Genomic DNA, 230,686 nt, shown 5'->3' with positions numbered 1-230,686 from the left:
GTTCATGGTCATGGTCCTTGCCGTCGGCTTGGGTCTGGGAGAGGTCTTCAAGGCCTGGCCTGCGCTCTATACCGTGTTGCGCTATGCCGGAGCGGCCTATCTGCTGTACCTGGCCTGGAAAATTGCCACCTCAGGGCCGGTTGGCACCGCCTCTACGGCAGAGCCAAAGCCGATTGGCTTTTGGGCCGCGGCTGCCTTCCAATGGGTCAACCCAAAGGCTTGGGTGATGGCCATAGGTGCGATAACGACCTACACCCCAGCGCAAGGCTACGTTGCCAACGTGGTGGTCATCGCCGCCGTGTTTGCCTTGGTGAACTTGCCCAGCGTCGGTGTGTGGGTCATGTTCGGCAGTGCCCTTCGTGGCCTGCTGCAAAACCCACGCTGGCTGATGCTGTTCAATGTCCTGATGGCTGCACTGCTGGTCGTTTCGCTCTACCCGCTGCTGTTTGTAGAATCTACGTTCCACCCTTGAGGCAGAAGGCAGCGCCCACCATGCAACTGACACCGTGGTCCCACGATTGTAGCGAAGGGTTCACCCTGCGCGGCTGGCGCAGCGAGCCTACAGGGCGGCCCCTGCTGCACTTTCTGCACGGCAACGGGTTTTGCTCGCTCGCCTACCAACCGCTGCTGATGCAACTGGGGCAACACTTCGATCTCTGGCTCAGCGACGTTCAGGGGCACGGAGACAGTGACCACGCAGGCCCGTTCCGTGGCTGGAACCGCACGGCAGCGCTGGCGGCTGAAGCTTTCAGCGCGCATGTGGCTGAGTACGCAGACGTACCCCGCCTTGCCATCGGCCACAGCTTCGGCGGGGTGCTCACCGGGTTGTTGCTGGCCAGTGAGCCGCAGTTGTTCGAGCGCGCTGTGCTGCTCGACCCGGTGATTTTCAGTAGGCGCATGCTGTTTTCGATGAAGCTGGCCGCCTGCTTCGGGCTGAACCGGCACCATGCGCTGGCGCGCAAAACGGCCGGCAGGCGCAGCACCTGGCCCGACCGCCACTCAGCCATGATTTCCCTGCAAGGGCGGGGCATCTTCAAAGGCTGGAGCGACGCGGCATTGCAGGCCTATGTGTCGCATGCGATCGCCGAAGGCGAGGGCGGCGTGCTGCTCAAGTGTCGCCCAAGCCGCGAAGTGGACATCTTCAGTACCTATCCGTCCCACCTGTGGTCAAGCCTGTCGCGTATCGGCGTGTCGACGCGTGTGCTGTACGGCAGCCAGACTTACCCTTATGTGCGGGCCTCGGCGTTACGGCTGGCAGCGCTCAACCCTCATGTCAATGTTCAGGAGGTGGGCGGCGGACACTGTTTCATGCAGGAATACCCTGAGGCTGCGGCGCAGGAGGTGCTGGCTTTCCTTCGACCCAGCGTCCTACCGGTAGAACAGGCTGGACCGTTTCAGGTAGCTAGCCCGTGAGTCGATGCAACGTTAAGGTGGCACCCGGACGTTGAGGAGCGCACGATGAAGACGATTTTGCATACCCATTCCAATCCTGCCGGGCACTGGGTAGGCGATGGCTTTCCGGTGCGAAGCCTGTTCACCTATGACGACGACGTCAGTCGCACCAGCCCGTTTCTGCTTCTCGATTACGCCGGGCCCCACACCTTCGCCCCCACCTCGACGCGTCGCGGCGTAGGGGCTCATCCGCACCGGGGTTTCGAGACAGTCACGATCGTTTACCAAGGCGAACTGGAGCATCGCGACTCAACGGGCGCCGGCGGAGTAATAGGACCGGGTGACGTTCAGTGGATGACCGCTGCAGACGGCATCGTTCATGAAGAGTTTCACTCACCTGGATTCGCCCGCAGCGCAGGCGTTTTGGAGTCAGTGCAACTGTGGGTGAACCTTCCGGCCCGATTCAAGCGCGCTCCGGCCGGCTATCAGACCCTGGGCAGCGCCGATATCCCCACGGTGAATCTGGGTGCGGGCGCGGGCAGCCTGCGTGTGATCGCAGGTGAGTACCAGGGGGTGAGCGGGCCGGCGCGCACGTTTACGCCGATGGACGTGTGGGACCTGGACCTTGAGGCCGGCGCTAAACTGGTGCTCCCTATCCCGGCAGGCCGCACGGCTGCGGTGGTGACCCTGCAAGGCGGTTTGCGGTTGAACCAGGTCAGCGAGGCCGGCCCGTGCTCAGTGACGGTATTGGCCCGTGACGGTGCCGATGTGCTGCTTGAAGCCCTGCAGCCCGCCCGTGTGCTGGTGCTGAGCGGTGAGCCTATCGACGAGCCTGTGGTGGCATACGGTCCCTTCGTGATGAACACGCGGGAAGAAATCATCGAGTCCATCGAAGGCTTTCAGTTGGGGAAGTTCGGCCGTATGCCCTGAACGCGCACCGTCCTGGAGCGCGAAGAACCACCCGTCGCACCGATTCGACACGGCTCGAACTACCCAGCACCGCTCGGGTTCTTCAGCTAAGGTGCAGATGGAACCCCGCACGATCGATAACGCATATCCACATGCGCACCGACAGGTTCCTCTTCCTGTGGCCCTGTGCCTGGCCCCAGGCCTGTCCCACCGCAAGTTAATCCAGAGAGGGCTCTCTGCCATGTCACTGTTAGGCGTATCGACACTGGAACTGCGACAGATGATCGAACAGGCATGCTTGCCAGATCGTTGTGAAATCAACTGTGCCGATGGCTCACACCTGACCATCCGGCTCGGCAATGGTCAGGATCTGACAGAGGCCGTCACGCTTTGCGATGTTCCGCTGAGCAGTCTGAACAGCAGCAGGGACTTGGTTAACCTGGTCGGCCAATTACACGCAATGCGTGACAGTGCTCCCATGCACTCGAAGAAATTAGCCTGACCGCGCGGCGCAAAGCTCGCTTCTAACCTGCCGTCACTGCAACTCAAGCAGAAGATTGAGCCCACCGTCGCCGCACTTGCCCTGGTCTCTGACAACGCCATGGTAACTGCGCCCGTCCCAGATGAACGCGACACTGTGCGCACGGTGCACCTTATTAGGCAGAGGCGGGCAGATGTGCAGACGCAGTGCAGGCCGACCTTGCAGGTTGAGCGGCGCAAGCTGGCACTGGCACTCGACGCTTTGCGCCACGGGACCGAACAGGGTGTCGCGGACGTAGTCGAGTTGCACCGATGCATTTGGAGCGCGGCCTGGCATTCTCATGATCGCTGCTCTCTGATCGAAGTACGTGCTAGGGCATGCAGATTTGTCATGACGATCTCCTGTAGGAAAGGCATTCGAGGAGGTTGCAGGCTGCATGGGAGCCCGGTCCCGCTCCATGCGTTCAATTCGATTGCTTCGTCGTTCAGGCCCCTGCCTTGCGAAACGTCAGGTTGATGCGCCGCGGGCCCATGCGTGGGTGCACGCCAGGCTTGATGGGCAGGACGCCATGAAAGCGTAGACGGTCTTCACCACCCCACACCAGCACATCGCCATGATTCAAGGCAATACGCTGGGTCTTGTCCGCGCGTTGCAAGCCACCCAACAGGAACACGGCAGGCAAACCCAGGGAAAGGGACACGATGGGTTGGCTGAAATCCTGCTCATCACGATCCTGATGCAGGCTCAGACGAATGCCCGGCAGGTAATGATTGATCAGGCACGCATCCGGTACGAAGCCATCGAACCCTGCACGCGCAGCGCACTGCGTGGCCAAGGCCAGAAGCACGGGCGGCATCATCGGCCAGGGTCTGCCGGACAGCGGGTCCACGGGGCTGTATCGGTAACCGCGTTCGTCACTGATCCAACCGAGTGCGCCGCAGTTGGTCAGGCCCACAGCCATGTTCAAACCGCCAGGCGTACGCATGTGCCGCCATGGCGCTGATCGCAGGATCGGGCGAAGCGCATCCAGTACGTGCTCGACGTCATCTAGCGCGACGCCAGGCAACAGTATCGTGCGGGGTGCCAGCTGCTGCGGTTGGGCCCCGAACAGGTCCAGATCGGATTGGATCATCAGTCTGACTATTCCAGTAAGCCTGTTATCCAGCAGAAGAAAGCTGGCGTCTTTGAGCGTTCACTATCAGTCAGTCGCCAAATAATTCAAAACGTTTCTGAACGCCATTCGTCCGTTGATGGTCTTCATCGTGCCGTGGCCGCGGTAGCCGATTGACGATGAGGATTACATATGTCTGAGCATGTACCGGACAACCCCCGCAGGGACTTCCTGCGCAAGACCTTGACCTTGATACCGGTGGTAACGGTGGCCAGTACCGGTATTGGGCTGGGCGCAGCCACCGCCCTGGCCGAGCCGGTACGCCCGCCTGAGCAGCCTGAAGCCAAACCCGCTGACACTGCCTACCATCCTGCGTTCTTCACCCCAGAGGAGTTCGCCTTCGTCCAGGCAGCGGTCAGCCGGCTCATTCCAGCCGACGCGCTAGGGCCTGGTGCCCTCGAGGCCGGCGCTGCGCAGTATATCGACCGTCAGATGGGCACGGCCTACGCCAGCGGCGGGCTCTGGTACATGCAAGGCCCGTTCGAGGCCGATGCGGCACCCGAGCTTGGCTATCAATTGCAACTGACCCCGCAGCAGATCTACCGCTTGGGAATTGCAGGTGTGCACCAATGGTGCCTGGCCAACGGCAACAAGGCGTTTCACGCGCGCAGCCCCGAGCAGCAGGACGAGGTGCTGGCGCAGTTGGAGTCTGGTGAGCTGGCGTTGAAGGAGGTGCCGGCCAAAGCATTTTTCAGCCTGCTGCTGCAGAACACGCGCGAAGGCTTTTTCTGCGACCCGGTGCATGGGGGCAACCAGGGCATGGTCGGCTGGAAACTGATCGGTTTTCCCGGCGCGCGCGCCGACTTCATGGATTGGGCAGAGCGTAACGAGCGCTACCCGTTCCCTCCTGTGTCCATCCGCGGCGAGAGGGCTTGAGCCATGGCCAATGCATTGAAGAAGGTCGACGCAGTGATCGTCGGCTTTGGCTGGACGGGGGCAATCATGGCCAAGGAACTGACCGAGGCCGGCCTGCACGTGGTGGCGCTGGAGCGCGGGCCCATGCAGGACACTTACCCCGATGGCAGCTACCCGCAAGTGATCGACGAACTGACTTACAGCGTGCGCAAGAAGCTGTTCGTGGACCTTTCCAAGGAAACGGTGACCATACGCCATACCGTCAACGATGTAGCGTTGCCGTACCGCCAGCTGGGCGCGTTCCTGCCCGGCAAGGGCGTAGGCGGTGCCGGTTTGCACTGGTCGGGCGTACACTTTCGTGTCGACCCGATGGAGCTGCGCATGCGCAGCCACTACGAAGAACGCTACGGCAAGTCCTTCATCCCCCAGGACATGACCATTCAGGATTTCGGCGTCAGTTACGAAGAGTTGGAACCCTACTTCGACTTCGCCGAGAAGGTGTTCGGCACCTCGGGGCAGGCCTGGACGGTCAAGGGTGAACTGGTCGGGCAGGGCAAGGGCGGCAATCCGTTTGCCCCGGACCGTTCCAATCCGTTCCCGCTGCCCTCGCAGAAGAACGTGGTGTCGGCTCAGGTTTTCCAGAAGGCCACCTCGTCGTTGGGCTATCACCCTTACAACCTGCCCTCGGCCAACACATCCGGCCCTTACACCAACCCGTATGGCGCTCAGATGGGACCGTGCAATTTCTGCGGATTTTGCAGCGGCTACGTGTGCTACATGTACTCCAAGGCATCGCCGAACGTAAACATCCTGCCCGCGCTGCGCCAGGTGGAGCACTTCGAGCTAAGGCCCAATGCCCATGTACTGAAGGTGAACCTGGACGACAGCAAGCAGCGTGCGACCGGGGTCACCTACATCGACGCCCAGGGCCGTGAGGTGGAACAGCCGGCCGACCTGGTGATCCTGTCGGCTTTTCAGTTCAACAATGTGCGCCTGATGCTGCTTTCTGGCATCGGCAAGCCCTACGACCCGGTCAAGAACGAAGGGGTGGTCGGGCGCAATTTCGCCTATCAGAACATGGGCACGGTCAAGGCCTTCTTCGACAAGGACTTGCACACCAACAACTTCATCGGCGCCGGTGGTAATGGCGTGGCGATCGACGACTTCAACGCCGACAATTTCGACCATGGCCCTCACGGCTTCGTGGGTGGCTCCCCGATGTGGGTCAACCAGGCGGGGACCCGGCCCATCGCAGGTGTAGGCAACCCGCCGGGCACGCCTGCATGGGGCAGCGCCTGGAAAAAGGCCACCGCCGACTACTACACCCACCAGATATCCATGGATGCCCACGGCGCGCACCAGTCCTACCGCGGCAATTACCTGGACCTGGATCCTACCTACCGTGATGCTTATGGCCTGCCGCTGTTGCGCATGACCTTCGATTGGCAGGAAAACGACATCCGAATGAACCAGTTCATGGTCGGCAAGCTCAGCGCCATCGCCAAGGCCATGAACCCCAAGGCCATTGCGGTGCTGGGGAAGCAGGTAAAGGAGCATTTCAATACTGCTACCTACCAGACGACTCACCTCAACGGTGGGGCGATCATGGGGACCGACCCAAAAACCAGCGCTTTGAACCGCTATTTACAGTGTTGGGATGTACACAACGTGTTCGTACCTGGGGCCTCGGCGTTCCCGCAGGGGCTTGGCTACAACCCGACCGGTCTGGTCGCTGCGCTGACCTACTGGTCGGCACGGGCCATTCGTGAACGGTACCTGAAGAATCCCGGCCCCCTGGTGGCGGTGTAAGGAGCGATGAGCATGAACAGAATGTTGATCGCCACTGTGCTGGTGGGTATGGGCATGACGGCGCAGACAACGCAGGCAGCGCAGGCCGAACAGACGCTGGTTAGCCAGGGTGAGTACCTGGCGCGTGCAGGGGACTGTGTGGCTTGCCACACGGCCAAGGACGGCAAGCCCTTTGCGGGTGGGTTGCCGATGGAAACGCCCATTGGCACGATCTACTCGACCAACATCACCCCCTCATCCGAGGGCATCGGTCAGTACAGTTTCGAAGACTTCGACCGAGCCCTTCGCCGTGGGATCCGCAAGGATGGCAGTACACTGTACCCGGCCATGCCGTACCCGTCCTATGCGCGGTTGACCGAACCCGACATGCAGGCGTTGTACGCCTACTTCATGAAGGGCGTAACCCCCGTGCAGGAGCCGAACAAGGACACGGACATTCCTTGGCCCCTGAGCATGCGCTGGCCGTTGTCGATCTGGCGCGGTGTATTCGCCCCGAAGCCTGAACATTGGCAGCCGTTGCCCGAGCGAGATCCGGTGATCGATCGCGGCGCTTACCTGGTCGAAGGCCTGGGCCACTGCGGTGCCTGCCATACCCCAAGGGCCCTGACCATGCAGGAAAAAGCGTTGAGTGCAAAGGAGGGCGATGCTTTCCTGGCCGGCAGCGCGCCGCTCGAAGGCTGGGTGGCGAAGAATCTGCGAGGCGATCACAAGGATGGTCTGGGCAGTTGGAGCGAGGCACAGCTGGTGCAGTTTCTCAAGACTGGCCGCAGCGACACCAGTGCCGTGTTCGGTGGCATGAGCGATGTGGTGGAGCACAGCATGCAGTACATGAGCGACGCCGACCTGACAGCCATAGCGCGCTACTTGAAGACCTTGCCGCCCAGCAATCCGAATGACACGCCCCACGTCTACGATCGGCAAGTGGCGGATGCGCTGTGGAAAGGCGACGACAGCAAGCCAGGGGCTGGGGTATATATCGACAATTGCGCCGCCTGCCACCGCACCGATGGCAAGGGGTACACGCGCGTCTTCCCAGCGCTTGCCGGTAACCCGGTGGTGCAGACCCAGGATGCTACCTCGTTGATTCATTTGGTACTCAAGGGTGGGACCCTGCCCGCGACCCGCACGGCGCCCTCGAACTTCACCATGCCGGCCTATGGCTGGCGCCTGAGCGATCAGGAGGTGACTGACGTGGTCAACTTTATCCGCACCAGCTGGGGTAACCAGGGTGAGCCTATCGAGGTCAAGGCGGTGAAAAAGCTTCGCACAAGCGACATGAAGCAGACATCGGGTGATGATCTCGGACAGGTGACCGAGCACTAGCGCTGCAGGGCTAGGCCGCTGCCAGGGGCCCTGTGTTTGCACTGCCCCTGCAGCCTGGAATCCCGAGAGTCAAAGCCCTTCCGGCCGCGATAGACCGCGCAGCGGCCCCCAGATTTTAGCTTCGTATCTTACATCGCTGGGGCTTCTGGGCGGCCCATCACGGCTGGTCCGGCGCCCCGGCTAGGCCGCTTCCACAGGGCCCTCCTACTGTTTGAACCGGCAGTAAACAGCATTCCCGATCAACGGTGGATTGACGCGTATAGGCATTTTTTGTTCTAGTGAAACCGGTTTCATCATGATCACAACAACCATAAGGTCCCATCATGAGCCCAGCACCCGCGCCAGCGCGCGACCGTGTCACCATCAGCGAGGTGGCCCGTGTCGCAGGTGTCTCCAAGGCCACCGTTTCCCGGTACATCGGAGGCGATCGCCAGTTGCTGGCCGATGCCACGGCCCAACGCCTGGGCGAGGTGATCGAGCAGCTTGGCTATCGGCCGAACCAGATGGCGCGCGGGCTCAAGCGCGGGCAGACACGACTGATCGGCATGCTGGTCGCCGATATTCTCAATCCCTATTCGGTCGCAGTCATGCACGGCGTGGAGACGGCTTGTCGCCAGCATGGCTACAGCCTTGTAGTGTGCAACACCAACCGCGATGACGAGCAAGAGCGCCACCATCTGCGCGCGTTGCAGTCCTACAACGTGGAAGGGCTGATCGTGAACACCCTGGGCCACCACCCAGGTGAGTTGCTTACCGTCATGCGTGACCTGCCCATCGTGCTGGTCGACCGGCAGTTACCTGAGATTAACGCCGACCTGGTCGGCCTGGACAACGCTCAAGCGATGCAGCAGGGTGTCGAGCATCTGCACGCTCGGGGTTACCGGGACATTCTCGCCGTCACCGAGCCGCTGGACGGTACCAGCTCGCGAGCCGAGCGGGTCCAGGCATTGACAGCCTGTGTCCAAAGCCGCGCCGACATGCAGTGCGAGGTCGTGCAGACCGGCCCGGGATTGTCACAAGCGCTCATCCGTTTCCTGGGCAGCAACGGCACCCGTCCCAAGGCACTTTTCACCCTCAACGGCGTTGCAACGCTGGCGGTCACCACAGCATTGCGCGAGGCCGGGCATGCGCTGTTCGGTAATGTTGGGGTGATCGCCTTGGACGACCTTGACTGGTACCCCTTGGTAGGCAACGGCATCACGGCCCTGGCGCAGCCCACCGAACGCATCGGCATGGCAGCGTTCGAGCACTTGCTCAGTCGCCTGCACGGTGAACAAGGCGCCGCCCGGCGCATCGATTTCAAAGCGTCGCTGATCATACGAGGTTCCACCCCCCTACGTTGAACATAACGGCGGCTAGCGGCCTATCCGCAATGCCTGACGTTCAAAAATGAAACCGGTTTCATAGGACAATAACAATGCATGCAAATCCTGTTTCCATCAGCCTGTCCAGCTACGGCGCAGACTTCGTCCGACAACGCGGTCAGGAGCAGTTCATCGATCTGCTGGCAAGCGCTGGGGCAAGCCGCGTTGAGTTACGTGAGGAATTGTTCTCATGCCAGCCCGACCCGACTGCCTTGGGTGCATTCATCGCCGGTGCAGGGCTGCAGTGCCTCTATTCCACACCGCTGGAGCTTTGGTGCGCAGAGGGTACGCCCGCGCCCGAACTGGGTGCCAAGCTGCGCATCGCCAAGGCACTTGGGGCTGTAGCGGTGAAGGTGTCTTTGGGGCATTACCGAGCTGGCGTCGACATGCAGGTATTGCGGGCGGTGCTACCCGAGGACGGCCCCGTGTTGCTGGTCGAGAACGACCAGACTGAGCACGGTGGGCGGATCGCGCCGCTCGTGGGCTTTTTCGAACAGGCACACGCGTGCGGCGTGCGGGTCGGCATGACGTTCGACATCGGCAACTGGCAGTGGCTGGACGAGCCGGTGCTGGAAGCCGCCAGCCGGCTTGGGCGGTGGGTTGAGTATGTGCACTGCAAAGCAGTGACTCGCCATGGTGGTGGGCGACTGGCTGCCGCTGCACCTCAGGCGCCCGATCTTGAGCACTGGCAGCAGATCCTGGCCCATTTCACACCTGGGGTCATGCGTGCTGTGGAATACCCGCTGCTTGGCGAAGACTTGCTGACCGTGACGCGCAGCCACGTACATCAACTGTCCGCACTGGGTGCGCGCCACTGCGCACGGGAGCTGAGCCATGCCTGATCATGACGTGCTGTGCTTCGGCGAGACCATGGCCATGTTCGTGGCCGATGATGGGGGGGATCTTGCACAGGTCGGGCGTTTCGGCAAACGCATTGCCGGCGCCGACAGCAATGTCGCCATCGGCTTGTCGCGGCTTGGCTTTGGCGTGCGCTGGATCAGCCGGGTCGGCAACGACTCGCTGGGGCGCTTCGTACTCGACAGTTTGCGCGCAGAGGGGATCGACTGCGCGGATGTGCAGGTTGACCCAACGCATCCGACGGGTTTTCAACTGAAGGCGCGCTGCGATGACGGCAGTGACCCTGTCGTCGAGTATTTCCGGCGTGGCTCTGCAGCCAGCCACATGAGCGCTTCGATGCTAGATCCGGCCTGGTTGCGCGCGGACCACCTGCACGTAACCGGCATTCCGCTGACGCTGTCGGACGGCTGTCGGGGGCTTGCCCATGCGTTGGTCAGCCAGATGCGCAAAGCCGGTCGCACCCTTTCATTCGACCCCAATCTGCGCCCGACGCTATGGCCCGACAAACAGCGCATGATCACCGAGATCAACGCCATTGCTGCCCAGGCCAATTGGGTGCTGCCGGGGCTGGAGGAGGGCCGCCTGCTCACGGGCAGGCAGACACCTGCCGAGATCGCCGGCTTTTACCTGGACCTTGGTGTGGACCTGGTGGTGATCAAGCTGGGCGAGGCGGGCGCCTACTACCGCAGTGCCAACGAGGAGGGCCAAGTCGCGGCCGTACCTGCGCCCTGCGTGGTCGATACCGTGGGCGCTGGCGATGCCTTCGCCGTCGGTGTGCTCAGCGCCTTGCTTGAAGGCCAGCCCGTCGAGCACGCCGTTGCCCGCGGCAATTGGTGCGGCAGCCGCGCGGTGCAGTCGCGCGGTGATATGGAGGGCTTGCCGCACCGGCAGGACCTGACGGCATACGAATCCCCACAAAACCCTGAAATACGCACGGCCTGAATCACCTGTCGCACAAAAACAACAAGCTCAGGAGAAACTCACCATGAAACGTACAAGCCTGGCGCCACGCCGCTGGTGGTACATCATCCCCATCGTGTTCGTCACCTACAGCCTTGCCTATCTGGACCGTGCCAACTACGGCTTCGCAGCCGCATCGGGCATGGCCGAAGACCTGCACATCACCCCTGTGCTGTCCTCGCTACTGGGTGCGCTGTTCTTTCTGGGCTACTTCTTCTTCCAGGTACCGGGGGCTATCTACGCCCAAAAGCGCAGCGTCAAGAAGCTCATTTTCGTCTGCCTGATCCTGTGGGGTGGGCTGGCCACGCTGACCGGCATGGTCAGCAACGTGTACATGCTGATTGGCATCCGTTTTCTGCTGGGTGTGGTAGAGGCGGCGGTGATGCCGGCCATGCTGGTCTACCTGTGCCACTGGTTCACCCGGGCGGAACGTTCGCGCGCCAATACCTTCCTGATGCTGGGCAATCCAGTGACCATACTGTGGATGTCGGTGGTGTCCGGCTACCTGATCAAGCATTTCGACTGGCGCTGGATGTTCATCATCGAGGGTTTGCCGGCGGTCATCTGGGCGTTTTGCTGGTGGCGCCTGGTCGATGACCGGCCTGCGCAGGTTTCATGGCTGAGCGAGCAGGAGAAGAATGATCTGCAACAGGCGCTGGCGGCGGAGCAGCAGGGCATCAAGCCGGTCAAGAACTACCGAGAGGCGTTCCGCTCGCCGCAGGTGATCATTCTGTCACTGCAGTATTTCTGCTGGAGCATTGGCGTGTACGGCTTTGTGCTGTGGCTGCCCTCGATCCTCAAGCAGGCAGCCAACGTCGACATCGTCGAGGCCGGGTGGCTGGCCTCGGTACCCTACCTGGCAGCAGTGATCGCGATGGTGGGCGTCTCCTGGGCCTCCGATCGGATGCAACGGCGCAAGCGCTTCGTGTGGCCACCGCTGCTGGTGGCAGCGCTCGCGTTCTATGGCTCCTACGCTTTGGGGACCGAGCACTTCTGGCTGTCGTATGCACTGCTGGTGGTCGCCGGGGCCTGCATGTATGCCCCCTACGGCCCGTTTTTCGCGATCGTGCCCGAGATTCTGCCGGCCAACGTGGCCGGTGGCGCCATGGCCTTGATCAACAGCATGGGCGCGCTGGGCTCGTTCGGTGGTTCGTGGCTGGTGGGTTACCTCAATGGTGCCACGGGTAGCCCTGCGGCCTCGTACCTGTTCATGTGCGGCGCGCTGCTGTGCGCCGTCGCCCTGACCGCGGCGCTGAACAACTCAACGACCTCCGGGCGTGCCAAGACACCTTGCCTGCGCCCGGCCATCCCTTCCAGGAACCCGACATGAAAAAACGCATCGTGCTGTACAAGGCGTTGTCCCCCGACTTGCTCGCTCGCCTTCAGGCCGCGGCAGAGGTCACCACCGTCGACCTGGCCCGTCCCGATGGCATGGCGCGCTTGCGTGATGCGCTGCCTGGCGCCCACGGGTTGCTGGGCGCCAGTGTGCGCCTGGATGCCAGCCTGCTTGACCTAGCGCCCGAGCTCGAGGTCATTTCCAGTGTCTCGGTGGGCGTGGACAACTATGACATCGCCGACCTTGATCGACGCGGTATCGTGCTTACCAACACCCCCGATGTGTTGACCGAAACCACGGCCGACACCGGCTTCGCACTGATCCTGGCCACCGCCAGGCGGGTGGTGGAACTGGCCAACTGGGTACGCGACGGTCACTGGCGATCGGGCCTTGGTCCTGCGCAGTTCGGCAGCGACGTGCACGGCAAGACGCTGGGCATCGTCGGCATGGGACGGATCGGTGAGGCGCTGGCGCGGCGAGCGGCCGCTGGTTTCGGCATGCAGGTGATCTACCACAGCCAGCGACCCAAGCCTGACGTCGAGGCCCGCTACGGGGCCAGACGCTTTGCTCTGGACGAGCTATTGGCGCAGGCAGATTTCGTCTGCCTCACCGTCCCGTTGAGCGCAGCTACCGAAGGGCTGATCGGGCGCGGGGAGCTGGCGCTGATGAAGCCTGAGGCCATCCTGATCAATATCTCCCGAGGGCGGGTCGTGGACGAACAGGCACTGATCGATGCCCTTGAAACACGGCGCATCCGCGGCGCGGGCCTGGATGTATTCGTCCAGGAGCCATTGGCGGCCGACTCGCCTTTGCTTCGGCTGGACAACGTAGTGGCCACCCCGCACATAGGTTCGGCCACAGAAGAAACTCGGCAAGCGATGGCGCGTTGCGCCGTGGACAACCTGCTCGCCGCGCTGGCGGGTAGGCGCCCGGCCAACGCGGTCAATGGCTGATAAGCCGCCGCTGAGGGTGGTGGATCAACGGCAGTTGCCGGCTTTTCGGTAGCCCGCCGCCTGGGCTTCTACCTCGGTCGCGAACGCGATCTGGTTCTTGGGCGCGACCTGGTGATAGCCCGGGCACCCGGCAGCCAAGTGATACACGTGGCTGTTGCGGTTGCCCAGCACGGCGCCCACCGGGGCTTGGCTAGCGGCGGAGGTACGGACTGGCGCCGCCAATGACGGCTGCACGCCATCGCCCGTGGGTGTGTAGTTCAGCGTCCATTGGCGTTCGCCCGTGACGAACGGATTGGCGTGGCCCATGATGGCGGAGATGCGTCGGTCGCGCTCTTTTTCCCAGGCTGAGACGGGGTGCTGGCGGTCCCATGCCATCAGCAGTTGTTGCTGTTGGCGCGACATGTTCAGGCGGTAACGATCGAACATGTAGAACGTGGTACGGGCGACCAGGCCTTTGACCTCATCCCTTGGCTCGGCCGCGCGTTGGGCGAAATCCACCTTGGTCGTGCACTGGCCATACTCGCCTTGATTACCACTGACCATGCCATAGTTGAAATTGCTGCGGTCCCCGTTCACCTCACCCACGGCTGGGTAGAGGTTGAAGAGGTCGGCCTCCATGGCGCGGAATACCGGGTCGCTGTCCACGCAATGCTCCCGACCGCCGTTTTTCCAACACTGGCGTTGGTTACCGAAGGTATGGGCTGGCACGATGTGCTCCCACTCGGTGCGCTCGGCGCGGTTTTGCTGTTTTCGGGTCTGGTACCCACACGAAGCCGCGTCGATCCGTCCGCCTGACTTGCCTACCCATGTCCATCGGCAGCCGCAGTACAGCTCGCCCATGGCGCTCTTGCCTTGGTCCATGTAGACCTGCTGCTTTGCCACGACCTTGGCTTCAGCAAAGGTGGAGGGCGGATTAGCCCAGGTATAGCCACTTAGAATCAGCAGTAGATGAAGGGCGTAACGCAATGATTTCATGGGTAAACAGCACACAGATTACAGGGGCGTGCATTGTAGTACTTCTACCCAGAGCAGACAGCACACATTGACCACCACGTGTAGGAAAAGGGGTGGCCAATGGGTTTTATCGCACGCTGAGGCTACTTGAAACCGGTGACTGCATGGGGCACGTAGGGTGCTTCGAGCCGAGCGGTTTCCTCAGCCGTCAGGTGCAGGTCAATAGCGGCCAACGCGTCGTCCAGGTGCGCAGGCTTGGACGCACCTACGATGGGCGAGCTGACCCCTTGCTTACCCAGTACCCAGGCAAGCGCCACCTGCGCCATCGGCACGCCGCGTTCCTGGGCAATCTGTTCGACCACGTCGATGACCCGTCCGTCTTGTTCCTCGCTGTTTTCGAAGAATGACTGCCCGGACAGATCAGTGCGAGTCCGCTCGGTCTGCTGGCCATTGGGGCGTGTCAGGCGACCCCGTGCCATAGGGCTCCAGGGCATCAGCCCGACGCCCTGATCCAGGCACAGCGGAATCATTTCGCGCTCTTCCTCGCGGTACAGCAGGTTCAGGAAGTTCTGCATCGACACGAAACGGCTCCAGCCGTTGCTGGCGGCTACCTGTTGCGCCTTGGCAAATTGCCAGGCGTACATCGACGAAGCGCCGATATAGCGCGCTTTGCCCGCCCTGACCACGTCGTTGAGCGCTTCCATGGTCTCTTCGATGGGCGTGGTGTAGTCCCAGCGATGGATCTGGTAAAGGTCGACGTAGTCGGTGCCCAAACGCGAGAGGCTGGCGTCGATACTGGTCATGATCGCCTTGCGCGACAGCCCTTGCTCGTTGGGACGGCTGGCGCCTTGCCACATGTTGGCTGGGTAGAACACCTTGGTGGCGATCACCGTCTCGTCACGCCGGGTGAACTCCTTGAGCAGTTTGCCGAGGATCACCTCGGAAGTGCCCGCTGAATAGCTGTTGGCCGTGTCGAAAAAGTTGATGCCTTGCTCAACGGCGTGGCGAATGATAGGTCTGCTCGCTTCTTCGCCCAGTGTCCAGGGGTGCGTGCCGGCATCCGGCTCGCCGAAGGTCATGCAGCCCAGGCACAACCTGGAAATGTCCAACCCGGTGGTACCCAGTTTCACGTATTGCATCAGTGTGTCCTCGACAGCCTTTGAATAGGTGCAGCGTACCCTTGTTGGCCATGCAGGCACATTCCCTGTTGCTGCAAGTGGGACATGCAGGAATTCACAAGCGCAACAGGGGCTTGACCTGCTGGTGCAGGAAATCGGTCACTGCCTTTATGCGCGGCGTGGCGCGCACGTCTTCGTGCACCGCCAGCCAGATCTCGATGCTCATGGTCTGCTCAGGCAGCCCCACCACGATCAACCCTTGCTCATGGGCCATGAAGGCGGGCAGGCAAGCGATGCCGATCCCCCCGGCACAGGCCTGGGCCTGAATGCGCAGGTCGTTGCTCAGCAGGGCGAAGGGTTGCGCGCCCGCCTGGCGGTTGAGCCACTGCTGCTGCGGCGAATGGGCCTGGGAGGCGTCATAACCGATGTATCGCCGTGCCGAACCGCTGGCTTGGTAATCGGCACTGGCATACAAACGGTAGTCCAGGTGACCGAGCAGACTGACCACCAGGGTGGGCTCGGTGGGCCGTGACAAGACGACGCTGATGTCGGCCTCGCGCCTGGCCAAGGATGCCCGGGACTTGCTGCCGACCAACCGCAGCCGCAGTTGGGGGTATTGCTGGTAGAGGTCCCCGAGGCGCCTGGCGATGATGCTGCCCAGCAGGGCGGGCGGCGCCGAAAGGATCACTTCACCTTCTACCGTCTGTTGACCGGCGCTGGCGAAGTGTTCGAGGGCGAAGGACGACGCGGCCATCTGGCCGGCCAACTCACCTACGCGTTCGCCTTCGTCGGTGAGTACATAGGCCCGTGCGCGGCGGTCGACCAGCTTCAGATTCAGCGAAGCTTCGAGGGAGGCGATCCGCCGAGCGACGGTGGCGTGGTCGACTGACAGAACCCTGGCGGCGGCAGACAGCGACCCGGTGGCGCAGAAAGTCGAGAAATGGCGTAGGTCTTCCCAATCGAACATGAGCAGGCTCGGCAGTGGTGGGTTTGAGAGGGGTAGGTGGGGTTTAGGGTACTAGCCCGTGCCGGCCGTTTGGCAAGGCCCGCTTCTGGCAACGGGCTGTACTGGTGCGCCGGCCACGCCACCGCCAGGCACACCATCAGCGCGGTGCTGTCCTCTGTCTCAAGCGCCGCCTTTCATGCGCCGCGCCACCGCATAGAGTCCCAGGCCCAGCAGCGCCATGGCGGCGCCGATGTAGCCTGTACTGGTCCAGCCCAACCCCGCCGTGATAGCCATGCCACCCAGCCATGGGCCCAGGGCGTTGGCCAGGTTGAAGGCGGCATGGTTCGAGGCCGCTGCAAGGCTTGGGGCTTCGTGCGCGATGTCCATCAGGCGGATTTGCAAAGGCGCTGCCAGGGCGATCATGGTGCCCACCAAGCCAATGCCCAACAGCAGGCTCCACAGGTTCGCCGCGGCAAAGGTGAAGAACAGCAGGACCAACACTGACCACGCCAGCACCAGCCCCACGGCGCGGAACTGCAAGCGGTCGAATAATTTGCCGCCCACGATGTTGCCGACGATGCCGCCCAGGCCGAAGGCTGCCAGGCCGAACGGGATCCACTGGGGCGCCACGCGGGTCACCTCAAGCATGGTCGGGGCCAGGTAGCTGAACACGCAGAACATGCCGGCAAAGCCGATGGACGCAATGCCCAGCGCCATCCATACCTGGGGCAGGGTGAAGGCCTTGAGTTCCTTGCGCGGGTCACTGCGCACCTCATCATGACGCTGGGGCACAAAGCGCCACACCATCGCGATGGTGCAAACGGCGATCAGGCCGACCAACACGAACGCCGAACGCCAGCCGAAGTACTGGCCCAGAAATGTGGCGATCGGGTTGCCCAGCAACATGGCCAGGGTAAGCCCCATCATGACCCGGGCCACGGCGCCCGCGCGCTGGTTGTTGGGCACCATGCTGGAGGCTACGACTGCGGCGATGCCGAAGTACGCGCCGTGGGGCAGGCCGCTGATGAAGCGAAACGCGATCAGACCGCCAAACGACGGTGCGAAGGCAGTGGCCAGGTTGCCCAGGGCGTACAGGGCCATCAGCATCAGCAGCATGTGCTTGCGCAGAACCTTGGCGCCCAGAATGGCCAAGGTAGGTGCGCCTACCATCACCCCCAGCGCATAAGCGCTGATAGCGTGACCGACCTGGGGTTCGCTCAGGTTCAGGTTGCTGGCGATATCCGGCATCAGACCCATGATGGCGAACTCGCCGGTACCAATGGCGAAGCTGCCCAATGCCATGGCGGCTTCCATCTTTACGACGGTACTTTTACCGGGCAGTGGGGAGGGTTCTAGAACAGACATCTGGCTCCTTGAAATATGCTGAAACGTTCAAGTGATGATAATGGAGACGCGAACGGTGCGTCGAGGCGCGCTGACTCACTAGCCGATCCAATTAGCGAAGCTATGTGGGCGCGTACAGCGTCGAGCGAGCTGGAGTACAGATGTACTCCAGGCCGCTAGCGATCCAGATATTGACTCTGTCCGGCAAAATCGATGAAGCGCTGGCTGGCCAGCGACAAGTACTCACCCGAGCGCCAGCACAGCCGAAAACTCATCTGCTGGGCAGGCTCGAACGGCACGCCAACGATCCCTGGTGTTCTCAATTGCACAGAGCGCAGCAATGTGGCCACGCCCATGTTGTCCAGGGCGGCCTGGACCACCAACGAGACGAAATTGCTCTGCAATGCCACTTGGTAAGTGATGCCGTGTTCGGCAAAGAAGGCGTCAAGCAGCTGACGCTGTACGAATGTGCGGTCGAACACCACCATGTCAGTGTTGCGCAGATCTTCGGCGGTCAGGCTTGCCTTGTTGGCGTAGGGGTGATCCGGGTGCATGCAGGCCAGCATCTCATCGCTACCCAACAGGATCGACTCCTTGTCCGAGGGCACTCGGCGAGACTCGAGCAGCGCCAGGTCGATTTCCCGTTGCTCAAGGCGTTGGCCAATGTCTTCGGCGCTGCCCTCGAAAACCGTCATGGCGATGCCGGGATAAAGCCGGCGAAAGGCGTTCATCAGCCCGGGCACATAGTGCAGGCCGAACATTGGCGGGATCCCCAGCCTCACTTCGCCGCGCTTGAGGTCGGCCATGTCGCGCAACGCCTGGCGGGCCACGTCCATCTCCCGCAACGCTGATGCGATGCGGGGCAGAAACTGCTCGCCTTCCACCGTCAGCACCACCTTGCGTGTGGTGCGGTTGAACAGACTGACGCCCAGTTCTTCTTCAAGACGCGTCACAGCCATGCTCAGCGCCGGCTGGGCGATGTGCAGGTGCTGAGCGGCCTTGGTGAAGCTGCCCTGGCGGACGATTTCAACGCAACAACGCAGCGCCTTGAGATTCATTTGAGGTATTCCGGAATTGATAACGTTTTGTGATGCTCAGCATCATAACAATATATTTACTATTATTAACGCCAAGGCCTACGATGCGCGGCACTGAGACATCCTGCAACATCTCAGTCACGCAGCCAGCCGGCTGCATCCTCCCTGGATCTTGAGGTAGTACATTAAATGGCCAAGGCCGCCGATGTCGTTGTGCAATGCCTGGAAAACGAAGGTGTCGAGTATGTGTTCGGCATTCCCGGTGAAGAAAACCTCGACCTGCTCGAATCCCTGCGCAAGTCGAAGATCAAGCTGGTACTGACCCGCCATGAACAGTCTGCAGGCTTCATGGCCGCCACCTACGGTCGGCTGACCGGCAAGACCGGCGTCAGCCTGTCCACCCTGGGCCCCGGCGCCACCAACCTGGTCACCGCCAGCGCCTATGCTTATCTCGGCGGCATGCCGATGATGATGATCACCGGGCAGAAGCCGATCAAGAAGTCCAAGCAGGGCCGTTTCCAGATCATCGACGTGTGCGGCATGATGGACCCCATCACCAAGTACACCCACCAGTTCGCCTCGGCCGACAACATCCCGGCCCGCATGCGCGAAGCCTTCCGCCTGGCCGAGGAAGAAAAGCCGGGTGCTGTGCACCTGGAACTGCCTGAAGACATCGCCGCCGAGCAGACCGATGCCCTGCCTATCCCGCGCAGCCTGCACCGTCGCCCGCTGGCCGAGCACGTGGCCATCGACGCAGCCGTGGAAAAATTGCATAAAGCGCGCAGCCCGATTCTGGTGATCGGTGCCGGCGCCAACCGCAAGATGACCGCCAAGGTGCTCAAGCAGCTGATCGACAAGACCGGCATCCCGTTCATCACCACCCAGATGGGTAAGGGCGTGGTCGATGAGCGTCACCCACGCTTCCTGGGCAACGCGGCGTTGTCGTCCGGCGATTTCGTGCACCGTGCGATCGAGGCGGCCGACCTGATCATCAACATCGGTCACGACGTGATCGAGAAGCCACCGTTCTTCATGGTCCGTGGCGGCACCGAAGTCATCCACATCAGCTTCCGCTCCGCCGAAGTCGATGCCGTGTACTTCCCTCAGGTCGAAGTGATCGGTGACATCGCCAACGCCGTGTGGCAGATCAGCGAGCAACTGACCGACACCGCGCACTGGGACTTCACCCGCCTGATGGCGATTCGTGAAGCCAACGAGGCGCAGATCGCCGAAGGCGGCGACGACGACCGCTTCCCGGTCTACCCACAACGCCTGGTGGCCGACATCCGCCGCGTACTGCCTTCCGAGGGCATCGTGGCCCTGGACAATGGCATCTACAAGATCTGGTTCGCTCGTAACTACAAGGCTCACAAGCCCAACACGGTGCTGCTGGACAACGCCCTGGCGACCATGGGTGCCGGCTTGCCATCGGCCATGGCCTCGCATCTGGTCTACCCGGACCGCCCGGTGATCTCGGTATGCGGCGACGGCGGCTTCATGATGAACAGCCAGGAACTGGAAACCGCAGTGCGCTTAGGGATGCACATCACCGTGGTCATTCTGCGTGACGACGGCTACGGCATGATCCGCTGGAAGCAGGCCAACATGGGCTTCACCGACTTCGGCCTGGACTATGGCAACCCGGACTTCGTCAAGTACGCCGAAGCCTACGGCGCCACCGGCCACCGTGTCGAAAGCGCCGAGGGCCTGCTGCCCTTGCTGGAGCACTGCATCACCACCCCAGGCGTTCATGTGATCGACTGCCCGGTCGACTACAGCGAGAACGACCGCATTCTTAACAGCGAGCTGCGCGAGCGGGCGCTGGCGATCTGAAGCGTGCCCATACGCTGCGTCTGATCGCCGAGTCGATCATCCTGCTGCATTGACCAGCTGCAGCAGGATGCGTGGATGTGATCTCAGGCTGTGTACGGCGGCCGCAATGGCCGCCGTCTTGAGCGTCTTCAGTCCTGCGGTTCGAGCAGGCCACGAAGGCTCATCACGATGGTACTCATGTCATAAGGTTTGCGTGTGACCGGAATGTGCTTCAGGTGCGCGGGAATACTGATGCCATCGCCATAACCGGTTGCGAACAGGAAAGGGATGCGCCGACGCATCAATGCCTCGGCCACCGCAATGGACGTACCGCGCCCCAGGTTCACATCGAGAATGGCGGCGTCGGGTGAGTGCCGCTCCAAAACCTGCAAAGCTTCCTGCTCGGAACTGGCCGTGATGACATGCTCGATGTGGGCGTCGTTGAGAATTTGCTCGAGGCCGATGGCAATGACCAACTGATCCTCCAGGATCATCACGCTCAGGCCAGGTCGTGCGGCGAATGGGTCAGAGGAATCGATCATGGGCGCGGCAGCAGCAGGCGCAGGCTCGGACTCGGCAACCGCCAGGTGCCTGGCTGGCAGCGTGAACAAGCCCTGCACCCCATCAGGGTAGTACTCCACGCTACTGGTACCGCCCAGATCGAACGGGATGCTGCGCTCGATGAGTACCGAGCCGAAGCCGCGGCGCCGGGGTACCTGCACCTGCGGGCCGCCGCTTTCCTGCCAGATGATGGCGCAGGCGCCTGCAGCATCGATCGCCCAGCTCACAGACAGCCGCCCCCCTGGACTCGACAGCGCACCGTACTTGGCCGCGTTGGTCGCCAGCTCGTGCAGCACCAGCGCCATCACCGAATAGGCCCTGGCATCGAGAATCACGTTGGGTCCTTGCATGACGATGTCGGCAATAGCCGTGCGGTAAGGCGACAATTCGGCATCGAGCAACATCGCCAGGCGCCCACCGCCATCACCCCGCACGACCTGGTCGTGGGCCAGCGACAGGGCCTGGATGCGGCCCTGCAAGGTGTTCACGTAACCCTTGAGCGTCTGGCCCTCGGCCGTGGGATGGGCAACCAGTGCGCCAATCAGCGACAGGATATTCTTGACCCTGTGGTTGAGCTCTTCGTTGAGCACCCGCTGGCGCACCTCGGCCTTGGAGCGTTCGCTGGCCAGCAGTTCGCTGTTGTGCAGCAACACCTCGACGATGGCCGTACGAATGGCGTCCCCGAACTGTCGATCCTGCTCCGTCCATGGCGCAGACTGCTGGTGCACAGTCTGTTTCCAGATGGAAAAACTCGTGCGCGGCGTCAGCCGGTCGCCCATCGCGCCACTGGTATAGGTCTTGTTGGGGTCGCCCGCCCAGTCGAGGGTCTGCACCACCTCCTTGCGAAAGAACATGATGTAGTCTTGCGGGCGCTGCGAAATGGGGATGAGCAGCACGCCCGACACGTCGCTGAAGTAGGCCTGGGCCGCCGGATGGGCCAGTGAAAGGCTGTTCGATGCCCACGTCCTGGCTTCGGCCACGCTTTCGGCGAAGCGCAGCAGTTCAGGCACGCAAGCTCTAGGCGGAACGGTACCGGCACTCGACCAACGCCCTTGCAGGGAGATGCCGATGCCATCACACGGGATCAGCGACATCAGCCTTGGCAGCCGGTCTTCGAAGAAGCTGTGCATGTCGGCGGCATGGTTGGCATCGCGCAGCATCAGGTCGAGCGTGTCGTGCACCTGCACGGCCGCTTCGAGTTGTTGCCGGCTGCGCACTGTTTCGATGTGCAGGGCGAAGAACTCGCCAAACATCTCGGCCGCCACGCGTCGCCCCATGGTCAGGTTGCGTGATGAGTAGTGATGGCAGGCGATCAACCCCCACAGCGCGCCATTGACGATGATCGAGATGGACATGGTGGCGCCCACGCCCATGTTCTGCAGGTATTCGCAGTGGATGGGAGACACGCTGCGCAGGTGGGCATAGGACAGGTCCAACGGCTCGCCCGAAGGGTCCAGCACAGGCTCCAGGGCCACCGCCTCGAACTGCACGTCAGGGATGACCCTGATCGGATTGCGCAGGTACAAGGCGCGAGCCTGCTGCGGGATGTCCGATGCGGGAAAATACTGCCCCAGGAAGCTCTCGAGCGTGCTGCGCTTGGCCTCGGCAATCACTTTGCCGGCGCCATCGCTTCCCAGTTGGTAGATCATTACCCGATCGTAGCCCAGTACTGCACGCACAAAACGCGCGGCATCGCGGAACAGGCGGTCGGTCTGGTCGATTTCGCGCAGCTGCGCGATCAAAGTGCGCGCAAGCTCGATGGGTTCTGCAACGTTTTGGCCCGCAGGCTCGAACTCCAGGAGAGTGCTGCCCTTGAAGCGGTGCGCCGACACATCTACACGCCGGCCATCGGGCAGGGCGACTGCAAAGCTCAACGCCGGGCGCGATCCTTCGCGGATACGGGCCAGCGCATTGCGCAAGGTATGGGCGAGTTCCCCGCCAATCACGTCATCGAGTTTACTGCCATTGAGCGGCAGCGTGACCCCCAGTAATTTCGGCGCATTGACCGAGTGACGCAGGACCACGGTTGCGGTGGCGTCGCAGGCCAGCAAGCAGCCATGGGGCTGGATGCTGCCGGGAATCTGAATGGGTTCGCGGTCGCAATTACTCAGGTTTACCTGTGGGTCGAGGGTCATTAGCCATGCCTGTAGATGATGTAAAGGCTGCCTGCGCGGCTGCCGCCGTCAGCCTATCAGCACACCCGCGTACGGCATAGCCAGTGAGTGCCCCGGATAGCAGTTTTGTGGGTGTCAGTCGTCTGCACGCGGTGCCAGCGCTTGTGTGTGACTGGCCTCGGTGGTTTCATGCGGCCCTTGATTTTGGAGGTACACGCACATGAGTCGCCCGCTTTTCATCGCCATGGACGGGCCGAAGGGTACTGGCAAGACCACGCTGCTCGAAGCACTCACCCAGGCGTTACGGGCCCGAGGCAACAAAGTGGTCAGGCTGTGCGAGCGCAACAATGATCCACAGCGCGCGCAGACCATGGCGTTGGTCAATCAGCTGGCCAGGCAGCCTTCGCCAACGCTTGAGTGGCAGGTCTGCGAGCGATTGGCCGAAAGCCGCGCCTGGATCACCCGCCACGTACTGCCGCGCCAACCTGGCGACAGCATTGTCCTGATTGACCGTTGGTACCCCTCGGACGCGGCGTTTCGCCGAAACGTGCCATTCGACCAGGTGTTGCGTTTGAACATCGAACGCGGCGTGCAGGTGCCTGACCTGCACATCGCGGTGCTCACCACGGCGCAAACGTCCTGGACGAGGGCTGCGTCCCGCCGTCGGGGCCTGGGCAGCACGGTCATCCATACCTTGGAGGAGCAGATCGCGAGTACCCAGGCGTTCAACCACGCTGCACACGAGCACGGCTGGCTGCTTTGTCAAAATGAAGGCACCGTGGCGGACGCCGTCGATCAGTTGGTGGAGGCCGTCACGCCGCTGCTGCACGCCTGAACCCGTCGTTCAGGCCACTGGGTTCAGAAGCCTTCCAGCACGATCTTGCCCCTGGCCTTGCCGCTCTCGATGACCGCGTGCGCCCGTTTCAGGTTGCTCGCATTGATCGTCCCGAAATGTTCGCCCACCGTCGTCTTGAGCACACCGGTGTCGACCATTTCGCTGATGCGGTTGAGCAGTTGGTGCTGCTTGATCATGTCGTGCGTCTGATAGAGCGAACGGGTAAACATCAGCTCCCAGTGCAGCGACAAGGATTTGCGCTTGAGTGGGACCACATCCAGCTGCGCAGGGTCATCGATCAAGGCAAGCTGCCCTTGCGGGCGCAGTACCTCGATCAGTTGCTCAAGGTAAGTGTCGGTATGGGTCAGGCTGATCACGTGATCGACCGCTGCAACACCGTGTGCGCTGAGCTGGGCGGCCAGTGGGGCCGAGTGGTCGATCACCAGGTGCGCGCCCAGGTCCTTCACCCAGGCTTGCGTCTGGGCCCTGGAAGCCGTAGCGATCACGGTCAGCCCAGTCAACTGGCGGGCCAATTGCACCAGGATCGAACCCACTCCACCGGCCGCGCCGATGATGAGCAGGTGCTGACCCTGACCGCCGTTTTCTTCGAGGCGCAGGCGGTCGAACATCAGCTCCCACGCAGTGATGGACGTCAATGGCAGCGCAGCGGCGCTGGCAGCATCCAGGCTAGATGGCTTGCGCCCAACGAGGCGCTCGTCCACCCGATGGAATTCGCTGTAGCAGCCGGGGCGGTCGATGGCGCCGGCGTAGAACACCTCATCCCCTGGTTGGAACAGGGTCACCTGCTCACCCACTTCACGGACGATGCCGACCGCGTCCCAACCCAGCACTTGCGGCTGGTCACCGCCACGGCTGGCGCGAATCTTGGTGTCGACCGGGTTGACTGCGATGGCCTTGACTTCGACCAGCAGGTCTCGCGCACCGGGGGACGGTACGGGCAGGTCTGCATCATAGAGAGATTGAGGGTCTTGCAGGGGCAAGCCAGGCTGCGAGTAAACGACAGATTTCATGGGGGAGGGCCTTGGTTGAAAAGGTACCTGCCTAGGCTATTACTATCGATTGCGCAGAAAAACAGGCTTGAAGAATTAATACTTTCTTTTCAGGAATGAAAACGCGTTGGTGCTCGATCCGTGAGCATTCAAACCAGAGGCCTGCAACAATTTGAAGTCGTGAAGCGCCCGGCTCAACGGCGATGGGCTGCGGGGCAGCCCTGAACGGTGCATGACGCAACGCTCGCCGTCGGGGAACCCCCAGGTTGTGCGACTTTGGCGCGATCAGAAATCGACCGAGGCACTCAGAGAAAGCGTACGTGGTGCACCGAGTACCAGGTAGTTCGAGCCTGGATACCCGCCAGCGGAGGCCCAATAGTCACGACCGGCCACGTTGTCCAGACGCGCACGCAGGGTGACGTCCTTCTCGTCTACCTTGAAGCCGTAGCGGGCCCCCAGGTCCAATCGCGTCCACGAAGGAATCTCGAGGTTGTTGGCGTTGTTGATGTACTGACGGCCGGTGTAGACCACGCGGCTGGTCAGGGTCAGGCCGTTCACACCCGGCACGTCCCATTCGCCGCCGATGTTGGCCTGGGTTTTAGGCACGCCGATGGCCTGGTTGCCGTCGTCCCGACCGTTCTGGGTCTTGCTGAGTTCGGCATCGAGCAGGGTGACGCCACCGAGCAGACGCACGCCGGGCGTCGGCTCACCGAACACCGACAACTCGATCCCGCGGTTGCGTTGTTCACCGCCATCTTTGAACACCTGATCCTCGACGATGCCGACCGGCTTGCGCGTCTCGAACACCGCCAGGCTGCCACCCAGGCCACCGCCGTCGTACTTCACGCCCACTTCGGTCTGTTTGGCCACGTAGGGCGCCAGTGAGGCGCCGGCATTGAGCACCGGGGCTCTGGAACCATCAGGCAGGGTCGTGGTGGCGCCGGCCGTATCGCCTTTGGTCAAGCCTTCGATGTAGTTGGCGTAAACCGAGAACTGCTCGTTGATCTGGTACACCGCGCCAGCAACGGGCGTGGTTTCATAGCGGTTGTACTTGGATGTCTTGTCGCCGGAATTGTAATCGTAACCTGTCACGTCGAGCCCTTGTCGACGGGCCCCCAGGGTGATCTGCAACTGGTCGTTGAAGAACCCCAGGGTGTCGGCGATGGCCAGGCTCTGGGTACGGGTCCTGGCGGTCACATGCGGGTCGGACATGTCGCCACTGAAACTGGTGTTGTCGGGTTTGGGAACGTAGACAGGGTCATAGAGATCGTTGGCGAAACCACTGAAATTGCCCGCCCAGGCATTACGGTCCTTGTTGTCGAACATCGAACCGGACAGCACCCACTGATGCGACACCGGACCTGTCTGCAGGGTGTAGCGCATGCCCACCTCACCGGTAGCCACTGTCTCTTCCCGGTAATTATCGAAGCGCGTCGATCGGGTCACGCCGTTGGCGTCGGAGGAGGGGTTGGCCAGCACGTTCTTCTCTTCACCTTTGCGCATGCCGATGGCAGCCCAGGTGGTGAGCGCATCGGAGAGGTCATACTCGGCTCGGAAGGTGCCGAATGTTTGCTTTTCCTTGGAGTACGTCCAGGGCTGGCCGTAGTTCTTGTCGGCATCCGGCGGGCTAGGTACGCGGCCCGTAGGGGTGACGCTGGGCAGCGGGTTATCGATGAAATGGTACTGGTGGCCAATGTCGGCCGAAAGCCGCAGGCGTTCGCCCTGGTAGTCCAGGCCCAGGGCGAACATGTCCAGGGAGCGGTCCTGGTCCTGTACCGACGTTTCCCCGTCGCGCTTGGCCACGTTCATGCGAACGCCAAAACGATCCTGCTCCCCGAAGCGGCGCGCCACGTCAGCCGAAACGGTACCGAAGCCGCGATTTTCAACCCCAGCGGTCAAGCGGGTAAGGGGTTCGTTCGGGGCGCGCTTGGGCAGGATGTTGATGGCGCCGCCAATGCCGGTACCGCCGGGGGCGGCGCCATTAAGGAAGGCGTTGGCCCCGCGGAATACCTCGACCCGTTCGATGAACTCCGCTGCCACGTATTGACGCGGAAGCAGGCCATACAGGCCGTTATAGGCGATGTCGTCGGAATACAGCGGGAAGCCCCGCATGACATACAGTTCCTGGAAGTTGCCGAAACCACGGGCGACCCGCACGGAGGGGTCGTTCTGCAGAATGTCCGCCACGCTGTGCGCCTGCTGGTCCTGGATCAGCTGGTTGGTATAGGACGTGGATGTGAAGGGCGTTTCCATGTAGTCCTTGTTGCCCAGGATACCCACGCGCCCGCCCCGGGCCACTTGCCCCCCTTCATACTCAGGAACCAAGCCATCCTTGGAGGCGTCTGCGCTGGCCGAAACTGCGGTTTCTTCAAGCTCCAGGACCGCGCCATTGGTACCAGACGTATTCACAGGTTGTGCAACCGGCACCGGGATTTCCAGCGCGTTCTGAGCAAGTGCGAGCGGTGAGGCCACGCTTGCGACCAACCCCAGGGGCAACCAGACAACGGTGTGCAGCGCAGGCTTGCGGGCAAAATTCGGGAAGGGCATGTGAGAACCTGATCAAGGAATTGGGACGACAGGGAATTGGCGTGCTACAAAGCGCAGAATTATAGCGAGTGGGAATCGTTATCGCTAAGCTTTTGTTTGCAGCTCCAGCCCAAGTTGTAACCTGGCGCTTGCTCAACAACCTTGAGGGTCCGGACGGTTAACGGTTGCGCGTTGTCTGCAGGGCAGGTGACCAACTGCGATGACCGCAGCGCATGCAGGCAATCACGTCATGCAGCTGATGCGGCACTGGCAGGCCACAGCTAACGCAGCAATACAGGCCTGGAGACGGTGGAGAGTCGTATTCTGGACGGTGCTCGGGCGGCAGCACGGACAGGCCCGGTCGAGTGTCTTTGGCCTCGTAAAAATAAAGGCTCAGTTCGCCGTCCGTCTCCAGCAAACCCAATCGCACCTGGCCAAGGTGCTCAACCCCTTGTTGACGCAGTTCCATGAACAACTCGTTGGAGGAGATGTTCAGGTTGCGCAACGAGTGAATTTCATATTGGCCGTCCTTGACGACGGTGATCGGGACCCCGTCAATCCAGGCTTCGCACATCTTGCTGCGACGCATCAGATAGATCGTGCCGCGATACAGGAGCAGTAGCGTGACGAACACCAGGGCCACTGGTAACAATGGCACATCTTCGTAGAAGGTCACATCGCCTGCAGCAGAACCCAGGGTCAGGATGACGACGAGTTCGAAGCGCGAGAGCTGCTTGATGCCACGCCTGCCGCTGAACTTCAGAAACAGAAACACGGCGAGAAAGGCCGCAACCACGCGCATCATCACTTCTATCAGGAACGTGACGGGCAAGTCACCCAGCAGCATCCTTTGCAGATCGAATGACTCCATCGAGCGCCCTCCATCGCCACCTTGTGATCAATTGACCTGAGTTCATTAACTACGGTTCAGCCTGGCCTTCGCCATGGGCCAGGCAAGGAAGGGGGGATTTCAGGAAGGGGGCTTGTCGAGCGGGCAAAAGAAAGCCCGCTGCTAGTCGGGCTTAAGTCTTTCTCATGGGGATGAGTTGATAATCCACTCGGCAACGTGAAAATTCGGTGAAATAAAAGTCCCCATTGTGTGGAGTGCTCATTTATGCGGCACAGGCGATGAACGGTCAGATCCTCAGGTAATTTCAGGACAGCCGTGCCCGGGGCCATTCCAAACTTCGGACCAGCGCCCGCAAGCGCTGCTTGTCCTCCTCCAACGGTAATGCCTGTTCGGCCCGCTTGAGCAACAGGTCCACATGCGTGATGCAAGCTTGGCCAAACCGATCGGGCGCGATCTGCGCCAGGCTCGCCAAAGCCTTCACCAGGCGGATGTCCACTTCCAGCAAGCCAGCACCGTCCCGTGCAATCAGGGTGAAGAAGTCATCGAACATGTCGTCGACTGTCAACCCGCGCACATGCACGTTCTGCCACTGGCCGTCGGTCGTGGTGTCGGGCGCTTGCCGTGCCCAGGTGGAAAAGCAGCGTACCCCACGGCCTATGACGTCAATGACCGTGCCAGAGTCGTTGGTCGCGGGAGACAATGCGCGTGAGGCGATCTCTGCCAGCACCGAGAGCCCGAAGCGCGGGTCCTGGCCATAGGTGCGCCGTGCACCGAGCGTCACTGCAGCCAGCACCTCATCTTCAAGGTCTGTGGTTTCGGCGGCCTGGCCTGCGCGGACGGCGCGCGCCAGCACCGTACCGTGGTGCACGAAGCTGCCCGGCAGCACCTCCAGGTAGATCACGGCATTGTGCTTGTCAGCTGCGTGGGCGAGGGCACTGACATCGACGTGTTGTACATAGCCGATGTCCTCGCAAAGGACTGGGATTGCCGACGGGGCAACCTGCGTTGCATCGGTGTAGGGCTGCGCACCCAGGTAAGGCCACTGCGCACGGCGCTTGAGCGCTGCAATGGCCGCGTCTTCCACCCGATCGATAGTTTCCCCAACGCGGCCAAGCTTGGACAAGTGGTCGATCCAGCGCAGCAGGGTGTACACGATCAGTACGATCATCACCAGGGTCACTGCAAACAGCACCACACGGCCCTGAGCGCCGTAAATGCCCGTACTCAGGGCAATGATGCCCACCAGGCTGAACAGGAAAGAGCCGATGAACGTCGCCAGGGCATTCTGAGTCGTGGCGTCCTCCATCACCAGGCTGGTCGCACGAGGCGTGACGCCGCTGCTGGCGGCGCTGTAGGCCGACACCATGGTGCTGAGCGAAAACGTGGTTACGGCCAGCATGCTGGAGGCGATGATGCCCAGGATTTTGTCGACCGAGTCGGCCCCGACTTTCGCCGGCAACGACGCTGGCACCATGTCGCGCAAGGCGATTGCCAGCAGCGCGGTGAGTACGCCGATCAGGGAAAACAGGCTGGCGCGAAACCACAGCCTTTTCGTCGTTTGCGCAAGTGCCCAACGCCAGCGAGCGATCATGGTGGTTATTCTTCCTCAACAGATAGGCCGATGCAGGCTGGAGCGCTGCGGCATCGCCACGATTGAGTCCAAGTCCGTGCAGATAGTTTCGCGACCCTGGGTTGAGTTTTGCAATCGATACGGAACGACCACGGCGCGTCGGCATCCTTATACAAGGCGCTGGATTTGTATAAGTGCACGCGCTCGACATTTTCCATCAAGCCCGATGCAGGCCGCGCCTGCCGGATGGAGTACCTGCCATGAACCTAGAGCAACTGAAGCAACTGGCCACTGCCGGCACTGTCAATGAACTCGAATTGCTGTCGCTCGAAGGCGGCTTTTACGTCCTGCGTGCGTTGACGGCCGACGGGCCGCAGACGTTCAGCGATGCCCAAGGGCAGGCAGTGCGACTGCGGTCAATGACGGAGGTGCGCGAGCTGCTGGCCGATGTACCGCCTGTGCCGTGCATGCTGGTGCAGCATGTGGTGCATGACGAGATGTGCGGTCAGCGCGATGGCCCGCTGGCGCCGCTGCGCGTGCCCGTGACGCTAGCAGAGCAGTGGTAGTACCACCCGATGCAAAGGGTAGACGAGAGCCGCCTGCACGCTTGGCAAGCCCTGTCGCAGTTCTTCCTGGACACCGAACTGACCGAGGCGAGCCTGGCGTGGGTGGCAAGTGTCATGACCCAGAGCCCCTATACACTCGATCAACTGCACAGCATCTTGTGGCATGAACTGTATCCGGCCTTGCAGTGGAATCTCAGGTCCATGGCCGGCGAGTGGGCAGGCTGGACGGACGAGTTCTTGATCGAACACGTCAGGGTGCGGTCGTTCGAGCCGGCAGTTCCGCGCAGCGGGGCGGTGGGTGATGAGATCGCCCGGTGCTGGGAACGGGCGCTGGCGAGACTCCGCGTTCAGGGGCTAGGCCGCCCCAAGTAACCGCAGCAGTTGCGCATGCTCCCAAGTGCTCATCAACGCCACCGGGTTGGTGCCGTAAGGGTGGTGAGTATCGAACTGGTAAGCACGGCCATCGGGGCTGGAGCAGCGGATGCAGTGATCCAGCGCACCCTCCTCATTGCACAAGGTAAGCATCCACCCGTCCGCCTGCACAGTCATGGACCCACACGCGATGTCTGCCCAGCGTGGCTCGCTCTCACGCTGTAAATCCCGAATCCCGAGGGCGATATCACGCAGTATCTGGTAGACCTCTCGAGGTGCAAGCGAAGGTGTCGCCACGCTGATTGTCCATTATCGATTAAGTTGAAAGTCAGTCGGCACAGGGTACCTGATCCAGACGGTAGGCTTGGAGACTATGACACCTGCTATGTGCAGGACGCCTTTTTTGATAGCCTCCTATCTTTTTGGAGGAATTGTATGACAGCCGATAGCCGAGCAAAACTGGTCGCTCGCTATGGTACCGAAGAGGTATCGCCGCTCAGCCAATGCAATGCCGTGATCGAGCAGTTGCTCGACCATCGCAGCGTCCGTGCATTTGCGGACCGACCGCTGCCTGAGGGGACATTGGACGCCTTGATCGCCGCTGCTCAATCTGCGTCTACGTCCTCCAACCTTCAGGTCTGGAGCGTGGTGGCCGTTCAGGATCCCGGCCGCAAGCAGCGGTTGTCGGCTCTGGCGGGCAATCAGGCTTACATCCACCAAGCGCCGCTGTTTCTCGTCTGGCTTGCCGACTTGTCACGGGTGTCGCGCATTGGCGAGCAGCATGACGTGGCGCTCGAAGCACTGCCTTACCTGGAAAGCTTGTTGCTAGGCACCATCGATGCAGCCCTCGCAGCGCAGAATGCGGTCGTCGCCTTGGAGTCTCTGGGACTTGGGAGCGTTTACATCGGCGGTATTCGTAACGACATCGAAGGGGTGGCCGCGGAGTTGGACTTGCCCGCGCATGTCTATCCCGTGTTTGGATTGTGTGTCGGCTATCCCTCTGCCGACCGGCCCGCCAAGGTCAAGCCGCGGCTACCGCAGGAGGCCGTCCTGCATCATGAGACGTACTCGACCGCTCAGGAGCAAAGCTTGCTGGCCCGTTACGACGAGCGCCTGGGGGCGTTCTACCACCGTGAAGGCATGAAGGCGTCGGGGTGGTCGGAGCAGGTCGTCAGCCGGCTGCGAAGCGTTGCCAGCTTGCATGGGCGGGAAGCGTTGCTCGATGAGCTGAAGCGGATGGGGTTTGGGTTGCGGTGAGGCGGCATTTATCTGCCGATCACTACGCATCTTTGGTTAGGAAACCCTTATGAATAGCTATCTTCAAGAAGTCGTAGAATTGCACCAACTGATCGAAGCACGGTTTGCGCGAGGCGAGGGTTCGGTTGACACGATGATGCAGCGGTTCGAACCCGATTTCTCGATGGTTTCACCCGCAGGGCTGCAAATCGGGCTGCGGGATGTGGAGCAGCTATTTGAGCGCAACGCGGGCAGTCTGCCGGGGCTGAACATTGAGCTAAAGGACTTGGAAACCCTGCATCAATGGGCCGACGGGGCGCTGGTCAGGTATCGGGAGATACATAGCGCCGAGGGTAAGGACGATACGGTACGGGTATCGACGGCACTGTTGGTGCTGGAGGCGGGGCGGGTGAAATGGCGTCATTTGCATGAGACCTGGGCGGTATGAGTGCTCGCGGTGGCTAGCCATATTTGCTTTTTTGAAGGGGGCTAGGCGGCAGTAAGATGGTTGCTGCCGCTTGGTCTAACCCGCTGCGGTCTGTCAACCGGATGGGTTGGGTTTATCCAGATAACGGCTAACGCGCTTGGCAAGCAGGTATTCAGCCAGATCTTTCGCAGGAAAATAAGCGAGTAGCAGCAAGCCTCCACCGATCCCAATGCTAATCAGCCCGGCCCAAAATTCGCCTATAAGTAAAGGCGACAAGAAACAAAGCATAGCTGTGATCCACAAGCTGACGGCCACGATCGCTCCAACCCAGGCGATGACACCCTCAAAATGACCAACTGCGACTTTGTAATTGTCATCTGCAGGGTCCCATACTACAAACTTCGATAGGCTACGCAGCTGCGCGTGACTCCAGCGTCCAGTGCTGTCCAGTCTGAGCATGTACTGCATCAGCGAGCGGCTGGCGCTAATCCCAGAGGCCAATCGGAACATTTCAATATCGAGCGCTTCATCCAGATATCGAGTGAGCTCGTCATCACAGGCCGCAGACCTCGCGGTCTTGAGCCGAGCCATGCGCTTGCGAACAAAATGCTTGTCATGCCAATCCCAAACTTTGGTGAGCCGATTAACCCACTTGGCGCCTTGATAAAGTATCGGCGCAACTGCAATCAACCAAGAGGCGCCGCTGCTAAAAAAGGCGCGCAACTCTGGCTTTCTTTTGTTCACGAATCGTCCTGTCGCCGGGATCCAGCGCGGCGCCGCCTTGTAAAGCGCTTAGCCGTACACGGAGGTAAGCGTGGCTCGGGGTCTAGAGTTACTGGAGAATGCGCTAGGGGCGTGTGTGATCTCAGGTGCTCCTCGGTTTGTCCCTAACAATGATGGCGCTCAAAGAGCGTGAGCGCTGGGGGCAGGCCGCGTGTCCCTGGAGACAGTTTCCGACTGACCTTTCCCAAGGGCCAAGCATCGGATATTCAAGTAGCGTTATTTCGGTGCGTGGCCGTCGCTGTGATAATGCGCTCAATCATAAGGGCCTCCTCATGCTGACCATTTCCAATTCCGTACAACTGCCGGACGCTGAAATCGAACTGACCTACGTACGCGCCCAGGGCGCGGGTGGGCAGAACGTCAACAAGGTGTCGAGCGCTGTGCACTTGCGATTCGACATTCCCGCATCTTCATTGCCTGAGTTCTACAAAGGCCGACTGCTGGCATTACGAGACAGCCGGATCACCAGCGACGGCGTCTTGATCATCAAGGCTCAGCAGTACCGCACTCAGGAGCAGAACCGAAATGACGCGTTGACGCGTCTCGCCGAATTGATCGCGAGTGCAGGCAAGGTCGAGAAAAAGCGTCGGCCTACCAAGCCGACGCTCGGCTCCAAAACGCGCCGCCTGGAGGGGAAGGCCAGGCGTAGCGGTATCAAAGCAGGCAGGGGGAAGGTGAAGGTTTAGCTTGGCTAACTCTCATAGCCGGTTGCGAGTGCAGGGTTGAAGCGGAGTTGGCGCATGGCCAAGCGCCTGGGTGGTTGGATTTTCTGAAGGACGGATGATGGGCATGAGCAATGCTATCCCGTGTCCTAACTGCACCCGCTTCGAGCACTTTCAGATGGCCAAGCACTCGCTGATCAGGCCGCAAGCCAAGGCGCACATGCAAAAAGCGTTGCAAGTGGAGAGTGCCCGCTTATCCAAACTTTTCATGCCTCGGCCGCTCATGGAGGCAAGACCGCTGGGAATCCAAACCTTGCTCGATGCCGATGAAAATCTCATCGAGCATATCTGAATAGCGCTCTGACGAAGCTTTTTTCTTCCACATATCGTGCGCGGTGATATGCCCCACCCCGGCATAGGGCGTTCACAGCTGGACGCCTCTGTGATACTGCCATCTTGGTGAAGATGAGCATGGCGTCCGCTGTGCTGGCAACCGCCCAGCCTTACTCGCCGTTTGGGATCTATAAGGGTATTTCCAGCTGCGTTTGACCTCGGCACAGATTGCGCCGCGGTTCCCTCAGGGGCAGCTTTTCGCAGGCACTGGACCGAGCGCAATCACACCATGCTAACCCTGCTGGCGATCGATCGTAATACCCATCGTAGACGAGCAAGTTGAGCAGCACATGAGAGCTCTGGCAAGATCATGATGCTTTACATACATTGCGTATGATAATAGGGTGATAATCATACGCAATGTATGTAAGCGTGCGCTGGCGCATGACTGCGCGAGGGCCTTTTCGATAAGGAGAGTCGAATATGTTCAGTTCCTACCGCGAGTTGTTCCAGGCCAAAGGGGCCATGGGCTTTGCCCTGGCTGGCCTGTTGGCTCGGTTACCATTGCCCATGACCGGTATCGGAATTATCACCATGCTGTCTCAGATTTCCGGCAGTTACGGCTTGGCCGGTGCAGTGGCAGCCACTTTCGTGCTGACCTATGCACTGATGTCGCCACAGATCTCGCGCTTGGTCGACCGCCACGGCCAGCGTCGGGTGTTGCCAGCTGCCGCTGCGTTCAGCGTACTGGGCATCCTCTGGCTGCTGGCTTGCAGCTACTGGCGACTGGCGGAGTGGACGCTGTTCGTCGGCGCCGCGCTTGCCGGCTTCATGCCGAGCATGTCCGCGATGGTGCGCGCGCGCTGGACCACAATCTACCGAGGCAAATCGCAATTGCAGACTGCCTATTCTCTTGAAACGGTTCTCGACGAGGTCACGTTCATCGCCGGACCACCGATTTCGGTAGGTCTGAGCGTGGCGGTACTGCCGCAGGCCGGGCCATTGGCTGCCGCTGTGCTCTTGGCCATCGGCGTATTCGCCTTGGCGATACAAGTCAGCACCGAACCGCCTGTCGAAGCACACGATGTAGCCGGGCAGGGCAGCGAATCGGTGTTCAGACTGGCTGACGTGCGTCTGCTGGCTTTGTTGATGGTCGCCATGGGCGTAATCGTGGGTACCGTCGACATCGTTAGCGTGGCCTTCGCCGAGCAGATGGGCATGCCTGCCGCAGCCAGTGTGGTGCTGTCGTGCTATGCCATCGGTTCTTGCGCCGCCGGGCTGATGTTCGGGGCACTGAAACTCGAGACACCGCTACACAAACTGCTGCTGCTAGGCGGCCTGGCTACCGCAGCCACAACTTTGCCGCTGCTGCTGGCGGGAAACATCATCGAGCTGGCTGGCGCCGTATTGGTCGCGGGCCTGTTTTTTGCCCCAACCATGATCGTGGCAATGTCGCTGGTCGAACGCATCGTGCCCGAACGTAAGCTCACCGAAGGGATGACCTGGCTGCTCGCCGGCTTGAACGTTGGTGTGGCCGGGGGCGCCGCGGCATCGGGTCAGGTGGTCGATGCGTTGGGCGCCAAGGCCGGATTCAACGTCGCCTTGGCCGCAGGGGCCGCTGTCCTTCTGGTCGCGCTATGGAGCTTCCAGCGCATGCGCGTCCGGGCTCAGCAGGCCTCATTTTCGGTTTGAGTGTCTTCAGGCTAGCAGTTTGAGGCCTGCCATCGGTCAAGTCGGCGCGCGGCTAGGCTAAAGGCTTGAATGAGCCCAGTCTGTCCAGGACAATTCGTGCTATCAGCCTGCATACGTTTACACCCGATCATGCCATTGGCGAGAAGGAATAGTTGAATGGTCCGTCGCACCCGCGCCGCGATGCAAGAAACCCGCGCACTGTTATTGGCAACCGCCCGCCAGATGTTCACCGAAGTAGGGTATGCACACACCTCTATGGATGACTTGACCGCACGGGCAGGCTTGACCAGAGGGGCGTTGTATCATCACTTCGGTGATAAGAAGGGTTTGCTTGCAGCGGTGGTAGAGCAACTCGATGCGGAGATGGACGTGCGGCTGCGTGCGATTACCGACACTGCTGAGGATGACTGGGAAGGTTTTCGCCAGCGTTGTCGAGCCTATCTGGAAATGGCGCTGGAACCTGAGATTCAGCGTATCGTACTGCGCGACGCCAGAGCAGTATTTGGGGGTGGCTCGCCAGAGGCGCAACGACATTGCATGGAGTCTTTACGCCAGTTGATCGAACGGCTGGTGCTGCAAGGCGTATTCATCGACATCCACGCCCAGGCGCTAGCCGCTTTGATATATGGCAGTTTGGCGGAGGCGACGGTGTGGATCGCAGAGACAGAGGAGGGCGAACAGCGACTGGCGCAGGCGACTCAAGCGTTCGAGTCGCTGTTGCGCGGGGTCTTGAAATAACGCTTAGACCCATGGCCACTCCAAAACGCGTCGCCTGGAGGGAACGTCCAGGCGTCGCAGTATCAAGGCCGGTGGCGTTCAAGCTTATGTTCGGTGCCAGCGGCAAGGCATGTTCAATACTGGTCGGAGCGCACCCATTTACCTATACCCACGTTTCTCCAGGTGGGCGCTACAGCACTGGAGAGTGCGCCTGAGCGCGTTCGGGATGTATCAACGTTGTCAATGTCTGCGAAAGACACCGTTACGCGCTGGTCTTTGTAATTCAAACTCCTGAGCACGAATGTGCCGTTTTTCTCATCGATGCTCTCCAATATGCCTTGAGCCGCTAGTGGATTTCCGCCTCCCGTGGTTGTCTTGCGCCAGACCAAGAGATAGCGATTAAGCGACTGCTTGAGCTCAGCTGTGACCTGGGCACGCATGACATGATCGTTGACATAGGCTTCACATGCTTGTTGCACAGGGCGGGTAATGTTCCTGATTTGCCGCTCACGGTCGTAGAAATCCTGATAAGGATCTGCTTTGGACGATGCTGAATCGTAGATCACATTTCGGCGACGCAGGTGCTCAGAGATATCATTTGAAGCCAGCTCGGCCGCTGCAGCGTCAGCAATGGCGTCAGTGCCATGTTCACCTGATGTTGCTGTGCTTGCATCATGGGTCACTGATTCAAGGGCTTTGTCCAAGGTACTCGCGGCCGCGTCTTGCATCTTGTAACAGGCTCCACAGGCAGCTTCGTAGACGATGAAGGCAGCTTCATGAGCATTTTCATCATCGTTCACCAACGCTGCATCCAGTGCTTTACGGGCTTTGTCTCGGGCAACGATAGGCGCGCCCAGTTCAAGAGCGGCAACAAAAACGCCCCAGACAAGCGCGTATACCTGGGCATCCCGCAGCGCTCGCACGACATCCGGAGTCGTGGCGACATGCTTGTTTTCAGTGATGACAGCGAGCCGTTGTTGCACCGAGTCATAGGTTTGGCAATCACGAATACTTGAGAACAGCGCATCCAGTTCTGTAGCCATAGTCCGAATCCTTGTGACCGTGGGGTGGGCGTGTGCCGAAACTTCCGTTTGCTGGCGCGCCTATGTTCAGGCTGGGGCTCGAAAGGCTGCTACTGGCATTTGTGAGAGTTGACTGCTTGCAAGCTAGGTGTTCGGGCAGGTTGCGGATGTACTCGGAGCTGCACCAATCCCGATATGAGTGGGAAGCCCAGGCAGTTTCAGACTACGTGTTGCGTGTCTGTCAGCCTACCTTAAAAAGAATAAATCTTAAGCCATTGCTTTACATGGCTTTTTTGAAAAACACAAAACACCAAGCTGGGATATAGGTCAGATTTTCTTCTTTTTATGCGAGAAATGCACGAAATTACTTTTTATGTCCTCAAGGATAAGGCCTGTCGAAGCCCCCCAAATCTGCCTGTCGTCAGAATTAGTCATGGAGGGTTTTGAGTCGACCAGTGAGTATGCGAAATGGCATGATGTGCCTACTTTTATTGGATCGTTTTCAATCATATCGAACCGGGCTATATGGCGTACAAAGACTAGAGCAGCCGCGGTTTTTTGCAGCAGGTATGGGGGATTTGACCGAAGTGATGATGGGATTATCCAGGAATCGCTTTAGCTAAAACTCAGCCCATTCAGATCCCTGATCTCCCGATTGGTCGTACTTTAACGTCGAAGAAATACTTTTATGCCCGAGTGCAATTTGAGCGGCGCTTAAGCCATATTTGTGTGAAAAATCCATAGCGAATGTTCGCCTTGCGTCGTGAGGCCCCAAGGGACAGATGCCCGCTTCTAAGCACCTTGACCTTAGTGCGCTATACAAACCATCCGCCGTAAGATTTCCCAGTATTCTCCCGCTCTTGCTGACACGTTGGAGAATACAATCGCCACAGTCGATATGGTTGCCTGACTCCTCCAGCCAGTTGATCAATGGTTCGTGTGCCCAGTTGAGTAGACGACGGGAGGTTAGTTTTCCTTTGTTGAATATTTGCAGCGATGTATTTTTCAAATCCACATCATGACGCCTAACTGCGCTAGCCTCTGCTCGACGTAAACCCGCTCCGAAAAGCAAAGCAACCATGGCGCAATCCCTAAGTGCGAGGAGGTAACGTTCATCGTTCAGGCAGCTGCGCATTAAATTTACAATGGTGTCGGAGTTGACATAGACGCCACGATAATCTCTCAATTGTTCAAACTCAAATCGAAGCGCATCTACTTCTCGGTATTGTCTGTCAGTGATGAGGCCTTGAGCCATACAGCACCGAAGTATTTTTCGTACTGCAATCAGCCTCAGCTCTATTGTGGCTGTAGAGTATTTTTGTTTCCACTCACTGACTAATGAAATAATGCTGGGGGCGTCCAGCCTTTGCCAAGGTACGCTTTCAAGTCGTGAGTCGTCGTAGCCAATGTCGCGTGCAAGGTACTTAAGACAGTTAAACATCGTCGTGCGACTGTCGCCGATAAAGTGTAAAAAATATTGCTTTAAAGCCTGCTGAGCGAAGAAGATGTTTTCAGGAAGAATTGAGTGGTCCAAGTCATTGGGGTCGATTGGGTTTGCCATGCGAGGATTCTCCAAACGCGGCGGTTAGCAGTCGCAAAGCTTTAGGAACGTTATCGAATAAAACAAAAGGGCGCGGGATGGAGTCGGTGTGTCCCTACGCTACTAAGCCAACCCTCCACGAGATCAATGCAAGGGTTTTTATAAGCACATAATTTTTTGATTATCTCATCAGTTATTTGTGCTTCTATATCAGGAAAAAAGCTTATAAGGGGTGGTGGACTATATCGATAATTCCTGCTAAGTATGCGCCACATTGATACGCAAGAAGGGATGCCTAGGAATGCCCCAAGAGTAGCGAGTAATCTTGAGGTATGCAAAGGGTCAAACCGCGCAATATCGTTAGGTGCTAATCTAGCAGCGTTGTGACGATCGGCATCACTGCCGGCGTCGTGTGGCGTAAAAGATACGAGGGCAAGGTCCGTGTCGCAAAAACCCTTGACCAGAGTTATTGCGGTGGCATCAATTATCTGTAAGAGGTGGTTTGCTTTTATTGACCTTCCGGTAGGCAGATGCACTGTCGAATGTTTAAGGGCGTTTGCTAGCCAAAGCTGGAAGCGTAGCGCAGTCAGAAAGCAGCCAAGTTCAGGGCGCCGTAAAGAGGCAGCCAGGATGGCTTGATAGCTAAATTTATACCAAGGCGAGTCGCCTGATAGAGCAACAAAAACAGCATGACTTATAGTTTCATTAGTGTCCTCAGTAAAGTGATGGATCATCGACAACGGATGTAAGTGCACAGGGCAGCCAACGGACCATCGATGGAGCCAAGATCTTCTGTAAGCTGGATGGCGCCCTTGAGCCAGATCTTCAGCTATGCAGGAAATACAGTATTTTCGTCTCTGAGTGACGGGCGGAAGCCACAAAGCGGGGGTTGGCAGTAGGCTCTGGATCGCGCTAGGTGTGCAGCCCAGGATCTGAGAGGACAAGATGCACACTTGGGCATGCTTGATGCTGTCTGGATCAGTAATCCCTAAATGTGCCAATATTGCCGCCGTCTCAAAAAACTTTGGAACGCCTCGTTTTATACCGCGATTAAGCCACGAACTGAAGACCTCATCAGAGTAAGGCCGGTGCATGCCTACAAATAAGTGGTTACTACTCATACACCGAGCTCAGGTCAGGGAGGAAATCAGATCTTTTAAGCACATCAATACTAATGCGCTCGGAACCTTCAAGAATGGCCGTCATCGCAGCCCATTTGAGTCGATTGACGATATTGCGTGTTGTTGGTTCTAGTTGATTAACAAAATAATCAACTATCTCTTTGGACGCCAAATTAGATGGATGCATGAGGGGGATGCATTTTTCGTAGCTGGCCAGAAATGATCGAAATTCCTCGTCTGGCCTCCACTGCTCCAGTTCAAAAACCTGAAAGCGACTGGAGAGCTGTATGTCCATTCTTATTGCGTGCATAGCATCATGCGTGCCAAACACCACCAGTATGAGTGACATTGGAGGGCCAGAGATAAGCTTGAAGAAATTTAAATTCTTTCTCGCTTCGATTCGATTTACAGCCAGCAGGTGATTGAATTCATCCACGAGCAACATTCTGATTTTTCGGGCCTTAAACAATAGTTCCAACGGCCTAGGCAGTGCATCTTTCGTTACGCTGTGGGTAGACAGCCCGCACTGGTTACACAGCGCGGATATATTATTTCTCAACGTCGGATCTGACGGCAGCTTCAATTGCAGGTATGGTGCAGGTACGCCTTGTCGATGAGCCCATGATTCACAATCTTTCACGACGCGATCAAGCAGACTAGATTTTCCAACTCCTCCGGCACCTACGATCATCATGCACATTGCTTGTTCGTTATTGGGCAGGAAAAGTGAGGATTTGATTCTATTCCGGATATTCACTCCTGCGCTGTGATTCACCCACTTATCTTTATGAATGAAACCTATCCTCTCCTTGGTGGGCAGCGCCATTACGGACTGGCACAGTGTGTTGAGGTGCGAATAGTCGCTAGCCATCACATTCACTCCACGTCGTAAGTCTTTGGTTGACGGCTATAGTCCAGGCGAGGTGAGAGCTCTGGCACTATCCTCTTTAAATCTGCGGTGAACAAATTTTTTTGTTTTTCTTGCTCGCGTCTCATTTTTGCAGTCTTTTGTGTCGCTGCTGCAACCCTCTCGCGGTTTCTTTCAACTGCCGCGAATATCATTGAAACAGGCACTCTAGATTTGTTCTCGGCGCTCAGCTCCTTGCGTGCAGCCTTTAGTTCAGCGAGCGAGCAATCTGGTAATCTGATGTCCGAGTAGTCACACTGAATATAACTGCCTTCACCGTTTGGTTTTACCCAGATCTTACAGATTGACTGTGGGTTGAACTTGATAATGCAAGGTGTTTTAATGCTGAAGCGCTTGAGCGCCGGCGCATAATACTGCACTCCGTGGATAGTGACACCGCTTCTCTGGATTGAGCCTCGCTTAAATGGAAGAAAGTCTATGGCTAATTTCCTAAAATCTCCTACTATCGCTGGTGGAATTATTTTCCCATCTTTATTTTTGTGAGCGCTCTCCCATTTAAGCAGGGGAGAGCACCCCAGTTCGGAGTGCTCTTTCATGTGATAAATACCGACCTGCTCAATGATCCAGTCGCGCACTTCACTCAATGTCATTCCTGGCGCCTTTAGATTGGAGTATCTTGCCTTGTCTGCGACACTCGCGAGGATAGCGCCCGGCAAGCCACGCATAGATTTCATAAGGGTTCCGATGTATCGCTCGATGTGACCGCCATAATGTGGCGAACCAGGAGGGCGCCACGTTAATTTAATGTCATATTCTTTACATCCTGAAATGAACGCGGCAGAGCGAAAATCTTTGCCGTTATCGACATAAATGTGCTGGGGGAGCCCATACATAGGGTATTGAATTTCATGCAAATTGAGCTCTGATAACCAGCCGTGTTTAGGTGTGACCGAGTGCACTAAGCATGCAGCATTGGATACCGCGGAAGGATGGTGAAGGCTTAGATAAAAACCGATGACAGATCTGGTGTGGACGTCGATTGCAATCGTTAACCATGGGCGCCCAATCGGTTTTCGGCTGGTCGAATCGACGACGATAACGTCAATGATGCAGTGGTCTATTTGAACTAGCTCAAGCGCACGCTTAGTTAGATGTTTTCCTCCGCGCACCAGATGGTCCTGTCGAGATTTCTTTCCACCATGCAACCGTTTCGTATTGTCACTGGGGGAGCGCTGGCGTACTCTCAAGGCAATGGTCTTAGTGCTCGGCGCTGGGTAGCCAGCGTTCTCGCACATTGTTTTGACTGCTTCTGATATGGCGTTGATAGAGCTTCCAGGACCTTTGCTCGCGGTGATGGTACTGTCGATGATGTTCTCTACTTCGCTCGCAAGGCGTCGGGTACCAACTTTCCGTCCACGCTTCTCCTTTATCAGCGAGCTAAAACTCCCGCGCACATAGCGACGGATCAATGTGTAGGCATATGAACTACTACAGGCCAGGTCCTGAGCCACCGCTTCGGCAACTGGGCGACTGGCTGGTTCTTCAAGGTGCTTGGTGATGACATCATATTTTCTCTGGGCATCGCTCAGTTGTTCTGCATCGAAAGCCGAAATATCAAGGCTATCGTTTTTCAATGATGTCTGGAGAGTGGCATGATCAATTACGCACTGAATCTCGCAAATGTTGATTATTTTGATTTTGTGATAACTGTCAATTATCTGCAGCTTGTCAGCTTCTACCCAAGCTACTACTTCAGCTAAAGCGCCGTTATGAATTATTTTCGTACCTTCCGTCAATATGTGCCTGTGCATCGATTAACTACCTCGCGCAGCTCACGTAAAAAGTGGCATCGCGGTCGATGACTGGCAAGCGCAGATTGTCGGAAAAGGTCAGGCACTAGGTATAACATCATTATACCTTGTAAAAGTTGTTGTTCTTAAATATCAGCCAACCATTTGGCATCCATGCGGTACTTGCAGACCCTTTATGGGAGAGCTCTAGCACGCGCCTTGTGGGCTGGTAGGTAGAGTTTAGCAGCTCCGCTGATTACGTTCGTCGGGAGGCGCACGTTCCTGAGGGTTGGGCCGTACATTATTACGAAGAAGGTGCCGGAGAGCGGCCGCTCGACGGTCGGGTTAGCCTATTCAGGCTGTAAGCGTTTGTGACGCCAACCCGACTAATCAGCTTGGCGCCAGACCTAAACGCGAAAACCCTTGGAGCCGCGGGAGTGGGACGGGGTGCGAAGCGCAAGCTCACTCGGTTACTGGCATTTGTTTATCGTCGTCCTCTGGAGTTGGTGCTGGATACAGTTGGCTAGCACGGCTGCCCAGCAGAGAGCCTACCTGGAAGTTTCCCATCACCGTGCTGATGCTACGGTGTTCAGTTATCGCCATGACTTCATCAAGCGGCACGCCCTGTTTTCTAGCCTCAGTGAAGAATCCTGAACCTAGGCTGTGCGCTACCCAGTCGCAGTCAACGCCGGCCAGTGCTGCGCGACGTTTAACGATGCGCGCGACCTGGTCACCGGACAGACCAGCAGCCGCGAACCCGCCATCTTTGTACAAGCGGTGAAATAGCGGACCCTCGCAGGCCGGTACTTCAGGAAGCCATACATTCAGCGCCGGAGCCGCCAGTCCCTCAAGCGGCTTTTCCCGCCGTACGCCGCTACTATCGGTTTTGGTTGCCCCGAGTGTATAAAGCCAGGTTTCGACGTCTAGGCGGCGCAGGTCTCCGATCTCTAAACCCACGATTTCCGAGCGGCGCTGGCCACCGCCGCTCTAGGCCCGCAACAGCAGGGCGCGTGCCACGCACGCCGTTATTGCAGGTGGCGAGCATCGCCTGCAGCGGCTCCGATACCACTGCGGTTTTCTTTCGCACGGATAAACCTTGGCGTGCCTGAGCCTTGCGTGTCTCACGCAGTAGAGCCTTCACCGCTGGAGCCTCACTTGGGTTATCCCATTTAGCCCAAACTGCCAAGCGGTGCTGAACGACAGTGGCCCCAGCTTTCCCGTGACTGTGGCCGCCATCAACGCGGCGTCGACGGCCGGCGGCAGCAGGTGTGTTTAACCGCCGATAGTATCGGGCCTGGTTAGGTGGTTGACGATGAACTGCACCGCAATCTCGGGCGGCAGCGCGCCATCGCCAAGCGACCGGCAATAGCGCAAACGCAGCCACGCCGCCGAGTATGCTAGGGCGCCCTGATAGCTGTGCACGGTATTGGCTGCGATGCCGGCGTGATGATGCTTCAGCAGCGGCCCGGTTGTTGCCAGCCAGCTCTGCCAGCACCAGCGGCAGGGACGAAGGCATCTGTATCGGCTCTGTCAATTTCATATTGCTCAACGCGGCAATAGGTTCGGATAACCTGTGCTTATCAGACCTAATATAGCGAAGAGGTAGGCATGACGATATCCATGATCGTGAAGAGCAGCAATCGCCCCTTTGCGACCGCTGAGCGCTAACGGCTTTACCAAGTGCGACGCGCACTCTGTGGGGAGCGGGTTTTCCCGCTAAGCAGACGACGCGGTGGATGTCACCGGCTTTGCCGGTGTTGGCGGGTTAACTCGCTCCCACAAAGTCCGCTATCAGAGGCAAGGGCCGGCAAAGGCTCGCGCCCCACAGCGCGCCTCGGTCATTGATGATCGCGGTCGTAGCGGGTGCTTCAGGGCGATACAACGCGTTAACCCGGTCGCCTATCGCGTAGCCGAAGATCAACCCATTTTCGGAGTTCCTGATCATTCTGCCCGTGACGTCCCTAAATTCGATTTGTGGATGATCGCCGCGCGTTCACAGCGCCGACATTGCCTTGGGAGCGTTGGGCGTGAGAGGCGCCGATGCAACGGACGCAGCGGACGCCGACGAAGACATTCAGGACGACGGTCAAGTCATTTACGCATGAGGAGAAAGGCAATGGACAACTACCACCTGAGCCTAACCGCTGATGGCTGGGAGCTGAAGAAAACCGGTGCGGAACGAGCCGCCAAGCGCGCCGCTACGAAGCAGGGGTTGGTTGGTTCGCTGGCTGACTTCTTTGATGGCAAAACAGCTTCGGTGAAAATTCATAAAGCTGACGGCACCATCGAAGAAGAGCGTACCTACCCACGTTCGGCTGACCCGAGGCGTTCGAAGGGGTGATACCAGTTACCGCTGCAGGCCTGGGTATCAATGTCAGCGATTCGACCGGGCATGGGCTGTACAAGTGGCTGCTCGCGAGCTTCCTGATCGGGAAGAGGATTCGTTCCTCCTTCGCCGTGGAGGAGTACCGGAACTTGGTTGATCGGCATGGCCTGGATACGCCGGAGAAGTTGGCCCGCTGTTCCCATCGGGATCTCGTAGGACTCCTAGGCCAGGCAGGTTACGCGCGATACGACGAGTCCACGGCGAAGCGGCTTCATGCTTTGAGTGTTCGGGCCGCTAGCGAACTCGATGTTCAGTTGATCTCGCTGAAAAAGAACGAGTTGGACACCTCTGCCTTCCAGGCCTGGCTTTTGAGCTTCGAAGGGGTTGGCCCTAAAACTCTCGAGATTTTTATGCGTGAAGCAGCAGCCCTCCTTGAGCACCGCTCTACAGCGGGATCGTCACGCTGAAGCAGGTGCCGCTCTCTTTAGAGGATGACACGTCGATTTTCCCTCCATGACTGGCGACGATTTCAGCAGCGATGAAAAGGCCTAACCCCAGGCCTTGAGAAGCTTTGCTACCCGTCTCGGTATAACCAGAGTATCGACGATCAGGATCAAACAAGGATGGCATAGCGGCTGGAGAGATGGGCTCTCCGGCGTTTCTGACTCCGAAGGTCATTGTGTTGTGGCTGCCTTTGAGGGCGACCTGGATTGGCTGCTGCAGGTCACCATGCCTGACTGCATTACCAATCAGGTTGGTAAATACCTGAGCCATTCGCTCTGGATCAAAACCACCCACGACCGGATCGGTATCATTGAATATAACCGTCGCGTTTGGCTCCCCAGAACTCAGTTCCTTGATTGTCGTCCGGCAGATCAAATTCAGCTCGGTGGGACTTTTGACAACCGGACCCGCAAAGACCTGCTGATGGACATCGCCACTGAAGAGCTGAGCCACCTGGAGATTGTAGGCTCGATAGTCGTGATGCTTAACAAGGGCGCCAAGGGCCGACTTGCTGAGGGGGTCGAAGAGGAGGGAGAGCTGTACCGAGCAATCAATGGCGCCGGTAACGATTCCCACATTACCAGCATCCTCTACGGCGCCGGCGCTCCGCTTACCAACTCGGCAGGGGTGCCCTGGAGTGCGGCCTATGTGGACACCATCGGTGAACCGACAGCTGATTTTCGCTCCAACATCGCTGCCGAAGCGCGGGCGAAGATCGTGTACGAGCGCCTGATGAACGTGACGGACGACCCAGGCGTGAAAGAGGCGCTGGGTTTCTTGATGACGCGAGAAATCGCACACCAGCTTTCTTTCGAAAAAGCACTGCACGCCATCCAGCCTAACTTCCCTCAGGGCAAGCTCCCTGGCATGCCGGAGTTCACCAACAAATATTTCAACATGTCGGGTGAGCCGAATGTGCGCGGCCCTTGGAATGAAGGCGAGGAGTGGGAGTACGTCGAGAATCCATCGGCTGCCGTTGATGGCGGAGATGGCACCGCTTCGGTAGAACTGGCCGCTCCTGATCTGGCGGTATTGGAAGCCATGAAGCTGGGGACGAGGTCCGATCCAGCCAGCAACCCGGTCACCGGCGCGGATCTTGGTTCAGGCTTGGTCAACGGTAAAGATGACTGAATTTCGGGAGGCCGCAATGAGCACTTTGAAAAGGAGGGATAAGGCTCAGGTCGGCATCGGCTTTGAGCATTTGATGAGCGCGGCGGTAGCAGAGTTCGAGGCCGACTCGCGCCTGGCTTGCCGAGCGATGCGAGTAAAGATGGCCATAAGCATGTTCGGCGTTGGCTCCCTGCTGCCCAACGATCTGCCCCCAAAGCTTCCCATTGAGTCCTCACACGAGAGCTTGGTCAGCCACACCCTGCAGTGAAATCGATTTTCAAACCCAAGGAGAATGACGATGGTTGCTCGCAAAACAGTTGAAGACCTGTTCATCCATGAGCTTTCGGATGTGTACAGCGCTGAGAAGCAGATCACCAAAGCATTGCCGCGTCTGGCTAGGGCATCTACCAATCCGCTGCTGGCGGATGCGTTCACTTCACACCTAGCGGAAACCCAGGGGCAGATAGAGCGCATTGACCAGTTGGTAGAGTCCGCTGGATTGAAACTCAAGCGGATGAAGTGCGTAGCCATGGAGGGTTTGGTTGAGGAGAGCAAAGAGCTGATAGATGAAATCGAGAAGGGGGCGGTGCTCGATGCGGCGCTCATCGGGGCATGCCAGAAGGTTGAGCATTATGAGATCGCCAGCTACGGCACCCTAATTGCGATGGCCAAGCACCTCGGTATGGAAGAGGCGGCCTCGCTGTTGGCCGACACGCTTGCAGAAGAAAAAGCTGCAGACGAGAAACTGTCAGCGATTGCCGAAGAAGGCGGCAACCAGGCCGCCACCCTCGAGAAGTAACGGGTCGGGCCCAGCCAAGGACGTGCTGGGCCTTCTAGGAATTTGTCATTTCCGCGATTTCTTTCTCGCAACGCGCGTCTTCTTATACAAAAAAAAATTCTTGTGGAGCATTTTGACCCGCCGGTCCGGTATCTCATCGGCGCGGTGGAAATCGGTCGCTATTCGGAGGTGATGCGCCCATGGTGGATAAATCCTTCAGCATAGACCTAGCGTCGTAAGAGAACGACATGCGCATTCGCGGTAAGGCTTTTTTGGGCATGGGCTGACCCCACGCTCCACCACCAGATCCATGATGAATCCCTCGCCGATGGTACAACCATTGACGTGCAAAGCAGGCTCTCTCGAGCTGGAGGAACTCAACTGTTCATCGGCGTGTACGCGCCAAGCGGCCTGGTTCTTGATGAACAATGTTTCGATTCACGACCGGGCCAGTCGATGACAACGGCTCTTTCCTGGGGCGTAGATATGGCCCTCCAGAGGGCGCGCGAGGCTTCATCTTCACTTTCTCAAACGGCTGACGTGTCGGATCGGTCTAAGGAGAGAGTGGAAGACTATGTCCGTATCCAGTGAGTCAGAAATTCAAGTTCAGCAAGCGCTGCTGCCAGTGTTTTCCGCAGCCGAGCAACTGAGGCTAGACCCTGAGGTCCTACGGCTCATGGCGATTGGTGGATTGACGCAGGACTCCCCTCCGGAATGGGTAACTCCGATTCTTCAACCAGAGGTCATTGAGTGGTTCCGCCGGCAAGCGAGATTTGCTGATCGGGACTGGCTCGAAGCTGCGCCTCGATGCCCTTGAGTTTTTGCATTTGCTGTTTCAGCTTTTCGACTTTAGTGCTGAGTAGCCACGACGCGGCATTACGACAGGCACTCATCGCGCCTGTTCCTCGATGGAGGACCGCCTGTTACTGCATACTGGTTTTCAGGATGCCGGAGTTGCTCCATGCAGAAGCAGTGTAAGACCGATAAAGAGCGGCGACTCAAGCGCTGCGAGCATGAAGCAGTAGGCGAGAGGGGCAAATCCGATTGGAGCAAGATCCGGAGATGATGAAGGTTCGCCTGGTGGAGCACACCTTTGGAACGAACAGATTCTGGAAGGGAAGCAACCAGTTCGTGACCAAAACCCTGCCGAGGTTAAGCACCGAAATGAGCCTTCACGTGCTCGCCTCCACAAACGCATGGTGAGCATTTTCGGCATCGCAGAGCTACTTGAGGCGATCAGGGCGTAACCCCGCCGTTTGCTGGCCCGTAAACAGCTACATGGGCCGCTGACGCGGCCCGTGTAGCACTAAAAATGTCTATTTTTCTGGGTGAGTGTATTTACGCTCTCGCCTGATGATTCCGCAGGTAATCTGCTCGGTTCTCAGTTATCGATGCGATTCCTGCGTTTTTCCACAGCCTGGATCGATAGCGGTCAGTCGTTAAGGGCTGCCAGCAGCCAGAAATGATCACACTGAGTCCTCTACCGAGCTTCCCGTACTCAGTTAACCCTCGTAATCGCTCTTCTGTCAGTTCTCCTGCGGCAACCGCTTCGGCTTCAAGCTGCACTCCATCGGTATCAGTGGCTTTCAAGCGAGAGGGGTTAACCACGGGAGTCAGCTGGATACAAGCCCTGACCACCGGTCACCAAACAGGGCGATTGCCAAGCCTCCGAGCATCACGATTACCCCGGCCAACTTGAAACCAGATACCGGCCTCTCGACTGCCCCGAGCAGTCCCAAGTGATCGATAACTAGGGACGAAATGATCTGCCCGGCGATGGCGAGGCCAAGCAGCGCTGAAAGGCCTATTTTTGGCGCGAGTACGACGTAGCTGAGCAACGCGCCGGCACCTAGCAGACCACCTAGAAGGCTCCACAAAGGCTGGGCAGGGATAGCCGCGATTGAAGCCACTATCCCGCCACGCATCAACGAAAAGATGCCCAGGCATAGCGCACCGGCAGTAAAAGAAAACAGTGCCGCCGCTACGGAATCTCCACCCACACCTTTAGCGAGTTGGCCATTCAGCGTGGTCTGCAGGGTGATACCAAGCCCCGCGCAGATAGCCAGTAGGTAGTAGGCTGCATTCATTTAACGCCTCCTTACTTGGCTGACTCAAGCGGCAAGAATGCCTCGGCAAACATATCCGGCTGATAGCCAGCAGCAGCAAACAGATGTTCACGGGACTCGTCGATCGCCGCGCGCAGCTTTTCGCTATTCACACCCAGAACCTTGCCGCCCTGCTTGACGATACGCCCGCCGATCATGACAGTGTCGACATTGCTGCGCTCTGCCGCATGTACCACGGTGCCGAAGGCATTACCTGACGGATAAAGGTTGATGTCCTGCGCATTGATAAGGATCATGTCAGCCTGTTTGCCGGGAACCAGGCTGCCGATTTTGTCATGCAAGCCAGCGCAGGTGGCGCCGTCGACAGTCGCGGCTTTGAGCAGAACATGGGCGGGCAGGGTCACCACCGGATGATGGTCTTCGCTGCAGCAGCGCTGCTGATGCATGCCCAGGACGCGCTGCAGATAAAACGCTACCCGCATCTCCATGAACATGTCGCCGCTGTAGGACGTTTCGTTATCAACGCTCAGCCCAGGGCTGATGCCATGACGCTGAGCCGCCTGCATGGCGAACATTCCATCTTCAATGCCGTAGTGGGCATCTGAACGCGGGCATACGTTGACCCGCACGCCAGCCTCGCGAAGGATCTTCCACCCGGCGTCCGGCAGCGCGGTGCAGTGGTTGAAGATGTTGTCAGAGCGCAGCAGCCCCTCGCGATGCAAGCCTTCCAATTCAGCTGCCATGTCCCCACCAAAAAACTCGGTGATGATCGGTAATCCCAGGCGCCTGGCCTCAGCCCACAGCTCAGGTTCCAGCTGCGCCATCACTGCCAGTGAGAGCAGCGGGTTGTCACCGTTCTTGATGTATTTGTCCTGCAGACGCTCGAGGTTGCCCGGCCAGTGGGCTTTGTCCCACTCACCCGCCACCGGCGCTCCCGAAGCATGTACGGCGCGTATGCCTGCATCGAGCAGCGCCTCTACTGCGGCATCGGAGTGCGCACCGGTGCGGCTGTTATGCGAGTTGTCGACAAGGGTCGTGATACCAGCATCGATACAGCCCAATGCACTCAGCAGATTGCCGATATACATGTCCGCCGGACGGTAATATTTGGCGAACGAAAAGTGGGTGGCGTTGCAGTAATCCTCCAGGGTTGCGGCGTTCGGATTAATTCGCCGTAGTTGCCCCTCCCAGGAGTGACGGTGGGTATCGACCATGCCCGGCATGGCGATCATGCCGGATGCCTCAATCACAACAGCGTCGCCGGCTTCGAGATTTTCATCGATGGCCGAGATGGTGCTGCCTTCTATGAGGATATCGCCACGCGCCAGATTGCCGATGTCGCCGTCCATGCTCAGCACAGTTGCGCCGCGGATAAGTGTGCGTCCGGCCGGAGCGGCTGGAGCCTGCACTATGCTGCGGTTGTATTCACCCATTTCAGTACCCCTCTTCGAATTTCGTTGGAAGCAATGTACGCAATGCGATACTGCGGGAAAAAGATGGTAGAACTGTTTTTATTATTCAATTTATGCGAATAATAATGCCTCCTTTCATTGCTCCAAGGCTGTTACCCGTCATGGACCGTATTCAAGCAATGCAGGTTTTCGTCCGTGTGGCTGAGGCAGGAAGCTTTAGCCAGGCGGCGCAGACGCTCTCTCTACCGGCCTCAACGGTGACCAGCAGCGTTAAAAACCTTGAGAAGTACCTGCAGGTGCGCCTGCTGAACAGAACAACGCGGCGGGTTAGCCTGACGCCTGAAGGCGCCCAATATCTGGGGCAATGCAGGGAAATATTGGGACTGATCGAACGCACGGAGACCAGCCTGACGGATTCCGTGAAACGGCCGCAGGGACGTTTGCGCGTCGATATGCCGGGCGGCATTGCCCACTTCATCGTCATTCCAAACCTGCAAGACTTTTACCGGCGCTACCCGGATATTTACCTGATGATAGGCGTCAACGATCGGCAGGTTGACCTGCTTCAGGAGGGAGTCGACTGCGTCATTCGTACAGGCGAGCTTGATGACTCAACGCTCGTTGCGCGACCACTAGGCCGTTTTCGCTGGGTGACCTGTGCATCTGCTGCCTATCTCGAAGAGAACGGTACTCCGCAGACTCCGCGAGATTTGTCTCGTCACCGGGCCATCCATTACTTCTCGGGCCGTGCAAGGCAAGCAGGTGAGATGCGCTTCGCCCGGGGCGACGAGAAAATCTCAGTACCGGTCAAGGGCACAGCAGCCGTCAACGAGACTGGGCTCTACATCAAAATGTGCCTTGAAGGCTTTGGGCTCGTTCAACTCGCCGAGAATGTTGTTTCCGAACATCTACGATGGGGGCGGCTGGTCGAAGTGCTTGCTGACTGGCAGCCTGACCGGGTTCCTGTACACTTGTTATATCCACATCAGCGCTTTCTATCACCAGCTGTGCAGGCGTTCGCTGACTGGATCGCTGGGCTAGTTCACGACGGCGGTTCGCCTGCTGGCTGATCAGGAGATGAAAGCTTCTCCGGACTAAAATGCCAATCACTATTGGCGTTTATGGGATGGTTGAATGGTGCGCCTGGCTTGGCCCAGCAGTAGTGGACCATGGCTGCAATTAAAAAAACGACGCATTCCGCTGCTCCTGAAAATGAGCCGTGTCGTCAGCTTCATTTGCACGCAAACCGATGAACGTCAGGCCGAGCATTATGCTGGCGCCCGAGCCGAAGCGCAGGGAGGAGGCCCTCAACATGGCGTAGCCTGGCGCGTAAATGATCCTAATGAGGAGTTAGGTAATTTTGCCCGTCCATTTCGGCTCGGAAGCGGCTCAGTCTATGACCGGGCCATGCGGGCGCGTATACCCTTGCCGTGCTGCGCACACTGCGCGTAGCGCAGCCCGGCCAGCAATACCCGCCGACGTATGCTGCTAGCCCCTTTATGACTTGGCCTCCGTGACTACCCCTGATCTGCAATAGCCTTATCTGCGCAAGGTTTCAAATAGAAATGCCCTGAACCATTGATTGCCGGCATCAGCGTCGTAGGCACCATGCCAATGAACGGTAGACTCGACCCCCGGCATCTCCACTGGCAGCGGGTAAATCACGAAATCATTCGAATGATTCAGCGCATGTGCGACGCCTTCAGGTAGGGTGACCATCCACCCTGTATGCCTGAGTATCTGCGGCACAACTGTAAAGTGGGGTACCCTCAAAGCGATGTGTCGATTCAGGCCACGTGAGGCCAGAGTGTCCTCGATGGCTAAGTGGCTGCTGTCAGTGGAGGTGACACTGACATGGGAGAGGGCAAGAAAATCCTCCACGCTGATTTTCCCGGCCGGAAGTCCGTCACGCTTGCGAGTCATGCAGGCGTATTGCTCTCGGAACAGGGATTGGTACCGGGTGGTTGTTTTCAGTGTGGGCAGGTTACCAATTGCGAAGTCCAGTTGCCCCATACGCATCCGCTCGACCACCATGGCGACGGGTACCAGCTCTGATGAGAGCCTAATGGCCGGCGCAAGCGTTTGAAGCCGTTCACAAAGCGACGGCAGGAACACCTGTTCGCCGATGTCTGACATACACAAACGGAACTCCCGGTCGCTAGTACCAGGATCGAAGGGTTCGGTTTCATTCAGAGCATCGCGTATTGCCGTGAGTGCCCGTCCGATCGGTAGGGCGATCCGCTCGGCGGTCTGGGTCGGCATCATGCCTTCCGGCGTGCGTACGAATAGCGCATCATCAAAAAGCTTGCGAAGTCGACCCAAGGCGTAACTTACAGCAGGTTGTGTAATCGCCAGGCGTCCAGCCGCGAGTGTCAAGCTGCGTTCCTCCATTATGGCCTGAAAAACCCTAAGCAGATTTAGATCGACATCATTCAAGTTGCGCATTCGTATAAATACCGTTCATCAATTGTATAATTGCCATGAATTTGACTTATAGGGTACAGGTTCATAGACTTCGGAACAACAGCGAGGCGATACAACAATCTGAGGCTTTGAGTGATGGACACAGGTTTTTGCAAACAACAAGCAGTTGGCGGGGCATTAACACTTCCGGTGCTGCTGTTGAAACGTATTGAACGCAGCCCTGAAACGGCGCTTTTTTCCGACCGAAGCTGCACTTGGACTGCTGCGCAACTTGTCGACGTGATAGGACGGCGTGCCACAACACTCGCGGAATATGGGATAAAGCGTGGAGATCGGGTTGGATTGATGTGCGCCAACCGCGCCGAGTTCCTTGAAGTGCTGTTGGCATGTGGTTGGCTGGGCGCGGTTGCGGTGCCTATTAATACCGCCTGTCGGGGCATGCAGTTGAATCATGTGCTGGCTAATAGTGGGGCGCGCTTATTGGTCAGTGAAGAGGTCAATCTGGATGTGCTCGCGGCACTTGATTACTCTGCGCTTGCTGTCGAAGCCCTGTGGGTCCTTTCGCCGCAAGGCGATGTCAACGCGGTTTGGCAGGAGCGGTTGAGGGTGCGGTCGATGCCCCCTCGCAGTGCGTCCATGGCCCCACCTGCAGTGCTCGAGGATGGCGACCCGCTGGTTATCCTTTACACCTCCGGGACTTCCGGGTTGTCCAAGGGGGTGATCTGCCCGCACGCCCAATTCTTTTGGTGGGGGCTGAATACCGGTGGCGACCTACAGGTGCGCCCCGGGGATGTGCTGTATACATGCCTGCCGTTGTTCCATACCAATGCATTGAACGCCTTTTTCCAGGCCTTGCTGCACGACGCACAGCTGGTGGTAGACAAACGTTTTTCCGCTAGCGGCTTCTACCAGGCGCTTGCGGAAACCGGGGCCACAGTGACGTATCTGCTGGGAGCCATGGTGCCTATCCTTCTCAGCCGTCCGCACAATGAGCTCGAGCGCGCGCATAACGTGCGTGTCGCGCTAGCCCCAGGCGTCCCTGAACAGTTCCACGCCCCGTTTATTCAACGCACAGGCATAGGCCTCATCGATGGTTATGGGGCTACCGAAACCAATGCCGTGATTGGAGGGACTCTGGAGAATCAGCGGCCTGGTTTTATGGGCCGATTGGCCAAAGGCTTCAGTGCCCGGGTGGTAGACAGCCAGGATCAGCCGGTAGCGGATGGCGAACCAGGAGAGCTTGTATTGCGCGCTGAGCAGCCCTTCGCTTTCGCCTGCGGCTACTTTGGTATGCCGGAAAAGACTGTCGAAGCCTGGCGCAACCTGTGGTATCACACCGGCGACCGGGTTGTGCGCGATAGCGACGGCTATTTCCGCTTTGTTGACCGCTTGAAGGACACAATCCGTCGCCGTGGAGAGAACATCTCGTCTTTTGAGGTGGAGCAGGTTCTGTCGAGCCACCCCGCGGTGGAGCTCGTGGCGGTATATGCGGTGAAATCCGAACTGGCGGAAGATGAAGTCATGGCATCTATCGTCATCAAGGAGGGGACTACGCTCGATCCATTGGAGCTGACGCAATATTGTGAGTCACGGTTGGCGTATTTCGCCGTGCCGCGTTACTTAGATTTTGTTATCGAGTTGCCGAAAACCGAAAACGGCAAAGTTCAGAAATATAAATTGAGAGAACTCGGCGTTACCGCCAGTACATGGGACCTAGAGTGCTCCGGCTACAGGCTTAAACGCGCCTAATCATTTAGCTTTGACTGCCGTGCAATAACAAAAGATGCAACAACAATAAAAATAGCGTTCATAAATATTCAGTCATTGACGGAGACGGCCATGACGGGCACGCATTCGCTTGAACTATCAGATAACCAGTCGGAGCACAGTCATGTTTCCGCTGCAGTTGATAACCGAGTACCGATCGACAGTAAGACCTTTCGCAAGATCGTCTTGGCTTCTGTCACTGGCACGGCGTTGGAGTGGTACGACTTCTTTCTCTACAGCACAGCGGCGGCGCTCATATTCGGGGAATTGTTTTTCCCCAAGGGCACCGATCCACTGGTGGGTACGATCGCGGCACTGGCCGGGTTTGCATTGGGTTTTCTCGCGCGGCCTTTCGGTGGGGTGATATTCGGCCATATCGGGGACAAGTACGGTCGCAAAAAAGCCTTGGTATGGACGCTCTCTATCATGGGCGGGGCAACTTTCTTGATCGGATTGTTGCCCACCTACGCTCAAGCGGGCATGTGGGCGCCCGCGTTGCTACTGCTGTTACGTATCTTGCAGGGCATCGCAGCAGGAGGCGAGTGGGGCGGTGGCGTGCTGATGATCAGCGAGTCGGCGCCACCTGAGCGCCGCGGCTTCTACGCTTCGATTAGTCAGATCGGAGTGGGCGGTGGGTTTGTCTTGTCCGCAGCGGTGTTCTATCTAGTCCAGTTGTTGCCGGAGCGGGATTTCCATAGCTGGGGTTGGCGCATTCCGTTCCTTATCTCGATCGTCATATTCGTCCTGGGCGTCTACATTCGCCGGACATTGCCAGAGAGTCAGGATTTCCAGCGAGCTGAGGCAACGGGCAAGACGGCGCATATGCCCGTGCTGGATGTGTTGCGCAGATATCCGCGGGAAGTGCTGATGGCCATGGGGTTGCGAGTGGCTGAAAACGGCGGCTCCTACATCATGCTGGCGTTCGCTCTTGTCTACGGCAAGTTTCTTGGCGTGCCCAATAGTGTGATGCTGGCGGGAGTGACGTTCTCCACGTGCGTGGAGTTGGTGGCCATGCTGTTCTGGGGGCGTCTGTCGGACCGCATAGGTCGCAAGCCGGTATATATGGTGGGTGCCTTAGGGATGGTGCTAATGGCATTCCCATTCTTCTGGTTACTCGAGACCCGAGAGCCTGCCTGGATCTGGCTCGCCTTCCTCATTGGCAATGCCATCTGCCACGGGGCCATGATCGGTACGCAGCCTAGTCTTATGGGCGAACTGTTCAGCACTGAGGTCCGCTATTCCGGAATGGCTCTCGGGCACGAAGTCGCCTCGGTATTCTCCGGTGGCCTGACGCCGATGATCGCTACCGCCTTGCTGGCGCATTACCAGGCTAGTTGGCCAGTTTCTCTGATGATGATGGCGCTGGGGCTGATCACAGTCATCTCTCTTTGTTTCACCAAGGAGACCCGCGTGCGGGCCAAAGGAGGGCGGTCATGAACCGGTCAGCAAGCAATGACGCCGTGGCGCTGATCGCCGGGGCCCTGGAAGTACCTTACAACCGGCGCGGCACGGGTGAGTCGACGTCGCAACTGCTCGGCAGGGCGGTGCAGCAATTGCTGCGCCAGGCAGGCGTGGCAGCGCATGAGGTCGACGGCCTGGGCGTGGCATCCTTCACCCACCGGCCGGACAACGCCATCGATCTGGCGTGGCGCCTCGGGCTGACCCTGACCTGGTGCATGGATGACCGCAATGGCGGGGCTAGCGCGATCAATATGCTGCAGCATGCCGTGCGTGCCATCCAGCACGGTGATGCCAACGTGATCGTACTGGTGGCCGGTGATACGTTCACCCCGGAGGATTTCAAGACTCTGGTCGACCATTACAACCGGACCACCGAGGAGTACCTCAAGCCGCTTCAGCACGGCGGGCCCAATGGGGTGTTCGCGATGCTCACCCAGCGTCATGCGCAACGCACCGGCCTTGGCCGCGAAGACTATGCAGAGCTGTGCATTGCCCAGCGAGCCTGGGCGCAGCGCAACCCGCTGGCGGTCTACCGCGAGCCGCTGACCATCGAGCAGTACCTTGAGGCGCCCATGGTGGCCGACCCGCTGTGCCGGTTTGACTGCGTACCGGTAGTCAATGGCGCCAACGCCATCCTGCTGACCCGCGCCGACCTCGCCCGCAACACGGTCAACGTGGCGGTGCGTGCAGTAAAGGCGCTGCACAACGATGACCACCAGGCTGGCGATGGCCTGCAGACGCCGCTGGCAAAGATTGCCGACACGCTGTGGGACCGCGCCAATACCGGGCCTGATGCCATGGACCTGGCGTGCGTGTATGACGACTATCCGGTCATGGCCCTGATCCAGCTCGCCGACCTGGGCTTCGTCCCCGACGACGATTACCGGCGAGCGCTGCGGCGGATAGGCCGTTTCGAACTGCCGGTGAATACCTCGGGCGGGCAGCTCTCGGCCGGCCAGGCGGGCGCGGCGGGGGGTATGCATGGGTTGGTCGAAGCTATTACCCAGCTGCTTGGCGACGCCGGTCAACGCCAGGTCAGCAATGCGCGCCTGGCGGTGGTGACCGGCTATGGCATGGTCCAGTATCGCTACGGCATGTGCGCCAACGCGGTGGTGCTCGAACGGTGGCAAGGGGGTGTGGCATGGCGTTCATGATCCAGCAATGTGTCGGTTGCGGCCAGGCCAGTTTCCCGCCGCGTTACAGCTGCCCGCGCTGCGGTGAGGCGCAGTGGCAGGAAGTCTCTGCCGGGGCCGCCCGGATTGCTCAGGCTACCGTGGTGCGCGCGCGGATCGGGATCGCTACCGCAGAGCTCCTGCACCTGGCTAGTGTCGAGCTGAGCGATGGGCCAGTGGTAATTGCCCAGACTGCAGAGCCTTTGCCTCCAGGCACCTTGGTAGAGCTCGCCATAGATGAATATCGGCGAATCGTAGCCCACCCGGCCGACCGCGACTTGTAATCAACAACTGTTCGAGCCGACCTCGATCGCCGAAGCGTGCGTCGTCGGCCGACCCCCAGCTAGTCATTCCCTGACCATGCATGGCCTCAAGGCCTTGCGCGTGGTGCACGTGAGTACCCAGGAGTGTGGTTATGCCTGCAGTGATCGATTACCGACTAGTGTCTGGCTTAGGGCTGGCGCTGGCTTGCCAACAGGCCTTGGCAGATGAACTATGGGCCGATGCTTCAACATATTTTCAGCAGGGAAGCTTGTCCGGTTTAACCCGGAACTTTTATCTCAACCGCGACTTCCGCAACGGTGGTGCCAACCGCCGATCAGGCACCGTTAACGGTTATCGCGCGGAGTGGGCCCAAGGCTTAACTCTGGACTACATCTCCCCGTTCACGACTGGTGTTGTCGGCTTGGGATTCGACGCGCATCTGTATGCGGGATTGAAGCTTGACAGTGGTCGTGGCAAGACCGGCACCAACCTGCTTCACGTCAACAACGACGGTGATGTGGCGAATGAGTACAGCGTGGGCGGCGGTGCGCTCAAGCTCAAGTACCGTGAAATGGTGCTCAAATACGGCTCCATGGAATTGCGCACCTCTCCGGTGTTACTCACCGATGGTGGCTCCGGGCGCCTGTTGCCGCAAACTGTGACAGCATGGCAGCTCATCAGTCGCGATCTGCAGCCGCTAACCTTCGATGCCGCCCACATCACCGCCGGCAAGGCGCCTTCGGAGAACCGCAACGACAGCACGCTACGTTCCCTGTATGGCGCTACGGAGACGGATACGGTCGATTATCTCAGCCTGAATTATGAGCAGGGCGCAGTCAAAGGCTACCTCAGCACTCAACGTGCCGAAGATCTTTGGCGCCAGGATTACCTGGGGTTTCGCTACTTGCCTGCCCTCGTCGAGGGGCTGACCCCAACCTTGAATTTCAGCATGTACCGAACGGTCGACATCGGTGCCGCCCATGGCGGGCCCATCGACAACTTAACCTGGTCCTTTGCTCCGGGCGTCAAGTTCGGTGCCCATTCCCTCATGCTTGCATACCAGAAGGTGCAGGGCGACACGCCCTTCGATTATATGGCGTTCCGAGACGGGCAAACCACCGTGGCACAGCTGGCTAACAATGTGCAGCTCAGTGACTTCAACGCGCCCAACGATCGGTCCTGGCAGGTTCGTTACGACTATGACTTCAGTGCGCGTGGCGTGCCTGGCCTGAGGTTCATGATTCGCTACATGCAGGGACAGGGTGGCAAAGGCTCCGATATCGAACCGTACAGTTCCTACTATCCCCTCGGCTTTCGAGATGGGGGGCGCCACTGGGAACGCAATATCGAGATGCAATATGTCGTGCAAGACGGGCCGGCGAAAAACCTCAGCTTGAGAGCGCGGTACGGCGTGCACCGCGGTAATTCGGCTGAGCCACGCGGTGACATGGATGAGATTCGCCTGATCACCGAATTCCCTTTCAAGCTGCTGTAGATGGCGCCGTTGGCAATGCTTCATCAAAGCTGCTTCGCCAAGAATTCATGTAGAGCAATGTCTGTCCGCTTACCGTAGAAGGAGTAATGAGATGAGCAAATACATCGATATTCAGGCACGAGACCAGGCTGGAAGTTTCAAGGGATATCTGGCGCTGCCGCCTGAAGGCAAGGGGCCAGGCATCGTGTTGGGCCAAGAAATATTTGGCGTGAACGCCAACATGCGCGAGGTGGCGCAGATGTATGCCGAGGAAGGTTATGTGGTTCTGGTGCCCGACTTGTTCTGGCGTCTACAGCCGGGTATCGACCTGGGCTATACCCCCGCAGATTTCGATAAGGCTTTGAGCCTCTACACCGCACTGGACCTGGACAAGGCCGTAGACGACATCGCCGCCGCCTTCGACACGCTGCGGGATCTGGCCGAGGTCACCGAGCCCGCCCTGGGCTTCGTGGGCTATTGCCTGGGAGGCAAACTGGCCTACCTCACCGCCACCCGTACTGATGTCGCGGTTGCGGTGGGCTACTACGGCATGGGTATTGAGCAATACCTGGATGAAGCCGATGGCCTGAGCGGTGGGCTGGTGCTGCATCACGGCGAACTGGACGGGCTGTGTGACGCCACGACCCGTGCGCGTATCGCCGAGGTGCTGCGTGGCCGCCCAGGCGTAGAGCTGTATACCTACGAGGGTGCTGACCATGCCTTTGCCCGCCTGGGCAGCGATCACTTTCACAAACCCTCGGCCCTCATGGCTCATGGGCGCACCATTGGCGCATTGAAGAAGTACATCGGGCCGGCCTACAACCTTTCAGACCTGTGGGACGAGCACATCCACCATGAGTTCGTTACCCGAGACGTGCCGGCCACCCTGAAGACCATGGTCGCCGAGCCTTACGTGAACCATATTCCGACGCTGACCGGCGGGGTGGGCAGCAAGCAACTCGGACGCTTCTATCAGCATCACTTTGTCCACGCCAACCCCGAGGACACCAAGATGATTCCGGTTTCTCGCACGGTCGGCGCCTACCAGGTCGTCGATGAATTCATCATGTCTTTCACCCACACCTGCGAAATGGACTACATGCTGCCTGGGATAGCACCTACCGGCAAATACGTGGAAGTACCCATGGTGGCGGTGGTCAACTTCCGCGGCAACAAGCTATACCACGAGCATATCTACTGGGACCAGGCCTCTGTGCTGGTACAGATCGGCCTGCTCGATCCAGAAGGGCTACCGGTGGCGGGCATCGAAACGGCCAAGAAATTGCTCGATGAATCGCTGCCTTCGAACACGCTGATGGCCCGCTGGGCCAAAAGTGAGCACCTGTGAGCGCCATCACGACTGTGGGCAAGGAGGTCCTGATCACCGGCGCCAACGGAGGGTTGGGCCTTGCCTTGATCGAAGCGTTTTTGGCTGCGGGGGCAAGTCGTGTCTACGCCGCTTGCCGTAACCCTGAGCGTCTGCTGTTCGATCATCCGCTGGTGGAGGCGGTGGATCTGGACGTCACCGACCAGCAGCAAGTCGCGCAGGTGGCGAGCAGGGTACGGGTCGATATCCTGGTGAACAATGCTGGCCTCAATAGGCAGCAGCGGTTGCTGGGCACCGAGGACTCCGAAGCCGCTGCCCAGGAAATGGCCGTCAACTACTTCGCCACGCTCGCGATGATGCGTGCCTTTGCGCCGACGCTTGTCGAGCGCACTGGCGCTATCGTCAACGTGCTGTCGATTCTGGCGCGGGTGGCGTTGCCAGCCATGGGGTCGTTGTGTGCGTCCAAGGCGGCCGCGTTGCGCCTGACCGAGGCCGCTCGGGCCGAGCTGGCCGGCCAGGTGCAGGTGATGGCGGTGCTCCCCGGTGCGATCGATACCGCGATGAGCCGTGACGTTGCGGGTGCCAAGGCCAGTCCTCGGGACGTGGCCGATGCGATCGTAGCGGGGTTGGCCAGCGGTGCCACGGAGGTCTATCCCGACCCCATGGCACTGGACGTTGCGCACAAGCTCGCCGCCAACCGGGCAAGTACGCAGGCCTACTTCGCCCGGCACCTTTAAAAGGGCCGCATCGGGAGTGCTGCTCAAGTGTGCAGCACCACCGCAAGCGATGCTGCACGCTCGGGCTGACTGCAACGCGCTGGCCTACTGGCTGAGATGAAAAGTCGCGGCGGCTTGAGCATTACCTGCAGGCTTACAAGCAAAACCCGAAGTTGTTTGGGTGGCGCAATTAAGTTGCGGGCATCGTTAACATGAAAGTTGCAGTGAATTACTAAAGCGCACTCACATCCATAGCTTTGCCTGAAATTCATGTATTCCGAGTTCTGATACCCGAAGACGATATTTCTATTATTAATTTATATATGACGTCCCTAAACTCATTGAAAACATCCTGCTCAGGAGGGCGCTGTGTCCAAACATTTGCTACGTCACTATATCGCTGGGACTTTCGTCGAGAGCAGCCGCAGGTTCGACAACATCTCTCCTGTCAATGGGAGCCTATTGGGCCAGGTATGTGAGGCTGGTGAAGATGAAGTGAATGCTGCCGTCGAAGCGGCGGCAGGCGCTCAATTGGGGCCGTGGGCTGGATTCAGTACTGCCCAGCGGGCTGATCTGCTAGAGCGGATCGCCGATGGCATCGAGCGTCGATTTGAAGACTTCGTGGATGCCGAAGTCGCTGATACTGGTCGGCCCGTGCATCAGGCGCGCAGCCTGGATGTTGCACGGGGCGTGCAGAACTTCCGTACCTTCGCTGATTTAGTGCGACACGGCGGTAGCGAGCTTTTTGAAATGCGCACCGGCGATGGTACGGATGTGTTCAGTTATACCGTGCGTAAGCCGCATGGCGTGGTGGCCATCATCTCGCCGTGGAACCTACCGCTGTTGCTGCTTACCTGGAAAGTCGCGCCAGCGTTGGCCTGTGGTAATTCTGTGGTTGTCAAACCGTCGGAAGATACGCCTTCCAGTGCCACCCTGTTGGCCGAGGTCATGCACGAGGCCGGTGTGCCCGCCGGTGTATTCAATCTTGTGCATGGCTTTGGCCCTGATTCTGCCGGTGAGTTTCTCACTCGCCACCCTGGCGTCAATGCCATCACCTTTACCGGTGAGTCGCGCACCGGCTCGACCATCATGCGCGCTGCTGCCGAGGGCGTACGTGAGGTGTCTTTCGAACTGGGTGGCAAGAATGCCGCAGTCGTTTTTGCCGATTGCGATTTTGATGCGGCAGTTGCCGGTGTGCTGCGTTCCAGTTTCACCAATTCTGGCCAGGTCTGCCTATGCACGGAGCGGGTCTACGTCGAGCGGTCGATCTACGAGCGCTTTGTCGCGGCGCTCAAAGCAGGCGCCGAGAAGCTGAAGATCGGCTATCCCGACGAAGACGGCGTGAACATGGGGTCGCTGATTTCCCATAAACACCGCGACAAGGTGTTGGGCTACTTCCAGTTGGCTGTGACAGAGGGCGCGACAGTGGTCAGTGGCGGCGGTGTGCCGACATTTGGCGACGAGCGCGACCAGGGCGCTTTTATCCAGCCGACTATCTGGACCGGCCTTACCGATGACGCTCGCTGCATTCGCGAAGAAGTGTTCGGTCCGGTCTGTCATATCGCGCCCTTCGATAGCGACGAGGAAGTGCTGCAACGCGTTAATGATTCGGCCTACGGCCTGGCTGCTTCTTTGTGGACTCGCGATCTGAAGCGGGCCCACCGTCTCTCTCGACGTATCCATGTCGGCATGGTGTGGGTCAATACCTGGTTCCTGCGCGATCTGCGTACGCCTTTTGGTGGCGCACGCTTGTCTGGGCTTGGCCGCGAAGGAGGGCGCCACTCGCTGGATTTCTATTCCGAGCTCACCACCATTTGTGTCAATCCGTAAGGACAGGAGAACTCCATGCATCCAGCAATCGCTGAAGCAGCAGCGTGTTTGCGCCAGGCTCGTGAACAGGGCAGGCCCTGTGCGCCAGTACGCGAACTCATCGAGCGTGCGGCTGTCGAGCAAGATGAATCCGCGCTAAAGCAGGCTTACGCCGTGCAACAGTACAACAACGCCGCCGACATTGCCGCAGGCTGGAACCCGGTAGGTCACAAGATCGGTTTGACCTCAAGTGTTGTCCAGCGCCAGTTGGGGGTTGACCAACCGGACTTTGGTCGGCTGTTTGCCCAGATGGCCCGAGGTGACGGCCAGTCTATCAGTTGGAGTGAATGCCAGCAGCCCAAGGTAGAAGCAGAGATCGCCCTGGTTCTGGAGCGCGATCTGTGCAATGAGCGCCAGACCCTGGCCGACATTATCCGTGCCACTGCTTTCGCCCTGCCGGCCATCGAAATCGTCGGCAGTCGAATCGCCAACTGGGACATCAGTTTGCTCGACACAGTCGCAGACAATGCTTCGTCCGGGCTGTTTGTCCTGGGCAGTCAGCCGGTATCCCTGGGGCAATTGGACCTGGTCAATTGTGGCATGCGCCTGAGTCTACGCGGCGAACCGGTATCGGTCGGAGCCGGCGCAGCCTGCCTGGAAAACCCACTGAATGCGGCGGTGTGGCTGGCCAATACCATGGTCCGTCTCGGCGAGCCATTGCGTGCCGGTGACGTGGTGTTGACCGGTGCCTTGGGACCTATGGTGCCGGTGAGCCCGGGAGATGTGTTTACCGCTGAGATCCAGGGCTTGGGCCGCGTCACTGCGTCCTTTGCTCAAGCCGAGTAAGGGGGCCCTAAATGAGCCAGAAACGCAAAGTAGCCATCATCGGTTCCGGCAACATCGGCACCGACCTGATGATCAAGATCCTGCGCAACGCCAAGCACCTAGAGATGGCAGCGATGGTCGGCATCGACCCGGCCTCCGACGGCCTGGCCCGCGCCGCCCGCCTGGGCGTGACCACCACCCACGAAGGCGTGCAGGGCCTGACCCGCCTGCCGGTGTTCAGGGACATCGATTTCGTCTTCGACGCCACCAGCGCTGGTGCCCATGTGAAGAACGACGCCTTCCTGCGCCAGCACAAGGCCGACCTGCGCATCATCGACCTGACCCCGGCGGCCATCGGCCCGTACTGCGTGCCGGTGGTAAACCTCGAGCAGCACCTGCAGGCGACCAACGTCAACATGGTCACCTGCGGTGGCCAGGCGACCATCCCAATGGTCGCGGCGGTATCGCGGGTGGCCAAGGTGCACTACGCCGAGATCGTTGCCTCGATTGCCAGCAAGTCCGCCGGCCCCGGCACCCGCGCCAATATCGACGAATTCACCGAGACCACCAGCAAGGCCATCGAAGTGATAGGCGGCGCGACCAAGGGCAAGGCGATCATCATCATGAACCCCGCGGAACCGCCGCTGATGATGCGCGACACGGTGTACGTGCTGAGCGAGACCGCCGACCAACAGTACATCGCGGGGAGCATCGAGGAAATGGCTCGCGCAGTGCAGGTCTACGTGCCGGGCTACCGCCTCAAACAGCAGGTGCAGTTCGAACCCGTGTGCGGCCTGAGGTTGCCTGGGCAGGGCACCTTCACCGGTCTCAAGACGTCGGTGTTCCTTGAAGTGGAAGGCGCCGCCCATTACCTGCCGGCTTACGCCGGTAATCTCGACATTATGACCTCCGCCGCGCTGGCCACCGCCGAGCGCATGGCACAAGCAATGGGGGCGTCGGCATGAACGGCAAGAAGCTCTATATCAGTGACGTAACCCTGCGCGACGGCATGCACGCCATCCGTCACCAGTATTCGCTGGATGACGTGCGTGCCATCGCCACGGCGCTGGATCGCGCCAAGGTCGACTCCATCGAAGTCGCCCATGGCGATGGCCTACAGGGTTCCAGCTTCAACTACGGTTTCGGTGCCCACACCGACCTCGAATGGATCGAAGCAGCGGCCGACGCGGTCAACCACGCCAAGATCGCCACGCTGCTGCTGCCAGGGATTGGCACCCTCCATGACCTGAAGAGCGCCTATGACGCCGGTGCTCGCATTGTTCGCGTGGCCACCCACTGCACCGAGGCAGATGTTTCGCGCCAGCACATCGAATATGCCCGTGAACTGGGCATGGACACCGTTGGCTTCCTGATGATGAGCCATATGCACACGCCTGAAGGGCTCGCGCAGCAGGCCAAATTAATGGAGGGCTACGGCGCCACTTGCATCTATGTGGTGGATTCGGGCGGGGCGATGAACATGGACGACATCCGTGCGCGCTTCCGTGCGGTCAAGGCTGTGCTCGACCCAGCGACGTCGACCGGTATCCATGCCCACCACAACCTCAGTCTGGGCGTGGCCAACTCCATCGCCGCCGTGGAGGAGGGCTGCGACCGCATCGACGCCAGCCTCGCCGGCATGGGCGCCGGCGCCGGCAACGCCCCGCTGGAAGTGTTCATCGCCGCTGCCGACAAGCTTGGCTGGCAGCACGGTACCGACGTGTACGCGCTGATGGATGCCGCCGACGACCTGGTGCGCCCGCTACAGGACCGCCCGGTACGGGTGGACCGTGAAACGCTGGCCCTGGGTTACGCCGGGGTCTATTCGAGCTTCCTGCGCCACGCCGAAGTGGCCGCTGCACGGTATGGCATCAAGGCCGTGGACATCCTCGTCGAGCTGGGCAAGCGGCGGATGGTCGGTGGCCAGGAAGACATGATCGTTGACGTCGCACTCGACCTATTGAAGCCATCGCTGGAGAAGCGTGCATGAATACCGATATTGCTCGTATCGCCGAAGCCCTTGACCGAGCGGCGCGAAGCGCCGAACCACTGGCACAGTTCAGTGGCAGCACCGCCTTTTCCCTGGATGACGCCTACCGGATCCAGCGCGCCTCCATGCAGCGTCGTTATGCCGATGGTGAGCACAGCATCGGCATCAAGCTGGGCTTCACCAGCCGCGCGAAGATGGTGCAAATGGGGGTGGATAGCCTGATCTGGGGGTGGCTCAGCAACACCATGGTGGAAGAGGACGGCGGCCTGATCGACTTGGCGCGCTACATTCATCCGCGAGTCGAGCCGGAGGTTTGCTTTCTAACGCGCCGTGCGATTGATCGCCCGCTGACCCTGCTGGAAGTAGGCAATTATGTCGAGGCCGTGGCGCCGGCGCTGGAGATCATCGATTCACGCTACCAGGCGTTCAAGTTCAGCCTGGAGGATGTGGTGGCGGACAACTGCTCCTCGGCCGGCCTCACCATTGGAGCTTGGTCGCGCAACTTCTCTGGGCTGGACAACGCCGGCGTAGTGATGCGCCTGGATGGGCGTGTGGCTCAGGCCGGCTCCACGGCTGCAATCCTCGGCAATCCGCTGCGCAGTCTAGTGCAGGCCTCACGCCTGCTGCACGGCGCCGAACTCGAATTGCCCGCGGGTAGCCTCGTGATGGCAGGCGCCGCCTGCGCTGCGGTGGCGTTGTACCCAGGCGTGCATGTCAGTGTCGATGTCCATGGCGTTGGGCAGAGCAGCTTCAGCGTCCGCGGTGACCACGGAGGCGTCAGCTATGAGTGACCTCAACGCCACTGTCGTTGCTGGCAAGGCCACACCGCGTGGGCGCTTTCCGCATATCAAGCGTGCGGGTGACTTCCTGTTCGTCTCCGGTACCAGCTCACGGCGCCCGGACAACAGTTTTGTCGGCGTCGAGGTGGATGCCATGGGCACCACCCAGCTAGATATTCGGGCGCAGACTCGCGCAGTGATTGAGAACATGCGCGACATCCTCGCCTCTGCAGGTGCAAGCCTTGCAGACGTGGTGGAGATCAGCAGCTTCCTCGTCGATATGAACGACTTCGGCGGATACAACGACGTATACGCCGAATACTTTGACGAAAGCGGCCCGACCCGCACCACCGTAGCCGTACACCAATTGCCGCACCCCCATCTACGTATCGAGATCAAGGCCATAGCGTACGCGCCGCGTCGTCGCTGAACCGTTGGGAGAAAACAACCATGGACAAGCATCACTTCAGCGCCCCTTTCAACTTCAACCGCTGGATAGACGAGCACGCGCACCTGCTCAAGCCGCCGGTTAACAATCAGCAGATATGGCAGGACAGCGATTACATGGTTACCGTGGTGGGTGGGCCTAATCAGCGCACCGACTTCCATGACGATCCGGTGGAGGAGTTTTTCTACCAGTTCAAGGGCAATGCCTACTTGAACGTCTGGGACCGAGGTCGCTACGAGCGCGTCGACCTCAAGGAAGGCGACATCTACCTGATGGCCCCCCACGTTATCCATTCGCCGCAGCGTCCTGAGCCCGGCAGTCTGTGTCTGGTGGTGGAGCATCGCCGCCCGGAAGGGCAGTCCGACGCCTTGCAGTGGTCCTGTGCGCACTGCGGCACCGTGGTCCGGCGCTATGAGTTGAGGCTCAAGAGCATCGTTGCCGATCTTCCACCGGTATACGACCAATTCTATACCACCACCGATGAAGAGCGTCGTTGCCCTGGTTGCGGCGAAATCCACCCAGGCCGCGATTGGCAGACCTGGCACAACACACTGCGTGAGGTCCACGACTTATGAAAATCGATATCCATTCGCACTTTCTTCCCCGCATTACTCAAGCCGAGGCCGCCCGCCTGAGTCCTCAGCGTGGCCCTTGGCTGCATACCGAGGGGCGTCAGGGGCAGATCATGCTGGGAGATAAGCCGTTCCGTCCGGTACATGATGTGCTGTGGGATCCGCAGCGCCGCATCGAACACCTGGATGAGCAGGGCTTGGACGTGCAAGTGATGTGCGCAACGCCGGTGATGTTCGCCTACGACCAACCTATCGCGCAGGCGCTGCCGTGGGCACAGATGATGAATGATCGAGCCCTGGAGATGACGGCCCAGGTACCCGATCGCCTCAAGGTGCTGGCCCAGGTACCCCTGCAAGATATCGAGGCGGCCTGCCTTGAGGCCAGCCGGGCCAAGGCCTGTGGCCATGTCGGGGTGCAAATCGGCAATCACGTGGGCAACCACGATCTGGACGAAGCGGGCCTGATCACCTTCCTGCACCACTGTGCGGTGGAAAATATCCCGTTGCTGGTGCACCCGTGGGACATGATGGGCGGCGAGCGCATGAAGAAATGGATGTTGCCTTGGCTTGTCGCGATGCCGGCGGAAACACAGCTGGGTATCCTGTCGCTGATCCTGTCTGGCGCTTTCGAACACTTGCCGGCGTCCCTGCGCATCTGTTTCGCCCATGGCGGCGGCGGCTTCGCCTTCCTCCTGGGACGGGTAGATAACGCCTGGCGCCATAGAGATATTGTCCGAGAGGATTGCCCGGAACTGCCGTCAAGCTATGTCAAACGTTTCTTCGTCGACTCGGCGGTCTTCGACCCTCGTGCACTGCGTTTGCTGGTGGACGTGATGGGGGCAGACCGCGTCATGCTCGGCTCCGACTCTCCCTTCCCGCTAGGCGAACAGGCCATTGGTGCTGGTGTACTGGAGCATCCGCAGTTGAGCGAGCAGGACAAGTCGCGTATCTGCGCCGAGAACGCCCGGGGATTCTTCGGCATTTGATTGGCCATCGCGAACGAGCGGCAACCTGATCGGAAAAAAGTCGTGGTTGCCGAGGAGCGTCATGAAATCAAGCGTACTTACGGTTTCGCGCAAGCTGAAGTTCTACCAACTGGTGGTATTCGACCAGGTCGTGCAGAGCGGCTCACTAGTGCGTGCAGCTCAGATATTGAACATGACTCAACCTGCCGTCACCAAGGTTATCCATGAGATAGAGTCGTACTTCTCCGCGCCGTTGCTGGTACGTAGCAATCGCGGCGTGCGCCTGACGGAGCTGGGCGAGGTAGTGCTGCGCAGAGCCCGTGCAATGCTGGCAGAGCTTAGGGCGCTAACTGATGAAGTGCAGGCTCATCACGAGGGGGGGGCAGGCCATGTGGTTGTAGGCACGCTAATTTCAGCTTCGGCATCGTTGTTGCCGCTCGCGCTACGGCTGCTCAAGGAGCGCGCCCCGCAGGTGCTGGTGTCGGTGCGGATCGGGCAATTCGATCAACTCTTCCCCGCCTTGATAGTGGGTGAGGTGGACCTGGTGATCGGGAGGATCCCTGACGACTGGCGGGGGCGGGAGGAGAGCCGGACGTTGGGCGTTGACTCGCTTTACGTGGAGTCTTTGTCGATCGTTGCCGGAAGCCGACACCCGCTACACGATCAGGCCGTGTCGAGCTTGGCCGATTTGCAGGCCTATCCGTGGATTTTGCCGCCACCCGGCTCGTCACTACGTCGTACCGTCAATGGGCTTTTTGCCGAGGCTGATTTACCGCTGCCAGCCAATGTAATCGAGTCGCTGTCGGTGCTTACCAACGTAGCGTTGATGCAGGACCAGAAGACTGTGGGTTTGCTGCCGATGGAGACGGCTAGGCAATTGTCTGGTCAGGGCGGGATTCGAAGCTTCACCTTCGGCACGCCCTTACGTTTCGGCGGGATCGGCTGTTTTTATCCCCATAACCGTGACCCCGGGCCTGCCGCCAAGCTTTTTAGGGAATGCACCCGACTTGCCTGCGAGCGGCATGTCATCAGCGACTGACAGTCGCCCCCCGGTAGAACCAGTGATGGTTATTCCGCCAAAAGGCGAGAGCGGCCAGTCAGGGCTGACCGCTATCGGTTCAACGCCAGCGCGGGATATTCAAACGCATCAAGACGTGGGCCGCGAGCCGGATCCAGCTTTAGCTCGTTCGTCGCTGGCGCCTCGGGCCATGCTGGAGAAAACACCGTCTCTTAGTACCCAGGCATGCATCAATGCGGCGCCCAGATGTCCCAGGATGATCGCGAACAGCAGCCACGCCAGAGCGCCATGTGCCAGCCGAAGCCATGCGTAGAGCACCGGGTTTTCCGGAACCAGCGCAGGCAAGCTCCAGTCGCCCAGAAGGATGACGGGCCAGTTGCCTGCCGAACGCACCGCCCAGCCGAGCACTGGCAACCCCACCATCAATAGGTAGAGCAAGCCGTGCAACAGGTGGGCGGCTACGGCTTGCCAGCGGGGAATACTTGCGGGCAGTGCCGGCACAGGCCGGCAGAAGCGATTGGCCAGGCGCACCAGTGCGAGGCAAAGGATGGCGATGCCCAACGGCTGATGCACGTCGATCAACACGGGACGGAGGGCTAATGAGCTCATCATGGCTACCCCGATGAACAGCATGGCCATGATGGCGATCGCCATTGCCCAGTGCAGTAGCCTGGCGGTTAGGTTGAAGTGCCGGGGACTGCGCGTACGGGTAGTTGGTACGTCTTGCATCACTTGTGCTCCTGCTGGCCAATGGCGTCGGTTGCCCTGCCGAACGCGATTTCGCGCAGACGTGCATTGTAAGAGTGCGAGTAAATACCCGCGCGCGCTGCTAGCACAGGATCGTTCGAAAGCGCGATACCGGATGGCACCAAGGTGGGGTCGAAGTTGATATCGCGACAGCCCCCTTCGCGCTGATCGCGAACGCTGGTCACTTCCAGCGTGCCGGCGACCACTTGCTGTCGCTCGGCGGGCCAGGGTTGTGACGGATCATCGACCGGATCTCCCGCCTGCGCCAATTGCAGTACCAGATCCCAGCGAACGGGCGCTTGTGCCACCCGCTTCTTGATATCGTCGAACAGGAAATCACGGCTGGATCGCGCCCGCTCTTCCGGGGAGAGGCCATGGAAGGGAGCGTGGGGCCGCATGAACCAGCGCACGGGCTGGCGTGTGCCATCTGCCGCAAGCAGGATAAATGCGTTGATGACGTTGTACTGGGCCTGCGCAAAGCTGCTCGGCCAAGGCGCAGTCGCCTTGTACTCCACCGCCTTGCGAGCCTCTGGGTACTTTTCGAAGAACGCCCCGACTCGCGCGGGGTCAGGCTGTCCGGTGGTCGGGTCAGGCTCGAATGCGTGCCTTTGTGCCAGGAACCCCTCGGCATCACGCGTAGGGAAGTAGGGGGCATTGTTCAGCTTCATCCGCCATTGAGATCTGTCGTCTGCACTCAACAACAAGGCCATGCTCACCGTGGCGGTAGAGGCGTCCGGCGCATGGGGGTCGGCGGATCCGATCGAGAAACGTCCGATTGCCGGGACTTCATCCTGGGCGAACACTCGAGCGGTCGAGAGCGACGCCGCTGCATTGCTGCTGCGAAAAACTCCTGCGAAACAGATGCCCTTACCATGCGCTCGACGATAGCCCGGTTCGAAGTGCTGCAGCGAGTCACCGAGAAACGTTCGAGTGGTGGTTCGGCCCCCGACCAGCCCGGCGGCCCAGGCGAATGACAGTGCCAGTGCGCCGACGATGGCTGCGATGACCAGCACGGGCATCCAGCGTTTATTGAATGTGGGACGTTGCAAAGCGCTCACCCTGACCTTGACCGATGATTGGCACGCACTATAAGTTTGCTACCCCACCCTAAGGAAGTACGCACCTTTTGGTTAGTACAATGACTGACTCTCGCTTGGACACCGTCAACCCCCAAGACTCATCCGCGCTTGACGAGCACACGCTGACCGCCAAGCTCAGGCGCGGCGACCTATTCACGGGCAAATGCAAGGCTAGGGAAGTGCTGTCTCACGTCACGAGTCTGTGGGGAATGCTATGCCTGATTGCGCTAATTGACGGCACGCTGCGTTACAGTGAGCTGCGTCGCAAAGTGAACGGCGTCAGCGAAAAGATGTTGTCGCAGACCCTTCAGCGGCTGGAAGGCGATGGTTTCGTGCGCCGGACCTCATATCCCATTGTCCCTCCGTGGGTCGAATATGATCTGACCCCTTTTGGTCAGGAAGCCGCCGCGCATGTTGCGGCACTTGGCGACTGGTTGGAGATGAATCTCCATAAAGTCCCTAAAGCCTAGCGGGGTCATGACGACTCATAGCTTCCATTGCCGGATTTATACAACGGCCACTGTGTAAAAACTAGTTTTTGATAGCTTCGGCCCCTCGGATTCGCGAGCGGAGTGTTAGCGCAAAGAAGAGAAGTACTGGGTAGGTGACTTACCTACGGCTTTCTTGAACATCGTAATGAAGGCATTAACGGAGTCATATCCAAGAATGCCCGCCACACGTTGCACGGATACCCCCTCTGCCAAATGGCTGAGTGCGATCATCAAATGCAGCTGCTGGCGCCACCGCCCGAAGCTGAGCCCGGTCTTGCTTTCAACTAGCCTGGCCAGCGTTCGTTCACTAGTCGCAAGCCGAGTGGCCCATTCGCGCAGGGTGGTGCGGTCGCCGGGAGTAGCAAAGAGCGTATCCGCGATGTGTTTGATCTTCGGATGGTCTGATATTGGCAAGTGCAGCTCTTTCACCGACGCATCGGAAAGCTGCTCGAGTAGCACTGCAACCAACCGCGCGGCCTTGCCCTCTGAAAGACAAGAGCGGTCCTGCTCAACAAGGTGCAGGATCAACTCCCGGACAAGCGGCGTAATAGCAAGTGTACAGCACCCATCAGGCATGACAGCTGCGCTGGGCTCGACGAACAGAAAGCAGGTACTGGCATTCGCGGTTACACGACAACAGTGTGGCTTGCCGCCGGGGATCCATACCGCGTGCTGGGGTGGCACCAGCCAGATTGCGTTCTGCACCTCACAGCTCACCGCCCCCCGCAAAGACAAGATCAGTTGGCCTTTACGATGATCATGTGTGCCGGTGCCGGAATGATTAGGTTCCGGCACAACCTTGAGTGCAATCGCCGCCTGGAAAAAAAGGTCTGAATCGAAATCTTCTGGTGAGGAAACGACATTTTTTGAGAATGGCATGATTTAGGTATCATATGGCTTGATATCTATATTCTATAACTCTCAAGCTCTCTACAGTTGCCTTTTTTTTAGAGGACAGCTAGAGAATATGTCAGATACAAAAAACAAGTGGCAGGCCACCATGCTCGTCGCGGGCATCCTGCTTATTGCCATTAATCTGCGCGCTCCCTTCACGGGCATCGCGCCCATTCTGCCGCTAATCCAGAAGGATTTTGGCTTGAGTGCATCAGCACTGGGCCTGCTCACTTCACTGCCACTCCTTGTTTTTGCGGGGTTCTCCCCGCTCAGCGCTGCGGTCGCACGAAGGTCCGGTACTGAGCGCACCCTTTTCGGTGCTCTGTTGGTGATTTCAGTGGGCATCCTACTCCGCTCCGCAGGTAGCGCGTGGGCGTTATACGCTGGTTCGATACTGATAGGCACCGGAATCGCCCTTGGCAATGTGTTGCTTCCCAGCCTGATTAAACGCGACTTCTCATCGAAAATGGCGTCTATGATCGGCGCTTACTCCATCACGATGGGCGCAGCAGGTGCTGTTGCGTCAGCCGCTATCGTTCCTCTGACCCAATCATGGGGATGGTCGATAGCCCTGAGTTTGGTGGTGGCAGCCCCGCTGTTGGCGATGTTGGTGTGGCTACCGCAGTTGAAAGTTAAAGAACACCTGAGCCTGCCCAGCCCGAACCAAGCGGCATCTGAGGCGGTATGGCGTTCGCCGCTTGCCTGGCAAGTCACCCTGTTCATGGGGCTCAACGCGATGCCTTTTTATGTCACAGTGAGCTGGCTTCCTACTATTCTGATGAACCATGGGATATCCCCCGAACAAGCAGGAACAATACACGGCACGCTTCAACTGACTACAGCGATTCCCGGCTTGATCCTGGCGGCCACGCTTCGCCGTCTCACAGACCAAAGACTGGCGGCCGCTACCGTCAGTCTGCTAACAGCCTTATCACTTATCGGACTTATTTATGCGCCAGGCCACGCTATGTGGTGGGCCGCATTCCTAGGCTTTGGTTCTGGCGCCAGCATGATGCTCGGCCTGACGTTCATCGGTTTGCGCACAAAGAACTCCGTTGACGCGGCTGCACTTTCAGGAATGGCGCAATGTGTAGGCTATTTGATGGCAGCAGCAGGCCCGATATTGCTGGGGCAACTGCACGACTCAACCGGTGGTTGGACGGCACCGCTGCTGACCACCGCCGCCATCTCTATCGCAGGTGCATTCACCGGCATTTTGGCAGGACGCAACGTCCAAATCGAACCCTCTTCTCGCTGCGCAGAATTTACTGGTTCTGAGTAAGGGGAGGCAGTGCTTGCCAGATCGGCTTGCGGCTGAGTTAACGTCCCGAAGCCCGCTGCCATCCGATCGACAGCATTGGTAGCTTAAGGCACGGTAATACATGCGCACATCCCAGGCTCTAGGATCAGGGCCTACATTAGTCACTGCTTGGGAGAATATGGCATGCGTCTGCTGGTGAGTTTCGCCACCCAGCCTGCGACTCAAGACCAACCTTGATCAATCAATCGAAGGCCCGAGCGTCGAAGAACTGAATGGTAGTGTTTAAGGCTTCTAGATTGGTTTTATGAGTGATCGTACTATCTTGCTCGCAGATGAAGCTGTGACCAACATCGGGATACACAGTAAGTTGGTGCGGAACGTTAGCTGCAGCTAACGCATGCGCTAATTGAATACTTTGTAAGTAAGGGACTTTTTCATCTTTTCTCCCTACCAAAATCAAGGTGGGCGCTGTTTCGTTGCTAACTTCTAACGCCGGACTGGCCCCTTTAGGAACATCCGAGGAGTCGGGTAAGTAACGCAGTAATTGCGACTCTGGAGCGAGCTCGTGCTGCGGAAGAGACAACCCGAGGAGTTGGGCTTGATAAGGTAGGGTTTGGAAGCAGAACACGCCGTACCATACCGCTACGGCTTGAATTGTGACAGCACGGCCTCCAGGTTCGGCCGCGGGAGAGTTACCATCGGTCCACGGGTTGCCCAAACTTGCAGCGATCTGCGCGCCAGCGGATACTCCCCAGACGTAGGTATTGGTAGTGTCAATTTGAAGATCTTCAGCGATTCCTGCCAGATAATTCAGGGCGGCTTTGGCATCCTCGAGCTGTCCAGGCCACCTCACTTCCGCGCTCAGTCGGTAGTTGATCGACGCCACGGCATATCCGCGGGCGGCTATCTCTGCCAGCAGCCGCGGGAAATCGCTGAACACTCCTGACCGATGACTGTCGCCTCGTCGCCATCCGCCGCCATGTATATAAATCAGCAACGGGGAAGGAGAGGACCGACGCGGGCTGGGCGGTAGGTAAAGGTCCAGTGTCAGAGGACGATATCCCTCGATCCGTGCGTAGGGCATTGCTCCATTAAGGGTTACGCCATTGTCAAACTCAACAATCCAGGGCGGCATTGCGTCTTTGTACACCATCGAAGCGCTGGTCTTTGCGTCTATCCAACTGTCCATTCTATTGGGATGCTCTATTGCTGATTCGCGAACGATCTGAAGAACCGAACTTGCCAAAAAATTGATTGATGGCACTAACGATTACCCTGTAACTGTTTGTTTTCACAGATCGGGACCAGTGAAGCCCATCAGATTATATGAGGCCTCGTCTCCAGTATCGACCTCAACGGGGTGCGCTGACGTCGGTTTGCCCGCTGGCAAGTAATGCACCCCGGATGAAGCCCTCGGCCAATCGTCGTTCGACGAAGTCTCTAACATAGGCTGCTCCAGCATCACGGCCTCGTGGCACTGCGACTGCTTGGCGGATAGCGGTGAAGGCTCCCTGCATCACCCGATAATTCTGATTCTTGGCTGCGATTTGTTCCAGCGGTTGTCTGACCCCGGCGGCAGCATCCAGGTCTTGGTCAATGAATAGGTCTACTGCACCTGCAGACGTTTCAGCTCGGTGTAGCTCTGCATGCTGCAACGTACGTGACAGGTACAGGTCGTAAGCAGCGCCGTTGCCTACCGCAAGCCGAAGTCCAGGTTGATCCAGGTCCTCGGTTTTGGAATAGGGCGACTCGGCCTTTACCAGATAGGTCCCTTCGATAAGTACGTAGGGTTCACTGAAGCTGATCTGGGCGGCGCGGACAGGCTCGATAGCCAGGAAGGCCAACGTCCACGCGTTGTCTTCAAGTGCAGCGAATACCTTCCCGGCCGCGTCGTATGTGCGCAATTCGAGACCTACGCCCAGCTCTTCGGCCAGCGATTTAGCAAGTGCAACAGAAACACCATGCGGTTCTCCGTCAGCGCCTGGCTGAGCCAGCACTGGGTTACCGAAGTTGATCGCCGCACGCAGAATGCCGTTGGGCGCCAGGTCCTTGAGAACCTGCTGGGCAATAGGGCTCATACCTTCTCCTGGGTTAGAAAATTGGGAATGTGTAGGACACGATCAGGCGGTTTTCATCCGCGCCACGTGCAAAGCTCGATCGATAGCTCGCGTTACGCCACCGGACCGATACGTTCTTCAGGGCACCGGATTGCACCACATACTGCAGTTCAGTGTTGCGCTCCCATTCATGGCCCTCACCGGTGATGGTCGCTGCGTCGGCCTGGTCGCCTCGCAGGTAGCGGGTCATGAAGGTCAAGCCAGGAATGCCGAGAGCCGCGAAGTTGTAGTCGTAGCGCAATTGCCAAGACCGTTCACCGGGCTCGGCGAAGTCGTTGAGCTGGACGAAGTTGACCAGGTAAGGATCAGTTCCATCGAGATAGGGCATGGAGGTAGAACCGTTCATCTTTTGCAGTCCCAGACCAAGCGCATGTCCGCCCAAGCTGTAGGTGAACATGCCGGAAATTGCTCTGCTATCGATACGTCCGCCCAAAGCTCGACCGTCATCGTCGCTATCCATGTAGCGAAGATCAGCTTTGATCTTCCCGGGGCCCACTGGAATCGAATAGTTCGCCCCCACGAAGTGTTGGTGGTAGACCTGTTCCAGCTCTGCATATTGATAGGTCAGTAGCAGGTCTTTTGTGAGCTGGTAATCCAAGCCGCCCAGCCAGAAGGCGTCACCTTCGGTATTGCCTGTGAAACGACGGTTTTTGTTGTTTAGTGTGATCGGTACGCGGTCTGTCGAGTCGCGATCGGTTTGGCGCTCGAAGCGGGCACCGATGAAGGACAGCGAATCGAATTCTTTGCTGGTGAGCAGGCCGCCCTCAAAGGTCTGGGGAAGGAGGCGGCCAGTGTTGGCCTGAACAGTGGGCAGCTTGGGGATCAGAGTGCCGTATTTAAGCTCTGTCTCGGATAGGCGCATCTTGCCAGTCAGGCCCAGGCGGCTGAACTCGTCAGCAGCGCGACCATCATCATGAGTCGGTAACAGGCCAGTACCGGTTCGATCGGGACTTGAGTCCAGCTTCAGGCCGAGCATGCCCAGAGCATCGACCCCAAAACCGACTGGCCCTGGTGTGTATCCGGACTTCGCATCGAGAATGAAACCATGGGCCCATTCTTCGCGCTTTGACTGGCCAGCACCGTCACGGAAATCGCGGTTGATGTAGAAGTTCGTCGTTTGCAAGGTGACCTTGCTGTCGTCGATAAAGCCATCCCCATAGGCCATAGCTGCGGCCAGGCAAGGAGTAACGGCGAGAAGCTTGCAACCAATCTTGTTTTTGTTATGCATGTGCTGCTCCATCGATTGGAACGTGGGGTATAGGCGTGCCTCCCGGCACGCCAGGATCAGGAAAAAAAGAGGTTCAAGCGGTGCGGAAAATCATGCAGACCGGGCTGCCGGTCTGGATCTGATGCTCCAGCAAAGCCAGTTCGCCTTTCGGGCTAATGGAGAATGTCTTGATGTTGTCGCTGTCTTCGTTAGCGACGAACAAGAAGCGACCGTTAGGGGACGCGGTCATGAACCGAGGCTTCTTGCCGTGGCTAGGTACGTTGCCGATCGGGTTGATCTTCCCGGTAGGCTGATCCACCGAATAAATGGTCACGCTGTCATGCCCGCGATTTGAAGAGAACAAATGTACTCCATCCGGTGCAATGACCAGCGCTGCTGCACGGCTGTCCCCTACAAAGTCCTGAGGGAGGGCTGGAACCATCTGGAATGGAACCAGGGAGCCGTCATTCTGGTTGTAGCGGTAGCTGGTGATCGTGCTGTCCAGTTCGTTCACGACGTAAGCAAATGACCCGGTCGGAGAGAACACCACATGTCGAGGTCCGGCCCCCTCGCGTGCCTTGATTTCATGCGCTAGTTCAGGCTTCAGTGCGGTCCCGTTCTGCTTCAAATCGAACACAAAGACTTTATCCAGTCCTTTGTCCGGGACCACCAGGAAGCGGCCCGATGGATCGCGTGGGATCATGTGCGGGTGGGAGCTCGCCTGCTCGATCTTGTGCGGGCCAGGGTTGCCCGGAAGGTCGTATTTGCTGATGACGGGTTGCAGGTGGCCGGTCTTATCGAACGGCAGAATGACAATGCTGCCGGTGGCATAGTTGGCCACAGCGAGGAATTTGTTGCTCTTGTCCACGGTAAGATGGACGGGGTTGTTCCCTTCGCAACTAACCGAGCTCACCTTCGTGAGCGTTCCGCTGGCTGGCTCAATTTGGAATGAGCTGACAATGGACTGGTCGCCATGCACGCAGAACAGCAGGTTCTGGGTTTGGTCGAGGCACAGGAAGGATGGGTTCGTCAGATCGCCGACGGTTTGAACCAGTTCGGAGCGACCTGTCTGCGGGTCATGTCGATAAACCGTGATGCCTGCACCGCGGGCGTTACGCTCGCGAGTGGTTCTGGAGCCCACATAGACAATTTGGGTTTTGTTCGAGTTGGCAGGCTGCATAGCGTTCTTCTCAGGTCCTGATTTGGCATCTGCCGCTCCCGCGCCGAGGCCCAGAATGGTTGCCGCAGCGACGATGGAAGTAGAAGAGAGCAGCGTGCGTCGAGAAATGGCGGGTGAGAACGGTGATGGGCACATAGCAAAATCTCATCGTTGTTTTTGTTGTGATGAGTACCGCCGACCTTCGAAGGTCGGCGGTAGCTGAGCAATCAGTACTTCGACGGTACGAGCACCCAGCCTTCCATCAGGCGACGGGCGCTTCGGCTCATGACGGCCTTGTCCACAATCCAGTTGCCATCGACTTGGGTGGTCTGCGCGCCTACGGCAACGGTGCCGGCGGTGTGGCCCATGTTGACTTGGCGTTCACCGATATCGCCGACGATACGGTTGACCAGCGTGCCTTCCAGAGCGGCCGCCACGGCAACGGCTACAGCGCCAGTGCCGGTGATTGCGTGGTGCAGTTTGCCCATGGAAAGGATGCGGGCGATCACATCGATCTCGCCGGCTTCGACTGTCTTGCCACCGGCAGCGCCGTAGGTTTGCGGCGGAGCTACCAGGCAGAGCTTCGGCGTGTGAGGGCGAAGGCGCGTTGCTTCTTCAGCGGTAGCCGCCAGACCCATGGCCACGGTGCAGTGTGCGCGGATGGTTTCCAGCGATTGCAGCAGTTCGGCGTTGCCGTTGACCTGGTCTTGGGTCTCGGTCCCGGTCAGGCCAACGCGCTGGGCGTCGACGAAGATCGTCGGGTTGCCTGCGTTGAGCAATGTTGCCGGCAAGCCTGGGAAGCCAGGGATATCCAGTTCATCCACGACATTGCCGGTTGGCAGAATGCTGCCGCCCGAACCGCCAGGCTGAAGGAATTCCACGACGATTTCGGCAGCAGGGAAGGCGACGCCATCCAGCACGAAATCACCTTCTTCAACGACCTCGCCATCCTTCATCGGGACATGGGCGATGATGCGTTTCTGAATATTGGCCTGCCAGATGCGGATGGTGGCGATGCCGTCACGAGGCGCATCGACGAGCCCTTGGCGAATCGCGAAAGGACCGACGGCTGCGCTCAGGTTGCCGCAGTTACCGGACCAGTCGACAACCGGGTTTTCGATTGCCGGGGCGCCGAACAGGTAGTCAACATCGCAATCGGTACGACCCGATTTACCGATGATGACGACCTTGCTGGAGCTGGAGGTGGCAGCACCCATGCCGTCGATCTGCTTGCCATAAGGATCCGGACTGCCAATGACGCGAAGCATCAGTGCATCGCGCTCTGGGCCTGCAGCCGGAACATCTTGCTCAAGGAAAAAGACGCCCTTACTGGTGCCGCCGCGCATGAATACGGCAGGGATTCGAACTTGAGTCATTACACTGCTCCTTCCAATTGCTTCGCTTTAGCAGCCTTGTCCATGCTCTCCACCAGCAGCTGCGGCAGCAGGCCGCCGCGGCGGAAGTAGCGCACGTCTTCATGTGTATCCAGGCGGCTGGTGACGGTTACGTTTTCAGTGGAGCCATCTGCACGCTCAATGACGAGTAGCAGCTTGTCGCCAGGCGCGAAGGTGTCGTTGATGCCTTCCACCGAGAACTTCTCGTGACCGGTCAGGCCCAGCGTCTTGCGAGTTACACCTTCTGGGAACTGCAGCGGGAGGATGCCCAGGCCAGCCAGGTTGGTGCGGTGGATGCGCTCGAAGCTCTCGGCCACGACAACGCGCACGCCCAGCAGGCGAGGGCCTTTGGCTGCCCAGTCACGCGACGAACCACTGCCGTACTCCTTGCCTGCCACTACTATCAGAGGCTGCTTGCGATCAGCATAAGCTTGGGCGGCTTCGAACACGGTGCTCACGCGGTTTTCCGGCAGCAGCAGCGTCCAAGGGCCTTCGCGGCCGTCAGTCATCAGCTCGTTCTTCAGGCGAGGGCTTGCGAAGGTGGCGCGCTGTGCGGCTTCGTGGTTGCCGCGACGAGTGCCATAGGAGTTGAAGTCATCAACACCAATGCCGTGGCCTTTCAAATACGAACCTGCGTCGCTGTCCGGCAGGATGGCGCCCGACGGCGAGATGTGGTCGGTCGTAATGTTGTCCGCCAGCATCACCAGAACGCGCATGTCTTTCAGGTCGCGTTGAGGGTCGGTAGCAGTCAGCTCATCGCTCCAGTACGGCGGCTTGCGGATGTAGGTGCTGCTCTGGTCCCAGGCGTACTGATCGGTAACGCCGGCGCGCAGGTCAGAGGCGATGACGCCCGCTTCGCGAGGTACCGAGCTGTAAGCCTTGTCGAACAGGTCGGCCGACAGTGCTTTCTTCTCGATCTCGTCCAGCTCTTGATCCGAAGGCCACAGCTCGCTGAGGTAAACCGGCTTGCCTTCGGCGTCGGTGCCGAGCGCATCCACTTGCGGGTCGATGCGGTAGGTGCCAGCAATCGCGTACGCCACGATCAGGGGAGGGGACATGATGAACACTTCACGAGCCAGCGGGTGTACGCGACCTTCGAAGTTGCGGTTACCGGAGGTCGCTGCAACGGTTTCCAGCTTGCGAGTGCGAATTTCGTCCTCGATCTCTTTGCTGAGCAGAGGGCCGGACATGCCGTTGCAGGTCGTGCAGCCGTAACCAACAACGTTGAAGCCCATGTTGTCGAGGTCCACGTTCAGACCTGCACGGTCCAGGTAGTCGGCGACCACCTTGGAGCCGGGTGCGAAGGAAGCCTTGACCCATGGAGCACGACGCAGACCGCGCTTGAGTGCATTGCGGGCGACCAGGGCCGCAGCGATCACGCCACGGGGGTTGGAGGTGTTGGTGCAGCTGGTGATGGCGGCAATCACGACCGAGCCGTTATCCAGGTCGGTAGGGACGTCTTTTGCTGCTTCGCCTTTACCCAGCAGGATGCGCTGGTGAGGTTGTTTCGGGCCGGCAATCGCACGACCAACGGTGCTCAGGTCGAGGGTGACGACACGGTCGTATTCGACCGATTCCAGGCTGTCATGCCACAGACCTTGATGTTTGGCATAAGCCTCGGTCAGCTCGGCAATCTCACCGCCGCGACCGCTGAGTCGCAGGTAGTGCAGGGTGCGATCGTCGATCGCGAACATTGCTGCGGTAGCGCCGAACTCAGGAGCCATGTTGGACAGGGTGCCACGGTCCGCCAAGGACAGGGCGGCAACGCCTGGGCCATGGAATTCCAACACGCTGCCGATTACGCCGGCTTTGCGCAGGCTTTCGGTCAAGGCAAGCGCGATGTCGGTAGCAACGTAGCCCGATGGCGGGACGCCTTCCAGTCGGACGCCGACGATTTCTGGAACCCGCATCATCAGGGCTTTGCCCAGCATTGCGGCTTCTGCCTCGATACCACCAACACCCCAGCCCAGCACGCCGATGCCATTGATCATGGTGGTGTGGCTGTCAGTGCCGACTAGCGTATCTGGGAAGGCCCACAGATCACCTTCGGATTCGCGCGTACCGATGACGGTGGTCAGGCGCTCCAGGTTGATCTGGTGAAGGATGCCGTTACCGGAAGGCACGATCGACAGGTTGTTGAAGGCCTTGTTGCACCAGTCCAGGAAGGCAAAGCGCTCGGCATTGCGCTCGCGCTCGATAGCTTCGTTATCGGCCAATGCGCTGGCATCCCCCCAACGCTCTACGTTCAGCGAGTGGTCCACGACGAGGTGAGTAGGGGTGACCGGGTTTACCTGACGTGGATCACCGCCTGCTTTTGCTACTGCGTCACGCAGGCCGGCCAGGTCGACCAAGGCAGGGGTGCCGAGCAGGTCCTGAAGTACTACGCGAGCGGGGCGGAAGGGAATGTCGCTGTTTTTAGAGCGAGTGCAAATTACTTTCAGCGCCTCGTTCGGCTCTGCCTCGGTACGCAGGACGTTCTCAACGAGGATCCGGAGGCTCATTGGCAGGCGGGCGAAGTCGCCGCCTATCGCTTTTACAGCTTCAGATACGTTGCAGACGCGGTAGTTGCGACCGTTCACGGCCAGGGTTTGGCCAATGTGCTTGCTCATGCCGGGGACCTCACAGGCGTGTTTTTTGTGAGGCGATATTGCACTTTGTCTAAACTTGAGTCAATTTACCTCCAGCAGAAAAACTTCGGTCGAGCGCCGAATGGTCACCTTGAAGCCTGAAGACCGGCCATTGATCTGCCTGCCAGCCTTTCCCGCACAAAGACAAAAACGAGGAAATTCAAGATGAAATGCAATCAGACCTACCGTAAATCCGTCCGGCCTCAGTCCGCTCCTTCCGCTTCGTACCGCTAAAAGCCTGGCTTCGCGGCACTAATAAAATAAGGAGAGAGCCATGCTGCTGACCGTGCTCGGTTTTTCGATGGTCACCTGTTTCATGTACCTGATCATGACCAAGCGGCTGACTGCCCTGGTCGCCCTGATTGTGGTACCGATCGTGTTTGCCCTGATTGGCGGTTTCTATGCCGGCCTGGGCACGATGATGCTCGACGGCATCAAGACTCTGGCGCCGACTGGCGTCATGCTGACCTTCTCGATTCTTTACTTCGGCATCATGATCGACGCGGGACTGTTCGATTCATTGGTGCGCTGCATCCTGAAGATCGTGAAGGGTGACCCGCTGAAGGTCTTGGTCGGAACCACGATCTTGACCATGCTTGTATCCCTGGATGGCGACAGTTCCACTACTTACATGATCGTGGTCGCCGCATTCCTGCCGCTTTATCAGCGCCTGGGAATGAGCGTTCTGGGCCTGACCTGCGTGGTCAACATCGCAAACGGCATCATGAACATTTCCCCGTGGGGTGGTCCTACTGCCCGTGCTGCGGCTGCGCTGCATGTCGATGCAATGGACATCTTCCTGCCGATGGTGCCGTCGATGCTGCTGGGCTGCGCCTGCTTGCTCTTCATCGCAATTCTGCTGGGTCGACGTGAGCGTGCTCGCCTGGGCGTGATTGCCGTGGATGATTTCCACAACGGCTCTATCGCGTTGGGTAATGGTTCGCATGAGGAGTGCGATCGCAATCGCCGTCCGCACATGTTCTGGCCCAACCTGTTACTCACTGCAACGATGATTGGCGTGTTGATGGCAGGTATCGTACCGATTCAAGTGCTGTTCATGGTCTGCTTCGCCATCGCGGTGATGATCAACTACCCACATCTGGAGCAGCAGAAAGAGCGTATCTCCGCTCACGCGGGCAACGTTCTCGCGGTGACTTCGGTCATTTTCGCCGCAGGCATCTTCACCGGCATCCTTTCGGGTACCGGCATGGTCGATGCGATGGCGAAGGGGCTGTTGGCAGTCATTCCTGATGCGTTTGGCCCATACCTGGCGGTGTTCACTGCCTTGGTCAGCATTCCGTTCACCTTCTTCATGTCGAACGATGCCTTCTACTTCGGCATCTTGCCAGTGATCGCCCAGACCGCCGCTACCTACGGAATCTCGCATCTGGAGATCGCCCGGGCATCGGTGGTTGGTCAGCCTGTTCACTTGCTCAGCCCATTGGTGCCTTCGCTATATCTGCTGGTGGCGTTGGCAAAAGTCGACCTGGGTGACCACCAGCGCTTTGCGTTGAAATGGGCGCTCCTGGTGAGCATGGCCATGTTGGTAGGTGGCGTGATGTTCGGAGCATTCCCGGTCTATCACTCAGCTTCGTAAGTTGATGGCTGGCCGTCGGCTCTGCTGGCGGTTGGCTGTTGGCTGGGTATCTGTTCTTCGGCAAGCCTGAAGACATGCGGTGGCTGTGCAGCCAAGAGAGCAAAACTATCCTGGATTCGCGTTCCGGTGGCGGCAAAAAGGGGGTGCTGCAGCTTCTGCGCAAGGCTGCAACGTCTACACCCAGTATCCCCTCCTGACCTGGCTGCCGAGCTACCTTCAGCAAGAGCGGCATCTATTGCTGGAGAAATCGGTCTAGTGACTGCCATCCTGTATGCTGCTGCAATCGCGCTATACATGGGGCTGGGCAACCTCATCGGCTGGTATCTGACTCGCGGTGGCGGGTTTAACTCAGGCAAGCGCCGTAACGTGATTGCGATCTCGATGCTGATTGATAACTGCATTTTTTCTTGTGCCGTTTGCTGAATCTACTGCATCGCTGGTTTTGATTACGTCGCTCACTTTGGCTGGCATCGCGTCGACTACTTCGCTGAACTTCTCTTTGCTCAAGGACCTGCTGCCAAGTACCGGTGACGTTGTCGGGCAGTTGCGTTCATTGTCGTTGGCGGAAACCTTTTCGGTGTGGCCGCTCCGAGCGCCACTGGGACGCTGTTCAAGCCACGAGTTCGTACAACTGGTCCTCATGATCGCAGGCATCCTCCTGGTGGCTGGTGCGTTTATTGCACTGCTATGACCCGTAAGCCAATGGTCTCGACATCTGTTAACGCCGAACTCCATTTGGAAATGAACCCGCAAAAGGCATAATGTGGGAGCTGTGGGGTTCGTCTGATGGGAGGAGCCCCACAATCCAACGCCCCAACTCGGAAAAGATATGAATTTGACGCCTCTTCAAGCCCGCGTGGCTCGCGATATCGTTGCCTATGTTCGCCAAGAGCAACTGGCTGCGGGGCATCATGTCTCGGAGCTAGGACTGGCTAAGGCTTTGAAGACGTCACGAACTCCTATCAAGATTGCTCTCAACTACCTTGCCGAGCGAGGATTGCTGAGTCAGGACCGCAATCGCGGTTTTTTCCTGGCCAAGCCCTATGATGATCTGGCTGAAATTGCCCAAGATTTGTCGGTCTCCATCGACGACCCGGTCTATCAGCAGATCGCGGTGATGCGACTGAACGGCCAGATTCCTGAGCAGTTTGCTGAAACGGACCTGATGCGTTTATTCAACATTTCACGCTATATGCTGCGAGGGGTTTTGAGCCGCATTCAACAAGAAGGCTGGATTGAGCAGCGTGCCGGCCAAGGCTGGCAATTCCTGCCGATGATCGACTCGGTCGAAGCCTACGAAGAAAGCTATTCCTTCCGAGCGATCATCGAGCCGGCGGGACTGCTTGCCCCAACGTTTATGATCGATACCGAAGCTTTGGCTCGCTGTAAAAAGCAGCAGCAATTCATTGCTGATGGCGGCTACCTGACCATGACTCCGCAGGAACTGTTCGAATCAAATGCTCAGTTTCACGAGACGCTTGCCAGCTTTTCCGGCAACAGATTTCACGTCCAGACGGTTCGTCGTCTCGACCAGCTTCGCCGTCTTGTGGAATACCGTCAGGCTAGCAAGCGCGCTCCTCGGCGAGAGCAGGCGGTTGAGCATCTCGCTATCCTTGCTTGTCTTGAAAAAGGTGATCGGCTTGCAGCAGCTGATCACATGCGTAAGCACCTGGAACAAGCTCGCCGGCATAAAGTTGCAGCTGAGTTATTCGAGGCAGGTGAGCTGCCAATCAAAGTTGCTTTTGAGTCGGATTGAGCTGGCAGTCTGGACCGCTTGTTCTATTCAGTTGTCTTTCCGGTTTAAATTGCGCAGTGCTGGTTTTCATGTTCCAGCGTACGTTCATCCGGTCCATGTTGGTGATGTCTGGTAGAGGTGGTTATAGCGGAGTCGTTTGTTGGCGCCCGCTCAGCGATAATTTCTGGATGTTGCATCAGATAGGCCTCGAACGCACGAGCGATCTTGTAGCTATTGTAAGGGGCCCCTATCCATAAGCCAGCTAAAACAAACAATTGGAGGCCCGTATGCTAGCGATAGATTTACTAGGCCCTTGCTCATCAGCAGGTCCGAGTTGCTGGAGTAGTCAGTTCCGTTGTTTCTGTGCGAATGGATCAGGTTCGCGGTCTAGCGGCATTCGTTTTGGGTAACCATCAATTGGCGGCTAACTGGCTCATCGAACCGGCCCTTGGCTTGGGGGGGGGCGCCCCCTGCAGTCTTCTTATGGATAACGAAGGGTATCGCCAAGTCTGCGAGTGCCTTGTGAGAATGGATTATGGTGTTTATTGATGCGCTGAGGACGTGAATGTGAGTTCCGGCGTTTGGATAGTAGGGTCCCGCTGCGGTGGCGGAGTGCTATGTAGGTTTGAACGGATGGATGAGGTGCACGAGAAGTGGAAAAAACATGCGATACAGACTCGATTGTTTTGATCGTGGAGCAACATGATTTTCGTCATCCAGTTTTGACTCGTGCGGCCTGACGGCCTTCGCTGAGCGGATTGGGTCGTCCCCATTCGCAGCAGATCTGTGACAGACAGAATCTGATGAGTAACAGTTTAGGGTGGCTGAAGAATTTCCGCTTCCTTTGTCCGGTCTGACCAGAAATATGCACAACGAAGCACATCATAGATGCGCAGGTTCATAGTATTTACTAATAAAAATCTTATCTTCATTAATCATTACTATTAATGGCAGCAATGGTAGTAGCTCACTACCTCTCGTCGCAGGATCGACCATTCTCAATCGAAAGGTCGTTTTATGAACTGGTCAGACCGCTGCGCTTAACGATTTGTATTTCACTTCTGGGGGCAAATAAAGTCAATTCAGCTGCAAATTCAAGCTCACAACGCTATTTACTCGAGGAGTGTGACCTGACCGGTCTAACCTGTTACGCCTGCTCGTGTGGTTGAGGAGCGTGCGAAGCTAGGCCGGGCTGTCGTCCTATCAGTCTGGGTATAGGAAGTTAACCGTCGGTTGAATGTGATGCGCGTGACGATTGAGCGTGTCGAAAAGGCACGTGAATTCTGCAAGCAGAGTAGCCTGCGGTCAGTACAACATCATGAATGTGTCAAGATTTATGCACTCTAGAGAAAACAATCCATGGTAAGTTAAAGTCAACGATGATTTAGAATCAGCGTCAAACTAAAAGACATCGTTAACGAAATGCTTTAGGATGTCCGACTATTTTCATTAAATTTGAGGATCTCATATGTCCCGCCTGGCAGAATTCCGTCAGCTTGAGCAAAAATTGGCCGCCCAGCTGGCCGAGCTGGAAGAAATGAAAAGCTCTTCTGAGCTGCAGAAAGAAATCGAATTTGAGACCAAGCTGCGCGATTTGCTGAGCAAATACGGTTACAGCCTTCGCGACATTATCAACATTCTGGATCCGCAGGCGAACCGTCGTTCAGTCGCTCCTTCAGCTGCAGAAAAGTCCCCGCGCCGCGCCCGTCAGGTGAAGCAGTACAAGAACCCGCACAATGGCGAGATCATCGAAACCAAGGGCGGCAATCACAAGCTGCTTAAGGAATGGAAAGCCGAGTACGGATCCGAGGAAGTGGAAAGCTGGCTGGCTCGCTAGAATCATCTTCCGAACGCAGACAAACCGCCTTCAAGGGCGGTTTTTTTATACATCCCAACCGCTGGCATTGAATCAAATTTCTACGTTTTCAATGGCTACACCCGATTGGACCGGGACGTCATGAGATGTAAGTGAGCTGAGATGGCCATCTGTCTCGATCATGCCTATCCAGAAACTCCAGCCAGCAGCGGTCAACGCAATCCTACCTCTGTTGGCAATCAGAGCGCGCCAGAAATCACCCCTCAAGCTTCCGCACGAGTCCGCCGAATTGCTGGGCGGGCTCCACATAGCGCAGCGCCGACTTCATGTCACTCCATCCTACGTATTCCATCAAGGTCTTGATGTCCCAGCCTGAACTCGCCGCCCATGTGGCAAAGCCCCGCCGGATGGAGTGAGCGGTAAACGTTTGAGAGGGTAGGCCGCAGCGCTCTAGGGTGCCCCGAAGAAGGGGGATGAGACTGTGGGCAGCGAGAGGTTGATCGCTGATGTTGCCCCAACGATCAATGCCCCGGAATACGCCGCCGCGGGTGAGGCCAGAAGCTTCCAGCCAATTGAGGTATGCCTCCACAGGACATAGCTTGGTCAATGAAGGGGTTTTGTACTCCCTCCCGATATTTTGTCGATCCCCCTTGCTAGTTCCCAAGTAAAACCTTATCCCAACGTAGCGCTCGGCATGTGTGTTCTCGATGGTGAGCCTGGCGAGTTCGTCTCCGCGAAACCCTCTCCAAAAGCCGATCGTCAGCAGGGCGATATCGCGAGTCGCTTTGAGTAGGCTAGACATGTTGCCGGCGGCTCTTGCCTGAACAACCTCCTCCTGGAGATGCGCCACTGCCTTTTCGAGATGCAGCAATGCTAGGGGTGCCGCTTGCTTTTGCTGCACAGGGTGTAATGCCCGAATGCCTTTTAACAATTGCCTGACCTTGGGTGCTTTAGTGGGGTCAGGGAATCCGTTGCTTTGATGCCAGTTGGCTAGGGCAGCCAAGCGCTGCTTGAGGGTACTGAGCGCCAGTTGGTCAGCGTACTCAGCGATATACCGTACCACTGACTCACTGGTAGTGGGCAGATAGCCGCCCCAGGTCACCTCGTAGTGGGCGAGGGCAGCCGCATAGCTCTTCGAGGTGTTCTCTCGAACGCTCGCCTCTAGGTACCTCTCTGCCTTGCTGACCACTTCAACCACGCAATTTTCCCCGCTTCGAGCCATCGGTTGCTCGCTTTTACCATTTGTACGGCATTTCTAACCATTTTACTGCCGCTCAACGGCATGACAAGCCATAAACCTCGATTATGTCTTGCCAAAAATTAAGGAATAATTGCTATATAAAAGTGTTAAAGTGGCACGTAATTACATGAAACGTAAAACAGTACGAAATCGTAGGGGCAGACGTGGCTAGAGGCGGCATTAACCTGGTACTGGTGCGCAAGGCTCGCGAGGCGCTGCTGTCGAGAGGGCAGAACCCTAGCATCGACGCGATACGCATCGAACTTGGAAATACCGGCTCAAAGACAACGATTCAGCGGTTTTTGAAGGAGATTGAATCACTCGACCCTCGACCCTCGGCTTCGCCTTCGCGCCTAAGTGATGAACTTACGGAGCTGGTGGGTAAGATGCTTGAACGCCTGCTTGAGGAGGGAAACGAAGCCTTGGCGCATGAGCGGGCCGCATTTGAGCTTGAACGCAAAGCGATGGCAGCTGAGAGCGGTACACTTCAAAGCAAGCTTGAGCAATCGCAATTGGAGATCGCCAAGCTGCAGTCAGCCCTGCAGGCTCAGGACGAAGAACTCAAGATCGTTCAATCCAGCCTACAAACCGAGATCACTCGAAACGCCCGGATCAGCCAGAGCTGCAGCGACCTTGAGATTCGCGTGCAAGAGAAGGACGCCCAGATCGAATCTCTGGAGGAGAAGCATACGCATGCCAGAGAAGCACTCGAGCACTACCGAGTAGCGGTAAAGGAGCAGCGCGACCAGGATCTAAACCGTCACGAAACTCAGATCTACCAGATGCAGCAAGAGGTGACACTCCTCCAGCAGACGCTCATGGTTAAGCAGGAAGAAGCCACTCGACTGATTCGCGATAACGAGCGATTGATAGCCGAAAACCGTCAGCACGCCAAGGAGGCCAGCCAGCATCGTGACGCTATCGAGCATCTGAGAGGCGACCTGGGCATCGCCAATGCTGCAACTGCTCGCGCGGAAGGGGCCAAAGAGCTACTGGCTCACCAGCTCGAAACCAAGAGTAAAGATGCTACCGATGCCCATCTGGCTGGAACAGCAGCGCAGCAAAGGGCAGAAGAGTTGAAGGCACTACTCGAGCAGTCTGAAAACGAGCTAGAAGCACTTCGCGCTGCGATTGAAACCAAGGATCGGTCTGAAAGTCGGTAAGCCTCGAGCCGAGACTTAGCAAGGAGTACTAATGTACTCCTCCCAACCTTTAAGCATACGAGTTTCTTTGCGCCTTTACCCAGGGCTGATCAATAGCGATTTACTTGGCTAGATGCGTTGGGCCGGGTAACCGGATTCAACAGCCCCATAGGGGAGCATGGCGAAATAGCAGGCCGACACATTCCGCAGCAGAATTACTCCCAAGTACGCCTTACCGCTAGCCAAATCGCATGAGATGAGGAGCCTAAGGTAGCCCACCAGTTCTGGCGGGGCAAAATACAGTAGCAATACTGCAAAATGGCGTATTGACATCAGTCGACGGGCTTTGGCCTACTCCGGTCACCAAATTGTGCCCGTTATGTGATGTGAGACCGGTCGCTTCCTAGCGCTGAGTTCACTGTCATGGGTTGCACCCCAAATGCTAGGAAGGGAGTTCTCTGCATGTTCCTGAACGACCAGGAAACGGCTACTGACCTGCTGTATTACGCCCCCATTGCCAAAACGGTACAGCGCCTGCTTCACGAATCGCGGGGCACCCCGGTCACTATTGGCGTTCATGGTGATTGGGGAGCAGGTAAATCCAGTGTCCTGAAGATGACTCAGCAACTGCTCAACGCGGATAAGCGCGTCTGCTGCATATGGTTTAACGGGTGGACATTCGAAGGTTTCGAGGATGCGAAAACTGTCGTTATCCAGACCATTGTTGATGAGCTGAGACGTGCTCGCCCAGGCTCCACGAAAGTTGCCGAGGCCGCAAAGAAAGTCTTGCGGCGTGTGGATTGGTTCAAGCTGGCCAAGCATGCCGGAGGGCTAGGCTTCACCGCGCTAACCGGCATCCCTAGCATTGACCAGCTCAAAGGGGCGGTGGAATCGATTTCCTCCTTCGTGCAGAACCCAGGTGACCATCTAAGCGTTGAGAGTCTAACCGGCCTTGCAGAGAAGGCCGGGGGCTTCATCAAGGATGCCGAAACAGAGTCTGAGCAGCTTCCCGAGCACATGCATCAGTTCCGAGTCGAGTTCGAAGAGCTTCTGACCGCCGCCGACATTGACCAATTGGTGGTCATCGTTGATGACCTGGATCGATGCCTACCCAAAACAGCCATCGCCACGCTCGAAGCCATCCGACTCTTCCTCTTCGTAAATCGAACTGCCTTCGTGGTCGGTGCCGATGAGGCAATGATTGAGTACGCGGTACGCGAGCACTTCCCAGACCTGCCGCAAGGTGCGGGGCCCGTGACCTACGCACGTAACTACCTGGAGAAACTCATCCAGGTACCGTTCCGCATCCCGGCCCTCGGATTGGCGGAGACTCGTAGTTACATCACGCTGCTGCAGCTCGAGAGCTGTGTGAAAACGGACGACAAACAATTCAAAAGCCTTTTGGAAACCGCCCAGCAGGACATGCTCCGCCCCTGGAAGAGCACAGGCCTCGACCGCAAGGCTGTAGCTGGCGCCTTCGGCAACCCGCTTCCGGAGTTTGCCCAAGAAGCACTGGACACTAGTGCCTTGTTAGCCCGGATCTTGAGTGAGGGTACCCGCGGTAACCCACGGCAGATCAAACGCTTCTTGAACTCCATGATGCTTCGCTACGCCATCGCCGATGCTCGAGGGTTTGCTGAGGACATCCGGCGCCCAATACTTGCAAAAATCATGTTGGCTGAGCGCTTCCACCCCGATTTTTACGAGCAACTGGCACGGATCGCGAGTCTGGATGCGAATGGCGTGGTACCTGCCATCGCCGAGTTGGAGAAGCGGGCTAGGAAATCCAGGGAGAGGATTTCAGAGCCAGAGGAGGGGAAAAGCTCCGGGAAGCTCAAGGCGGTGGCCACCTCTGGAGAGGTGAACGACTGGGAGAAGAGTGATTGGATTAGCAATTGGGCGGCGATTGACCCCGCGCTATCGGGCATTGATTTGCGGCCGTACATCTTCGTGACTCGCGACAAGCGCAGCTCGTTGATGGGGCAGGTCGCAGTGAGTCATCTCGAGGCGCTCGTCGACAAGCTGATGGGCCCACCATTGCAGTTCAGACAAGGGGCCACGAAGAAAGAAATTTTGGGATTGGCTGAGGTTGATGCCGAGAATGTTTTTGATGCTCTCCGCGATCAGATAATCCAGGCGGACGATTTTTTGGATCAACCTAAAGGAGTTGCGGGGTTGATCGAGCTTGTCAAACAACGCCCCGCACTACAGAAACGCTTGGTCGAATTTGTCCGATCATTGCCCACACAAAAACTCGGCATGTGGGCTCCAGCCCCATGGCATGAGTGCCTGAAGGATACGAACGCTATCCAAGCGCTTGAGGGAATTCTCAGGGGCTGGAGCCAGCAGGTCGAAAACGAGAATCTCCAGAAGGCGGCCAATCGCGTACTGGCCTTCAGCGGCAAATCATAAGGATTGATATGGGTACCTCCAAAGGATATGGAGGCCCGAGCTCCGGCTTGGTGCCTTCCTGGATTGATGATGTTGCGCAGCCAAGCGCACCGGCTGCTCAAGCCAACGGGCCAGGCCCGTCAAATCCATCGCAACCTGGTGCTATGCCATCTCAGCCGGGCTCCGCGCCATCAGCGCCAGTGAACAATGACGGCACTGGCTCCCTTCGCGGGGCGCGCAGTAGCTTCACCCGATTTGCCCGCACTGGCAGCCCTAGCGACCTTGGCAATGCGTTGTCTTCCTATGTGCGCAAAGGCGTTGGAGGATCTTCCAGAGGCGCGCGTCGCATGGGAACGTCCCGTGCTACTGCCGCCAAGCTGCTCAGCATCTTCGGAGATGTTCAGCGGAACGGGGCAGCTGAAACGCTGCGACGCTTGCAGCTCACCGTTGCCCCAGGGCAACCGGCCTCCCAGGTGCTGCTCACGCTACTTGAGTTCATTTGCCCGCCTGGAGGGGCGATCGACGAAGGTGTTGCGCGCCAGGCAGCGCTAAAGACAATCGCCGAACTGGACGAGGCAAGCAACGGTAGCTTCGATGACATGACCCAAGCTGATCGACAGAGTTTCTTCCTCGACTTCGTAGCGAATTCGATTGAGAGCATGATCATGGCGGATTTGGGCGGCAGGGGGATCACCATGCCAGATGATGTGGACGCAGTTGAGCGCATTCAATCTCAACTGAGCTCCTTTATCATGGGTTGTACACGAGGCCAGCTCGCTAACCGACTGGAGCAATGGCCGGCCCCCACAGACCAAGAGGTCAATCAGGTGACCAGTGCGATCTATGAGGCGGCATTCGATCTGATCGCCACTGCAGCGGAGGGATTAGAATGAGGCACCACAGCATTATTTGCCGGCTTGGCCAAACTGACGACCAAGAGCTGGAGTTGCTGGCGCCAGGCAGTGTCATCACCAATATTCAGTTCTTGGATGGAATTGGGAGACTGCAGTTTGGAATCGGGCAAGCCGTTGAGCAGTTGGCTGGTCTTGGTCTAAGCCCAGGAGAAACTGCCGTCGATCTTGCACTCCTGGCAGCGACCCTCACCGCAGCAGATACGAGGATCTCACGGGACACCGAATCGGAGAATGCCTGGACGAGAGAGATTGATCTCTACATCCCCGTCGCGGATCCCGTTCTTTGGGCAGCAACGTCCGACTTGCTGGCCTCGACATTGAAATTCCTCACTGGTGATCGTTGGCGCTTGGCCTTCCGCGAGCGTCCCACAGATATCGAGGAGCTTTCCCCCATCCCTGATAGCTTGAGAACAGATGAGTCTGACAGCGTATGCCTGTTCTCCGGGGGGATGGACAGCTTTATCGGCGCGATCAACCTGCTAAGTAATGGCGGCAAGCCGTTACTTGTTAGTCATTACTGGGACACTAACAGCACCAGCACCTATCAAAACGACTGTCGGGCAGTGCTGCAGGAGAGGTTTTCCGAGACCGCGATTAATCACGTACAGGCCCGTGTAGGCTTCCCGCATGACCTCGTGGAAGGTGGTGGTAGCGAGGACACGCTGCGAGCGCGCTCATTCCTGTTTTTCGCTCTGGCGGCCATGGCCGCGGAAGCGATCGGCGACTCGATCACCATCCATGTTCCTGAAAATGGCTTGATCTCTCTGAACGTCCCGCTGGATCCGCGGCGCCTAGGTGCATGTAGCACTCGTACGACCCACCCATACTACATGGCGCGGGTAAATGAGCTGTTTGGGCGCCTGGGGCTGAGCACAAGGTTGTTTAACATGTTCAGCTATCTTACCAAGGGGCAAATGGCAGAACAGTGCACAGACCCTGCATTCCTGGCGGATCATGTGCATCTCACAATGTCGTGCTCATCACCCGGAAAGGCGAGGTACCATCCCGACCCCGCGAATCGATCACCCAAGCATTGTGGGTTCTGCGTCCCCTGCATCATCCGGCGGGCTGCAATTCACCGCGGTTGTGGGCCGGATCAGACGCGGTATGTCATTCCGGATCTGCATGCTCAATCTCTGGACACGAACAAGTCTGATGGCGAACATGTGCGATCTTTCCAGTTGGCCATAGCGCGCCTCAAACGTGCGCCCCAGCGCGCAAAGTTCGCCATTCACGAGCCCGGGCCGTTGATCGACCACCCTGATAGCCTGGATAACTTTGAACAGGTCTATCGAGAGGGCTTGCTAGAAGTGGACGATTACCTTGAGGGTGTGACCGCCGTACCACTATGAAGTCGCAGAATAGATCAACTCCGAGGTGGGTGGACTTCCACTGCCATCTTGACCTCTATCCCGATCATGAGCGTCTCATCGTGGAATGCGATCGGGCTGAGGTGGCCACCTTGGCCGTGACCACAACACCGAAAGCATGGCAGCGCAATCGAGAGCTTGCGGCCTCGGCTCGGCATGTCCGGGTGGCCTTGGGCTTACATCCTCAACTAGTGGCAGAGCGCGAATCTGAGCTACCACTACTGGAACGCCTGCTTGAGGAAACTCGATACGTCGGAGAGGTGGGGCTTGATGCCGGACCCCAGTTCTATCGAAGCTTCGAGGCCCAGGAGAGGGTGTTTAAGAGAGTGCTCGAGGCTTGCTCGGAGCAGGGCGGGAAAATCCTCTCTGTCCACAGCGTGCGCAGCGTGGGTAAGGTGCTGTCCTATATTGAACGCTTACTTCCAGCCGACCGGGGAACAGTGGTGCTCCACTGGTTCACTGGCTCTCCGAGCGAAGCCAGCATGGCCGTGGAGCTTGGATGCTATTTTTCGATCAACATTCAGATGTTGAACTCCGCCAAGCATCGTAAGCTTGTCGCCTCACTCCCGTCAGACCGGCTTCTCACCGAGACCGATGGCCCGTTCGTGCAAAACGAGGGACGACCAGCCAGGCCTGCTATTGATATCCCAAAAACGGTAGAGGTGCTGGCGCTGCTTCGACATCAATCTTCAGAGCAAACTGCCGCCCAAATCATCAATAATCTTCGTGATTTGGTAAGAAAGTAGTGTGAGATTGAATGTCTTGCTACGCAGCGTACTGGGCTACGACTCTGGTTTACATTCTGTGTTCACTCTTCACTCTTCACTCTTCACCGAACTGGGTGGCGTCCTTAAGCGCAGCGGCTAAAGCCTCGTGGACATCAGCGAGACGTGCGCCCTAGCGCGCCCGCTGGCGCCATCGACAAACCGCGGTACACTCTTCCTATTCGCCCGCCCACTGGACGGGATTCCTTTAGCAAGGAAAGACGATGATCACGAAGATCAAGGTGAAAGGGTACAGAATCCATCGGGACTTTGAGCTGGAGCCTAACAGAAGGATCAACCTGCTTGTTGGTGGAAACGAGGCGGGTAAATCCTCGTTGATGGAGGCTATCGCCTTGGCGATGACGGGGCGTATGGGGGGAAGACCTGCAGCAGAAGAGCTCAATCCCTACTGGTTCAACACAGCGATAGTCTCGGAGTTTTTGGACAATCTACTTATTGGAGATGCGGCTTGGCCCACAATCGAAATTGAGCTGTTCTTGGAAAACCGACCTGACCTCCAAGCGTTGTGTGGAGTGCATAACAGCGCAATTCCTGCACAGGCTTGCCCTGGCGTGGTGTTCCGGGTCGCACCCAATCCTGAGTACTATGCAGAACTTCAAGCGTGGACGGAAAATCCGTCCATGCTGCTCCCTGTGGAGTATTACAAGATCGAGTGGCGCCATTTCGGCGATTCGGAGCTCACCCGGCGCCCTAGAGATCTCTCCATTGCGATCATCGACTCGCGTACGATCAGGACGTTTGGTGGCGTCGACTACCACCTTCGACAGATATTGAATGACCACTTGGAACCCTCTGAAAAGGCCTTGATCTCCCTGGATTACAGGCGGGCCAAAGCAGCTATGTCAGATGGGGCCTTGGCGGCGCTTAATCAGCGACTGGGGCAATTGGAGGCGTCGCTCGACCAACAACCCCTCAAGGTGGCCATGGATCAGACAACCAGGACATCGTGGGAGTCGGCTGTCGCACCGCACATAGACAATGTGCCGTTCTCGATGGCTGGGCAAGGCCAGCAGGCCACCATCAAAATCTCTCTGGCAATGGGCCGACATGCCGATCGCACCAGGGTGGTGATGATCGAGGAGCCGGAAAACCACCTTTCCCACACCAGCATGGTCAAGCTTTTGAACCGCATTGAGCGGCTCGCAGGGGAAGAACAGCAGTTGTTCATCAGCACTCACAGCACCTACGTGCTCAATAGGCTGGGGCTAGATTCTCTGATGCTGATCAATCGGGATGCAGTCACAACGATCACGGGGCTAACTCCGGAAACCGTGGGGTATTACAAGAAGCTTCCGGGCTACGATACGCTTCGGATGGCGCTCGCGGACAAACTGGTTCTCGTCGAGGGGCCGTCCGACGAGATCATTTTTGAGCGGATCTTCCATGATCGCTATCAGATGACACCGATGGCATGTGGCATTGATGTCCTCAGCATGCGCAGCCTCTCACTGGCCCGATGCCTCGAGCTCTGCTCCCGACTCGGCAAGAGGGTTGCAGTTTTGAGGGACAACGACGGCCAGGATCCCGCAGCACTTCGAGAAGACGTTGAGGAGTGGCTTGATGGAGAGCACAGAGAGCTCTTCATCGGCGATGTGGATCACGGGTACACACTGGAACCTCAACTTATTCATCACAATGGAGAGGCTGCACTCCGGGATATTCTGGGTATTCGGACTGACGCTCGCGTCGAAGTGTGGATGACCAGAGAGAAAACAGAGGCCGCCATTCGAATCGCTGAAAGTAGGCAGCGTATTGTCGCACCGACGTACATGGCAGCAGCGGCAGCCTTTATCCATGGCTAACCATCTAACCCTCGCCGTTGCGGGATCTCGCAAAACTCAGGGCCTGGTTGAGCATTGCGCCGCATTGGCGCCTACTCGTCGAGTATTGGTTGTGACGTACACCCAGCGAAATCAACACGAGCTTTCAGAACGCCTGGCGAAAGCAATTGGTCTACAGACCAATGTGGAAGTGATGGGGTGGTTCACACTACTCATTCGGCATTTTGCTCGGCCTTTCCTGCCCTTTGTCTTCGCAGGTCGACGCGTACAAGGCTTCGACTATGAAGGGCTCCCCAACCGCTTCGCAACGGGCGAAGAACGTTTTTTTAACCCCTCTGGTGCGTTGTATGCGGCTGAGCTCGGCAAACTAGCCAACCTTCTTGTGGAGCAAAGCAACGGTGCTCTGTTCTACAGATTGGAGAGCCTATACGACGAAATCCTAGTGGATGAGGTTCAAGATCTCAGCGGCTGGGACTGGGAGCTTTTAGAGAAACTGTTCACGTCCCGTATCGACATCCGGATGGTTGGCGATATTCGGCAATCAGTGCTATCGACAAGCCCTCGAAGCCGGAAGAACAAGCAATATGCCTACGCCAAGGCCCTAGCGTGGTTCCTCAGCAAGCAGAGACGAGGAGAGCTCGAGATTCAATTTCGAAACACGACGTGGCGCTGTACACCTGGTATTGCGAGCTTCTCAGACACCATCTTCAATCCCGTGTGGGGCTTCCCTAGAACGGAGTCACTCAACGAGGTTACGACTGATCATGACGGTGTATTTCTGCTCGCCAAGCGTAACGTTCATGCATATGTGGAGAGATTTAACCCTCAGTGTCTACGCGTGAACGTAAGGTCGGGCACTGCGTTCGACCTGAATTACATCAACTTCAAGGTCGCCAAGGGTGCAACCTACGAGCGCGTGCTGATCATCGCAACAGGCCCAATCGCAACTTTTCTGCAGCGAGGTAAGTCGCTTGCCCCTGGCCCAGCGGCGACGTTTTACGTGGCGGTAACCCGGGCACAGCAGAGCGTTGCTATTGTGCTTGATAAGCCAGGACAATCCATTATTCCTTACTGGGAACCGTGACTAACGCTCATTACATCGTGCATGCCAAGACCAGTGGAGAGGCATTGCGCATTTACGATGCCATCCGATTTAGAATGCCAGCTGTTCACAACCAGGAAAAAGGAGACGGGGGAACGATTCCTTGAGATTAGATAAAGAATTGATTCGTCAGATTCTGCTTGCAGTGGAAGAGAGCGACCAGACACCTGATTCGTGGATTGATCTTGAGTTCGATGATCAGACCCATAGCGTAGTTTCCTATCACGTCATGTTACTGCATGAGGCTGGCTTATTGGCTGCAAAGGATCTGTCCGCGATGGATGACTTCGACTGGCGCCCCCAGCGCCTGACCATCAGAGGGCACGAATACTTAGACACGATTCGGGACACCGAGGTGTGGCGCCTCACCAAAGCTGGCGCTGAGAAAGCCGGAGGGGTGAGTTTGGCAGTGATGCTGGAAATCGGAAAAGCGTACGGGAAGCAAGTGCTGAGGGAGCGGCTTGGCCTGGACATCGCATGAGCGCGCTAGCCTGGACTGTTGAATTGAGCCACTCAATAATGGGATTCCAGAAACACCAGTACGTACCCCATCGTGAGGGTTTGTGAAGTCTTGGAGTTTCCATTAGGGTTGCAGATGGAATCAGGCTCTCATCGAGACACCACTATGTACCTTGCTACTAAAGCGCTCCCTGAACTGCCGGAGCTGCTCACATGCACTGCCGGTAATTCTGCGTTTTACGCCGGCCTTACTCGGGTCGACGGGATCAGCGATATCGGTGAAACCGCGGGCTACAGTGCTCAGCCTGGCTACCGTTTGATACGCGTCGACCATCGGCCGCATGAAGGCAGTGCCAACGATTTCGAGATCGCTTTGGTAGACGATGCCGAGGCTTCCGTGGCTTTTTACACCAAAGTCACACTGCTCAGCGCTCCTGAAGTCAGTAGCCGATACCTTGCGAGACATCGGGTCTGGCGATCGGCAAGTACGCGTCATTCTCTAGCGCTTTCCGAAATTTCGCGAACTGTGCTTTTCGGCTACATCCTCCCGCGCTATGACCTGCTATTAGGCGAGGACGCGATCACAGGCGATGGGAAATTCTACTGGCATCGGCAGATGTCTCGTGCACTGCACCTGGGCTTTCACGTTTACGTATATGATCAGACGACGCAGGCGCTTCGGTCCATTCCAGCGGACTGCGAGCTAAGTTCTCTGCAGGACCAGATTTGGTCAAGCTCCCGCCGGGAACCTTTGCAGGGTTTCATTTCAACCGGTCCACTTAATCAGTTGGAGTGCTAGCAAAATACTCATCTTGAGCACAAGCATAGCCGTAGCCGTAGCCGTAACCGGTGCTCGGTTGCGACGACCTGAGGCAAGCAGTTCGAGTTTGATTAATGACCGATCGGCTATTTTCGAATTTTAAGCCCTTTCATAGACGAAGCTCGCTGCTCATCCAGGCTATTGTAATAAATATTCTGGGTAGTACTTAGGCTGTTGTGCCTAAGGTCTGCCTGCAAGTCCTTCATATCTCGCAAAGGCGCATCGAAAGTAGCGGATGTATGACGAAGCCAGTGTAGTGATGCCGAGCGAAGTTGATCAATTTCATCGTCGCTCCAGCCTTCCTCCTGCATTCGTTTTAGTGCACGGACAAACACTACTTGAAGCAAAGATCGGATGTAGCGATCAGACAGGCCGCCGCGACCATTTAGCGTTCCAATTAGGGGGCAAACGTCTTGAGGTGAGGGCAGGGGAGAAAGTCCTAAATAGCGGCGATATCGAGTTAAGTAACAATCAACATAGTCATCGCGCACGCTAATTCGGGCTGCTTTATTTCCCTTTCCGACAACATGAAACCACCAGTTGCCAACAGTATCTCAGCGCAGGTCACCCATTGAGGGGCGCCAGTTTTCTCTGCCGAATAAATCAGAAATCCTGAGATACATCGAAAAGATAGTTGCCACAATAAATAAAGTGCGTTCGTGTCTCGGATCCTCCGCAGCCATCTGCTCTGCACAGTCGATAACGAAACTCCACTGAAGCTCTGTAAGCGATTGTGCGGAAACGTCCAATACCGCACGTTGTTTATGATGGACTTTTGTTTTATTGCGCGGAAAGGATTCGACTCGGTCAAGCCTTCGTCCATCGCATGCTGAAAAAAACTACCACCTGCGCAATCGATCCTTGCGCCATCTGGTAGGGGCGAATTGGAAGGTCTTTCGACGACTCTACAGCGATTTTACGATCTCGTTTGCTAGCCGTACTACTGAACGGCCTCCAGTCTTTGTTCACAACACAATCATCTGACTCAAGTCGTTTTCGCCCCCCAGACGAACAATCTCGATTTCACTACTGGTCCTACCCATTCTGCTGGAGGCTGTAGGCAAAACTCCATGAACATTTCAGCATCTACACGACGAATATCAAGAATGGATTTTTTCGCTATGATCTGGGACCAGAGCAAGAGACGCTCGACATGTGTGCGAAACGAGTTGAATGTCGTCTGGTTGCCGGCATATGAGCGTAAAAAACTTCGCACCACAAGGTAGCTCTCTAAGGCCTTACAATCAGGAGCGAATCGTTTCAGATAATCAAGAACCAATGGTAGTTCCTGATGCACCCCGAGAAAACTGAGTTGGTTAAATTTCCCAAAGGTATCAAAAAGATGTTGTGGATCTACGCGCATGGGCTACTCAGACGAGGTTGCAGATCTATCAAGGATGCTTTCGAATGAGGTGCTATGCAATATCCGGGTCTGACAGTTATCGGATATTGCGTGCGTAGAGGCCTTTGCTTTGCCATCGGTTCACTGCCGATGTAGGTCTTGACGGATTCGGGAGAACAGCATTTCGATGTCGGGCTCATTGTCGATCAGCAAAAAGGCCTCTGCAAGTAGGGATAGCGGGTGCACGTCCATACGTGTCGCCAGCTCGACCAGCTTATCGAGGGTGGGGCTCTTGAGGCCGCGCTCAAGAGAGCTTACATAGGTACGGCTGCTGACATCGCCAAAATCCTCCTGGGTCAGGCCTCGGCTAGTCCTAGTTTTGCGTAGCGCTTGAGCGAGGGCTGTTTTGAGCTCCATTTGCGTATTTGATCCACAAAAGGAATGATGAAGCCTCTTTGAATCCTATAGTGCTACAATCTATAGTGTTCATTTTCGTTGGGAGAGAGCTATGACGACCTTGCGAGTAAACCCTGAAAGCTTCTCAGAAGTAGCATCCCTAGGGGCAGGATCCACATTTCTAATCGTTTGCGTGCTGGACCTTTTGGAAGAAAAAGAGATTATTGACATCAGGATTTTTGAAACGGGCCAGAGCACATTGGACTTCTTGAACGAGCTCGACAGGCCCAATGCCACTAGAGGCGTGGTAGGTCTTCAACTCGCATTGCCGCCGCGGTTGAGTCCTAACCAAAAGTGGACGGTAGAGCCTGTTGTCGACTTCGCAAGGGTTATATTGGCGCAGCCCGAGAGAACCTTAGATTCGTATGCTTACCGTATTGCGAGTGGGCGCTATTATGTTGATGGTAATGAAATACCTCTCAAGGTTGTGAGGAGCGAGAGAAGCATTTACCAAGCATCAAATGCTAATTCGAGCGATCCAGTACTGAGTGCATACCAAGCCTGGATTGCGAGGATATTAGGCGAACTGATCAATGAGCAGTTCAACATGCAGCAGAGGACGGAGGCAAGTCGTGGCTGATACAACCGGGAGTGAGTCGTTTCAGGCTTGTTTGTCAGCGCTGTCACTATTGATGTCTTGGGGCGCTGAAGAGCAAGTCGCACATAGTATAATCGGCATGCCCGATTGTGCCGCTCAAGAGATCAAGCTCCGCCTAAGCGTTATTTTTGAGATGAATAGCTACTTGAACAAGATTTTTGAGAATCCTAAGAATATCGCAGGTTTTATGTCCATGAAAAATGACAACGATTATTTTGAGGGAAGCACTCCGCTGGAGAAAATAAGCGATGGAACCTATGCATCCCTACGAGAATGCGCAAAGCGCCTTCAGGCGCTGAGTATGGGCTAGCTCCCCAGAGGCCCTGAACCAAAAGTACTTGAGTTCCACGGTGGAACTTTTTCGTATCAAGGTCAGCGCCTAGCTTTTCATGCAGAACTAGGCCTGAAGGAGGGTTGAGCCTAGTAGTGCCAGGTTCGCTGAAGACTAGCCACATCTGCTCCGCGCTGTGCCTCTAAAACAGGTTATCTTTTTTCAAAATATTTATCTTCTTTGAGGGCTCCGCAGAGCGGACCTAGGGGCTGTGAATCCATCCTTTTAAAAATACTGGCGGTAGTGTGTCGCTATCGAGAGCGGCGACGGAGCATTTCAAGCAACTGATGTGCGGTAATTATTCTTTTTTAGGGGTATTTATCCTTTTTGCGGATCCCTAACAGCCACGTAGTTACCCCCAGACAATCGGTCGGGAGCGTGATCAGATCAACCCTTAAAAAAATTATTCTTTTAAGGTTTTACTTTTTTAAGGATAGGCAATATGGCGTTTATAGCGCTGGAGTGGCACGCGTCCTATTTTTTTTACGGACCGATTGCGATTCGTAGAGTTTGCCTAGGGGAGAAGATTCAGGATAACTCATTGATTATTCTGGTTTATTGTTTTTAAGGGCCGATTACTTTTTTTAGGGCATCCTGACATTCAGACTACGTGTTGCGTGTCACTGGCGGGCTAGTAGGGCCGCTTCATTGAAAGGCCTTCGTTGTGATGTGCAATGATGGATACGAACCAGCGGCGACGCTGAGCTTGTCATGCCAGTCAGCACTGATCGTGATCCAGCCCCGGCAGCCTTATACATGATTTAACATAATACACATTATGCGCACCCAGGCATTTCCTGCTCAATACCAACCCGGGGTACATTTGAAGCCACGAATCGCTTACAGCGTCCTCTCGTAAGATCGTTTAAGGAAACCGTCCTCCCATGTCCCACCATCCATCAGCAGACCACATCATCGACCTTTACGACCGCCATGCATTTACTTGGCACCAAAAGCGCGCCAATCACTTCACTGATCGCAAATGGATTGCGCATTTCGGGAACATGCTAAAGCCGTCAGCACGTGTTCTGGATCTGGGCTGCGGCTCTGGCCAACCTGTGGCGCGACACCTGGTCGAAATCGGCGCCTGCGTTGTGAGTGTTGATTCGTCCAAACAGATGCTGATCCTGTGCAGTGCACAGTTTCCTGAGCAGCAATGGATTCACGCAGACATGCGCACACTTACATTGGGCTGTCAGTTCGACGCAATCATTGCTTGGAACAGCTTCTTCCACCTAAAGCCCACCGATCAGCGCCTGATGTTCCCGATTTTTCGTCGCCATGCGGCCCCAGGGGCGTTGCTCATGTTTACAAGTGGGCCCTCCCAGGGCGAAGCCTTGGGTACATTCGAGGGCGAGACGTTGTATCACGCCAGCTTGAGTACCAATGAATACGTCGATCAATTACACGCCAACGGGTTCGAGGTGCTTGATCACGTTGTTGAAGATCCGGATTCCGGGGGACTGACAGTATGGCTAGGGCGTCTCCTACCCTAACTCAATATTCTTTTCAGTAATAACTACACTAAATATTCATTTAGTTTAGTTATATAATTGACCTAGGTTGTCGTCGCCTATCCATCCCTTCCGTACCAGGTTTTCATTGGGCGATGCGTGCCGACCGAGCCCGCCATTCCATCCCTCCCCGAATTCCCAGCCCTCATCCAGATAACTTAAATCCGCCTCTGGAACCTATCCTCGCCGTGCACAGTCTTTGCCAAAGATACCCCAGCATCACCACTCGCCCGCCGCCCATACCCTGGCCCATGCCAGCGATGGCTACGTGGCCCTCTCGAGAGCACGTCCTTGGAAAATCCTAGGCAATCCGCCCCGCATCGCTCGCTTGACTGGTTGAACTTCTTCCTTGCCGATGTACGTGACGGACTTGGACCGTACCTTGCCATCTATCTGCTCGCCGTTCATCAATGGCAGCCCGCGAGCATAGGGCTGGTCATGACGATTGCCGGTGTTACTGCCCTGCTCGCTCAGACGCCCGCTGGCGCCCTGATTGACCGTACGCCCGCCAAACGTGCCGTTGTGGTCATAGCGGCAGTCCTGGTAACCGGGAGCTGTCTGTTGCTGCCTTTCATCACATCATTCACTTGGGTTGCCGTAACGCAAACCATCAGCGCCTTGGCCGGCTCCGTGTTCGCGCCGGCGATCGCAGCCATCTCTCTGGGGCTGACCGGACCGAAGGCGTTCACGCGACGCGTGGGGCGCAACGAGACCTTCAACCATGCTGGAAATGCTTTCTCTGCACTACTGGCCGGTGGCCTCGCCTACCTGTATGGGCCGGTGGTGGTGTTCTATCTGATGGCTGCATTGACCGTGGCCAGCATCATCGCGGTAGCCTGCGTCCCGGGCGCTGAGATTGACCATCACGTGGCTCGAGGCCTGACCCATAGCCCGAACGATCAGGACAATCCGGCGGGCTTGGCGCTGCTGTTGCATAACCGCACATTGCTGCTCTTCGCGATCTGCTGTGCCTTGTTCCATCTGGCCAATGCGGCCATGCTGCCGTTGGTAAGCCAGAAACTCTCTCAAGTCGACCTGCGCCTGGCCACGCCATTGACCTCGGCTTGCATCGTGGCAGCCCAGTTGGTCATGGTGCCCATGGCGCTGCTGGTCGGGGCGCGTGCCGAACAATGGGGGCGCAAGCCGTTCATGCTCGTGGGGTTCCTGATACTTCCACTGCGCGGCGCGCTCTACACCTTGTCTGACAACCCCTTCTGGCTCGTAGGCGTGCAGCTACTCGATGGCATTGGCGCGGGCATTTTCGGGGCGCTGTTCCCGATCATCGTCAAGGACCTCACCGAGGGTACCGGGCGGTTCAACGTAAGCCTTGGCGCGCTCACCGCCGTGTTCGGCCTTGGTGCTGCGCTGAGCCCTGGTCTGGCGGGGTTCGTCGTCCAAGCAGCGGGCTACAATGCCGCGTTCCTGACGCTGGCCGGGATCGCAGCCTGCGCATTTGTTCTTGTGCTGGTCGCCCTCCCCGAAACGCACCCACGCCAGGGCGATGCGCCCTCCTCTTCTATGCCGTCAACCGCCGGAAACTGAACCCTTGATGCACCTGAGCCAAACATCGTTGATCATCTGGATCGTCTCGGCCCTGGCCACTGCTGGCGTCATACTCAGACCCTTCAAGGTGCCCGAATTCATCTGGGCCCTAGGCGGTGCAACCGTACTCGTGCTGTTTGGGCTGATTGCTCCGATGAACGCTTTGGCGGCGGTGGTCAAGGGGAGCGACGTCTACCTGTTTTTGATCGGCATGATGGTTCTGGCCGAAGTGGCCCGCCAGGAGGGGCTTTTCGATTGGGTGGCTCGTTATGCCGTAGGCCATGCCCAAGGGTCTGGTCAACGGCTGTTCAATCTGGTTTTCCTGGTCGGCACCGTGGTGACCGTTTTTCTCTCGAACGATGCCACTGCCGTGGTTCTGACGCCAGCAGTGTATGCCGCCTGCAAGGCCGCCAAGGCTGAGCCTCTGCCCTACCTGTTCATCTGTGCATTCATCGCCAATGCCGCAAGCTTCGTTCTGCCCATTTCCAATCCCGCCAACCTGGTGGTATTCGGCAGCCAGATGCCTCCTCTGCTGGACTGGTTAAAGCAGTTCACGTTGCCTTCGTTGGCAGCCATCGCGGCGACGTATGTCATTTTGCGTATCACCCAACGCCGTCAGATCTGCCAGCCGCTTGCGTTGACCGTGCAAATACAGCCTCTTCCAGTCGGTGCGCGCTTGTGTGCATGGGGCATTGCGCTGACTGCCTGCGTGCTGCTGGGTGCATCGGCGCTGGACGTACCACTAGGCCTACCTACTTTTAGCGCTGGTATTGCTACCGCCGCGCTGATCCATTTGCGCCAACGGCGCAGTCCGATGCCAGTCCTGCGACACGTCGCCTGGAGTGTGCTGCCATTGGTTGCGGGCTTGTTCGTGTTGGTCGAAGCTGTGGCTCAGACAGGCGCGATCGAACAGCTGGCGCATGCGCTCATGACCCTGGAGCAGACGTCTCAGACCGCTGCGAGCTGGACCGCGGGGGTGGGTGTAGCCGTGGCTAGCAACTTGATGAACAACCTGCCGAGTGGGCTGATTGCCGGCTCCATGGTCGATATCGCCCACCTCCCTCGGCAAACTACCGCCGCGTTGCTGATTGGGGTCGACCTAGGTCCGAACTTGTCCATTACCGGATCCCTTGCAACCTTGCTCTGGCTGGTGGCGATTCGACGTGAAGGCGAGTCTGTCAGCGCCTGGCAATTTCTGCGCCTGGGGCTGCTGGTCATGCCGCCAGCTCTAGCCGCAGCGCTGTTGGCCCTTATGGTCTGAGGCTCAACTGGGCATCCGATCACTGCTCGCCGCTGCGCACGCGCTGTCTAGGTCGACACCCGCGAGGAAGGTAGCAAAGTGATCGCGAAGCGCAGGTGCCCAGTTTGCCCTTCAGGGTTAGGCGGCCGAGGGTGACCACTTGGCCGCTCTCGGGATGTTCCAGGACGGTATCCTTGATGCCGAGCCGCCATAGTACCAGCATGAAGGAGCGCAGCAGGTGCGGCGATACACCAATAGCGGCCTTGTTATCTGCCTGTCGGATACTGAGTAGCTAAATGCCATTTAGCACATCTGCCCTAATCGATCCTGCATCCCGCCCACGCTATATTTCGGTTCTTTCATCGCTAAGGAACCATCCCCATGACCCCCTTCAAGCTGATCGCCATTACCGGGGCTCTATTGGCCATGGCCGGCTGCCAAACGGTCAAGCCGTCTGATGACACCCTGAAGAAGCGTACCGAGTTCGTGCTCAACACCAAAGTGTCGAAAGTGGAAGATGTGCGCAGCGACAGCACCATCACCTACTACACCGCCACGACTGGCAAAGGGCGGTTCGAATGCCAGATGCCCAGTGGTGCACTTGTCGCTGCGGCGGGCATGGGCATTTATCAACCCACCCCCAGCTGCGTGAAAGAAGGCCAGACCGGCCGCCTGTGACCAGGGCTGCGGCCGCTTTCAACAGGGAGGCAATGTGGGCTCACCACAGAGCGTGCGCAGCATGGCTCGCAATTCGGCCGGGCGCACAGGCTTGGACAGCACTGCGATATCGCGACCCTGTACCGCGTCCTGTATTCGGTCCGGATCATGCCCCGTCATGATCAAGGCTGGTACAGCCCAGCCCCGCTCGCTGCGCAGCCGCTCGATGCAATCGACTCCGGTGGCGTCCTGGCCAAGGTCATAGTCGGCAACGATGACGTCACAGTCCTCATTCGAAGCGGCAGCAGAACTGTGCCCATCCACTTCGCACCCCCAGCGCTGCAACAGGGCCGACGTTGCCCTGAGCACGTTATGGTCGTCTTCTATCAGGCAGACTCGCAGGCCGCTGAGCAAACCTGCAGCGGCAAGCTCGTGCTCAGGCGCTGGCAGTGTAGGTTGAGGCGTTATCTGCGCGAACCCCTTCAGGCTCACGGTAGTGCCGTGGCCGGGTCGAGATTGCAGGTGCACCTGCACGTCCATCAGCCGTGCAAGCCGACGAACGATCGACAGGCCCAATCCGACGCCCTCGACGTCCTTGTCGCGCACTTGTCTGACCCGGTAGAACTCCTCGAACACCAGCGTCTGGTGTGCAGGTTCGATGCCTCGCCCCTGATCACAGACCATGATGGCAAGACCTCCCTGGCAGCGTCGGACACCCATCAACAGTGGCCGTCCCGGTGCGTACTTGAGGCTGTTGGAAAGGACGTTCTGGACCATAGTCGTCAATATGCCGCGGTCTGCACGCGTCCAGTAGGCACAAGGCCGCACCCGTATCTCCACCCCCGCCCAGCGAGCAGCCTCGGCGTGCTCACGCGCAAGGGTCTCGAGAAAATCGCCCAGGGCAAAGGGCTCATGGCGCGGCTGCACACGCCCGTTGTCCAAGGTGTACAGGTCCAGAATCGAACGAAACAGCTGGGACACATTCAGCAGCGATCGATCAATGCTGTCCACCAGCCTGCGTTCCTCCTCGCCCAGCCGCGCCTCGCGCAGGCAAGCGGTGAACAGACTGATGGAGTGAATGGGTTGGCGCAGGTCGTGACTCGCCTGGGCCAGAAAGCGGGACTTCTCGAGATTGGCTGAAACGGCCTGCTCCGAAGCTCGGCGCGTGCGTTCGAGCAGCAAGTGCGCATAGACGGGGATCACGGTGCTGGTGGTCAGCAACATCAGCACCAGAAAAGGGTTGGCCTGCCAGTAAGGCGTCAGTTGGTACACCGCAACCAAGGCGATCAGCGCCAGCCCGGTCGCGATGGCCAGGTACCGGGAGCCGAAACGCATGCCGTTGCCCAGGTTGACCCACACCATCACGGCATACAGGGGCAGCGCCGCCTCACCGCCGACTACCAGGCCGAAGCAGGTGCCTGTGTAGTCGTGCACCATGCCCAGCACCCGGCGCCACGGATAGTGCCCCGGCCAGCGTGCGATGGCCTGGCGCAGAAGCACCGATACCAGGAGAAAGACGACAATGTAGACGACCACCGGCACGTAGAGCGCAGCAGAGCGGTCCAGCAGAAAGACCAGCATCGCCACATAGGCGAAGGCGCAACTGCCAACGACCAGACGCAAGTTCGCTTGATCGAGCTCGTTGTTTTTATCCAGGGCCATGGCCAGAATCCTTTTCATCAGGCGGCTTTGCTCCCGTGACGGGGCGGCACGCACTTGCCAGGGCTGCTACGTTAACATGGCCCGATCGACCTGCGGCCAAAGGGAGTTGCCAAGCGTGACCAGTCGAATAATCGTGGCGGACGACCATCCGCTTTTCAGGGAAGCCATGGTGCGTACCGTCTACCGTGTGCTGCCAAGCGCCCATGTAGCTGAGGCCGGCAGCCTGGATGAGGTACTGCAGCTTGCCAGCGTCGGCGAGGCCCTCGACACCTTGATCCTTGACCTGCGTTTTCCGGGCCTGGATTCCGTCAGCCGCCTCGCCCAGCTCAAACGCCAACTGCCGCGCACGACCTTGATCGTCGTCTCGATGGTGGATGATCCGGTCATCATCGACCAAGTCATGGCTTGCGGCGTTGATGGTTTCATCGGCAAAAGCCTGAGCGCCGAGCAAATGGGCGCTGCGATCCTTGCCGTTCGAGCCGGAGAAGTGTTGGTGCGCTTCGCGCCCTCAGGGCTGCTGCCGGTCGCCAATGCCGACTCGGGTACCGAGCACCTGACTCAACGCCAACAAGACGTGCTGCGCTTGATCGCTCAGGGCAAGACCAACAAGGAGATAGCCAAGGCCTTGGATATCTCGCCCTTCACGGTGCGCATCCACGTTTCGTCACTGCTCAAGGCACTTAATGTCAGCTCGCGTACCGCTGCTGCCGTCAAGTACTCGGCCGGGTAGCACCGTTGGTCAGACCTGCGCCTGCCTAGACGGACTTCTACGCGTGCGGTGGTGCTCTGAACAAGTGAGAGGCCTGGCAATGGCTGTGCCCCTCACTCCTGTGTTGGCCCGCCGTCAGGGCGGGCCTTTTTTAACCAGCGGAGGCGCGCGCAATGATGCAGAAACTGATGATGGGGGGCGGCAATGTCCAGGACGACTGGCCCGAGCTTGAGCAAGAGCAGCGCAATGATAAAGTCGATGACCCGGACACTGATCCCGGTCTGACCGATGAAGACCAGGATCGGCCAGGCGTGCCTGCCAGCGATCCCGAGGCGGGTGCGTGATCGGTTGATGATGCAGGCTGCGCAATCAGGCGGTGGTGGCAGGGTCTTCCAGGGACTGCCCAGGCTTGCTGCCTGATAGGCGCCAGGTCACGTCCGTGACGCCGTAGCGTTCGGCCATGGGCCGGCTGACCTTGCGGATTTTCTCGCGCCCGAATTTCGGAATGATGCCAATGCCTGCATCGCAGCTCGCCCAGTGCCAGGCTTCGGCGTTATCCAGGCGTTCAAGACGAATGATGAAGGTGCGGGGCTCGCCATGGAGCCGATAATCGATGATGTACAACTGGGGACTAGGCATCGCTGCACCCTCCTCTTTTGCGTGGATGACCCTGCGATGGAGTGCAGCTCGGCGATAAAGATTCAATCGAATATGCGTCATTGCTCCCAAGGGGTGCCTGGCACAGCCTTTGGCAGGCACCCAGGATGAGTTCAGCCACGCGCTTCGTTCGTTGCACTACGCCCGCCGCCGTGGCTGTTCTGACCACCCTTACGGCCAGCCTGCGAAGCGCGCTCACGGTCATTGGCGAAGTTTCCACCTGAAACCTGACCCCCTTTCTGCCCAGCACGGGAGGCCTTTTCGCGGTCATTGGCGAAATTGCCCGGGTTGGTTTCCTTGGTGCCGCCACGTTGACCGGTCGATTTTTGATCACGAGCCATATCGTTTCTCCTTGCGGTTCTGGAAGTGCGCATGGCACGAAGCCGCGCCCTTCATCAGAACCCGTGCGATGACAGGCTACTCAGTCCCAAGGCATGGATTGCAGATCGGTGGCGCGAATTGATTCTCTGGCCGAACACTTGCGGGCCAGCCATTAGCGCCTCGTAAAGGCGCTCGCGAATATCCTCGCGCGTTGCCTATAATGTCCCTCCTCCTGCCCCGCGACATGTCGATGGGCTGTCCGTCAGGTCTGTACAGGGCACCGCCATGAAGTCGACCGTTAACCAGCCCGCCGCGCCCCATCCTTCGAACCTGAGTCCTAGTCATCTCAATTTCCCGGTGGTGGGTATTGGTGCTTCTGCAGGGGGGATCGAAGCCATCTGTACCCTGTTCAGGCAGATGCCTGCCGACTCTGGCATGGCATTCGTCATCGTGCTGCACTTGTCTCCAGACCATCAGAGTGTCGCTGATCGAATCATTCAGGAGACCACCGGCATGCCGGTGAGCCAGGTAACGGCGCCGGTACCGATTGAACGCAACCATGTATACGTGATCTCCCCTGCCAATCGGCTGTCGACCAATGACGGCTATCTGCGTGTGGCACCCGCCAACAGGCGACGCGGTGACCATGTGGCGATCGACCTGTTTTTCCGTGACTTGGCCGACGTACACAAGGACCATGCCTTTTGCGTGGTACTGTCCGGCACCGGCGCAGACGGCGCCGTAGGGTTGGCGCGCGTCAAGGAGCAAGGCGGCGTCACTTTGGTGCAAAGCCCGGATGATGCCCAGTATGACAGCATGCCCAGGGCGGCCATCGAAACCGGGCTGGTCGACGTTGTGCTCCCGGCGGCAGAGCTTGCCCAAAAGCTGATGGAGCTGTGGCATAACGCACGGCAGGTCAACCTCCCACGCATCGAGGATGACAGCCTGCCGCCTGCGCTGGGTACCCGGGCGGGCGACCCGGAGTCATGCGAACCTTTGCTGGAAGAGATCCTGCTGCAACTGCGTAGTGCTACCGGGCATGACTTCCAGCACTACAAGCGCGCCACCGTGCTACGACGGATTGAGCGGCGCCTGCATGTCACGGGGCAGGCCGACCTGCGGGCTTACCTGCACTACCTCGAAAACCACAAGGAGGAATCCGCCGACTTACTAGCGGACATGCTCATAGGCGTCACCAATTTTTTCCGCGACCGTGAAGCGTTCGAAGCCTTGGAACGAATTGTCATGCCCCAACTGGTGGGCGAGCCGGACTCGGCTGACAACCCGGCAGAGATTCGCATCTGGTCCGCCGGCTGCTCGACAGGAGAGGAGTCCTACAGCCTGGCCATGCTGACATGCGAGCAGTTGGCCGTGGACCAACGTGCCAATAACGTACAGGTGTTCGCCACCGATCTTGACGAGCGCGCCATTGGCCATGCCCGCACGGGTTTGTATCCAGAGTCCATCATCACCGACGTGCCGCCATCGCGGCTGCGCCAGTTCTTCGTCAAGGAAGACCAGCATTATCGAGTACGCAAGGAAATACGCGAGAAAGTGCTTTTTGCGCGGCATAACCTGCTGTCCGATCCGCCCTTCTCGCAATTGGGCTTGATCGTCTGTCGCAATCTGCTGATTTACCTGGACCGCGAAATCCAGCGTGACATCCTGCGCATGTTCCATTTCGCCCTGCGCCCGGGTGGGTACCTGTTCCTGGGCTCGTCCGAATCAGCAGAGCTGGCTGGCGAGCTGTTTGCAGTGGTGGACAAGCGTAATCGCATCTACCGGGCGCGCGAGGTCGCCGGTGCCGGCACGCGTCCGGGGCGTCAGCTGCAAGGGGGTGATCTAGGCGCTCTGAAGCAGCCGGCCACCGCCAAAAGCAGAGCCCAGCGCAAGCCCTCCTATGCAGAGGTGCACCACCGCGCACTGGCGCGCCGAACCCCGCCGAGCCTGATCATCGACGGTGAGGGTACCATCCTTCATCTGAGTGAAGGGGTCGGGCGCTTCATGCAACTGGGCAGCGGTGAATTGAGCCGTAACTTGCTCAACCTGGTACTGCCCAGCCTGCGACTGGCGCTTCGCAGCACCCTGTTCCAGGCGCGCCAGGGCACCCATGCGGTCACCTCTCGCCCTGTGGACCTGGGCGAGGATGACCAGCGCTGCCAGGTAGAGATTACGGTGCAACCGCATAAGGATGAGCAGACAGCCGGCGAATACCTGCTGGTAGTGTTCGAAGAGCGCGCGCCCGATCCGTCATTGCCCTTGGTCGGTGCCATTCGCCAGACCGACAGCATGGTGCTGAACAACCTGGAGCGAGAGTTGCAGCGCACGCGCTTGCAATTGCAGGAGACCATCGAGCAGTCGGAGATCTCCAGTGAAGAGCTCACCGCCTCCAATGAAGAGATGCAGACCATCAACGAAGAGCTTCGCTCGGCCAGCGAAGAACTTGAAACCAGCAAGGAAGAGCTGCAGTCGATCAACGAAGAACTGTTGACCGTCAACTACGAGCTCAAGAACAAGGTCGAGGAGACCGACAAGGTCAATGACTACCTGCGCAACTTGATTGCCAGCACTGACATCGCCGCCGTGTTCGTCGACCGCAACCTGCACATTCGCTGGTTCACCCCGCGTGCGACCGACCTGTTCAACATGCTGCCGGTGGACACAGGCCGCTCTCTGCTCGACATCACTCATCGCTTGGATTACCCCGCTCTGGCAGATGATGCGCGTGCCGTGGTCAATGGCGAGCACATCATCGAGCGCGAAATCGGAGGCCAGGCCTACCACTGGTACCTGGCCAGGTTGCTGCCCTATCGCTCAAGCGAACAGAAGATCGACGGGGCCGTGCTTACCTTTATCGACATCAGCAAGAGCCGCGCGGCCGAGGAGCGTCTGCGACTTGGCGAGGAACGCATGCGAGTAGTCGCTGAAAGTACCCACGAATTCGCCATCATCCTGTTGGATGAGCAGGGCTTGATCACTGATTGGAACACAGGCGCCACATTGATCTTCGGCCATGAAAAGGCCGATGTAGTGGGCCGGCATTACCAGCTCATCTTCACCGAGGAAGATCGCCAGCACGGCATTCCCGAGCAGGAGTTGCAAAGGGCGCGCACCAACGGCCGTAGCCAGGATGAGCGCTGGCACGTGCGCAATGACGATAGCCGCTTCTATGCCAGCGGTGAGATCTCGCGCTTGAAAGGCAATTCATTGCGTGGTTTCGTGAAGATCGCTCGTGACTTGACCGGGCACAAGCGCCTGCACGATGAACAGAGCAAGCAATTGGCCGAGTCGCAAAGCAGCAGCCACATGAAGGATGAGTTTTTTGCCATCATGTCCCACGAGCTCAAACACCCGCTCAACCTGATCCAGCTCAACGCCGAGATCCTGCGTCGTCTGCCTTCGATCGCCCACATCGCCGCTGCGAGCAAGGCGGTAGCCACCATTCGCGAGGCTGTCGCCAGCCAGGCGCGCATCATCGACGATCTCCTGGACGTGGCCCGTATCCGTACCGGCAAGCTCAAGCTCAAGACCGAAGCAGTAGACGTGGCTGCCATCGTCGAGGGTATCCATGGGGTTGTCGTCAGCGAGCAGCCTGACTCGGCAGTGGTGCTGGAGCTGCCTGCTGACCGTCTACCGCTGTTCATCGACGGGGATAGCACACGCTTGGAGCAAGTGATCTGGAACCTGCTCAACAACGCCCTGAAGTTCAGCCCGCCCGGTAGCGCCATTCGGTTGTCGCTCAGCCACGATGACACGCAGGTGTCGCTCAGCGTGATAGACCAGGGCATCGGCCTGACGGCAGACAGCCTGGAGCACATTTTCGATCTGTTCAGCCAGGCAGCGTCGCCGCTCGGGCACGCGGCTCGAGAGGGTCTGGGAATAGGGTTGTCGCTGGTCCGTCAGTTAGTGGAGGCCCATGGCGGAAGCGTAAGCGCGTACTCCGCAGGCCTCGGTCAAGGCTGTACGTTCACCGTCACTCTGCCCTTGTCCCAGAGTGGTAGAGGTGAGCAGCTTGCCTGCCAGCAACCTGAACGCATGGGTCGCCTTGATGGCTTGCACGTGCTGCTGGTGGACGACTCGCCCGAAGTGCTCGACGTCATGCAACAGCTCCTGGAAATGGAATGTGCGCAGGTAAGCGCGTTCGCTGACCCGCGCCAGGCGCTCGAGGTCGCCAGGGACACGAAGTACGACGTCATTCTGTCGGACATCGGCATGCCAGTCATGGACGGCCATGCACTGATAAAGGCCCTGCGAGACATGAAGCACCTGCAGCACACGCCGGCCATCGCCCTGACTGGCTATGGGGCGAGCGCCGATCAGCACCGGTCGAAGCAATCAGGCTTTGATCGCCACCTGAACAAGCCCGTCGGCTATGACGAATTGGTAGAGGCCATCGAAAGCCTGCACGATTCGGTTCTCTACTGACCGTTCGTCGGTGAATTGTTACAGTTTTATGACTTTTTTACGGTTCTCGGCGACTAATTCCTCATAGGAATGTGATTCGCCGGAGTACCCATGAAATCTGCCAAGCCCCGCGCAACCATTATCTGTCGGCATGGCAAACACGCTCATAAATGGCTATGGGTTCGCAAGCAAAACGCCCCTTGGACGCTGCCAGGTGGCAAAGTTGAGCCTGGTGAGACGCCGCTTGAGGCGGCCCAGCGTGAATTGCTAGAGGAGACAGGTCTGCAGGCCCACAATTTCACGCTGCTGATGCGCCACGAGACGCCCCAGCGCATGCACTATGTCTTCGAGGCCGAGTTTGATGAAGCGCCCCAGCCTTGCGCCTTGCATGAGATCGCTGACTTTCAGTTCGCGCATTTCGAAAACGTCAGCACGCTCAAGCAAGACATCAGGAAGTTGATTCGCTCGTTGCTCGAGTGTGACGCGGCTACTGCGGCGTCTGTTCGCTGACGCCCTCCTCGACTGGCTGCTATCTGGAGTACAGGCGTGCCGCTTTAGGCGTGCACGCTCCATTGACAGTCGCCCGCCTCAATCGGCAAATCGTCGATCGCATGAATCATCCCGCTGTCCAGAGCTTCTTGTGGGCCAAGGATCCGTGGGGCCGCCATCAGGTAGCGGGGCACGTCAAGCGCCTGCGCCGCGCCTTCCGTGCGCTGAGCCACAATCTGGGCGTACAGGCGCAAGTCATAATCCAAGCTCATTGCATATTCGGCCATCCGAGAGTGGTCGATGGAACCGTGCAGCGTCCAGTGGAAGGGATGGAACAGGAACTTGCTGTAGGTGCACGCGGTGCGGCGCTCGCCGGCCAGAAACAGGATGTTGCCCATCGACTCGACAGTGCCAAGGTTATGCGTGTGCACAGTGACAGGCAAAGTCCGCAGGTAGTTGTACAAGGTAAACCCGTAGCTGCACTCGCCGCCCATGGTGGCGACATTCAGCTGCACCACCTCGGCCCCCTGGTTCACAGCCTTGGTACAGGTGTTGATCAGGTTGCCGCAGGTAGAAGAATTGATAGGGCCGGTGAAATGGATGATGTGTCTGGCCATGCGCACCTCCAAGAAGTGTCGATACAGAGCGTCGGTCACCACCCTGCCTGTCTAAAAATGGAATCGAGCTCATCTGCAAAGTTCAATTCCACCCCCGGCCACCGCCATTGATCAACTGCGCCTGAACCCTCCTGCCACTGCGCTGGTCGCAATGGTGAATGGAATGGAGATGCGATAGGAGGCAGCGTGAGCGAGGTACGCATTGGCATTTCAGGATGGCGATACGGCCCTTGGCGCAGGGATTTCTATCCCAAGGGCCTGCGCCAGGATGACGAACTGGCCTTCGCATCGAGGGCGGTCACGACCATCGAGATCAATGGCTCGTTCTACAGCCTGCAAACGCCCGAACGCTATCAAGCCTGGCATGACGCCACACCCGATGACTTCGTCTTCGCCGTCAAGGCACCGCGATACATCACCCACATCCGCAGACTCAAGGACATCGATACGCCATTGGCCAATTTCTTCGCTTCCGGGCCGCTTCTTCTGGGCAACAAGCTCGGCCCTTTCTTATGGCAGTTCCCTGCCAACATGCGCTTCGACGCTGAGCGATTCGGTGCATTTCTGCAGCTGCTACCGCGTGACCGAGCCGCTGCCAAACGTAGCGCCAATGGCTGCGAGCAACGCCTGCAAGGTAACGGCGGTACGCAGATAAGCGGGAATGCACCCGTACGCCATGCGGTGGAAATACGCCACGAAAGCTTCCTGTGCGATCGCTTCGTGGAACTGCTGCGCCAGCACAACGTTGCCTTGGTGGTGGCCGACAGCGCGGGTAAGTGGCCTTACGTCGAAGACGTCACCGCAGACTTCATGTATATGCGCCTGCATGGCGATGTCGAACTCTATAGCAGCGGGTATACCGTCAGCGCGCTTCGCCGCTGGAAGAAACGTATCGAACAGTGGACTGAGGGAAGCCAGCCCGACGACGCACATCTGATCGTACAAGGGCCGCCACCCCGGTGCCCAACGCGTGACGTGTACTGCTATTTTGATAACGATCAGAAAGTCCATGCCCCTTACGACGCGCGCCGACTGCTGGAAAAGATGCACTTGGACCACGAATTGATGACCGAGCCGGGCGCCGAGCCGGAGGTTAAGCTGTGAACCCTACACTCCCCGCGCCAAACTGCATCATCGACAAAATCACCGCCGTGCACCGCCTGAACGTGCTGACGCTCAACGTGCACAAAGGCTTCACCTTCTTCAACCGCCGCTTCATCCTGCCAGAGCTGCGCGATGCGGTACGTGCCACAGACGCCGACCTGGTGTTTCTCCAGGAAGTGCATGGCAGCCATCAGCAGCATGCGATCAGCCATCCCGCCTGGCCGGAGGCGCCCCAGTACGAGTTTCTGGCAGACAGCATGTGGCCGCAATTCGCCTATGGGCGCAACGCCGTCTACCCCCATGGCGATCACGGCAACGCCTTGCTCTCCAAATTCCCAATCGTACGTTCAGAGAACCTCGACGTATCGGTCGAGGGAAACGAACAGCGAGGTCTGCTGCACTGTCAACTGGAGGTGCCGGGCCATGACGAGGTACATGCAATCTGTGTACACCTGGGGCTACGGGAGGCACACCGCCAGAAACAGGTGAGTTTGCTGTTCGAGTTGCTCGACCGCCTGCCTGCCAAGGCGCCCGTGATCATCGCCGGGGATTTCAATGACTGGCGCTTGAAGGCCGATGCCGTGTTGTCAGAGCGCCTGATTGAGGCATTTGGCGAGCGTTTCGGCTCGCCGGCCCGCAGTTTTCCCGCGCGCCTGCCGCTGCTTCGGCTCGACCGGATCTACGTGCGCAATGCCATGCCCCATGCTGCAAAGGTTTTATCCAACTATCCGTGGTCGCACCTGTCCGACCACGCCCCCTTGGCTGCGGAGATCAACGTGTGAAAAGACCTTGGGTCGATGGCAACAGCGTCGAGCTGTTGATCAATGGTGAGGCGTTCTACCCGCGAGTCTTCGAGGCCATGGGCCAGGCGCGCGATGAAATTCTCCTTGAGACATTCATCATCTACGAGGACAAGGTTGGCCATCAGTTGCAGCGTGCCCTGATCGAGGCAGCGCAACGCGGGGTTCGTGTCGAAGTGGTTGCCGATGGGTATGGCACCGCTGACCTGTCAGCTGAATTCATCGGAGCGATGACCGAAGCGGGGGTGAGGTTTCACTTGTTCGATCCCCAGCCTCGTCTGGCTGGCCTGCGCACCAACCTGTTCCGCCGCCTGCATCGCAAAATCGTCGTGATCGACGGGGAGCGTGCGTTCATTGGCGGCATCAACTATAGCGCCGATCATCTCGGCGACTATGGGCCGATGGCCAAGCAGGACTACGCCGTGGAGGTCACCGGTCCAGTGGTCGCCCAGGTGCATGCCGTGAGCCGTCGACTGATGTCGCCGGTGCTGGAGCCCCCAAGCGAGGTGCGCCCGGTTACCGACCCCACTGGCGACATCACCGCCGTGATGGTAGAGCGGGACAACGGCCAACGCAGCACAGCGATCGAAGCGTATTACCTCGAAGCCCTGCGTGGCGCTCGTAAGCGCATAGTGGTAGCCAATGCCTATTTTTTCCCAGGCTATCGCCTATTGCGCGAACTGCGTAACGCCGCGCGTCGAGGGGTTGAAGTGACCCTCATCATGCAAGGTGAGCCGGACATGTGGTGGGTGCGTACGCTGGCTCGCCTGCTCTATAACTACCTGCTTCGCGATGGGGTGCGGATCCATGAGTATTGCCGACGTCCCCTGCACGGCAAAGTCGCGCTGGTGGACGACGAATGGTCCACGGTCGGCTCGAGCAACCTCGACCCGCTGAGCCTGTCGTTCAACCTTGAAGCCAACCTGTTCATCCGCAGCCGCGCCTTCAACCAACAGCTCCACGACCATTTGCAGTCGCTGGCCAGCGAACAGTGCAAGACGGTCACCCTTGAGCGAATGATCCGCGGCTACTGGTGGCGGGCGCCGCTGATCTTCTTGAGCTTCCATGTCATACGTCATTTCCCGCGCATTGCCGGCTGGCTACCTGCGCATCGCAAGCGCCTAAAGACGCCCGGGCAAGCGGTGGAGACCCAAGGCAACCTGCACGAGGGCAACACCTGATGGAACGAAAACGTTGGCAAGTGTGGGCCAAGCGTCTGTTCACGGTCCTGTTCCTGATCCTGATCCCGGCGTTGTTGTTCACGCTGGCGCGCAACCTGGACTGGAACGAGGTACGTGAATCGCTGTTGGCCTACAAGCCCGGCACATTGGCTGTCGGGTTGGTCATGGCACTGATGAGCTTCCTGATCTTCGCTAGCTATGACCTGTTGGCTCGTGCCTATACCGGTCACAAGCTGCCGGTGCGGCAAGTGCTGCCGATCGCTTTCGTGTGCTACGCCTTCAACCTCAATTTCACCACTTGGGTAGGCGGGGTCGCGTTGCGCTATCGGTTATATGGCAGGCTCGGGCTCGATACCCCCACCATCACACGCATCCTGACCTTGGGGCTATTGACCAATTGGATGGGCTACATGCTGCTGGCAGGCGGCGTGTTTGCAATGCGCCTGGTTAAGTTGCCGGCAAACTGGGCCGTCGGCACCACCGGGCTGCAGCTGATTGGCTTTGCGTTGCTGGCCATCTCGATCGGCTACCTGCTAGCCTGCGGTTTTGCCAAAAAACGCACTTGGCGCTGGCGCGAACATGAACTGACGTTACCCTCGCTGCGCCTTGCGCTATGCCAGGTGGCCTTGGGTGCCAGCAACTGGGCAATGATGGCGCTGCTGATCTTCTGGCTGCTGCCAGATCAGGCATTCTATCCCTCCATTCTGGGGGTGCTGTTGATCAGCTGCGTGGCCGGTGTAGTGGCCCACATACCGGCAGGGCTCGGGGTGCTGGAGACGGTATTCCTAGGCTTGCTCCAAGGACAGATTCCACAAGGCAGCCTGGTTGCAGCCCTATTAGCCTATCGAACCTTGTACTACCTGATACCGCTGGTGTTGGCGGTCATCACCTACCTCGTGCTGGAGAAGCGCGCCAAGGCCATGCGCCGGCAAGACTCGGCAGCACCAACATGATTGACAGGTAAGTAGAGCAGGGATAGCGCAGATCCCGACTTAGCTCAGCTCCTTGGAGCGGTCTTGCCGGGGCGCCGGCGAGGCCGCGCCCACACACGGAAATTCGCTAGCTATCACAAACAATGCAAAGCAGGTTGAACAGGCCGGGTCTGCCCGAGCAGACCCGGCTCAATATCCCTCACGGCGAAATAGGATCGCTCGCAGGGAAAGTCTCATCCAGTGCATTGTCCACACTGGTTTCCTTCTTTTGCTCGACCTTGCCACAGGTACAGTCTGGCATGCGGCATGGCTCGCCGTTGCGGTGTCCGGTTGCACACGCCTCGCAACAGTAGGCCTTGCCATTCTGCGGCAAGGTGCTCACCGTGCAGGAACACTCGGTACAAGCGCAGCGTAATTCGCTCATGATCAGCTCCTTTCGTCTTCTTCAATTGCATCATCAGTCCACGGTTTCCCGTCAAGCGGGTTGGTGCGGGCCAGTTCTGCTTCGTCAAGGCCACGGCCGCCGCCGATTTCCATCGCGTCTACTTCGGTCAGGGCCTGATCGGCAGGGCCGCCATATCCAGGCTCATGAGGATCTCGGGCGCCGGTCTCATCCAGCAGCGTGTCCGGGCTCAGGTCGTCATCGGTGACGCCGTCCTCATGCAGGCTGTCGGTCAGTGCCTCGCCGCCGGTCAAGCCGCTCTGGCGCACCCGTTCCTCCGGAAACTCCTGCTCCACTTCACTTTCTGGCCGCTCATCACCTACCCGTCCCTGACGGTCATCAAGGCGATCACTGAAGTTCAGCTCATGCACGCTGCCCATTCGATCCTCGATGTCATCGATCTCGGTCGGGGTATAGGCTTTGGGTTCATCGTGTCTGGACATTACGCCTCTCCATCAGTTGGCTTACCCAAAGTCGACTGCTCTGCACCCAGGAAGATTCAGAGTTTTACGCGGCTACCGGCGGTTTTTTGAACTCCAGCGCTGTTCGCCACCTCCCAAGATCAAGACAGCGCAGGTTCCGGAGTTCCCATGGCCAAGCCCCTCGAGGAATACGCGCGCAAGCGCGATTTCAACGCCACGCCTGAGCCGAGCGGCAAATCCGGCCGCACCAAAGCGGCCCACGCATTACAGTTCTGCATTCAGAAGCATGACGCCAGCCATCTTCACTATGATTTCCGGCTGGAACTCGACGGCACGCTTAAAAGTTGGGCGATTCCAAAAGGCCCTTCCTTGGATCCGAAAGTCAAACGCCTGGCCGTGCATGTCGAAGACCATCCGCTCGATTACGCCACGTTCGAAGGCCATATTCCGGAAGGTCACTACGGTGGCGGCGATGTCATCGTCTGGGACCGTGGCGTCTGGGAACCGGACGGTGATCCGCGTGAGGGGTACGAGAAAGGAAAGCTGCGCTTTCGTCTGCAAGGCGAGAAGCTCGCTGGCATGTGGAACCTGTTCCGAACACGGCTGGCAGGCAAGAAAGAGCAGTGGATGCTGGTCAAGTCAAACGACAGCCAGGCCCGCAGTGAGGCGCAGTACAGTATCGTCGAGGAACAGCCCGACAGCGTGCTGAGCGACCGGACATTGACCCCCAAGCCTTCTGCGAAGACGGCCAAACAGGCTAAAAGTAAGCCTGCCCCGGCCAAACAGGCCGCCAAGTCCAAGTCCAAGTCCAAGCCCGGTAAACTACCAGACCACCTACAGCCGCAGTTAGCCACGTTGGTCGATTCACCGCCTTCCGGGGAGTGGCGGTATGAGGTGAAGTACGACGGATATCGCATCCTTGCGCGCATTGAGGGCGATGATGTACGGCTCTACACCCGCAATGGTCATGACTGGAGCGCCAAAATGCCCGGCCAGGTCGCTGCGCTACGCGCATTAGGTGTGGACTCTGCGTGGCTCGATGGCGAGATGGTCGTCAATGACGATCAAGGGGTTGCAGATTTTCAGGCCCTGCAGAATGCATTCGATACCGCTCATGATGAACAAATTACCTATTACGTCTTCGACCTGCTGTTCCTGGGCGGCCAGGATCTACGCGCCCTTCCCTTGCAGCAGCGACGCGACGCGTTGAAGCGTTTGCTCGAGCACAACACTGCGGACAACCTCAACTACTCCGCAGACTTCGAAGCGCCGGTCGAAGCGTTGCTTGAAAGCGCCTGTACGCTGGGCCTTGAAGGCCTGATAGGTAAGCGCGCCGACAGCAGCTACACAGGCAAGCGCAGCGCCGACTGGATCAAACTCAAGTGCAAGCGGCGGCAAGAGTTCGTGGTAGTGGGCTATACCGACCCCAAGGGGAGCCGCAATGGGTTCGGCGCCTTGCTGTTGGCTCTGCACGAGGGCGACGGGGGCACGCTGCGTTACGCCGGCAAGGTCGGCACCGGCTTCAGTACCACCACTCTGGATACGCTGCACGCACGACTCGAACCCCTGCAGACCGCTAGCCCCCCTGTGGCCAACCCCCCCACTGGAGCCGAGGCCCGCGGTGTACATTGGCTCAAGCCCACCTTGCTGGCCGAGATCGCTTTTGCCCAGATGACGCGTGACGGTGTAGTACGCCACGCGGTATTTCATGGCTTGCGCGACGACAAGCCGGCCACTGCTATCGACCTGGAGCGCGCCATGCCGAGCAAAACCGTTCATAAGCGCAAGGCGGCCAAGGACACCGAGACGCTGGGCGACCTGCGCCTGACCCACCCTGATCGCGTGATCGATCCCACCTCAGGCATGACCAAGCGCGACGTCGTCGAATACTACGCCCAGGTCAGCCAATGGATCTTGCCGCACCTCAAGCACCGGCCGGTTGCGCTCGTACGCGCGCCAGACGGCCTCGCCGGGGAACTGTTTTTCCAGAAGAACGCTGGTCAGCTGCACATTCCAAACGTGCGTACATACGACAAAGAGCAGGCCGGCCAAGCCGCCATGGTGATCAACCGCCCCGACACCTTGCTGGGCGCTGTGCAGATGAACATGCTCGAACTGCACACCTGGAACGCCACGGACACACACTTCGACCGGCCAGATCGTTTCGTGCTCGACCTGGATCCTGACCCGGCCCTGCCCTGGAAAGCGATGCTGGAGGCCACGCAGCTGACCTTGACCCTGCTGGACGAACTGGGTCTGAAGGTGTTCATCAAGACCAGCGGGGGCAAAGGTATACACCTCGTTGTCCCGCTGACGAGAAAAGCGAGCTGGGACGACGTCAAGGATTTCAGTCACGCCATCGTCACCTACCTGGCAAAACTGTTCCCTGATCGGCTCACCGCGGTGTCCGGCCCCAAGAACCGTGTGGGCCGTATCTTCATCGACTACCTGCGCAATGGCAAAGGCGCCACCACGGTGTGTGCCTATTCGCTGCGTGCTCGCGAGGGCTTGCCGGTTTCAGTCCCCGTCTGGCGTGAAGAGCTGGCGCAGCTCAAGGGGGCCAACCAGTGGACCATCGCCACCGTTGGCGAGCGACTGGCCGATGCCCAGGACCCTTGGGCCGACATGAGCAAGACCCGTCAATCCATCACGGCGCGGATGCGCAAACAACTTGGCCTCACGTGATGGCCGACGTCTACCGCTACAGGGAGTTTCGCGCATGAGCATGCCTCAGGACCACGACCTCACCCCGTTGGACCGCTTGTTGCGCACGTACGAGGAGCGGCTGCAGCCCCTCAATGTCGATACCCAGTCACTCGAATTGATGAAAACCTTGCGGTCCCAGTGCTTGGACGTCCTACCGCGCCCGGGTCACGGCAGGACGCTGGAGCGCTGGCAGACGTTGTCGCGCGTGGCCGGCTGTGACCTGGCTTTGGCCAAGCTCTATGAGGGCCACACTGACGCTTTGGCGATTCTGGCCGAATGTGGCGCTGGCCATCTTGTAGGCGATGAGATCTGGGGCGTGTGGGCCGCAGAGCCGCCGGATGCTCGCGCCGTCGTTGCATCCAGAGACGGAGATTGCGTTCGCCTTGCCGGGAAGAAGGCGTGGTGTTCGGGCGCCTTGCAAATCGACCAGGCCTTGATCACCGCCTGGGACGAGTCGGGTCAACCGCAGCTGGTTGCCATCCGCTTGGCCGACCCAACCCTGGGTCTGAATATCGAGCACTGGCAGGCCGTAGGCATGGCAAGCACCGCCAGCGTCGAGGTCGAATTCAACGACACGCCGGGTGTGCTGGTCGGTACGGCGGGCGAGTATTTATCAAGGCCTGGCTTCTGGCACGGCGGCGCGGGCATTGCCGCCTGTTGGTATGGGGCGGCCGAAGCGCTGGCCGACTACCTGCGCGAGCATTGCCGCAAGCCCAAACCGGACCCCCACGCCGATGCGCACCTGGGCGCCGTGGATGCCGCCCTGTGCGGCGCTCGGGCGGCATTACGTGAATGTGCCGCCTGGATCGATCGCAATCCACGCGCCGATGCCAGTCTCATCGTGCAGCGCGTGCGCGCCCACGTCGACCACGCCGTGGAGCACGTCATGCGACATGTAGGCCGGGCGTTGGGCGCAACACCGTTTTGCCGTAATGCACACTTTGCGCGGTTGAGCGCTGACCTGCCAGTGTTCATTCGTCAGAGTCACGCCGAACGAGACCTTGCAGCACTCGGCGCGCAGATCGCACAGCTTTCTTCCGGAGCATGGCAGCTATGAGTGAAGACCTGATCCAGTCCAATGACGGCACGCCCTGGTCAGCGTGGCAGCATTCGGCCCACCTGGCCCGGGCCACCTGGGTCTCTGCCCAGCAGCTCTGCCCACCGGGTCGACGCCTGGTACTGATCGCCCCACATCCAGATGACGAGATTCTCATGGCCGGTGGTCTGCTGGCCGATTTTGCAGGGCGCGAAGAGGACCTGGTGCTGATCTCGGCGACCGACGGCGAAGGCAGCCATCCTGGCTCGACTCGCTGGACAGAGCATCGCCTGCGTCGCGACCGGCCGCAAGAAAGCCGCAAGGCCATCGAGCAGCTCGGGCTGGACCCCAAGCGCATCGATTGGCGCCGCCTGCACCTGAAGGACAGTCAACTGGCCAGGGAGGAAGCCTTTCTGGTTAGCCACCTGACTCAGCTGCTGCGCCCGGAAGATGTGCTGATGACAACCTGGCGCGGTGACGGCCACTGCGATCACGAGGCGGTAGGCCGGGCCGGCGCGCAGGCAGCGTTGGCGCGTAAGGCCCAGTTGGTGGAAGTCCCAGTATGGGCATGGCACTGGGGCCAACCCGAGGATCCACGTCTGCCCTGGGAACGTGCGCACCGCTTGCAACTCAATGAGGATCAGGTGGGGCGCAAGCGCAAAGCCATCGCTGCACACGTCAGCCAGTTCGAACCTGACGGTTGTACACCGCCGGTGCTACGCCCCAACTTGCTGGACTGCGTGCTACAGCCCTTCGAACTGGTCTTCTTGTAAAAGGATCTGCCATGAGTATCGATGCCCAATATTTTGCCGACCTGTATGCCGCCAATGAAGACCCTTGGGCTTTTCGTACCCGCTGGTATGAAAAACGCAAGCGCGACCTGGTCATGGCCAGCCTCCCCCGGCAGTGCTACGAGCGTGTGTTCGAGCCGGCCTGCGCCAATGGCGAACTCAGTGTGCTGCTCGCCGAGCGCTGTGCCGAGCTGGTGTGCCAGGACCTCGACCCGAAAGCCGTGGGCCTGGCCACTGATCGCCTGGCCGATATCCGCCACGCACGGGTAGAACGCGCTCGCCTGCCTGCCGACTGGCCGGGCGGGCGTTTCGATCTGATCGTGCTCAGCGAAGTGGGGTATTACCTTGATCCCACCGACTGGTTGCAGGTGATCGAGCAGTCTGTTGCCAGCCTGTCCTATGATGGAGGCCTGTTGGCGTGCCACTGGAAGCATCCCATCGCCGGGTGTCCGCAGGACGGGCGCGAGGTGCATCGGATGCTGTCCAAACACCTGCCGCTATACCCGGTGTTCTGCCACGACGAGGCCGACTTCATCATGGCCTACTGGTCCAACCAACCCAGCGTGGTAGACCTTGACGAGACGTGCGTATGATCGGCGTCGTCATTCCGGCACACAACGAGGCCCGGCGTCTGGGGCGATGCCTGAAGGCCGCCTCGGCTGCTGCCCAATACGCTGCGGCGGCAGGTCATCACGTCGCCATTCTGGTGGTTCTGGATCGCTGTACCGACGGCACCGCCGCCGTCGCACAGCGCCACGGAGCACACACCTTCGCGATCGAAGCTGGCAACGTCGGTATGGCCCGGCGCGCGGGTGCCGAATGGATGCTCGCGCGCGGTGCGACTTGGCTTGCCTGCACGGACGCAGACAGCCAGGTCCCTGCCCACTGGCTGACGGCACAGCTCGAATGCGGCGCTGAAGTCGTGTGCGGTACGGTCCACGTGAGCCACTGGCAGCCTTGGCAAACCGCTGCGTTGCGCAAACTCTATCTGAGCCGCTACGAGGCACGTGATGGTCATCGTCATATCCATGGTGCCAATCTCGGCGTGAGCGCACAGGCCTATCAGAGCGTCGACGGGTTCCAGCCTCTGGCGGCCCACGAGGATGTGCGTCTGGTCCGGGACCTGGAAGCGCTGGGGGTACCGATCAGTTGGTCAGCCGGGCACAGTGTGGCTACCAGCAGCCGACGCGAGTGTCGCGCACGCGAAGGGTTTGGCGATTACCTGGCCGGCCTGCAGGAGCACCTGCAGGCCAAGCACTTGTGACTGCCGTCAGGAAGCCTTGCGCGTGCGTTTGGCGGGCTTCTTCGCGGCAGCAGGTTTCTTTTTGGAAGGCGCAGGGCCTTTGCCGCCGAGGCTGCGCTTGAGCAGCTCGGTGAGGTCGATGATATCTGCGCCCTTCTCGCCGCTGGTGTCCTCGCCTTTTTCCACCGTCTCGATCTTGCCCTTGCTGGCCTTTTCGGCAACCAGCTCCATGATCGTGTCTCGAAACGCGTCATGATACTCGTCCGGTGACCAAGTGCCGGCCATGTCTTCAACCAGACGTTTGGCCATATCCAGCTCTCGTTTGTCCACTTTGGCCTTGGTCACTGTAGTGTCCAGTTCGAGCGTGTCGAGCCCACGCACCTCATCTGGCCAGCGCAACGTGATCATCACCAGGGCCTCGTCCAAGGGCCGGATGAGTGCAAGGTGCTGGCGGGTGTGGAGTACGACTGTCGCCAAGGCCACTTTGCCGGTGGTAGCCAGCGTTTCGCGCAAGAGCGCGTAGACCTTGCCCCCACGCCGGTCAGGGCTCAGATAGTAAGGGGTATCGAAGTGCTGAAGGGGAATGTCCCCCGCATCCACGAACGAAAAGATGTCGATCGTCTGGGTGGCTTCCGGGCGCGCCTTGCGGATCTCCTGTTCACTGATCACCACATAGCGGCCCTTCTCGTACTCCACGCCCTTGACGATGTTTTCCTTGTCAATGTCCTTCCCAGTGACCTTGTTGATGCGCTTGTAGCCCACCGGGTCCATGCTGCGCTTGTCCAGCCAGTCAAAATCAACGCGTTCACTGCTGACGGCGGAATTGAGCGCCACGGGTATGTGTACCAAACCGAAACTGATGGCGCCTTTCCAGATTGCCCTGGCCATTGACATGCTCCCTGAGTGATCTGCTGATACCTCAAGTGACTGCGCTACTTGGGCAAAGGTTTAACCGCAGCGCTCGGTGGCTAACACAGCCATTGGACAGAAACTCAGCCAGGATTGAAGAGCACCCGCTTGAAGGCTTCGGCCGCCAAGTGCACCTGCACGGACCAGTCGCTGGCCGCATCACTCCCGGCATTGTCCGAGATGTATTTCAGACACACGAACGGGATGTTCTCGGAGCGTGCGATGAGCGCCAGCGCGTAGGCCTCCATGTCGACCACGTCATAAGGTGCATCACCGTGGCTGATCTCGAAGTTGTCCCCGGTGCCACAGGTTTCTACGGGTAAACCTGAAATGGCCAGCCCATGCTCGAGCACGACAGGGATGTCGGACAGCGGTGTTTCGTAGCGCGCAAACCCGAGGGGCGTGACGTCCATGTCACGCTGGACGAACCGTGTGCAGCACACCAGGCTGCCCTTACCATGCAGCCGACTGCCTGCCGAACCGAGATTGACGATGAGCCTGGGCCTGCGCGTGGTAACGGCGCGGGTGAGTGCAATCGCCGCGTTGACCTTGCCAATGCCGGTGAAGACCGTATTCATATGCCCGAACAAACCACCCGCCTCTGCCTCCAAGGCGAAGACGAACAGCGTGTCTTCAAGGGCTACACGTGGGAACAGCGGGGTCAGCATCATGGTTACGGTCCTTGGCACAACGGTGATGGATCCCGCTATTCTCATTGAACCGGTGGTGAAATCAAACACCTACGTACGAAGGCCGGACTGCCAAAGAGGCACCCGGCCAGAGCGCCCGTGCAAGCAGCGGTAAAGATGAAATGTGTGATGTGATACCGAACCCCGGAGACCGCTGTGCGCCCCATGGGGCACATCTGGATATCGCTCAATCCTGTACCATCACCGATTGCGCGTAACCGTCAGTGCCACAGCCGCAATACGTTCGACTCGCTCATAGCCTGGCTCCAATAATTGCTCGCCGAACACGTCAGGGTCGATCTCTCGATAGACCCAGGAAAATTCAGGGCCGGCCAGTTGCTCGCGAACGCCTTCGAGCAAAGCGTCCTGCCCCTCAACGATGGCAACGCCGGTATAAAGCAACAGTGATCCCCCCACGGTCAGTCGCTTAAGGCTCTGCTCGATGATGCGACGCGACAGGTCAGCCCCAAGCGATCCTCCGCCATGACGATACGTGCGTTCCCCGTCATCAAGCATGTAGGGAGGATTGGCCACGATCAGGTCGAACTGACCCGTCACGTCCTGGAGAATATTGCTGTGTTGAACAGAGACATTACTGACGTCGGCGAGGGCTGTATTGACCGCAGTAAAACGCAATGCATTGGGATTGATGTCCACAGCGGTTACCTGTGCATGCTGCGCAGCCCGGGCGATCACCAATGCGCCCACCCCTGTGCCACAGCCGATGTCCACCGCACGCTCAATGCGCTTGAGGGTCGATTGCAGGTGATCCTGGATCACATGGGCGAAACGATAGCTGTCAGGGCCAAAGAACACCGCATCGCTGGCCTGCGTAGGGTAAGCCGAGTGCACCAGCATCACCCCGTCCAGGGTCGACCAACGGACGGTGCTGGCCAGCAGGTCTCGATGAGTGTTCACTACGCCGGCGGTTTTCATCAGGTCGAGCTCATCGTCCGACAGCATCGAGGCGGCAAACGGCCGACTCCAACCAAACACATCGCGGACGGTGCAGGCCTTCTCGGCGCCTGGCCGGGCGTTGACCAAAGCATGGGTTTCGGGTGTCACGCAGGTAAAATGATAACCATCGGCGCGAAGGCGCTTACCCAACTGGAGTAAGGCCTGGTCTGCGGCTGTCTGAGATGAATCGAGGGGCATCAGTGAGATCCTTCCTGGAGCAGGCCAGTGGCCTGTATGTAAGCCCGGGTCGCGACCAATCCTTCGGGCGTCGCATGTTTGTTGCCGGACATGGCACCGATCAGCGTATCCATGTCGTAGTCCGCAGTGCACGGCCGTCGATTACTCGACGTCTGGTCCTGCAATTGCAGGGATGCCTCCCAGGTACCCGGTAGCACCCGGCGAATGCGCGATTGCGACCCTGCGGCGATCCAGTCGTGCCACAACTGCTTCTCGTAGGCGGTAAATACACCATACATGGGCGCGGTCGGCCCCTCGATCAGTTTCCACCAGCGGCTTTGCTCGGGAGCCTCGCCTCGGCGAATCCAGCCTTGGGCCTGCATGGCTTCAAGAAAGGCCGGCATGGCGCCCGGCTCGGCCAGCCACTGATTAATGGTGCGCTTTTGCAGACGGCAGTGGTCCGAATGCATGAACTGACCGAAATTGCGCTTGTGTTCCAGGGCCTGGAGCAGCTCTGCTTCCAAGTCGAAACGTGCGATGAGCGCAGGGGTGCTGATCCCCAGATCATTGAGCCGGTAGCCCCGACGGACGCGCTCATAAAAACCCGCCACGTCATCGGCCGGGCACAATTGGCGCAGCGCCTGGAGCGACAGATGGGCATGCCCGCTGGCGGCATTGTCGATGGTGACATGCAGCTGGAAGTAAAATCCGTCGATACCCAGCTCTGCCAATTCGTACGTTGTAATCAGCAGATGCAAAGGCGGCTGTTCATAGCCAAGGTTGTAGCCAATCACTTCGGGTAGATAGTCCTGGCCATACTCGCCGAGCGCCAATTGCAAGGATGCCTGCAAGTAGCGACCATCCTCCAGGTCCGGACGCTCCAGGCAGCCGAGCCGGCTCATCAGGCGCTGGTAGATTAATACATGGTTGCAGCGAGGATCACCGCTGCCCAGTTCTTCGAGGTACGTACGGATAAGACCGTGATAGCGTGGATCTTGCCATTCCCGCAAAGCACTGAACAGCCAGGCACCGTCTACAACCTTAGTGGGCTCAACTTGCTGCAGGAACCACAAGGCCTGGGCCCGGTTAGCAAAAAAGCGCCGCGGGCCCCCCTGCTTGCGCTGATCCAGATAGGCCTTGTAGCCCTCGGCCACACCGGCAGCGTGTTGCAAACTCCAGGCGTCGAGTTGCGCCGGATCATCTGGCAAGTCGTCAGGCATGTCCTGAGCTTGCTCCAATTGGGCATCAAGCCAGGCCCGGCTGCTGGTGTCATGGCCCTCGAGCAAGGCGTGGTAACGGTCCTTCAGGCTGGGGGCGACAGATGGGGCTTGGACCATCGCGGCGGTCTGGCGGGTCATGACCGTCATGGCATATTCCTCGTGCGCGTATTATTGATTGGCTTTCTGCCCTGTCATCGGCTCAGGGGCTGGCGCAGAACGGGGTGCAGCGTTTTCATCGGGTCTTTGCATCTGCAAGGACGGCTTGCTGGCATCGGAATCCTTGCCGGGGTGATTATTGTCGCGGTCAAAACAACCGCCGACGATGGTCAAGGCGCCCATCAGTGTGATCAGTGGGAATGTGCGCATGGCAGGCTCCTTGCTCGAGTAAACGCAGTGCCAGGCGGGCCTGGCACTGCAAGGCTTCACTTATGACTTGCCGCCTTTGCGGCCCGACTCGCTGGAGTGGCCAGCGTTTGCTTGGCCCCCCTTCTTGCCGGCTTCGGAAGCCTTCTCGCGGTCATTGGCGAAGTTGCCCGAATTTTTGCTACCGCCTTGGCTGCCCTGCTGGTTACCGCTACGGCTATTGTCTTTAGTGGCCATGATCTGAAACCTCTTATGACTTCGGAATGCACGGCGCCAATGCCGTACATGAATTGGGAGTCCGGACGTCCGCCAGGATTCGCATTATCGAGAAGGCTTCGGACAAACGGCGTTAAACAACGGTATGCCCAATAGTTCGCGTCCCCGTCACCGGCCTGGCGTTTTGTCCCGTCGGCCCTGCTGGCCACCTAGCCAATGACCGGTTGCGGCCCAGCTAACGGCGAGTGTCGCCCCGATCAACATGGCCACTTGTGGATGGTCCCCGATAAGGTCCAGGCCCCGCTTTATCCAACCGCTGACCGCGTCACCGCCTCGATACACCACGGTGTCGATGAAGTTCTTGGCCTTGTATTTGTCTTCGGCGCTGACCACCGTGAACAGCATCTCGCGTCCTGGCCGTACCAGGGCGTACTCGCCGGCACGCCGTACGACCATCACGATGACGAACAAAACGAAGACAGGTGACAAGGCCAAACATACGAACCCAGCGGCCATGGCCAGGGGCACTGTCACCAGCAATACCCTCACACCCAGGCGTCGGGCGAGTCGACCGGTGAGAAACAGCTGCGTCAGAATAGCCAGTGCCTGAACGATTGCATCTATGGCGCCGAACACCTGCGTCTGGCGAGTGCGGTCGGTAAAGGTTTCACTGACGATGCGGGCCTGTTCGAAATAGAGGAATGTACTGACACTGGCCAGCAGCACGACGAACACGGCGATCCCGAGCAAATACGGCGTACGCATCACCGCCGCTGCGCCTGAAAACGGATTGCCACCCAGCGCGCGGCCTTCATGGGGGGCTTCGCGGGTCGGTAGAGGGTGAGTCGTACGCCAATGCTGCAACACCCAGGCGGCCAGTACGCTGCCCAGCAGCAGTATCGCCGCGAGCGTCAACAAACCGGGGTGTCCAAGAGGCGCCACCAGCAGTGTGCCGAGCAGCGGCCCGCTCAGCCCGCCCAGGCTTGCTCCTGCTGCCATTACACCGAACAGGCGCTTGCCTTGCTCGGTGCTGAACAGGTCGGCAAGCACACTCCAGGCCAGTGAGATACTCAGTAGATTGAATACCGACAACCAGATATAAAACGCTCGTGCCACCCAAGGCCCGTCGGGGTGGCGTGCCAGCAACGCGGCAAAGGCGAGCAAGTTGCAGATGAAGAAGCCATAGGTCCAAGGCAGTATGTACCGGCGTCGTACACGGGAGGCCAGCCAGCCAAACACAGGCAGGCATACCACAGTGGCGATGAAGGTACCGGTGAACAGCCATTGCAGGTTTTCGACACCACCGGCAACGCCCATGGTTTCACGTACGGGCCGCAGCATGAAATAACCCGTGAACAGCATGAAGAACAGCAGGCTGCCTGCCAGAACGGCTGGCGCCTCCCCGGGCCGTATGTCCAGCATCCGCTGCAGGCGCTGCCGCCACGTCACCATGATGTCAGGAGAACTGCTCGATGAGCGCTTGCTGCTGCGCTTGGGTCAGCAACGGGCCCTGCCCTGCCTTGAGCTGGTCCAGTTGACGGTCCAGTCGGCCAGTAGCCGGTATGACGGCGGTGACCGCCGGGTGGCTGAGGGCGAACTTCAGGAACAGCTGTGCCCAGCTACCGATGCCCTGCTCCTGTGCCCATTCTGGAAGCGCGCGGTCCTTGACCGTGGCGAACAGACGACCGTCATCGAAGGCGCGGTTGATCAGCACCGCCACACCCTTGTCACGGCACAGGGGAAGAAGCTCACGCGCAGCGCCGGGGGCATTGACCGCGTAGTTGATCTGGATGAAGTCCAGGGCCTGGCTGCGCACGATTGCGGCCACTTCATCGTGCCCAGCGTTCAGATAGTGGGTAATGCCCACATACCGCGTCTTGCCCTGTTGCTTGAGTTCACGTGCATAAGGTAACTGCTGCTGCCAGTCACGCAAGTTGTGCACCTGTAACAGGTCCACGCTGTCCGTGCGCAGGCTGCGCAGCGTGCCGGCCCATTGGGCCTGGGCATCTGCGCGGCTGTTGGCGGCGATCTTGGTGGCAATGAAGCACTGGCGGTGCCACCCGCCTTCGTCGAGCAACTGCCCCAAGATACTGTCTGCTCCGCCATAATTGGGAGAGGTGTCGATGACCCGCCCGCCACCTGCGAAGAAGGCTTCAAGCACTTGATACAGCTGCCGATAGTCCGCTGAGCCTGCCGCGACTTCGAAGCTGCCTGACGTGCCAGCGCCGATCACCGGCAGTCGCTCATCCGTTGACGGGATGGGGCGCGACAGCATGCTCGCCGGTGCAGCTGCGCTCAGCCAGGGACTGGCGGCCAGCAGACCGATCGCAGCGCCTGCACGTAGGACTTCCCGACGTCCATACATAGGAACTCTCCCGTAACACAGCGGAAATATCCAATGCTAGTTCTTCATAGACGCCTTGCGATCATCTTGTGTATCTGGATGTTTAACGCTCAGCCTGCAACAGCAGGCGCAGATCCACAACATCGTGCGTCATCGGCGGGCACCAGTAATAGCCTCCGGTTAGCGGGCGGGTGAACTGATACAGAGCATCGATCACACCGTCTTCCATCCCACTCATGCGGCGCAACTGGACCTCGAACGAGGTGAAAGACGTACCCAAGGCCACAAATGCCAGTCCCGCACCGCGGGTGTCAGCCCAGGAAACCGAGCGACGCACCATGAAAGCTTCGGGCGCGTAGCTTTCCTGGGCAGTACGCTTCACATGCGCTGACTCGGGCGCATCATCCAGCTCTTCGTTGTCGCTCAGGCGACGGCCGATGATGTTGTCCTGCACCTGCTGAGGCAGCGATTTGAAATACTGCATGTCGTGCTTCCACAGCTGAAATGCGGCGAAGCTCGACCCCTGCAACCCTGGCGCACCTTCACCCAGGATGGCGGCCTCGATGGCGTCATCGCCACTGGGGTTTTCCGTGCCGTCTTCGTAGCCGGTCAGATCCCGGCCGCCTTGGTGAAGGAAACCATCAACGTGATCAACCAGCGCGAACGCCGGGCTTAGAAGGCGCTCCAGCGCCTGAGCCTGCAGATACAGGTCCCCGCGTTCGTCACCCCGCAACCATAGCCACAGCGCGTGCTGGGTACTGGGGTTCTCGACCGCGGCGTCCAGCAGCGGGAACGGGGTCAGGCCTTCGACGTGAGCGTTCAGCGCTTTTGCCAACGGCGCGCCCACACCCAGTGTCACGCGCAGGCCGTCGACATGGCCCAGCAAGGCGTCTAACGCCGCAGGCACGGCCTCGGTTGACTCGATGGAAAAGAACAGGTGACGCGCGTGCACCGGCACGGGCGTGGCAAGCAGACCTTGCTGATACGACATGAAGAGCGAGTCCTGGGCTGAAAAGCGCGCATGCTACTGCGCAGACCCAGACAGTGCAATGTATGCCCGAACCGGTAGGATCGCGGGGGAACTCGCTCAGCTAAAGCGCCTGTGCGCGTGAGATCTCAGTGACCGGCGTCCCTGTTGCGCCGCAGCTCGCGCACCAGGCGCTTTAGCGGAGGTGCGTAGAAAAAACCGAACGACACACCACCCTCGCGCCCTTTGACGGCATGGTGCAACCGATGGGCGCGGTGTAAGCGCGTCAGGTAGCGCCCCACCGGGCGCATCTTGCGTGGCCAATGACGGTGAAAAAAGCCATCATGCGCAATCACGTACAGCGCGCCGTAAGTCGCCACCCCGCCTCCGACCCATTGCAATGGCGCGTGCCCGGCCTTGCCAACCGCCACCAGTGCCAGCGAAATGACCGCCAGTGCCAGCAGGTAAACGTCGTTGGTTTCAAGCACGCCCAGGTGGGGTTCGTGGTGCGAGCGATGTAGCCACCAGCCCCAGCCATGCATGATGTACTTGTGCGCCAAGGTGCCGACACCCTCCATGGCCACCAGTGTGCCCAGCAGGACGAGGATATTGAACAGCATGAATCAGCCCGCGACGGTCCGTAAAAAGCAAAAGGTTAACCATTGAACGTGGATTTTTCCATCGTACCCGCCGGCTTGTCAGGCTTTTCCGGATGAAGCCATTGTCATGTTTTTACCCTTGACCTGATCAAGGGTCGGGCTTATCGTCCGCGCCGCACTTTTGCATTCATCAACAGGAGCCCTGCATTGGACACTAGCCCCAGTCGCTTGCGACAGGCCCACGCAGCGCGCTAGCCAGTCAGTCTCCCATGCTGCCTGGCCGAGTTGCCAAGGTAGCCGATGTACAGCATCGCCCCCTCCTTTCCCGTGGTCCTTTCGCATCTCTGGTTGTTACCACCGCGCCCTCCTGAGTGATGGCGTTGAAGCGGGCCTGTGCCCGCGGAAGAGGTTTGTTATGGATTGGAACGTATTCTTGCTGCGTGTCAGCACCGCTCTGCTGCTAGGGGCCTTGATCGGCGCCGAGCGTCAACTGCGTCAGCGCTTGACTGGCCTGCGCACCAATGGCCTGGTCAGCACGGGTGCCTGCCTGTTCGTGCTGATGACCCAGGCGGTTCCGGGCATGGCACCTACCGATGCCTCCCGGGTGGCGGCCTATGTGGTGTCGGGCATCGGTTTTCTGGGCGGCGGCGTCATCATGCGTGACGGCTTCAACGTGCGTGGGCTGAACACCGCCGCAACGCTATGGTGCACCGCGGCCATTGGCGTGTTGTGCAGCTTGGGGCTGCTGCTCGAAGCAACCTTGGGTGCAGTGGTCGTGCTGTGCGCCAACATCTTGCTGCGCGATATTGCCCAGCGCCTCGACCGCCAGGAGGTGGTGCCTGCCACGGAGGTGGAGCAGCAGTTCGAGGTGCGTATCGTCTGTCGAGCCCAGGATGAAATTCAGGTCCGCAGCTTGATGCTGCACAGCTTCGGCGAGACTCAACTGCGCCTGCAGTCCTTGCATAGCGAGGACTTGGCAGACCCGGCCCGGCTGGAGGTGCGCGCCCAGCTACTGGGTACCTCACAGGCGCCAGCCCAGTTGGAGCGGCTGGTCAGCCGGGTCAGCTTGGAGAAAGGCGTCAGTTCGGTACGTTGGCAACTTCAGGCGTGAGGCCAGTGCCTGCCGGGGCTAGGCCGGGCTGCCCGCATCCCCATGCCGTACTTCAGGATCAGCAACCGCGTAGCGGTCCCGGCCCTGGCGCTTGGCTTCATACAGGGCCGCATCTGCCGCTTCCAATAGCTGCTGCGCACTCTGTTCACTGCGCGCGGGTTCCGCCACCGCAATACCCGCACTGAATGAAACAATCCCAAGTGGGCTGCCCGCATGCACCATCATCTCCTTGCGCAGGGCTTGCTGCAGCGACTCGACAAACACCTTCGCTCCCCGTACATCCGTGTCGGGCAACAGCAAGGTAAATTCCTCGCCCCCGTAGCGTACCGCCAGGTCTGCCGGACGCTGGGCAGCCTGGCGCAGCAGTTCGCCAACGCGCTGCAGGCACTGATCGCCTGCCCCATGTCCGTAACGGTCGTTGTAGGCCTTGAAGTGATCCAGGTCGAGCATCACCACGCACACTGGGTACGCCTGTCGTCGGGCACGGCGCAGCTCGGCCTCGAACACCGCGTCCAACCTGCGACGATTGCCCAACCCTGTCAGGCTGTCGGTCAAGGCGAGGGTCTTGAGCGTCTGGTGTGCCTGGTGCAGGGCGCGCTCGATCACGATGCGTTCGCGCACCTGGCGCAGGACCACCCAACCGAACAACGCAAGAACCATGACCAGCACCAGTAACACGAGCAGCGATTTGATCGCGTCCTGGCGCCAGGGGGCGATGATCGACTCGCGAGAAAGGCCCGCTTCGACCACCAGTGGGTAGCTGGCCAAGGCTCGGTAGGCATACAGGCGCGGCGTGCCGTCGACAACGGCTACCGCTTCGACCAATCCCTGGGGAGCGTAAGGCAGGTGGTGTTTGAAAATGTCGCTGTTGGCCAGGTTGCGTTCGAGCAGCGGCTCGACGAATGGACGCCGCACCAAAATCGTACCGTCGCGCTTGGCCAACACCAGCGCACCACGCTCGTCGATCTTGAATTCTCCGTAGTAACGCACGAACCAGTCGACCTTGATGGTGCCCAGCAGTACCCCCGCAAAACGTCCATCCGGGTAATTCAGACGCCTTGAAATAGGTACGATCAGGTCACCCGTCGAGCGGCTGCGCACCACTGCACCGATACGAATGGCGCTGTCAGGATGGTCGCGGTGATAGATGAAGTAATCACGGTCGCCCTTGTTAGCAGCTGGTGGCGTTGCCGACCGGTCCGTGACGAGCCAGCGACCGTGGCTGTCGTAGATGAACAGGCCGTGAAGTTGCGGAATGATGCGTACTTGCTGGCTGAGCAGCCCATGCAGGCGCTTGCGATCCAAGTGCTCGAACCCATCGCCCTCCACCCGCTCCACCAGCGCCGCGCTGATTGAATCGACCTGGCGAATGGCGTCCTCGGCATGCTGTGCGGTGGCCTGGGCCAGATTGGTCACCATGTTCGCGGCATTGTGGAACGCGTCCCGGTAATCACGCCAGATTCGCCAGCCCTCTACGGCTGCGAACGTCGTCATGACCACCAACATGAACGCCAGCACCAGGCGAAACAGTGCCACCGCTCGCCCCTGGCCCGCCAGCGCAAGGGCTGTTTCTTCGTCGGTCTGCCTGGCGCTTCGCATGCACATCCCCTGCACGTTCTTCGTCAACGCAGTTGACCACTGCCACACCCTGATGATGCAAAAAAGATGAAACCTTTGGCCTGCGCGCGCCCTCAACAGTACGCGACACTGATGTCGCGCCATCGTTTAAGGAGTGAAACATGAGCAATCTCTTCATCAAGCGCGTCGGCCTTTCCATGGTGCTGGGCATGGCTTCGGTTCACGCCTTTGCTGCTAGCTCGGACGACTTCGTAGACGCGGCTACCGAAGCCGGCATCGCAGAGATCGTGACCGGTAAGCTTGCCCTGGAAAAGAGCCAGAACGCTGAGATCAAGACCTTTGCCCAGCATATGGTGACCGACCATACCCAGGCCAACCAGGAGCTGGCAGACATCGCGAAAAAGCTGGACATCTCGGTACCCGATGACGCGGCCATTACCGACAAAGTGAAGAAAGTGATTCTGGAATGGCGTGACGAGTCCTTCGACAAGTCCTACGTGAACAATCAAGTCGATGCTCACGAGAAAACCGTCGAACTGTTCAAGAAGGAAGCCGCTTCTTCGGACAAGGCTGAGCTCAAGGCATTCGCTGCCAAGACCTTGCCTACCCTTGAAAAGCACCTGGAAGAAGCCAAGGCACTGCAAACCCATCACGGCAAGTGAGGCAAGCATGAGTAACGACGCACTGAAAAGCGAAATTCTGACTCGACTCAACCATGCTCACCCTCATGGCCTGGGCAAGGAGCTGCTGGACAACTACCGCGGTGAAAAAGCCGTGGCCGGCATGCTGAAATCGCTGCAGGACGATGGCCTGATCCACGATGGTAGCGTAAGTGTCGATGCTGATCATGAGGTGACGCTCAACTACCCGATCAAGCTCTCGGCCAAGGGTGTCGAGGCGGCCAAGCAGGCTGAAATGGACAAACAGGCGCAAGCCTGACGTTCACTGGTCACCACCGGCAAAGCCCGCCCTGATATGGACGCATCATGTAAAAGGCCCTGATCTTAGCGACCAGGGCCTTTTGTTTGGTACGTGTCTTTCAGGTGTTCTTCTCTACATCCCGTGGCGGTTTAGCGGGGCCTTGCGGGTCCACCTGAGGATCATCGAGGTCAGGAGAGTCAGGGTCAAAGCCAAGATCATCCGGTTTCTCGGCATCGTCAGTCGAGTGAGGCCCGTGCTGCGTGCCGTGGGTTGTGCCTTGTTCGCTCATGCGGTCTTCTCCAAATGGCTGTCTAGGGAAGAAAGCCGGTGCGCCAGAAAGTTTTATTTATCTTCGCCATCCCGTAGCTGGTCTTGACACAGGCGCAGCGACGCTTGGTTCTCGGCCAACGCCCGCTCCAGCGCTTCAAGCTTGAGCGCCTGGTCCCGACACGACGCCCTACTGTCCTCCAGCACTCTGGCCTGCACATCCAGTTGGCGGCGCAGCTCGTCGCTACCCCCCTGGGCCTGCGCCAGCATCGTGCGCAAGCCTTGGATCTGGGCGTCGCGCTGCTCAAGCAGCTGCTCCTGAGCCCGCCGTTCGTTGCTCGCCTGGCGGTTCTCGCCCAGCAGGCGCTCGTTATCACGGTGCAAGCGAGTGAGCTCGTCTTGCTTGACGATCATGGCCTGCTGTAACTGCCGTACCTCGACCTGCATCTGCTGCAGTTGAGCCTCGTGACGACGCTGCTCGTGCTCGCGCTGCTCGCGGCTTGCCGTGCGGTAGTGCTCAAGCGCATCGCGGGCGTGCCGGTGCTTGTCTTCCAGGGATTTGACCTGCTCATCCTTATCTGCAAGGCGCACCTGCAGTTCCCCCAAGGACTGGTTGAGGCTGGCGCTGCGCAGCTGCTCAGCCTGCAACGTACTGAGGGTGCTGCTGAGTTTCTCCGATTCCTCGCGCAAGGCGGCTGCATCGATTTCGTGCTGTTGTTCCCCCGCTGCAAGCGCTTGCTGGGCTGTCGCCAAGGCCACTTCGAGCGCTTCACGCTGCTCGGTGAACACGCTTTCAGCGCGCTCGATCACCACGTCCGCTTCATCTTGCAGCTGCGTCGCCAACTGCCCTACCAGGCGGCTTAGCACCTCGCTGATTGGCGCGCCGCCCTCGGAGGACATTGGTTGCTGACCGTTGAGCTCCTTGAGGTAGCGGTGAATGGTGGTTTTCGAGCCCGTGTTGCCTAGCTCGATGCGGATGGCATCGATACTGGGGTTCTCCCCCCTTGCGATCAGTGCCTGCCTGGCCTGTTGCACAACCACCTTGTTGATCCCGCCACGTGCCATGCGCGCTCCTACGATTTCGTAATGTTGTATGTACTATGTAATTACATACTGATTTTGTTAGTTATTAGCCGGAAACACAAGACCTAGCTAACATGGAATAATCACGGCTTATCGAATGTGATACCGATTTTCAGCCCATCTTGAGCGTAATCAGCGCAGGTTGGCGTACACCCTGTGCTCGCGTGCCATACGGCGCCTTGTGCGAGCGAGCTCCCAGGGCCACCATAAGCGCTTCCTGAAAATGCACAGTGGTCCCGCATGTCGCTCGAGAACTACCAGGCCATCGCCGAAAGCATCGCCCTGCTGCTATATCCACACGCTGAAGTCGTCGTCCATGACCTGCAGACCCAGACGGTGGTGCATATCGCCAACAACATCTCCAAGCGAAGCTTGGGTGATGACTCGGCGATCGCCGAGGATCTGGGCGACCTGCTCGGCGGTGCCAAGCTGGGCCCTTATGAAAAGTTGAACTGGAACGGTCAGAAGGTCCGCTCCATCAGTACGGTCTTGCGTGATGAGCAAGGTGACGCGCGGCACTTGCTGTGCATCAACCTAGACCTGTCGGTGCTTGAAAACGCCCGCCAAGCGTTGGAAGCGTTCTTTCAGATGGGGCGCTTGGTCGAGCAGCCCCAGGCGCTGTTTCGTGATGACTGGCAGGAGCGCATCAATACCTTCATGCATGCCTGGCTCAAGGCGCGCACGTTGTCTCTGCAGACACTGCAGATGAAGGACAAGCGCAGTCTTGTTCAGGCTTTGCACGCCGAAGGCGCATTCGAAGGCCGAACTGGCGTGGACTATGTGGCCAATGTGCTGAACATGGGACGTGCGACGGTTTACAAATACCTGAAGGCGCTCAAGGCATGACGAATTTGATGCCGAGGCCTGCTCCGCGCTAAAAGAAGTGTTTGCAAGACTATAGACAACAGGTCTACCGTAGACGGAAATTCCATGCGGAGCCTGAAACTCATGTCCAACCCTGCAACGCCAACCGTTTGCGAAACTGACCTCGATGCTCTGTTCGAGGCAATCAAGCATGCTCATGCCGCATTGCGGCCAGCCGTGAGCACAACCCCGCTGACGCGCAGCCAGGCTCTATCGGCAACGACTGGCGTGGACGTATGGCTCAAGTGCGAACACCTGCAACCCACAGGTTCCTTCAAGTTTCGCGGGGCCAGCAATAAAGTCAGGCTTTTGCCAGAAAGTGCACGTGAACACGGCGTCATCGCCGCCTCGTCCGGCAACCACGGCCAGGCGCTGGCCCTGGCCGGCAAGACCGCCGGGGTTCCGGTGACCCTCTACACCACCACGACGGCGTCCACCTATAAAGTCGAAGCCATGCGCAACCTCGGCGCTGAAGTGATCTGCCTGCCGACCGACCCCTTGAGCGCGGAACTGGAAGCGGCCAGGCAAGCCCAGGCCAAGGGTGTGCCTTTCGTATCGCCCTATAACGATCTGCAGGTGATCGCCGGCCAGGGCACCATCGGTATGGAGCTGTTCGAGCAGGCGCCGGACCTGGACGCCGTGTTCGTCGCGGTGGGGGGTGGCGGCATGATCGCCGGCATCGGCGCTGCCCTGCGGACCCTGGCACCGGGTGTCGATATCATCGGCTGCTGGCCCGAGAATGATCCAGCCCTCGAACAGTCGCTCAAGGCCGGCAAGATCGTCGAGGTCCCTGCCAGCGCCACGCTGTCCGACGGCACGGCGGGCGGTGTCGAGCCCGGCGCCATCACCCTGCCCCTGTGCAAGGCCTTGCTCACCGACACCGTATTGGTCAGCGAAGCGCAAATACGCGCCGCCATGCGCGACATCGCCAGTAGCGAGCGCTGGATCATCGAAGGCGCGGCAGCTGTCGCCGTGGGCGCCATGAAAAAATGCGCGCACCGATACCAGGGCAAGCGTGTGGCCGTGGTGCTGTGTGGGCGTAACATCGCCTTGGATACCTTCCTCGAGGCCGTGAAATGAAGCTGATCGCCAAGCCCCAGATCCTGGCGAGCCTGGACACCGAGCGAGCACTGAGGGCCATCGAAGAGGGTTTTATCGCCTATTCCGCTGGCAACGTCCAGGTACCGCCCGTGCAAGCATTCACCTTCGCCGAAACCAACGGGGATTGCTGCATCAAGTCAGCCTACAAAGCCGGCAGCCCCACGTTCACTGTCAAAGTGTCCACCGGCTTTTACGACAACCCGTCCAACGGCTTGCCGAGCAACGACGGGCTGATGATGGTCTTTTCGGCCCACACCGGCCAGCCGCTGGCCCTGCTCCAGGACCAAGGCTGGCTCACGGCGATGCGCACAGCACTGGCGGGGCGGATCGCGGCACGGCTGCTCGCGCCGTCTCAGGTCAAGGCCATCGGCATACTGGGCACAGGCATGCAGGCCAGGATGCAATTGGCGCAGTTGCGCAGCGTCACCGACTGCCGCCAGGTGATCGTCTGGGGGCGTCACGCCGAGGCACTAGGCGCTTACATCGCGATGGCGCGAGGACTTGGCTTTACCGTGCGCAGTACACTGGATGCCGCAGAACTGGCCGGCCTTGCCAATCTCATCGTTTGTACCACCCCTTCGCGCCAGCCGCTGTTGCAGGCGCACTGGATACAACCAGGCACTCACATTACCGCTGTGGGTGCGGACGGGCCTGGCAAGCAAGAGCTGGACCCTGCGCTGGTCGCCAGGGCCGACCGCGTGGTCGTCGACTCCGTCACTCAGTGCACCCAGTACGGCGAAGTGTCCCATGCGATCGCAAAAGGCCTGATCACAGCTAGCCAACTGGTCGAACTTGGAACGCTGCTGGCAAGCCGAGCCCATGGCCGGGAGTCTGATGACCAGATCACGTTGGCCGACCTGACCGGCGTGGCCATCCAGGATGCGCAGATCGCCGATTGTGTGCTGGCGGCCATCGGCGCCTGAAAGCGCCGGGTTCAAAATTCGCGCTGTACCTGCGCAGGCCGGCGCCGCATCAGTACCTTTCCATTGCGCACCGACACCAGCGCGTGGCCCTGGCTGCGCACCATCTCGTAGTCGTCCGGAGCCGAGAGCAGCAGCAGGTTCGCAGGGCGACCGGTCTCGATGCCATAGCCCTCACCCAGGTTCAAGGCGCGCGCACTGTTGTCGGTGATCAGGTCCAGGCAGCGCTGCAGGTCCTGATAGCCCAGCATGTGACAAATGTGCAGGCCCGCCTCCAGTACCCGCAGGATATTGCCGTTACCCAAGGGGTACCACGGATCGACGATCGAGTCCTGGCCGAAGCACACGTTCATGCCCGCGCGGTCGAGTTCGGCTACGCGGGTGACCCCGCGACGCTTCGGATAGGTGTCAAAGCGCCCCTGCAGATGAATACTCTCCGTGGGGCATGACACGAAGTTGATGCCTGACAGCTTCAGCAGCCGAAACAGCTTCGAGCAGTAGGCATTGTCGTACGAACCCATGGCCACGGTGTGGCTGGCAGTCACCCTTACCCCCATCTGCCGGACCCGAGCATGTTCGGCCAGTACCTCCAGGAATCGCGACTGCGGGTCGTCGGTCTCGTCGCAGTGCACGTCCACCAGGCAGCCGGTGCGTTCTGCCAAATCCATCAGGAACTGGATCGACGACACACCCTGCTCACGGGTGTTCTCGAAATGGGGAATGCCGCCAACCACATCGGCGCCGATGGCCACCGCCTCGGTCATCAATGCGCGGCCATCAGGGTAGGATTCAATACCCTCCTGAGGAAAGGCAACGATCTGAAGGTCCACGTGATCACGCACTTCATCGCGGACCTCGACCATGGCCTTGAGTGCCACCAGGCCGGGCTCGGTAACGTCCACATGCGTGCGCACATGCTGGATTCCATGATCGACCAGCATGTTTAGGGTGGTCTTGGCCCGGGTCTTGATGTCTTCATGGGTGGTGCTCTGCTTGCGCTGGGCCCAGCGCTCGATCCCCTCGAACAACGTGCCACTCATGTTCCACTCAGGCTGCCCGGCCGTCAGGGTCGCGTCGAGGTGGATGTGGGGCTCGACGAAGGGTGGTACCACCAGGTTCTGGCCGGCATCCAGGTCAGCGCCGGCCACGGGCAGCACGCCCGCGTCCTGCGCGGTGATCGCGCCAATACGCTGGCCCGCCAGCTCGATGCGAAACAGGCCAGGCTTGCCACGCAGCCGTGCATTGATGATGTTCATGCTGTCCTTCCTCGTCCTGGATCGTATTCGAGCGCTGCGGGCCAGTCGCGGCGTTCATCCGCACCCAGCCCTTGTGCACCACAGCTTGCCAGCCAATGGCGCACGGAGCCAGTGGCGATCCAGGCATGGGGCTGCCCCGTCACGCCATGTCCAGACCCATCTGCCAGAAGTCGGCCTCGAGCCGCGAAGCTTGGGCAAAGATCGCGGCCAGTTCGGCAAACCGCTGATCCGTCATGCTGCGGGCCGCCAATGAATCCAGATGGGTGCGTGCAGCTGCTGCGACGGCCTGGTAGCCGGCACCGGCGTATTCGCCGATCCACTCGCGATAGGGGTGCTCGGCCAGGTTGCCGATACGTGCGGCCAGGGACTGCCCGATCTCGGCGTAGCCGATTACACAGGGCGCCAGCGCCACGTGCAGCTCCAGCAAGTCGCCAGCAGCACCGCAGTCCAGTACATACCGCGTGTAGGCCACGGTGGCCGGATGCTCGGGGGCGGCCTCGATGTCAGCCTGGCTCAGGCCCCAGCGTGCGCACAAACGCACGTGCAGGTCGGTTTCGTCGAGAATCGCTGCGAGCCCCGCCTGAGCGGCACGGATATCGGCGGGCCGCCTGCTTTTGTAAGCCGCCAGCGCCCAGGCGCGGGCAAACTGAATGAGGAAGAGATAGTCCTGCACCAGATAGGCCCGAAATGCGGCTTCACTCAACGTACCATCGCCCATCTGCTGCACGAATGCATGGTCCACGTAACTGTGCCACTGCGGTGCAGCGGCCTGCTTGAGCCGATCGAAAATGTCCATGTTCATTGAGCCTCCGGGTAGATGGCGTCGAAGAAGGCCAGCTCCAACGCCAAGGTGCGCTGGTGAAAGTCTTGCGCCACGGCGGCCTGCAGAGGGCCGACGCGATCCAGTTCGGCGTGCAGGAACGCCACGAAAGCCTGGAAATCCGCATTGTCGTGCAGGGTAATCCATTCGGCGTGGATGAAGCGCGGCGGCAGGGGCTTGGGCGCGCGCAGCGCCCAGTCCAGGTAAAGGCCTTCGGCGACGTTCAGCACTGCCAGCGCTGCGGCATACGAGCGGGTGGCGGCCGCTTCGCGCATGATGGCCTTGAAGGCCGCCGTGGGCACCGTGTCCATCGGCGCTTCACGCTGCGCCGGGCTGACACCCAGCGCCTGGAACGCCCGCAGAAAGTAGGTGTTCTCCTCGCTGCTGATCATGCCCGCGAATCGCCCCAGGCGCAGGCGCGCCTCGAAGGTGTCGGCACTGGCAATGGCGGCGCCCAGCAGCATCAGGAAGCTGTCCAGAAAGCGATGATCCTGGACCAGGTAGTCGATCATGATCGGGTCAGGCAGGCTGCCGTCACACAGTTGAGTCACGAAACGATGGCCCGTGGCGGCGGCCCATGTCGCCTCGCTCTGGCGGCGCAGGGTCTGGGTGAAACCTTCGGTCATGGCGCTGTCCTTGGTGGAGGTGGCAGCGAGACCTGGACAATCGTCATGAATGGGGTCTCGCCTTGAGACCGGCAGAAAGGCAGGTGGAATTGCACCCCATCCCTTCGCCGGCATTATCCGGATCAGGTTCGAAGGGTCACCGCGCTGCACCAGGCTCAGCGGTTTCTCAGCCCGTTATCGGGCTCCCCTTGGTAGCGGCAAGGTATACCCGACTAGACCCGCGGCTGTCATCCTTCGTGCAGGCATCGCTACAGGCTATTTGCCATTAGTCATGGTCCTGTCATGTTGCTGTCGTAGTGTCCGGGCCTCATCCAAGGCCGGGAAACACTGCAATTGACACGACGTTCACTCTCGTCGGCGAGCCTGCTCAGGCTGCTGATCCTGCTGCTGTGCGCTGCCTCGTTGGCCTTTCTGTGGGGGGTGCATGTTGCGCAGAAATCCACTGCTCGGCAGGACGCCCTGATCAACCGTGGCAGCGAACATCAGCGGCTGGCCAACCTGCTTGCCGAGAGCGTCAGCCAATTGCTCGACCGTGCCCAAGCAGCTACCGACGGCGCAGCGTGTGCGACCGCCTCCCCGTTCCTCATGCCCTCACCTGAGCAGTCCAAAGCATGCAGCACGTTGGTTGCAGTGCACCTCGCCGCCCAGCCCTTGACGCAATTGCTGCAAGAGGTGGAGTTGGGCGACTCGACCCGCGTGAGTGTGTGGCAGGCCGACGGCACGGAAAGCCTGCGCATCGGCAATCGCGGCTTGGTGCCGATCACTGCTGCCTTACAGCCGCCACTGCCAATCGATGGCCCCCCTGCGGGCGCGCTGACCCAGTATTTGGAGGGTGACGCTTACCAGAGCGTCTTCAGGCGCCGGCCCGAGCATGGCTTTACCCTCATCATCGGCCAGCGCGAGAACGAGATCACCGGGGCCGTCGACGCGGCCTATGCCCGGCAGTTCTGGCTGACCCTTGGCATGACGCTGATGATCCTGGCCAGCCTGGCTTGGACCCTGCGCCTGCTGCGCAAGCGTCAGGACGCCTTCACGGCGCTGGAGCAAGCCCAGCACATCAACCAGCAGCTGATCGGGCGCCTGGAGGATGCACACCGGCGCAGCAGCCATGCCGCCGCCACCGATCATCTCAGCGGCCTGCACAACCGTCGTCAATTCGTCGAAGTGGCAGGTGCTGCGCTGATCCATCAGCGTGGCAGGCGGCAACTGATGGCCATCCTTTTCATCGACATGGACCGCTTCAAGTCCATCAACGATTCGCTAGGCCACAAGGTCGGTGACCTGCTGTTGCAGGCCGTGGCCGGCCGCATCCAGCGCTTGCTCGAACCCGGCGATGAAGCCTCGCGCTTTGGTGGCGATGAGTTTGTCGTGCTGCTCGCAGGCGAGCGCAGCGAGGAGCAGATCGATGCCTGGGTACGCGAACTCGTGCGCAGGCTGTCGGCCACCTATGCCCTGGATGGCCAGGAGGTCAATACCAGTCCCAGTATCGGGGTCAGTATCTGCCCGCGCGATGGCCAGGACATCGACAGCCTGGTGCGCAGCGCCGACGCGGCCATGTATTCGGCCAAACAGGCAGGCCGCGCGCAGTACCGCTACTTCGACCCCTCCCTGAACGTGGCCGACATCCAGGCATTTACCCTGGAGCAAGCTTTTGGCACGGCACTGGCAGGCAGGCAATTCGTCCTGCATTACCAAGCGCAGATCGATCTCGATGACCACCAGGTCGCAGGCTATGAAGCGCTTGTGCGTTGGCAGCATCCGGAGTTCGGCCTGCTCTACCCCGACCGTTTCATCGCCCTGGCCGAACGCAGCGGCTTTATCGTCGAGCTGGGCTGGGAAGTGCTGCGCCTTGCCTGCGAGGCCTTGTCGGCCTGGCAGATGGAAGGTCGACTGGTCCGTCTGGCCGTCAACGTATCTGCCCTGCAGCTGCTTCAGCCTGACTTCGCCGCGCGTCTGCTCAGTCACCTGAGCGACCACGGCATTGCGCCCGAGCACCTGGAACTGGAGATCACCGAAACCACCATCCTCGACCCAGAGGGCCCGGCAATCGAGCATTTGCATCGCCTGCGCCAGGCAGGCATCGGGATCAGCCTGGACGACTTCGGCCGGGGCTATGCAGGCTTTGCCCATCTGCATGCACTGCCCCTGAGCAAGCTGAAGATTGATCGATCCCTGATCGCCTCGCTCTCCAACAGTCCGGACGACAGCCCCATCGTGGCCTCCACCATCATCCTGGCCAAGCGCCTGGGGCTGGTGGTGGTGGCCGAGGGCGTGGAGACCCGCGAGCAGGTCGTGTGCTTGCGCCTGGCGGGGTGCGATGTTGCCCAAGGCTATCATTTCAGTCGGCCCCTGTCCGCCGCGCAACTGCGTGACTACGCGCCCTTCAGAGGTGAGGCGCAGCCCCTCGCCGCGTTGCACTGAAGCCAGGCACTGAATGCAAGCCCCTGGCTAACCCTTGGTGCCAACAGGCCTCAGGGGTTAAGGTGGTACCACTGCACCCACCCGCCGACGCCCGCACCATGACCGATATCGAGCGCTACCTGCGCGCCGCCACGCGTGACAACACCCGCCGCAGCTACCAGGCGGCAGTGGATCATTTCGAAACCCAATGGGGCGGTTTTCTACCGGCCACCGCCGAAAGCATCGCCCGATACCTGGCCGACCACGCCCAGCAGCATGCGGTCAGCACCCTGCGCCAGCGCCTGGCGGCCCTCAGCCAGTGGCACATCAGCCAAGGTTTCCCCGACCCCACCAAAGCGCCGGTGGTGCGCCAGGTACTGCGGGGCATCCGCACGCTTCATCCCACCCCGCCCAGGCAGGCAGCACCCTTGTTGCTGCAACATTTGCAAACGGCCGTGACCTGCTTCGAGCAAGAGGCCCGCCAAGCACAGGCAAGCCACGATGTGGCCGGCCTGCGCCGCGCCCGGCGCGACACGGCATTGCTGCTGATAGGGTTCTGGCGTGGCTTTCGCGGCGATGAACTGGCACGCTTGCGGGTCGAACACATCCAGGCCGAAGCGGGCGTGGGTATCACGCTGTTCGTGCCGCGCAGTAAAGGCGACCGCGAGGCACTGGGCGTACAGCATCGCACCCCTGCCCTCAAGGCACTGTGCCCGGTAACGGCCTACCTGCAATGGGTGCAGGTAGCCGGCATCGCCCACGGCCCCGTGTTCCGCAAGCTCGACCGCTGGGGCAACCTCGGTGACCAACCGCTCAACAGCAACAGCCTGGTGGGCCTGCTGCGGCGCATGTTGACCCGCGCCCAAGTGCCAGCAGCGCTGTATACCGGTCATTCACTGCGTCGCGGCTTTGCCACCTGGGCCAGCGCCAATGGCTGGGAGCTCAAGTCGCTCATGAGCTACGTGGGCTGGAAGGATGCCAAGTCCGCGCTGCGTTACATCGATTCGACGCAACGCTTCGGTGACCTGGCCCTGTTGCCCAGCACACCCCTGCCGGTGCTGGCACCCTGAGCTGCGCCCTTTATTGGCTCAGACGCGCTTGAGGCAGGCCCACAGCCGACCGATGTCGCAGGCGCGGGCTTGAAGCAAGCGGGCGGTGTCGCGGCACGCCTGGTCCAAGGTCATGGGCCCATCCACTAGCGCAAAGGCGGCATCTACGCCATGAGCATACAGCTGCTGGTAGCCCTCGCCGAGCATGCCCGCCAGCACGATCACCGGCACGCCATGACGCTTGGCGACCCGGGCCACCCCCATCGGCGTCTTGCCGCGCAGGGTCTGGGCATCGAAGCGGCCTTCCCCGGTCACCACCAGGTCCGCGTCCCTGACATGAGCTTGCAGGCCCGCCAGTTCGGCCACCACTTCCACACCGGCTCGGAACTGGGCACCCATGAAGGCCTTGGCCGCAAAGCCCATGCCTCCGGCGGCGCCGCAACCTGGGTAATCGCGCACATCCTGGCCCAGCAAGCGGGCGCAGTGGTCGGCGAAGTGACCGAGCGCCTGGTCCAAGGCCTGAACCTGCTGCGCGCTGGCACCCTTCTGCGGCCCGAATATGGCCGATGCGCCTTGTGGGCCGCACAACGGGTTGTCGACATCGGCCGCCACTTCGAACTGCACGTGCGCCAGACGCGGGTCCAGCTGGCTGGCATCGAGCCGCGCCAGGTCACCCAGGGCCAGGCCACCCTCGGCCAGTGGTTGATCGTCTGCATCCAGCAAACGCAGGCCCAAGGCGCGCAGCATGCCACTGCCAGCATCGTTGGTGGCACTGCCGCCGATCGCCAGCACCACGCGCTGCGCGCCAGCGTCGAGCGCCGCGGCAACCAGCTCGCCGGTGCCCCAGGTGCAACTGCGGCAAGCGTCGCGCTGCCCGGTGGGCACCTGTTGCAGGCCACTGGCCTGGGCCATTTCGATGATTGCGGTGCGGCTCTGGGGCAGCCAGCCCCAGCCTGCCTCAACAGCCGTGCCCAACGGGCCGCGCACGGTAAGCCGGCGCAGCTCGCCGTCGCTGGCGGCGAGAATGGCCTGCATCGTGCCTTCGCCACCGTCGGCCATGGGGCACTCGATCAACTGGGCGTCGGGCAACGCTTTGGCCAGGCCAGCGGCGATGGCGCGCGCCACGTCGGCCGCCTCGAGGCTGTCCTTGAACGAGTCAGGCGCGATGACGATCTTCATGATGATTCTCCTGTCCGGGTAGCGGCATGCTGACAGCTGACCAGCAAGGCGGCGTCGGTCAAATGCACAAACCGCCCGACAGATTGTTTGGGCAGATGCCAGCGCCCGGCGGCCCTGCCCAGCCAGTGCGCGCTATCGGGTAGGCAGCAATTGCAGCCCCAGGTACAAACTAAGCAGGCCTTCCAGGCGCATCGGGTCCACCTCGCCCAGCTCGGCGATACGTTCAAGCCTGTAACGCAGGCTGTTGCGGTGAATACCCAGCGCCTCGGCACAGGCCTGGCTCTGACCATCGTGGGCGCACCAGGCGCGCAGCGTGGCCAGCAATTGCCCGCTGCTGTCGCGGGCCTGGATGCGCAGCAACGGCTCGAGCAGTTCGTCAAGCGCCTCATCGTTGCGATGGCGCCAGAGCAAGGCTGGCAGGCGGTAGCGCTGCAAGCTCAGCAGCCGTTCCTGGGGCACCACCTCACGCCCATAGGCCAGCAGGTCGCGCACACGCCGGTAGCCGCGGCGCAGCTGCTCAAGGCCCTGCGCGGCAGTACCCATGGCCAAGCGCTCAACTGCCCAACCGTGCCGCTCTATGCGCTCGACCAGCCGTGCAGGCTCCAGCGCCACGCCTGCCGGGCGACACCACAGCAGCGAGTGGCGCGCTGGGCTGACGCACCAACTGTCCGGGTAACGGCTCATCAGCCAGCTTGCCAGCGCCTCGGCGTCGGGCCCACTGGCCAGCTCGAACAGACAGGGAATGCGCGGTAGTTGCGGCTTGAGCCCCAACTGGCGCGCTTCGTCCAGCAGCCGCGAGGCGTCGCCGGTTCCGCCCAGCAGCAGGGCCAGCAAATCGTCGCAGCGCTGTTTGCGCCACTGCTGGTCAGCCTGCAGGTGACGCTGGGCCAGCAGCATTTCGGCGGTCATGCGCACCAGCTCGGCATACACCCGAACCTGCTGCGGATCACCCGTCAAGCCCAGCACGCCCATCAGCCGGTCGTCGAGCATCAGGGGCAGGTTCACCCCCGGCTGCACGCCCTTGAGGCAGCGTGCCGCTTCCTGGTCAAGCTCCACGATGCGGCCATTGGCAAGCACCAACTGGGCGCCTTCGTGCCGCGTGTTGACGCGCTCTGGTTCGCCGCTGCCCAGGATCAGGCCGTGGCTGTCCATGACGTTGACGTTGCAGGGCAGAATCGCCATGGCACGGTCTACGATATCCTGTGCCAGGTCGTGGTCGAGTTCGAACATTCAACGGTCCTTGAGGGCGTGCGGTTGGGCTCGGGCACAGCAGCAAGGCCCATGGCTTGTGCAAAAGCACAAAGACAGCCACGCCGCCGTCCCCGAGACTCGTTCAAGCGAGCGCCGGAACAGGCGACGCGGTGACAACCATAACAACAGAGAACCCGATCATGGCACACAGCCCCGCCCCTGACCAAGGCACGGACACCACCCGCAATGCGCTGTACCGGCGCATCACCCTGCGGCTGATTCCGTTCATTTTCATCTGCTACCTGTTCAACTACCTCGACCGCGTCAATGTCGGCTTCGCCAAGCTGCAGATGCTCGACGCGCTCAAATTCAGCGAAACCGTCTACGGCCTCGGCGCCGGCATCTTCTTCATCGGCTATGTCCTGTGCGGCCTTCCCAGCAACCTGGCGCTCAACCGCTTCGGCCCACGGCGCTGGATCGCCTTGATGATGATTGCCTGGGGCAGCTTGTCCACCTGCTTGCTGTTCGTGACGACCCCCACCGAGTTCTATGCCCTGCGCCTGCTCACAGGCGCCGCCGAGGCAGGCTTCTTCCCGGGTGTGGTGCTGTACCTTTCGCGCTGGTTCCCCGGTGCGCGACGTGGCCGCATCATGGCGTTGTTCATGTCCGCGATCCCGGTCTCGGGTCTGTTGGGCAGCCCGTTTTCCGGCTGGATCCTCGAACACTTCGCCGCCGGGCAACATGGCCTTGCCGGCTGGCAATGGATGTTCCTGATTCAAGGGCTGCCAACCGTTGCGCTCGGCGTGCTGGCGGTGTTCCTGCTCAGCGATGGCTATCAGAAGGCGACCTGGCTGAGCGATGAGCAGCGCCGGCTGATTGCCGCCGACCTGCAGGCCGATGCCGACAGCAAGCCGCCTACCACCGGCGACAGCGTCCTGGCCGTGCTGGCCAACCCACTGATCTGGACCTTCGGCTTCATCTACTTCTGCATCCAGAGCGGTGTGTACGCCATCAACTTCTGGCTGCCCTCGATCATCAAGAACATGGGCTTCGACAACCCCTTGCTCATTGGCTGGCTGAGCGCCATTCCCTACTTGCTGGCCGGAGTCTTCATGATCCTGTGCGGGCGCTCGGCGGACCTTCGCAACGAGCGCCGCTGGCACTTGGTAGTGCCAATGCTGATGGGCGCCGTGGGCCTGCTGATGGCCGTGAATTTCGCGGCCACCCCGGCGATCGCCATCCTTGGCCTGTCCATCGCCACCATGGGCGCCCTCACTGGCCTACCCATGTTCTGGCCGATGCCCACGGCGTTGCTTAGCGCAGGTGCGGCCGTGGCAGGCCTGGCCCTGATCAACTCGGTGGGCCAGATGGCGGGCTTTCTCAGCCCTTACCTGGTCGGGTTCATCAAGGACCAGACCGGCTCGACCGACGCTGCCCTCTACGCCCTGGCGGCGTTGATCGTGCTGGGTAGCCTGGTGGCCCTGCGCGCCACCCGTACTCGTCTGCCGGCGCCTGCCATAGCCGACTGACGGTCGCGTCAACAGCGCTTCCTTGCATTGGGTCATCCAGACCCGTGCAAGGAAGGCTGATCATCTTGTTCCCTGTACAGCACTCCAGTCGTCAGCTCGACGCAGCCCGTTCGGGTAAATCGGCGTCGAACCGTTCCAGAGGCCCCCTTTGGAGAATTCACCATGACCGAATACGCCGTGGCCCGGCTGGCCGACCTCGATGAACACACCCCTTTGCGCGTGGAAGCCGGTAACGAAGAGCTGATCATCGTGCGTCAGGGTGATCAGGTTCGTGCTTTTCAGGGTAACTGTCCTCATGCAGGAGCGCCGCTGGACGAGGGCCGCGTCTGCGGCGGCTTGCTGATCTGCCCCTGGCACAAGGCCGCGTTCGCCGTGGACGAGGGCGCCGTGTGCGAGCCCCCTGCCCTGACCGACCTGCGCCGCTACAAGGCCTGGGTCAAGGGTGACCAGGTGTGGGTGGACGACCGCCCTTTGCCCAGGGCGCGCCCGCCCCGGCACAGCGATGCGCGGTGTTTCGTGGTGCTGGGAGCCGGTGCGGCAGGCAGCGCCGCTGTGGTCACCTTGCTCCGCCATGGCTTCAATGGCCGCCTGGTGTGGATCGACCAGGAGCGCCAGCCGGCCTACGACCGCACGGCCCTGAGCAAATTCGTGCTCGCAGGCCAAATGGCCCCGGATGAGGTGCCGATGCTGCTGGAGCCTGATGATCTGCGCATCGGTCAACTGGAGCGTCGGCACGCCAAGGTCCGTTCACTCAATGCCCAGAAACGCCAGCTCCTGCTGGCCGACGGCCAACGCATCGACTATGACGCCTGTTTGCTCGCTACGGGCGCCAAGGCGCAGCGCCCGGATATCCCGGGGCGCGACCTGCCTGGGGTCTTCACCTTGCGTTCGCGCGCGGACGCTGCGCAACTGCTCGATGCCGTGGAACCGGGCAAACCGGTTGTGATCGTGGGCGACAGCTTCATCGGCCTGGAAGCAGCCTCGGCGTTAAGCGAATACGGTGCCAAGGTCCACGTGATTGGACGGCATGAAGTTCCGCTGGCCAAGCAACTGGGCGAGCGTATCGGGCGGGCGATCCGTGCCTTGCACGCGCGCAAGGGCGTCACGTTCCATGCCCCGACCCAGGTGACGGCGATCGAAGGCGATGGTCAGGTCGAAGCGGTCATGCTCGGCAGCGGCGAGCGAGTGCACTGCCAAGTGGTGCTACTAGGAACGGGGGTAGCTCCGGCCACGGCTTTTCTCAATGGCGTAGCGCTGGCCGATGACCTTTCCGTGCCGGTCAACGGTGAAATGCAGGTGACCGAAGGCTTGTGGGCTGTGGGTGACATGGCCACCTTCCCCCTCGCCGGCCAACCGGTGCGCATTGAGCACTGGCGGTTGGCGCAGCAGCACGGCGTCATCGCGGCAGCAAACATGCTGGGCGAGCAACGCCGCTACGCCGACGTGCCGTTTTTCTGGACCTATCACCATGGGCAGCGGTTCGAAGTGCTGGGCCACGCCCGACAATGGGACGCCATCACCTTCGTTGGCACGCCGGAGAGCGGTGATTTCATTGCACTGCAATGCCTGGAGGATCAGGTGCAGGCCGTGGTCGCCAAGGGTTACGCCTCAGCCATGATGCAGTTGTCGCAACGCATGAAGCGCCCGCTCACCACCGCCGAGGCACTCGAACTGATCCACTGACAAGGCTTGCCCTGCGCCCGGGCTGGTAGCGCGCCATCAGCTATGGTTATCTTCACCTTCGATAACAATAACTGTGGAGCGCCCATGCCCGCTCATAATCCTGCCTCGGAACTGGCGGCCTTCGTCGACAGTCACTTCGGCCACCGCGGCTTGGTCCCGGAAACGGTGATCGCCGAATCCTGGTACCGCAGCGTCACCCAGCACCGCCTGGACCCGAGCTTGCACCCAACGGACAACATCCTCAGCGCCGCAGAAATCCGCCAGCTGCAAGCCCAGCACCAAACCTACCTGACCCTCGCCAGCCAAGGCGTGAGTGGTTTGGCCCGGCGGGTAGCAGATGCAGGTTTCGCCGTCTTGCTCAGCGATGCGGCAGGGGTCACGCTTGATGCTCGCCTACCTGCCGACACCGGGCGCTTCACAGGTTCCGGGCTGGTGGTGGGGGCGCGCTGGGACGAGTCCATCGCCGGCACGAACGGGATAGGCACCGCGCTGGCCTCGCAACAGGCACTGACCATTCACCGTCAGGAACATTTCCTGGCCAGCAATACCCGGCTCAGTTGCTCGGTCTCACCGATCTTCGACAGCCACAACCACCTGCTCGGTTGCCTGAACGCGACCTGCTTGTATGACGATGGTCCCAAGCAGGCCCAGCACCTGACCCTGCAATTGGTGACGCTGTACGCCCGCCTGATCGAAAACGCACACTTTCGCCAGCGTTACCGCGACTGCCTGACCCTCGCGGTCAAGCCCTGCGACGGCGATGCGGACCTGGTAGCCGAGCAACTGCTGGCACTCGACGAGGGTGGCCGTATCGTCGGTGCCAACCGGGCCGCATTCAGCAACAACCCCCATGCCCTGCTCGGGCTGCGCATCGAGCATGTGTTAAGCGCCGATATCGACCAGCTGCTGGCCCTGACCCAGGGCGGTGCTCGGGGCGCGCAATTGTACGATGCCAGCCAAGTCAAGGGCCTTGAGGTGGGCCTGCGAGTGCCGCGCGCTTATCGCGCTTGTGCCCCGGCCGCACCGGCGGCATCTGCCAACGCGCATCCGACACTCGACCAACTGGCAGGCGGCGACCCCCAGCTGCAGCACGCCGTGACGCGCCTGCGCAAGGTGCTGGACAAGGACATCGCGCTGCTGCTCAGCGGTGAAACCGGCACGGGCAAGGAAGCGTTCGCTCGCGCCCTGCACCAGGCAAGCGCCCGAAGCGCCCGGCCTTTCGTGGCGCTCAATTGCGCCGCCATTCCAGAAGCGCTGATCGAAAGCGAGCTATTCGGCTACCGGGCCGGCAGCTTCACCGGGGCAGACCGCAAGGGCATGAAAGGCAAGCTGGAACAGGCCAATGGCGGCACGCTGTTTCTCGATGAAATAGGCGACATGCCTGCCGATCTGCAAACCCGCCTGCTACGGGTACTGGCGGAACGGGAGCTGGTTGCGCTGGGGGCGACCACGCCGGTAAGGCTGGATATTCAGGTGATATCGGCGACGCATCAGGACCTGGTTGCCAGGATCGCCACCCACCAGTTCCGAGAGGACCTCTACTACCGACTCTGCGGCATGCGTATCACCCTGCCGGCGCTGCGCGAACGCAGTGATCGGGCGCAGGTGATCGAGGGTGTTCTAGCACGCTTGGCGCCGGGGCTGCACCTCTCGGCCCAAGCACGCGCCGCGCTGCTGGCCTATCCTTGGCCGGGCAATATTCGCCAACTGCTCAATGCCCTGCGCCAGGGCGCTGCCCTGGCCGAAGACGGGTGCATCGAGCTGGCCGACCTGCCCGCCGAGTTGCAGCAAGCGCAGGTCGAACCAGGCAGGACGATCTGCGCAGCGCCGCGCCTTGGGCAGCAGGTGGAAGAGGCCGAGGCCGACCACCTGCTGGCGCTGTTGCGGCGCAACCAGTGGAACATGAGTGCCGCCGCCCAGGCCGCTGGCATCTCGCGGTCCACGCTGTACCGCAAGATCAAGCGCCATGGCATCGTGCAACCGAATCGCCAGGGCAACTGAGCCCAGTGCCCCGCCACGCCGGGGCACTGGCCACGGCTGGGCTTCAACCCTGGATGTAGACCACCTGCGTGCGCGTGTACTCGTAGAGCCCGTGCTTACCGTCCGCCCCACCAATGCCCGACTTGCGGGCCCCGGCGTGGAAGCCTTGCATGGCCTCGAAGTTTTCGCGGTTGATGTAGGTCTCGCCGAAGTCGATTTCCCGGCACGCCTTGAGCGCGGCGTTCAGATCGCGGGTGTAGAGTGACGAGGTCAGCCCGTACTCGCTGTCGTTGGCCAAGGCAATGGCTTCGTCCAGGTCCTCCACCACCTGAATTGGCAACACCGGCCCGAAGATTTCCTTGCGCATGATCTCCATGTCGGCCGTGCAGCCTGCCAGCACGGTGGGCTGATAGTGAAAACCGCTGCCAAGGTCAGCCACCTGCCCGCCCGTGACCACCTGCGCGCCTTGGGTCTGGGCAGTGCGCACCATCTGCGCCACCTTGTCCAGGCCGGCCCGGTTGATCAACGGTCCCATGTGCAGGTCCTGCTGCGTCGATGGGTCGCCATAGCGTGTGGCGGCCATCGCCTGGGCCACCTGATCGATGAACCGATCGGCCACCTGGCGCGCCACATAAACACGCTCTGCGCAGTTGCACACCTGTCCGGTGTTGATCACCCGCGAGGCGACGATCGCGTTGACTGCCAGGTCCAGGTCGGCATCGGCCAACACGATGGCAGGCGCCTTGCCGCCCAGCTCCAGGTTCAGCTTGGTGATGTTCGGCGCCGCCGCTGCCATGATCCGCGCACCGGTCGCCACGCTGCCGGTGAAACTGACCATGTCCACGCCCGGGTGACTGGACAGGCCGTGGCCCACGGCGGCGCCTGTGCCGCCGACCACGTTGAACACCCCGGGTGGCAGGCCGGTCTCGGCCACCAGGCGGGCGAACGCGTAGCAGTTGATCGGGGTTTCCTCACTCGGCTTGACCACAATGGTGTTGCCGGTAATGAGCGCCGGCGCCATCTTGCGGGCGATCAGGAAAAAGGGGAAGTTCCACGGCAGGATGCCTGCCACCACGCCCACGGGCTTGCGCATGAGAAACACGTGCTCGGCCTGACGGTCGCTGGTCAACACCTCGCCTTCCAGGCGTCGCGCCCATTCAGCCATGTAGTCCAGGTAATCGGCCGTGAAGCCGACTTCCACCTGGGCCAGGGCCGGCACCTTGCCGCCTTCCAGGGTGATGGTCCGGGCCAGCTGATCGGCATTGGCCCGTATCCGGTTGGCGATGGCGCGCAGGTAGCCCGCGCGTTCCTGCGCAGGCCGGGCTGCCCAGGCGCGCTGAGCCCGGCGTGCCGCGCTCACGGCCTGGTCGACCTGGGCCTGCGAAGACTCCGGCACGCGACCGAGCAACTGGCCATTGGCCGGGTTATGAACCTCGAGCAGGGCTTCACCGGGTTCGAACCGGTTGTCGATGAAGTTCTGGTAGACCGAATCGTTCATGGGCATTTCACTCCTGTGGGGCATTGTCAGCCAGCGATGAAGGGGTTGCCGGACGGGCGCTGAACCGCTTCCAGACCTCGCCTTCCTCCTGCAAATCGTGAGCACGCTTGATCAGGTATTGATGGACCTGCTCGACTTGCTCAGGGTTGAGGTTGTCGGCAAACGAGGGCATGCCATCGGGCACCCTGCCGCCGTAGAGAATCCCGAGGAACATCTGGTGCTTGTCGGCGCCCAGCTTGCGCAGGTCGGGCAAGACCCCGCCGCTGACGGCATGGATGCCATGGCACTGGGAGCAGTTGCCGTCGTACAGCGCAGCGCCTGCAGCGACCGTCTCGGCATTGGCCGTCAAAGGTGGCGGCTTGGGCGCATCGGCAGGCGGGGCCGGCTCGCGCAGCTTGGCCGAGCCGCCCAGCTTGTAGGTCAGCACCTGTGCATAGGGCTGCACGCCTGCACGCAAAGAGAGTGCGCCAGCGAACGTGGAAAATGCGCCGCCCCAGCCAGCCATGAACGTGACGTATTGCTCGCCGTCGACGGCATAGGTGATCGGTGCGGCCATCACGCCGCTGGCCGCAGGCGCTTCCCACAGCTTCTTGCCGGTTTCGGCGGCATAAGCAATGACCCGGCCGTCGGCGCTGCCTTCGAACACCAGGTTGCCGGCCGTGCTCAAGGTGCCACCATTGAAGATCGTGATGTACGGCACTTCCCAGGCAGGCGCCTGCTTGACCGGGTCCCAGGCAATCAGTTTGCCTGACCAGGTCTTGGCCATGTCCAGCAGCCCTTCGGCGCCTTCGGGCATCATGCCGGTACGCAGCCCCAACTGGTAGACGCTCTTGAACGGGTTGCGCTTGGGCGCTTCTGGCACGTGTTCATAGTAGGCCGACATGATGTGGGCCGGGATGTACACCAGCCCCGTCTGCGGGTTGTACGACATCGGGTGCCAGTCGTGTGCCCCCCAGAACGCCGGGGTCACCAGCTTGCGCTTGCCGTCCTTCCAGTAGGCCGCTGCCTCGTCGTCGACGATGGGCCGGCCGGTCTTCATGTCGATGCCTTTGGCCCAGTTCACCGGCACGATGTTCTTGGCCGACAGCAACTCGCCGGTTTCCCGGTCCAGCACGTAGAAGAAGCCATTCTTGGGCGCTTGCATCAGCACCTTGCGCGGCTTGCCGTCGATGGGCAGCTCGGCCAGGATCATGTGCTGGGTGGCCGTGAAGTCCCAGGCGTCGCCGGGCGTGGTCTGGTAGTGCCAGGCGTACTCGCCGGTATCGGCGTTCACCGCCACGATCGAGGACAGGAACAAGTTGTCGCCCTTGGCCTGGCTGCGCCATTTGGGGTCCCACATCGCGCCGTTGCCCACGCCGATGTACAGCAGGTTCAGCTGCGGATCGTAGGCAAAGGAATCCCAGGCGGTGCCGCCGCCGCCCCACTCGACATAGGCATCCCCGTGCCAGGTCTTGCTGGCGATCTGCATGGCTTTATCCTCAGGCGGCAGCTTCGGATCGCCCGGTACGGTGTAGAACCGCCATGCCTGGCGCCCGGTCTCGGCATCGTAGGCGGTGACGTAGCCACGTACGCCGAATTCGGCGCCGCCATTGCCAATCACCACCTTGCCGTTGACCACCCGCGGCGCACCGGTGATGGTGTAGCTGCGCTTGGTATCGGCGCGGGTATCGACCGACCAGACCCGCTTGCCGGTCTTGGCATCGATGGCCTCCAGGCGACCGTCCAGCACACCCACATAGACCTTGCCCTGCCACACCGCCACGCCCCTGTTGACCGCATCGCAGCAGGCTTCGCCGGCACGGTTGCGGTCGGACTGCGGATCGTACTTCCACAGCAGCTGGCCGTTGCGCGCATCCAGCGCGTACACCACCGAGAACGGCCCCGTGGTGTACATCACCCCATCGACCACGATGGGGGTCGCCTCCACGCCGCGGTCCAGGTCGAGCTTGTAGCTCCACGCCAGCCCCAGCTGGCCCACGTTGCTCTGGTCGATAGTCTTGAGGGGGCTGAAGCGTTGCTCGTCGTACGTGCGGCCATGGCTCATCCAGTTGCCGGGCTCTTTGTCCGCATCAATGATGCGTTGCCCATCGACACCGGCGGCGAAGGCCAGGGGTGTCCAGCTGAGAGCCAGGGCCAAGCAGCCGCGTGCAAGGCGTTGGGGGCCTGATCGATTCATGCACTGTTCTCCGTTCTTGTTATGGCGACGCTGCGACGAGCGTCAGTCCAAACAAGAGCAACGGCTGTGCCAAACGGCCGGCTGACGGCCGCAGATACCGCAGTAGAGCCTTCGAGCCGTCAGTGGGGAGGGGCTGGATACGGGCAAATGCTCGACACAGTTGCGTCAACCCTGGGTCAACCGTGGCACAGGTGTGTCACAGCCCAAGCGTGCTCAAGGCTTTGATCAGCAAAAGGTGTAGCGGGTAAAAACCATAGGCCCAGCGACCCACAGCTGGCACGCGATGCCATCGGCAGTGCAACAGGCCGTTGCCGACCGCAATGGCCACGGCGGCAACCGCCAGGGTGACCCAGGTGAAGTGGGCGCCCAGGTGCGTCATCAACCAGCTGTTGGTCAAGTTGCCGGCCACCGCCAGCACGCACGGCACAAGCCACATTGCGCCCCCACAGCGGTAGGCAAGTACGCAGGCGGCGGGCAGCAGTACCCCTGGCAGGCCGTACATCAGGCACGGGCTGCCAGCCCAAGCCGCGCCCAGCGCGACCAACCCCAGCAGCCGCGCGGCTGCCTGGGTATGCTGCACGCTCCAGGCCACCAGCAGGCCCAACAACAGCGTCGGCATTACGCTGAACGTGGTCGAACCGCTGTCCAGCCAGCGGTAGGCAGGCTCGGACAGCACGGTGAACAGCAGCATCAGCCCCAGATACCGCCCATGGTGGCGATCGAGCGGCGTGTCAGGCTCGCGCCGCACCACGTTCATGGCCATGGCCAGGCAAAAGAGCGGAAACGCCAGTCGGCCAACCACGAACAGGCCGTGGGCCTGCGGCCAGACGAAGCGTAGGTGGTCGGCGAGCATCGCCAGCATTGCCAGCCATTTGACCAGGTCCAGCCCGGCTGAGCGCACTGGGCGCTACTCCCCCTGCCCTTGCCCAGGCGCTGCAATGCGCGCGGTCCAGGCGGCCAAGGGTAGCGGGGGCTGCTGGAAGACGATGCGGCGCCAGATCAACCCCAGCGCCTGCCCGTCGAACAGGTCGCGCGGGCCGCTGGCTGTGTGCACGGCCGGTTGCTGCACCTGCCAGCGGCCCTGCTCGCCCTGCCGGGCCATGTCGAAGCGGAACGTGTAGTTGCCCGGCGTACCCATGCGCAGGTCGGTCACCACCAGCCGGTCGCCGACCTGGTCGTAGCGCAGCCAGTCGTCGGTGAACCAGCGCAGCCGCTGGTGCAGCGGATCGTTTGCCAGCACCTGGGCCAGAGGCAGGTTGCGGTTCAGGCGCAGCATCTCCGGCGACTCGCGGTCCAACAGGCTACTGACCCCTTCGTAATAGACGCCGTCCGGCGCCTTGGCCAATACCCGCCAGACCAGACTGTTGAACGCCATGGGCACTGCCCGTACCTCGTTCACGGTCACGCCCTTGGCATCGAGCGCGGCCTGGAAACGGTGTTCGGCCAGGGTACGGCTGGCCAGGCCTAAGCCCAGGTAAGCGGTGCTCAAGCCCAGCGCAACGGCCATGAACCGTACCGCCCGGGCGTGGGTGCCGCGCACGGCGGCGTACGCCACCGCCACCAGCAGCGGCACGGTATACACCGGATCGATGATGAACACGGCCGCCCAGCTTTGCGGGGTCACGTGCAAGGGCCACAGCAACTGGGTGCCGTACACGGTGAACGCGTCGAGCACGGGGTGGGTCACCAACACCAGCCAGAATGTCAGGAACAACCGGGGCAGCGTGTAGCCTTTGTCCGTCCAGGTCCTGTTCACCAGCCACGCCAGAAGCGCTGCCAGCGCGGTCAGCACGAACACTGAATGGGAAAAGCCGCGGTGGTAGGTCATCTGCGAGACCGGGTCGGCATAACGGATGATCACGTCCAAGTCCGGCAGTGTGGCCAACGCAGCGCCGTAGACCAGGGCCCTACGGCCCTGAATGCGCCCCAACAGTGTGCCTTGCAACGCAGCGCCAAGAACAGCTTGGGTTATCGAGTCCAAATCAAAGCCTTCGTCAGGAGGGTGTTGGGCCACGCTACCTGCTTGCGGGGCGCTTGCGCAATCGGCGGACGGTGCGCAGGCCCGCGCTGGAAACAGCTTGCAAAAAAGCTGGTCCGCCGGCTGGTAATATTTCTTACATCTGAGCTGCAGCATTTGATAGAACTACGCCACGTTGCTTGTACTTTCCCGCGCCTTGACCCTTTCCGAGATCCCCAACATCCGTATGTCTACCCGGTTGCTCTGCGCCCTACGCCGTCGCTGGTTCACCTGGCTGTGCGCCGCCGCCTTGGTGCTCGCCCTGCCGGCCGGCTGCTCGGTCTTGCAGCACAAGGAACGCGAGCTGGTATTTCGCATCGAGCCAGGCCAGGCCAGTTGGTTTCATGGCCTGCCCGGCGGTGTCCAGGAGCTGGACCTGCGCCCGCGCACTTTCGCCGATAACCAGAGCCTGCATGCCTGGTGGTGGCCGGCAAGACGCGCCGATGCCCCGGCCATCCTTTACCTGCACGGTGTGCGCTGGAACCTTACCGGCCAGCTGTTTCGCATCGAACAGCTGCACGCCATGGGCTATGCGGTGCTGGCGGTGGACTACCGCGGCTTTGGCCGCAGCCGAGGGGACTTGCCTTCCGAAGCCACCGTGTACGAGGACGCTCGCGTGGCTTGGGAGCGTTTCGCCCAACTGCAACCTGATGCGAGCAAACGTCTGATCTACGGGCACTCCCTGGGGGGCGCCGTAGCGGTCGACCTGGCGCGCACGCTCACCCGTGAAGTCCGAGACACGCGCACCCCTGCCCCGGCGCGAGGGCTGATCCTGGAGTCCACGTTCACCTCGTTGGGCGATGTGGCAGGCGTGGTCGCCAATACATCGCTGCCGGTGCGCTGGCTGCTGTCGCAGAAGTTCGATTCACTGGGCAAAATTGGCGATATCGACCTGCCGGTGCTGCTGGTCCATGGCCTGGACGACCGCTACGTGCCCTCGCGTTTCAGCCAGCAGCTGTTCGAGGCCGCGCGCGAACCCAAGACGCTGTTGCTGGTGCCAGGTGCGACACACAACAACAGCATGAGCCTGGCCGGGCAGCGTTATCGCAAGGCGATACAGGCCCTGTTCCAGGCGCGGCAGGTCACTGTACCGGCAGGAAATTCATCAACAGCAGGCTTTGCGCATAATTGAGGCCGATACGGCGGTAGCGCTCGTCGAGCAGCTCGGCCAGCAAGTCCAGGCGGGCCACCACCTTGCCAAATTCCACGGCAAAACTCAGGTTGCTGCCCTCCTCCGAAATCTCGTTGGAGAACAGCAACAGCACACCGTTGGCGTCCTGCCGCTGGCTCAGCATCCAGGTGGCTTTCTCGATGTTGCGCGCGGCGTTGTTGATGAACAACGGGTCGAGGGTGTCGGTCATGTAGAACGCGGTGCGTCCGCCGTGGGCGGTGATCAGCATACTGCCGATGGCGTAGATGAACGCACCCACACGATCACCGCGAAATTCCGGGCTCAAGGCATAGCTCAAGGCAGCCAGGTCGCGGCGATTGCCCAGTTGCGCCAGGGGTTGGCGCTGTTCGATGGCCAGGCGGATCTGGCGCTCGGCCGTGGCCGCGTCCAGGTAGCCCGAGCGTTGCAACTGGTTGGGATTGCGCAGGTACAGCTTGTTCATCAGCAGGTAGAGGCTTTGCAGGTTGTCGCGCATCGACAAGGTCGCCAGGCGATCCACACTGGTCTGGAACAGCTCGCTGGGCTTGCCTTCGCCCAGCTGGTTGACGATGTCGCGCCCCTGCTGCTGAGTGCAGGCGCACAGGCTGGCCAAGATGCCTGCCAACAGCAGGCGAACTATCGTGGAGCAACTGCACACTACCATCGGCACCGGTTCGTTTTCGGCGGCCGCCGCGGGGATCGCGGCAGCCTGGGCCTAGCATAGAGCCCCGAAAGCCAAAAAAGTGCGGCATGCGCCAGCAGGTGTAGCTACCTGAACTACATCGCGCCGCGCAGCAGCTCAACGACCTGGGCATGCAGGTCCGGATCACCGCAGGCCACCACGCAGCCGCCTTGCTGAGCGCTGCTGCCGTCCCAGGCCGTGATCACACCGCCCGCGCCCTCGATGATGGGCATGAGTGCCTGCACGTCATAGGGCTGCAAGCTGGCTTCGACGATGACATCCACAAAGCCCGAGGCCAGCATGCAATAGGCGTAGCAATCCCCACCGTAGCGCATCAGCCGTGCCTGGCTGGCCACGTGCTCGAACGCAGCCTTGCGCGCAGGCGTATCGAACATGTCAGGGGTGGTGCACATCAATGTGGCCCCTGCCAGCGCTTTGCAGGCGCGGGTCTTTAGCGCTCGCGTGCCCGACCAGGCACCTTCGGGCGTGCCGATGAACCGTTCGCCGGTAAAAGGTTGGTTCATCACCCCCACCACCGGCCGGGCACCGTCGTTGAGCGCGATCAACGTGCCCCACAACGGCAGGCCGGTGATGAAGGCGCGGGTGCCGTCGATCGGGTCGAGCACCCAAGTCAACGGGCTGCTGCCCACGGCCACGCCCGCCTCTTCACCAAGGATGCCATGGTCTGGGTAGCGCGCCTGGATCCGCTCGCGCATCGCGTCCTCGGCCGCCTTGTCGGCCACGGTCACCGGGTCGTACAACCGGCCGCCTTTGTCCTCGACCTCCAGGCTTGCACGAAAGTAAGGCGTGATGGCAGCGCTCGCAGCATCGGCCAACTGCTCGGCAAATCCACGGAACTCGGCAATCTGTTCAGCGCTCAGGGGCATGAAAATGGGCCTTGTGCTAGTCAGGGAGGCGGCATGATAGCAAACCCGCTGATCGGCATGGCGTCCGTAGGAGATATCAATATGGCATCATCCAGGCTGGATTTAGCCAAGGCTCGCTCGTTGTACTAGCATACCCCTCACGCACCGATGCAGGCCCAGGATGAGGGCTTGCACTACAGCCGGGCTTGTGCCCTGGCCTCAAGGACGATTCGATGAGCATCAATTCCATCTATCCGCAGATCGGCAAGATCATTGCCAGCACCGGCAGCCGCCAGTTTTCCCGCCTGCTGCATGACCTGATTCAGGCTCACCTGTGCATCGACGCCACGCAGATCCGCCAGCTGCCACGCTCACCTAGCGAAACCACCGTGCTCGACGAAACCGTGTTCTCGTGCGATCAACCCACGGCCACCGCCTCGGATGACCCTTCGCGCCTGCACCGTATCCGCGCCAGTGACGCGCGGGTCGAGATTCGCGTACTGCGCGCCGACACCACCTATGGCTTCTCCCCCCTGGAGCGCAATAGGCTCGAAGCCATCACGCCCCTGGTGCTGCCGATGCTGGAGAAACACCTGCGTGCCCTGCAACCCACCGTGCCGCGCAACAGCCACGACAGCCTGGAGCAGCGGTTCGTCGAACGCCTGGCCCAAACAGGCCTCAAGCTTTCCGAACGCGAGCGCCAGGTCTGCCTAGGGTTGCTGGCCGGTCAAACGGCCCCCGAGCAGGCCGACCGGCTTGGCCTGCGCGTGAACACCGTCGAAAGTTACCTGCGCCGGGCCGTGATCAAGCTGGGCATCGGCGGGCGGCATTCGCTGATGCGCTGGATGCACGCCTAGGCATCGGTCGACCGGCATCGCAGGTGGTTCAGTCCCGTGCCAGTGCTTCGATGGGGTCCAGGCGAGCCGCATTGCGCGCCGGCACGAAGCCGAACACCACACCGATCAAGGTCGAGCAGGCGAACGCCATCACGATCGAGGCTGGGGAGAACACCATTTCCCATTGCTTGACGAACAGCTCGAACAGGTAGCCCACCGCGTAGGACAACCCCACGCCCACGACCCCGCCCAACAGGCAGACCATGACCGCTTCCACCAGAAACTGCTGGCGGATGTCGGCCTGACGGGCACCAACGGCCATGCGTATGCCGATTTCACGGGTACGTTCGGTCACCGACACCAGCATGATGTTCATCACCCCTATGCCGCCCACCACCAGCGAGATCACCGCGATCAGCGATAGCAGCAAGGTCAGGGATCGACTGGTCTTCTGTACGGTCTGCATGATGCTGTCCAGGTTGTTGGTGAAGAAGTCCTTGCTGCCGTGGCGCTGCAGCAGTACACGGCTGACCTCCTCCTCGACCCGCTTGCTGGGCACCCCGTCCTTGATCCGCACGCTGATGCTGTCCAGGTGACGCTGTCCCAGCACCCGTCCGGCAGCCGTCTCGTACGGCACCCAGATGTTCAGCTGGTTGCTGGCCACGAACAGGTTCTTGTTGCGCGCCGTCACACCGATCACGGTACAGGGCAGATTACCGACCAGGATCACCTGCCCAAGGGGGTCGGTGGTCGGGCCGAACAGGCGCTCGCGGGTGTTATGGTCGATGACCACGACCTGGGCCTGGCGCCGCGCATCATCGGCGCTGAACACGATGCCCGCTGCCAGTGGGATGTTGCGCACCTGAAAGTAGTGCTCGCTGACGCCATTGAGCTGCACATCCACGTCCAGGTTGCGATAGCGCACCAGCGTGCCCTGGCCGATCACAGGGGTTGCGCTGTCGACGTAGTACAAGGCGTTGAGCGCCGCCACATCCGCCGGCACCAACGTTTCAATGTTCCTGGCCCGGCTGTCGCCGAAGTTGCTCCCCGAATACACATCGATGGTGTTGCTGCCGATGGCCTGGATGTCCTTGAGTACGTACCCCTTGGCCCCTTCGCCGATGGCTGAAATCGACACCACCGAAGTGATACCGATGATGATCCCGAGCATGGTCAGCAAGGTGCGCATGCGGTGTGACACCAAGGCCAGCCAGGCCATCTTGAACGCCTCGCGGAACATGCCCAGGCTTGCCAACAGGCGATGTCCCCGCTTGCGTGCCGGCGTCGGCGCCACGGCCCGTGCAGGCACCGTGTCAGTAACCTTGCGCCGATCGCTGACGATCTGGCCGTCGCTGACTTCGATGATGCGCTCGGCGTGCGCGGCCACGTGCGGGTCATGGGTGACGAGGATCACGGTGTGACCCGAGGCGTGCAGCTCCAGCAGAATCTTCATGACCTCCTTGCCGCTGGCGCTGTCCAGCGCGCCTGTGGGTTCGTCCGCCAGGATCACCTGCCCTCCATTGATCAATGCCCGGCATATGCTCACCCGTTGCTGCTGGCCTCCCGACAGCTGGCTGGGACGGTGGTGCAAGTGCTCGCCAAGCCCAAGCCGGCTCAGCAGCGTCTGGGCGCGTTCATGGCGCCATTGCAGGTCCATGCCGGCGTACACGGCAGGGATCTCGACGTTGTGCAGGGCGTCCAGGTGCGGCAGCAGGTGGTAGCGCTGGAAAATGAACCCGAAGTGATCGCGACGCAGGGCGGCCAGGGCATCGACGTCAAGGTCCCGGGTTTGCTGGCCATCGACCTTGTAACTGCCAGTGCTGGCATTGTCCAGGCACCCCAGGATGTTCATCAGCGTGGACTTGCCAGAGCCCGATGCGCCGATGATAGCGACCAGTTCACCACGGTGAATCTGCAGGTCGATGCCCTTGAGCGCGAGAAAGGCCCGCTCGCCGGCCTGGAAGCTGCGGGTAATGCCCTCCAGGCAAAGCAAGGGTTCGCCCTGCCCCGTTGCCTGGCACAGGGGGGCGGTGGGTTGCACGTTCATGTTCATGCTCAGGCTCCCGAATCGCCGGTAATCGGCTCGCCAATCACCACCCGGTCACCTTCGTCGAGGCCCTGCTCGATCTGTACCCGAACGTTATTGTTGATCCCCACCATCACCTTGCGCTGCTCGGCGAAGCCCTTGTCGTCGAGCACCCGCACGGCGAAGCGGCCGTCCGCCTCGCGCCCACCCAGTGCCGCCACCGGCACGGTCAGAACCTTTTGCGCGGTATCGAGCACGATGTGCACTTGCGCAGTCATGGCGATGCGCAGGCGGTGGTCCGGGTTGGGCACCTCGAACAGGGCGTTGTAGAACACCGCGCCAGTTGGCTTGCCGGCCCCGCCCTCTGCCTTGTCGCTGCTCTGGGCGTAGTGCTGTGGGGCAGGCTCGGTGCCGCGCAGCTTGGCGTAGTAGCGTTTGTCTTCCCCCAGGATGGTGAAATACACCGCCTGGCCCGGCGTGATGTGAATCACATCCGCTTCCGAGACCTGCGCCTTGACGGTCATGGTGTCCAGGTTGGCCAGCTTGAGCAGCACCGGGGCCAGCTGGTTGGCGATCACCGTCTGCCCTTCCTGGGTAACGATGCCCACCACGTGGCCTGTGATCGGCGCGTTGATGCGGGTATAGCCCAGGTTGACCCGGGCCGTGTCAATTTCCACCTGAGCGCTGCGGATCTGCGCATCGAGCGAGCCCACGGCAGCCTGCTGGACCTGATAGTCGGCCTCGGCCTTTTCATATTCCTGACGCGAGACCGAGGCATCGATTTGCAGTTCTCGATAGCGTTCATAGACCCCTTTGGCCTGCTTGAGCTGGGCCAGGGTCGAGCGCCGTTGGGCCTGCAGTTTCTGCTCGTCCACCTCCGCTTGGCGCAGGGTGTTGCGCAGCACCAGCGGGTCTATCTCGGCCAGCCACTGGCCTTCGGTGACCTTGTCGCCCAGCTTCACCTTGAGCGATTTCAGCTGACCGGAAACCTGGGCGCCCACATCCACCTGTTTGATCCCTTCGAGCACGCCGGTGGCCAGTACCGCATTCTCGATGTCGGCACGCTCGACCTGGGCGGTGATGTACTGCGGTGCCTTGGCCGGGGCCTGGACCGCATACAGGCCAATGCCCGCTACCACGGCAATGCCCAGCCCGATGCCCCATTTGCGCAGTTTGGTTTTGTCCATGGACACGCGTAATTCCTTTGTTTGACAAGACTGCACCGACACCTGGCAGCGGCGGGCTCGCCCACCGGCCGCCAGGTAACCGGCTATTGAACGACCTGGGCCTGCGCAAGCGCCTGACCGTCATGCCACCACGCTGCCAGGCTGAACACATGGGGCACCTTGAGGATGCTGAAATGATCGCCGGGCGCCTTCCATACCTTCAGCCCAGGCAGCAACTGTTGCCAGCGCTGCTGCATGAGACGGTGCTCGGCAGCGTTGCCTTCGGCGTCCAGCCCCGGGTCGTCCACCAGCACCAGCCCTGCCGGGCCGGTGTACGGCAGCTCTGGATGGTAAGGCGTGCGCAGCGCAGCACCGAAAGTGCGCACCGTGCCGTCGAGCGCACGCGCACTGGACCTGGCGGGCATCAGCCCTGCCCGCACCATGGCCGTGTGCAGTTGCTGCTGTTGCTGGTCGTCGCTGGCTTGTGCAAACGCTACCCGGTCCAGACCAAGGGGTTTGCCGGAGGACATTTCCAGCGCTTCGATCAGGCGCAGCAGCGTCTGGCTGAAGGTATGGGGCTGGCCGCAGGTGCTCCCTGGGCCTGGGCCCTCGCTGTCGATCAACGTCAAGGAGCGCACTTGACGCCCTTTGGCCTGCAAGCGCGCGGCCATGGCATGGGCCACCCAGCCTCCGAACGAATGCCCCACCAGGTTCAGCGGGCCCTCGGGATAGACCGCTTCGATAGCCTGCACATGCCAGGCCGCCGCAGCCTCGACGCAGGTGTGCGGCAGCGACAGGCCATCCAGGCCTCGGGCCTGCAAGCCTTGCACGGGCCACTGCGGGCCCAACGCCTCGGCCAGGCCGATGAAGCTGGTCACACTGTCGCCGGCACCGGCTACGCAGAACACGGGCGTGTGCCCGGCAGCGCCGGTCTGAATAGCCACGGGGGCCAAGGGAGGTGGTACAGCCGGGGCAGCAGCACACGCCAGCGCCTGCGTCAGCACCTGGCCAACGGTCGTCACATGGGGCGCTTGCATCAAGCTGCGGTGATCCCCCGGAACGGTGTGCGTCACCAGCACCTGGGTCGGCAACGCCGTGCGCCAGCCAAGGCCCTCAGGCGCCTCGTCAGCCTGCGCGGCGCAGAGCAGGTGCACCGGCACATCCACCGGCGCTGGGCGGTAATGAGCCAGGGCATGGCCATGGGCAAGCTCTCGGCAGAAATAATGCCGCAGGTCGGCGTCCGTCATGCTGGCCCACAGGCCGTAGAGCACCTCGTGCTCACGGCAGCTTGCCAGCAAGGTCGCAAAGTCGGCCTGGTCCTGCTCCAGGCGCGCGAGCAGCGCCCGCTTGGCGCGGCCTGCCTCGCCCTTGGTTTGCCAGTACGCCGTGCAGTTGAGCAGCAACTGCCGCTCCAAGGCATACGGGCCCTCCCAGCGTGCCTTGCCTTGGTCGGCCAAGCGCGGTGCGTAGGTGTCGATCAAACCGATGAATGCCACCTGCTCGTCAACGCCGCGCAGTTGATTGGCCATTTCCATGGCCAGCACACCGCCGAATGACCACCCGGCCAGACGGTAGGGCCCGTCGGGTTGCACGGTGCGCATCTGCGTGATCTGGTAGCGCGCCAGACATTCCAGCGTGCGTGGCTGTGGGGCATCGCTGGGTAATCCCGGCAGGCCGTAGATGGCAAAGTCGCCTCCCACTTGGTGGGCAAGCACAGGGAAGTAGAAGTCCAGCCCGGAAAATTCATGCACAAGGAACAGCGGCGCCTGGGCAGAACCCGGCCGGACAGTGATCACGGTCGCTACCGCTGGCGCTTGCCTATCCACCTGCTTGGCCAGCAACGCCACGCTCGGACGCTGGAAGACGTCAGTGAGCGCAACGGGTACCCCGGCCTTGCGCAGGCGGTCCACCAGGCGAATGGCCGCCAGCGAGTGACCGCCCAACTCGAAGAAGTTGTCATGGCGGCCCACCTCATCGACGTCGAGCAACTCGCACCAAAGGCTCGCGACAAGCTGCTCGACGTCCCCGCAAGGGGCTTCGAACGGGCGCTGCTGCACCTCGGGCGCTGGCAACGCCTTGCGGTCAAGCTTGCCGTTAGGGCCGAGCGGAAGCGCGGCCAGGTGGATGAAGTGCGACGGAACCATGAACGCTGGCAAGCGCGCCATCAAGACGGCCCGCAGCGCCTCGGGGATGAGACGCTGGCCCGTGTAGTACGCTACCAGGTGCTGGTCGCAGGCGAGCACGACCGCTTCCTTGACGGTGTCCACGGCCGTCATCGCCGCCTGAATTTCACCCAGCTCGATACGCAGGCCATGAAGCTTGACCTGATCGTCGTTACGCCCCAGGTATTCAAGGTTGCCGTCCGGCAGGTGCCGCGCCAGGTCGCCCGTGCGGTACAGCCGCCCGCCTGGGCGCTGACCGAACGGGTCATCGAGGAAGCGCTCGGCGGTCAGTTCGGGCCGGTTCAGGTAACCGCGGGCGACCTGCACGCCACCGATGTACAGCTCGCCGGCCACGCCCTGCGGTACCGGCTGGCCTTGATCGTCCAGCACGTACAGGGTGGTGTTGGCGATGGGCTTGCCGATTGGGGTGTTGTCGGGTGCGCTCACGCAGTGCCAGGCACTCACATCCACGGCGGCTTCGGTCGGGCCGTAGAGGTTGTGCAACTCAACGCCCGGCAGCTGCTGGTGGAAGCGGCGCACGAGGCTGCCCGGCAGTGCTTCGCCGCTGCACACCACACGCTTGAGCGAAGGCGCGGACCAGCCTGATTCCAAGGCCGAGAGGAACACGTCCAGCATCGATGGCACAAAGTGCAGCGTGCTGACGCCTTCAGCCTCAATAGCGTGTTGCAGGTACTGCGGGTCGCGGTGCCCGCCGGGCCGGGCCATGACCAGTTTCGCACCGGTCTGCAATGGCCACAGCAGCTCCCAGACCGAAACGTCGAAGCTGAACGGGGTCTTCTGCAGTACAACGTCGTCAGCACCCAGCGCATAGGCGTCCTGCATCCACAGCAGACGATTGACCACGCCGGCATGCTCGTTCATCACGCCCTTGGGCAAGCCGGTCGAGCCTGAGGTATAGATGACGTACGCCAGGTGCTGCGGGGTGAGCCCCGGCACCTCCGGGTTGGTGGCAGGCAGTTCCAGGCTCAACGGCGCGTCCAGATCGATCACGACGCCGTGCTCGGGCACATGCCGGGTCGCCGCGTGCACCAGCACCGCCACCGGGTCGCTGTCGGTGAGCATGTGGCGAATACGCTCTGCCGGGTAGTCCGGATCGACCGGCACATACGCGCCGCCCGCCTTCAGGATTCCGAGCAGCCCCACCATCATCGACAAACTGCGTTCAACGCAGATCGCCACGCGATCATCGGGCGTCACGCCCAGCGCGATGAGGTGATGAGCCAGGCGGTTGGCCTGGGCGTTGAGCTGCTCGAAGGTCAGTTCGCCCTCCTCGGCGCTGACGGCGACGGCCTGCGGGGTGCGCTGCGCCTGGGCCTCGACCAGCGCGTGCAGGGTACAGATAAGGTCATGGTCGGTGCCGGTCGCATTGAAGGCGTGCAGCACCCGCTCGCGTTCTTCGCCAGCCAGCAGGTCGATGTCCGCGACGATGGCCTGGTCGCTGGTCGCAAAGGCTTGCAGGACGCGCTGCAGGTAACCGGCGAAGCGTTCGATTGTGGCGCGGTCGAACAGCGCGGTGGCATACACGATGCCACCGGCAAAGCAGCCGGCCCGCTCACCCATGCTCAAGCTCAAATCGAACTTGGCCACTTCGGCCTCGGCAGCCATGGCGCTGACATGCAAGTCTGCAAACGCAGGGGCCCGATGCCCGGCGTTGGCGTCCCAGTCCAGCGTTGCCTGATACAGCGGCGTATGCCCAAGGCTTCGCCGCGGGCGCAATAGCTCCACCACCTGTTCGAACGGAACATCCTGATGGGCCTGGGCCTCCAGCACCACGGCCTTGGCCTGCGCCAGCAACGCAGATACCGGCGGGCGGCCCGACAGGTCCAGGCGCAAGGCCAGGGCATTGACGAACATGCCCACCATCCCCTGGACCTGGCTCTGCCGTCGATTGGCGACCGGCGAGCCGATGACCACATCCTGCTGCCCGGACAGGCGAGCGAGCAGCGCTGCCCACGCTGCCGTGAACAGCATGAAAGGCGTGACGCCATGGCGCGTGCACACGGCTTTGAGGGCTTCACTGGACGGCAGGTCGAGCTGGACCTGGACGCTGTCGCCCGCGTATTGCTGGCGCTCCGGACGAGGCCGGTCCCATGGCAGGCTGAGCAGCGCGGGCGAGCCGTGGAGCTGCTTGCGCCAGTAGTCGGCTTGGGCATCCAGCGCCGAACCGTTGAGCCAGCGCTGCTGCCACTGGGCATAATCGAGGTACTGCACCCTGAGCGCGGGCAGCGGGTTGGGGGCGTGCGTAGCGAAAGCCTGGTAGAGCGCCGCGAGCTCGCCGATCAGAATGCCCAGGGACCAGCCATCCGCCACCAGGTGGTGAACGACCAGTAGCAGCGCGTGGCGGTCATCACCGAGGTCCAGCACGTGAGCGCGTATCGGCAGGTCCTGGTCCAGAGCAAAGGGCCGCGCGGCCTCGGCACGGGCCCATGCTTGCAGACCAGGCGAATCCAGCCCGCAGGCCCGGTGCCACTGCACGGTGAACGCCTCTGTATCGGTTGCCAGCGCCACATACGGTTCACCGTCATGCTCATGGAATCGGCTGCGCAGGCTTTCATGACGGGCCACCAGCGCACGCAGGCTGCGCTCTAGCGCCTGACGGTGCAGGCGCCCTTCCAGGTGCAGCGCCACCGGAATGTGATAGGCAGCACTGGCTTCAGCCATCTGGGTCAGGAACCACAGGCGCTGCTGGGCCAGGGAAAGCGGCAGGCGCCCTTCACGCGGCATCGGTTCCAGGGCCGGCAAGGCCTGCACGCTGGCTTGCAAGGTGGCCGCCACTGCAGCCAGGCAGTCGTCGGCGAACAGGTCGGCCAACGCCAGTTCGCAGCCCATCTGTTCGCGTACCTGGGCCAGCATGCGCATGGCCAGCAAGGAGTGCCCGCCCTGCTCGAAGAAACGGTCCTGCCGGCCGATGGTGTTGAGCCCAAGCAGATCGGCCCAGATACGCGCCAGGTCAGCCTCAAGCCCAGCCCGAGGGGCCTCGAACACCACTGTCGACAGATCCTGCAGCCCCGGGGCCGGCAGCGCCATACGATCGATCTTGCCGTTGTTGTTCAGCGGCATCCGCACCAGGGGCACAAACGCCGAAGGCACCATGTAATCGGGTAGTCGGGCGCGCAGGTAATCGCGAAGACCCGTGCCATCAAGGTCCTCGCTACGGCGTGTGTACCAGGCGACCAATCGGTGAGGCCCGTGGGCCTGCTCCATGGCCATCACCAGCACCTCGCCGATGCCGGGTGCCTGAGCCAGCACTTGCTCGATTTCGCCAGGCTCGATACGGAAACCGCGGATTTTCACCTGATCATCGTTACGCCCCAGGCATTCGAGCTGGCCGTCGGCATTCCAGCGCACCAGGTCGCCCGTGCGATAAAGACGCGCCCCCGCCTGCTGGCCGAACAGGTCTTGGACAAAGCGCTGTTCGGTCAGGTCGGGCCGATTCAGATAACCCAGGGCCACACCGTCACCGCCGACATACAATTCACCGACCACGCCCTGTGGCACCGGGCGCTGCCACGCATCCAGCACATACACCTGGGTATTGCCGATGGGGCGGCCAATGGGGACCTGGTTTGCATCCGGCGCCAGGGCCTGAACTTCGCAGGTCACGGCAAAGGTGGTGGTCTCGGTAGGGCCATAGCCATTGATCAGGCGCAGGCCAGGTGCTTGGGCCAGGAGCGCGCGGAACGCAGCCGGCTCGGCCCGCTCCCCGCCGCTGATCAGCACCCGCAGCCCGGCCAGGGCCTGGGGCACCAGCTGTACGTACTGGTTGAACAGCGCGGTGGTCAGGAACAGCACCGTGATGGCCTGGTCCTGCAGCGCGCAGGCGAAACGCTCAGGGTCGACCAGCGTGGCGTGGTCGATCACATGCACCTGGCCGCCGTTGAGCAACGCGCCCCAGACCTCGAAGGTGCTGGCATCGAACGCCGGGTTGGAGGCGAGGCCCAGGCGGTCATTGGAGCCCAGTTCGACATAGCCGTTGTCCACCACCAGGCGCACGATGCCACGGTGCGGGACGCACACGCCCTTTGGCTGACCGGTCGTGCCGGAGGTGTACATCACGTAGGCAGTGCTGTCGGCGGCCGGTGCCAGGCCCAGGTCATCACCAGACCCGTGTGCAAGCTGCAAGGTATCCAGGTCGATGCGACGTGGGCCCAGGGGTGCATTGACCGTGGCCACTGTCAGCACGAGGCTGGCCTGGCAGTCCTGCACCATGAACGCCTGGCGCTCGGCAGGTGCATGCAGGTCAAGCGGCACATAGCTGGCCGCACACTTGAGCACGGCCAACTGGGCCACCAGCAAGGAGAAGGAGCGCGGCAACAGCAGCGCCACCTGCGCAGCGGGCTTGACGCCTTGGGCAATCAGGTAGCGTGCCAGGCGGTTGGCCTGCCGGTTGAGCTCGCCATAACCCAGGACGTGCTCGCCATGCACCGCGGCGATGGCGGCGGGATGCTCGGCCGCGCGTCGCTCGAACAGATGCGTCACGCTGCACGCGCGGGGACAGGCAGTGTGTGTCTGGTTAAGCGCATACAGCAGATGATCACGCTCGGACGCGTCCAACAGGTCTACCTGGGCCAACGGTTGCTGGTCATTGGCCGTCATCGCCCGGAGCAGCCGCTCGAAGTAACCCAGGTGGCGGCGCACCGTCGCCTCATCGAACAGCGCAGTGGCGTAGTCCAGGCTGCCAATCAGGCAGTCGCCCTGTTCCCCAAGGTTCAAGGTCAGGTCGAACTTGGCCACAGCGCTGGCTTGGTTGACGGCCTCCAGTTGCAAACCTGCCAGCGTCAGCGCGGCACCCTCGGTCGCCTGCCAGTTCAAGCTGACCTGGAACACGGGCGTATGGCTCAGGCTGCGCGCAGGGCGCAGCACTTCCACCACGTGTTCGAACGGCACGTCCTGGTGGGCCTGGGCCTGCAGAACCCGGTCGCGTACCTGGCCTATCAAGGCGTGCGCGGTCGGTGCTGCGCTTGGGTCGATGCGCAGGGCCAGCGTATTGACGAACAGCCCGACCAAGGGTTCGAGTTCGGCACGCCCTCGTCCTGCGACCGGGCAGCCGACCACCACTTCGGACTGGCCGGACAGGCGCGCCAGCAGTGCTGACCATGCGGCCAGCACCGTCATGTACACCGTCGCACCGTGCTGATGGGCCAAGGTGCGCAGTGCCGCCGAGAGACGCGGCGACAGGTGCACCGGCACGCTGGCACCGGCCAGGTCCTGCCGCTTCGGGCGTTGCCGGTCGGTGGGCAGGTTGATCAGCGTCGGCGCGCCCTCCAGCGTCTGGTGCCAGTAATCGAGCTGCTGTTGCAGGCGTTCACCCGTCAGCCATCGACGCTGCCACACGGCGTAATCGGTGTACTGCAGGGCCAGTGCGGGCAGCGGGTCCTCCCGGCCCTCACGCAATGCGGCATAGAGCAGGTTCAACTCGTGGGTCATCACGCCCAGGGACCAGCCATCGGCCACGATATGGTGCACGGTCATGGCCAGTACGTGATGCTGCTCGTCCAAGCGCAGCACATGCGCCTGCACCAGGGGCCCGCAGGCCAAGTCGAAGGGGATTCGGGCAAGCGCCTGAAGCCGGGCGGGCAACGCGGCGGGCGTCACTGCTTCGCGTTGCAACCAGCCTGTCTGCGGCACTGGGCAAATGACCACTTCGGCGCTGTCAGCCACGGCCTTGAACTGGCTGCGCAGCACCGGGTGGCGTTCCAGCAGGCGCAGCAGGGCTGCTTCCAGCGCATCGACATCCAACTCACCGCGCAGGCCAAGGGCCAGGGGGACGTTGTAGGCCTGGCTGCCACCCTCCAGCTGGGCCAGGAACCACAGGCGCTGCTGGGCGAAGGACATGGGCAAGGCCTGCCCTGGCGCTGCGGCCACGATAGGCGGCACCTCGCTGCGCCCAGCCTGCTCCAGGTGCCTTGCCACGCTGGTCAATTGTGCCGCGGCAAACAATGCTGCCAGGCTCAGTTCAGCCCCCAGGCGTACGCGCACTTGGGACACCATGCGCATGGCCAACAATGAATGCCCACCCAGGCGGAAGAAATCATCATGCCGCCCGACCCGCTCCACGTGCAGCAACTCGGCCCACAGTTGGGCCAGGGCCTGTTCGAGTTCACCCACCGGCGCTTCGAAACCCACCTCGAAGAGCGCTGTGCGCTCCGGTGCCGGCAGTGCGCGGCGGTCGAGCTTACCGTTGGCGGTCAGGGGCAGCGCTGGCAAGGCGACGAAGGCTACCGGCACCATGTACTCGGGCAGGTGGGCCTGCAATTGGGCGCGCAGGCCTTCAGGTTCGAGCGGGGCCACGTCGGGCCTGACCGTGTAATAAGCCACCAAGCGCGGGTGCCCCGGCTGATCTTCGCGAGCGATGACCACTGCTTCGTCGATACCTGCCAAGGCCGCCAGGCGGCTCTCGATCTCACCGGGTTCGATGCGCAAGCCGCGGATCTTGACCTGGTCATCGTTGCGACCCAGGTACTCCAGCGAGCCGTCGGCAAGCCAGCGCACCAGATCGCCCGAGCGGTACATGCGGGCACTGGCCGAGGTCGCGAACGGGTCTTGCACGAAGCGCTCTGCCGTCAGTTGCGGGCGGTTCAGGTAACCACGGGCAACCCCGGCACCCCCGATGTATAGCTCGCCAGGTACGCCCAGCGGCACCGGTTGCAGGCGCGCATCGAGCACGTACAACCGGGCGTTGTCCACCGGTTTGCCGATGTGCAAGGCGCAGCCGGCGTGCACGGCGCCGGAGCTTGCCACGACCGTGGTTTCGGTGGGGCCATAGTTGTTCACCACGGTAAAGCGTTGAGTTCGGTTGAACTGGCGCAAGCGGTCACCGCCAATCAGCAGGGTGCGCAGCGTGGGATGTTCCAGGTGATGATTGAAGGCATATTCGGCCACAGGCGTGGGCAAAAAGCTCACATCCAGCGGCTGCGCCTGCCACCAGGCGAGCATGGCGTCCAGGTCATCACTGGCGCCGCTCGTCGGGGCCAGGTGCACGGTTGCGCCGGCGCACAGTGCCGGCCAGATCTCCCAGGCCATTGCATCGAAGCCGAACCCGGCAAGGCTTGAGGTATGCCGGCCCGGGGCCAGGCCGAAAGCGCGGCAATGCCAGTCGACCAGGTTGTTCACCGTCAGGTGCTCGACCATTACCCCTTTGGGCTCACCGGTCGAGCCCGAGGTGTAGATCACATAGGCCAGGTGCCGAGGGGTGAGGGTTTTGACGACAGGATCGTCGTCCCGGGCCGGCCAGTCGGGCTGGTCCAGCAGCAGCACCGGCCGTGCGCTATGACCGACCCGTGGCAGCAGCGCCCGTTGGGTCAGCAGCGCCACCGGGGCGCTGTCTTCGAGCAGGTAGCGCACCCGCTCGTCCGGGTGGGCAGCATCGACAGGCACATAGCCTGCGCCTGCCTTGAGCACTGCCAGCAAGCCCACCAGCGTTTCCAGGCCGCGCCGGGCAAGCACCGCCACGCGGTCATCCGGTTGCACCCCCAGGGCGATCAGGTGATGCGCCAGGGCATTGGCCTGGCGGTTGAGTTGGCCGTAGCTCAACTGCCGTTCGCCAAAGGTCGCCGCCACCTCATCAGGGCTATGCTGGGCGCGCTGCTCGATACGCTGGTGCAGCGTATGCTGCTCGTCATAATCGGCGTGGGAGGCATTGAAGGTGTCCAGCAGCCATTGACGCTCGGCGACAGGCAACATGGGCAGGTCGAGTACCGCCGCCTGCGGCGCGTGCAACAGGCTCTCCAGGGTCTGCCGTAGATAGGCGCAGACACGTTGCGCCGGTACCTGGGCGTCGGCAAGCAAGGTCAGGCGCAACCCCTCACCCAGGTCGTCGATACTCAAGGTCAGCGGGTAGTTGGTGGCTTCTACCGAGTCGATGATGTCGATGCCGGCCAACGCTACCCGGCGCGGCTCAGCCGGGCCGACAGCGCTGTGCCGGTAATTGAGCAGGCTGTTGAACAGCGGCGCAGGTGCGGCCACGCCACTGCACCGTTGGGCCAGGGCCAGTGGCGCGTGTTCATGGCGCATCAAGGCGGTCAGGCGCTTGTGGGTCACATGGATAGCGCCTTCAAGGTTCGCCGCCGCCAGGTCCACCCGCAATGGCAAGGTGTTGATGAAGATGCCCAGGGCCCGGTCGGTGCCTTGCGCGCCGAGCAGGCGCCCCATCAGCACCGTGCCGAACACGACCTGATCGCGCCCGGTCAGCCCGCCCAGCACGCGCCCCCAGGCCAGGTGGAACAGGCTGGCAACGCTTACCCCCAGGGTGCGTGCATGGCTGCGCAAACCCTGACACAGCGCCAGCGGCAAGTCGAGTTGATGCTCCTCATGCACCGAGTCGCCACCCTGTACCTGGGCAAGCCCGTAGGCCAGGGTCGGCTCGTCGATGTCGCCCAGCATGTCGCGGAAGAAGGCTTCGTGCTCGGCCTCGCTGACCCCAAGCACGGCTTGAGCCACGTAGTCACGAAACGGTACCGCGGCCCCGAGCTGCGCGCCGTTGCCGGTCAGAAAGGCGATCAGCTCCTGCCGGACCACGTCCAGTGCACTGTGGTCCAGGGCGATGTGATGGAACTGCAAGGTGGCGTGTAACGTGCCATCTGCCTGAGCGGGCTCGCGCAGCAGGCGAATCAGGGGTGCCTGGGTCAAGTCGATCCAGTCCCGGTCGGTCGCCGGGTCCGCCAGCGTCAGCACCGCGAGCTCAGCGTGCCGCCAGACCACCTGCAGAGGTTGGGCCAAGCCTTCCCAGTGTACCGACGTGCGCAGGATGTCATGGCGGGCGATGACGCCGCGCAGCGCCTGCGCGAAGGCGTCGAAACGTGCTTGGCTGGCAAAGGCGAAGCGCGCTTGCATCACATACGGGTCGTGGCCTTCGGCGCGGGCATGGTGGAACAGCATGCCCTGCTGCAGGGGCGCCAACGGGTAGATGTCCTGCACGTTGGGCGCCCCGCCCGGGATGGCAGCGACCACCTGGTCCACGGCGGCCTGGTCCAGGGTCACCAGGTTGAGCATCGCTGCACTGATGTGCGTGCTCCCAGGTGCGATGAGGTTGGGTGGCACCGCCACCGGGCCGTGCTTGCGAGCCACGTATTCGCCGCGTTCGATCAGGCTCACCAGCGCCGGTTTGTGGGCCCGCAACTGGGCCACCAGGGCGCCGTCGGTCAGTGCCTGCCGGTTGCCCTGCACCACCAGTTGGCCATCCTTGAGCGCCAGCTGCACGTCGTGGTCGGCCAGTGTGGCCAGTAATTGGTTGATGCTCACAGGACGATCTCCATTCTGTCTGTGATGGCTGCGTAGCCTGCCAGTGTCGGTTGGTCGAACAGGGCCCGCACGTCGGCTTCAAGGCCCGCTTCGCGCAACCTTGAAGTCAGGGTGACGGCCAGCAGCGAGTGCCCGCCCAGCTCGAAGAAGTTGTCGTGCCGCCCTACCCGCTCCACCTCAAGCAGCTCGCACCACAGTGCAGCCATCAGGGTCTCGGTCGGCCCTTCGGGGGCTTCGAACGGGCGCTCCGGCAGTACGTCGGGTTCGGGCAATGCTTTGCGGTCGAGCTTGCCGTTGGGGCTCAGCGGCAAGGCCTGAAGGTGCATGAACAGCGCCGGTACCATGAAGTCCGGCAATACGTGCAGCAAGGCCGTGCGAAGCGCGTCCACCGGTTGTTGAGCGCCGGTGTAGTAGGCAATCAAGCGCTGGTCGCGGGCGATGACCACGGCCTCCTTGATGCCCTCGACAGCCGTCATGGCCGCTTGGATTTCACCCAGTTCGATACGCAGCCCGCGCAACTTCACCTGGTCGTCGTTACGGCCCAGGTATTCGAGGTTGCCGTCCGGCAGGTGCCGCGCCAGGTCCCCGGTGCGGTACAGCCGCCCGCCTGGGCGCTGACCGAACGGGTCATCCAGGAAGCGCTCGGCGGTCAGTTCGGGCCGGTTCAGGTAACCGCGGGCGACCTGCACGCCACCGATGTACAGCTCGCCGGCCACGCCCTGCGGTACCGGCTGGCCTTGCTCGTCCAGCACGTACAGGGTGGTGTTGGCGATGGGCTTGCCGATTGGGGTGTTGTCGGGTGCGCTCACGCAGTGCCAGGCACTCACATCCACGGCGGCTTCGGTCGGGCCGTAGAGGTTGTGCAACTCAACATCCGGCAGTTGCTGGTGGAAGCGGCGCACGAGGCTGCCTGGCAGTGCTTCGCCGCTGCACACCACACGCTTGAGCGAAGGCGCGGACCAGCCTGATTCGATGGCCGAGAGGAACACGTCCAGCATCGATGGCACAAAGTGCAGCGTGCTGACGCCTTCAGCCTCAATAGCGTGCTGCAGGTACTGCGGGTCGCGGTGCCCGCCGGGCCTGGCCATGACCAGTTTCGCACCGGTCTGCAATGGCCACAGCAGCTCCCAGACCGAGACGTCGAAGCTGAACGGGGTCTTCTGCAGCACAACGTCGTCGGCACCCAGCGCGTAGGCGTCCTGCATCCACAGCAGGCGGTTGATCACCCCAGCGTGCTCGTTCATCACGCCCTTGGGCAAGCCGGTCGAGCCTGAGGTGTAGATCACATAGGCCAGATGCCGAGGTGTCAGTCCGGTCACCGACGGAGCGACAGCCGGGCAATGTTGCCAGACGGGGACATCCAGATCGATCAGGACCGGGTGTTCCGGTACATGCCGGGTCGCGCCATGCACCAGCACGGCCACGGGTTCGCTGTCGGTGAGCATGTGGCGCACACGCGCTGCTGGGTAGTCCGGATCGACCGGCACATACGCGCCGCCCGCCTTCAGGATCCCGAGCAGCCCCACCACCATCGACAAACCGCGCTCGACGCAAATCGCCACCCGGTCATCAGGCTTCACACCCAGCCCGATCAGGTGATGCGCCAGGCGGTTGGACTGGGCGTCGAGCTGTTCGAAGGTGAGCGCGCCTTCCTCGGCGCTGACCGCCACCGCCGTCGGTGTACGTCGCACCTGGGCTTCGATCAGCCCGTGCAGCGTGTGGTGCAGGTCGTAGTCCCTGGCCGTGGCGTTGAACGCTGCCAGTACCCGCTCGCGCTCTGCGGCCTGCAGCACTGGCAAGTGCTGCACGCAGCGTTCAGGGGCTTGCTCAAGCGCCGTCACCAGCGCCTGCAGCACGTGCTGCATCTGCCCGCAGATGCGCGCTGCACCCACCGCCGGCGTGGTCGTGGCCACCAGGCGGAAGGCCTGGCCTACATCGTCCACGTTCAACCCCAGGGGGTAGTTGCTGCGTTCCTGGCTTTGGCCGATGGTGATGCCTGCGCTCGCCGCTTTCTGGTCGGCGCTGGCTTGGGTGCTGTGCCGGTAGTTGAGCATGGCGCTGAACAGCGGCTGCGGCGCGGCCACGCCACTGCAGCGTTGGGCCAGGGCCAACGAGGCATGCTCGTGGGCCAGCAGTTCGCTGAGCTGGCGATGGGCCGCCCGCGCAGCGGCCTCGACGGGCATGCCCGCCAGGTCGATGCGCAGCGGCAAGGTGTTGATGAACATGCCCAAGGCCCGCTCGGCACCCTCGCCGCCCTGCAGACGGCCCAGCAGCACGGTGCCGAACACCACCGTGCCCTGCCCTGTGGCTGCACTCAACAGACGCGCCCAGCCCAGGTGGAACAGGCTGGCGGCGCTGATGCCCAGGCGGCGTGCCTGGCTGCGCAAACGAGCGGCCAGGGTCTCGTCAAGCCACAGCGTGGCGTCCTCCAGCGCCTGGCCATTGCCCTGCACATCACTCAGGCCGAAGGGCAAGGTAGGTTCCTCGACCGCGCCCAGCTGCGCCCGGAAGAACGCTTCGTGCTCGGCCTGGCTCATGCCCAGGCGCGCCTGGGCCACATAATTGCGGTAAGGCACCGGCGCCTGGTCGGGCGCGTCATCGCCCTGCAAGTAGGCGATCAGCTCCTGTGCCACCACCTCCATGGCCGTGTGGTCCATCACGATGTGGTGGAACTGCAAGGTGGCCTGCACTTGCTGGTCATGGCCTGTCGAACCGACGACCAGGCGCATCAGCGGTGCCTGGCCAAGGTCGAATGCCGGTGGAGGCCCGCCTGCGGCGTCTTGTGCCGGTAGCACGGCCAGCGAAGCGTGGCGCAGCACCACCTGCACAGGTTGGGGCAGGCCTTGCCAGAAAATGGCTGTGCGCAGCACATCGTGCCGGGCAATGACCTTGTTCAAGGCCGCCACGAAGTTGTCCAGGTGCCCACGGGTCTCGAAAACGAAGCGTGACTGCAGCACATAGGGGTCGTGGCCGTCGGCACTGACATGGTGGTAGAGGATGCCTTCCTGCAACGGCGCCAGCGGGTAGATATCCTGGACGTTGCCGGTGCCCCCTGGCACCTGGGCAACGATGCGCGCGATGGCGCCGTCATCGAGCGCGATCAACGGCAGCATCGCCGGGGTGATCTGTTCGCAGCCAGGGGCGATCAGGTTGGCCGGCACCGTGACCCCGCGCGCTTGGCCCAGGGTACTGGCCAGCGCCGCGATGGTCGGCTTGCCGAACAAGGTACGGACATCGACCTGCAGGCCTTCGCGGCGCAGCCGCGCGGTGAGGTTGACCGCCAGCAACGAGTGCCCGCCCAGTTCGAAGAAGTTGTCGTGACGCCCCACCTGCTCGACCCCGAGCAAGTCAGCCCAGGCCTGGGCCAGCGCGGTTTCTACAGGACCTTGTGGTGGCTCATGGCCTTCGCCGGCCCGGTGCAGCACGGCAGGCTCGGGCAGCGCCCTGCGGTCGAGCTTGCCGTGGCTGGTCAAGGGCAGCACATCCAGGCGTGTAAAGGCCTGGGGCACCAGGTGCATGGGCAGGCTGGCCAACATGGCCTGGCGCAGCGCCTCCACGTTGACCGGCGCGGTTTCGGTGAACCAGGCCAGCAGCCTGTCATCACGTACCAGCACCACGGCATCGCCAACCCCTGGCTGGGCAGCCAGCGTGCATTCGATTTCGCCCAGTTCCACACGCACGCCGCGCACCTTGACCTGGTCGTCGTTGCGGCCCAGGTACTCCAGGGTGCCGTCCGCTCGCCAGCGCACCAGGTCACCACTGCGGTACATGCGAGCATTGCCTTGAGGGCTGTATGGGTCGGGCAGGAAGCGCTCGTGGGTCAAGGTCTCGCGCTCGAAGTAGCCGCGTGCCACCCCTGCGCCCCCAATGTACAACTCGCCCACCGCACCCAGCGGCACCAGTTGGCGATGGGCATCGAGCACGTAGACCCGGGTATTGGCGATCGGCGTGCCGATGTGCAGCGGCGCGCCAGCGGTCAGGGCCCCGGCGGTGGCAACCACCGTGGCTTCGGTCGGCCCGTAGTTATTGACCACCTTGAAGCCCGGATCACGCTCGAACTGACGCAGACGGTCACCGCCGATCAGCAAGGTCTGCAAAGTCGGGTGCTGATGCTCGCGGCGCAGCGCCTGCTCGGCCACCGGGGTAGGCAGGAAGCTCACCGCCAGCGGTTGTTGCAGCCACCAGTCGATCAGCTCATCCACGTGTTCGGCGCCGATGTGCGCAGACGGCACGTGCAAAACGGCCCCGGCGCACAGGGCCGGCCAGACCTCCCAGGCCATGGCGTCGAAGCCAAAGCCTGCAACGGTGCTGGTGTGGGTGCCGGGGCCTACGCCAAAGGCGTCGCAGTGCCAATGCACCAGGTTGGCCAGGGTGGCATGTTCGACCATCACCCCCTTCGGTCGCCCGGTGGAGCCGGAGGTGTAGACCACATAGGCCAGCTGGTGCGCATCGAGCCCGTTCACGCAGGGGTTGAAATGCGCTTCGCCCTGCCAGTCGTCCTGGTCCACGACCGTGCAATGCACAGCGCCCATCCGGCCCTGGGTGACATGGTCCACCAGCACCGTTTTCGGGGTGCTGTCATCGAGCAGGTAGGCGATACGCTCATCGGGATAGGCTGGATCGATCGGCACGTAGGCCGCCCCGCACTTGAGCACGGCCAGCAGGCCAATGAGCCGCTGCGGGTTGCGCGCCAAGCACAAAGCGACGCGATCACCCAGGCCTACGCCCTGCTCAATCAGGTAATGCGCCAGGCGGTTGGCGCTGCGGTTGAGTTCGCCATAGCTCAGCACGCATCCGTCCTGCACCAGCGCAGCGGTTTGCGGCGCGCGGGCCGCCTGGGCTTCGACCAGCCCATGCACGGTTTGCCCTTGAGGGAAGGCTTTGTGAGTGGCGTTGAAGCCCTGCAACAGCTGCGCCTGCGCTTGAGCGTCAAGCACCGGCAGCATGGCCACTGGCAAGCCCGCCCCGGTGTCTGCGCCTGGCTGACGCACCTGCTCAAGCGTGACCACCAGAGCGGACAGTACCTGATTCATGGCACTGGCAACTTGCCCAGCGTCGATCCCCGCCTGGGCCAGAACACTCAGGCTAAAGCCCTCGCCCAGGTCATCGACGCTCAAGGTCAGCGGATAGTTGCTGCGCTCTTCGCCCCCGAGCAGACGCACGCCCTGCATGGCCGCGCTATGGCTGCCGTCGGCGGCGCTGCTGTGGCGGTAGTTGAACAAGGCACTGAACAGCGGCAGCGAGCCGGCCACCCCACTGCAGCGCTGGGCCAGCGCCAGGGACGCGTGCTCGTGCATCAGCAGCGCGCTCAGGTGCTGGTGAGCAGTGCGCACGGCCTCGACCAGCGACACGGATAGGTCGATGCGCAGCGGCAAGGTATTGATGAACACACCCAGCGCCCGGTCGGCCCCTTCGCCGCCATGCAGGCGGCCCATCAACACGGTGCCAAAGACCACGTCACTGCGGTTGGCCAGTGCGCCCAGCACCCGCGCCCAGGCCAAGTGCGCCAGGCTGGCGACGCTCACGCCCAGGTGACGGGCCTGCTCACGCAACCCCCGGGCCACGCGGGCATCGACGCCCAGACGCGCCTCCTCGATGGCGTGCCCTTCGCCTTGCACGTCGGCAAGGCCCAGCGGCAAGGTGGGTTCGTCCACATCGCCCAGCATCTGGCGGAAGAACGCCTCGTGCCCCGCCTCGTCGGCCCCGAGCAGGGCTTGGGCCACGTAGTTTCGATACGGTGCCGGCGCCGTCAGCGTGTCACCCTGCCCGGTCATCAGTGCCTGCATCTCGCTGGCGATGACCTCCATGGCGGTGTGGTCCAGGGCCAGGTGGTGGAACTGCAAAATGGCCACCACGCGCAGGTTGCGCGGATCGGGCGCGTACACCAGGCGCATCATCGGCGCCTGCGCCAGGTCCAGGCGCTGCTGGCGGGCATCGAAACGCGCCTGCAAGGCTTGCAGCACGTCAGTCTCGTCCAGCCCGTCGACGGCGCTGACCGTCATCTGCGCTTTGCGCCATACCACCTGCACTGGTTGCGCCAGGCCTTCACTGAGCACGGCTGTACGCAGAATGTCGTGGCGGTCGATCACCTGTTGCAGCGCCGCTGCCCAGCGTTGCAGATGCGCCAGGCTGTCGAAGGCCAGGCGCGATTGCAGCAGGTACGGGTCACCCTGCTCGGCACTCAGGTGATGGAACAGAATGCCTTGCTGCAGCGGGGCCAGGGGGTAGATTTCCTGCACGTTGGCGGCCCCGGCAGGCACGCTGGCCACGATGTGGTCGATGCTGTCCTGATCGAGCGTGATCAGGCTGAGCATCTGCGGCGTGATGCGCTCGGCGTGCGCTGGCACGCGGTTATCAGGCACCTGCAGGTCGCGGTCCTGGCCCACGGCGGCGGCCAGGGCTGCCAGGGTAGGCTGGGCGAACAACACACGCACGTCGGCGCCCAGGCCGGCTTTGCGCATGCGTTCAACCAAGGTCACGGCCATCAGCGAGTGCCCGCCCAGTTCGAAGAAGTGATCATGCCGACCCACGCGCTCGACCTTGAGCACCTCGGCCCAGAGACTTGCCAAGGCCACCTCGATCTCCCCCTGCGGGGCCTCGAAGCCACGGGTCACGACCGCGTCGAGGCCAGGCGCTGGCAAGCCACGCCGATCAAGCTTGCCATTGGCGGTGAGCGGCAATGCCTCAAGCTGGACGTAAGCGGCCGGCAGCATGTAGTCGGGCAACTGCGTCTGCAAACTGGCGTGCAGGTCGGCGATCAGCGGCGCGGTAGCGTGGACCGTAAAGTAGGCCACCAACCGTTTGTCGCCCGGCTGGTCCTCGCGCAGCAGCACAACAGCTTCCCGCACGCCTTCGCACGTGGCCAGGCGCGCCTCGATTTCACCCAACTCGATGCGGAAACCACGCAGCTTGACCTGCTGGTCAGCACGCCCCAGGTAGCGCAGGGTGCCGTCTGCTTGCCAGGCCACCAGATCGCCGCTGCGGTACAGCCGATCCTGCGGCCGACCGCTGAACGGATCGGCGATGAAGCGCTCGGCCGTCAGCGCGGGCTGGCCCAGGTAACCCAAGGCTACACCGTCCCCGCCGATGTACAGCTCGCCGACGGCCCCCACGGGCAAAAGCTGCTGGTGAGTGTCCAGCACGTAGCAACGGGTGTTGCCGATCGGCCGGCCTATGGGCAGGCTGCCCGCCTCCACACGGGTCATCTCAAAGGTGGTGGTAAAGGTGGTGGCTTCGGTCGGCCCGTAGCCGTTGAGCATGTGCGCCGGTGCACCGTCTCGCAGCACCCGGGCCACGACGTGCGGGTCCAGCACGTCACCCCCGACCATCAGGTAGCGCAGGCGTGCGAAGGCCGGCAGCAAGGCTTCGGCGAACTGATGGAACAGGCCGGCGGTGAGCCACAACACACTCACCTGCTGGGTCAGCAATGCATCGCGCAACCTGTCGTGCGCCAGCACCTGGTCCTGATCGATGACCACCACCGCACCGCCATTGAGCAGCGGCGCCCACACTTCCAGGGTGCTGGCGTCGAACGCCGGGTTCGAGGCGAAGGCGACACGGTCCTGGGCGGTGAACGTCGCAAAACCGTTGTTGATGACCAAACGGGCAATGGCCCGATGGGGCACCTGCACACCCTTTGCCGCCCCGGTGGAGCCGGAGGTATACATCACGTAGGCCGCGCTCTGGGCTGAAACCTCGAGGCGCGGCGCCTGCGCCGGCTGACCGGCGAGATCACAGCGGTCCAGGTCGATACGTACGGCACACGGCAGCGCGGGCTCGTGGCTCAACGTCAGCAGCACGGCGGCCCCACTGTCTTGCATCATGTAGGCCTGGCGCTCCACGGGCGCATAGCTGTCCAGCGGCACGTAGACGGCGCCGCAGGCGCTGACGGCCAGCTGCGCCGCCAACAGGTCAAAGCTGCGTGGCAACAGCAGTGCCACGCTGCCCCCCGGCGTCACGCCCAGGTCCAGCAGGTGGTGGGCTAGACGGTTGGCATGCCCCTCCAGCTGGGCATACGTCCATTGCTGCTCGCCATGCATCACGGCGCAGGCACCAGGCGCACGCTGGGCCTGTGCGCTGAACAAGGCGTGCAGCGGTTGATCGCGTGGATAGTCGCGCACGGTCGCGTTGAAGCTGTCGAGCACCCGTTCGCGTTCACCCGCCGGTAACTGCGAAACCTGCCACAACGGCGTACCGGGCGCCTGCTTAAGGGCCTGCGCCAGTTGGCTCAGCGCATGGCCCAGCAGCCTGCAGACCTGCTGGCCATCGACCTGGGCCACGGCCTGCACGGTAAGTGCCATGGCATCGCCCACATCGTCTACGTTGACCACCAACGGGTAGTTGCTGCGCTCCACCGCCGCCACCTGCTCGATGCCGTTCCAGGCCTGGCTCAAGCCCTGCTGGGCCGGTGCGCTGTGGCGGAAGTTAAGCAGGCTGGTGAACAGTGCTTGTGAAGCCGGCACGGCGCTGCAACGCTGGGCCAAGGCCAAGGATGCCTGTTCGTGGGCCAGCAGGCTGGCCAGCCGCTGGTGGGTCAGGCGCACGCCATCGGCGACATTCGCCGCGCCCGCGCTGACGCGCAGCGGCAAGGTATTGATGAACATGCCCAAGGCGCGTTCGGCGCCTGCGCCGCCCTGCAGGCGGCCCAGCAGGACAGTGCCGAACACCACCTCCTCGCGGCCGCTGAGCTGCGCCAGTACCTGCGCCCACCCTTGGTGCACCAGGCTGGCCACGCTCACGCCCAGTCGACGCGCTTGTTCGCGCAGCTGCAAGACCACCCCGCCTTCGATCCACTGGCGGGTCTCGAACACCTCGCCGGTACCGGTATCGGCGTCATGCAAGCCGAACACGACAGTCGGCTCGTCGATATCGCCCAACAACTCACGGAACAGCGTCTCGTCAGCCTGAGGATCGGCGCCAAGGCGTGCCTGGGCCACATAGTTGCGGTACGGCGTGCTGGCGTGCAGCACCGGCTGGCCTTGCAGCACAGTGGTGATTTCCGCCACCAGCTGCTCGACCGCCGCATGGTCGAGGATGATGTGGTGGATGAGCAGCGTTGCCTGCACCGCTTGCCCAGAGGGCGCTTGCACCAGGCGCACCAGCGGCGCCTGGGTGAGCGTGAGCCCCTCGCCAGGCGTGGCAAGTTGGCTGGCGAGCGCAGGCGTGTTTCGCCACACCACCTGCACAGGTTCTTCGAGCGCGTGCCAATGGATGCTGGTGCGCAGGATGTCATGGCGAGCAATGACCACGTCCAAGGCAGCGGCGAACGCGTCCAGCTGCGCCTGGTGGGGGAAGCTGAAGCGCGCCTGCAGCACGTAGGGGTCGCGGTCTTCGCAGGCCAAGTGGTGATAGAGGATGCCCTGCTGCAAGGGCGCCAGGCCGTAGATGTCCTGAATGTTCTCCACGCCGCCGGGAATCTGCGTCACCAACGTGTCGATGGCCGCTTGCGAAAGATCCGCCAGTGGCAACAGGTCAGGCGTGATACGGGTGCAGTCAGGCGTGATCACGTTGGCCGGCACGACGACGCTGCGCTGACGACCCAGCGCGGCAGCCAGCGCTTGCAGCGTCGGCTGGCCGAACAACACCCGGATGTCTGCTTGCAGCCCCCGCTCACGCAGGCGCGCCGTCAGGGTGACCGCCAGCAGCGAATGGCCGCCCAGCTCGAAGAAGTTGTCCTGTCGGCCCACACGGTCCACACCCAGCAGTTCGGCCCAGAGCGCCGCCAGCAAGGTTTCGGTCTCGCCCAGTGGGGCTTCGAAGACGCGCTCCTGGGTCACGTCAGGGGCAGGCAAGGCCTTGCGGTCGAGCTTGCCGTTGGGGCTTAGCGGCAAAGCCTGAAGGTGCATGAACAGCGCCGGTACCATGAAGTCCGGCAATTGGTGCAGCAAGGCCGTGCGAAGCGCGTCCACCTTTTGTTCGGCTCCGGTGTAGTAGGCAATCAGGCGCTGGTCGCGGGCGATGACCACGGCCTCCTTGATGCCCGCGACAGCCGTCATGGCCGCTTGGATTTCACCCAGTTCGATACGCAGCCCACGCAACTTCACCTGATCGTCGTTACGGCCCAGGTATTCGAGGTTGCCGTCCGGCAGGTGCCGCGCCAGGTCGCCTGTGCGGTACAGCCGCCCGCCTGGGCGCTGACCGAACGGGTCATCCAGGAAGCGCTCGGCGGTCAGTTCGGGCCGGTTCAGGTAACCGCGGGCGACCTGCACGCCACCGATGTACAGCTCGCCGGCCACGCCCTGCGGTACCGGCTGGCCTTGCTCGTCCAGCACGTACAGGGTGGTGTTGGCGATGGGCTTGCCGATTGGGGTGTTGTCGGGTGCGCTCACGCAGTGCCAGGCACTCACATCCACGGCGGCTTCGGTCGGGCCGTAGAGGTTGTGCAACTCAACATCCGGCAGTTGCTGGTGGAAGCGGCGCACGAGGCTGCCTGGCAGTGCTTCGCCGCTGCACACCACACGCTTGAGCGAAGGCGCGGACCAGCCTGACTCGATGGCCGAGAGGAACACGTCCAGCATCGATGGCACGAAGTGCAGCGTGCTGACACCTTCAGTATCGATGACCTGTTGCAGGTACTGCGGGTCGCGGTGCCCGCCGGGCCTGGCCATGACCAGTTTCGCACCGGTCTGCAATGGCCACAGCAGCTCCCAGACCGAAACGTCGAAGCTGAACGGGGTCTTCTGCAGCACAACGTCGTCAGCACCCAGCGCATAGGCGTCCTGCATCCACAGCAGACGATTGACCACGCCGGCATGCTCGTTCATCACGCCCTTGGGCAAGCCGGTCGAGCCTGAGGTATAGATGACGTACGCCAGATGCTGCGGGGTGAGCCCCGGCACTTCCGGGTTGGTGGCAGGCAGTTCAAGGCTCAACGGCGCGTCCAGATCGATCACGACGCCGTGCTCGGGCACATGCCGGGTCGCCGCGTGCACCAGCACCGCCACCGGGTCGCTGTCGGTGAGCATGTGGCGAATACGCTCTGCCGGGTAGTCCGGATCGACCGGCACATACGCGCCGCCCGCCTTCAGGATTCCGAGCAGCCCCACCATCATCGACAAACTGCGTTCAACGCAGATCGCCACGCGATCATCGGGCGTCACGCCCAGCGCGATGAGGTGATGAGCCAGGCGGTTGGCCTGGGCGTTGAGCTGCTCGAAGGTCAGTTCGCCCTCCTCGGCGCTGACGGCGACGGCCTGCGGGGTGCGCTGCACCTGATCTTCGATCAGTCGATGCAGCGTGTGATCGAGCCCGTGCGCCTTTTCGGTAGCGTTGAAACCTGCCACCACGCGTTCACGCTCATGGCTTTCGAGCACGGGCAATTGCTGCACGGGCAGCATGGGGGTGCGTTCAAGCCCGCTCAGCAGCGCTTGCAGCACCTGTTGCACCTGCCCGCAGATGCGCTGCGCGCCGATCTGCGCAGGTACGGTGGCCACCAGTCGGAAAGCCTCGCCCAGATCATCCACGTTCAGGCTCAGCGGGTAGTTGGTGCGCTCCTGCCCGTCCACCACCTCGATACCCGCCCAGCCTTCGCCGCGATCGGCACCCGGCTGGGTGCCATGGCGATAGTTGAGCATTGCGCTGAAGAGCGGCTGCGGCGCCGCGACGCCACTGCAGCGCTGTGCCAGCGCCAGCGAGGCATGCTCATGGGCCAGCAGGTCGCTGAGCCCCTGATGCACGGCCCTGGCCGCATCGACCACGCCGATGGCCTCCAGGTCCACACGCAGTGGCAAGGTGTTGATGAACATCCCCAGTGCCCGCTCGGACCCTTCTCCGCCCTGCAGGCGCCCCAGCAGCACGGTGCCGAACACCACGCGCGTTCTGCCACTGGCAGCCCCGAGCAGGCGGGCCCAGGCCAGGTGGAACAACGAAGCAACACTGATGCCCAAGCGCCGAGCTTGTTGGCGCAAGCCGGTGGACAGCGCCTCGGGCAAGACCTGCCTGGCCTCGTCCAGGTCGCGGCCGTCGCCTTGTACGTCATCCAGGCCATAAGGCAAGGTCGGCTCGTCGATCTCACCCAGTTGCGCGGTGAAGAACGCCTCATGGGCGCGCTGATCGACCCCCAGCCTGGCCTGGGCCACGTAATTGCGGTAAGGCACCGCAGCATGAGCCGGTGCGGGGGCACCACTGAGCAAGGCTGTCAGTTCTTCGCCCACCACCTCCAGCGCCGTGTGGTCCAACACGATGTGGTGGAACTGCAAGCTGGCGTCGACGCCGTTCTGTCCCTGGCTGTACACCAGTCGCAGCAGCGGCGCCCGCGCCAGGTCGAGGGTGGCAGTGGCCGACAGGTCAGGCACGGCGTCCACGCTCAGGCGCGCCTGGCGCACCACCACCTGCACCGCTTGGGGCAGCCCTTCCCAGAAGATCGCCGTGCGCAATACATCGTGGCGGGCGATGACCTGGTCCAGTGCAGCGGCAAAGGCCTGCAGCCGTTGCTTGTCGCTAAAACGCAGGCGCGTGTGCAGCACGTAGGGATCATGCTCGGCCGACAGGTGATGGTAGAGGATGCCCTCCTGCAACGGCGCCAGGGGGTAGATGTCCTGCACGTTGGCTGCACCGCCCGGGACCTGCGAGACGATCCGCGCAATGCAAGCCTGATCCAGCTCGATCAGGCTGAGCATGTCGGGGGTGATGTGCGAGCAGCCGGCCGGGATGCGGTTCTCGGGCACCTGGACCTGACGGCTGGCAGTGAGCGTGGCAGCCAGGGCAGCCACGGTGGGCTGGCCGAACAAGGTGCGCACATCGACCTGCAAGCCTTCAAGGCGCAGCCGAGCAGTCAGGGTGACGGCCAGCAGCGAGTGGCCACCCAATTCGAAGAAATTATCGTGTCGGCCTACCTGCGCCACCGTCAGCAATTCGCCCCACAGGCGGGCCAGCAGCACTTCGGTATCACCCACCGGCGCCTCGAAGGCCCGTCCCTGCACCACGCTGTCCGGGGTGGGCAAGGCTTTGCGGTCGAGCTTGCCGTTCGGCGTCAGCGGCCAGCGATCCACGTGAATGAACACCGCAGGCACCATGTGCTCGGGCAAGTGCTCGAGCACGCCCTGGCGCAGTGCCTCTGGTGCCTGCGGGTCACCGGTGTACCAGGCAGCCAGGCGCGTACCGTCCACCGCCAGCACTACGGCGGCGTGCACGCCAGGCAGGCGCTGCAGGCAGGTTTCGATTTCGCCTGGTTCGATTCGCAGGCCACGCAGCTTGATCTGCTGGTCGAGTCGACCAAGGAAGACCAGCTCGCCCTGAGCATTCAGGCGCACCAGGTCGCCACTGCGGTAAAGCCGCTCGCCCTCGACGAAGGGATTGTCGAGGAAACGCTCCGCCTGCTGCTCGGGCAAGCCCAGATACCCGCGCGCCACGCCAGCACCGCCTATGTGCAGGTGCCCGGCAACGCCTGGCGGCACCGGTTGGTCGTGTGCATCGAGTACATACAGGCGGGTATTGTCCACCGGGCTTCCGATCGGCAGGCCAGCGACGGGGATGGCGGCAGTGGGCTGCAGCGTCCAGGCGCTGCAATCGACCGTGGTCTCGGTGGGGCCGTAGACGTTGTGCAGACGCACCTGGGGCAACTGCTCGCGCACTTGCGTGGCCAGCGCATGGGTCAGCTCACCGCCGCCGCACACGATGTCTGTCAAGCCTGAACACAGGCGGCTGCCTGGATGATCGAGGAACTGTTGCAGCAGCGCAGGCACGAACTGCACCACGGCCACGCCCTGCGCCTGGATCAGCCGAGCCAGGTAGTCCGGGTCGCGCTCGCCCAACGGGCGGGCCAGCACCAGGCGCAAGCCGTTGCACAGTGGCCAGAACAGCTCCCACACCGAGGCGTCGAAGCTGATCGGCGTCTTGTGCAGTACAGCCTGGGTCCCCGCGAGCGGCCACTGCCCTTGGCTCCAGTGCACCAGGTTCACCACGTTACAGTGCTCGACCATGACGCCCTTGGGCAGCCCGGTAGAGCCGGAGGTGTAGATCACGTAGGCCAGGTTGCGTGCTGTGAGCCCAGGCACCTGGGGAGCCAAATGCGCTTGCTGCGCCCACCGGGCGGTGTCCATGTCCACCTTGGGCGCCTGGGTAGGCAGCGCCAGGTCGCCAGTGGCGCGATGCACCAGCACCGCGCGTGGGTCGCTGTCGCGCAGCATGTGGCCAATCCGCTCGGCGGGGTAGCCAGGGTCGATCGGCACATAGGCCGCGCCGGCCTTGAGGATGCCCAGCAGGCCAACCACCAGCGCGACACCGCGCTCAAGGCAGAGCGCAACGCGGTCGTCGGGCTGTACGCCCAGCGACAGCAAATGGTGAGCCAGACCATTGGCCTGTTGATCGAGCTCGGCGTAGCTCAGCTCGCCGTCCTCAGCGACCAGCGCGATGGCCTGCGGGCTGCGCAGGGCCTGCGCTTCGAAAAGACCGTGCAGGGTCTGGGTCAGGTCATGTGGACAGGCGCGATGGTTACCCAGTACTGCTGCGCGCGCCGCAGGGTCAAGCAGTGACAGGCTGTGCACCGGTAGCGCCGGGCGCCGTTCAAGCGCATCCAGCAGCTCGACCAGTACATGCGCCAATTGCTCGCACAGTGGGCGGGCGCCGATGGGCCTGCACACCTGGGCGGTGATGCGCAGCCCTGTGCCCAGGTCATCGACGTTGACGCTGATCGGGTAGTTGCCATGCCCGCCGGCCGGCAGCACCTCGATACCCTCAAGGGCCTGGTCGCGCGCCTGCTGCTCTTGCTCGGTCGCGCCGTGGCGGTAGTTGAGCATCGCGCTGAACAGCGGCGTGGGTGCGGCCACGCCGCTGCAGCGCTGGGCCAGCGCCAGCGAGGCGTGCTCGTGGACCAACAACGCAGCCAGGCGCTGGTGGGTCAGCTGTACCGCTGCCCGTACGTCGAGCCCTGCCAAGTCCAGGCGCAGCGGCAGGGTGTTGATGAACATACCCAAGGCCCTGTCGGCGCCCTCGCCGCCTTGCAGGCGCCCAAGCAGCACAGTGCCGAAGACCACGTCGTCCTTGCCACTGGTGGCCGCGACCAACCGCGCCCAGGCCAGGTGCACCAGGCTTGCGGCGCTCACCCCGCACTGGCGGGCCAGCGCCCGCAGCCGTTGATACTGCTCAGTGGCCAAATCGGTACTGGCCAGCTCGAAATCACCGCCTTCATGCTGCAGATCGGCAAGCCCGTAGGGCAGCGTCGGCTCTTCGACATCGCCCAGTTCGGTCCTGAAGAACGCTTCGTGCTCGGCCTCGCTGATACCCAGCCGGGCCTGGGCCACGTAGTTGCGGTAAGGCACCGGCGCCCCTGCCGGCGTCTGGCCGTGCAAGTGATCGCGAATCTCTGCCAACACCACCTTCATGGCGGTGTGGTCGAGCACGATGTGGTGGAACTGCAGCACGGCCTGCACGCCTGCCGCGTCATGGATAGGCAACAGCCGAATCAGCGGCGCCGAGGCAAGCTCGATACGTTGACCGGCAAGCATCGCGTCGTTTGAGGTCACCTCGATCAACGCCAGGCTCGCCGAACGCTGCACCACCTGCACCGGCTGGGGCAGGCCATCCCAGAGCACCGCCGTGCGCAGCACGTCGTGGCGAGCCACCACCTGGTCGAGGGCCTGGGCAAAGGCATGCAGCCTTTGCCGCGAATCGAAGGCGACCCGCCATTGCAGCAGGTACGGGTCGGCATCGTCTGCACTGAGGTGGTGATAGAGAATGCCCTCCTGCAGCGGCGCCAGTGGGTAGATGTCCTGGACGTTGGCCGCACCGCCGGGGATCGCAGCAACGATGCGGTCCAGCGCAGCCTGCTCCAGCGTCAGCAAGGGCAGCATGGTCGGGATGATGCGGGTGCAGTGGGCCGGGATACCGTTGGCAGGGATTTGGACCTCGCGGGCTGAGCCCAGCGCCCCGGCCAATGCCGCCACCGTCGGTTGCCCGAACAACACGCGCACATCCAGGGCCAAGCCTTGTTCGCGCAGCCGCTCGATCAGGCTCACGGCCAACAGCGAATGCCCGCCCAGTTCGAAGAAGTTGTCGTGCCGGCCGACCTGCTCCAGGCCCAGCACGTCGGCCCACACCTGGGCGATGATCGCCTCGGTTTCACCCAGCGGGGCCTCATACCCCTGCTGGACCAGGTCCTGGGGCTGTGGCTCGGGCAGCGCGCGACGGTCGAGCTTGCCATGGCTGGTCAGGGGCAGCGCCTGGATGCGGATGAAGGCCTGGGGCAACAGCTGACCAGGCAGGCTTGCCTGCAAGCCCTGGCGCACGTCACTCACCTCGACAGCAGAGGTCTCGGTGAACCAGGCCAGCAAGCGTTCGCCGCGCACTAGCACCACGGCATCGCCGACGCCGGGCTGCGCCCGGAGCGCGGCCTCGATTTCACCCAGCTCCACCCTGACGCCACGCACCTTGACCTGGTCGTCGTTGCGGCCCAGGTAATCAAGCGTGCCGTCGCTGTTCCAGCGCACCAGGTCGCCGCTGCGGTATAGGCGGGCGTTGGGCAGGCGGCTGAACGGGTCACGCAGGAAGCGCTCTGCGGTCAGGTCCGGCCGGTTGAAATAGCCTCGCGCCACTTGCGCGCCACCAATGTAGAGCTCGCCGGTGACCCCGACCGGCACAGGCTGGCCCAGGTCATCGAGCACGTAGACACGGGTATTGGCGATGGGTGTGCCAATGTGCAGGGCTGCGCCGGGTGTCAACGCACCCGAGGTGGCAACCACGGTGCACTCGGTGGGGCCATAGTTGTTGACCACGGTGAACCCTGGGTCCTGCTCGAACTGACGCAGGCGATCGCCGCCCACCAGCAGGGTGCGCAACGTGGCGTGCTGGTGTGGGCGGCGCAGCGCCTGTTCAGCCACAGGGGTCGGCAGGAAACTGACCGTCAGGGGTTGTTCGAGCCACCAGTCCAGCAACGCCTCGACCTGCTCGTTGCCCAGGTAGGCCGGCGGCAGGTGCAGCGTGGCCCCCGCGCACAGGGCGGGCCAGACTTCCCAAGCCATGGCGTCGAAACCGAAACCGGCAACGCTGGAGGTGCGTGTGCCCGCCTGCACGGCAAACGCCTGGCAGTGCCAGTGGACGAGGTTGGTCACGGTGTGGTGCTCGACCATGACGCCCTTGGGCTGGCCGGTGGACCCTGAGGTGTACACCAGGTACGCCAGGTCATTGGCAGTCAGCCCCGCCACGTGCGGGTTGTCGGTAAGGCTCAGGTAAGCATCCGGCTGGTCGAGGTCGATGCGGCGCACGTGCGGCGGCAGGCCGCCAATGTCGGCCTGGGCCAGCAACAGGGCCGGCGCGCTGTCTTCGAGCAGGTAGGCGATACGGCTGGCCGGATAGGCCGGGTCCACGGGCACGTAGGCGGCCCCGGCCTTGAGCACGGCCAGCAAGGCGACGATACGGTCCAGTGTGCGATCAAGGCACAAGGCAACGCGGTCAGCCCTGCCTACACCCTCTGCGATCAGCCGATGGGCCAACTGATTGGCGCGTCGGTTAAGCTGGGCGAAGGTCAGGGTCAGGGAGCCCTGGCACACCGCTGTGGCATCGGGCACCGCGGCAGCCTGGGCCTCGATCAGCGCATGTACGGTCTGGCCCTGTGGGTACGCTTGCGCGGTCAAGTTGAAGCCGCCCAGCACCTGCTCGCGCGCCGCATCGTCCAGTATGGACAGGCGCTGAACGCTGGTTTGCGGGTTGTGCTCCAACGCCCGAACCATCTGCGCCACGGCCATTGCCATCCACTCGGCGACCCGCGCCGCGCCGATGTCGATCAACGCCAGCACGTTGAAGGTAAAACCATCACCCAGGTCGTTGACGCTGAGGGTGAGCGGGTAGTTGCTGCGCTCCTCTGCCCCCAGCAGCTGTACGCCCTCCCAGAGGCCGTCACCTGCCTGGGCGGCCGGGTCGGCGCTGTGGCGGTAGTTGAGCAGCGCGCTGAACAACGGCGTCCCGGCGGCCACGCCGCTGCAACGCTGGGCCAGTGCCAACGACGCATGCTCGTGGGCCAGCAGGGCCGACAAGTGGCGGTGCGTGGCCAACACGCCTTGTTCTACCCCGGCGGCGGTATCGACACGCAGAGGCAGGGTGTTGATGAACATGCCCAGTGCGCGGTCGGCGCCCTCGCCGGCTTGCGAGCGCCCCATCAGCACTGTGCCGAACACCACATCGCTGCGGTTGGCCAACACCCCAAGTACACGGGCCCAGGCCACGTGCATCAGGCTCGCAGCACTGACACCCAGGCGCCTAGCCTGGGCACGTAGGCCCTGGGCCAGGCCGTGGTCGAGCGCCAGCAAGGCGTGCTCGATGCCAGCACCGTCGCCTTGCACGTCGGCATGACCGAGCGGCAGGGTGGGCTCATCGACATCGGCCAGCAGGGTCTTGAAGAAGGCCTCGTGGGCGGCTTCGTTGCCCAGGCAAGCCTGGGCAACGTAATTACGGTATGGCACGGCCGGCGGCAGGGTATGCCCTTGCCCGAACAGCAAGGCGCGCATCTCGTACAGCACCACGTCCAGGGCCGTGTGGTCCAGTGCCAGGTGATGGAACAGCAACACGGCCACCACCCGGTGATTGTCAGGGTCCAGGCTATAGTGCAACTGCGCCAGGGGTGCCTGGCTCAGGTCCATGCGGTGATGGCGGGCATCGAAGCGCGCCTGCAACTGGTCGATGCGCGAGGTGCCCGAATCCTCGTGCAGGTCGGTCACCTCGAAGACGCCCAGCTCGGCCTTGCGCCACACCACCTGCAGCGGCTGCGCCAAGCCGTGACTCAGGACAGCGGTGCGCAGAATGTCATGTCGGTCGATGACCTGTTGCAGGGCGCCGGCCCAGGCCAGCAGGCGCTCGATGCTGTCGAATGCCAGGCGTGTCTGCAAGAGGTAGGGGTCGCCCTGCTCTGCGCTCAGGTGATGGTAGAGCACGCCCTGCTGCAGGGGTGCCAGCGGATAGATTTCCTGCACGTTGGCCGCGCCGCCTGGTACCTGAGCAGTGATGCGGTCGATCAGGTGCTGCTCCAGCGTGATCAGGCTGAGCATGTCGGGCGTAATGCGCTGCGCGCCCGTCGGCACGCCATTGGCCGGCACCTGCAAGGCCGGGCTATCGCCAACCACAGCGGCCAGGGCGGCGACGGTGGGCTGGGCGAACAGCATGCGCACGTCCACCACCAGCGACGCCCGGCGCAGACGCTCGACCAGCGTGACCGCCAACAACGAGTGCCCACCCAGCTCGAAGAAGTTGTCGTGGCGCCCTACCCGGTCGACCTGCAGCACTTCGGCCCAGATCGCGGCCATGGCCGTTTCGGTCGGGGTGTTCGGGGCTTCGAAGGCGCTGGCAGCAAGGCTTGAGGTGTCCGGGGTTGGCAACGCCCGGCGGTCAAGCTTGCCATGGCGGGTCAGCGGCAATGCATCGAGGCAGGTCAGTGCCGCGGGCACTAGTTGCGCAGGCAGACAGGCCTGCAACGCCTCGCGCAGCGCCAGCGCTTCAAGAGGCCGAGTTTGGGTATACCAACCCAGCAGTCGGCCGTCGCGCACCAGCACCACGGCGTCTTCGACACCAGGCTGGCACTTGAGCGCCGCCTCGATTTCACCCAGCTCAACGCGCACGCCGCGAATCTTCACCTGGTCGTCGTTGCGCCCGAGGTAATCCAGCGTGCCGTCGGTGTTCCAGCGTACGAGGTCACCGCTGCGGTACAGGCGTGCCTGAGGGTCATCGCTGAACGGATCATTGATGAAATGCGAGTGCGTCAGTTCGGGGCGGTTGAAGTAGCCCCGCGCCACCTGAGCGCCCCCGATGTACAGCTCGCCTACAACGCCCACGGGCACCGGTTGCAGGCCTGCGTCCAGCACGTAGACCTGGGTATTGGCGATCGGCGTACCGATATGGAGGGCACCGCCTGGGCGCAGTCGTCCAGAAGTGGCGACCACGGTGGTTTCGGTCGGGCCGTAGTTGTTGACCAACGCAAAGCCTGGGTCGCGCTCGAAGTGGCGCAGGCGATCGCCGCCTACCAGCAGGGTGCGCAAGGTCGGGTGCTGGCGCTCGCGGCGCAGCGCGTGCTCGGCCACGGGCGTTGGCAGGAAACTCACCGTCAGCGGCTGCTCCAGCCACCAGTCGAGCAGCGCCTCGACATGTTCATTGCCAACACCCGCCGGCGGCAGGTGCAGCGTAGCCCCGGCGCACAGGCAGGGCCATACCTCCCAGGCCAGGGCATCGAAACCGAACCCGGCCACGCTCGAGGCGTGGCCGTGCTCGTCCAGCTCGAAGGCCTGGCAGTGCCAGTCCACCAGGTTGACCAGGGCACGGTGTTCGACCATTACGCCCTTGGGCTGGCCGGTCGAGCCTGAGGTGTAGACGAGGTAGGCCAGTTGCCGATCATCCAGCCCCGTGACCACAGGGTCGTGTGTCGGGGCGTCGGCAGGGGGATGGTCCAGATCCAGACGCGGCACGCCAGTGGGCAGGCCTTCGATGCCGGACTCGGCCAGCACCCAGGCGGGTGCGCTGTCGGTCAGCAAGTAGGCGATGCGGTCTGCGGGGTAAGCGGGATCGACGGGCACGTAGGCCGCACCGGCCTTGAGCACCGCGAGCATGCCGACCAGCCTGTTGGCATTTCGCGGCAGGCACAGGGCGATGCGTTGGCCTGGCTTCACACCTTCTCCCAGCAGCCGGTGGGCCAGTTGATTGGCCTGCTGGTTGAGCGCCGCGTAGCTCAGCACCTGGCCGTCCTGACGCAGTGCGATGGCCTCTGGCGCCACGCGCGCACGGGCTTGGATCCGTGCGTGCACAGTGTCGCCCTGCCGATAGGTGCAGGCGGTGTCGTTGAAGCGACGCACCACCTGATCGAATTCCTGCGGCGGCAGTACGGCCACGTGCTGCAAAGGCGTGTCGGGCTCGTGTTCCAGGGCGTGCACGAGATTGGCGAGCACCTGCTCGAACTGCTGGCTCAGGCGTGCGGCATCCCATTCAGGCAGGCTTTGCACGGTCAGGCGCAGGTCGTCGCCCAAATCGTCCACGCTAACCGTCAATGGGTAATCGGTACGCTCCTCGGCGCCGACAATGTCGATACCCGGCGCGACAGGAATGATCTCGGCGGCGTCGCCGGCGTCGCTGTGACGGTAATTGAGCATGCTGTTGAACAAGGCCGTGGGCGCAGCCACCCCGCTGCAGCGCTGAGCCAGGGCCAGGGACGCTTGTTCGTGGGCCAGCAAGCCGGTCAGACGACGGTGGGTGTGCAACAGGCCGTCCTTGACCCCCACCTCTGTCACGTCGATACGCAGCGGCAGCGTGTTGATGAACATGCCCAATGCCTGTTCGCCGCCCTCCCCGGCGGTCATGCGGCCCAGCAATACGCTGCCGAACACCACCGTCTGACGCCCGGCCAGCTGCCCTACCCACCGGGCGAAGCCCAGGTGCAGGACGCTGGCTGGGCTGACCCCGAGCTGCCGGGCCTGTTGACGCAGGCGACGGGCCAGAGGGGTCGGCAAGGTCAGGCGGGCTTGCTGCAGAAGCTGCTCGGGCTTTGCCTGGGCACCGAAGGCCAGGGTCGGCTCGTCGATATCGGCCAGCATGTGCTCGAAGAACTGGGTGTGGGCTTGTTCGTCCAGGGCCTGGCGGGCCGCCGCCAGGAAGTTGCGAAACGGCGTCGGCGCGGGCAACTGCGCGGCCGTACCGGCCAAATGCGCCTGGATTTCCCGGCGCACGATATCGAGCGCCGTGTGATCCATGATCATGTGATGGAAGGTCAGCACTGCCACCCACGCCTGCCCCTCACCCTGGGCTTGGGCCAGTTGCATCAGGGGTGCCTGGCGCAGGTCCAGTCGATAATGGCGTGGGGCCAGGTGGTCGCACAGCTCGGTCAGTGCACCGTGGCCTTTGAACGGCAACGCTTCACGCACCAGGGCGGCTTCGCGCCATACCACCTGCACGGGCTCGTCCAGGCATTCCCAATGTACGGCAGTGCGCAGGATGTCGTGGCGCTGGATGACCGCTTGCAGGGCGTCGGCGAAGGCATCGAGGTGCGTCTTGCTGGCGAAACGCAGTTGCACCTGCGACAGGTAGGGGTCGCCGTCCTGCGCCGAAAGGTGGTGGTACAGCATGCCCCGCTGCAGGGGTGCCAGCGGGTAGATGTCCTGTACGTTGGCCGCCCCGCCCGGCACGCTGTCGACGATACGGTCAATGGCCGCCTGGTCGAGGCTGACCAACGGCAGCATGTCGGGGGTGACGCGAAATGCCGGGCTGAGCCAATCGTCATCCTGACTTGCAAGCATCTCCAGCAAGGCCGGCTTGTGCCGGGACAACGCCTCCCACAGGGGGTCGTCCAGCGTCTGGTCATCACCCAGGACGATCAGGTCCTGGTCTTCACGCTGCAGACGGATCGGACGGGTGGAAAGTGCGTTGATCAGTTCGCTGAAGTGCATCGGTAAGCATCCTGCTTTGCCTGGAAGGGTTGATGGCCGACACGCTAAAGCAACGCGACCGGCCGGTCTGACATGGGAAGTGGGGACAACCGCGCAAACGATTGCCGGGGCCGGCGGGCCCCGGGCTTGGCCTCAAAGGCGCCTGCGTTTGCCCAGGCTTGGGATGGTGGTAGGCGGGATGACGGCCTGTTCAGGCTGGGCCTGGGTGCTGGCGGCGAGCCCCGAGAGGGTGGGCTGGGTGAACAGCGCCCTGGCATCGACGTGCAGCCCGGCCTGGCGCAGGCGCGCCACCAGGCTCACGGCCAGCAATGAATGCCCGCCCAGCTCGAAGAAGTTGTCGTCACGGCCCACCTGCTCGATCTTGAGCAACTCGGCCCAGATGGTCGCCATGGCCGCTTCCAGCTCGCCTTCGGGTGCACGGTAGGCGCGGCTGATGACCGCATCGGCGCCGGGCGCGGGCAAGGCGCGCCGATCCAGCTTGCCGTTGGCGCTCAAGGGCAACTGTGCCAGGCGCACGAAGGCCTGGGGCACCATGTACTCCGGCATGCAGGCCAGCAGGTGACCGCGCAGGGCTTCGAGGGCCGGCGCAGGCTGGCCGTCGCACAGGGTGAAGTAGGCCACAAGGCGCTCTTCGCGCATCAGCACCACCGCCTGCGCAACGGCCGGGTGGGCGGTGAGCGAGGCCTCGATCTCTCCAAGTTCCACGCGCAGGCCGCGCAGCTTGACCTGGAAGTCGTTGCGGCCCATGAATTCGAGGTTGCCGTCTTCTCGATAGCGCACCAGATCGCCTGTGCGGTAGAGCCGGTCGCCGTCGACGAAGGGGCTGGCGATGAAGCGTTCGGCCTGAAGCTCAGGCAAGCCCAGATAGCCGCGCGCCACGCCTACTCCACCGATGTGCAACTGGCCTACGCCGCCCAGCGGTACCGGGCGGTCGTGTTCATCGAGTACATACACGCGGGTGTTGGGGATCGGACGGCCGATCGGCGGTGTCTGCACCGGCAGTGGCGTATGGGCCGGCAACGACCAGGCGGTACTGTCGACAGTGGCCTCGGTGGGGCCATACACGTTATGCACGCACACCCAGGGCAAGCGCTCGCGAAGGCTTTGCAGCAACGCGGGGGTAAGATCGCCGCCTCCGCAGAAAATGTCGGTGAGCCGGGTGCACCCCTGCACCCCTGGCTGATCGAGGAACTGCTGCAACAGCGCCGGGACGAACTTGACGATGCTGACCTGCTGCGCCTTGATCAGCTCCACCAGGTAGCCAGGGTCGCGGTGCCCACCGGGGCGAGCCAGGACCAGGCGCACCCCCGCCGTCAACGGCCAGAACAACTCCCAGACCGAACCGTCGAAGGTGCACGGGGCGCGTTGCAGCAAGGCGTCACCGGCACGTGGTGCCCGGATCAGCGAGCCCCAGTGCATCAGGTTGCACAGGCCGCGATGCTCGATCATCACGCCCTTGGGCGTGCCGGTCGAACCTGAGGTGTACATCACGTAAGCCAGGTGCTGCGGGCCAAGGCCAGGCACCTGAGGGTCGGTGCAGGGACGCTCGTTCAGATCACAGCGGTCCAGGTTCAGGGTGGGCTGTTGCAACGGCGCGAAGAGCCCTGCCGTGGCCCCGTGCACCAGCACCGTGACCGGGTTGCAGTCCTGCAACATGAAGCGCAGCCGCTCTTGCGGGTATTCATGGTCCAGCGGCACGTAGGCACCACCTGCCTTGAGCACCCCGAGCAAGGCGATCATCAGGCTGACACCTCGCTCGATGCACACCGCCACTCGGCTGTCAGGTGTCACGCCCAGGCCGATCAGGTAGTGCGCCAGGCGGTTGGCCTGTTCGTTGAGCGTCTGGTAGTCCAGGCTCTGGCCGTCGGCCTGCAGGGCGATGGCGCAGGGGGTACGTTGCACCTGGGCCTCGAACAGCGTCGGCAGTGTCTGCTGAACAGGGCTGGTGGGGTCTTCGGTGGCGTTGAAGCCTTCGAGCATCAACGCAAGCTCCCGTGCAGGCACCGGGCATAGCTGCTGGAGCATGCCGGATGTCGGGTCCGATAGTGCCTGGCCGATCTGTTCGAGCGCCGTGCCCAGGTAGTCCAGCATGCGCTGCGCCCCCAGCGCACGCGGGGCACGCACAGACAGTTGCAGGCGATCTCCCGGGTCATCCACCGTCAATACCAGGCCATGGCTCGTCACTTCACTGGCTTCGACCAGCGCGACACCCGGCATGACCTCGCCCAACGGCAGCGCACCCTGACGGTAGTTCACCAGGCTGTCGAACAGTGCGCTGCCGGCCGGCAGACCGCTGCATTGCTGGGCCAGGATCAGCGGCGCATCTTCATGGGCCAGTAGCGCCGCCAGGCGAGCATGGGTATCCACCAACGCCTGCGCTGGGGTGCAGTCATTGAGGTTGATGCGCAGCGGCAAGCTGTTGATGAACATCCCCAGCGCCCGGTCGGCGCCAGGGCCGGCCATGCTGCGCCCCAGCAATACCGTGCCCACCACGACTTGGTCGCGCCCACTCAGGCTACCCAGTGCGTGGGCCCATGCCAGGTGCAGCAGGCTCGCAAGGCTGGCGCCATGCGCCCTTGCCAGGGCGCGCAGGCTGGCGACCGTGGCGGCGGGCAGGTCACGGCTGGCGTTCTCGAGGTCGGCCGGATCGAGCGCCACTGCGCCCCAGCCCGACAGCGGCTGCTGCGGCGCCAACCCCGCCAGTTGCTCGGTGAAAAATGCCCGGTGGGCGGCCTGGCGCTCGGCGCGGTTAGTGAGCGCCACGTAATCCCGATACGGCACTGGCGCTGGCAATTGCGCGCCCCGCCCCGCCATACAGGCCTCCAGCTCGCCCAGTAGCACCTGCAAGGACACCGCGTCGTTGACCAGATGGTGAAAACGCAGCAAGGCCAGCCAACGGCCCTGTTCAGGTGCATCCATGCACACCAGTGCCAGCATCGGCGCCTTGTCCAGGCTGAGCGGGCGCCGGCCGGGATGGTAGTGGTCACGCCATTGACCTTCAGGCCCCTGCCAGCGTTCGACTGGCAGGCGGGCATGGCGCCAGACCACCTGGTGCGGCGTCTCCAGCCCTTCCCAGGCCAGGCTGGTGCGCAGGATGTCGTGGCGCTGCATCACATGCTGCAACGCTACGGCGAAGTCGCGCACCTGTTGCTCGGTGGCGAACGAGAACAAGGCCTGTTGCTGGTACGGGTCGACCGTGTCCGTCAGGTGGTGGTACAGCAGCCCCTGCTGCAAGGGCGCCAAGGGGTAGATTTCCTGCATGTTGGCCGCGCCACCCGGCACCCCCGCTACGATGCGGTCGAGCGCTGCCTGACTGAGCGTGGCCAGGGGCAGCATGCCCGGCTCGATGCGCTGGCACTGCAACGGGATGCACGGCGGTGGGTTGTGCACGCACTCGGTGGCCCTGGCGCTGGCGGCGACCGCTGCCAGGGTCGATTGCCCGAACAGCACCTGCACATCGACCTGCAGGCCTTGTTGGCGCATGGCCTCGATCAGTTGGACAGCCAGCAGCGAATGCCCGCCCAGCTCGAAGAAATGGTCGTGCCGGCCGATGCGCTCGATGTGCAGCAACTGGGCCCAGAGCGCGGCAAGGCGTTGCTCCATCTCCCCTTCTGGCGGCTCATGCTCGTGCCGCACCATGGCCGTGTCATCCGCTGGGGGCAGCGCGCGTCGGTCGAGCTTGCCATTGGCGGTCAAGGGCCAGTGGGCGACCTGCATGTAGGCGACCGGTAACAGGGCGACTGGCAGGCTATCGCGCAGGTGATCGTGCAGGGCCCGGGGCGTGACCGGATCGGTCGCCGTGAACCAGGCATGCAACTGACCCTCGCGGAGCATGACCACGCCTTCGTTCACCGCCGGGTGACGGCTCAAGGCGGCTTCGATCTCCGCAAGCTCGACCCGCATACCGCGGATCTTCACTTGGTCGTCGTTGCGGCCCAGGTACTCAAGCGTGCCGTCGGACAGCCAGCGCACCCAGTCACCGGTCCGGTAAAGCCGGGCGCCAGGCGCGCTACTGAACGGGTCTTGAACGAAGCGCTCGGCGCTCAGTTGCGGCTGGTTGAAGTAGCCCCTGGCCACCCCTTGGCCACCGATATACAGCTCACCGGCCGCGCCGGGCGGCAGCAACTGGCCCTGCCCGTCCAGCACATACACCTGGGTGTTGGCGACCGGAACGCCGATGTGCAATGGCCCACCCGGCTGCACCTGCCCCGACGTGGCCACTACCGTGGCTTCGGTCGGGCCATAGTTGTTGATCACCTTGCACGTCAGCTCCCGGCCCAGTCGTCGCAGGCGGTCACCGCCCACCAGCAGGGTTTCCAACGTTGGATGGGGTATCCCCTGGGCGAAGGCGAGTTCCGCAATCGGCGTGGGCAAGAAGCTGACGTGAAGCGTTTGGGCCCGCCACCAGGCGAGCAACGCGTGTATATCCTCGGCCCCTTCGCGTACCGGTGCCAGGTGCAAGGTGGCGCCACTGCACAGCGCCGGCCAGATCTCCCAGGCCATGGCATCGAAACCAAAGCCCGCCACGCTGGACTGATGGCGGCCTGGGCCAAGCGCGAATTGGGTGCAGTGCCAGTCCACCAGGTTGGCCAGCATGCGTTGCTCGACCATCACCCCCTTGGGTTGGCCGGTGGAGCCAGAGGTATAGATGATGTAGACCAAATCCGTACGCGTTTGCGGTGCGAACGAGAAGGTGGCTGCGGGCTCGGTCGGCCACGACGGGTCGTCCAGTTCGATCTGTGGCCTGCCGTGCTTGGGCAGGCGCGGTGCGAAGCGCGAAAGGGTCAGGACCACGTGCGGAGCGCTGTCCTGCAGCAGGTAGGCGATGCGCTCTGCCGGATGGGCCGGATCGACCGGCACGTAAGCACCGCCTGCCTTGAGTACCGCCAGCAGGCCAACCAGGGTGTCCAGCCCTCGCTGGGCGACCACTGCCACGCGCCGTTCAGGGCCTACCCCGAGACTTGCGAGGTGCTGGGCCAAGGCGCTTGCGCGGTGATCGAGCTCGCCGTAACTCAAGGTTTGGTCGCCGAAACAGGCTGCCAGGGCTCCCGGCTGCGTGCGGGCTTGCAGCTCGATGCGTTGCTGAATCAGGCAGGGCGCCGTGTGCGCCGCTGACATGGCCGTCATGTTCCATGCCCTGAGGCGTTGGTGCTCGGGTGCGGTCAGCATGTCGAAGGCCGATACCAGGGCCTGGGGTTGGGCCAGGCCCTGCTCCAGCACATGCAGCAGTCGTGCGCCGAGGGCTTTGGCCTGTTCGTCGCTGAACCAGGCGCGGCTGTGCACCAAGTGCAGGCGCGCGGTGCCTGCGTGGGTGTTGCAGCGCAAATGGATGCTCAAGGGTGAGGGTTCATGGCCATTGCAGATCATGACCGTCGCACCGGCCACGTCGCCGATTTGCAGCGCGTTGCTGTCTTCTTCGAAGGACACCAGCAGCTCGAACAACTGCGTGCGCCCCTCCTGCTGCGCGGCGACGTCGCGTTTGAGCGCGCTCAACGGGTAGCGCTGATGACGAAAATCCTGCTTGAGCGTAGCGACGATGGCTTGAATCAGGTCCGCGAAGGACAGGTTCCTGCCAAAGTCCATGCGCAGTGGGCTGACCTGGGTGAACAATCCCAGGGTTGCCTTGAACTGTGCGTTGGCGCGGTTGCGTACCGGCAAGCCGACCATCCATTGATCGCGCTGCCAAGTGCGGCAGACACAGACGTGCAGTGCCCCCAGCAACACCGGCAACGGCGACACGCCTAGGGTGTCGGCCAGCGCCCGCAACTTGCGCATCAAGCCAGGCGTAACCGCCAGATCAAGCGCATGGCTCGGTGAATCCTCCGGCGACAAGGCCGGTTGGGTAGGCCGCAGCAGGGGGTCGGGCAGTTGGGCAAGCCTGGTCAGCCAGTACTCACGGTCACGCTGATAACGCGCCGAGGCCCGGTAGCGCGCATCCTCTTCGATAAAGGCGCAGTACGAGGGCGCGCTGCCGGGCAGCGCCTGTTGGTGTTCGAGCGTGAGGTAAAGGTCGGCCAGTTGCTTGAACCACTGGTCAACGCCCCACCCATCGAGCACCAGATGGTGGGCGCGCAAGGCCAGCAAGTGCTCGCGGGGGCCCATCCTGATCAGCCTGGCCTCCCAGAGCGGCCCTTGCTCCAGTGCAATGGGCATGCGCATCCAGGCATCGAGACGGTTCAGGGCTGCATCGGTCGGGTGGGCGTCAGCTTGAAGGTCGTCCCACATCAAGGTCACGGGCAGCTGGGGGGCGAAACGCTGCCGCGCCGAGCCACCCTCCTGTACCCACACGGTACGCAAGGCATCGTGGAGGCTGGCCAGGTGATGCAGTGCCAGCGTCAGCCTGGTCCTGTCCACCTGCCCCTCCAGCGCGACATAGGCGCCAATGTTGTACAGCGGGGATGTGCCTTGGCTGAGTTGCTCCAGCCAGATATCCCGCTGGGCAACGGTGAGGTCGAAAAGGTCGGCGGCAGGCATGATCGGTCAGGTCCTTCTGAGGGGTCAGCGTGCGATTCAAACACCGGGCGCCTGCCCTGTATGGCCCATTAAACCCGGACACCCTCGCAAGCAACGTGGGCTGCTGAAATCCTTGTAGGAGATTACCTACACGGGGCTGGCGACGATGGCTCACGGCATATTGTATTGGCTTCGCTTATCCCTGCGGAGCCACCCTTCTGACGCCAATTTGCTGGCATTTGGCCCTTTTTCCAGCGTTCCCCACGCATCCGATGATCTGCGCCTACCACCTTTTGCTGGCATGTTCTGTCCCTGAATCCCGCTACAGACGTCTTCCAGTCAGCGGGCTTGAATACGCCCATACACCCTGCCCGATTGCAATGTGATTGCGCGGGCAGACGCAGTTACAGCAGGCCCTCAGGAACCCATCGACATGATGTTGAACGCTCGCTCCGACTACCGACCGGACCCTCATCTCTATCTGCAGCTGGGTGAATTGATCGCGCAGACCGGCGGCGCCTGTTTCGCCGAGCAGATGCTTCGCCTGGTACAGGATCAAGTCAGCATCGACGGGTTGGAAATCAGTGAATGGACCCTCGATGCACCGCAGTTGACGGACAGCCGGGTCGAAGTGCTCGGCCGCGCCGGTGTGCATGCAAGGCAGGTGGGCTCACGCTTGCCTCATCCCCTGCTGCAATCGATCGAGCAGATGCACGACCCATTGCTCATCGAGTTCAAGGCGCCCGAAGGCAGCAATCCGCGTAATCTGCGCCCGGCCCATCAATGCCACCTGGTGTCCTGCAGCGGTACCAAACGGTGGGTGATCAGTGCCTACCGCTTGCCCTGCGAGCGACGCTTTTCGCTGGCAGAGCTGTCGCAGCTCAAGAGCCTCTCCAGTACGCTGCTGCCGCTCGTCGAACATCACGGTCAATTGCTCGATCATGACGGCGCCGAAGTGATTGGCCAGGCGCTGGATGACGCAGAGGTCGGCAGACTGCAACAGACGTTCGGCAGACGTCTGATGCAGGCTTCAGTCAAGCTCTCGGTGCGCGAACAAGAGGTGTGCGTGGGCCTGCTGAGCGGCTGCACGGTCCCTGAGCTCGCCCGGCGGTTGAATGTGAAGAACAGCTCGGTGGAAACCTATCTCAAACGCGCTGCTGCCAAGTTAGGCGTAAGCGGCCGTAATGGCCTGACCAAATGGATGACAGGCGGGTAGCGACCTGCGCCTACCCCTCTGCGCAAACAGAGCACAGGTGTAAACCGAAATAGATGCATTTGATAATGATTCGTAGTATTTTCCCGGCGCGGTTACACCTCCAACTCCAGCGCCCTACTCAGGATCGTACTGTCGATGCGTCGCACGTTCGTCTCGCTTTGTGTACTTCATGCCGTTTCCCCCCTGGCGTTTGCCGATCCGGCCTCCCCGCCCGACGCCGCGCAAATCGAACTTCAAGCCTTGAGCATTACCGGCAGTGCCGATGCCGAACGGGCCGACGGCCCGGTCCAGGGGTACAAGGCCAGCCGCTCGGCCAGTGCCACGCGCACTGACACGGCACTGCACGAGACGCCTCAGTCCGTCAGCGTGGTACCCAAGGATGTCCTCCAGGATACCGGCGCCACCCGTCTGCAGGACGGGCTCGATTATGCCGGCGGCGTCGGCCGCGCCAACAACTTCGGCGGCCAAGGCCTTACCACTTTCACGGTGCGCGGCTTCACCACCGGCGAGTTCTACCGCAACGGGTTCCCGATCAACCGGGGGTACCCCAATGCGCCAGACGCCAATACGGTCGAGCGCCTGGAAGTCATCCGTGGCCCGGCCAGCAGCCTGTATGGCCGTGGCGATCCGGGTGGCACCTTCAACGTGGTCAGCAAGCAACCCCTGTCGGACCCGAGCGTGACACTGGGCAGTCAGTTCGACGACCAAGGCATGCACCGCGCCACCCTCGATGCCACCGGGCCGCTAAACGAGGACGGCTCTGTGGCCTACCGGCTCAATGTGCTGGGCGAAGGCGGCGACAGTTTCCGTGACGATGTGCAGGGCGAGCGCTACGACGTGGCCCCAGTACTGAGCTGGCAGGTCAACGACAGCACCAAGGTGGTGTTCGAAGGCGACTTCATGCGCAACAACCACCCCCTTGATCGCGGCCTGACCCGCTACGCTACCCAACCGCGCAGCGCCTCGCGGGACACCTACATCTGGGAAAAGGGCAGTGACAACCTGCTGCACAACGACAACAACATGGCCCAGATACGCTTCGAGCACCTGCTCAACGAAGACTGGACGCTGGCCGGCGGGTTCCAGTTCCTCGATGGCAGCCTGCAGGGCAATGCCGTGGAAGCCAACAAGGCCCCGGTGGATGGTCGCACCCTGGAGCGCAACTTCAACTGGCGCAAGCTGCAGTGGACCGACCGGGACTGGCAGCTGAACCTGACAGGGCACTTCGATACAGGCGCGTTCAGCCATACCTTGCTGACCGGCGTCGAATACGAGAATTACGATTACAACTCCATCATCCAGCGCTCCTCGGCGCGCGATGGCACCTACCCCATCGATATCTATCACCCGGTACTGGGCCAGCCTCGCCCTGCCCTGACCCGCACGACCACCTGGGACAAGGAAAACCTGCAAACCTGGGCGTTCTTCATTCAGGACCAAGTGGCCCTGACCGAGCGCCTCAAGGCGCTGGCCGGGGTACGCCTGGAGCGCTTCGAGCATGACTACGACGACAAGATGCCGACCAACCGCGACTTCAGCAAAGGCGAAAATGGCGTAACGCCGCGCTTTGGCCTGATCTACGACCTGACCGATACCCTGGCGGTGTACGCCAACACCGCGCGCTCGTTCAAGCCCAACACCGGCACGCCCGCCAGCGGTGGCGGCTTCGATCCGGAAAAGGGCAAGTCTTATGAGCTGGGGTTGAAGTGGGCGTCGCTCGATGGCCAGCTGAGCGCGGATGCTGCGGTCTATCACATCGTCAAGGAAAACGTCCTGGCCAACGACCCCAGCGACCCTACCAACACCTTCAAGGTGGCCGCAGGTGAGGTGCGCAGCCGCGGGCTGGATATCAACGTGGCAGGCAACCTGACCCCAGAATGGCGCGTCATCGGTGGCTATTCCTATGTTGATGCCCAAGTCACCAAGGACACCAGCCTGCCCAGCGGTACGCGCCTTGCCAATATCCCGCGCAACACCTTCAGCCTGCTGAACACCTACGAGTTCCAGGACGGTTTGGCCAAGGGGCTCGGGTTGGGCGTTGGGGTGAAGTACGTGGATGACCGTGCCGGCCAGACCGCAACCAGCACCTACACCATGGAGCGCTACAGCGTGGTGGACCTGCTGAGCTTCTACAAGGTCAACGAGCACGTACGCCTGAACCTGGACGTGAAGAACCTGTTCAATAAGGGCTATGACGAAGGCTCGTTCAACACCTACGCCTATCCGGGCGCGCCTCGTACGGTGCAGGCCGGGGTGGCCTACACCTTCTGACAGGCACTCGACCGGCTCGGCGGCCAGGCAGCCGCCGAGCCGGGCTGGTCATCAGAAGCCTTTGCTGTAGAACAGCGAGTACGACTCGATGCCATCGTTAGGCTGGCGGATGCCCGCGTTGGAGTAATGGATGGCGCGGATGCCGACCTTCTGCTCCGACGGCAACTTCAGGCCCAGGCCGATGCGGTCTTCGAAGTTGAAGGACGAGCCCATGCGCTGGTCGCCGACCCGGGTCTTGGAAAATGCTGCGATACCGATGCCTGCTTCGATGTAGGGGGTGTAGGTGAAGCCGCTGAATTCATAGGTGAACACCGGGCTGAAGGACAGCGAGTGGGCACCGCTGGCGTCACCGCCCTCCCAATAGGTGTAGCCCGCGTCCCAGTAGCCGGTCAGGTGGCCGACACTGGTCTCGAACCACTGCTTGTCCCAGTCGAAGGACAAGCCTGCACGGTAGGTCATGTCGCCTTGGCTGGTGACACCTACGGCGCCGGTAACCTGGGCAGCCTGGGCCAGGTTCGCCCCGGCGAAGGCCAGCACGGCGGCAGCCAACGAAGCAGCGATACGGGATTTCATCTATGACATCTCCTGATGGTAAGTGCGACAACTGGAGGCATGGACCCTGTGTCAGTTGGTTGCGTCAGCTTGCTGAACGCTGACCGAACGGCGCAGGGTTTAACCTCTCGAAATTTTTGGTAACCGAATCTCGTGTTTCGGTCACACGATGTAATAATTGCCGGATTATGGTCAGTTGTATAGGAACTTGGAAGTAGATTGCTATCACTTCCCGTGATCCTTTTAGCCGTTTACTGCTTGGGTTAGGCAGATAAGCGTGCTAGACCGCTTGATATATCCAAGGCTCTAGCGTGACAGTCTGATGCATCGAGCCCGGCGACCGATGCCTAGACCGAACGCCCTCAGCATCGTTCAAATCTTTTCAAATCAGGATGATGAGATGCTTTCTTCAAGTAGATTCACGAACGTCGAAAGGCTGCGCGAGACCGTCCCACGGCGCCAGACCAGCCAGGTCTTCAGGTAACGGAAGTCTTCAGACATCGGCCAGGCACTGACCGTGCTGCACCCTGGCATGTTCTCCAGCATGGTGCGCGGCATCATGGCCAAGCCCGCACCGGCACTGACGCACGCCAGCATGCCGTGGTAGGACTCCATTTCGTGAATCTTGCGTGGGACGGCCTGATCGTTGACGAACCAGTTTTCAAAATGGTGCCGGTAGGAGCAGTTGGCGCGAAACGCGTAGATATTCTCGCCGTTGACGTCTTGCGCCCGGTTCACAGGCGCATGGTTGAGGGGCGCGATGATGACCATCTCTTCTTCGAAAACCGGCATGCCCTCCAAGGTAGGGTGCAAGACCGGCCCGTCGATGAACGCGGCCACCAGCCGACCCGACAGAACGCCCTCGAGCATGGTCCCGGAGGGGCCCGTGGACAGGTCCAGGTCCACTTTGGGATAGCGCTGGTTGTAGGCTGCCAATACAGCCGGGATGCGCACCGCCGCAGTGCTCTCCAGGGAGCCCAGAGCGAACGTGCCCTGTGGGTCCTCCCCTGCCACGGTGCTACGCGCTTCCTGAACCAGGTCGAGGATGCGCCGGGTGTACTCCAGGAAGTTCCAGCCGGCCGGGGACAAGCGCAGGCGGCTTTTCTCACGTATGAACAGGTCCACGCCCAGGTCCTCTTCCAGTTGCTTGATGCGCGTGGTCAGGTTGGAGGGCACCCGGTGGATATGCTGCGCGGCTGCACTGATGCTGCCTTGCTCGGCGACTGCCTTGAACATCTCAAGTTGTATCAGGTCCACGGCTTTCTCCAAACGTGAATGAGTGACTCATTATTATTCAGTTTTCATTAAAGCCCTAGCCCATTAGTCTGAGCCCACTGCATAACTACAGCGAGAGTGCTCCGCCATGAATGCGATCAGCAGCCAGACCCACGCCATCTCACTCGACCCGTTCACCGGCGAACAGATCGGCGCTTACCCGTTCGACACCGATGCCGCGCTCGAGGCAGCGCTAACGCGGGCCAAGAGCGGCTATGGCCAGTGGAGCCGGCTGTCGGCCGATCATCGCAGCGAGCACCTCCTGGCCCTGGCCACTGTCCTGGAGGCGCAGGCAGAGACCTTTGCTCAGATGATCAGCCGCGAAATCGGCAAGCCGATTACGCAGGCACGGGGTGAAGTCAGCAAGTGCGTAGGCCTATGCCGCTGGTACGCCGAGCACGGCCCCGCGATGCTCGCGCCTGAAGCGACCCAGGTTGAAAAAGCCCGTATCGAGTACCGCCCGTTGGGCCCGATCCTGGCTGTGATGCCCTGGAACTTCCCCATCTGGCAGGTGCTGCGCGGCGCGGTACCTGCGATTCTGGCGGGCAATACGTACGTGCTCAAGCATGCCCCCAACGTGATGGGCAGCGCTTACCTGCTGGATAAGCTGTTCAAGGATGCGGGCGTACCAGAGGGTGTGTTTGAGGTGCTCAACGTAACACCGGAGGGTGTGACACGCGCCATCAACGACCCGCGCATTGCGGCGGTGACCTTGACCGGCAGCGTGCGCGCCGGCATGGCGATCGGTGCCCAGGCCGGTGCTGCGCTGAAGAAGTGCGTCCTGGAGCTGGGCGGTTCGGACCCTTTCATTGTGCTGGCCGATGCCGATCTGGATGCGGCGGTGCAGGCGGCAGTGATCGGGCGTTATCAGAATACCGGGCAGGTGTGCGCGGCCGCCAAGCGCTTTATCGTCGAACAGAGTATCGCCGAAGCCTTCACACGCAAATTCGTGGAAGCCACGCAGGCCTTGAAAGTGGGCAACCCGCTTGAAGATGCGACCTACATTGGCCCCATGGCCCGCTACGATTTGCGTGACGAGCTCGATGGCCAGGTGCAGGCCAGCCTTGCCGAAGGGGCTACTTTGTTGCTCGGTGGCCACAAAGTCGAAGGTATGGCCAACATCTATGCACCCACCGTGCTGGGTGATGTGACGCCTCAGATGACAGCCTTCAGGCAGGAATTGTTCGGCCCGGTTGCGGCGATCACCACCGCGCGGGATGCCGACCATGCCGTGGCGTTGGCCAACGACAGCGAGTTTGGCCTGGCTTCGACCATCTACACGGCCGACTATGCTTTGGCCGAACGGATGACGTCGGCGCTGGAGACCGGTGCGGTGTTCATCAATGGCTACTGCGCCTCCGACCCCCGTGTCGCCTTCGGCGGTGTGAAGAAAAGCGGGTTCGGGCGTGAACTGTCGCACTTTGGCGTGCGGGAGTTCACCAATGTGCAGACCGTGTGGTTGGATCGCAACTAAGGCGCTGTCTGGCATGAGAGCCGGGTTGTGGTCATGGCGTTTTAGCTTCGCGTGTTACATCGCGCGAAGCCGCTGCGCGGCCCCCCGATCTAGAGTCAAAGCTGAATGCGGGGGTCTGGCGCTGCAGCACCTTTCAGGCAGGGGGGCCCCTGCCTGAAAGAACGAGCAGCGTTCAGCCGAGGTGCAATTGTTACCCACCCGGCTGACCCTCACTCTCCATCACCCCCGCCCCTGATCTTTCACCCAATCGAGCATCCCACCCGGCACGATCAGCTCATGTCGAGCCCTGGAACACGCCGTGTACAACCCTGCCAGCAACCGAGCGCGCTCGTTGCGATTGCCTGTCACCTGTTGCGGCACCATCAGCTCTGGCGACACCATCACCCGCGCGAACTCCATGTTTCTCACATCCCGAACCCGCCCCAGGAACAGCTTGGGCGCCTTGTCCCAGCGATAGCGGCTCTTGGCCTTGGCAAAGTGCTGCGCGGTATACCCCTTGCCCAGCATCGAAGCCACCGCGATGAACGCCTTGTCGTCCCCTTTGTGCTCGGCCAGCGCCTGCCAGCTGGCGTACCGGAACAGCATCGGGTGCCGGGGCCGGGTGCCGTGGCGGTACAGCTCGATGCAGTCTTCGACGAACAGCTCGAAGTCCTTGCGTGCCCCGTGCAGCATCACGAACGCAACCCCAAGGTGCGTCAAGCGCTGGAACCAACCGAACAGGCCCCACTCGTCCTCGACGATCAAGGCCGTTGGCTGCTCGGGCACGGTCACGCCGTCGAAGAAACTGACGCGCGTGTAATGCTCGGCACTGCCGCTGAACGCGGCCTGGATGGCCGCCGGGTGCGCCAGAATCAACGGGTTGAGCACATTGTCCATGGCCGGCCCGACCCGCAACGAATGGTCGATGTAGCGTTGACGAATGAACCCGCCGTGGTGGGCGCTCAGGCCATTGAGGTTCTGCAACTCGTCACCCAGCGCAATCACCGACTGCGGGCTGCGGTCGAGCACCTCGAGCATGGGCGCTGACAATTCGTGGGCTTCGTCCACGATGACGTGGGTATAACGCGCATCGATCAGATAGCCGGTCAGGGCGAGCAATTTCACCCGGTGGTAATCACGCAGCGGCAACTGAATTTCCCTGGCCGGGGGGCGGATCAGCGCCTGCCAGTAAAGGCGCGCCGTTTCGAGCAGCACTTGCTGGTCCAGCGGCGTGCTACCGGGCACGGACGGCGGCAAGTGGTGCAAGCCAATCTGGGCGTCACCAGTGTGGCAAAAGGCGCGCACCGCGCGTACGCACACACCCACGACGTCGACTGCCGACAGCGGTCCGACGTCGGGCAAGCCGAGCCAGCGCACGATCTGCGACTCCTGCGGGCGCCAGGACTGCCGGGTGCGATACGGGTCACGCAGTCGCCAGCCGGTACGGGTCAGGTCGCGGTTCAAGAGCTCATCGGCCAGTTGCCCGAACGTCATGGCCGTGTAGGCCGCGGCATCCTTTACCCGCGCCTGCAGCGCGCGCAGTTGCCCTTCGGTCAGGGCCAGCAGCAAGGTGCGCTGCGGATCGAGCAACCTGGCGAACTGATGAATCAGAAAGGTCTTGCCGGTGCCCGCAAAGCCCTGCACCGCCACTGACTCGTCCACCCCGCTGAGAAACTCACGCAACAGGCGGTTCTGCTGGTCACTGAGCTTGAGGTCACTGGCAAGCGACGGCAGGTGCACGGCATGCAGGGGCGTGACGCGCTGGCGATACAGGTCGGCGAACTGGTAGTTCCACTGCCCCTGATCGTCCAGCAATTCATCCGGCGAATGGGCGACCTCAGGCGATAGCAACGCGACGCCATTCTCGCCCAGCATGCCCAGGCCCATGGCGAACGCTTCGCGGTCGAACTGCTGCTGTACCTGCGCCTGAAAGCGCCCGGGCGCTGCCTGCTCGACCTGCTGGGCAATGCGCAGCACCTCGGCGAAGCGCCGCTCCTGGGCGTCGGCTGTGAGCGGTCTGGGTTGACGGGCCAGGTGCTGGACGAACAGCACGGCAGCCGCTTGCAGCACATCGGCAGCGGCCAGTGGATCGGCGCACGTGCCGCCGGCGAGGCTGTCGGCCTGGTCACTGGGCAAAGGCAGGTAGAACATCGGCACCTCAGGCGTTTATCAGGGCGGCACGATAGCAACTTTATCGCCCTGATGCAGGCACCAAACACCTGGGGGTTGTCATGCCGCAACTTGAGGGCTGCTCAACCCTTGGCACGCCGTAACGTGTCACTGGGAAGTTCCTTGAACAAATGCCTGTAACTGTTTGAAAACCTTCCTAAATGCCAGAACGACCATTGCATCGCCACCTCGGCCACCGTGGCGCCGGCCCCATTCAACAAATCGCGCCGGGCGCCGTTCAGGCGTCTTAACCGCAACCACTGCGCAGGGGGCATCCCTGTGAAGGCCTTGAACGCCTGCTGCAACTGGCGTAGCGAAACGCCCGCAACGCTCGCCAGTTCGACCAGGTTAAGCGTCTGTTCGGGACAATCGGCGGCCCATTCACTGACACGGCGCATGATGGCCCGCGCCTCAACCTGTTGCCCCAGTGCCACGCCTTGCAAGCGCTGGCAGGCAGTGTCCAGAATGAACAGGCAATCGTGCAGCAGCTGCTCGGCCAGGGCTTGCCCCTGCACACGGCCCTGGGATTGTCCCAAGTGGGTCAGGGTGGCGCTCAGCCAACTGCCGAACAACGCCGTTTGCCCGCTGCCCAGCGGCACCATGAACAAGCCCTGAAGGCGTTCCAGGTCCAGCCCATGGCTGAGCAGGAAGGCCTGCTCGAACACCACGGCCACTTCCTGATAGTGCTCGGGGGTGATCCAGATGTTGCGGGTATGCTCATTGAGCAGGTACAGGTTGTTCTCGCTTCGGTCGAAGCAGAAGGTCAACGAGCCCTGCGGAGGCCGAAAGAATTGTTCCACGCGCGTGTTGAGACGTTCTTCGTACACCTGCAGCCCGTCCAGGCCCAGGCAGCGGAGCTCGCCGCTGAAATGACCCGGCGACATCTGCCTATAGTGCTGCTGCCACCCAGGTGTGACGCGGACCTGCTCGGTCACATCGTGAGTGTGGTAAGCCTGGACTTGCAAGGCATCTGCGGTATTCACGCGACATCCTTTGTGCACTCTAATGGTGCATTCGACAGCGTAGAAAGTGGATAGATCGTAGCCGGGACTGCGACCAAGATAGTCGCCAGCGCGTCGACTGGGAAGCCAATGGCTGTTCACCTGTAATGCCGCGCACTCACCGATAACCTCAAGAGGTCCGTATGAACGCCCCCTTCGATCAGTTGTCCGCCTGGCTGAAAGAGCACCGCATCACCGAGGTCGAATGCGTCATCAGCGACTTGACCGGCATCGCCCGCGGCAAGATCGCCCCTACTGCCAAGTTCCTGCACGAACGCGGCATGCGCCTGCCCGAGAGCGTGCTGTTACAGACCGTCACCGGCGACTACGTCGACGACGATATCTACTACAGCCTGCTCGATGCGGCCGACATCGACATGATCTGCCGGCCTGACCCCAGCGCGGTGTATCAAATCCCCTGGGCTATCGAGCCGACCGCCATCGTGATCCATGACACCTTCGACAAACAGGGCAACCCGATCGAGCTGTCACCTAGAAACGTTCTCAAGAAAGTGCTGCAACTGTATGCCGATAAAGGCTGGCAACCCATCGTGGCCCCGGAGATGGAGTTCTACTTGACCCAGCGCTGCGAAGACCCCGATCTGCCATTGCAGGTGCCGCTGGGACGCTCCGGGCGTGCCGAGAGTGGGCGCCAATCGTTCTCCATCGACGCTGCCAACGAGTTCGACCCGTTGTTCGAGGATGTCTATGACTGGTGCGAGCTGCAGGGGCTGGACCTAGACACCCTGATCCACGAAGACGGCCCGGCGCAGATGGAAATCAATTTCCGTCACGGTGACGCGCTTGACCTGGCCGACCAGATCACCGTATTCAAGCGCACCATGCGCGAAGCGGCCCTCAAGCACAACGTGGCGGCCACGTTCATGGCCAAGCCCATCACCGATGAACCGGGTAGCGCCATGCACCTGCACCAAAGCGTGCTCGACGTGGCCACGGGCAAGCCGGTGTTCGCCAACGATGACGGGAGCATGAGCCAGTTGTTCCTGCACCACATCGGCGGCCTGCAACGGTACATACCCAAGTTGCTGCCGATGTTCGCCCCCAACGTCAACTCGTTCCGCCGGTTCCTGCCGGACACCTCCGCCCCGGTCAACGTCGAGTGGGGCGAGGAAAACCGCACCGCAGGCCTGCGCGTACCCACCTCCACACCCGAGTCGATGCGCGTGGAAAACCGCTTGCCGGGCGCAGACGCCAACCCTTACCTGGCCATCGCCGCCAGCCTGCTGTGCGGCTACCTGGGCATGGTCGAGCAGATCGACCCCAGCGCCCCGGTCCAGGGCCGGGCCTACGAACGGCGCAACCTGCGCCTGCCGATCACCATCGAGGATGCGCTGCAACACATGGAAGATTGCCAGACCGTGCAACGGTACCTGGGCAAGTCCTTCGTGCAAGGCTACGTGGCGGTCAAGCGCGCCGAGCATGAGAACTACAAGCGCGTCATCAGCTCATGGGAGCGTGAGTTCCTGATGCTGAGCGTCTGACCCTGCAGGGGCCGCAGCGCGGCCCTTCCATACCGCACACCCACAACAATGCCAACGAGGTGTCGTCATGCATTACCTGAAAGCCCTGATCCCTTCTGCATTCACCCTGTTGTTCGCGGCCACCAGCCAGGCGGCGCCGACGGTGAGCGTGTACAACTGGACCGACTATATCGGTGACACGACGCTGGCGGACTTCCAGGCCAGCACCGGTATCAAGGTGGTGTACGACGTGTTCGACTCCAACGAGACCCTCGAAGGCAAGCTGCTGGCCGGTCGCACCGGCTATGACGTGGTGGTCCCGTCCAACCACTTCCTGGCCCGTCAGGCCCAGGCGGGCGCTTTCCTGCCGCTTGATCGCAGCAAGCTGACCAACTGGCAGCACCTGGACCCCAAATTGCTCAAATTGCTGGAGCAGAACGATCCCGGTAACCGCTATGCAGTGCCCTACCTGTGGGGGACCAACGGCATCGGCTACAACGTGGACAAGGTCAAGGCAGCATTGGGTATCGATCGAGTGGACTCCTGGGCGGTGCTGTTCGAGCCCGAAAACCTCAAGAAACTCAAGCAGTGCGGCGTGGCCTTCATGGATTCTCCCGACGAAGTGTTCCCAGCCATGCTCAACTACCTGGGCATGGACCCGCGCAGCGAAAACGCAGCGGACTATCCCAAAGCCGAGGCGCGCCTGCTGGCCCTGCGGCCCTATATCACGTACTTCCACTCCTCCAAATACGTATCGGACCTGGCCAACGGCAACATCTGCATCGCGTTTGGCTATTCGGGCGATGTGTTCCAGGCGGCCAACCGCGCGGCGGACGCCAAAAATGGCGTGAAGATCGCCTACAGCATCCCCAAGGAGGGCAGCAACCTGTGGTTCGACCTGCTGGCCATCCCCAAGGATGCCAACAACCCCGAGCAGGCCCTGGCCTTCATCAACTACCTGCTCGACCCACAGGTCATCGCCAAGGTCAGCGCAACGGTCGGTTATGCCAATGCCAACCCCGACGCCAAGGCATTCATGGACCCGGCGCTGGTGAACAACCCCGAGGTCTACCCACCTCAGGAGGTGCTGGACAAGCTGTACATTTCCACGACACAGAGTCCGAAGATCATGCGCCTGATGACGCGCTCCTGGACCAAGATCAAGTCCAATCGCTGAGTGAGCACGCCCCATGACTTTACCTGCCGAACATGCCGCGTCCTACTATGCGGCCACTGCCCGTGATACCAACCGCTACCCGCACCTGGAGGGCGACATCGATGCCGATGTGTGCGTCGTCGGCGGTGGCCTGACAGGGGTCAACACTGCGCTGGAACTCGCCGAGCGCGGCCTGTCGGTGGTGCTGCTCGAAGGCCGGCGCGTGGGCTGGGGCGCCAGCGGGCGCAACGGCGGCCAGCTGATCCGTGGTATCGGCCACGACGTCAACGGCTTCGCCCGGTACGTGGGCGAGGACGGCGTGCGGTATCTGAAGCAGGCAGGCATCGACTCGGTCACCCTGGTGGCTGAGCGGATCGCCCGCCATGGCATAGAATGCGACCTGCGCTGGGGCTTCTGCGAGCTGGCCAATACCCCCGCCCAGTTCGCTGCCTTTGGCGCCGAACAGCAGGAGCTGGCGGCGCTGGGATACCAGCCGCACACCTACCGGGTGCCGGCAGAGCGGCTGCGCGAGGTGGTCGGCAGCGACCGCTACGCAGGCGGCATGGTGGACATGGGCTCAGGGCACCTACATCCCCTGGATCTGGTGCAGGGCGAAGCTCGAGCGGCGCAGTCCCTGGGGGTGCAGATCTTTGAACAGAGCCCCGTGCTTCGCATCGACCACGGCTCCACGGTAACGGTGCACACCGCACACGGCAAAGTGCGCGCTGCCAGCCTGGTACTCGGTTGCAATGCCCACCTTGAGGGCCTGGAACCCAGACTCAGCGGCAAGGTGCTGCCGGCGGGCAGCTACGTAGTCGCAACCGAACCACTGGAGGAAGCGGTCGCGAAGTCGCTCATCCCCCAGAACATGGCCTTGTGTGATCAAAAAGTGGGCCTGGACTACTATCGGCTGACCGCCGACAGGCGCTTGCTGTTCGGCGGTGCCTGCCACTACTCCGGGCGCGATCCTCGCGACATCGCCGCGTACATGCGGCCCAAGGTACAGCGGGTGTTCCCGCAGTTGGGCGAAGTGCGCATCGACTACCAATGGGGCGGCATGATCGGCATCACTGCCAACCGCTTCCCGCAGGTCGGACGCCTACGTGATCACCCCAACGTCTACTATGCCCAAGGTTATTCGGGCCATGGGCTGAACGTCACACACTGGACGGCCAGGCTGCTCGCCCAAAGCATCGCGCTGGGGCAAAGCAAGGGGCTGGATGTGTTCAGCGCCGTGCCGCACCTCACGTTCCCCGGCGGCAGAGCGTTGCGCTCACCTCTGCTGGCCCTTGGCATGTTGTGGTACCGGCTGCGCGAGGCCTTGGGGTGAAGACGTTCAGGTATAGGCCAAGGGCCATGTGGTAGTCTGCGCCCCTTGAAATGCACGGTCACGCCGACCCTGCCAAAAGGAAGCGGGCCACCAGGCCCAGGCCAGATCAGGACCCCTCCCATGCTGTTCCACAAGAACATCAACGCCTTGCGTGCGTTGGCTGTCGTATCGGTCGTGCTGTACCACTTCAAGATCCCGGGGTTCTCGGCCGGGTTTCTCGGCGTGGATGTGTTCTTCGTGATTTCGGGCTACCTGATGACGCGGATCATCGTGAGCGGCCTGCACAAACAGCAGTTCTCGCTGATCGGCTTCTACGCGGCCAGGGCCAGACGAATCATTCCGGCCCTGCTGGGGTTGTGCATCGCCCTGGCAGTGTTCGGGTATTTTTTCCTGGCAACGGACGACTACCGGGAATTGCTGCGCACCAGCAAGCAAAGCCTGCTGTTCACGTCCAACCATTATTTCGCCCGTGACGGCAGTTATTTCGACGCACCGCTTCAGGAAAACTGGCTGCTGCACACCTGGTCGCTGTCGGTGGAGTGGCAGTTCTACCTGATTTACCCAGTGATCATGATGGGCCTGCACAAGGTGTTTGCACTGCCAACCTTCAAGCGCCTTGTGTTGGCGCTTGGTGTCGGTTCCCTGGTGTTCTCGGCGCTCTACACCCCAGGCCATCCGGTCGCATCGTTCTTCCTGCTGCCCACCCGGGCCTGGGAAATGCTCGCTGGGGGGCTGGTGTTTTTGTATCCGCTCGCGCTTTCGCCCAGGGCTGCGGCACTGTGCGAAGGCCTGGGCCTTGCGCTGATTGCAGGCGCCCTGGCACTGCTGCCCCACGATGCTACTTGGCCGGGTTACCTGGCGCTGGTGCCGGTGATCGGCACCGTGCTGGTGATCCACGCCAATGCCAACAGCCTGTTCGCACGCAACCGGGCGCTGGCATTTCTGGGCAAGACGTCGTATTCGATCTACCTGTGGCACTGGCCTTTGGTGGTGTTGCTCTATACCTGCGGGCTACTACACGACTGGCGCGCGGTGACCTGTGCGGTGCTGTTGTCGGTTGCGCTGGGCGCGGCATCCTATGGGTTGATCGAAAGCAGGACACGCGCCCTGAAGCGCCCGGTACTGGGCCTTGTCCGCTACGCGGGCATGGGCCTGGTGTGGGTGGCAACGGCCGGGGCCGTGGCCTCGGCGATCAAGCACAACCCGCAACTGCGCTGGACCCAGGATGACGGCAAGCCAGAATACGAAAGCAAGCTGTACGCACAGCACTGCGACACCAACGCGTACGGGGCCTCGCAGTGCGTGTTGGGCACCGGCGACATCTCGGCCCTTTTGCTGGGCGACAGTCATGCCCAGTCAACCGCTGCGGCCTTGATGCTGGAAAACCGCGGCGCGGCCATGGGCTGGGCCCGGGCCGGCTGCCCTACCCTGATCGACTTCGAAATGGGCGACAAGGACGTCGAGCAGCACTGCAAAGCTTTCAACGCCGACAAGTTCGCCAAACTGGCTACGGACTACCCCGGCGTCCCCCTGTTCCTGTTCAGCCGGGCAGCGCTGTATACCGACCAGCGTCGGCACAGTGGCTACAGCGTCTATTTCAACGGCGACAAGCACCAAAGCGGCCCGGCATTCGAACGGCAGTTCATCCAGACCTACACCCAAACGGTCTGCATGCTGGCACGCAATCGCCCGGTGTATATCGTCAAGCCAGTGCCGGAAATGCCGTTCAGTGTGTACAAGGGCCTGACCCTGCAGCATCGGCTACTGGGCATGAACAGCGACATCGTTACGCCTGTAAGCGAGTACCAGGCCCGCAACCGCCTGGCCCTGGAAGCCATCGAGACGGCGGCCGAACGCTGCCACGCAGGTATCGTCGACCCGGTGCCCTACCTGTGTCCGGACGGCAGGTGCATGGGTTCCAAGGACGGGAGGCCGCTGTATTTCGATGACAACCACTTGATCGACGCGGGCAACGAACAACTCAAGGGCCTATTCAAGCAGGCCCTGCACAGCAACACGGGTTCGACTGCCGTGCGCTGAAGCGCAGGGTGCTCAACACTCGACGAACGCAACGGCCAAGCCGCCGCGAGAGGTTTCCTTGTAGTTGGCGTGCATGTCCGCCCCGGTGTCGCGCATGGTGCGGATGACGCGGTCCAGGGAAATGAAGTGCTCTCCATCACCGCGCAGCGCCATCTGCACGGCATTGATCGCCTTGACCGCGGCGATGGCATTGCGCTCGATGCAAGGTACCTGTACCAGGCCGCCGACCGGGTCACAGGTCAGGCCCAGGTTGTGCTCCAGGGCGATTTCAGCGGCGTTTTCCAGTTGCGCCGGTGTCGCGCCCAGCAGCTGCGCCAGGCCTGCGGCTGCCATCGAGCACGCCGAGCCCACCTCGCCCTGGCAGCCCACCTCGGCGCCGGAAATCGACGCGTTCTTCTTGCACAGGATGCCCACCGCCGCAGCCGCCAGGAGGAAATCCACCACGTCGTCATCGCAGGCGCCGGGGTTGAATTTCATGAAGTAGTGCAGCACGGCCGGGATGATGCCGGCTGCGCCATTGGTGGGTGCGGTGACCATGCGACCACCGGCGGCATTCTCTTCATTGACAGCCAGGGCGAACAGGTTGACCCACTCCATGGCGCTCAAGGTAGAACCGATGACATTGGGCTTGCCCAGCTCTTGCAAGCTGCGGTGCAACTTGGCCGCCCGGCGCTTGACCTGCAAGCCGCCTGGCAATACGCCCTCGTTGCGCAGCCCATTGTCGACGCACTCGCGCATGGCAGCCCAGATGCGCAGCAGCCCGTCCCGCACCTGCGCTTCGGGTCGCCAGGCGCATTCGTTGGCCATCATCAACTGGGCCACGCTCAGGCCATGCTGGCCGCACAGCGCCAGCAGCTCGGCTGCGCTGTCGAACTCGTAGGGCAGCGTGACGGTTGGCGCCAGCCCCACGGGCGCGGTCAGCTCGGCCTCCTCGACAATGAAGCCGCCGCCCACCGAATAGTAGGTCTGGTGCAGCAGGCTGGTCTGCGCGTCGAACGCCTCCAGGCGCATGGCGTTGGGGTGATAAGGCAGGTTTTCATCGAGCAACAGCAGGTCGCGGGCGTAGTCGAACGCCACGGGATGGCTGCCGTCGACCATCAGGCAGTGCTCCTGCAGTACCTGGCCGATGCGCGAGTCGATGCTGGCAGGATCGATGCGGTCCGGCCACTGTCCCATCAGGCCCAGAAGGCAGGCCCGGTCGGTCGCATGGCCCACGCCAGTGGCCGAGAGCGAGCCGTACAGGCGTACTTCGACACGCTGGGTGCTTCGGAGCAGGCCCTGCTCGCGCAGCGCTTGGGCAAATGTGGCGGCGGCGCGCATCGGTCCAACCGTGTGCGAACTGGAGGGGCCGATACCTATCTTGAAAAGGTCGAAAACACTGATAGCCATGCTAATACCTGACGGGCGGTTGCTGCTGCCAAAACACCCAACGCTTGGAAACCTAGGGCGCACAGGCCCGTTTCGCGAGATAATGCGCGCCTGTGCTACAAATGACCAACGAAACTTCCTAAGCCAGCCTTTAGCAGGACTAAACCATGAGACGTCAACTGACAGGGCAATCCTTCGTCTGGCTGCACGTGTTCGCCTGTGCTGCCCGCCACCTGTCGTTCACCCGCTGCGCCGAAGAGCTGCATATCACCCCGGGGGCCGTGAGCCAGCAGATGCGCCAGCTGGAGGAACGGCTGGGTTATCGGCTGTTCCTGCGCCGCGCCCGTGGCGTGGAACTGAGTGCCGAAGGCCAGCGCCTGGCACAGACGGTGGCCGATGCCTATGGCAGCATCGAGGCCGAACTGCTGCGCCTGGATGCAGGTGAAATTCGCGGCACCGTACGGGTGCGCTCGATCCCATCGTTTCTGGCCAAATGGCTGACGCCGCGGCTGTCACGTTTCCAGCAGCGCTATCCCGACATCGAGCTGCGGCTGGTGGCCGAGGACAGCGCACAGGCACTGACGCCTGGGGATTTCGACCTTGCGATCGACCTGAATGACGGCAGCTACCCGGGCATGCTGTCGACGCCGCTGCTGGCCGAGCAGATCTTCCCGGTCTGCTCCCCGGCCCTGCTGCGTGGGCGCCCCCCGCTGCACGGGCCAGCGGACCTGGTGCACTACCCGTTGCTGCACGACATCACGGCGTGGCGAGGCAGCTCGGAATATGCCGAATGGGAGTTCTACCTGGAGGGCATCGGCGCGTCGGCGCAACCCGTTCGGCGTGGCCACACCTTCAACCGCAACCACTTGACCATCGAGGCGGCCATTGCGGGCCTTGGCGTGGCCATTGCCCGGCGTACTCTGCTCAACGACGAACTGGAGCGCGGCGCGCTGATCGTGCCATTCGGGGTCGCCATCCCCAACCACAAGCGCTACGTGGTGCACTACCCACCCGGCGGGTTGAACCAGCCCGGCGCGCGTGCGGTACACGACTGGCTGGTGGCAGAAGCGCAAGCATTTCGTGAATTGCATCCTCTGTCTGGCGCACCGCAAGACCTCTAGCGCAGAGCACCGGGGATGCTTGGAAGCGGTTAGGGTCGCTAATACGCCTGCTTGCCGGTAAAAGCGTTGAGGGTGCGCACCAGGATCACGAAATCCAGCCACAGGGACCAGTTGTTGATGTACTCGATGTCCGAATCGACGCGCTGGATCATCTGCTCGATGTCCTTGGTTTCACCCCTGAAGCCTCGCACCTGGGCAAGGCCGGTCATGCCCGGCTTGATGTTGTGGCGCGCAAAATAGTCGACGATGTCCTGGGAGTACAACGTGTCATGCTGCAACGCATGGGGCCTGGGGCCAACCAGTGACATCTCGCCCGTCAGCACGTTGAACAACTGTGGCAGCTCATCGAGGCTGGTGCGCCTGATGAACGCGCCGACCCGGGTCAAGCGCGGGTCGTTCTTCTGCGCCTGCTTGATCTGCCCGGCTTCGGGCTGGTGAACATGCATGCTGCGAAACTTCCAGATCCGAAACGACTCCCCGGTCCAGCCCGTGCGTTCCTGCCGGAAGAACACCGGGCCTGGGCTGTCGAGCTTGATTGCCAGGGCCACGGCCAGTAACACGGGCGATGCACACAGCAGAATCAGTGCCGCCAGGATGCGATCCTCGAGGTTCTTCAGGAACAGGCTCATGCCAGTCAAAGGGGTTTCGGACAAGGTCAGAACGGGAATGCCGGCGATTTCGCGCACGCTGTGATTGATCAGGCGCAGGGAGAAAATGTCGGGCACCCAGTTGACCGCGATGCACTTGTCGAGCAATTTGAAATAGACGTCGCTGATGACTTGCGAGCCTCCAAGGGGCGTTACCAGGTAGACCGTGCGAATGCCATGCTGGGCGACGATGCCGTCCAGATCACCGATATGCCCGAGCACCGGCAGGCGCTGCTTGCCTTGCTCAACGTCGTCGCCATGCGGCGCGGCCTCTGCGGTCAACACGCAGCCCACCACCCGTTCCCCGAACCAGGGGTTGCTGCTGATTTTCTGATAGAGAAAATTGGCCAGGTCCCCGTCGCCGATGATCAGGGCGTTCTCCAGGCGAGCGTGGGCGGTAAAGCGTTTTTGCAGTTCACGCACGGCAAAATGCAGGAACAGCTGGGCGATGTAGCCGATGACGAACAATTCCACCACCAGCAACCGTGAGTAGGTTTCGCTCTGCTTGGTCAGAAAGGCCATGACCACCAAGAAGCAGAACGTCGCTGACCACGCCTTGAACAGCCGGAACGCCTTGATCGACAGCCCGACATTGGTGCGATAGATGGCGTAGTGATCGTAAATGACCGCCAGCGCCCCGATCAGCAGCAACAGCATGATGACGTAGTCGGATGTGATGTAGCCGAACTGGTCGTAGATCAGGTACCAGGCGATGCCGGTCACCGCTACGCCATCCAGACCGGCTTGCACGGCGTTGCTGACACTGCTTCTGCGCTGAAGCAAAGACCGGCTGCTTCGGGGTTCGAACACCATTTCAGACCTCATCGATGGGTGCATGGCCAGGGCCTGTGATCGCCCCTTGATACTGAAGAACAGCGTTGGCGAAGCCGGTAAAGCAGCAGGCGCGCTCGGGTGTGTGTAGCCGTGATATCACTGTAGCAGCCCGTCCTTGGGTGCGCGGTGCCTTTGGGCGACCGCGCCATGTCGTCAGCCGCCAGGGTGCGGCGCTCGCTCTGCCTGGGCGAACCGCCGCGCGCGTGACAGAAATAGCGGATTGCCAACCACGTAGCGCATGAACAGCCGCCGTGGCTCGCACAACAGGCGGTACAACCATTCCGCACCCAGGCGCCTGATCCAGGCCGGTGCGCGATGGACCTTGCCGCCCATGAAATCCAGCACGGCGCCGCCGCAAACGATCGTGCACGCCAGGCCGGTGC

The 230,686-nt window shown here is 61.1% G+C and carries 174 protein-coding genes, 3 pseudogenes and 1 riboswitch (2 of these 178 cut by a window edge); of the genes and pseudogenes, 100 read left to right on the top strand and 77 right to left on the bottom strand.

Annotated elements, in window-relative coordinates; genetic code table 11:
• The 4 genes from MOP87_RS10595 to MOP87_RS10580 all read left to right on the top strand — a co-directional run.
• Positions 1–472: the 3' portion of a LysE family translocator gene (locus tag MOP87_RS10595; RefSeq protein WP_033695049.1), read on the top strand. It extends 152 nt beyond the left edge of the window; 472 of the gene's 624 nt are visible here — the last part of the coding sequence; its start codon lies off the left edge, out of view; its stop codon occupies positions 470–472.
• A gap of 20 nt (positions 473–492) precedes the next feature.
• Positions 493–1,413, top strand: a complete 921-nt coding sequence (locus tag MOP87_RS10590; RefSeq protein ID WP_128610467.1) for an alpha/beta hydrolase — start codon at positions 493–495, stop codon at positions 1,411–1,413.
• 45 nt (positions 1,414–1,458) lie between these two features.
• The gene (locus MOP87_RS10585) at positions 1,459–2,322 is read left to right on the top strand and encodes a pirin family protein (protein WP_110606445.1); all 864 of its coding nucleotides are present in this window, start codon (positions 1,459–1,461) and stop codon (positions 2,320–2,322) included.
• A gap of 220 nt (positions 2,323–2,542) precedes the next feature.
• A complete protein-coding gene (locus MOP87_RS10580) occupies positions 2,543–2,803 on the top strand; it encodes a DUF1652 domain-containing protein (RefSeq protein WP_027914949.1) in 261 nt (86 codons plus the stop codon).
• Between the two features lie 33 nt (positions 2,804–2,836).
• Here MOP87_RS10580 and MOP87_RS10575 read toward each other — a convergent pair whose 3' ends face one another.
• Both MOP87_RS10575 and alkB read right to left on the bottom strand, forming a co-directional pair.
• A complete protein-coding gene (locus MOP87_RS10575; RefSeq protein ID WP_049695925.1) occupies positions 2,837–3,124 on the bottom strand; it encodes a hypothetical protein in 288 nt (95 codons plus the stop codon).
• A 142-nt stretch (positions 3,125–3,266) separates the two neighbouring features.
• Entirely contained in the window at positions 3,267–3,914 is a 648-nt protein-coding gene (gene alkB, locus MOP87_RS10570; RefSeq protein WP_110606446.1) for a DNA oxidative demethylase AlkB, read from the bottom strand.
• A 171-nt stretch (positions 3,915–4,085) separates the two neighbouring features.
• Here alkB and MOP87_RS10565 point away from each other — a divergent pair, with 171 nt between their 5' ends.
• The 8 genes from MOP87_RS10565 (at position 4,086) to MOP87_RS10530 (ending at position 13,411) form a co-directional block, all read left to right on the top strand.
• The gene (locus MOP87_RS10565; RefSeq protein ID WP_027914952.1) at positions 4,086–4,829 is read left to right on the top strand and encodes a gluconate 2-dehydrogenase subunit 3 family protein; all 744 of its coding nucleotides are present in this window, start codon (positions 4,086–4,088) and stop codon (positions 4,827–4,829) included.
• Positions 4,830–4,832: 3 nt separating this feature from the next.
• Positions 4,833–6,617, top strand: a complete 1,785-nt coding sequence (locus tag MOP87_RS10560) for a GMC family oxidoreductase (RefSeq protein WP_197873826.1) — start codon at positions 4,833–4,835, stop codon at positions 6,615–6,617.
• A gap of 12 nt (positions 6,618–6,629) precedes the next feature.
• On the top strand, positions 6,630–7,940 hold the full coding sequence (locus MOP87_RS10555) for a cytochrome c (protein ID WP_027914954.1): 1,311 nt from the start codon (positions 6,630–6,632) through the stop codon (positions 7,938–7,940).
• A 323-nt stretch (positions 7,941–8,263) separates the two neighbouring features.
• Complete coding sequence (locus MOP87_RS10550) at positions 8,264–9,283, top strand: LacI family DNA-binding transcriptional regulator (protein ID WP_088523471.1); 1,020 nt, start codon at positions 8,264–8,266, stop codon at positions 9,281–9,283.
• Between the two features lie 74 nt (positions 9,284–9,357).
• Positions 9,358–10,146 carry an AP endonuclease gene (locus tag MOP87_RS10545; protein WP_028687447.1) on the top strand — a complete coding sequence of 263 codons (789 nt, stop codon included), beginning with the start codon at positions 9,358–9,360 and terminating at the stop codon, positions 10,144–10,146.
• Positions 10,139–11,104 carry a sugar kinase gene (locus tag MOP87_RS10540; protein WP_242810512.1) on the top strand — a complete coding sequence of 322 codons (966 nt, stop codon included), beginning with the start codon at positions 10,139–10,141 and terminating at the stop codon, positions 11,102–11,104. Before MOP87_RS10545 ends, MOP87_RS10540 begins: the two co-directional genes overlap by 8 nt.
• Positions 11,105–11,147: 43 nt before the next feature.
• Entirely contained in the window at positions 11,148–12,452 is a 1,305-nt protein-coding gene (locus tag MOP87_RS10535; RefSeq protein WP_028687445.1) for an MFS transporter, read from the top strand.
• Entirely contained in the window at positions 12,449–13,411 is a 963-nt protein-coding gene (locus MOP87_RS10530; RefSeq protein WP_049695928.1) for a D-glycerate dehydrogenase, read from the top strand. Before MOP87_RS10535 ends, MOP87_RS10530 begins: the two co-directional genes overlap by 4 nt.
• A 24-nt stretch (positions 13,412–13,435) precedes the next feature.
• On the opposite strand, the gene MOP87_RS10525 is transcribed toward MOP87_RS10530, so the two are convergent.
• From MOP87_RS10525 to MOP87_RS10505, 5 genes are all read right to left on the bottom strand, one after another.
• The gene (locus MOP87_RS10525) at positions 13,436–14,386 is read right to left on the bottom strand and encodes an endonuclease (protein ID WP_242810511.1); all 951 of its coding nucleotides are present in this window, start codon (positions 14,384–14,386) and stop codon (positions 13,436–13,438) included.
• A 122-nt stretch (positions 14,387–14,508) separates the two neighbouring features.
• Positions 14,509–15,504, bottom strand: a complete 996-nt coding sequence (locus tag MOP87_RS10520) for an aldo/keto reductase (RefSeq protein ID WP_028687442.1) — start codon at positions 15,502–15,504, stop codon at positions 14,509–14,511.
• 94 nt (positions 15,505–15,598) lie between these two features.
• Positions 15,599–16,450 (bottom strand): LysR family transcriptional regulator, encoded by an 852-nt coding sequence (locus MOP87_RS10515; RefSeq protein WP_242810510.1) that lies wholly within the window; start codon positions 16,448–16,450, stop codon positions 15,599–15,601.
• A 159-nt stretch (positions 16,451–16,609) separates the two neighbouring features.
• Positions 16,610–17,794 (bottom strand): MFS transporter, encoded by a 1,185-nt coding sequence (locus tag MOP87_RS10510; RefSeq protein WP_027914962.1) that lies wholly within the window; start codon positions 17,792–17,794, stop codon positions 16,610–16,612.
• Positions 17,795–17,949: 155 nt separating this feature from the next.
• The gene (locus tag MOP87_RS10505; RefSeq protein WP_128610469.1) at positions 17,950–18,831 is read right to left on the bottom strand and encodes a LysR family transcriptional regulator; all 882 of its coding nucleotides are present in this window, start codon (positions 18,829–18,831) and stop codon (positions 17,950–17,952) included.
• A 168-nt stretch (positions 18,832–18,999) separates the two neighbouring features.
• Here MOP87_RS10505 and MOP87_RS10500 point away from each other — a divergent pair, with 168 nt between their 5' ends.
• On the top strand, positions 19,000–20,643 hold the full coding sequence (locus tag MOP87_RS10500; protein WP_027914964.1) for an acetolactate synthase large subunit: 1,644 nt from the start codon (positions 19,000–19,002) through the stop codon (positions 20,641–20,643).
• Positions 20,644–20,771: 128 nt separating this feature from the next.
• On the opposite strand, the gene MOP87_RS10495 is transcribed toward MOP87_RS10500, so the two are convergent.
• Positions 20,772–23,318 (bottom strand): HWE histidine kinase domain-containing protein, encoded by a 2,547-nt coding sequence (locus MOP87_RS10495; RefSeq protein WP_242810509.1) that lies wholly within the window; start codon positions 23,316–23,318, stop codon positions 20,772–20,774.
• Between the two features lie 199 nt (positions 23,319–23,517).
• Here MOP87_RS10495 and MOP87_RS10490 point away from each other — a divergent pair, with 199 nt between their 5' ends.
• Positions 23,518–24,132, top strand: coding sequence for a dTMP kinase (locus MOP87_RS10490; RefSeq protein ID WP_197873817.1), 615 nt, complete (start codon positions 23,518–23,520; stop codon positions 24,130–24,132).
• A gap of 23 nt (positions 24,133–24,155) precedes the next feature.
• Here MOP87_RS10490 and MOP87_RS10485 read toward each other — a convergent pair whose 3' ends face one another.
• The 4 genes from MOP87_RS10485 to MOP87_RS10470 all read right to left on the bottom strand — a co-directional run bounded on the left by MOP87_RS10485 (position 24,156) and on the right by MOP87_RS10470 (position 30,109).
• A complete protein-coding gene (locus tag MOP87_RS10485; RefSeq protein ID WP_242810508.1) occupies positions 24,156–25,163 on the bottom strand; it encodes a zinc-binding alcohol dehydrogenase family protein in 1,008 nt (335 codons plus the stop codon).
• Between the two features lie 264 nt (positions 25,164–25,427).
• Positions 25,428–27,689 carry a TonB-dependent receptor gene (locus MOP87_RS10480; protein WP_242810507.1) on the bottom strand — a complete coding sequence of 754 codons (2,262 nt, stop codon included), beginning with the start codon at positions 27,687–27,689 and terminating at the stop codon, positions 25,428–25,430.
• 157 nt (positions 27,690–27,846) lie between these two features.
• The gene (locus tag MOP87_RS10475) at positions 27,847–28,539 is read right to left on the bottom strand and encodes a DUF421 domain-containing protein (RefSeq protein WP_242810506.1); all 693 of its coding nucleotides are present in this window, start codon (positions 28,537–28,539) and stop codon (positions 27,847–27,849) included.
• 283 nt (positions 28,540–28,822) lie between these two features.
• Entirely contained in the window at positions 28,823–30,109 is a 1,287-nt protein-coding gene (locus MOP87_RS10470) for a DUF2254 domain-containing protein (RefSeq protein WP_145279980.1), read from the bottom strand.
• A 239-nt stretch (positions 30,110–30,348) separates the two neighbouring features.
• On the opposite strand from MOP87_RS10470, the gene MOP87_RS10465 reads away from it, so the two are divergent.
• The gene (locus MOP87_RS10465; protein WP_027914971.1) at positions 30,349–30,654 is read left to right on the top strand and encodes a DUF6482 family protein; all 306 of its coding nucleotides are present in this window, start codon (positions 30,349–30,351) and stop codon (positions 30,652–30,654) included.
• A 9-nt stretch (positions 30,655–30,663) separates the two neighbouring features.
• The gene (locus tag MOP87_RS10460) at positions 30,664–31,026 is read left to right on the top strand and encodes a hypothetical protein (protein WP_027914972.1); all 363 of its coding nucleotides are present in this window, start codon (positions 30,664–30,666) and stop codon (positions 31,024–31,026) included.
• Here MOP87_RS10460 and MOP87_RS10455 read toward each other — a convergent pair.
• Positions 31,009–31,323 (bottom strand): hypothetical protein, encoded by a 315-nt coding sequence (locus MOP87_RS10455; protein WP_145279978.1) that lies wholly within the window; start codon positions 31,321–31,323, stop codon positions 31,009–31,011. The two genes, MOP87_RS10460 and MOP87_RS10455, sit on opposite strands and share 18 nt — an antisense overlap.
• A gap of 138 nt (positions 31,324–31,461) precedes the next feature.
• On the opposite strand from MOP87_RS10455, the gene MOP87_RS10450 reads away from it, so the two are divergent.
• Positions 31,462–32,283 (top strand): NADPH-dependent oxidoreductase, encoded by an 822-nt coding sequence (locus MOP87_RS10450; RefSeq protein ID WP_242810505.1) that lies wholly within the window; start codon positions 31,462–31,464, stop codon positions 32,281–32,283.
• Positions 32,284–32,332: 49 nt separating this feature from the next.
• A complete protein-coding gene (locus MOP87_RS10445; RefSeq protein WP_145279974.1) occupies positions 32,333–32,710 on the top strand; it encodes a nuclear transport factor 2 family protein in 378 nt (125 codons plus the stop codon).
• Between the two features lie 93 nt (positions 32,711–32,803).
• Here MOP87_RS10445 and MOP87_RS10440 read toward each other — a convergent pair whose 3' ends face one another.
• The gene (locus MOP87_RS10440; protein WP_242810504.1) at positions 32,804–33,433 is read right to left on the bottom strand and encodes a hypothetical protein; all 630 of its coding nucleotides are present in this window, start codon (positions 33,431–33,433) and stop codon (positions 32,804–32,806) included.
• Between the two features lie 311 nt (positions 33,434–33,744).
• Here MOP87_RS10440 and arfB point away from each other — a divergent pair, with 311 nt between their 5' ends.
• From arfB to MOP87_RS10420, 4 genes are all read left to right on the top strand, one after another.
• Positions 33,745–34,158 carry an alternative ribosome rescue aminoacyl-tRNA hydrolase ArfB gene (arfB, locus tag MOP87_RS10435; RefSeq protein ID WP_145279970.1) on the top strand — a complete coding sequence of 138 codons (414 nt, stop codon included), beginning with the start codon at positions 33,745–33,747 and terminating at the stop codon, positions 34,156–34,158.
• A gap of 103 nt (positions 34,159–34,261) precedes the next feature.
• Complete coding sequence (locus MOP87_RS10430) at positions 34,262–34,486, top strand: hypothetical protein (RefSeq protein ID WP_178102870.1); 225 nt, start codon at positions 34,262–34,264, stop codon at positions 34,484–34,486.
• A 464-nt stretch (positions 34,487–34,950) separates the two neighbouring features.
• Positions 34,951–36,159, top strand: a complete 1,209-nt coding sequence (locus MOP87_RS10425) for an MFS transporter (RefSeq protein ID WP_242810503.1) — start codon at positions 34,951–34,953, stop codon at positions 36,157–36,159.
• A gap of 156 nt (positions 36,160–36,315) precedes the next feature.
• Entirely contained in the window at positions 36,316–36,897 is a 582-nt protein-coding gene (locus MOP87_RS10420) for a TetR/AcrR family transcriptional regulator (RefSeq protein WP_028687560.1), read from the top strand.
• A gap of 113 nt (positions 36,898–37,010) precedes the next feature.
• Here the strand turns inward: MOP87_RS10420 and MOP87_RS10415 are convergent, their stop codons facing one another.
• The 5 genes and pseudogenes from MOP87_RS10415 to MOP87_RS10395 form a co-directional block, all read right to left on the bottom strand.
• Positions 37,011–37,919 (bottom strand): hypothetical protein, encoded by a 909-nt coding sequence (locus MOP87_RS10415; RefSeq protein WP_242810502.1) that lies wholly within the window; start codon positions 37,917–37,919, stop codon positions 37,011–37,013.
• Positions 37,920–38,517: 598 nt separating this feature from the next.
• A complete protein-coding gene (locus MOP87_RS10410) occupies positions 38,518–39,459 on the bottom strand; it encodes a site-specific integrase (protein WP_081255237.1) in 942 nt (313 codons plus the stop codon).
• A gap of 1,092 nt (positions 39,460–40,551) precedes the next feature.
• Positions 40,552–41,430, bottom strand: a complete 879-nt coding sequence (locus MOP87_RS10405; RefSeq protein ID WP_081255238.1) for a TniB family NTP-binding protein — start codon at positions 41,428–41,430, stop codon at positions 40,552–40,554.
• Between the two features lie 5 nt (positions 41,431–41,435).
• A complete protein-coding gene (locus MOP87_RS10400) occupies positions 41,436–43,238 on the bottom strand; it encodes a DDE-type integrase/transposase/recombinase (RefSeq protein WP_081255239.1) in 1,803 nt (600 codons plus the stop codon).
• Between the two features lie 441 nt (positions 43,239–43,679).
• Positions 43,680–44,757 (bottom strand): annotated as a pseudogene (locus MOP87_RS10395) (tyrosine-type recombinase/integrase).
• 576 nt (positions 44,758–45,333) lie between these two features.
• Here MOP87_RS10395 and MOP87_RS10390 point away from each other — a divergent pair.
• The 6 genes from MOP87_RS10390 (at position 45,334) to MOP87_RS10365 (ending at position 48,526) form a co-directional block, all read left to right on the top strand.
• Complete coding sequence (locus MOP87_RS10390; protein WP_027915654.1) at positions 45,334–45,558, top strand: DUF2188 domain-containing protein; 225 nt, start codon at positions 45,334–45,336, stop codon at positions 45,556–45,558.
• Positions 45,555–46,010, top strand: a complete 456-nt coding sequence (locus MOP87_RS10385; protein WP_161774927.1) for a DNA methylase — start codon at positions 45,555–45,557, stop codon at positions 46,008–46,010. Before MOP87_RS10390 ends, MOP87_RS10385 begins: the two co-directional genes overlap by 4 nt.
• 217 nt (positions 46,011–46,227) lie before the next feature.
• Complete coding sequence (locus tag MOP87_RS10380; RefSeq protein WP_231100237.1) at positions 46,228–47,178, top strand: manganese catalase family protein; 951 nt, start codon at positions 46,228–46,230, stop codon at positions 47,176–47,178.
• Between the two features lie 16 nt (positions 47,179–47,194).
• On the top strand, positions 47,195–47,425 hold the full coding sequence (locus tag MOP87_RS10375; RefSeq protein WP_033695117.1) for a hypothetical protein: 231 nt from the start codon (positions 47,195–47,197) through the stop codon (positions 47,423–47,425).
• 30 nt (positions 47,426–47,455) lie between these two features.
• Positions 47,456–47,956, top strand: coding sequence for a ferritin-like domain-containing protein (locus MOP87_RS10370; RefSeq protein ID WP_027609205.1), 501 nt, complete (start codon positions 47,456–47,458; stop codon positions 47,954–47,956).
• A 285-nt stretch (positions 47,957–48,241) separates the two neighbouring features.
• Positions 48,242–48,526 carry a hypothetical protein gene (locus tag MOP87_RS10365; RefSeq protein ID WP_081255240.1) on the top strand — a complete coding sequence of 95 codons (285 nt, stop codon included), beginning with the start codon at positions 48,242–48,244 and terminating at the stop codon, positions 48,524–48,526.
• 152 nt (positions 48,527–48,678) lie between these two features.
• On the opposite strand, the gene MOP87_RS10360 is transcribed toward MOP87_RS10365, so the two are convergent.
• Positions 48,679–48,828 carry a hypothetical protein gene (locus MOP87_RS10360; RefSeq protein ID WP_155738207.1) on the bottom strand — a complete coding sequence of 50 codons (150 nt, stop codon included), beginning with the start codon at positions 48,826–48,828 and terminating at the stop codon, positions 48,679–48,681.
• A gap of 38 nt (positions 48,829–48,866) precedes the next feature.
• Here MOP87_RS10360 and MOP87_RS10355 point away from each other — a divergent pair.
• Positions 48,867–49,182, top strand: a pseudogene (locus tag MOP87_RS10355) (IS5/IS1182 family transposase); the annotation flags it as partial.
• Positions 49,183–49,548: 366 nt separating this feature from the next.
• On the opposite strand, the gene MOP87_RS10350 reads toward MOP87_RS10355, so the two are convergent.
• The gene (locus MOP87_RS10350; protein WP_027915656.1) at positions 49,549–50,022 is read right to left on the bottom strand and encodes a DMT family transporter; all 474 of its coding nucleotides are present in this window, start codon (positions 50,020–50,022) and stop codon (positions 49,549–49,551) included.
• Positions 50,023–50,033: 11 nt separating this feature from the next.
• A complete protein-coding gene (locus tag MOP87_RS10345; RefSeq protein ID WP_027915657.1) occupies positions 50,034–51,434 on the bottom strand; it encodes an amidohydrolase family protein in 1,401 nt (466 codons plus the stop codon).
• A gap of 140 nt (positions 51,435–51,574) precedes the next feature.
• Here MOP87_RS10345 and MOP87_RS10340 point away from each other — a divergent pair, with 140 nt between their 5' ends.
• Positions 51,575–52,483, top strand: a complete 909-nt coding sequence (locus MOP87_RS10340; RefSeq protein WP_133323984.1) for a LysR family transcriptional regulator — start codon at positions 51,575–51,577, stop codon at positions 52,481–52,483.
• Between the two features lie 469 nt (positions 52,484–52,952).
• Here MOP87_RS10340 and MOP87_RS10335 read toward each other — a convergent pair whose 3' ends face one another.
• Positions 52,953–53,858 (bottom strand): LysR family transcriptional regulator, encoded by a 906-nt coding sequence (locus MOP87_RS10335; protein WP_027915659.1) that lies wholly within the window; start codon positions 53,856–53,858, stop codon positions 52,953–52,955.
• 114 nt (positions 53,859–53,972) lie between these two features.
• Here MOP87_RS10335 and MOP87_RS10330 point away from each other — a divergent pair, with 114 nt between their 5' ends.
• From MOP87_RS10330 to MOP87_RS10255, 16 genes are all read left to right on the top strand, one after another.
• A complete protein-coding gene (locus MOP87_RS10330; RefSeq protein ID WP_033695118.1) occupies positions 53,973–55,586 on the top strand; it encodes an ATP-dependent acyl-CoA ligase in 1,614 nt (537 codons plus the stop codon).
• Positions 55,587–55,676: 90 nt separating this feature from the next.
• The gene (locus MOP87_RS10325; protein WP_025754668.1) at positions 55,677–57,041 is read left to right on the top strand and encodes an MFS transporter; all 1,365 of its coding nucleotides are present in this window, start codon (positions 55,677–55,679) and stop codon (positions 57,039–57,041) included.
• Complete coding sequence (locus tag MOP87_RS10320; RefSeq protein ID WP_027915661.1) at positions 57,038–58,219, top strand: thiolase family protein; 1,182 nt, start codon at positions 57,038–57,040, stop codon at positions 58,217–58,219. The genes MOP87_RS10325 and MOP87_RS10320 overlap by 4 nt, the downstream gene beginning before the upstream one ends.
• Positions 58,207–58,521 (top strand): zinc ribbon domain-containing protein, encoded by a 315-nt coding sequence (locus MOP87_RS10315; RefSeq protein WP_027915662.1) that lies wholly within the window; start codon positions 58,207–58,209, stop codon positions 58,519–58,521. The genes MOP87_RS10320 and MOP87_RS10315 overlap by 13 nt, the downstream gene beginning before the upstream one ends.
• Positions 58,522–58,652: 131 nt before the next feature.
• Positions 58,653–59,996 carry an OprD family outer membrane porin gene (locus MOP87_RS10310; protein WP_050587353.1) on the top strand — a complete coding sequence of 448 codons (1,344 nt, stop codon included), beginning with the start codon at positions 58,653–58,655 and terminating at the stop codon, positions 59,994–59,996.
• A gap of 91 nt (positions 59,997–60,087) precedes the next feature.
• The gene (locus MOP87_RS10305) at positions 60,088–61,323 is read left to right on the top strand and encodes a dienelactone hydrolase family protein (RefSeq protein ID WP_025754664.1); all 1,236 of its coding nucleotides are present in this window, start codon (positions 60,088–60,090) and stop codon (positions 61,321–61,323) included.
• Complete coding sequence (locus MOP87_RS10300; protein ID WP_196759860.1) at positions 61,320–62,039, top strand: SDR family NAD(P)-dependent oxidoreductase; 720 nt, start codon at positions 61,320–61,322, stop codon at positions 62,037–62,039. The genes MOP87_RS10305 and MOP87_RS10300 overlap by 4 nt, the downstream gene beginning before the upstream one ends.
• Positions 62,040–62,387: 348 nt before the next feature.
• Entirely contained in the window at positions 62,388–63,848 is a 1,461-nt protein-coding gene (locus tag MOP87_RS10295) for a 2-hydroxymuconic semialdehyde dehydrogenase (protein ID WP_027915665.1), read from the top strand.
• Positions 63,849–63,863: 15 nt separating this feature from the next.
• The gene (locus tag MOP87_RS10290; protein WP_027915666.1) at positions 63,864–64,673 is read left to right on the top strand and encodes a fumarylacetoacetate hydrolase family protein; all 810 of its coding nucleotides are present in this window, start codon (positions 63,864–63,866) and stop codon (positions 64,671–64,673) included.
• A gap of 11 nt (positions 64,674–64,684) precedes the next feature.
• Positions 64,685–65,617: an acetaldehyde dehydrogenase (acetylating) gene (locus MOP87_RS10285; protein ID WP_027915667.1), complete on the top strand. Its 933-nt coding sequence runs from the start codon at positions 64,685–64,687 to the stop codon at positions 65,615–65,617.
• Positions 65,614–66,642, top strand: coding sequence for a 4-hydroxy-2-oxovalerate aldolase (gene mhpE / locus MOP87_RS10280; RefSeq protein WP_027915668.1), 1,029 nt, complete (start codon positions 65,614–65,616; stop codon positions 66,640–66,642). Before MOP87_RS10285 ends, mhpE begins: the two co-directional genes overlap by 4 nt.
• Positions 66,639–67,433, top strand: a complete 795-nt coding sequence (locus tag MOP87_RS10275) for a fumarylacetoacetate hydrolase family protein (RefSeq protein WP_027915669.1) — start codon at positions 66,639–66,641, stop codon at positions 67,431–67,433. Before mhpE ends, MOP87_RS10275 begins: the two co-directional genes overlap by 4 nt.
• A complete protein-coding gene (locus tag MOP87_RS10270; RefSeq protein ID WP_025754657.1) occupies positions 67,426–67,851 on the top strand; it encodes a RidA family protein in 426 nt (141 codons plus the stop codon). Before MOP87_RS10275 ends, MOP87_RS10270 begins: the two co-directional genes overlap by 8 nt.
• A 20-nt stretch (positions 67,852–67,871) precedes the next feature.
• Complete coding sequence (locus MOP87_RS10265) at positions 67,872–68,444, top strand: 3-hydroxyanthranilate 3,4-dioxygenase (protein ID WP_027915670.1); 573 nt, start codon at positions 67,872–67,874, stop codon at positions 68,442–68,444.
• On the top strand, positions 68,441–69,427 hold the full coding sequence (locus tag MOP87_RS10260) for an amidohydrolase family protein (protein WP_027915671.1): 987 nt from the start codon (positions 68,441–68,443) through the stop codon (positions 69,425–69,427). Before MOP87_RS10265 ends, MOP87_RS10260 begins: the two co-directional genes overlap by 4 nt.
• A gap of 61 nt (positions 69,428–69,488) precedes the next feature.
• The gene (locus MOP87_RS10255; RefSeq protein WP_027915672.1) at positions 69,489–70,445 is read left to right on the top strand and encodes a LysR family transcriptional regulator; all 957 of its coding nucleotides are present in this window, start codon (positions 69,489–69,491) and stop codon (positions 70,443–70,445) included.
• A gap of 108 nt (positions 70,446–70,553) precedes the next feature.
• Here the strand turns inward: MOP87_RS10255 and MOP87_RS10250 are convergent, their stop codons facing one another.
• Together MOP87_RS10250 and MOP87_RS10245 are read right to left on the bottom strand one after the other, a co-directional pair.
• Positions 70,554–71,153, bottom strand: a complete 600-nt coding sequence (locus MOP87_RS10250) for a cytochrome b (RefSeq protein WP_025754653.1) — start codon at positions 71,151–71,153, stop codon at positions 70,554–70,556.
• A complete protein-coding gene (locus MOP87_RS10245; protein ID WP_232238343.1) occupies positions 71,153–72,220 on the bottom strand; it encodes a catalase family peroxidase in 1,068 nt (355 codons plus the stop codon). The genes MOP87_RS10250 and MOP87_RS10245 overlap by 1 nt, the downstream gene beginning before the upstream one ends.
• Before the next feature lie 104 nt (positions 72,221–72,324).
• On the opposite strand from MOP87_RS10245, the gene MOP87_RS10240 reads away from it, so the two are divergent.
• Positions 72,325–72,720, top strand: a complete 396-nt coding sequence (locus tag MOP87_RS10240; protein ID WP_231100239.1) for a helix-turn-helix domain-containing protein — start codon at positions 72,325–72,327, stop codon at positions 72,718–72,720.
• A 105-nt stretch (positions 72,721–72,825) separates the two neighbouring features.
• On the opposite strand, the gene MOP87_RS10235 is transcribed toward MOP87_RS10240, so the two are convergent.
• Positions 72,826–73,620, bottom strand: a complete 795-nt coding sequence (locus MOP87_RS10235) for a helix-turn-helix transcriptional regulator (RefSeq protein ID WP_161774925.1) — start codon at positions 73,618–73,620, stop codon at positions 72,826–72,828.
• 88 nt (positions 73,621–73,708) lie between these two features.
• Here MOP87_RS10235 and MOP87_RS10230 point away from each other — a divergent pair, with 88 nt between their 5' ends.
• Positions 73,709–74,917 carry an MFS transporter gene (locus MOP87_RS10230; protein WP_242810501.1) on the top strand — a complete coding sequence of 403 codons (1,209 nt, stop codon included), beginning with the start codon at positions 73,709–73,711 and terminating at the stop codon, positions 74,915–74,917.
• A gap of 220 nt (positions 74,918–75,137) precedes the next feature.
• On the opposite strand, the gene MOP87_RS10225 is transcribed toward MOP87_RS10230, so the two are convergent.
• The 6 genes from MOP87_RS10225 to acnA all read right to left on the bottom strand — a co-directional run bounded on the left by MOP87_RS10225 (position 75,138) and on the right by acnA (position 83,382).
• Positions 75,138–76,160: an alpha/beta hydrolase gene (locus MOP87_RS10225; protein WP_242810500.1), complete on the bottom strand. Its 1,023-nt coding sequence runs from the start codon at positions 76,158–76,160 to the stop codon at positions 75,138–75,140.
• 88 nt (positions 76,161–76,248) lie between these two features.
• Positions 76,249–76,974, bottom strand: coding sequence for an ABC transporter substrate-binding protein (locus tag MOP87_RS10220; RefSeq protein ID WP_027915677.1), 726 nt, complete (start codon positions 76,972–76,974; stop codon positions 76,249–76,251).
• A gap of 13 nt (positions 76,975–76,987) precedes the next feature.
• Positions 76,988–78,178, bottom strand: a complete 1,191-nt coding sequence (locus MOP87_RS10215; RefSeq protein WP_231100331.1) for an OprD family porin — start codon at positions 78,176–78,178, stop codon at positions 76,988–76,990.
• Positions 78,179–78,314: 136 nt separating this feature from the next.
• Positions 78,315–79,535, bottom strand: a complete 1,221-nt coding sequence (locus MOP87_RS10210; protein ID WP_231100241.1) for a lactonase family protein — start codon at positions 79,533–79,535, stop codon at positions 78,315–78,317.
• Positions 79,536–79,606: 71 nt separating this feature from the next.
• The gene (prpF, locus tag MOP87_RS10205; protein WP_025755077.1) at positions 79,607–80,755 is read right to left on the bottom strand and encodes a 2-methylaconitate cis-trans isomerase PrpF; all 1,149 of its coding nucleotides are present in this window, start codon (positions 80,753–80,755) and stop codon (positions 79,607–79,609) included.
• Positions 80,755–83,382, bottom strand: a complete 2,628-nt coding sequence (gene acnA, locus MOP87_RS10200; RefSeq protein WP_242810499.1) for an aconitate hydratase AcnA — start codon at positions 83,380–83,382, stop codon at positions 80,755–80,757. The genes prpF and acnA overlap by 1 nt, the downstream gene beginning before the upstream one ends.
• A 295-nt stretch (positions 83,383–83,677) precedes the next feature.
• On the opposite strand from acnA, the gene MOP87_RS10195 reads away from it, so the two are divergent.
• The 4 genes from MOP87_RS10195 to MOP87_RS10180 all read left to right on the top strand — a co-directional run bounded on the left by MOP87_RS10195 (position 83,678) and on the right by MOP87_RS10180 (position 88,569).
• Positions 83,678–84,997 carry a CitMHS family transporter gene (locus tag MOP87_RS10195; RefSeq protein ID WP_089230175.1) on the top strand — a complete coding sequence of 440 codons (1,320 nt, stop codon included), beginning with the start codon at positions 83,678–83,680 and terminating at the stop codon, positions 84,995–84,997.
• Positions 84,998–85,252: 255 nt separating this feature from the next.
• Positions 85,253–85,420, top strand: coding sequence for a hypothetical protein (locus tag MOP87_RS10190; protein WP_242810498.1), 168 nt, complete (start codon positions 85,253–85,255; stop codon positions 85,418–85,420).
• 406 nt (positions 85,421–85,826) lie between these two features.
• Positions 85,827–86,753: a GntR family transcriptional regulator gene (locus tag MOP87_RS10185; RefSeq protein WP_027915682.1), complete on the top strand. Its 927-nt coding sequence runs from the start codon at positions 85,827–85,829 to the stop codon at positions 86,751–86,753.
• A gap of 1,447 nt (positions 86,754–88,200) precedes the next feature.
• Positions 88,201–88,569 carry a histone-like nucleoid-structuring protein, MvaT/MvaU family gene (locus MOP87_RS10180; protein ID WP_161774806.1) on the top strand — a complete coding sequence of 123 codons (369 nt, stop codon included), beginning with the start codon at positions 88,201–88,203 and terminating at the stop codon, positions 88,567–88,569.
• Positions 88,570–88,804: 235 nt separating this feature from the next.
• On the opposite strand, the gene MOP87_RS10175 is transcribed toward MOP87_RS10180, so the two are convergent.
• Positions 88,805–89,746, bottom strand: coding sequence for a tyrosine-type recombinase/integrase (locus tag MOP87_RS10175; protein ID WP_242810497.1), 942 nt, complete (start codon positions 89,744–89,746; stop codon positions 88,805–88,807).
• 206 nt (positions 89,747–89,952) lie between these two features.
• Here MOP87_RS10175 and MOP87_RS10170 point away from each other — a divergent pair, with 206 nt between their 5' ends.
• The 8 genes from MOP87_RS10170 (at position 89,953) to MOP87_RS10135 (ending at position 99,754) form a co-directional block, all read left to right on the top strand.
• Positions 89,953–90,951 carry a DNA-binding protein gene (locus tag MOP87_RS10170; RefSeq protein ID WP_242810496.1) on the top strand — a complete coding sequence of 333 codons (999 nt, stop codon included), beginning with the start codon at positions 89,953–89,955 and terminating at the stop codon, positions 90,949–90,951.
• 441 nt (positions 90,952–91,392) lie between these two features.
• Entirely contained in the window at positions 91,393–93,342 is a 1,950-nt protein-coding gene (gene qatA / locus MOP87_RS10165) for a Qat anti-phage system ATPase QatA (RefSeq protein ID WP_242810495.1), read from the top strand.
• 326 nt (positions 93,343–93,668) lie between these two features.
• Positions 93,669–94,214 carry a Qat anti-phage system associated protein QatB gene (gene qatB / locus MOP87_RS10160; protein WP_161774809.1) on the top strand — a complete coding sequence of 182 codons (546 nt, stop codon included), beginning with the start codon at positions 93,669–93,671 and terminating at the stop codon, positions 94,212–94,214.
• The gene (gene qatC, locus MOP87_RS10155; protein WP_063544934.1) at positions 94,211–95,587 is read left to right on the top strand and encodes a Qat anti-phage system QueC-like protein QatC; all 1,377 of its coding nucleotides are present in this window, start codon (positions 94,211–94,213) and stop codon (positions 95,585–95,587) included. The genes qatB and qatC overlap by 4 nt, the downstream gene beginning before the upstream one ends.
• Positions 95,584–96,351 carry a Qat anti-phage system TatD family nuclease QatD gene (gene qatD / locus MOP87_RS10150; RefSeq protein WP_242810494.1) on the top strand — a complete coding sequence of 256 codons (768 nt, stop codon included), beginning with the start codon at positions 95,584–95,586 and terminating at the stop codon, positions 96,349–96,351. The genes qatC and qatD overlap by 4 nt, the downstream gene beginning before the upstream one ends.
• A 242-nt stretch (positions 96,352–96,593) precedes the next feature.
• On the top strand, positions 96,594–98,192 hold the full coding sequence (locus tag MOP87_RS10145) for an AAA family ATPase (protein WP_242810493.1): 1,599 nt from the start codon (positions 96,594–96,596) through the stop codon (positions 98,190–98,192).
• Entirely contained in the window at positions 98,185–99,255 is a 1,071-nt protein-coding gene (locus tag MOP87_RS10140) for a UvrD-helicase domain-containing protein (protein WP_242810492.1), read from the top strand. Before MOP87_RS10145 ends, MOP87_RS10140 begins: the two co-directional genes overlap by 8 nt.
• A gap of 121 nt (positions 99,256–99,376) precedes the next feature.
• Positions 99,377–99,754: a DUF2513 domain-containing protein gene (locus MOP87_RS10135; RefSeq protein WP_027915574.1), complete on the top strand. Its 378-nt coding sequence runs from the start codon at positions 99,377–99,379 to the stop codon at positions 99,752–99,754.
• A gap of 884 nt (positions 99,755–100,638) precedes the next feature.
• On the opposite strand, the pseudogene MOP87_RS10130 reads toward MOP87_RS10135, so the two are convergent.
• A pseudogene (locus MOP87_RS10130) lies at positions 100,639–101,915 on the bottom strand (site-specific integrase).
• Positions 101,916–102,035: 120 nt separating this feature from the next.
• Entirely contained in the window at positions 102,036–102,311 is a 276-nt protein-coding gene (locus MOP87_RS10125) for a helix-turn-helix transcriptional regulator (protein WP_027915576.1), read from the bottom strand.
• A 91-nt stretch (positions 102,312–102,402) separates the two neighbouring features.
• On the opposite strand from MOP87_RS10125, the gene MOP87_RS10120 reads away from it, so the two are divergent.
• The 6 genes from MOP87_RS10120 to MOP87_RS10095 all read left to right on the top strand — a co-directional run bounded on the left by MOP87_RS10120 (position 102,403) and on the right by MOP87_RS10095 (position 108,253).
• The gene (locus tag MOP87_RS10120) at positions 102,403–102,930 is read left to right on the top strand and encodes a hypothetical protein (RefSeq protein WP_141400918.1); all 528 of its coding nucleotides are present in this window, start codon (positions 102,403–102,405) and stop codon (positions 102,928–102,930) included.
• The gene (locus tag MOP87_RS10115; RefSeq protein ID WP_050587348.1) at positions 102,923–103,258 is read left to right on the top strand and encodes a hypothetical protein; all 336 of its coding nucleotides are present in this window, start codon (positions 102,923–102,925) and stop codon (positions 103,256–103,258) included. The genes MOP87_RS10120 and MOP87_RS10115 overlap by 8 nt, the downstream gene beginning before the upstream one ends.
• Positions 103,259–104,163: 905 nt before the next feature.
• Positions 104,164–104,775, top strand: coding sequence for a class I SAM-dependent methyltransferase (locus tag MOP87_RS10110; protein ID WP_242810491.1), 612 nt, complete (start codon positions 104,164–104,166; stop codon positions 104,773–104,775).
• A 309-nt stretch (positions 104,776–105,084) separates the two neighbouring features.
• Positions 105,085–106,335, top strand: a complete 1,251-nt coding sequence (locus MOP87_RS10105) for an MFS transporter (RefSeq protein ID WP_125922221.1) — start codon at positions 105,085–105,087, stop codon at positions 106,333–106,335.
• Positions 106,336–106,342: 7 nt separating this feature from the next.
• Positions 106,343–107,596, top strand: coding sequence for an arsenic transporter (locus tag MOP87_RS10100; protein WP_242810490.1), 1,254 nt, complete (start codon positions 106,343–106,345; stop codon positions 107,594–107,596).
• A gap of 360 nt (positions 107,597–107,956) precedes the next feature.
• Positions 107,957–108,253 (top strand): hypothetical protein, encoded by a 297-nt coding sequence (locus MOP87_RS10095; protein ID WP_027915581.1) that lies wholly within the window; start codon positions 107,957–107,959, stop codon positions 108,251–108,253.
• Positions 108,254–108,271: 18 nt separating this feature from the next.
• Here MOP87_RS10095 and MOP87_RS10090 read toward each other — a convergent pair whose 3' ends face one another.
• The gene (locus MOP87_RS10090) at positions 108,272–109,894 is read right to left on the bottom strand and encodes a hybrid sensor histidine kinase/response regulator (RefSeq protein ID WP_242810489.1); all 1,623 of its coding nucleotides are present in this window, start codon (positions 109,892–109,894) and stop codon (positions 108,272–108,274) included.
• Positions 109,895–110,009: 115 nt separating this feature from the next.
• Here MOP87_RS10090 and MOP87_RS10085 point away from each other — a divergent pair, with 115 nt between their 5' ends.
• Positions 110,010–110,624: a response regulator transcription factor gene (locus MOP87_RS10085; protein WP_027915583.1), complete on the top strand. Its 615-nt coding sequence runs from the start codon at positions 110,010–110,012 to the stop codon at positions 110,622–110,624.
• A 152-nt stretch (positions 110,625–110,776) separates the two neighbouring features.
• Positions 110,777–110,947: a hypothetical protein gene (locus tag MOP87_RS10080; protein ID WP_154665202.1), complete on the top strand. Its 171-nt coding sequence runs from the start codon at positions 110,777–110,779 to the stop codon at positions 110,945–110,947.
• A gap of 25 nt (positions 110,948–110,972) precedes the next feature.
• Here the strand turns inward: MOP87_RS10080 and MOP87_RS10075 are convergent, their stop codons facing one another.
• Positions 110,973–111,242: a DUF6555 family protein gene (locus MOP87_RS10075; protein WP_027915584.1), complete on the bottom strand. Its 270-nt coding sequence runs from the start codon at positions 111,240–111,242 to the stop codon at positions 110,973–110,975.
• Between the two features lie 131 nt (positions 111,243–111,373).
• Complete coding sequence (locus MOP87_RS10070; protein WP_027915585.1) at positions 111,374–111,601, bottom strand: general stress protein; 228 nt, start codon at positions 111,599–111,601, stop codon at positions 111,374–111,376.
• Positions 111,602–111,866: 265 nt separating this feature from the next.
• Here MOP87_RS10070 and MOP87_RS10065 point away from each other — a divergent pair, with 265 nt between their 5' ends.
• Complete coding sequence (locus MOP87_RS10065) at positions 111,867–116,006, top strand: CheR family methyltransferase (protein ID WP_242810488.1); 4,140 nt, start codon at positions 111,867–111,869, stop codon at positions 116,004–116,006.
• Between the two features lie 90 nt (positions 116,007–116,096).
• Positions 116,097–116,495, top strand: coding sequence for an NUDIX domain-containing protein (locus MOP87_RS10060; protein WP_028687533.1), 399 nt, complete (start codon positions 116,097–116,099; stop codon positions 116,493–116,495).
• Between the two features lie 44 nt (positions 116,496–116,539).
• Here the strand turns inward: MOP87_RS10060 and MOP87_RS10055 are convergent, their stop codons facing one another.
• Positions 116,540–117,091: an ATP-dependent Clp protease proteolytic subunit gene (locus MOP87_RS10055; protein ID WP_027915588.1), complete on the bottom strand. Its 552-nt coding sequence runs from the start codon at positions 117,089–117,091 to the stop codon at positions 116,540–116,542.
• A 186-nt stretch (positions 117,092–117,277) separates the two neighbouring features.
• On the opposite strand from MOP87_RS10055, the gene MOP87_RS10050 reads away from it, so the two are divergent.
• Genes MOP87_RS10050 through MOP87_RS10035 form a run of 4 tightly spaced genes read left to right on the top strand, consistent with a single transcriptional unit; the run spans position 117,278 to position 121,129 of the window.
• Positions 117,278–118,195, top strand: a complete 918-nt coding sequence (locus tag MOP87_RS10050; RefSeq protein WP_242810487.1) for a DUF72 domain-containing protein — start codon at positions 117,278–117,280, stop codon at positions 118,193–118,195.
• Positions 118,192–118,977: an endonuclease/exonuclease/phosphatase family protein gene (locus MOP87_RS10045; RefSeq protein ID WP_028687532.1), complete on the top strand. Its 786-nt coding sequence runs from the start codon at positions 118,192–118,194 to the stop codon at positions 118,975–118,977. Before MOP87_RS10050 ends, MOP87_RS10045 begins: the two co-directional genes overlap by 4 nt.
• A complete protein-coding gene (clsB, locus tag MOP87_RS10040) occupies positions 118,974–120,176 on the top strand; it encodes a cardiolipin synthase ClsB (protein WP_027915591.1) in 1,203 nt (400 codons plus the stop codon). The genes MOP87_RS10045 and clsB overlap by 4 nt, the downstream gene beginning before the upstream one ends.
• Positions 120,176–121,129: a lysylphosphatidylglycerol synthase domain-containing protein gene (locus tag MOP87_RS10035; RefSeq protein ID WP_242810486.1), complete on the top strand. Its 954-nt coding sequence runs from the start codon at positions 120,176–120,178 to the stop codon at positions 121,127–121,129. The genes clsB and MOP87_RS10035 overlap by 1 nt, the downstream gene beginning before the upstream one ends.
• Positions 121,130–121,307: 178 nt before the next feature.
• On the opposite strand, the gene MOP87_RS10030 is transcribed toward MOP87_RS10035, so the two are convergent.
• Both MOP87_RS10030 and MOP87_RS10025 read right to left on the bottom strand, forming a co-directional pair.
• Positions 121,308–121,532, bottom strand: a complete 225-nt coding sequence (locus tag MOP87_RS10030) for a metallothionein (protein WP_027915593.1) — start codon at positions 121,530–121,532, stop codon at positions 121,308–121,310.
• A 2-nt stretch (positions 121,533–121,534) separates the two neighbouring features.
• Complete coding sequence (locus tag MOP87_RS10025) at positions 121,535–121,993, bottom strand: phosphotransferase system, HPr-related protein (RefSeq protein ID WP_104926209.1); 459 nt, start codon at positions 121,991–121,993, stop codon at positions 121,535–121,537.
• 147 nt (positions 121,994–122,140) lie between these two features.
• Here MOP87_RS10025 and ligD point away from each other — a divergent pair, with 147 nt between their 5' ends.
• The 5 genes from ligD to MOP87_RS10000 are packed head-to-tail and all read left to right on the top strand — an operon-like array spanning position 122,141 to position 127,769.
• Positions 122,141–124,657, top strand: coding sequence for a DNA ligase D (ligD, locus tag MOP87_RS10020; RefSeq protein ID WP_242810485.1), 2,517 nt, complete (start codon positions 122,141–122,143; stop codon positions 124,655–124,657).
• A 34-nt stretch (positions 124,658–124,691) separates the two neighbouring features.
• Complete coding sequence (locus MOP87_RS10015) at positions 124,692–125,735, top strand: acyl-CoA dehydrogenase family protein (protein WP_242810484.1); 1,044 nt, start codon at positions 124,692–124,694, stop codon at positions 125,733–125,735.
• Positions 125,732–126,487 (top strand): PIG-L family deacetylase, encoded by a 756-nt coding sequence (locus tag MOP87_RS10010; protein WP_027915597.1) that lies wholly within the window; start codon positions 125,732–125,734, stop codon positions 126,485–126,487. The genes MOP87_RS10015 and MOP87_RS10010 overlap by 4 nt, the downstream gene beginning before the upstream one ends.
• Before the next feature lie 11 nt (positions 126,488–126,498).
• Positions 126,499–127,098, top strand: a complete 600-nt coding sequence (locus MOP87_RS10005) for a class I SAM-dependent methyltransferase (protein WP_027915598.1) — start codon at positions 126,499–126,501, stop codon at positions 127,096–127,098.
• A complete protein-coding gene (locus MOP87_RS10000; RefSeq protein WP_059184005.1) occupies positions 127,095–127,769 on the top strand; it encodes a glycosyltransferase in 675 nt (224 codons plus the stop codon). The genes MOP87_RS10005 and MOP87_RS10000 overlap by 4 nt, the downstream gene beginning before the upstream one ends.
• Positions 127,770–127,775: 6 nt before the next feature.
• On the opposite strand, the gene MOP87_RS09995 is transcribed toward MOP87_RS10000, so the two are convergent.
• The 10 genes from MOP87_RS09995 to MOP87_RS09950 all read right to left on the bottom strand — a co-directional run bounded on the left by MOP87_RS09995 (position 127,776) and on the right by MOP87_RS09950 (position 136,210).
• Positions 127,776–128,636, bottom strand: a complete 861-nt coding sequence (locus MOP87_RS09995; RefSeq protein ID WP_028687527.1) for a Ku protein — start codon at positions 128,634–128,636, stop codon at positions 127,776–127,778.
• A gap of 104 nt (positions 128,637–128,740) precedes the next feature.
• Positions 128,741–129,328 (bottom strand): nucleosidase, encoded by a 588-nt coding sequence (locus tag MOP87_RS09990; protein ID WP_242810483.1) that lies wholly within the window; start codon positions 129,326–129,328, stop codon positions 128,741–128,743.
• 219 nt (positions 129,329–129,547) lie between these two features.
• Positions 129,548–130,501: a class I SAM-dependent methyltransferase gene (locus MOP87_RS09985; protein WP_242810482.1), complete on the bottom strand. Its 954-nt coding sequence runs from the start codon at positions 130,499–130,501 to the stop codon at positions 129,548–129,550.
• A complete protein-coding gene (locus MOP87_RS09980) occupies positions 130,501–131,847 on the bottom strand; it encodes an iron-containing redox enzyme family protein (RefSeq protein WP_028687525.1) in 1,347 nt (448 codons plus the stop codon). Before MOP87_RS09980 ends, MOP87_RS09985 begins: the two co-directional genes overlap by 1 nt.
• 21 nt (positions 131,848–131,868) lie before the next feature.
• The gene (locus tag MOP87_RS09975) at positions 131,869–132,066 is read right to left on the bottom strand and encodes a hypothetical protein (RefSeq protein WP_242810481.1); all 198 of its coding nucleotides are present in this window, start codon (positions 132,064–132,066) and stop codon (positions 131,869–131,871) included.
• Positions 132,067–132,126: 60 nt separating this feature from the next.
• Positions 132,127–132,300 (bottom strand): KGG domain-containing protein, encoded by a 174-nt coding sequence (locus MOP87_RS09970; protein WP_242810480.1) that lies wholly within the window; start codon positions 132,298–132,300, stop codon positions 132,127–132,129.
• A 147-nt stretch (positions 132,301–132,447) separates the two neighbouring features.
• Positions 132,448–133,731 carry an MFS transporter gene (locus MOP87_RS09965; protein ID WP_242810479.1) on the bottom strand — a complete coding sequence of 428 codons (1,284 nt, stop codon included), beginning with the start codon at positions 133,729–133,731 and terminating at the stop codon, positions 132,448–132,450.
• Between the two features lie 4 nt (positions 133,732–133,735).
• Positions 133,736–134,644 (bottom strand): aldo/keto reductase, encoded by a 909-nt coding sequence (locus MOP87_RS09960; protein ID WP_028687521.1) that lies wholly within the window; start codon positions 134,642–134,644, stop codon positions 133,736–133,738.
• 82 nt (positions 134,645–134,726) lie between these two features.
• Positions 134,727–135,614, bottom strand: a complete 888-nt coding sequence (locus MOP87_RS09955) for a Dyp-type peroxidase (protein WP_027915608.1) — start codon at positions 135,612–135,614, stop codon at positions 134,727–134,729.
• 125 nt (positions 135,615–135,739) lie between these two features.
• A complete protein-coding gene (locus tag MOP87_RS09950; RefSeq protein ID WP_242810478.1) occupies positions 135,740–136,210 on the bottom strand; it encodes a sterol desaturase family protein in 471 nt (156 codons plus the stop codon).
• A gap of 394 nt (positions 136,211–136,604) precedes the next feature.
• Here MOP87_RS09950 and MOP87_RS09945 point away from each other — a divergent pair, with 394 nt between their 5' ends.
• A complete protein-coding gene (locus tag MOP87_RS09945; RefSeq protein ID WP_028687520.1) occupies positions 136,605–137,300 on the top strand; it encodes an MgtC/SapB family protein in 696 nt (231 codons plus the stop codon).
• 18 nt (positions 137,301–137,318) lie between these two features.
• Here MOP87_RS09945 and MOP87_RS09940 read toward each other — a convergent pair whose 3' ends face one another.
• A complete protein-coding gene (locus MOP87_RS09940) occupies positions 137,319–138,899 on the bottom strand; it encodes a sensor domain-containing diguanylate cyclase (RefSeq protein WP_242810477.1) in 1,581 nt (526 codons plus the stop codon).
• A gap of 140 nt (positions 138,900–139,039) precedes the next feature.
• On the opposite strand from MOP87_RS09940, the gene MOP87_RS09935 reads away from it, so the two are divergent.
• Together MOP87_RS09935 and MOP87_RS09930 are read left to right on the top strand one after the other, a co-directional pair.
• The gene (locus MOP87_RS09935; RefSeq protein ID WP_027915612.1) at positions 139,040–139,540 is read left to right on the top strand and encodes a DUF4142 domain-containing protein; all 501 of its coding nucleotides are present in this window, start codon (positions 139,040–139,042) and stop codon (positions 139,538–139,540) included.
• A 7-nt stretch (positions 139,541–139,547) separates the two neighbouring features.
• Positions 139,548–139,817 (top strand): hypothetical protein, encoded by a 270-nt coding sequence (locus tag MOP87_RS09930; RefSeq protein ID WP_028687518.1) that lies wholly within the window; start codon positions 139,548–139,550, stop codon positions 139,815–139,817.
• Positions 139,818–139,917: 100 nt separating this feature from the next.
• Here the strand turns inward: MOP87_RS09930 and MOP87_RS09925 are convergent, their stop codons facing one another.
• Both MOP87_RS09925 and MOP87_RS09920 read right to left on the bottom strand, forming a co-directional pair.
• The gene (locus MOP87_RS09925) at positions 139,918–140,088 is read right to left on the bottom strand and encodes a DUF6021 family protein (RefSeq protein WP_165919237.1); all 171 of its coding nucleotides are present in this window, start codon (positions 140,086–140,088) and stop codon (positions 139,918–139,920) included.
• Between the two features lie 53 nt (positions 140,089–140,141).
• Complete coding sequence (locus tag MOP87_RS09920) at positions 140,142–141,131, bottom strand: DNA-binding protein (protein WP_242810476.1); 990 nt, start codon at positions 141,129–141,131, stop codon at positions 140,142–140,144.
• 258 nt (positions 141,132–141,389) lie between these two features.
• Here MOP87_RS09920 and MOP87_RS09915 point away from each other — a divergent pair, with 258 nt between their 5' ends.
• The 3 genes from MOP87_RS09915 (at position 141,390) to MOP87_RS09905 (ending at position 144,037) form a co-directional block, all read left to right on the top strand.
• Complete coding sequence (locus MOP87_RS09915) at positions 141,390–141,995, top strand: PAS domain-containing protein (protein WP_028687516.1); 606 nt, start codon at positions 141,390–141,392, stop codon at positions 141,993–141,995.
• A gap of 102 nt (positions 141,996–142,097) precedes the next feature.
• The gene (locus MOP87_RS09910) at positions 142,098–143,093 is read left to right on the top strand and encodes a threonine/serine dehydratase (RefSeq protein ID WP_128610493.1); all 996 of its coding nucleotides are present in this window, start codon (positions 142,098–142,100) and stop codon (positions 143,091–143,093) included.
• Positions 143,090–144,037 (top strand): ornithine cyclodeaminase family protein, encoded by a 948-nt coding sequence (locus MOP87_RS09905; RefSeq protein ID WP_125922216.1) that lies wholly within the window; start codon positions 143,090–143,092, stop codon positions 144,035–144,037. Before MOP87_RS09910 ends, MOP87_RS09905 begins: the two co-directional genes overlap by 4 nt.
• Before the next feature lie 11 nt (positions 144,038–144,048).
• Here the strand turns inward: MOP87_RS09905 and codA are convergent, their stop codons facing one another.
• The 3 genes from codA to MOP87_RS09890 form a co-directional block, all read right to left on the bottom strand.
• Positions 144,049–145,290: a cytosine deaminase gene (gene codA / locus MOP87_RS09900; RefSeq protein ID WP_140174273.1), complete on the bottom strand. Its 1,242-nt coding sequence runs from the start codon at positions 145,288–145,290 to the stop codon at positions 144,049–144,051.
• Positions 145,291–145,429: 139 nt separating this feature from the next.
• Positions 145,430–146,092, bottom strand: coding sequence for a thiaminase II (gene tenA, locus MOP87_RS09895; protein WP_049695966.1), 663 nt, complete (start codon positions 146,090–146,092; stop codon positions 145,430–145,432).
• The gene (locus MOP87_RS09890) at positions 146,089–146,736 is read right to left on the bottom strand and encodes a TenA family protein (protein WP_242810475.1); all 648 of its coding nucleotides are present in this window, start codon (positions 146,734–146,736) and stop codon (positions 146,089–146,091) included. Before MOP87_RS09890 ends, tenA begins: the two co-directional genes overlap by 4 nt.
• An 82-nt stretch (positions 146,737–146,818) precedes the next feature.
• Positions 146,819–146,935: riboswitch (TPP riboswitch) on the bottom strand.
• Positions 146,936–147,069: 134 nt separating this feature from the next.
• Between MOP87_RS09890 and MOP87_RS09885 the strand changes: the two genes are divergently transcribed.
• Together MOP87_RS09885 and MOP87_RS09880 are read left to right on the top strand one after the other, a co-directional pair.
• On the top strand, positions 147,070–149,157 hold the full coding sequence (locus MOP87_RS09885) for an EAL domain-containing protein (RefSeq protein ID WP_028687511.1): 2,088 nt from the start codon (positions 147,070–147,072) through the stop codon (positions 149,155–149,157).
• Positions 149,158–149,219: 62 nt separating this feature from the next.
• The gene (locus MOP87_RS09880; protein ID WP_132578993.1) at positions 149,220–150,206 is read left to right on the top strand and encodes a site-specific integrase; all 987 of its coding nucleotides are present in this window, start codon (positions 149,220–149,222) and stop codon (positions 150,204–150,206) included.
• Positions 150,207–150,224: 18 nt separating this feature from the next.
• Here MOP87_RS09880 and MOP87_RS09875 read toward each other — a convergent pair whose 3' ends face one another.
• Together MOP87_RS09875 and MOP87_RS09870 are read right to left on the bottom strand one after the other, a co-directional pair.
• The gene (locus MOP87_RS09875; protein WP_028687510.1) at positions 150,225–151,364 is read right to left on the bottom strand and encodes a glycerate kinase; all 1,140 of its coding nucleotides are present in this window, start codon (positions 151,362–151,364) and stop codon (positions 150,225–150,227) included.
• 132 nt (positions 151,365–151,496) lie between these two features.
• Positions 151,497–152,594, bottom strand: coding sequence for a sugar diacid recognition domain-containing protein (locus tag MOP87_RS09870; protein ID WP_236165828.1), 1,098 nt, complete (start codon positions 152,592–152,594; stop codon positions 151,497–151,499).
• A 161-nt stretch (positions 152,595–152,755) separates the two neighbouring features.
• Here MOP87_RS09870 and MOP87_RS09865 point away from each other — a divergent pair, with 161 nt between their 5' ends.
• From MOP87_RS09865 to MOP87_RS09855, 3 genes are all read left to right on the top strand, one after another.
• Positions 152,756–154,084, top strand: a complete 1,329-nt coding sequence (locus MOP87_RS09865; protein WP_027915625.1) for an MFS transporter — start codon at positions 152,756–152,758, stop codon at positions 154,082–154,084.
• A 162-nt stretch (positions 154,085–154,246) separates the two neighbouring features.
• Positions 154,247–155,767 (top strand): FAD-dependent oxidoreductase, encoded by a 1,521-nt coding sequence (locus tag MOP87_RS09860; RefSeq protein WP_242810474.1) that lies wholly within the window; start codon positions 154,247–154,249, stop codon positions 155,765–155,767.
• An 84-nt stretch (positions 155,768–155,851) separates the two neighbouring features.
• Entirely contained in the window at positions 155,852–157,768 is a 1,917-nt protein-coding gene (locus MOP87_RS09855) for a sigma-54-dependent Fis family transcriptional regulator (protein WP_242810473.1), read from the top strand.
• Between the two features lie 43 nt (positions 157,769–157,811).
• On the opposite strand, the gene aldA is transcribed toward MOP87_RS09855, so the two are convergent.
• The 4 genes from aldA to MOP87_RS09835 all read right to left on the bottom strand — a co-directional run bounded on the left by aldA (position 157,812) and on the right by MOP87_RS09835 (position 163,402).
• Complete coding sequence (gene aldA / locus MOP87_RS09850; RefSeq protein ID WP_088523660.1) at positions 157,812–159,245, bottom strand: aldehyde dehydrogenase; 1,434 nt, start codon at positions 159,243–159,245, stop codon at positions 157,812–157,814.
• Positions 159,246–159,252: 7 nt separating this feature from the next.
• Entirely contained in the window at positions 159,253–161,421 is a 2,169-nt protein-coding gene (locus tag MOP87_RS09845; RefSeq protein WP_242810472.1) for a PQQ-dependent dehydrogenase, methanol/ethanol family, read from the bottom strand.
• A gap of 196 nt (positions 161,422–161,617) precedes the next feature.
• Complete coding sequence (locus MOP87_RS09840) at positions 161,618–162,322, bottom strand: TraX family protein (protein WP_145279917.1); 705 nt, start codon at positions 162,320–162,322, stop codon at positions 161,618–161,620.
• 6 nt (positions 162,323–162,328) lie between these two features.
• On the bottom strand, positions 162,329–163,402 hold the full coding sequence (locus tag MOP87_RS09835) for a metal-dependent hydrolase (RefSeq protein WP_145280074.1): 1,074 nt from the start codon (positions 163,400–163,402) through the stop codon (positions 162,329–162,331).
• Between the two features lie 223 nt (positions 163,403–163,625).
• Here MOP87_RS09835 and MOP87_RS09830 point away from each other — a divergent pair, with 223 nt between their 5' ends.
• On the top strand, positions 163,626–164,570 hold the full coding sequence (locus tag MOP87_RS09830) for an alpha/beta fold hydrolase (RefSeq protein WP_242810543.1): 945 nt from the start codon (positions 163,626–163,628) through the stop codon (positions 164,568–164,570).
• On the opposite strand, the gene MOP87_RS09825 is transcribed toward MOP87_RS09830, so the two are convergent.
• Both MOP87_RS09825 and hisN read right to left on the bottom strand, forming a co-directional pair.
• Positions 164,521–165,252 carry a hypothetical protein gene (locus tag MOP87_RS09825; RefSeq protein ID WP_028687501.1) on the bottom strand — a complete coding sequence of 244 codons (732 nt, stop codon included), beginning with the start codon at positions 165,250–165,252 and terminating at the stop codon, positions 164,521–164,523. The two genes, MOP87_RS09830 and MOP87_RS09825, sit on opposite strands and share 50 nt — an antisense overlap.
• Before the next feature lie 113 nt (positions 165,253–165,365).
• Entirely contained in the window at positions 165,366–166,157 is a 792-nt protein-coding gene (hisN, locus tag MOP87_RS09820) for a histidinol-phosphatase (protein WP_242810471.1), read from the bottom strand.
• A gap of 218 nt (positions 166,158–166,375) precedes the next feature.
• On the opposite strand from hisN, the gene MOP87_RS09815 reads away from it, so the two are divergent.
• Entirely contained in the window at positions 166,376–166,993 is a 618-nt protein-coding gene (locus MOP87_RS09815) for a LuxR C-terminal-related transcriptional regulator (RefSeq protein WP_242810542.1), read from the top strand.
• A 28-nt stretch (positions 166,994–167,021) separates the two neighbouring features.
• On the opposite strand, the gene MOP87_RS09810 is transcribed toward MOP87_RS09815, so the two are convergent.
• The 5 genes from MOP87_RS09810 to MOP87_RS09790 all read right to left on the bottom strand — a co-directional run bounded on the left by MOP87_RS09810 (position 167,022) and on the right by MOP87_RS09790 (position 210,410).
• Entirely contained in the window at positions 167,022–169,025 is a 2,004-nt protein-coding gene (locus MOP87_RS09810) for a MacB family efflux pump subunit (protein WP_242810470.1), read from the bottom strand.
• A 2-nt stretch (positions 169,026–169,027) separates the two neighbouring features.
• Complete coding sequence (macA, locus tag MOP87_RS09805) at positions 169,028–170,185, bottom strand: macrolide transporter subunit MacA (RefSeq protein ID WP_242810469.1); 1,158 nt, start codon at positions 170,183–170,185, stop codon at positions 169,028–169,030.
• An 83-nt stretch (positions 170,186–170,268) separates the two neighbouring features.
• The gene (locus tag MOP87_RS09800; protein WP_242810468.1) at positions 170,269–181,587 is read right to left on the bottom strand and encodes a non-ribosomal peptide synthetase; all 11,319 of its coding nucleotides are present in this window, start codon (positions 181,585–181,587) and stop codon (positions 170,269–170,271) included.
• Entirely contained in the window at positions 181,584–203,936 is a 22,353-nt protein-coding gene (locus tag MOP87_RS09795) for a non-ribosomal peptide synthase/polyketide synthase (RefSeq protein WP_242810467.1), read from the bottom strand. Before MOP87_RS09795 ends, MOP87_RS09800 begins: the two co-directional genes overlap by 4 nt.
• A gap of 132 nt (positions 203,937–204,068) precedes the next feature.
• Positions 204,069–210,410, bottom strand: a complete 6,342-nt coding sequence (locus MOP87_RS09790; protein ID WP_242810466.1) for a non-ribosomal peptide synthetase — start codon at positions 210,408–210,410, stop codon at positions 204,069–204,071.
• Between the two features lie 412 nt (positions 210,411–210,822).
• On the opposite strand from MOP87_RS09790, the gene MOP87_RS09785 reads away from it, so the two are divergent.
• Together MOP87_RS09785 and MOP87_RS09780 are read left to right on the top strand one after the other, a co-directional pair.
• Positions 210,823–211,605 carry a helix-turn-helix transcriptional regulator gene (locus MOP87_RS09785; protein ID WP_042139415.1) on the top strand — a complete coding sequence of 261 codons (783 nt, stop codon included), beginning with the start codon at positions 210,823–210,825 and terminating at the stop codon, positions 211,603–211,605.
• A 135-nt stretch (positions 211,606–211,740) separates the two neighbouring features.
• Entirely contained in the window at positions 211,741–213,876 is a 2,136-nt protein-coding gene (locus MOP87_RS09780) for a TonB-dependent receptor (protein WP_242810465.1), read from the top strand.
• Between the two features lie 51 nt (positions 213,877–213,927).
• On the opposite strand, the gene MOP87_RS09775 is transcribed toward MOP87_RS09780, so the two are convergent.
• Together MOP87_RS09775 and MOP87_RS09770 are read right to left on the bottom strand one after the other, a co-directional pair.
• Positions 213,928–214,449 (bottom strand): acyloxyacyl hydrolase, encoded by a 522-nt coding sequence (locus MOP87_RS09775; RefSeq protein ID WP_027916324.1) that lies wholly within the window; start codon positions 214,447–214,449, stop codon positions 213,928–213,930.
• A 366-nt stretch (positions 214,450–214,815) separates the two neighbouring features.
• Entirely contained in the window at positions 214,816–215,685 is an 870-nt protein-coding gene (locus MOP87_RS09770; RefSeq protein WP_023535440.1) for a LysR family transcriptional regulator, read from the bottom strand.
• 106 nt (positions 215,686–215,791) lie between these two features.
• Between MOP87_RS09770 and MOP87_RS09765 the strand changes: the two genes are divergently transcribed.
• Positions 215,792–217,177 carry an aldehyde dehydrogenase family protein gene (locus MOP87_RS09765; protein ID WP_242810464.1) on the top strand — a complete coding sequence of 462 codons (1,386 nt, stop codon included), beginning with the start codon at positions 215,792–215,794 and terminating at the stop codon, positions 217,175–217,177.
• Positions 217,178–217,396: 219 nt separating this feature from the next.
• Here MOP87_RS09765 and MOP87_RS09760 read toward each other — a convergent pair whose 3' ends face one another.
• Together MOP87_RS09760 and MOP87_RS09755 are read right to left on the bottom strand one after the other, a co-directional pair.
• Entirely contained in the window at positions 217,397–219,307 is a 1,911-nt protein-coding gene (locus tag MOP87_RS09760; RefSeq protein WP_197874754.1) for an AAA family ATPase, read from the bottom strand.
• Positions 219,308–219,408: 101 nt separating this feature from the next.
• Positions 219,409–220,308, bottom strand: a complete 900-nt coding sequence (locus tag MOP87_RS09755; protein WP_242810463.1) for a helix-turn-helix domain-containing protein — start codon at positions 220,306–220,308, stop codon at positions 219,409–219,411.
• 161 nt (positions 220,309–220,469) lie between these two features.
• Here MOP87_RS09755 and MOP87_RS09750 point away from each other — a divergent pair, with 161 nt between their 5' ends.
• The 4 genes from MOP87_RS09750 to MOP87_RS09735 all read left to right on the top strand — a co-directional run bounded on the left by MOP87_RS09750 (position 220,470) and on the right by MOP87_RS09735 (position 226,333).
• A complete protein-coding gene (locus MOP87_RS09750; RefSeq protein WP_027916328.1) occupies positions 220,470–221,828 on the top strand; it encodes a glutamine synthetase family protein in 1,359 nt (452 codons plus the stop codon).
• A gap of 67 nt (positions 221,829–221,895) precedes the next feature.
• Positions 221,896–222,984 (top strand): polyamine ABC transporter substrate-binding protein, encoded by a 1,089-nt coding sequence (locus tag MOP87_RS09745; RefSeq protein ID WP_242810462.1) that lies wholly within the window; start codon positions 221,896–221,898, stop codon positions 222,982–222,984.
• Between the two features lie 13 nt (positions 222,985–222,997).
• A complete protein-coding gene (locus MOP87_RS09740; RefSeq protein ID WP_028687794.1) occupies positions 222,998–224,293 on the top strand; it encodes an FAD-binding oxidoreductase in 1,296 nt (431 codons plus the stop codon).
• A 120-nt stretch (positions 224,294–224,413) separates the two neighbouring features.
• Positions 224,414–226,333, top strand: coding sequence for an acyltransferase family protein (locus tag MOP87_RS09735; RefSeq protein ID WP_242810461.1), 1,920 nt, complete (start codon positions 224,414–224,416; stop codon positions 226,331–226,333).
• 12 nt (positions 226,334–226,345) lie between these two features.
• Here MOP87_RS09735 and MOP87_RS09730 read toward each other — a convergent pair whose 3' ends face one another.
• The gene (locus MOP87_RS09730; protein WP_049695986.1) at positions 226,346–227,722 is read right to left on the bottom strand and encodes an L-serine ammonia-lyase; all 1,377 of its coding nucleotides are present in this window, start codon (positions 227,720–227,722) and stop codon (positions 226,346–226,348) included.
• A 146-nt stretch (positions 227,723–227,868) separates the two neighbouring features.
• Between MOP87_RS09730 and MOP87_RS09725 the strand changes: the two genes are divergently transcribed.
• Positions 227,869–228,822 (top strand): LysR substrate-binding domain-containing protein, encoded by a 954-nt coding sequence (locus MOP87_RS09725; RefSeq protein ID WP_027916333.1) that lies wholly within the window; start codon positions 227,869–227,871, stop codon positions 228,820–228,822.
• Positions 228,823–228,860: 38 nt separating this feature from the next.
• Here MOP87_RS09725 and MOP87_RS09720 read toward each other — a convergent pair whose 3' ends face one another.
• Both MOP87_RS09720 and MOP87_RS09715 read right to left on the bottom strand, forming a co-directional pair.
• On the bottom strand, positions 228,861–230,282 hold the full coding sequence (locus tag MOP87_RS09720) for an undecaprenyl-phosphate glucose phosphotransferase (RefSeq protein ID WP_027916334.1): 1,422 nt from the start codon (positions 230,280–230,282) through the stop codon (positions 228,861–228,863).
• 174 nt (positions 230,283–230,456) lie between these two features.
• Positions 230,457–230,686, bottom strand: the 3' portion of a protein-coding gene (locus MOP87_RS09715) for a WecB/TagA/CpsF family glycosyltransferase (RefSeq protein WP_027916335.1). Its footprint extends 529 nt past the window's final position; only the last 230 of its 759 coding nucleotides appear in the window; its start codon lies off the right edge, out of view; its stop codon occupies positions 230,457–230,459.

The organism is Pseudomonas sp. I3-I5 (genome assembly GCF_022699445.1).
In the GTDB taxonomy this organism is placed as follows: domain Bacteria; phylum Pseudomonadota; class Gammaproteobacteria; order Pseudomonadales; family Pseudomonadaceae; genus Aquipseudomonas; species Aquipseudomonas fulva.
Note: the sequence above shows the minus strand (reverse complement) of the source record. Positions and strands in the feature narration are given on the sequence as shown.

Coding starts and splice junctions, on each gene's coding strand:
- MOP87_RS10270 (WP_025754657.1), top strand. CDS start 67,426: ATGAGTGACCTCAACGCCACTGTCGTTGCTGGCAAGGCCACACCGCGT.
- MOP87_RS09760 (WP_197874754.1), bottom strand. CDS start 219,307: ATGTTCTACCTGCCTTTGCCCAGTGACCAGGCCGACAGCCTCGCCGGC.
- MOP87_RS10260 (WP_027915671.1), top strand. CDS start 68,441: ATGAAAATCGATATCCATTCGCACTTTCTTCCCCGCATTACTCAAGCC.
- acnA (WP_242810499.1), bottom strand. CDS start 83,382: ATGAGCAAGCACATTGGCCAAACCCTGGCCGTGAACGGTCGCAACTAC.
- MOP87_RS10430 (WP_178102870.1), top strand. CDS start 34,262: ATGAGCAATGCTATCCCGTGTCCTAACTGCACCCGCTTCGAGCACTTT.
- MOP87_RS10460 (WP_027914972.1), top strand. CDS start 30,664: ATGCAAAGGGTAGACGAGAGCCGCCTGCACGCTTGGCAAGCCCTGTCG.
- MOP87_RS09990 (WP_242810483.1), bottom strand. CDS start 129,328: ATGATGCTGACCCCGCTGTTCCCACGTGTAGCCCTTGAAGACACGCTG.
- MOP87_RS10585 (WP_110606445.1), top strand. CDS start 1,459: ATGAAGACGATTTTGCATACCCATTCCAATCCTGCCGGGCACTGGGTA.
- aldA (WP_088523660.1), bottom strand. CDS start 159,245: ATGAACGATTCGGTCTACCAGAACTTCATCGACAACCGGTTCGAACCC.
- MOP87_RS10500 (WP_027914964.1), top strand. CDS start 19,000: ATGGCCAAGGCCGCCGATGTCGTTGTGCAATGCCTGGAAAACGAAGGT.
- MOP87_RS09935 (WP_027915612.1), top strand. CDS start 139,040: ATGAGCAATCTCTTCATCAAGCGCGTCGGCCTTTCCATGGTGCTGGGC.
- MOP87_RS10315 (WP_027915662.1), top strand. CDS start 58,207: ATGGCGTTCATGATCCAGCAATGTGTCGGTTGCGGCCAGGCCAGTTTC.
- MOP87_RS10495 (WP_242810509.1), bottom strand. CDS start 23,318: ATGACCCTCGACCCACAGGTAAACCTGAGTAATTGCGACCGCGAACCC.
- ligD (WP_242810485.1), top strand. CDS start 122,141: ATGGCCAAGCCCCTCGAGGAATACGCGCGCAAGCGCGATTTCAACGCC.
- MOP87_RS10515 (WP_242810510.1), bottom strand. CDS start 16,450: ATGTTCGATTGGGAAGACCTACGCCATTTCTCGACTTTCTGCGCCACC.
- MOP87_RS10535 (WP_028687445.1), top strand. CDS start 11,148: ATGAAACGTACAAGCCTGGCGCCACGCCGCTGGTGGTACATCATCCCC.
- tenA (WP_049695966.1), bottom strand. CDS start 146,092: ATGAACATGGACATTTTCGATCGGCTCAAGCAGGCCGCTGCACCGCAG.
- MOP87_RS10220 (WP_027915677.1), bottom strand. CDS start 76,974: ATGAGCCCTATTGCCCAGCAGGTTCTCAAGGACCTGGCGCCCAACGGC.
- MOP87_RS10330 (WP_033695118.1), top strand. CDS start 53,973: ATGGACACAGGTTTTTGCAAACAACAAGCAGTTGGCGGGGCATTAACA.
- MOP87_RS09830 (WP_242810543.1), top strand. CDS start 163,626: ATGTCTACCCGGTTGCTCTGCGCCCTACGCCGTCGCTGGTTCACCTGG.
- MOP87_RS10545 (WP_028687447.1), top strand. CDS start 9,358: ATGCATGCAAATCCTGTTTCCATCAGCCTGTCCAGCTACGGCGCAGAC.
- MOP87_RS10290 (WP_027915666.1), top strand. CDS start 63,864: ATGCATCCAGCAATCGCTGAAGCAGCAGCGTGTTTGCGCCAGGCTCGT.
- MOP87_RS10035 (WP_242810486.1), top strand. CDS start 120,176: ATGGAACGAAAACGTTGGCAAGTGTGGGCCAAGCGTCTGTTCACGGTC.
- MOP87_RS10030 (WP_027915593.1), bottom strand. CDS start 121,532: ATGAGCGAATTACGCTGCGCTTGTACCGAGTGTTCCTGCACGGTGAGC.
- MOP87_RS10250 (WP_025754653.1), bottom strand. CDS start 71,153: ATGCAAGACGTACCAACTACCCGTACGCGCAGTCCCCGGCACTTCAAC.
- MOP87_RS09765 (WP_242810464.1), top strand. CDS start 215,792: ATGAATGCGATCAGCAGCCAGACCCACGCCATCTCACTCGACCCGTTC.
- MOP87_RS09945 (WP_028687520.1), top strand. CDS start 136,605: ATGGATTGGAACGTATTCTTGCTGCGTGTCAGCACCGCTCTGCTGCTA.
- MOP87_RS09735 (WP_242810461.1), top strand. CDS start 224,414: ATGCTGTTCCACAAGAACATCAACGCCTTGCGTGCGTTGGCTGTCGTA.
- MOP87_RS09965 (WP_242810479.1), bottom strand. CDS start 133,731: ATGGTGACGTGGCGGCAGCGCCTGCAGCGGATGCTGGACATACGGCCC.
- hisN (WP_242810471.1), bottom strand. CDS start 166,157: ATGCCCCTGAGCGCTGAACAGATTGCCGAGTTCCGTGGATTTGCCGAG.
- MOP87_RS10465 (WP_027914971.1), top strand. CDS start 30,349: ATGAACCTAGAGCAACTGAAGCAACTGGCCACTGCCGGCACTGTCAAT.
- MOP87_RS09980 (WP_028687525.1), bottom strand. CDS start 131,847: ATGACGGTCATGACCCGCCAGACCGCCGCGATGGTCCAAGCCCCATCT.
- MOP87_RS09925 (WP_165919237.1), bottom strand. CDS start 140,088: ATGAGCGAACAAGGCACAACCCACGGCACGCAGCACGGGCCTCACTCG.
- MOP87_RS10360 (WP_155738207.1), bottom strand. CDS start 48,828: ATGAGTGCCTGTCGTAATGCCGCGTCGTGGCTACTCAGCACTAAAGTC.
- MOP87_RS10470 (WP_145279980.1), bottom strand. CDS start 30,109: ATGATCGCTCGCTGGCGTTGGGCACTTGCGCAAACGACGAAAAGGCTG.
- MOP87_RS10005 (WP_027915598.1), top strand. CDS start 126,499: ATGAGTATCGATGCCCAATATTTTGCCGACCTGTATGCCGCCAATGAA.
- MOP87_RS10310 (WP_050587353.1), top strand. CDS start 58,653: ATGCCTGCAGTGATCGATTACCGACTAGTGTCTGGCTTAGGGCTGGCG.
- MOP87_RS09720 (WP_027916334.1), bottom strand. CDS start 230,282: ATGGTGTTCGAACCCCGAAGCAGCCGGTCTTTGCTTCAGCGCAGAAGC.
- MOP87_RS10275 (WP_027915669.1), top strand. CDS start 66,639: ATGAATACCGATATTGCTCGTATCGCCGAAGCCCTTGACCGAGCGGCG.
- MOP87_RS09865 (WP_027915625.1), top strand. CDS start 152,756: ATGGCACACAGCCCCGCCCCTGACCAAGGCACGGACACCACCCGCAAT.
- MOP87_RS09745 (WP_242810462.1), top strand. CDS start 221,896: ATGCATTACCTGAAAGCCCTGATCCCTTCTGCATTCACCCTGTTGTTC.
- MOP87_RS10305 (WP_025754664.1), top strand. CDS start 60,088: ATGAGCAAATACATCGATATTCAGGCACGAGACCAGGCTGGAAGTTTC.
- MOP87_RS10095 (WP_027915581.1), top strand. CDS start 107,957: ATGACCCCCTTCAAGCTGATCGCCATTACCGGGGCTCTATTGGCCATG.
- MOP87_RS09920 (WP_242810476.1), bottom strand. CDS start 141,131: ATGGCACGTGGCGGGATCAACAAGGTGGTTGTGCAACAGGCCAGGCAG.
- MOP87_RS10525 (WP_242810511.1), bottom strand. CDS start 14,386: ATGAAATCATTGCGTTACGCCCTTCATCTACTGCTGATTCTAAGTGGC.
- MOP87_RS09915 (WP_028687516.1), top strand. CDS start 141,390: ATGTCGCTCGAGAACTACCAGGCCATCGCCGAAAGCATCGCCCTGCTG.
- MOP87_RS09790 (WP_242810466.1), bottom strand. CDS start 210,410: ATGCCTGCCGCCGACCTTTTCGACCTCACCGTTGCCCAGCGGGATATC.
- MOP87_RS10580 (WP_027914949.1), top strand. CDS start 2,543: ATGTCACTGTTAGGCGTATCGACACTGGAACTGCGACAGATGATCGAA.
- MOP87_RS10215 (WP_231100331.1), bottom strand. CDS start 78,178: ATGGCCTATGGGGATGGCTTTATCGACGACAGCAAGGTCACCTTGCAA.
- MOP87_RS10185 (WP_027915682.1), top strand. CDS start 85,827: ATGAATTTGACGCCTCTTCAAGCCCGCGTGGCTCGCGATATCGTTGCC.
- MOP87_RS09730 (WP_049695986.1), bottom strand. CDS start 227,722: ATGGCTATCAGTGTTTTCGACCTTTTCAAGATAGGTATCGGCCCCTCC.
- MOP87_RS09950 (WP_242810478.1), bottom strand. CDS start 136,210: ATGCTGTTCAATATCCTCGTCCTGCTGGGCACACTGGTGGCCATGGAG.
- MOP87_RS10390 (WP_027915654.1), top strand. CDS start 45,334: ATGGACAACTACCACCTGAGCCTAACCGCTGATGGCTGGGAGCTGAAG.
- MOP87_RS10025 (WP_104926209.1), bottom strand. CDS start 121,993: ATGTCCAGACACGATGAACCCAAAGCCTATACCCCGACCGAGATCGAT.
- qatB (WP_161774809.1), top strand. CDS start 93,669: ATGGGAACGTCCCGTGCTACTGCCGCCAAGCTGCTCAGCATCTTCGGA.
- MOP87_RS09975 (WP_242810481.1), bottom strand. CDS start 132,066: ATGCGCACATTCCCACTGATCACACTGATGGGCGCCTTGACCATCGTC.
- MOP87_RS10400 (WP_081255239.1), bottom strand. CDS start 43,238: ATGCACAGGCACATATTGACGGAAGGTACGAAAATAATTCATAACGGC.
- MOP87_RS09825 (WP_028687501.1), bottom strand. CDS start 165,252: ATGGTAGTGTGCAGTTGCTCCACGATAGTTCGCCTGCTGTTGGCAGGC.
- MOP87_RS09785 (WP_042139415.1), top strand. CDS start 210,823: ATGATGTTGAACGCTCGCTCCGACTACCGACCGGACCCTCATCTCTAT.
- MOP87_RS10555 (WP_027914954.1), top strand. CDS start 6,630: ATGAACAGAATGTTGATCGCCACTGTGCTGGTGGGTATGGGCATGACG.
- MOP87_RS09890 (WP_242810475.1), bottom strand. CDS start 146,736: ATGACCGAAGGTTTCACCCAGACCCTGCGCCGCCAGAGCGAGGCGACA.
- codA (WP_140174273.1), bottom strand. CDS start 145,290: ATGAACATCATCAATGCACGGCTGCGTGGCAAGCCTGGCCTGTTTCGC.
- MOP87_RS10125 (WP_027915576.1), bottom strand. CDS start 102,311: ATGGAGCTCAAAACAGCCCTCGCTCAAGCGCTACGCAAAACTAGGACT.
- MOP87_RS10420 (WP_028687560.1), top strand. CDS start 36,316: ATGGTCCGTCGCACCCGCGCCGCGATGCAAGAAACCCGCGCACTGTTA.
- MOP87_RS10575 (WP_049695925.1), bottom strand. CDS start 3,124: ATGAGAATGCCAGGCCGCGCTCCAAATGCATCGGTGCAACTCGACTAC.
- MOP87_RS10210 (WP_231100241.1), bottom strand. CDS start 79,535: ATGTGCCCATCACCGTTCTCACCCGCCATTTCTCGACGCACGCTGCTC.
- MOP87_RS09810 (WP_242810470.1), bottom strand. CDS start 169,025: ATGAACATGAACGTGCAACCCACCGCCCCCCTGTGCCAGGCAACGGGG.
- MOP87_RS10075 (WP_027915584.1), bottom strand. CDS start 111,242: ATGCCTAGTCCCCAGTTGTACATCATCGATTATCGGCTCCATGGCGAG.
- MOP87_RS10325 (WP_025754668.1), top strand. CDS start 55,677: ATGACGGGCACGCATTCGCTTGAACTATCAGATAACCAGTCGGAGCAC.
- MOP87_RS09905 (WP_125922216.1), top strand. CDS start 143,090: ATGAAGCTGATCGCCAAGCCCCAGATCCTGGCGAGCCTGGACACCGAG.
- MOP87_RS10255 (WP_027915672.1), top strand. CDS start 69,489: ATGAAATCAAGCGTACTTACGGTTTCGCGCAAGCTGAAGTTCTACCAA.
- MOP87_RS10285 (WP_027915667.1), top strand. CDS start 64,685: ATGAGCCAGAAACGCAAAGTAGCCATCATCGGTTCCGGCAACATCGGC.
- MOP87_RS10370 (WP_027609205.1), top strand. CDS start 47,456: ATGGTTGCTCGCAAAACAGTTGAAGACCTGTTCATCCATGAGCTTTCG.
- MOP87_RS09845 (WP_242810472.1), bottom strand. CDS start 161,421: ATGAATCGATCAGGCCCCCAACGCCTTGCACGCGGCTGCTTGGCCCTG.
- MOP87_RS09750 (WP_027916328.1), top strand. CDS start 220,470: ATGAACGCCCCCTTCGATCAGTTGTCCGCCTGGCTGAAAGAGCACCGC.
- alkB (WP_110606446.1), bottom strand. CDS start 3,914: ATGATCCAATCCGATCTGGACCTGTTCGGGGCCCAACCGCAGCAGCTG.
- MOP87_RS10410 (WP_081255237.1), bottom strand. CDS start 39,459: ATGGCAAACCCAATCGACCCCAATGACTTGGACCACTCAATTCTTCCT.
- MOP87_RS10180 (WP_161774806.1), top strand. CDS start 88,201: ATGTCCCGCCTGGCAGAATTCCGTCAGCTTGAGCAAAAATTGGCCGCC.
- MOP87_RS10520 (WP_028687442.1), bottom strand. CDS start 15,504: ATGCAATACGTGAAACTGGGTACCACCGGGTTGGACATTTCCAGGTTG.
- MOP87_RS10560 (WP_197873826.1), top strand. CDS start 4,833: ATGGCCAATGCATTGAAGAAGGTCGACGCAGTGATCGTCGGCTTTGGC.
- MOP87_RS09875 (WP_028687510.1), bottom strand. CDS start 151,364: ATGAAGATCGTCATCGCGCCTGACTCGTTCAAGGACAGCCTCGAGGCG.
- macA (WP_242810469.1), bottom strand. CDS start 170,185: ATGGACAAAACCAAACTGCGCAAATGGGGCATCGGGCTGGGCATTGCC.
- MOP87_RS09725 (WP_027916333.1), top strand. CDS start 227,869: ATGAGACGTCAACTGACAGGGCAATCCTTCGTCTGGCTGCACGTGTTC.
- MOP87_RS10405 (WP_081255238.1), bottom strand. CDS start 41,430: ATGGCTAGCGACTATTCGCACCTCAACACACTGTGCCAGTCCGTAATG.
- MOP87_RS10530 (WP_049695928.1), top strand. CDS start 12,449: ATGAAAAAACGCATCGTGCTGTACAAGGCGTTGTCCCCCGACTTGCTC.
- MOP87_RS10475 (WP_242810506.1), bottom strand. CDS start 28,539: ATGGAGTCATTCGATCTGCAAAGGATGCTGCTGGGTGACTTGCCCGTC.
- arfB (WP_145279970.1), top strand. CDS start 33,745: ATGCTGACCATTTCCAATTCCGTACAACTGCCGGACGCTGAAATCGAA.
- MOP87_RS10490 (WP_197873817.1), top strand. CDS start 23,518: ATGAGTCGCCCGCTTTTCATCGCCATGGACGGGCCGAAGGGTACTGGC.
- MOP87_RS10015 (WP_242810484.1), top strand. CDS start 124,692: ATGAGCATGCCTCAGGACCACGACCTCACCCCGTTGGACCGCTTGTTG.
- MOP87_RS09860 (WP_242810474.1), top strand. CDS start 154,247: ATGACCGAATACGCCGTGGCCCGGCTGGCCGACCTCGATGAACACACC.
- MOP87_RS10090 (WP_242810489.1), bottom strand. CDS start 109,894: ATGGCCCTGGATAAAAACAACGAGCTCGATCAAGCGAACTTGCGTCTG.
- MOP87_RS10060 (WP_028687533.1), top strand. CDS start 116,097: ATGAAATCTGCCAAGCCCCGCGCAACCATTATCTGTCGGCATGGCAAA.
- MOP87_RS10510 (WP_027914962.1), bottom strand. CDS start 17,794: ATGTCTGTTCTAGAACCCTCCCCACTGCCCGGTAAAAGTACCGTCGTA.
- MOP87_RS10485 (WP_242810508.1), bottom strand. CDS start 25,163: ATGAAATCTGTCGTTTACTCGCAGCCTGGCTTGCCCCTGCAAGACCCT.
- MOP87_RS10375 (WP_033695117.1), top strand. CDS start 47,195: ATGAGCACTTTGAAAAGGAGGGATAAGGCTCAGGTCGGCATCGGCTTT.
- MOP87_RS09780 (WP_242810465.1), top strand. CDS start 211,741: ATGCGTCGCACGTTCGTCTCGCTTTGTGTACTTCATGCCGTTTCCCCC.
- MOP87_RS10065 (WP_242810488.1), top strand. CDS start 111,867: ATGAAGTCGACCGTTAACCAGCCCGCCGCGCCCCATCCTTCGAACCTG.
- MOP87_RS09930 (WP_028687518.1), top strand. CDS start 139,548: ATGAGTAACGACGCACTGAAAAGCGAAATTCTGACTCGACTCAACCAT.
- MOP87_RS10120 (WP_141400918.1), top strand. CDS start 102,403: ATGACGACCTTGCGAGTAAACCCTGAAAGCTTCTCAGAAGTAGCATCC.
- MOP87_RS10445 (WP_145279974.1), top strand. CDS start 32,333: ATGAATAGCTATCTTCAAGAAGTCGTAGAATTGCACCAACTGATCGAA.
- MOP87_RS10335 (WP_027915659.1), bottom strand. CDS start 53,858: ATGCGCAACTTGAATGATGTCGATCTAAATCTGCTTAGGGTTTTTCAG.
- MOP87_RS09960 (WP_028687521.1), bottom strand. CDS start 134,644: ATGTATGGACGTCGGGAAGTCCTACGTGCAGGCGCTGCGATCGGTCTG.
- MOP87_RS10070 (WP_027915585.1), bottom strand. CDS start 111,601: ATGGCTCGTGATCAAAAATCGACCGGTCAACGTGGCGGCACCAAGGAA.
- qatD (WP_242810494.1), top strand. CDS start 95,584: ATGAAGTCGCAGAATAGATCAACTCCGAGGTGGGTGGACTTCCACTGC.
- MOP87_RS10140 (WP_242810492.1), top strand. CDS start 98,185: ATGGCTAACCATCTAACCCTCGCCGTTGCGGGATCTCGCAAAACTCAG.
- MOP87_RS10340 (WP_133323984.1), top strand. CDS start 51,575: ATGGACCGTATTCAAGCAATGCAGGTTTTCGTCCGTGTGGCTGAGGCA.
- prpF (WP_025755077.1), bottom strand. CDS start 80,755: ATGACTCAAGTTCGAATCCCTGCCGTATTCATGCGCGGCGGCACCAGT.
- MOP87_RS09795 (WP_242810467.1), bottom strand. CDS start 203,936: ATGCACTTCAGCGAACTGATCAACGCACTTTCCACCCGTCCGATCCGT.
- MOP87_RS10235 (WP_161774925.1), bottom strand. CDS start 73,620: ATGCCATTCTCAAAAAATGTCGTTTCCTCACCAGAAGATTTCGATTCA.
- MOP87_RS10110 (WP_242810491.1), top strand. CDS start 104,164: ATGTCCCACCATCCATCAGCAGACCACATCATCGACCTTTACGACCGC.
- MOP87_RS09910 (WP_128610493.1), top strand. CDS start 142,098: ATGTCCAACCCTGCAACGCCAACCGTTTGCGAAACTGACCTCGATGCT.
- MOP87_RS09855 (WP_242810473.1), top strand. CDS start 155,852: ATGCCCGCTCATAATCCTGCCTCGGAACTGGCGGCCTTCGTCGACAGT.
- MOP87_RS09870 (WP_236165828.1), bottom strand. CDS start 152,594: ATGTTCGAACTCGACCACGACCTGGCACAGGATATCGTAGACCGTGCC.
- mhpE (WP_027915668.1), top strand. CDS start 65,614: ATGAACGGCAAGAAGCTCTATATCAGTGACGTAACCCTGCGCGACGGC.
- MOP87_RS10415 (WP_242810502.1), bottom strand. CDS start 37,919: ATGGCTACAGAACTGGATGCGCTGTTCTCAAGTATTCGTGATTGCCAA.
- MOP87_RS09940 (WP_242810477.1), bottom strand. CDS start 138,899: ATGCGAAGCGCCAGGCAGACCGACGAAGAAACAGCCCTTGCGCTGGCG.
- MOP87_RS09985 (WP_242810482.1), bottom strand. CDS start 130,501: ATGCCCCTCGATTCATCTCAGACAGCCGCAGACCAGGCCTTACTCCAG.
- MOP87_RS10345 (WP_027915657.1), bottom strand. CDS start 51,434: ATGGGTGAATACAACCGCAGCATAGTGCAGGCTCCAGCCGCTCCGGCC.
- MOP87_RS09955 (WP_027915608.1), bottom strand. CDS start 135,614: ATGTCGTATCAGCAAGGTCTGCTTGCCACGCCCGTGCCGGTGCACGCG.
- MOP87_RS10540 (WP_242810512.1), top strand. CDS start 10,139: ATGCCTGATCATGACGTGCTGTGCTTCGGCGAGACCATGGCCATGTTC.
- MOP87_RS09740 (WP_028687794.1), top strand. CDS start 222,998: ATGACTTTACCTGCCGAACATGCCGCGTCCTACTATGCGGCCACTGCC.
- qatC (WP_063544934.1), top strand. CDS start 94,211: ATGAGGCACCACAGCATTATTTGCCGGCTTGGCCAAACTGACGACCAA.
- MOP87_RS10100 (WP_242810490.1), top strand. CDS start 106,343: ATGCACCTGAGCCAAACATCGTTGATCATCTGGATCGTCTCGGCCCTG.
- MOP87_RS10055 (WP_027915588.1), bottom strand. CDS start 117,091: ATGGCCAGACACATCATCCATTTCACCGGCCCTATCAATTCTTCTACC.
- MOP87_RS10080 (WP_154665202.1), top strand. CDS start 110,777: ATGATGCAGAAACTGATGATGGGGGGCGGCAATGTCCAGGACGACTGG.
- MOP87_RS10425 (WP_242810503.1), top strand. CDS start 34,951: ATGTTCAGTTCCTACCGCGAGTTGTTCCAGGCCAAAGGGGCCATGGGC.
- MOP87_RS09970 (WP_242810480.1), bottom strand. CDS start 132,300: ATGGCCACTAAAGACAATAGCCGTAGCGGTAACCAGCAGGGCAGCCAA.
- MOP87_RS10565 (WP_027914952.1), top strand. CDS start 4,086: ATGTCTGAGCATGTACCGGACAACCCCCGCAGGGACTTCCTGCGCAAG.
- MOP87_RS10230 (WP_242810501.1), top strand. CDS start 73,709: ATGTCAGATACAAAAAACAAGTGGCAGGCCACCATGCTCGTCGCGGGC.
- MOP87_RS10320 (WP_027915661.1), top strand. CDS start 57,038: ATGAACCGGTCAGCAAGCAATGACGCCGTGGCGCTGATCGCCGGGGCC.
- MOP87_RS10265 (WP_027915670.1), top strand. CDS start 67,872: ATGGACAAGCATCACTTCAGCGCCCCTTTCAACTTCAACCGCTGGATA.
- MOP87_RS10590 (WP_128610467.1), top strand. CDS start 493: ATGCAACTGACACCGTGGTCCCACGATTGTAGCGAAGGGTTCACCCTG.
- MOP87_RS09775 (WP_027916324.1), bottom strand. CDS start 214,449: ATGAAATCCCGTATCGCTGCTTCGTTGGCTGCCGCCGTGCTGGCCTTC.
- MOP87_RS09995 (WP_028687527.1), bottom strand. CDS start 128,636: ATGGCCAGGGCAATCTGGAAAGGCGCCATCAGTTTCGGTTTGGTACAC.
- MOP87_RS10505 (WP_128610469.1), bottom strand. CDS start 18,831: ATGAATCTCAAGGCGCTGCGTTGTTGCGTTGAAATCGTCCGCCAGGGC.
- MOP87_RS10350 (WP_027915656.1), bottom strand. CDS start 50,022: ATGAATGCAGCCTACTACCTACTGGCTATCTGCGCGGGGCTTGGTATC.
- qatA (WP_242810495.1), top strand. CDS start 91,393: ATGTTCCTGAACGACCAGGAAACGGCTACTGACCTGCTGTATTACGCC.
- MOP87_RS10000 (WP_059184005.1), top strand. CDS start 127,095: ATGATCGGCGTCGTCATTCCGGCACACAACGAGGCCCGGCGTCTGGGG.
- MOP87_RS10450 (WP_242810505.1), top strand. CDS start 31,462: ATGACAGCCGATAGCCGAGCAAAACTGGTCGCTCGCTATGGTACCGAA.
- MOP87_RS10480 (WP_242810507.1), bottom strand. CDS start 27,689: ATGCCCTTCCCGAATTTTGCCCGCAAGCCTGCGCTGCACACCGTTGTC.
- MOP87_RS10550 (WP_088523471.1), top strand. CDS start 8,264: ATGAGCCCAGCACCCGCGCCAGCGCGCGACCGTGTCACCATCAGCGAG.
- MOP87_RS10010 (WP_027915597.1), top strand. CDS start 125,732: ATGAGTGAAGACCTGATCCAGTCCAATGACGGCACGCCCTGGTCAGCG.
- MOP87_RS10145 (WP_242810493.1), top strand. CDS start 96,594: ATGATCACGAAGATCAAGGTGAAAGGGTACAGAATCCATCGGGACTTT.